At 57.4% G+C, this 230,686-nt stretch carries 201 protein-coding genes, 2 tRNA genes and 1 riboswitch (2 of these 204 cut by a window edge); of the genes, 99 read left to right on the top strand and 104 right to left on the bottom strand.

Annotation, left to right across the window (positions count from 1 at the left end):
- The 5 genes from AAY24_RS03015 to AAY24_RS02995 form a co-directional block, all read right to left on the bottom strand.
- Positions 1-1,284, bottom strand: the 5' portion of a protein-coding gene (locus AAY24_RS03015) for an amidase (protein WP_046858427.1). It extends 78 nt beyond the left edge of the window; 1,284 of the gene's 1,362 nt are visible here — the first part of the coding sequence; it begins with the start codon at positions 1,282-1,284; its stop codon lies off the left edge, out of view.
- Positions 1,274-2,695 carry a TRAP transporter large permease gene (locus AAY24_RS03010; protein WP_046858426.1) on the bottom strand — a complete coding sequence of 474 codons (1,422 nt, stop codon included), beginning with the start codon at positions 2,693-2,695 and terminating at the stop codon, positions 1,274-1,276. Before AAY24_RS03010 ends, AAY24_RS03015 begins: the two co-directional genes overlap by 11 nt.
- A 3-nt stretch (positions 2,696-2,698) precedes the next feature.
- Positions 2,699-3,358: a TRAP transporter small permease subunit gene (locus AAY24_RS03005; protein WP_082117004.1), complete on the bottom strand. Its 660-nt coding sequence runs from the start codon at positions 3,356-3,358 to the stop codon at positions 2,699-2,701.
- A gap of 102 nt (positions 3,359-3,460) precedes the next feature.
- On the bottom strand, positions 3,461-4,627 hold the full coding sequence (locus AAY24_RS03000) for a TRAP transporter substrate-binding protein (RefSeq protein WP_046858425.1): 1,167 nt from the start codon (positions 4,625-4,627) through the stop codon (positions 3,461-3,463).
- A gap of 162 nt (positions 4,628-4,789) precedes the next feature.
- Positions 4,790-5,755 carry a 2-hydroxyacid dehydrogenase gene (locus AAY24_RS02995; RefSeq protein ID WP_046858424.1) on the bottom strand — a complete coding sequence of 322 codons (966 nt, stop codon included), beginning with the start codon at positions 5,753-5,755 and terminating at the stop codon, positions 4,790-4,792.
- A 300-nt stretch (positions 5,756-6,055) separates the two neighbouring features.
- Here AAY24_RS02995 and AAY24_RS02990 point away from each other — a divergent pair, with 300 nt between their 5' ends.
- On the top strand, positions 6,056-6,937 hold the full coding sequence (locus AAY24_RS02990) for an NAD(P)-dependent oxidoreductase (protein ID WP_046858423.1): 882 nt from the start codon (positions 6,056-6,058) through the stop codon (positions 6,935-6,937).
- 26 nt (positions 6,938-6,963) lie between these two features.
- On the opposite strand, the gene ppsR is transcribed toward AAY24_RS02990, so the two are convergent.
- Complete coding sequence (gene ppsR, locus AAY24_RS02985) at positions 6,964-7,779, bottom strand: posphoenolpyruvate synthetase regulatory kinase/phosphorylase PpsR (RefSeq protein WP_046858422.1); 816 nt, start codon at positions 7,777-7,779, stop codon at positions 6,964-6,966.
- A gap of 15 nt (positions 7,780-7,794) precedes the next feature.
- Positions 7,795-8,835 (bottom strand): type I glyceraldehyde-3-phosphate dehydrogenase, encoded by a 1,041-nt coding sequence (locus AAY24_RS02980; RefSeq protein WP_046858421.1) that lies wholly within the window; start codon positions 8,833-8,835, stop codon positions 7,795-7,797.
- A gap of 133 nt (positions 8,836-8,968) precedes the next feature.
- On the opposite strand from AAY24_RS02980, the gene AAY24_RS02975 reads away from it, so the two are divergent.
- Entirely contained in the window at positions 8,969-9,724 is a 756-nt protein-coding gene (locus tag AAY24_RS02975) for a class I SAM-dependent methyltransferase (RefSeq protein WP_046858420.1), read from the top strand.
- Positions 9,725-9,766: 42 nt separating this feature from the next.
- Here AAY24_RS02975 and rhlE read toward each other — a convergent pair whose 3' ends face one another.
- From rhlE to AAY24_RS02920, 11 genes are all read right to left on the bottom strand, one after another.
- Positions 9,767-11,218, bottom strand: a complete 1,452-nt coding sequence (gene rhlE, locus AAY24_RS02970; protein WP_046858419.1) for an ATP-dependent RNA helicase RhlE — start codon at positions 11,216-11,218, stop codon at positions 9,767-9,769.
- 207 nt (positions 11,219-11,425) lie between these two features.
- Positions 11,426-12,280 (bottom strand): ferredoxin reductase domain-containing protein, encoded by an 855-nt coding sequence (locus tag AAY24_RS02965; protein ID WP_046858418.1) that lies wholly within the window; start codon positions 12,278-12,280, stop codon positions 11,426-11,428.
- A 42-nt stretch (positions 12,281-12,322) separates the two neighbouring features.
- Complete coding sequence (locus AAY24_RS02960) at positions 12,323-12,502, bottom strand: hypothetical protein (protein WP_046858417.1); 180 nt, start codon at positions 12,500-12,502, stop codon at positions 12,323-12,325.
- On the bottom strand, positions 12,495-13,085 hold the full coding sequence (locus AAY24_RS02955) for an electron transport complex protein RnfA (protein ID WP_046858416.1): 591 nt from the start codon (positions 13,083-13,085) through the stop codon (positions 12,495-12,497). Before AAY24_RS02955 ends, AAY24_RS02960 begins: the two co-directional genes overlap by 8 nt.
- Positions 13,075-13,734 carry an electron transport complex subunit RsxE gene (gene rsxE / locus AAY24_RS02950; RefSeq protein ID WP_046858415.1) on the bottom strand — a complete coding sequence of 220 codons (660 nt, stop codon included), beginning with the start codon at positions 13,732-13,734 and terminating at the stop codon, positions 13,075-13,077. The genes AAY24_RS02955 and rsxE overlap by 11 nt, the downstream gene beginning before the upstream one ends.
- 10 nt (positions 13,735-13,744) lie before the next feature.
- The gene (locus tag AAY24_RS02945) at positions 13,745-14,434 is read right to left on the bottom strand and encodes an RnfABCDGE type electron transport complex subunit G (RefSeq protein WP_046858414.1); all 690 of its coding nucleotides are present in this window, start codon (positions 14,432-14,434) and stop codon (positions 13,745-13,747) included.
- Positions 14,431-15,489 (bottom strand): RnfABCDGE type electron transport complex subunit D, encoded by a 1,059-nt coding sequence (locus tag AAY24_RS02940; RefSeq protein ID WP_046858413.1) that lies wholly within the window; start codon positions 15,487-15,489, stop codon positions 14,431-14,433. Before AAY24_RS02940 ends, AAY24_RS02945 begins: the two co-directional genes overlap by 4 nt.
- 68 nt (positions 15,490-15,557) lie before the next feature.
- Positions 15,558-16,913 carry an electron transport complex subunit RsxC gene (gene rsxC, locus AAY24_RS02935; RefSeq protein ID WP_046858412.1) on the bottom strand — a complete coding sequence of 452 codons (1,356 nt, stop codon included), beginning with the start codon at positions 16,911-16,913 and terminating at the stop codon, positions 15,558-15,560.
- 88 nt (positions 16,914-17,001) lie between these two features.
- Positions 17,002-17,502, bottom strand: a complete 501-nt coding sequence (gene tpx, locus AAY24_RS02930) for a thiol peroxidase (protein WP_046858411.1) — start codon at positions 17,500-17,502, stop codon at positions 17,002-17,004.
- Positions 17,503-17,528: 26 nt separating this feature from the next.
- The gene (locus tag AAY24_RS02925; protein WP_046858410.1) at positions 17,529-22,457 is read right to left on the bottom strand and encodes a 2-oxoacid:acceptor oxidoreductase family protein; all 4,929 of its coding nucleotides are present in this window, start codon (positions 22,455-22,457) and stop codon (positions 17,529-17,531) included.
- A gap of 67 nt (positions 22,458-22,524) precedes the next feature.
- Positions 22,525-23,361 (bottom strand): RnfABCDGE type electron transport complex subunit B, encoded by an 837-nt coding sequence (locus tag AAY24_RS02920; RefSeq protein WP_082117230.1) that lies wholly within the window; start codon positions 23,359-23,361, stop codon positions 22,525-22,527.
- Positions 23,362-23,629: 268 nt separating this feature from the next.
- Between AAY24_RS02920 and AAY24_RS02915 the strand changes: the two genes are divergently transcribed.
- Both AAY24_RS02915 and AAY24_RS02910 read left to right on the top strand, forming a co-directional pair.
- Positions 23,630-24,580, top strand: coding sequence for a LysR family transcriptional regulator (locus AAY24_RS02915; RefSeq protein WP_046858408.1), 951 nt, complete (start codon positions 23,630-23,632; stop codon positions 24,578-24,580).
- Positions 24,581-24,974: 394 nt separating this feature from the next.
- Positions 24,975-25,184: a cold-shock protein gene (locus tag AAY24_RS02910; protein WP_046860967.1), complete on the top strand. Its 210-nt coding sequence runs from the start codon at positions 24,975-24,977 to the stop codon at positions 25,182-25,184.
- 114 nt (positions 25,185-25,298) lie between these two features.
- On the opposite strand, the gene AAY24_RS02905 is transcribed toward AAY24_RS02910, so the two are convergent.
- Positions 25,299-26,399 carry a ChaN family lipoprotein gene (locus AAY24_RS02905; protein ID WP_052761024.1) on the bottom strand — a complete coding sequence of 367 codons (1,101 nt, stop codon included), beginning with the start codon at positions 26,397-26,399 and terminating at the stop codon, positions 25,299-25,301.
- 313 nt (positions 26,400-26,712) lie between these two features.
- Here AAY24_RS02905 and AAY24_RS02900 point away from each other — a divergent pair, with 313 nt between their 5' ends.
- The gene (locus AAY24_RS02900; RefSeq protein ID WP_199930476.1) at positions 26,713-28,707 is read left to right on the top strand and encodes a M1 family metallopeptidase; all 1,995 of its coding nucleotides are present in this window, start codon (positions 26,713-26,715) and stop codon (positions 28,705-28,707) included.
- Positions 28,708-28,717: 10 nt separating this feature from the next.
- Here the strand turns inward: AAY24_RS02900 and dinB are convergent, their stop codons facing one another.
- Positions 28,718-29,908, bottom strand: a complete 1,191-nt coding sequence (dinB, locus tag AAY24_RS02895; RefSeq protein WP_046858406.1) for a DNA polymerase IV — start codon at positions 29,906-29,908, stop codon at positions 28,718-28,720.
- A gap of 278 nt (positions 29,909-30,186) precedes the next feature.
- Here dinB and AAY24_RS02890 point away from each other — a divergent pair, with 278 nt between their 5' ends.
- The 8 genes from AAY24_RS02890 to AAY24_RS02855 all read left to right on the top strand — a co-directional run bounded on the left by AAY24_RS02890 (position 30,187) and on the right by AAY24_RS02855 (position 38,614).
- Positions 30,187-30,669, top strand: a complete 483-nt coding sequence (locus tag AAY24_RS02890; protein WP_234422231.1) for a MarR family winged helix-turn-helix transcriptional regulator — start codon at positions 30,187-30,189, stop codon at positions 30,667-30,669.
- A 503-nt stretch (positions 30,670-31,172) separates the two neighbouring features.
- Positions 31,173-32,129 carry an MBL fold metallo-hydrolase gene (locus AAY24_RS02885; protein WP_046858404.1) on the top strand — a complete coding sequence of 319 codons (957 nt, stop codon included), beginning with the start codon at positions 31,173-31,175 and terminating at the stop codon, positions 32,127-32,129.
- Positions 32,130-32,204: 75 nt separating this feature from the next.
- Positions 32,205-33,875 carry an FAD-dependent oxidoreductase gene (locus AAY24_RS02880; RefSeq protein ID WP_046858403.1) on the top strand — a complete coding sequence of 557 codons (1,671 nt, stop codon included), beginning with the start codon at positions 32,205-32,207 and terminating at the stop codon, positions 33,873-33,875.
- Positions 33,876-33,891: 16 nt separating this feature from the next.
- Complete coding sequence (locus tag AAY24_RS02875; RefSeq protein ID WP_046858402.1) at positions 33,892-34,098, top strand: DUF2783 domain-containing protein; 207 nt, start codon at positions 33,892-33,894, stop codon at positions 34,096-34,098.
- Between the two features lie 43 nt (positions 34,099-34,141).
- On the top strand, positions 34,142-34,678 hold the full coding sequence (locus tag AAY24_RS02870) for a VOC family protein (protein WP_046858401.1): 537 nt from the start codon (positions 34,142-34,144) through the stop codon (positions 34,676-34,678).
- Between the two features lie 52 nt (positions 34,679-34,730).
- The gene (locus tag AAY24_RS02865; protein WP_046858400.1) at positions 34,731-35,747 is read left to right on the top strand and encodes a fumarylacetoacetate hydrolase family protein; all 1,017 of its coding nucleotides are present in this window, start codon (positions 34,731-34,733) and stop codon (positions 35,745-35,747) included.
- A gap of 26 nt (positions 35,748-35,773) precedes the next feature.
- Complete coding sequence (gene maiA, locus AAY24_RS02860) at positions 35,774-36,415, top strand: maleylacetoacetate isomerase (protein ID WP_046858399.1); 642 nt, start codon at positions 35,774-35,776, stop codon at positions 36,413-36,415.
- Between the two features lie 246 nt (positions 36,416-36,661).
- On the top strand, positions 36,662-38,614 hold the full coding sequence (locus tag AAY24_RS02855; protein ID WP_046858398.1) for an acetoacetate--CoA ligase: 1,953 nt from the start codon (positions 36,662-36,664) through the stop codon (positions 38,612-38,614).
- Positions 38,615-38,721: 107 nt separating this feature from the next.
- On the opposite strand, the gene AAY24_RS02850 is transcribed toward AAY24_RS02855, so the two are convergent.
- On the bottom strand, positions 38,722-39,225 hold the full coding sequence (locus AAY24_RS02850; RefSeq protein ID WP_046858397.1) for a Spy/CpxP family protein refolding chaperone: 504 nt from the start codon (positions 39,223-39,225) through the stop codon (positions 38,722-38,724).
- 183 nt (positions 39,226-39,408) lie between these two features.
- Here AAY24_RS02850 and AAY24_RS02845 point away from each other — a divergent pair, with 183 nt between their 5' ends.
- Together AAY24_RS02845 and AAY24_RS02840 are read left to right on the top strand one after the other, a co-directional pair.
- A complete protein-coding gene (locus AAY24_RS02845) occupies positions 39,409-40,140 on the top strand; it encodes a response regulator (protein WP_046858396.1) in 732 nt (243 codons plus the stop codon).
- Complete coding sequence (locus AAY24_RS02840; protein WP_052761022.1) at positions 40,137-41,531, top strand: ATP-binding protein; 1,395 nt, start codon at positions 40,137-40,139, stop codon at positions 41,529-41,531. The genes AAY24_RS02845 and AAY24_RS02840 overlap by 4 nt, the downstream gene beginning before the upstream one ends.
- A gap of 10 nt (positions 41,532-41,541) precedes the next feature.
- Here the strand turns inward: AAY24_RS02840 and AAY24_RS02835 are convergent, their stop codons facing one another.
- The 3 genes from AAY24_RS02835 to AAY24_RS02825 all read right to left on the bottom strand — a co-directional run bounded on the left by AAY24_RS02835 (position 41,542) and on the right by AAY24_RS02825 (position 44,538).
- Entirely contained in the window at positions 41,542-43,239 is a 1,698-nt protein-coding gene (locus AAY24_RS02835) for a mechanosensitive ion channel family protein (protein WP_063370476.1), read from the bottom strand.
- Positions 43,240-43,345: 106 nt separating this feature from the next.
- Complete coding sequence (locus AAY24_RS02830; protein WP_046858395.1) at positions 43,346-43,768, bottom strand: DUF6524 family protein; 423 nt, start codon at positions 43,766-43,768, stop codon at positions 43,346-43,348.
- Positions 43,769-43,884: 116 nt separating this feature from the next.
- Positions 43,885-44,538 (bottom strand): GNAT family N-acetyltransferase, encoded by a 654-nt coding sequence (locus tag AAY24_RS02825; RefSeq protein WP_046858394.1) that lies wholly within the window; start codon positions 44,536-44,538, stop codon positions 43,885-43,887.
- Between the two features lie 190 nt (positions 44,539-44,728).
- Here AAY24_RS02825 and AAY24_RS02820 point away from each other — a divergent pair, with 190 nt between their 5' ends.
- Positions 44,729-45,166, top strand: coding sequence for a hypothetical protein (locus tag AAY24_RS02820; RefSeq protein WP_052761020.1), 438 nt, complete (start codon positions 44,729-44,731; stop codon positions 45,164-45,166).
- A gap of 12 nt (positions 45,167-45,178) precedes the next feature.
- Here the strand turns inward: AAY24_RS02820 and hypF are convergent, their stop codons facing one another.
- Both hypF and AAY24_RS02810 read right to left on the bottom strand, forming a co-directional pair.
- Positions 45,179-47,527 carry a carbamoyltransferase HypF gene (gene hypF, locus AAY24_RS02815; RefSeq protein WP_046858393.1) on the bottom strand — a complete coding sequence of 783 codons (2,349 nt, stop codon included), beginning with the start codon at positions 47,525-47,527 and terminating at the stop codon, positions 45,179-45,181.
- A 99-nt stretch (positions 47,528-47,626) separates the two neighbouring features.
- Positions 47,627-48,532 (bottom strand): chemotaxis protein, encoded by a 906-nt coding sequence (locus AAY24_RS02810; RefSeq protein WP_046858392.1) that lies wholly within the window; start codon positions 48,530-48,532, stop codon positions 47,627-47,629.
- A gap of 434 nt (positions 48,533-48,966) precedes the next feature.
- Between AAY24_RS02810 and AAY24_RS02805 the strand changes: the two genes are divergently transcribed.
- On the top strand, positions 48,967-49,557 hold the full coding sequence (locus AAY24_RS02805; RefSeq protein WP_046858391.1) for a hypothetical protein: 591 nt from the start codon (positions 48,967-48,969) through the stop codon (positions 49,555-49,557).
- Between the two features lie 379 nt (positions 49,558-49,936).
- On the opposite strand, the gene AAY24_RS19670 is transcribed toward AAY24_RS02805, so the two are convergent.
- Positions 49,937-50,026 (bottom strand): hypothetical protein, encoded by a 90-nt coding sequence (locus tag AAY24_RS19670; RefSeq protein ID WP_418064577.1) that lies wholly within the window; start codon positions 50,024-50,026, stop codon positions 49,937-49,939.
- Between the two features lie 127 nt (positions 50,027-50,153).
- On the opposite strand from AAY24_RS19670, the gene AAY24_RS19090 reads away from it, so the two are divergent.
- Both AAY24_RS19090 and AAY24_RS02795 read left to right on the top strand, forming a co-directional pair.
- Entirely contained in the window at positions 50,154-50,363 is a 210-nt protein-coding gene (locus tag AAY24_RS19090) for a hypothetical protein (RefSeq protein ID WP_052761018.1), read from the top strand.
- A 364-nt stretch (positions 50,364-50,727) separates the two neighbouring features.
- A complete protein-coding gene (locus tag AAY24_RS02795) occupies positions 50,728-51,393 on the top strand; it encodes a nitroreductase (protein WP_046858390.1) in 666 nt (221 codons plus the stop codon).
- 86 nt (positions 51,394-51,479) lie between these two features.
- Here AAY24_RS02795 and AAY24_RS02790 read toward each other — a convergent pair whose 3' ends face one another.
- Positions 51,480-52,406 carry an electron transfer flavoprotein subunit alpha/FixB family protein gene (locus AAY24_RS02790; RefSeq protein WP_046858389.1) on the bottom strand — a complete coding sequence of 309 codons (927 nt, stop codon included), beginning with the start codon at positions 52,404-52,406 and terminating at the stop codon, positions 51,480-51,482.
- Positions 52,403-53,155 (bottom strand): electron transfer flavoprotein subunit beta/FixA family protein, encoded by a 753-nt coding sequence (locus AAY24_RS02785; RefSeq protein ID WP_046858277.1) that lies wholly within the window; start codon positions 53,153-53,155, stop codon positions 52,403-52,405. Before AAY24_RS02785 ends, AAY24_RS02790 begins: the two co-directional genes overlap by 4 nt.
- A gap of 432 nt (positions 53,156-53,587) precedes the next feature.
- Between AAY24_RS02785 and AAY24_RS02780 the strand changes: the two genes are divergently transcribed.
- The 11 genes from AAY24_RS02780 to AAY24_RS02730 all read left to right on the top strand — a co-directional run bounded on the left by AAY24_RS02780 (position 53,588) and on the right by AAY24_RS02730 (position 67,518).
- Complete coding sequence (locus AAY24_RS02780) at positions 53,588-55,216, top strand: electron transfer flavoprotein-ubiquinone oxidoreductase (protein WP_046858388.1); 1,629 nt, start codon at positions 53,588-53,590, stop codon at positions 55,214-55,216.
- A 96-nt stretch (positions 55,217-55,312) separates the two neighbouring features.
- Complete coding sequence (locus tag AAY24_RS02775; protein WP_046858387.1) at positions 55,313-57,100, top strand: acyl-CoA dehydrogenase C-terminal domain-containing protein; 1,788 nt, start codon at positions 55,313-55,315, stop codon at positions 57,098-57,100.
- 98 nt (positions 57,101-57,198) lie between these two features.
- The gene (locus AAY24_RS02770; RefSeq protein WP_046858386.1) at positions 57,199-57,624 is read left to right on the top strand and encodes a PaaI family thioesterase; all 426 of its coding nucleotides are present in this window, start codon (positions 57,199-57,201) and stop codon (positions 57,622-57,624) included.
- A gap of 385 nt (positions 57,625-58,009) precedes the next feature.
- On the top strand, positions 58,010-58,729 hold the full coding sequence (locus AAY24_RS02765) for a hypothetical protein (RefSeq protein WP_052761017.1): 720 nt from the start codon (positions 58,010-58,012) through the stop codon (positions 58,727-58,729).
- A 195-nt stretch (positions 58,730-58,924) separates the two neighbouring features.
- Positions 58,925-61,141: a polyphosphate kinase 1 gene (gene ppk1 / locus AAY24_RS02760; protein WP_082117001.1), complete on the top strand. Its 2,217-nt coding sequence runs from the start codon at positions 58,925-58,927 to the stop codon at positions 61,139-61,141.
- Between the two features lie 323 nt (positions 61,142-61,464).
- A complete protein-coding gene (locus AAY24_RS02755; protein WP_046858385.1) occupies positions 61,465-62,592 on the top strand; it encodes a branched-chain amino acid ABC transporter substrate-binding protein in 1,128 nt (375 codons plus the stop codon).
- Positions 62,593-62,657: 65 nt separating this feature from the next.
- Positions 62,658-63,560: a branched-chain amino acid ABC transporter permease gene (locus AAY24_RS02750; RefSeq protein WP_046858384.1), complete on the top strand. Its 903-nt coding sequence runs from the start codon at positions 62,658-62,660 to the stop codon at positions 63,558-63,560.
- Between the two features lie 8 nt (positions 63,561-63,568).
- Positions 63,569-64,801, top strand: a complete 1,233-nt coding sequence (locus AAY24_RS02745) for an ABC transporter permease subunit (RefSeq protein ID WP_046858383.1) — start codon at positions 63,569-63,571, stop codon at positions 64,799-64,801.
- Positions 64,798-65,586 (top strand): ABC transporter ATP-binding protein, encoded by a 789-nt coding sequence (locus AAY24_RS02740; RefSeq protein WP_046858382.1) that lies wholly within the window; start codon positions 64,798-64,800, stop codon positions 65,584-65,586. The genes AAY24_RS02745 and AAY24_RS02740 overlap by 4 nt, the downstream gene beginning before the upstream one ends.
- On the top strand, positions 65,579-66,286 hold the full coding sequence (locus tag AAY24_RS02735; protein ID WP_046858381.1) for an ABC transporter ATP-binding protein: 708 nt from the start codon (positions 65,579-65,581) through the stop codon (positions 66,284-66,286). Before AAY24_RS02740 ends, AAY24_RS02735 begins: the two co-directional genes overlap by 8 nt.
- Before the next feature lie 251 nt (positions 66,287-66,537).
- Positions 66,538-67,518 carry a DMT family transporter gene (locus tag AAY24_RS02730; RefSeq protein WP_199930473.1) on the top strand — a complete coding sequence of 327 codons (981 nt, stop codon included), beginning with the start codon at positions 66,538-66,540 and terminating at the stop codon, positions 67,516-67,518.
- Positions 67,519-67,592: 74 nt separating this feature from the next.
- Here AAY24_RS02730 and AAY24_RS02725 read toward each other — a convergent pair whose 3' ends face one another.
- The 7 genes from AAY24_RS02725 to putA all read right to left on the bottom strand — a co-directional run bounded on the left by AAY24_RS02725 (position 67,593) and on the right by putA (position 76,474).
- Positions 67,593-68,699 (bottom strand): branched-chain amino acid ABC transporter substrate-binding protein, encoded by a 1,107-nt coding sequence (locus AAY24_RS02725; protein WP_046858379.1) that lies wholly within the window; start codon positions 68,697-68,699, stop codon positions 67,593-67,595.
- A gap of 177 nt (positions 68,700-68,876) precedes the next feature.
- On the bottom strand, positions 68,877-69,203 hold the full coding sequence (locus AAY24_RS02720) for a DUF6867 family protein (protein ID WP_046858378.1): 327 nt from the start codon (positions 69,201-69,203) through the stop codon (positions 68,877-68,879).
- Positions 69,200-69,910, bottom strand: a complete 711-nt coding sequence (locus tag AAY24_RS02715; protein WP_046858377.1) for an ABC transporter ATP-binding protein — start codon at positions 69,908-69,910, stop codon at positions 69,200-69,202. Before AAY24_RS02715 ends, AAY24_RS02720 begins: the two co-directional genes overlap by 4 nt.
- A 1-nt stretch (position 69,911) precedes the next feature.
- The gene (locus AAY24_RS02710) at positions 69,912-70,826 is read right to left on the bottom strand and encodes an ABC transporter ATP-binding protein (protein WP_046858376.1); all 915 of its coding nucleotides are present in this window, start codon (positions 70,824-70,826) and stop codon (positions 69,912-69,914) included.
- Positions 70,823-72,172, bottom strand: a complete 1,350-nt coding sequence (gene livM / locus AAY24_RS02705) for a high-affinity branched-chain amino acid ABC transporter permease LivM (RefSeq protein WP_046858375.1) — start codon at positions 72,170-72,172, stop codon at positions 70,823-70,825. Before livM ends, AAY24_RS02710 begins: the two co-directional genes overlap by 4 nt.
- A 2-nt stretch (positions 72,173-72,174) precedes the next feature.
- Positions 72,175-73,089 (bottom strand): ABC transporter permease subunit, encoded by a 915-nt coding sequence (locus tag AAY24_RS02700; RefSeq protein WP_046858374.1) that lies wholly within the window; start codon positions 73,087-73,089, stop codon positions 72,175-72,177.
- 199 nt (positions 73,090-73,288) lie between these two features.
- Entirely contained in the window at positions 73,289-76,474 is a 3,186-nt protein-coding gene (putA, locus tag AAY24_RS02695) for a bifunctional proline dehydrogenase/L-glutamate gamma-semialdehyde dehydrogenase PutA (protein ID WP_335337205.1), read from the bottom strand.
- A 353-nt stretch (positions 76,475-76,827) separates the two neighbouring features.
- Between putA and AAY24_RS02690 the strand changes: the two genes are divergently transcribed.
- The 4 genes from AAY24_RS02690 (at position 76,828) to cmoB (ending at position 80,553) form a co-directional block, all read left to right on the top strand.
- Positions 76,828-77,622: an alpha/beta fold hydrolase gene (locus tag AAY24_RS02690; protein WP_052761015.1), complete on the top strand. Its 795-nt coding sequence runs from the start codon at positions 76,828-76,830 to the stop codon at positions 77,620-77,622.
- A gap of 140 nt (positions 77,623-77,762) precedes the next feature.
- Positions 77,763-78,758, top strand: coding sequence for a YhdH/YhfP family quinone oxidoreductase (locus AAY24_RS02685; protein ID WP_046858373.1), 996 nt, complete (start codon positions 77,763-77,765; stop codon positions 78,756-78,758).
- Positions 78,759-78,838: 80 nt separating this feature from the next.
- The gene (cmoA, locus tag AAY24_RS02680; RefSeq protein WP_046858372.1) at positions 78,839-79,576 is read left to right on the top strand and encodes a carboxy-S-adenosyl-L-methionine synthase CmoA; all 738 of its coding nucleotides are present in this window, start codon (positions 78,839-78,841) and stop codon (positions 79,574-79,576) included.
- Positions 79,573-80,553, top strand: a complete 981-nt coding sequence (gene cmoB, locus AAY24_RS02675; RefSeq protein WP_335337204.1) for a tRNA 5-methoxyuridine(34)/uridine 5-oxyacetic acid(34) synthase CmoB — start codon at positions 79,573-79,575, stop codon at positions 80,551-80,553. Before cmoA ends, cmoB begins: the two co-directional genes overlap by 4 nt.
- 126 nt (positions 80,554-80,679) lie before the next feature.
- On the opposite strand, the gene AAY24_RS02670 is transcribed toward cmoB, so the two are convergent.
- Complete coding sequence (locus AAY24_RS02670; RefSeq protein WP_046858371.1) at positions 80,680-81,564, bottom strand: hypothetical protein; 885 nt, start codon at positions 81,562-81,564, stop codon at positions 80,680-80,682.
- Between the two features lie 256 nt (positions 81,565-81,820).
- Positions 81,821-82,021: riboswitch (cobalamin riboswitch) on the top strand.
- A 180-nt stretch (positions 82,022-82,201) separates the two neighbouring features.
- On the opposite strand from AAY24_RS02670, the gene AAY24_RS02665 reads away from it, so the two are divergent.
- A complete protein-coding gene (locus tag AAY24_RS02665) occupies positions 82,202-82,426 on the top strand; it encodes a helix-turn-helix domain-containing protein (protein ID WP_046858370.1) in 225 nt (74 codons plus the stop codon).
- Positions 82,427-82,567: 141 nt separating this feature from the next.
- Complete coding sequence (gene nudC, locus AAY24_RS02660) at positions 82,568-83,488, top strand: NAD(+) diphosphatase (RefSeq protein ID WP_046858369.1); 921 nt, start codon at positions 82,568-82,570, stop codon at positions 83,486-83,488.
- Between the two features lie 33 nt (positions 83,489-83,521).
- Here the strand turns inward: nudC and AAY24_RS18375 are convergent, their stop codons facing one another.
- The 3 genes from AAY24_RS18375 to AAY24_RS02645 form a co-directional block, all read right to left on the bottom strand.
- A complete protein-coding gene (locus AAY24_RS18375) occupies positions 83,522-84,979 on the bottom strand; it encodes a metal ABC transporter solute-binding protein, Zn/Mn family (protein WP_199930472.1) in 1,458 nt (485 codons plus the stop codon).
- Between the two features lie 42 nt (positions 84,980-85,021).
- The gene (locus AAY24_RS02650) at positions 85,022-85,366 is read right to left on the bottom strand and encodes a hypothetical protein (protein ID WP_046858368.1); all 345 of its coding nucleotides are present in this window, start codon (positions 85,364-85,366) and stop codon (positions 85,022-85,024) included.
- 131 nt (positions 85,367-85,497) lie between these two features.
- Complete coding sequence (locus AAY24_RS02645; RefSeq protein ID WP_046858367.1) at positions 85,498-86,061, bottom strand: DUF2889 domain-containing protein; 564 nt, start codon at positions 86,059-86,061, stop codon at positions 85,498-85,500.
- A gap of 144 nt (positions 86,062-86,205) precedes the next feature.
- On the opposite strand from AAY24_RS02645, the gene AAY24_RS18370 reads away from it, so the two are divergent.
- Positions 86,206-87,177 (top strand): esterase-like activity of phytase family protein, encoded by a 972-nt coding sequence (locus AAY24_RS18370; RefSeq protein WP_052761012.1) that lies wholly within the window; start codon positions 86,206-86,208, stop codon positions 87,175-87,177.
- On the opposite strand, the gene AAY24_RS02630 is transcribed toward AAY24_RS18370, so the two are convergent.
- Complete coding sequence (locus tag AAY24_RS02630) at positions 87,153-87,788, bottom strand: arylesterase (RefSeq protein ID WP_046858364.1); 636 nt, start codon at positions 87,786-87,788, stop codon at positions 87,153-87,155. The two genes, AAY24_RS18370 and AAY24_RS02630, sit on opposite strands and share 25 nt — an antisense overlap.
- Here AAY24_RS02630 and AAY24_RS02625 point away from each other — a divergent pair.
- The 9 genes from AAY24_RS02625 to AAY24_RS02585 all read left to right on the top strand — a co-directional run bounded on the left by AAY24_RS02625 (position 87,787) and on the right by AAY24_RS02585 (position 101,298).
- On the top strand, positions 87,787-88,482 hold the full coding sequence (locus AAY24_RS02625) for an ABC transporter ATP-binding protein (protein ID WP_046858363.1): 696 nt from the start codon (positions 87,787-87,789) through the stop codon (positions 88,480-88,482). The genes AAY24_RS02630 and AAY24_RS02625 overlap by 2 nt on opposite strands.
- Complete coding sequence (locus tag AAY24_RS02620) at positions 88,479-90,971, top strand: ABC transporter permease (protein WP_046858362.1); 2,493 nt, start codon at positions 88,479-88,481, stop codon at positions 90,969-90,971. The genes AAY24_RS02625 and AAY24_RS02620 overlap by 4 nt, the downstream gene beginning before the upstream one ends.
- A complete protein-coding gene (locus AAY24_RS02615; protein ID WP_046858361.1) occupies positions 90,968-93,292 on the top strand; it encodes a DNA polymerase II in 2,325 nt (774 codons plus the stop codon). Before AAY24_RS02620 ends, AAY24_RS02615 begins: the two co-directional genes overlap by 4 nt.
- A 71-nt stretch (positions 93,293-93,363) precedes the next feature.
- Complete coding sequence (locus AAY24_RS02610; protein WP_046858360.1) at positions 93,364-94,044, top strand: response regulator transcription factor; 681 nt, start codon at positions 93,364-93,366, stop codon at positions 94,042-94,044.
- On the top strand, positions 94,034-95,311 hold the full coding sequence (locus AAY24_RS02605; protein ID WP_046858359.1) for a sensor histidine kinase: 1,278 nt from the start codon (positions 94,034-94,036) through the stop codon (positions 95,309-95,311). The genes AAY24_RS02610 and AAY24_RS02605 overlap by 11 nt, the downstream gene beginning before the upstream one ends.
- 310 nt (positions 95,312-95,621) lie before the next feature.
- Positions 95,622-95,954 carry a hypothetical protein gene (locus AAY24_RS02600; RefSeq protein WP_046858358.1) on the top strand — a complete coding sequence of 111 codons (333 nt, stop codon included), beginning with the start codon at positions 95,622-95,624 and terminating at the stop codon, positions 95,952-95,954.
- Entirely contained in the window at positions 95,951-97,759 is a 1,809-nt protein-coding gene (locus tag AAY24_RS02595) for a SulP family inorganic anion transporter (RefSeq protein WP_082116999.1), read from the top strand. The genes AAY24_RS02600 and AAY24_RS02595 overlap by 4 nt, the downstream gene beginning before the upstream one ends.
- 196 nt (positions 97,760-97,955) lie before the next feature.
- Positions 97,956-98,726, top strand: coding sequence for a molybdate ABC transporter substrate-binding protein (gene modA / locus AAY24_RS02590; RefSeq protein WP_046858357.1), 771 nt, complete (start codon positions 97,956-97,958; stop codon positions 98,724-98,726).
- Between the two features lie 13 nt (positions 98,727-98,739).
- Positions 98,740-101,298: an EAL domain-containing protein gene (locus tag AAY24_RS02585; protein ID WP_052761011.1), complete on the top strand. Its 2,559-nt coding sequence runs from the start codon at positions 98,740-98,742 to the stop codon at positions 101,296-101,298.
- Positions 101,299-101,317: 19 nt separating this feature from the next.
- On the opposite strand, the gene AAY24_RS02580 is transcribed toward AAY24_RS02585, so the two are convergent.
- From AAY24_RS02580 to AAY24_RS02520, 12 genes are all read right to left on the bottom strand, one after another.
- Complete coding sequence (locus AAY24_RS02580) at positions 101,318-102,193, bottom strand: HDOD domain-containing protein (RefSeq protein ID WP_199930471.1); 876 nt, start codon at positions 102,191-102,193, stop codon at positions 101,318-101,320.
- Between the two features lie 221 nt (positions 102,194-102,414).
- Positions 102,415-102,657, bottom strand: coding sequence for a Rho-binding antiterminator (locus AAY24_RS02570; RefSeq protein WP_046858354.1), 243 nt, complete (start codon positions 102,655-102,657; stop codon positions 102,415-102,417).
- 24 nt (positions 102,658-102,681) lie between these two features.
- On the bottom strand, positions 102,682-103,278 hold the full coding sequence (locus AAY24_RS02565) for a peroxidase-related enzyme (RefSeq protein ID WP_046858353.1): 597 nt from the start codon (positions 103,276-103,278) through the stop codon (positions 102,682-102,684).
- A 126-nt stretch (positions 103,279-103,404) separates the two neighbouring features.
- The gene (locus AAY24_RS02560) at positions 103,405-104,307 is read right to left on the bottom strand and encodes a hydroxymethylglutaryl-CoA lyase (RefSeq protein WP_046858352.1); all 903 of its coding nucleotides are present in this window, start codon (positions 104,305-104,307) and stop codon (positions 103,405-103,407) included.
- Positions 104,308-104,420: 113 nt separating this feature from the next.
- Positions 104,421-106,412 (bottom strand): acetyl/propionyl/methylcrotonyl-CoA carboxylase subunit alpha, encoded by a 1,992-nt coding sequence (locus AAY24_RS02555; protein WP_046858351.1) that lies wholly within the window; start codon positions 106,410-106,412, stop codon positions 104,421-104,423.
- Positions 106,412-107,215 (bottom strand): enoyl-CoA hydratase/isomerase family protein, encoded by an 804-nt coding sequence (locus tag AAY24_RS02550; RefSeq protein ID WP_046858350.1) that lies wholly within the window; start codon positions 107,213-107,215, stop codon positions 106,412-106,414. The genes AAY24_RS02555 and AAY24_RS02550 overlap by 1 nt, the downstream gene beginning before the upstream one ends.
- A gap of 15 nt (positions 107,216-107,230) precedes the next feature.
- On the bottom strand, positions 107,231-108,838 hold the full coding sequence (locus AAY24_RS02545; protein ID WP_046858349.1) for a carboxyl transferase domain-containing protein: 1,608 nt from the start codon (positions 108,836-108,838) through the stop codon (positions 107,231-107,233).
- Positions 108,838-109,443 carry a 2-hydroxychromene-2-carboxylate isomerase gene (locus AAY24_RS02540; protein WP_046858348.1) on the bottom strand — a complete coding sequence of 202 codons (606 nt, stop codon included), beginning with the start codon at positions 109,441-109,443 and terminating at the stop codon, positions 108,838-108,840. The genes AAY24_RS02545 and AAY24_RS02540 overlap by 1 nt, the downstream gene beginning before the upstream one ends.
- Before the next feature lie 3 nt (positions 109,444-109,446).
- The gene (locus AAY24_RS02535; RefSeq protein WP_046858347.1) at positions 109,447-110,583 is read right to left on the bottom strand and encodes an acyl-CoA dehydrogenase; all 1,137 of its coding nucleotides are present in this window, start codon (positions 110,581-110,583) and stop codon (positions 109,447-109,449) included.
- Positions 110,584-110,729: 146 nt separating this feature from the next.
- Positions 110,730-111,914 (bottom strand): acetyl-CoA C-acyltransferase, encoded by a 1,185-nt coding sequence (locus AAY24_RS02530; protein ID WP_046858346.1) that lies wholly within the window; start codon positions 111,912-111,914, stop codon positions 110,730-110,732.
- A 222-nt stretch (positions 111,915-112,136) separates the two neighbouring features.
- The gene (locus AAY24_RS02525; RefSeq protein WP_046858345.1) at positions 112,137-113,300 is read right to left on the bottom strand and encodes an isovaleryl-CoA dehydrogenase; all 1,164 of its coding nucleotides are present in this window, start codon (positions 113,298-113,300) and stop codon (positions 112,137-112,139) included.
- A gap of 528 nt (positions 113,301-113,828) precedes the next feature.
- Positions 113,829-114,263, bottom strand: a complete 435-nt coding sequence (locus tag AAY24_RS02520; RefSeq protein WP_046858344.1) for a MerR family transcriptional regulator — start codon at positions 114,261-114,263, stop codon at positions 113,829-113,831.
- Between the two features lie 402 nt (positions 114,264-114,665).
- Between AAY24_RS02520 and icmF the strand changes: the two genes are divergently transcribed.
- The 12 genes from icmF to AAY24_RS02460 all read left to right on the top strand — a co-directional run bounded on the left by icmF (position 114,666) and on the right by AAY24_RS02460 (position 131,741).
- A complete protein-coding gene (icmF, locus tag AAY24_RS02515) occupies positions 114,666-117,929 on the top strand; it encodes a fused isobutyryl-CoA mutase/GTPase IcmF (RefSeq protein WP_046858343.1) in 3,264 nt (1,087 codons plus the stop codon).
- 322 nt (positions 117,930-118,251) lie between these two features.
- Positions 118,252-119,100, top strand: a complete 849-nt coding sequence (locus AAY24_RS02510) for a 3-hydroxybutyryl-CoA dehydrogenase (RefSeq protein ID WP_046858342.1) — start codon at positions 118,252-118,254, stop codon at positions 119,098-119,100.
- A 120-nt stretch (positions 119,101-119,220) separates the two neighbouring features.
- A complete protein-coding gene (locus AAY24_RS02505; protein WP_046860954.1) occupies positions 119,221-120,006 on the top strand; it encodes an enoyl-CoA hydratase-related protein in 786 nt (261 codons plus the stop codon).
- A 592-nt stretch (positions 120,007-120,598) separates the two neighbouring features.
- Positions 120,599-121,432 carry a universal stress protein gene (locus tag AAY24_RS02500; protein ID WP_046858341.1) on the top strand — a complete coding sequence of 278 codons (834 nt, stop codon included), beginning with the start codon at positions 120,599-120,601 and terminating at the stop codon, positions 121,430-121,432.
- A gap of 366 nt (positions 121,433-121,798) precedes the next feature.
- Positions 121,799-122,620 carry an ABC transporter ATP-binding protein gene (locus AAY24_RS02495; protein WP_046858340.1) on the top strand — a complete coding sequence of 274 codons (822 nt, stop codon included), beginning with the start codon at positions 121,799-121,801 and terminating at the stop codon, positions 122,618-122,620.
- Complete coding sequence (locus AAY24_RS02490; RefSeq protein WP_046858339.1) at positions 122,617-124,554, top strand: long-chain fatty acid--CoA ligase; 1,938 nt, start codon at positions 122,617-122,619, stop codon at positions 124,552-124,554. The genes AAY24_RS02495 and AAY24_RS02490 overlap by 4 nt, the downstream gene beginning before the upstream one ends.
- A gap of 11 nt (positions 124,555-124,565) precedes the next feature.
- Positions 124,566-125,459 carry a branched-chain amino acid ABC transporter permease gene (locus AAY24_RS02485; RefSeq protein WP_046858338.1) on the top strand — a complete coding sequence of 298 codons (894 nt, stop codon included), beginning with the start codon at positions 124,566-124,568 and terminating at the stop codon, positions 125,457-125,459.
- Positions 125,460-125,461: 2 nt separating this feature from the next.
- Positions 125,462-126,520: a branched-chain amino acid ABC transporter permease gene (locus AAY24_RS02480; RefSeq protein WP_082116996.1), complete on the top strand. Its 1,059-nt coding sequence runs from the start codon at positions 125,462-125,464 to the stop codon at positions 126,518-126,520.
- Positions 126,521-126,785: 265 nt separating this feature from the next.
- Positions 126,786-128,030 carry an ABC transporter substrate-binding protein gene (locus AAY24_RS02475; protein ID WP_046860952.1) on the top strand — a complete coding sequence of 415 codons (1,245 nt, stop codon included), beginning with the start codon at positions 126,786-126,788 and terminating at the stop codon, positions 128,028-128,030.
- A gap of 92 nt (positions 128,031-128,122) precedes the next feature.
- The gene (locus tag AAY24_RS02470; RefSeq protein ID WP_199930470.1) at positions 128,123-128,950 is read left to right on the top strand and encodes an ABC transporter ATP-binding protein; all 828 of its coding nucleotides are present in this window, start codon (positions 128,123-128,125) and stop codon (positions 128,948-128,950) included.
- A 170-nt stretch (positions 128,951-129,120) separates the two neighbouring features.
- Complete coding sequence (locus AAY24_RS02465; protein ID WP_046858337.1) at positions 129,121-130,356, top strand: phenylacetate--CoA ligase family protein; 1,236 nt, start codon at positions 129,121-129,123, stop codon at positions 130,354-130,356.
- A gap of 275 nt (positions 130,357-130,631) precedes the next feature.
- Positions 130,632-131,741: a CaiB/BaiF CoA transferase family protein gene (locus tag AAY24_RS02460; RefSeq protein WP_046858336.1), complete on the top strand. Its 1,110-nt coding sequence runs from the start codon at positions 130,632-130,634 to the stop codon at positions 131,739-131,741.
- Positions 131,742-131,820: 79 nt separating this feature from the next.
- On the opposite strand, the gene AAY24_RS02455 is transcribed toward AAY24_RS02460, so the two are convergent.
- The 5 genes from AAY24_RS02455 to msrP all read right to left on the bottom strand — a co-directional run bounded on the left by AAY24_RS02455 (position 131,821) and on the right by msrP (position 136,329).
- On the bottom strand, positions 131,821-132,297 hold the full coding sequence (locus AAY24_RS02455; protein ID WP_046858335.1) for a MaoC/PaaZ C-terminal domain-containing protein: 477 nt from the start codon (positions 132,295-132,297) through the stop codon (positions 131,821-131,823).
- Positions 132,298-132,491: 194 nt separating this feature from the next.
- Positions 132,492-133,826: an MBL fold metallo-hydrolase gene (locus AAY24_RS02450; RefSeq protein WP_199930469.1), complete on the bottom strand. Its 1,335-nt coding sequence runs from the start codon at positions 133,824-133,826 to the stop codon at positions 132,492-132,494.
- A 122-nt stretch (positions 133,827-133,948) separates the two neighbouring features.
- A complete protein-coding gene (locus AAY24_RS02445; protein WP_052761009.1) occupies positions 133,949-134,686 on the bottom strand; it encodes a DUF1223 domain-containing protein in 738 nt (245 codons plus the stop codon).
- On the bottom strand, positions 134,683-135,348 hold the full coding sequence (locus AAY24_RS02440; protein WP_046858333.1) for a protein-methionine-sulfoxide reductase heme-binding subunit MsrQ: 666 nt from the start codon (positions 135,346-135,348) through the stop codon (positions 134,683-134,685). The genes AAY24_RS02445 and AAY24_RS02440 overlap by 4 nt, the downstream gene beginning before the upstream one ends.
- A 15-nt stretch (positions 135,349-135,363) precedes the next feature.
- A complete protein-coding gene (gene msrP, locus AAY24_RS02435) occupies positions 135,364-136,329 on the bottom strand; it encodes a protein-methionine-sulfoxide reductase catalytic subunit MsrP (RefSeq protein ID WP_046858332.1) in 966 nt (321 codons plus the stop codon).
- A gap of 231 nt (positions 136,330-136,560) precedes the next feature.
- Between msrP and tdh the strand changes: the two genes are divergently transcribed.
- Both tdh and AAY24_RS02425 read left to right on the top strand, forming a co-directional pair.
- Complete coding sequence (gene tdh / locus AAY24_RS02430) at positions 136,561-137,598, top strand: L-threonine 3-dehydrogenase (RefSeq protein ID WP_470406627.1); 1,038 nt, start codon at positions 136,561-136,563, stop codon at positions 137,596-137,598.
- Between the two features lie 58 nt (positions 137,599-137,656).
- Positions 137,657-138,847, top strand: coding sequence for a glycine C-acetyltransferase (locus AAY24_RS02425; protein ID WP_046858331.1), 1,191 nt, complete (start codon positions 137,657-137,659; stop codon positions 138,845-138,847).
- 9 nt (positions 138,848-138,856) lie between these two features.
- Here the strand turns inward: AAY24_RS02425 and AAY24_RS02420 are convergent, their stop codons facing one another.
- Positions 138,857-139,462, bottom strand: a complete 606-nt coding sequence (locus AAY24_RS02420; protein ID WP_046858330.1) for a DNA-J related domain-containing protein — start codon at positions 139,460-139,462, stop codon at positions 138,857-138,859.
- Positions 139,463-139,503: 41 nt separating this feature from the next.
- On the opposite strand from AAY24_RS02420, the gene AAY24_RS02415 reads away from it, so the two are divergent.
- The 6 genes from AAY24_RS02415 (at position 139,504) to AAY24_RS02390 (ending at position 144,791) form a co-directional block, all read left to right on the top strand.
- The gene (locus AAY24_RS02415; protein WP_046858329.1) at positions 139,504-140,265 is read left to right on the top strand and encodes an NRDE family protein; all 762 of its coding nucleotides are present in this window, start codon (positions 139,504-139,506) and stop codon (positions 140,263-140,265) included.
- 152 nt (positions 140,266-140,417) lie between these two features.
- A complete protein-coding gene (locus AAY24_RS02410; RefSeq protein WP_046858328.1) occupies positions 140,418-142,067 on the top strand; it encodes a FecR family protein in 1,650 nt (549 codons plus the stop codon).
- Positions 142,068-142,201: 134 nt separating this feature from the next.
- Positions 142,202-142,750 carry an RNA polymerase sigma factor SigZ gene (gene sigZ, locus AAY24_RS02405; protein ID WP_046858327.1) on the top strand — a complete coding sequence of 183 codons (549 nt, stop codon included), beginning with the start codon at positions 142,202-142,204 and terminating at the stop codon, positions 142,748-142,750.
- 122 nt (positions 142,751-142,872) lie between these two features.
- The gene (locus AAY24_RS02400; RefSeq protein ID WP_082116995.1) at positions 142,873-143,934 is read left to right on the top strand and encodes a permease; all 1,062 of its coding nucleotides are present in this window, start codon (positions 142,873-142,875) and stop codon (positions 143,932-143,934) included.
- Positions 143,935-143,984: 50 nt separating this feature from the next.
- Positions 143,985-144,281, top strand: coding sequence for a thioredoxin family protein (locus AAY24_RS02395; protein ID WP_046858326.1), 297 nt, complete (start codon positions 143,985-143,987; stop codon positions 144,279-144,281).
- Between the two features lie 144 nt (positions 144,282-144,425).
- Positions 144,426-144,791 carry a hypothetical protein gene (locus AAY24_RS02390; RefSeq protein ID WP_046858325.1) on the top strand — a complete coding sequence of 122 codons (366 nt, stop codon included), beginning with the start codon at positions 144,426-144,428 and terminating at the stop codon, positions 144,789-144,791.
- Positions 144,792-144,852: 61 nt separating this feature from the next.
- On the opposite strand, the gene asnS is transcribed toward AAY24_RS02390, so the two are convergent.
- The 3 genes from asnS to AAY24_RS02375 all read right to left on the bottom strand — a co-directional run bounded on the left by asnS (position 144,853) and on the right by AAY24_RS02375 (position 148,159).
- Complete coding sequence (gene asnS / locus AAY24_RS02385) at positions 144,853-146,250, bottom strand: asparagine--tRNA ligase (RefSeq protein ID WP_199930468.1); 1,398 nt, start codon at positions 146,248-146,250, stop codon at positions 144,853-144,855.
- A gap of 162 nt (positions 146,251-146,412) precedes the next feature.
- Complete coding sequence (locus tag AAY24_RS02380) at positions 146,413-147,138, bottom strand: hypothetical protein (protein WP_046858323.1); 726 nt, start codon at positions 147,136-147,138, stop codon at positions 146,413-146,415.
- Positions 147,139-147,202: 64 nt separating this feature from the next.
- A complete protein-coding gene (locus AAY24_RS02375) occupies positions 147,203-148,159 on the bottom strand; it encodes a chemotaxis protein (protein ID WP_046858322.1) in 957 nt (318 codons plus the stop codon).
- A gap of 590 nt (positions 148,160-148,749) precedes the next feature.
- Here AAY24_RS02375 and AAY24_RS02370 point away from each other — a divergent pair.
- The 4 genes from AAY24_RS02370 (at position 148,750) to AAY24_RS02355 (ending at position 154,854) form a co-directional block, all read left to right on the top strand.
- On the top strand, positions 148,750-150,546 hold the full coding sequence (locus AAY24_RS02370; RefSeq protein WP_046858321.1) for a hypothetical protein: 1,797 nt from the start codon (positions 148,750-148,752) through the stop codon (positions 150,544-150,546).
- Positions 150,547-150,603: 57 nt separating this feature from the next.
- Positions 150,604-151,536: an arginase family protein gene (locus AAY24_RS02365; RefSeq protein ID WP_046858320.1), complete on the top strand. Its 933-nt coding sequence runs from the start codon at positions 150,604-150,606 to the stop codon at positions 151,534-151,536.
- 281 nt (positions 151,537-151,817) lie between these two features.
- Positions 151,818-153,287, top strand: a complete 1,470-nt coding sequence (locus tag AAY24_RS02360; protein WP_046858319.1) for a glycogen synthase — start codon at positions 151,818-151,820, stop codon at positions 153,285-153,287.
- Between the two features lie 109 nt (positions 153,288-153,396).
- A complete protein-coding gene (locus AAY24_RS02355; protein WP_046858318.1) occupies positions 153,397-154,854 on the top strand; it encodes an NAD-dependent succinate-semialdehyde dehydrogenase in 1,458 nt (485 codons plus the stop codon).
- A gap of 34 nt (positions 154,855-154,888) precedes the next feature.
- Here AAY24_RS02355 and AAY24_RS18365 read toward each other — a convergent pair whose 3' ends face one another.
- The 7 genes from AAY24_RS18365 to pcnB all read right to left on the bottom strand — a co-directional run bounded on the left by AAY24_RS18365 (position 154,889) and on the right by pcnB (position 161,997).
- Entirely contained in the window at positions 154,889-155,929 is a 1,041-nt protein-coding gene (locus tag AAY24_RS18365; RefSeq protein ID WP_199930467.1) for an SPOR domain-containing protein, read from the bottom strand.
- Positions 155,930-155,943: 14 nt separating this feature from the next.
- Complete coding sequence (locus AAY24_RS02345; RefSeq protein ID WP_046858317.1) at positions 155,944-157,677, bottom strand: mechanosensitive ion channel family protein; 1,734 nt, start codon at positions 157,675-157,677, stop codon at positions 155,944-155,946.
- 129 nt (positions 157,678-157,806) lie between these two features.
- The gene (gene panC / locus AAY24_RS02340) at positions 157,807-158,658 is read right to left on the bottom strand and encodes a pantoate--beta-alanine ligase (RefSeq protein ID WP_046858316.1); all 852 of its coding nucleotides are present in this window, start codon (positions 158,656-158,658) and stop codon (positions 157,807-157,809) included.
- Entirely contained in the window at positions 158,655-159,452 is a 798-nt protein-coding gene (panB, locus tag AAY24_RS02335) for a 3-methyl-2-oxobutanoate hydroxymethyltransferase (RefSeq protein WP_046858315.1), read from the bottom strand. Before panB ends, panC begins: the two co-directional genes overlap by 4 nt.
- A 73-nt stretch (positions 159,453-159,525) precedes the next feature.
- Positions 159,526-160,185 (bottom strand): deoxynucleoside kinase, encoded by a 660-nt coding sequence (locus AAY24_RS02330; protein WP_046858314.1) that lies wholly within the window; start codon positions 160,183-160,185, stop codon positions 159,526-159,528.
- The gene (gene folK, locus AAY24_RS02325) at positions 160,178-160,681 is read right to left on the bottom strand and encodes a 2-amino-4-hydroxy-6-hydroxymethyldihydropteridine diphosphokinase (RefSeq protein ID WP_046858313.1); all 504 of its coding nucleotides are present in this window, start codon (positions 160,679-160,681) and stop codon (positions 160,178-160,180) included. The genes AAY24_RS02330 and folK overlap by 8 nt, the downstream gene beginning before the upstream one ends.
- A gap of 11 nt (positions 160,682-160,692) precedes the next feature.
- Positions 160,693-161,997, bottom strand: a complete 1,305-nt coding sequence (gene pcnB, locus AAY24_RS02320; protein WP_082116993.1) for a polynucleotide adenylyltransferase PcnB — start codon at positions 161,995-161,997, stop codon at positions 160,693-160,695.
- Between the two features lie 133 nt (positions 161,998-162,130).
- Here pcnB and AAY24_RS02315 point away from each other — a divergent pair.
- A tRNA-Glu gene (locus AAY24_RS02315) sits at positions 162,131-162,206 on the top strand.
- Positions 162,207-162,275: 69 nt separating this feature from the next.
- Here AAY24_RS02315 and AAY24_RS02310 read toward each other — a convergent pair.
- Entirely contained in the window at positions 162,276-164,396 is a 2,121-nt protein-coding gene (locus tag AAY24_RS02310) for an FAD-dependent oxidoreductase (RefSeq protein WP_418064574.1), read from the bottom strand.
- A gap of 291 nt (positions 164,397-164,687) precedes the next feature.
- Between AAY24_RS02310 and AAY24_RS02305 the strand changes: the two genes are divergently transcribed.
- From AAY24_RS02305 to AAY24_RS02290, 4 genes are all read left to right on the top strand, one after another.
- Positions 164,688-167,513 (top strand): valine--tRNA ligase, encoded by a 2,826-nt coding sequence (locus AAY24_RS02305; protein WP_046858310.1) that lies wholly within the window; start codon positions 164,688-164,690, stop codon positions 167,511-167,513.
- A gap of 101 nt (positions 167,514-167,614) precedes the next feature.
- Entirely contained in the window at positions 167,615-167,827 is a 213-nt protein-coding gene (locus tag AAY24_RS02300) for a YdcH family protein (RefSeq protein WP_046858309.1), read from the top strand.
- A 29-nt stretch (positions 167,828-167,856) separates the two neighbouring features.
- The gene (locus tag AAY24_RS02295; protein WP_046858308.1) at positions 167,857-168,201 is read left to right on the top strand and encodes a cupin domain-containing protein; all 345 of its coding nucleotides are present in this window, start codon (positions 167,857-167,859) and stop codon (positions 168,199-168,201) included.
- A gap of 347 nt (positions 168,202-168,548) precedes the next feature.
- Positions 168,549-168,935 (top strand): hypothetical protein, encoded by a 387-nt coding sequence (locus AAY24_RS02290; protein ID WP_046858307.1) that lies wholly within the window; start codon positions 168,549-168,551, stop codon positions 168,933-168,935.
- Positions 168,936-168,947: 12 nt separating this feature from the next.
- Here AAY24_RS02290 and tcdA read toward each other — a convergent pair whose 3' ends face one another.
- On the bottom strand, positions 168,948-169,730 hold the full coding sequence (gene tcdA, locus AAY24_RS02285) for a tRNA cyclic N6-threonylcarbamoyladenosine(37) synthase TcdA (protein WP_046858306.1): 783 nt from the start codon (positions 169,728-169,730) through the stop codon (positions 168,948-168,950).
- A gap of 164 nt (positions 169,731-169,894) precedes the next feature.
- Here tcdA and AAY24_RS02280 point away from each other — a divergent pair, with 164 nt between their 5' ends.
- The 3 genes from AAY24_RS02280 to AAY24_RS02270 all read left to right on the top strand — a co-directional run bounded on the left by AAY24_RS02280 (position 169,895) and on the right by AAY24_RS02270 (position 172,692).
- The gene (locus tag AAY24_RS02280; protein ID WP_046858305.1) at positions 169,895-170,491 is read left to right on the top strand and encodes a TetR/AcrR family transcriptional regulator; all 597 of its coding nucleotides are present in this window, start codon (positions 169,895-169,897) and stop codon (positions 170,489-170,491) included.
- A 101-nt stretch (positions 170,492-170,592) separates the two neighbouring features.
- Positions 170,593-171,777, top strand: coding sequence for a M24 family metallopeptidase (locus AAY24_RS02275; protein WP_046858304.1), 1,185 nt, complete (start codon positions 170,593-170,595; stop codon positions 171,775-171,777).
- Between the two features lie 12 nt (positions 171,778-171,789).
- Positions 171,790-172,692, top strand: coding sequence for a Rossmann-like and DUF2520 domain-containing protein (locus tag AAY24_RS02270; RefSeq protein WP_046858303.1), 903 nt, complete (start codon positions 171,790-171,792; stop codon positions 172,690-172,692).
- Between the two features lie 75 nt (positions 172,693-172,767).
- Here AAY24_RS02270 and AAY24_RS02265 read toward each other — a convergent pair whose 3' ends face one another.
- Positions 172,768-174,708: a putative bifunctional diguanylate cyclase/phosphodiesterase gene (locus tag AAY24_RS02265; protein ID WP_052761006.1), complete on the bottom strand. Its 1,941-nt coding sequence runs from the start codon at positions 174,706-174,708 to the stop codon at positions 172,768-172,770.
- Positions 174,709-175,097: 389 nt separating this feature from the next.
- Here AAY24_RS02265 and AAY24_RS02260 point away from each other — a divergent pair, with 389 nt between their 5' ends.
- From AAY24_RS02260 to AAY24_RS02240, 5 genes are all read left to right on the top strand, one after another.
- Positions 175,098-176,072: a hypothetical protein gene (locus AAY24_RS02260; protein WP_199930466.1), complete on the top strand. Its 975-nt coding sequence runs from the start codon at positions 175,098-175,100 to the stop codon at positions 176,070-176,072.
- Positions 176,073-176,446: 374 nt separating this feature from the next.
- Positions 176,447-178,117, top strand: a complete 1,671-nt coding sequence (gene ilvG / locus AAY24_RS02255; RefSeq protein ID WP_046860945.1) for an acetolactate synthase 2 catalytic subunit — start codon at positions 176,447-176,449, stop codon at positions 178,115-178,117.
- Positions 178,114-178,410 carry an ACT domain-containing protein gene (locus AAY24_RS02250; RefSeq protein ID WP_046858301.1) on the top strand — a complete coding sequence of 99 codons (297 nt, stop codon included), beginning with the start codon at positions 178,114-178,116 and terminating at the stop codon, positions 178,408-178,410. The genes ilvG and AAY24_RS02250 overlap by 4 nt, the downstream gene beginning before the upstream one ends.
- A 112-nt stretch (positions 178,411-178,522) precedes the next feature.
- The gene (gene nfo / locus AAY24_RS02245; protein WP_046860944.1) at positions 178,523-179,365 is read left to right on the top strand and encodes a deoxyribonuclease IV; all 843 of its coding nucleotides are present in this window, start codon (positions 178,523-178,525) and stop codon (positions 179,363-179,365) included.
- 107 nt (positions 179,366-179,472) lie between these two features.
- Positions 179,473-179,549 (top strand) — tRNA-Asp (locus tag AAY24_RS02240).
- A gap of 108 nt (positions 179,550-179,657) precedes the next feature.
- On the opposite strand, the gene AAY24_RS02235 is transcribed toward AAY24_RS02240, so the two are convergent.
- From AAY24_RS02235 to AAY24_RS02225, 3 genes are all read right to left on the bottom strand, one after another.
- Complete coding sequence (locus tag AAY24_RS02235; protein ID WP_046858300.1) at positions 179,658-180,779, bottom strand: methyltransferase; 1,122 nt, start codon at positions 180,777-180,779, stop codon at positions 179,658-179,660.
- Positions 180,766-181,557: a class I SAM-dependent methyltransferase gene (locus tag AAY24_RS02230; protein WP_046858299.1), complete on the bottom strand. Its 792-nt coding sequence runs from the start codon at positions 181,555-181,557 to the stop codon at positions 180,766-180,768. The genes AAY24_RS02235 and AAY24_RS02230 overlap by 14 nt, the downstream gene beginning before the upstream one ends.
- 62 nt (positions 181,558-181,619) lie before the next feature.
- A complete protein-coding gene (locus AAY24_RS02225) occupies positions 181,620-182,648 on the bottom strand; it encodes a thioredoxin family protein (protein WP_052761005.1) in 1,029 nt (342 codons plus the stop codon).
- A gap of 90 nt (positions 182,649-182,738) precedes the next feature.
- On the opposite strand from AAY24_RS02225, the gene AAY24_RS02220 reads away from it, so the two are divergent.
- The gene (locus AAY24_RS02220; protein WP_046858297.1) at positions 182,739-182,978 is read left to right on the top strand and encodes a DUF6489 family protein; all 240 of its coding nucleotides are present in this window, start codon (positions 182,739-182,741) and stop codon (positions 182,976-182,978) included.
- Between the two features lie 18 nt (positions 182,979-182,996).
- On the opposite strand, the gene AAY24_RS02215 is transcribed toward AAY24_RS02220, so the two are convergent.
- From AAY24_RS02215 to AAY24_RS02195, 5 genes are all read right to left on the bottom strand, one after another.
- Positions 182,997-183,770, bottom strand: a complete 774-nt coding sequence (locus AAY24_RS02215; RefSeq protein WP_046858296.1) for a sulfite exporter TauE/SafE family protein — start codon at positions 183,768-183,770, stop codon at positions 182,997-182,999.
- A 107-nt stretch (positions 183,771-183,877) separates the two neighbouring features.
- Positions 183,878-184,198 (bottom strand): quaternary ammonium compound efflux SMR transporter SugE, encoded by a 321-nt coding sequence (gene sugE, locus AAY24_RS02210; protein WP_046858295.1) that lies wholly within the window; start codon positions 184,196-184,198, stop codon positions 183,878-183,880.
- A gap of 171 nt (positions 184,199-184,369) precedes the next feature.
- Positions 184,370-185,038 (bottom strand): sensor histidine kinase, encoded by a 669-nt coding sequence (locus AAY24_RS02205; RefSeq protein WP_046858294.1) that lies wholly within the window; start codon positions 185,036-185,038, stop codon positions 184,370-184,372.
- Positions 185,035-186,675 (bottom strand): response regulator, encoded by a 1,641-nt coding sequence (locus AAY24_RS02200; protein WP_046858293.1) that lies wholly within the window; start codon positions 186,673-186,675, stop codon positions 185,035-185,037. The genes AAY24_RS02205 and AAY24_RS02200 overlap by 4 nt, the downstream gene beginning before the upstream one ends.
- 566 nt (positions 186,676-187,241) lie before the next feature.
- Positions 187,242-188,207: a hypothetical protein gene (locus AAY24_RS02195; RefSeq protein ID WP_046858292.1), complete on the bottom strand. Its 966-nt coding sequence runs from the start codon at positions 188,205-188,207 to the stop codon at positions 187,242-187,244.
- 160 nt (positions 188,208-188,367) lie between these two features.
- Here AAY24_RS02195 and AAY24_RS02190 point away from each other — a divergent pair, with 160 nt between their 5' ends.
- The gene (locus tag AAY24_RS02190; RefSeq protein ID WP_046858291.1) at positions 188,368-188,835 is read left to right on the top strand and encodes an Lrp/AsnC family transcriptional regulator; all 468 of its coding nucleotides are present in this window, start codon (positions 188,368-188,370) and stop codon (positions 188,833-188,835) included.
- A gap of 155 nt (positions 188,836-188,990) precedes the next feature.
- The gene (gene rarD / locus AAY24_RS02185) at positions 188,991-189,902 is read left to right on the top strand and encodes an EamA family transporter RarD (protein ID WP_046858290.1); all 912 of its coding nucleotides are present in this window, start codon (positions 188,991-188,993) and stop codon (positions 189,900-189,902) included.
- Positions 189,903-189,924: 22 nt separating this feature from the next.
- On the opposite strand, the gene AAY24_RS18360 is transcribed toward rarD, so the two are convergent.
- Entirely contained in the window at positions 189,925-191,289 is a 1,365-nt protein-coding gene (locus AAY24_RS18360) for a GGDEF domain-containing protein (protein WP_052761004.1), read from the bottom strand.
- 138 nt (positions 191,290-191,427) lie between these two features.
- Complete coding sequence (locus tag AAY24_RS02175; protein WP_052761003.1) at positions 191,428-192,390, bottom strand: AraC family transcriptional regulator; 963 nt, start codon at positions 192,388-192,390, stop codon at positions 191,428-191,430.
- Positions 192,391-192,484: 94 nt separating this feature from the next.
- Here AAY24_RS02175 and AAY24_RS02170 point away from each other — a divergent pair, with 94 nt between their 5' ends.
- The gene (locus tag AAY24_RS02170) at positions 192,485-193,678 is read left to right on the top strand and encodes an aminotransferase-like domain-containing protein (protein WP_046858289.1); all 1,194 of its coding nucleotides are present in this window, start codon (positions 192,485-192,487) and stop codon (positions 193,676-193,678) included.
- A 17-nt stretch (positions 193,679-193,695) separates the two neighbouring features.
- Here the strand turns inward: AAY24_RS02170 and AAY24_RS02165 are convergent, their stop codons facing one another.
- The 3 genes from AAY24_RS02165 to AAY24_RS02155 form a co-directional block, all read right to left on the bottom strand.
- Entirely contained in the window at positions 193,696-194,169 is a 474-nt protein-coding gene (locus AAY24_RS02165) for a hemerythrin domain-containing protein (protein ID WP_046858288.1), read from the bottom strand.
- Between the two features lie 11 nt (positions 194,170-194,180).
- A complete protein-coding gene (locus AAY24_RS02160) occupies positions 194,181-194,810 on the bottom strand; it encodes an MBL fold metallo-hydrolase (protein ID WP_046858287.1) in 630 nt (209 codons plus the stop codon).
- Between the two features lie 80 nt (positions 194,811-194,890).
- A complete protein-coding gene (locus AAY24_RS02155; RefSeq protein ID WP_046858286.1) occupies positions 194,891-195,154 on the bottom strand; it encodes a sulfurtransferase TusA family protein in 264 nt (87 codons plus the stop codon).
- Positions 195,155-195,338: 184 nt separating this feature from the next.
- Between AAY24_RS02155 and AAY24_RS02150 the strand changes: the two genes are divergently transcribed.
- The 3 genes from AAY24_RS02150 to AAY24_RS02135 all read left to right on the top strand — a co-directional run bounded on the left by AAY24_RS02150 (position 195,339) and on the right by AAY24_RS02135 (position 198,956).
- Complete coding sequence (locus AAY24_RS02150; protein WP_046860941.1) at positions 195,339-196,058, top strand: TetR/AcrR family transcriptional regulator; 720 nt, start codon at positions 195,339-195,341, stop codon at positions 196,056-196,058.
- A gap of 229 nt (positions 196,059-196,287) precedes the next feature.
- On the top strand, positions 196,288-198,096 hold the full coding sequence (locus tag AAY24_RS02140; protein WP_046858284.1) for an AMP-dependent synthetase/ligase: 1,809 nt from the start codon (positions 196,288-196,290) through the stop codon (positions 198,094-198,096).
- Between the two features lie 134 nt (positions 198,097-198,230).
- The gene (locus tag AAY24_RS02135; RefSeq protein WP_046858283.1) at positions 198,231-198,956 is read left to right on the top strand and encodes a DUF599 domain-containing protein; all 726 of its coding nucleotides are present in this window, start codon (positions 198,231-198,233) and stop codon (positions 198,954-198,956) included.
- On the opposite strand, the gene ubiM is transcribed toward AAY24_RS02135, so the two are convergent.
- Positions 198,953-200,155, bottom strand: a complete 1,203-nt coding sequence (gene ubiM / locus AAY24_RS02130; protein ID WP_046858282.1) for a 5-demethoxyubiquinol-8 5-hydroxylase UbiM — start codon at positions 200,153-200,155, stop codon at positions 198,953-198,955. The genes AAY24_RS02135 and ubiM overlap by 4 nt on opposite strands.
- A gap of 306 nt (positions 200,156-200,461) precedes the next feature.
- On the opposite strand from ubiM, the gene AAY24_RS02125 reads away from it, so the two are divergent.
- Positions 200,462-200,773: a hypothetical protein gene (locus AAY24_RS02125; RefSeq protein ID WP_199930465.1), complete on the top strand. Its 312-nt coding sequence runs from the start codon at positions 200,462-200,464 to the stop codon at positions 200,771-200,773.
- Between the two features lie 86 nt (positions 200,774-200,859).
- Here AAY24_RS02125 and AAY24_RS02120 read toward each other — a convergent pair whose 3' ends face one another.
- Positions 200,860-201,567, bottom strand: a complete 708-nt coding sequence (locus AAY24_RS02120; protein ID WP_046858280.1) for a DUF3581 family protein — start codon at positions 201,565-201,567, stop codon at positions 200,860-200,862.
- A 52-nt stretch (positions 201,568-201,619) separates the two neighbouring features.
- On the opposite strand from AAY24_RS02120, the gene AAY24_RS19550 reads away from it, so the two are divergent.
- Positions 201,620-201,751, top strand: coding sequence for a hypothetical protein (locus AAY24_RS19550; protein ID WP_257720824.1), 132 nt, complete (start codon positions 201,620-201,622; stop codon positions 201,749-201,751).
- Positions 201,752-201,835: 84 nt separating this feature from the next.
- Here the strand turns inward: AAY24_RS19550 and AAY24_RS02115 are convergent, their stop codons facing one another.
- The 9 genes from AAY24_RS02115 to AAY24_RS02075 all read right to left on the bottom strand — a co-directional run bounded on the left by AAY24_RS02115 (position 201,836) and on the right by AAY24_RS02075 (position 211,573).
- The gene (locus AAY24_RS02115; RefSeq protein ID WP_046858279.1) at positions 201,836-202,411 is read right to left on the bottom strand and encodes a chalcone isomerase family protein; all 576 of its coding nucleotides are present in this window, start codon (positions 202,409-202,411) and stop codon (positions 201,836-201,838) included.
- Between the two features lie 84 nt (positions 202,412-202,495).
- A complete protein-coding gene (locus AAY24_RS02110; RefSeq protein ID WP_046858278.1) occupies positions 202,496-203,422 on the bottom strand; it encodes an electron transfer flavoprotein subunit alpha/FixB family protein in 927 nt (308 codons plus the stop codon).
- Positions 203,419-204,171, bottom strand: coding sequence for an electron transfer flavoprotein subunit beta/FixA family protein (locus AAY24_RS02105; RefSeq protein WP_046858277.1), 753 nt, complete (start codon positions 204,169-204,171; stop codon positions 203,419-203,421). The genes AAY24_RS02110 and AAY24_RS02105 overlap by 4 nt, the downstream gene beginning before the upstream one ends.
- 72 nt (positions 204,172-204,243) lie before the next feature.
- Complete coding sequence (locus AAY24_RS02100; protein ID WP_046858276.1) at positions 204,244-205,041, bottom strand: enoyl-CoA hydratase/isomerase family protein; 798 nt, start codon at positions 205,039-205,041, stop codon at positions 204,244-204,246.
- 252 nt (positions 205,042-205,293) lie between these two features.
- The gene (locus tag AAY24_RS02095; RefSeq protein ID WP_046858275.1) at positions 205,294-205,824 is read right to left on the bottom strand and encodes a thioesterase family protein; all 531 of its coding nucleotides are present in this window, start codon (positions 205,822-205,824) and stop codon (positions 205,294-205,296) included.
- A 36-nt stretch (positions 205,825-205,860) separates the two neighbouring features.
- Complete coding sequence (locus AAY24_RS02090; protein ID WP_046858274.1) at positions 205,861-207,642, bottom strand: acyl-CoA dehydrogenase C-terminal domain-containing protein; 1,782 nt, start codon at positions 207,640-207,642, stop codon at positions 205,861-205,863.
- A 4-nt stretch (positions 207,643-207,646) separates the two neighbouring features.
- Positions 207,647-209,971, bottom strand: a complete 2,325-nt coding sequence (locus tag AAY24_RS02085) for a 3-hydroxyacyl-CoA dehydrogenase/enoyl-CoA hydratase family protein (RefSeq protein WP_046858273.1) — start codon at positions 209,969-209,971, stop codon at positions 207,647-207,649.
- Positions 209,971-211,095, bottom strand: coding sequence for a thiolase family protein (locus AAY24_RS02080; RefSeq protein ID WP_046858272.1), 1,125 nt, complete (start codon positions 211,093-211,095; stop codon positions 209,971-209,973). The genes AAY24_RS02085 and AAY24_RS02080 overlap by 1 nt, the downstream gene beginning before the upstream one ends.
- 79 nt (positions 211,096-211,174) lie before the next feature.
- Entirely contained in the window at positions 211,175-211,573 is a 399-nt protein-coding gene (locus AAY24_RS02075; RefSeq protein WP_046858271.1) for a MerR family transcriptional regulator, read from the bottom strand.
- Between the two features lie 199 nt (positions 211,574-211,772).
- Here AAY24_RS02075 and thrH point away from each other — a divergent pair, with 199 nt between their 5' ends.
- The 4 genes from thrH to AAY24_RS02055 all read left to right on the top strand — a co-directional run bounded on the left by thrH (position 211,773) and on the right by AAY24_RS02055 (position 216,781).
- Positions 211,773-212,378 (top strand): bifunctional phosphoserine phosphatase/homoserine phosphotransferase ThrH, encoded by a 606-nt coding sequence (gene thrH / locus AAY24_RS02070; protein WP_335337233.1) that lies wholly within the window; start codon positions 211,773-211,775, stop codon positions 212,376-212,378.
- 680 nt (positions 212,379-213,058) lie between these two features.
- Positions 213,059-214,117, top strand: a complete 1,059-nt coding sequence (locus AAY24_RS02065) for a response regulator (RefSeq protein WP_082116990.1) — start codon at positions 213,059-213,061, stop codon at positions 214,115-214,117.
- A gap of 45 nt (positions 214,118-214,162) precedes the next feature.
- Positions 214,163-215,704 (top strand): response regulator, encoded by a 1,542-nt coding sequence (locus AAY24_RS02060; RefSeq protein WP_046858268.1) that lies wholly within the window; start codon positions 214,163-214,165, stop codon positions 215,702-215,704.
- A gap of 18 nt (positions 215,705-215,722) precedes the next feature.
- Complete coding sequence (locus tag AAY24_RS02055; protein ID WP_052761002.1) at positions 215,723-216,781, top strand: SAM-dependent methyltransferase; 1,059 nt, start codon at positions 215,723-215,725, stop codon at positions 216,779-216,781.
- Between the two features lie 108 nt (positions 216,782-216,889).
- Here AAY24_RS02055 and AAY24_RS02050 read toward each other — a convergent pair whose 3' ends face one another.
- On the bottom strand, positions 216,890-218,095 hold the full coding sequence (locus AAY24_RS02050; protein WP_046858267.1) for a beta-ketoacyl-[acyl-carrier-protein] synthase family protein: 1,206 nt from the start codon (positions 218,093-218,095) through the stop codon (positions 216,890-216,892).
- The gene (locus AAY24_RS02045) at positions 218,092-218,292 is read right to left on the bottom strand and encodes an acyl carrier protein (RefSeq protein ID WP_234422230.1); all 201 of its coding nucleotides are present in this window, start codon (positions 218,290-218,292) and stop codon (positions 218,092-218,094) included. The genes AAY24_RS02050 and AAY24_RS02045 overlap by 4 nt, the downstream gene beginning before the upstream one ends.
- A 132-nt stretch (positions 218,293-218,424) precedes the next feature.
- On the opposite strand from AAY24_RS02045, the gene AAY24_RS02040 reads away from it, so the two are divergent.
- Positions 218,425-221,037, top strand: coding sequence for an ATP-binding protein (locus AAY24_RS02040; protein WP_082116988.1), 2,613 nt, complete (start codon positions 218,425-218,427; stop codon positions 221,035-221,037).
- 190 nt (positions 221,038-221,227) lie between these two features.
- On the opposite strand, the gene AAY24_RS02035 is transcribed toward AAY24_RS02040, so the two are convergent.
- Both AAY24_RS02035 and hrpB read right to left on the bottom strand, forming a co-directional pair.
- Positions 221,228-222,145, bottom strand: a complete 918-nt coding sequence (locus AAY24_RS02035) for a crotonase/enoyl-CoA hydratase family protein (RefSeq protein WP_046858265.1) — start codon at positions 222,143-222,145, stop codon at positions 221,228-221,230.
- A 503-nt stretch (positions 222,146-222,648) separates the two neighbouring features.
- Positions 222,649-225,162 (bottom strand): ATP-dependent helicase HrpB, encoded by a 2,514-nt coding sequence (gene hrpB, locus AAY24_RS02030; protein WP_046860938.1) that lies wholly within the window; start codon positions 225,160-225,162, stop codon positions 222,649-222,651.
- Between the two features lie 260 nt (positions 225,163-225,422).
- Between hrpB and ybaK the strand changes: the two genes are divergently transcribed.
- On the top strand, positions 225,423-225,905 hold the full coding sequence (ybaK, locus tag AAY24_RS02025; protein ID WP_046858264.1) for a Cys-tRNA(Pro) deacylase: 483 nt from the start codon (positions 225,423-225,425) through the stop codon (positions 225,903-225,905).
- A 29-nt stretch (positions 225,906-225,934) separates the two neighbouring features.
- On the opposite strand, the gene AAY24_RS02020 is transcribed toward ybaK, so the two are convergent.
- From AAY24_RS02020 to AAY24_RS02005, 4 genes are all read right to left on the bottom strand, one after another.
- The gene (locus tag AAY24_RS02020) at positions 225,935-226,126 is read right to left on the bottom strand and encodes a hypothetical protein (RefSeq protein WP_046858263.1); all 192 of its coding nucleotides are present in this window, start codon (positions 226,124-226,126) and stop codon (positions 225,935-225,937) included.
- A 2-nt stretch (positions 226,127-226,128) separates the two neighbouring features.
- On the bottom strand, positions 226,129-227,949 hold the full coding sequence (locus tag AAY24_RS02015) for an AAA family ATPase (RefSeq protein WP_046858262.1): 1,821 nt from the start codon (positions 227,947-227,949) through the stop codon (positions 226,129-226,131).
- A complete protein-coding gene (locus tag AAY24_RS02010; RefSeq protein ID WP_046858261.1) occupies positions 227,946-228,143 on the bottom strand; it encodes a hypothetical protein in 198 nt (65 codons plus the stop codon). Before AAY24_RS02010 ends, AAY24_RS02015 begins: the two co-directional genes overlap by 4 nt.
- Before the next feature lie 261 nt (positions 228,144-228,404).
- A complete protein-coding gene (locus AAY24_RS02005) occupies positions 228,405-230,225 on the bottom strand; it encodes an RNB domain-containing ribonuclease (protein WP_046858260.1) in 1,821 nt (606 codons plus the stop codon).
- A 285-nt stretch (positions 230,226-230,510) separates the two neighbouring features.
- Here AAY24_RS02005 and ygfZ point away from each other — a divergent pair, with 285 nt between their 5' ends.
- Positions 230,511-230,686, top strand: partial view of a CAF17-like 4Fe-4S cluster assembly/insertion protein YgfZ gene (gene ygfZ, locus AAY24_RS02000; RefSeq protein ID WP_046858259.1) — the start only. Its footprint extends 856 nt past the window's final position; the window shows 176 of its 1,032 coding nt (coding positions 1-176); it begins with the start codon at positions 230,511-230,513; its stop codon lies off the right edge, out of view.

Raw genomic sequence — 230,686 nt, 5'->3', positions numbered from 1 at the left:
TACACCGATGGGTAACCCGTTGGCACCATTCAGCAGTGGCAGCGTTATCGCCGGCACGCCCAGGAACGACCACAGCACATTGAAGGCGGCGCTGCCGGTACTGCCCAATCCCGCCGGCGCCTCACCCGCCGTCGCCGGCGTAATGATCGCATCATAGCGATCCAACACTTCCCCCAGCCCGGCATAGAGCGGTTCGCGCCAATCGCAGGCGGCCAGATAATCCACTGCACTGATCTGCCGTCCCTCTTCAATCGCCCGGCGGGTCTCCCCGGCAAGAGTATCCCCTGCCCGGTCATAGTAGTGCCGCAGGTTGTGGGCAATCTCCGCCAGCATGATCCGTCGATGGGCTGCCGCCCCCTCTCTGAAGATCGTGGGCAACTCCACTTCATCACAGTTGTCGCCCAACGCCTCTGCCAGTTCCGCAAAACCTTCCGCGCAATCGGCGTCGATAGCGGACCAGGCGGGAGTCTTGATAAATGCCAGCCGCGGCGTCACCGGCGGATCGGTGAGTGTGGTCTCCAGTATCCGCGGTGCCGGCCCGGGCCGGGTGTCAGGATCAGCCTGGTCATGACCGGCCAGCACATCGGCCAGCAGTGCCGCATCCTCGATGGTTCGACCAAAGGTCCCAATCGTGTCGAGATGGCGTGATGTACGCAGTACACCACTGCGCGGAATCAGTCCAAAGGTGGGTTTGAAGCCCACCACGCCACAGTAGGAAGCGGGCCGGATCACGGAACCACCGGTCTGAGTGCCGATCGCCAATGGCACCATACCGCTGGCAACTGCCGCTGCCGAGCCGGAGGAAGAGCCGCCCGGGGTATGGGCCGGATCATGGGGGTTGCATGTTTTGGCCGGAGCCAGATAGGCACACTCGGTTGTTACGGTCTTGCCGGGAATCACGGCTCCGGCAGCCCGCAAGCGGGCCACCAGCCAGGCGTCATCTTCCGGTTGCCGACCCGCATCGAGGGGGCAGCCATTCTCGGTCGGCAGATCCTGGGTATCGATAATATCCTTAATACCGACCGGCAGACCATGCAGCGGCCCGAGCGGCCGCCCGGTCTGACGATAGGCATCGAGCCGCTCCGCCTGGTTCAAGGCGTATGCCTCGTCCAGGGTCGCCCAGGCCTGCACTACCGCTTCGCCATCGGCAATACGTTGCAGGCAGGTGCGGGTCAACTCCACTGCACTCAAGGCTCCGTCATAAAGACGCTGCCGCAACTCCAGTGCGCTCAGGTCAGCCAAACCGGGGGTATTTGTCACTGTTTTCAGTTGTTCAACGGCCATAGATCAGATCCGGCAGCCAGAAAGTGATTCCGGGGAAGTTATACAGGATAACCATGGCAAACAGCACCATGGCGAGATAGGGATAGTTACCCTTGAAGATATCGTTCAACTGCACATGGGGCGGCGCAATCCCCTTCAGATAATAGGCCGACATCGCCATAGGAGGCGTCAGGAACGAGGTCTGCAGATTGAGCGCCACCAGGATGCCGAAAAACAGCGGGTCGATACCGAAATGGGGCAACAGGGGCAGGAATATGGGTACGAAGATGATAATGATCTCCGACCACTCCAGCGGCCAGCCGAGCAGGAAGATGATGATCTGCGCCATGATCAGAAAGGTCACCGGCGAGATATCCAGGCTGGTGACAAATTCACTGATGATCTGTTCCCCACCCAGATAGGAGAATACCGACGAGAAGGTCCAGGACCCCACAAACAGCCAGCACACCATGGCGGTGGTACGCAGGGTCAGGTAGACCGACTCCCGCAGGCGCTGCCAGGTGAATGCCCGGTAAAGAAAAGTGAGCGCCAATCCACCCAGGGCACCCACCGCCGCCGCTTCCGAAGGTGTGGCCAGCCCGAACAGAATGGCCCCCAGCACCGCCAGAATAAGAAATGCCAGGGGGAAGAACGAAGTCAGCAGACGCAGCACAATCTGACCAACGGTAAACTCACCGATCTCGGCCCGGGTCGGCTTGGGTGCCAGTTGGGGTTGCAGCATGGATCGACCCACCACGTAGATCACATAGAGACCGGCCAGCATCAGCCCCGGCAGCAGTGCACCGGCGTACAGTTTTACAATGGATACACCGGACGCTGCCGCGTAGACGATCAACATGATGGACGGTGGTATCAGAATACCCAGTGTACCGCCGGCACAGATCACGCCGGAGGCCAGGCTGGTGTTATAACGGGCCTTGAGCATAGCCGGAAACGCCAACAGTCCCATCAGGGTCACCACCGCTCCCACAATGCCGGTGGCCGTGGCAAACAGGGTACAGGTTATCAGTGCCGCCACCGCCATCGAACCCGGTATGTGGCGTGCAGCAATATTCAGGGTGTGAAACAGTCGGGCAACAATATTGGCCCGCTCAACGATGTAACCCATGAACAGGAATAGCGGCACCGCGGTGAGTACATCGTTGTCCATCACCGAGTAGGTCTGATTGACGAACAGGTCAAAGATCCGGTTGTTAAACAGCCCTTCGATCCAGAGTTGAATCTGGGTCAGTTGATCCGCATCCGCCCGCACCGCCCGGTCATAGGCCCGCCACATACGGCCCGGGTCGAAGTAGGCGTAGTAGCCGAACATGATGCCCATGGCCATCAGGGTGAAAGCAACCGGAAACCCCAGCAGGATGATAAACAGGAAAATGCCCAGCATGCACAGCGCGATAACAGGATCAGACATGGCTCAACGAGGCTCCTGTTCTTTAAGTTCATCTTCTTTGAGTTCTTCTTTCAGTCCACGGGCGTCTTCGCGTGCCGTATCGGAGGCAAAATGTCCCGCCTCGTTTTCCATCTCCCGGGCCAGTTGGATTTCGGTCTCTTCGATATCTTCAGCGGCAACCAGCCATTCACCGGTACGTATACAGATGATGCAGCGGAACACCTGGGCGATCCCCTGGATGAACATAAGAACGCCCGCCACCACGATCACCGATTTGAACTGAAATATCGGAATACCCGCCGGACTGTTCACACTCACTTCCAGATAACGCCAGGAGCGTTCCGCGTACTTCCAGCCGGAAATGATCAGTGCCAGCACACCGGGAAAGAAAAACAGGAAATAGAGCACCAGTTCGACACGGGCCTGGGTGCGGGGCTTCCACAGACGGTAGATGAAATCACCCCGTACATGGCCTCCCCGGGACAGCGTGTAGGCGCCGCCCATCATGAACAGGGTGCCATAGGTGATGTAGGAGAGATCAAACGCCCAACTGGTCGGTGAGTTGAAGCCGTAACGCACCAACACCTCGTAGCCGACACCGAACGCCATCACCAGGATCAACCAGGCGAATGCCTTGCCAAACCAGGCCGACAGCCGGTCCGCGAAATGGATATAACCAAGCATTCCTTCTCCCGTTTTCTAGCCTGTAGAGTACCTGCCCTATTGGACGCTCGCCCTGCAACGCAAACGCTACGTTTGCGCCACAGGGTGATCCGCTGTTGTCGGTCAGAGCTTCAGTTTGCCCGGGAAGTAGTGGCTGTAGGCCAGGTTGTAGTCCGGGGAGTTCATCAGTTCGTAGAACACCACCCGTTCAACCCAGGCCCGCTGGCTGTCCAGTACTTTCTTCATGTAGGGGTCTTTCTCAAGGTCGGGAATGATCTGATCCCAGGCCTTCAGTTCGGCATCGAGAATCTCCTTCGAGGTGCGGTGTACCGTGACGCCATGTTTTTCCTGCAGTGTCTGCAGGTCCTGGGAGTAGTTGTCCAGCGCGATGGCGGTATTGGCGGTACTGGCTGACTCCACGCCATACTCCAGGATCGCCTTCAGATCGTCGTCCAGGTCATCAAAGAAATCCTTGTTGAACAGGAACTCGAAACTCTCACTGGCCTGGTGATAGGACGACAGGTAGTAGTTCTTGGCCACATCCTGGGAGCCAAAGCGCATGTCCGACGAGGGATTATTGAATTCGAAGGCATCGATAACACCCCGCTCCATGGCCGGCACAATCTCGCCGCCTGGCAACTGGGCCACGCTCATACCCATTTTCTGCATCAGGTCGGCCGCCAGGCCCACGGTGCGGTACTTGAAGCCCTGCAGATCCGCAGCCGTGTTGACCGTGCCTTTGAACCAGCCAAATGGCTGCGCCGGCATGGGGAAACCGAGCAGGCCATAGACATTCAGCCCCATGATGTCCTGGGTCAGTTCGCGGTACAGCTCCCGGCCACCACCGGCGTTGAACCAGGCCAGCATGGTGGTGGCGCTACCACCAAATACCGGGCCGGTACCAAACAGCGATGCCGCCTTGTGCTTACCGTACCAGTAGACCGGCACCGTGTGCGCCGCATCGAGAATACCGTCGTTAACCGCGTCCATCACCTGGAACGCCTTGACCACCGCACCGGCCGGCAACAGATCGATTTTCAGACGACCGCCGGCCATGCGTTCGACGCGCTCCGTGTACTGGCGGGCGAAATCCATCCAGATATCGGATGATGGCCAGGATGTCTGCATCTTGACCACCAGGGGGGCCCCGACGGATATCATCGGGAAACCGGCTGCTGCTGTACCTACTGCGGCAGCGAGACCACCTTTCAGGAACTTGCGTCGACTGGGTGAAGTGTTGTTATCTGCCGAGCCGGTCACCACGTCATCTTTCGGTGTTGCGTGTTTCATGTAGATCTCCTCCTCGAATGGGTATTACGTTTTGGTCTTTTTTTCTTACCGTATTAAAACGTACTCACAATCCCTTGCTTTCCACATCTATCCAACTCCCTACAGCAGTATAGGCAATCGACTCCTCTCTATCCGACCATGACTAATAAACGCCCCTGCGTCCTAAACCAACCGGTCAGGTGGTTCACGACCCGAAGTGATTGCATCCAGATTATCCAGCGCCCTGAACCCCATGGCGTCCCGGGTCTCCCGGGTGGCGCTGCCCACGTGGGGAAGTAAAAAAGTGTTGTCCAGTTGCCGGTAACGGGGATCAATGTCCGGCTCGTTGTTGAACACATCCAGTCCGGCGGAAAACAGCTTGCCGGAGCGCAATGCATCAATCAGGGCATCGTCATCCACGATGGCACCCCGCGCGGTATTCACCAGTATGGCTCCATCCGGCAGCAGGCCGATCCGTTCCGCATTTATCAGCTGATCGGTTTCCGGAGTGGCCGGACAGTGCAGCGAGAGAAAATCACATTGCGGTAACAGCTGCTCCACACTGGGGTGGTAGATCGCACCGGCCTCCAGCTCAGGCGGGAGCCGGTGGCGGTTGTGGTAGTGAATCTCCATATCGAAACCCCGGGCACGTCTGGCCAGGATACGCCCTACCCGTCCCATACCCAGAATTCCCAGCCGTTTACCGGTCAGCTGAATGCCCAGTCCGCCGGTGGCACTCCACTCTGCCCAGGTTGCGGTACGGATCTGCTGTTCACCCTGGTGCGCCCGCCGGGCGGCGGCGAGCAGTAACAGCATGGCGATCTCCGCCGTTGCGTCATTGAGTACATCCGGGGTGTTGGTAACGACCATACCGCGCGCTTTGGCTGCATCCAGATCGATATGATCAAAGCCGACGGAAAAACTGCAGATCGCCCGAACGCTTTCCGGCAGGCGCTGAATCACCGCCGCGGTCAGCTTCTCCGTGTGACAGGGAATGATGGCATCCGCACCGGCAGCGCGCTCAATCAGTTCGTCGCTGCTATAGACCCGATCCTCCTGGTTGAAACGGGCATCGTAGTCACGCGCCAGACGCAGTTCCACCGCGTCCGGAAGTTTTCGTGTCACCAATACAACGGGTTTTCTGCTCATAAGCTATTGTTATTACGGTTTTAATACCGCTTGTTATCCGCATCGATGTGGGCCAGAACTGACCTGGAACTTCCCCACAGGTCTGCGTCACCCTATTTGTGGCCACTACTGCTGCCGTACCGAGCCGTTTTCATATCAGTGTAGGCGAAGATTCTGAAATTTCGAGAAACAATTTTCCAAATCACAAAAACCCCCCTATCTCCGGGGGCCGATTGTGCTCCCCGACAGTCACCGATTATCCGTTGCTAGTGGCGACATAACTGACTACTCTGAAACAGAACAGGGACCAGAGATCAAACCATGAAGAGACTCGAAAACTACACCCTCGGTTTTATCGGGCTGGGCCTGATGGGCCGTCCCATGTGCCTGAATCTGCATCAGGCCGGCGCCCGACTGATTGTGCATAATCGCAGCCCGGAAGCGGCGAAACAGCTGGAAAGAGCAGGAATTCTGTCAGTCGCAACACCCGCAGAGGTGGCACGCTCCGCCGATATCATACTGTTAATGGTTGCTGACACGCCGGCGGTTGAGCAGGTGCTGTTCGGACCATCGGGTCTGGTTGAGGGGTTACGGGAGAACGGGCTGATTATCGACATGGGCACGACAGCGGTCGGTCCTACCCGGGAGTTTGCCAAGCGGCTGAAACAGCACGGTGTGGATTATGTGGATGCCCCCGTCTCAGGTGGCGAAATCGGCGCCATCAATGGCACCCTGACCATCATGGCCGGGGGTGAGGAACAGGCCATACAACGGGCCCTGCCCCTGTTCGATGTGCTGGGTTCCAGGTTCACCCATGTGGGCGATATTGGCGCCGGTCAGATCGCCAAGGCCGCCAATCAGGTGATCGTGGGGCTGAATATCGGTGCAGTTGCAGAAGCGCTGACCCTGGCCCGGCAAGCCGGTGCCGATCCGGCCAAGGTGCGGGAGGCGTTGATGGGGGGCTTTGCCAGCTCCAGGATACTGGAGGTTCACGGCCAGCGGATGATTGATGGGGATTTTGCCCCGGGCGGAAAAATCACTACCCAGCACAAGGATCTGCGCCAGGCACTTGAACTGGCGGCCGATTACCACCTGGAATTACCTGCCACCCGGCTCAATGCGGAACTCTACCAGACACTGATCGATCAGGGCCTTGGCGATCTCGATCACAGTGCGTTGATCAAGGTGTTGAAGGGGGAATAAACCCGGCAGCGGAGCACGCTCCTCCGTCAGCGTGAACGGATCGCCTTGGCGATGCGGGATGAGACCTCTTCAATGGAATGGGTGGTAGTATCAAGCACCCAGATATCGTGTTTTCTGAACATCTGCAGCGCCTGTTTCACTTCTGAGTTACAGCGCTTGAGGGAAGCGTACTCACTGCCTGGGCGGCGCTCTTCACGAATCCGGTTCAGCCGCGGCGGATCGATGGTCAGGGCCACCAGCTTCTCTTTATGTTTCAGCAGGCTGTCGGGGATTTTGTTCTGTTCGAAGTCATCCGGGGTCAATGGATAGTTGGCGGCCTTGATACCAAAATGCATGGCCAGGTAGAGACAGGTGGGTGTCTTGCCGGAGCGGGATACGCCGATGAGAATCACATCGGCCTGGTCAAATTTATCCAGCCGGGCACCATCATCATTCACCATGGCGAAATTGATGATATCCATCCGGTTCTCGTAGCTCTCGCCATTCAGCATGCCGTGACTGAGACCGGTCTTGCCGGAGGGATTAACTCCCAGTTCCCGGCTGAGGGGCGCGATAAAAGTATCAAACAGTTCGATATAGAGGCAGTTGGATCGCTTCAGCACCACCCGGGTTTCGTACTCCACCATGGTGGCGAAAACAATGGGGCGGGCGCCATCCCGCTTCGCCACCAGATCGAACTGCTTGGCCAGTTTCTTGGCTTTCTCCACCGTATTGATAAACGGCATGTAGATGGCCTTGAACTCGATGGTCTGTTCGAACTGGGAGATCAGACTGTGTCCCAGCGTTTCTGCCGTGATTCCGGTGCTTTCCGAAACATAATATACCGTGCGTTTTCGGGTCATCTGCTTTCCGTTCTATTAATTGTTCAGCCGGGGAGACGGCACCTGCCCGGGTGCCATGGCCAGCGTGGTATCCAGCATGCGGTTGGCGAAACCCCACTCGTTATCAAACCAGGTGACCACCTTGGCGAAGTGGTGATTACAGACCTGGGTCTGGTTACTGTCCACTATGGAGGAGCGGGAATCATGATTGAAGTCGCACGACACCAGCAACTCTTCGATATATCCGAACAGGCGCCCATCCTGTTTTTCACTCAGGGTCCTGAACAGCTGATTCAGTTCATTGCGGGTAGCCGGTCGTTCCAGTTCCACGGACAGATCCATCATGGAGACGTTGATCGTGGGTACCCGGATCGCCTGGGCATGCACCCGGTTCTGGAGTTCCGGCAGAATCCGCACCACTCCCCTGGCCAGGCCGGTTTCCACCGGGATGATCGACTGCAAGGCGGAGCGGGTCTTACGCAGATCGGAGTCGTAGGCATCGATTACCGGCTGGTCATGCATGGCCGAATGGATCGTGGTAATCAACGCACACTCAATGCCGAAACTTCCCTGCAGCGCATGCAATACCGGAATAATGGCGTTGGTGGTACAGGAGGCGTTGGAGACGATGGTGTCGGTCGGCTGCAACTGCTGTTCATTGACACCGTAAACAATGGTGGCATCCACATCCGGTTCAGCGGGATGGGAAAACAGCACTTTGGTAGCGCCGGCCCGGATATGCTGCTCCGCATCCTGCCGGGACTTGAACACGCCGCTGCACTCAAGCACCAGATCCACCTCCAGGGCGCGCCAAGGCAATAGCTCGGGATCGGGTTCGGAGAGCAGGGCTATTTTATCGCCATCAATCAGCAGATGGCGTTCATCCCGCGCCACGCTGCCGGGAAAGCGTCCATGGGTGGTATCGTACTTGGTCAGGTGGGTCACCACGTCCAGGTCGGCCAGCTCATTGATGGCCACAATCTCTATCTGTCTGCGGTAATAGGGTGACTCGTACAGGGCCCGCAGGATACAACGGCCGATGCGTCCATATCCGTTGATGGCGACTTTTAGTTTCATTTACCCGGATGCTCGATATTGGGACTGGCCGTTCAGTGTGGACCACTGGCAATGGAACAAGAAGGCGGCATTTTCCCATATTCGGCGGCCATTTCCCAGCCGAATAACCCAGACCTTTTAACTGGTAACCAGCATGACAAAACAGTTCAAGGACCACTTTTCGAAAGACTCGGCCGGTTATGCCCGATTCCGGCCCGGCTACCCGTCCGGACTATTCGGTTACCTGGCATCCCTGTGCAGAGATCACCAGACCGCCTGGGATTGCGCCACGGGCAACAGCCAGGCTGCCCGTCGACTGGTTGACCACTATGGCCGGGTCATCGCGACCGACGCCAGCAGCAGCCAGATTGCCGCCGCACCGCCACAGGAGAACATAGACTACCGGGTGGCGGCTGCGGAGCAGAGCGGCATAGCGGATGCCGGCGTGGACCTGGTGACCGTGGCGCAGGCACTGCACTGGTTTGACCTGGCGGCGTTTTATACTGAAGTCAGACGGGTGCTGAAACCCGGCGGAGTGATAGCCGTCTGGAGTTACAATCTGTTGAAAATAGCGCCGGAAATCGACCCCATCATCAACAGGCTCTATCACGACACACTGGAGGCGTATTGGCCGAAAGAGCGGCAACGGGTGGAGAGAGGCTATGGCGCTATCCCCTTCCCTTTCACTCCGGTCTCCCCCATACCCGGGTTTGCCATGGCGGCCGATTGGGATCTGTCCGATCTGTCGGGTTATCTGGGAACCTGGTCTGCGGTACAACGGATGATTCAGACAACGGGGGTTGATCCGGTTGAACAGCTAGCGCAGCCATTGGGCGCAGCCTGGGGAGATCCCCAAATGCGTCGCCCCGTGACCTGGCCGCTGAGTATCAGGATCGGTTACAACCCCTGACATCCCCTCACCCTGGCCACGGGGCGACCCGTGGAGAGACAGCTAACCGCCGAGCAGTGTCGCCCGCTGGCGACGCCGTTGTGGTGCCCGCCGGTTGCCGTTTGCTTCTGACGGTGCGGACTGCTGCTGACCCTTGGCCGCCGGTCGTTGCGGACGACTGTTTTGCGATCTGGGGGCTTCATTGCCGGACTTGGCGGCTGCCGGTGCGGACCGTTTCCGCCGCGCGCCCGGCTGCTCCGGCGCAGTGGCCGTCTTCTGTCCCGTGTTCCGCCGACGCGGTGCCTGTTGCTGTGCCCGGCCCCGACCACGGTCACCACCACCATTACGTCCGTTCTTGATCGGTTCCGGTTTGATACTCGGGTCCGGCTCATAGCCCGGCAGAATCTCGCTGGGCAGTTCACGCTTCAACAGCCGTTCGATATCCCGCAGCAGCCTGTTCTCATCCACACAGACCAGGGAGATCGCCTCTCCCTCACGGCCGGCACGGCCGGTCCGTCCGATCCGATGCACATAGTCTTCCGGCACGTTGGGCAGTTCAAAATTGACCACGTGGGGCAGTTGGTCGATATCCAGTCCGCGGGCCGCAATATCGGTGGCCACCAGCACCCGGATATCCCCCTGTTTGAAACCGGCCAGGGCCCGGGTACGGGCACCCTGGCTCTTGTTGCCGTGGATCGCCGCGGCGCTCAGGCCATCCTTCTCCAACTGCTGGGCGAGCCGGTTGGCACCGTGCTTGGTACGGGTAAACACCAGCACCTGGCGCCAGTTACGTGAGCCGACCAGGAACGAGAGCAACTCCCGCTTGCGTTCCCGATCCACCCGGTAGACTCGCTGTTCGACCGTTTCCGCCGCTGTATTTCTCCGTGCCACTTCGATCAGTACGGGGGCGTTCAGCAGTTTATCCGCCAGGGTCTTGATCTCCTGGGAATAGGTGGCCGAGAACAGCAGGTTCTGGCGAGCGGAGGGCAGCAGCGCCAGCACCTTGCGGATATCGTGGATAAAGCCCATATCCAGCATGCGATCCGCCTCGTCCAGTACCAGGAACTCCACATGGGAGAGATCCACTGTCTTCTGCTGGGCGTGATCCAGCAGGCGACCCGGGGTTGCCACCAGGATATCCACGCCGTGGCGCAGTTTCTCGATCTGTGGATTGATCTTCACACCACCGAACACAACGGTGGATCGCAACGGCAGATGCTTGCCATAGGTCTCTATGCTTTCGGCCACCTGGGCGGCCAGCTCCCGGGTAGGCGTCAATACCAGGGCGCGGATGGGACGATGGCCCTTGCCCTGGGCCTGCTGACTGAGCAGTTGCAACAACGGCAGGGTAAACCCGGCGGTTTTGCCAGTGCCGGTCTGTGCGCCGGCAAGAATGTCTTTTCCTTCCAGAACGACAGGGATGGCTTGACGCTGTACAGGCGTCGGTTCCGTGTAACCCTGTTCGGAGACAGCACGGAGTATTTCGGCGGAAAGGCCGAGTGAATCAAACGACATATGAATAATTGCTCCTGAATGCCTACCCTTGGTGGGCCCAGCCTAGGCAAAACGATAATAGATGCTAAATCGAGGTGTTCCTGAAGGTTTTACCGCGACGGGTACGCAGACCGGAGTGCGTGCAGACCGCCATTCTAGTCTTTTCAGGCAGAAACACAAGCACGCGGGGAATTTAACGGACCATACTGTGGGTCGGTGGCAGCGGAATCAGCTGTACAGCAACTGGGACCAGCGTCCCTGGGAGACCAGTTGGCCCTTAAGAGCGGCCCACTCCTGATCGGAACCCATCGCTTCCGCCAATACCCTGTCCATCGCCTGCTCTACTTTGCTCAACCCGGCCACGCACACATAGGTCTGGGGCTGGCTGATCAGCGACAACGCCTCCTCCACATGGGAGTCGAGTGACTGTTGCAGTGCCTCGGTAGCGCTCATCAAAGGTCGATTGGCCAGTGCGTTGTAGGCCATGAAGGTCTCTTCCTGAAAATACTCTTTCAGATCACTGTTGTGATCATTCATGTAGAGCATATCCATACCGGTACGGGCGCCATAAAACAGCCGTACCTGGCCGCTCCAGCCACCCTGTTCTCCATAGAGATGCTGAATAAAGGCCCGAAACGGCGCGATACCGGTGCCCACGCCGATCATCACCAGATTACTTTGGTTGTTGGTCGGGATGATAAAGGGGCTTTTGTAGGGACCGGTAACCGAGATGCTCTTCCCGACCGGGGCATCGCAGAGATAGTTGGAGGCGATGCCGGGATAGCGTTCGCCATTCAGCGGGTCGATATAGAAGCAGCGCCGAACCAGGATGGAAAACTCCACTCCTGCTTCATCGGAGTGACTGCGATCATTGGCGATGGAGTAACGCCGCATGTGGTACTTGTTGCCGAAGGCGTGCGGACCCGGTACCACCACCCCGATCGACTGGCCTTCCCGGTAGCGGAACGAAGGCTCATCCACCCGCAGGACAATGTGCCGAACCTCGTCGGTCTTTTCCGGGGTGATACGCCGGTTCTCAACCACTTCCGCCACCGCCGTTGCACCCAGTTCGGTCACACCCATAATCTCCCCCGCGTCACCGGGCCTGGCAGGCCCGGCACTCTGCTACTTGTTGCGGCAACTGGAGCCGCCGCTGCAGGAGCAGTTCCCCCCGCAGCCCCGTTTCTCCTGGTAGGGACCGAACTCCGGATGCCGACGGGCAAATTCCCGGGCCAGGTTCTGCACCATGACCCAGCCTACCAGCACCCCCATGATGACGCCACTGGCCAACAACACCTTAAGCATGGGAACCTCCCAGCCCGGCGAATCCCATAAACGCCAGGGACAGCAGGCCCGCCAGCATCAGGCCCATGGCCGCCCCCTGGCTGGCGGTCGGCAACTTGGCCAGCTCCAGTTTCTCACGCAAACCGGCCATCAGCATCAGGGCGATGGTAAAGCCGACTCCGGCGCCGGTGCTGAACGCCAGGGATTGGAAGAAGTCGTAATCCCGGAAGGTCTGGAACAGGGCCAGTCCCAGAATGGCGCAGTTGGTGGTGATCAGCGGCAGAAAAATACCCAGGGCACGGAACAGTTCGGGGCTGAACTTTTTGACCGTCATCTCCACTAGCTGCACAGCCGATGCGATAACCGCGATGTAGCAGATCAGGCGCAGGAACTCGATATCGAACTTCACCAGCACCCAGTTGATGCCGTAGGCAGAGATGGAGCTGACCAGCATCACAAACATGGTGGCCAGACCCATGTTCCAGGCGGTCTCTTTCTTGGCCGATACGCCGAGAAATGGACAGAGCCCGAGAAACAGCGCCAGCACGAAGTTGTTGATCAGGGCCGCGTTGAGAAAGATAAAAGTGAGTGAATTAGGATCCATTGGCAACGGCCCCCTCGGTATTCAGCAGTTTCTGTTCCTTGCGGTGTTTCAGATAGTCAAACAACAACAGCCAGCCACCCAGCACAAAGAAGCCGCCCGGGGGCAGGATCATCACTACCCAGGGTTCAAAGTTGCTGCTGAAAATCTGTACACCCAGGATAGTGCCGGCCCCCAGCAGTTCGCGCACGGTACCGAGGCAGAGCAGTGCAATTGTAAAACCGGTCCCCATGCCCAGGGCGTTGACAATCGAGGCCCCCACTTTCTGCTTGGAGGCATAGGCCTCGGCCCGGCCCAGGATCACGCAGTTGGCAACAATCAGCTGGATAAAGGCGCCCAGCGCATTGTAGAGATCCAGGCTGATCGCCTGGATCACGTAGTCCACGATGGTGACAAAGGTTGCAATAATGACAATGTAGGTGGCGATTCGCACCTGTTTCGGAATCACCTTGCGCAACAGGGATACCAGGGTGCTGGACGCCACCAGCACGAACAGAGTTGCCAATCCCATGGCAATGGCGTTCATGGTGGAGTTGGTTACCGCCAGTACCGGGCAGAGTCCCAGCAGCATGACAAATACCGGGTTCTCTTCCCAGATACCCCGCATGAAGGTGTCCAGCGTCACCTTCTCCTGTTTATTGGGTAACGACATCGCTTCTACCTCAATTCGCCTGACCGGCTCTTAATTCGTCCAGATGCTTGATGATCAATGGGAACATGCGTTGTCCGCTGTCATTGATCATGCGTCCGATCGCCTTGGAGGAGATGGTGGCACCGGAAATGGCATCGATCTCCCACTGCTCCCGTTTGGCGCCATGCTTGACTGTCACGATGGCATTCTCCAGGGCATTTTTCTGACTGTTCAATCGGGCATCCAGCGCCTCGAAGTTTTTCAGAAACTCCGGATCAAAGGCGATCTTGTCACCCAGCCCCGGCGTCTCCGCCATCTTCAGCACCTTAATCCCGGTGACGCACTGGCAGTCCTGGTTATAACCGTAAAGGATACGTATCACATCCTGATAACCGGTGGCGGCAGCTTCCAGCGCCACACCCTGCAGTTTGCCCTCGGCGTTGTAGGCTGCATAAATCGTCTCACCCACCGCACCCGGGGTATCCGGGGCAAACAGCCCATCGGGGCCGAGGATAAAATCCTTTTTGTTCACCACCCCCGGTACCACCCGGGATACCGCCTGTTCGATGGCGATACGCTTGTTATTCTCAATAATCGGCTGGGTGAACTGATACACCAGCACCACCAGCAGACCGGACAACATGGCGATACCGCCCAGGGTCCGCAACATGGCGAAGCTGGGGGTCTGGGGCTGAACCTGGCTCTGTTCCGCGCTGCTCATGATTCAGCCCCCTTTTTGGTTGCGCCATAGATACGCGGCTGGGTCACCGAGGCGATCAAGGGCGACAGCGCATTGGCCACCAGGATGGCGTACATCACCCCTTCGGTGAGTCCGCCAAACTGCCGGATAATCACCGTCAGCACTCCGATCACAATACCGTAGAGCCAGACTCCGCGAGGGGTCATGGGCGAAATTACCATATCGGTCGCCATAAACATGGCACCCAGCATCAGACCACCGGAGAGGATCACAAACAGCGGGGAGGGATAGATCTCCGGATTCATGAGGTGTAATGGCCCGGAGATCAATGCGGCCCCCAGGAATACAGCGGCCGGTATCCGCCAATCCATCATCTTGCGGAAGGCCAGGTAGAGCCCGCAGACAAAAATCAGCAGTGCCGAAGCCTCCCCGGCGGAACCGGACACGCTGCCGGTCAGCAGATCCATGGTACTGGTGGTAACGTGTTCGAACTTCTGCAGCGCCAGGGGCGTGGCACCGGTAAAGCCATCCACGGCATGGGATTTAACCCAGTCAGCGGTATCCACCGGCGACATGAACGGCAGCGCCAGGCTGGAGGGGATGAATTCCAGGAAACGACCCTCCGTAAAACCGGGTGTCCAGGTGGTGATAGCCACCGGAAACGCGGCCTGCACAAAGGCTCGTCCGACCAGGGCCGGGTTCATGACGTTGTAGCCCAGCCCGCCAAACAGCGCCTTACCCAGGCCTATGGCCATGAAACCGGCCACCGCCGCCATCCAGAGGGGAAAGCCGGGCGGCAGCGTCAGGGCCAGCAGCATGCCGGTGATGATGACACTGAAATCACCGACGCTGTTGGGTCGGCCGGAGAGGCGGCAAAACAGAGATTCGGTCAGTACACAGGAGAGGATCGTCACCAGAATCAGCACCAGCGCACTGAGTCCAAACTGATACACCGACCAACCACAGACCGGCAGCAACGCATACACCACGTTACGCATGATCTGTTCGACAGAGATGGCCTTCTTCAGATGGGGGGAAGTTCGGATCTCGACAACTTTTTTCTGTTTTCTACTCATACTCTACTCTGCAGGGGCGTCCGATCCCGTTTACTACTCACTGGCCGGGTTGACCAACTTCCCTTGCTTCAGGCTGCCGCCGCCCGAGCCTCCCGATTCACCGACTTGGCGATACGGAAATACTGGGTAAGCGGAATATTGGATGGACAGACATAGCTGCAACAACCGCACTCAAAACAGTCGTTGAGGTGATACTCGGATTCCATCGTCTCATAGTGACGCACGCTGGCCAGCTGGCCCAGCATGGACGGATTGAGATTGATCGGACAGGCATCCAGGCAGGCACCACACTTGATACAGGGGTGTACCGGTCGCTCCCGCTGATCCTCGGCGGCCTGTTCGAACACCACCACCCCGGAGACACCCTTGGTGATGGGGACACTAAGGGAAGCAACGGTCATCCCCATCATCGGCCCGCCGACGATCACTTCGTTGGCATCCGAACTGGACTTCACCTGATCCATCAGGAAACTCAGGGGCGTGCCGATCGGCACCAGGTAATTCCCCGGTTTACCAACCCCGGGACCCGATACAGTGACCACCCGCTCAATCAAGCCCTGACTGTGGGGAATCAATTCCCCCAACTGTGCCAGTGTGCCGACGTTATAAACCGCCACACCGATATCCACCGGCAGTCCGCCGGAGGGCACTTCCCGCTTCAGCAGACTGCTGATCAGCATCTTCTCCGCGCCCTGCGGGTACTTGGTTTCCACCGCCTCGCAGCTGATCACACCATCTTCCGGCAGTTTCTCCCGGATCGCCTGCACCGCATCCAGTTTGTTGTCTTCCACCCCGATGATGGCCCGTTTCGCCCCGGTGGCCCGCATGATGGTGCGGATACCGGCGATCAGCCGATCGGTCTGCTCCAGCATCACCCGGTGGTCGCAGGTCAGGTAGGGTTCACACTCGCAGCCGTTGATAATCAGGGTATCGATCACCTTCCCTTCCGGCGGCAGCAGTTTCACATGACTGGGAAAGGCCGCTCCGCCCAGGCCCACCATACCGCTGGCCTTGACCGCCTCGATCAACGCCTCCCGGGACAGAGTGGACAGATCCTGCTCCCGGCCATACAACACTTCCTGGGTCGATGCCTCGTAGGTGTCGATCACGATCGCCGGTGTCTTGGGACCCGCCGCCGTCGGCACCAGATGGTCCACCGAGCGCACGATACCGGTCACCGGGGCGTGCATGGGCACGGAGACAAATCCGCCCGCCTCGGCGATTGGTTCACCACGTACTACCTCCTGCCCCGGTTTCACCAACGCTAGCGCTGGTGCGCCAATATGCTGGGCAAGCGGCACATAGATCGTGGGAGCAAATGGCAGGCGCCTGATCGCCAGGTGTGCCGTCTGCTCCTTGTGCTCCATGGGGTGTACCCCATGTCTGAAGGTCGGGGTACGCCTGAATAGATTGAGTAGACCCATTCTCTCTCCACTACTCTCGACAACCTGACCGGTCACCCGGCTCTACGGCCGGGCGACCGGGCCCTGTTGTCTGCTAACTACTACAAACTTATTTCAACGCGGCCAGAGCTGCCTCGTAATCCGGCTCATCACCGATCTCCGGCACCAGTTGGGTATAGGTGACCGTACCGTTTTCGTCGATCACCACCACGGCGCGACAGGTGAGACCCCGCAGTGGGCCATCGGTAATCAGCACACCGTAGTCGGTGGCAAACTGCTGGTCATGCATCATCGACAGCGTGACCACGTTTTTCAGACCCTCCGTCTCACAGAAACGGCCCTGGGCGAACGGCAGATCGGCCGAAATCACCATCGCCACCGCGTCATCGCGGCTGGCGAATGACTCGTTGAACTTCTTGGTGGAAACGGCGCAGGTTGGCGTATCCAGGCTCGGCACGATATTCAACAGCCGTTTTTTGCCGGCAAAATCCGCCAGCCCCACATCCGCCAACTCCTTGTTGGCCAGGGAAAACTCCGGGGCCTTGCTACCAACTGCCGGCAGCTCTCCGCTGGTGGAAACCGGGTTTCCTTGTAAGGTTACAGTTGCCATGTTCACTCTCTCCTCTGATGGTTGTATTACTGGTACTTTGCCGCACGTTTGACCAGTTTATCGAGATCTTTCTCGTTGGGATTCCAGGGGGTGCCAGGATGCAGACAACCCGCTGTACACTTCTCTGCCGCCTTGACGATGTCCTTGTAAGGAGCGCCCTTGGGATCGACAACAATCGCCAGCTTCTGATCGTTGTACTTGAACACGTTGGGCGCTATATCGGTGCACTCATCACAGGCGGTACACTCCGGAGTTTCGATCCAGACCGGCTCGTAATCCGCCGGTGCAGCACCATTCCCCCCGGCTGCCGCAGCAGCTGTACCATTGCCGTTACCATTTGAAGCCGGCATATCGGTCAGAGCCGAGACATCGCCATTGTTGGCCAGGGCCAGCAGACTGGCGCTGAGCTTCTGCGCCATCTCCGCCTTGGCGCGGTTGGCGATTTCAATCTCGTCCACCGCTTCACCCACACCGGCCAGGGCACGCAGCTGATGCCAGAAATCGCGCCGCTCTTCACAGGAGAGCACGATCTCCTGGGAGACCAGCACCCGTATCAGGCGCTGCTTGTTGTTCACCGCCCAGATGTAGGGGTAGCGACCATCCCGGTCATCCTCATCCATCTCCAGGAACTCGTGCAGCGGCACCATGTCATCGTTCCAGGCATCCTGGGGCACGGAGCGGAAATGCTTGCGGAAACGTCCCTCACTGAAGGCGAAGTCGGCAAACGTGATCGGCAGCTCCAGCTTGGACTCCTTGCCGTGCTCATCCTGATAGGTGAGCTGGTAAGTGGGCCAGTCCGCATCCAGCGCCGGGTTGCCTTCCACACTGGAGCATTCAGCAAAGGTCACACCGGCATCCGGGTCATAGCGGAACAGCGGATAGGCGCGGGATTCCAGTGCCAGCTTGGCCTGGGCCTCCGACGCGTCGTCCGCCACACCGTGCTCCGGCTGGCAGGTGGTATAGATGTTGAACATGGCCGGACGACGGCTGTTCAGTCCATCAATGAAACCCTCCAGCAGATGGGTGATGTTGGCCTGGGAGCTCTGCAACACAAAACTGGTGCGGTGCGCCATGCCGATCACGCCCATCTCCTTACGGATCTCGGTCTTGCCCTTCCACGACTTACCGTAGGGTGCCATATCCGCCACCTGGCCGATAAAACCGGAGGTACAGGACTGGCCACCGGTGTTGGAATAGACCTGGGTATCCAGGATCAACACCTTGATCGGCGTGCCGGAAGCCAGCGCACGGGAGAGGTTCTGGAAACCGATATCGTACATGGCGCCGTCACCACCGATGGAGACCACCGGCGGGCAGAGCAGCCACTCTTCATCACTGAAGGACTTCCAGTCGAAGTAGGTGAAGAAGTTATCGTGCACCTCGGGATCATACTTGTCTTCCAGTTCCAGCTTGGCCTGGCGGATCGCCTTGAAGCCCTCGGCCATCTTGGCCATGTGGCCCTCGAAGATACCCATAGCTACGGACGGGCTGTCCTGGAACAGGTGACTGGTCCAGGGGAACGGATAGGGGTTGAACGGGAAAGTCGATCCCCACACCGAGGTACAACCGGTGGCGTTGATAATACCCATGGTGGCGCGTCCCTGATTGGTATTGCCATCAGTATAGAGCCATTTCAGATGACGCAGTTTCTCCAGCAGCTGGGTGACCCACTTCAGCCACTTGGGATCGACCGGCTCCGACGCCTGGCCATCGGCCAGGGTGGCAGAGAGATTGGTCAGGGTCAGGTCCGTATCCCGGTTCTCCTCAACCACTTCGTTGATCGCCGCCGTATTGGTGAGATCCATGCCGGCTGCCAATTTCAGACGAACATGGGTCTCCAGGCGATTGATCAGGTCATCCAGCTCGGCCAGGTGCGCCTTTACCCGGGGTTGCATCAGGGCAGTCGCCGTACTGGTGAACAGGTGGATGGCGGTCTTCTCACCACAACCGAGGCAGGCACCGTCGCCGGAAACCATGGACTGGTAGTTGGTCTTGTCCAGCAGCAGGGTCTCCAGTGCGCCGATCTTTTCATTCAGATCGTCGATACGGATAAAGTCAGGATTGGTGGTGGGCAGATCCATCCAGAACTTCCAGTCGTTCCGCAGTTTCTCGACTGCGGCCTCGGTCTGCAGTTCAACCACCAGCGCTCCATCGTCACAGACGTCTACGCACTCCATACAGCCTTTACAGGTGTAGGGGTTGACGGTGATGGAGAACAGGCCGCCAGAGCCTTTGTTCTTCTTCTCCCGGTTGCTGTAATAGGGTTTGGTGACCGAGAATTCGAAACCACCGATGGATTCCAGGAACAGGCCGAACTCCCGCTCCAGGCCGGCCTTTTTCTGCTCATCCAGCTCGGACTCGGCCAGCACTTCGAGTACCGCCTGATCCAGCAGCTTGGAGACCACTGCTGCCTCTCCCTGAGCATCAATCAGGGCACGCAGTTTCTTCTCCACATTGCGGGTTTCACGCCGCAGGTAGAGGGTCGGCGTACCTCTCTTCTCGATACGCTCGATGGCGGTATTAAAAATCTCACCGATGGTGTTGACCAGGCCCGGTATCGCGCTATCCGGACAGGCGGTGTAACAATCACCACAGGCAGTACAGTTCTCGGTAATGAACTTCGGGTAGTCGAAGCGGATCTGGGTCATGTCGCGATACACACCGGTGGCCGCCGGGATCAGGCTGGTGGCCATGTAGGGATCGGCCAGATTCTCCGAGCCCTTGCCGTTCAGGTAGAACGAACCGGTCTGTTCCCAGAAGCGATGGACATCGGAAAGATGACCGTCGCCCTCGGGCAGCTGCTGCAGCATAACCGGAATCTTGGCCGGTTTGCGGATATCCTGCTCGGTCAGACCCACCGGTTTGTTGGTGATCTCACGGATCTCATCGAATCCACGCCGTACCACCCGCAGGTTGTCAGCTACCACGCGCTCGCCCTTGCCGCCGAATTTCTCCCGCAGCTGGGTCTCGATAGCATCGAACAGTCCCTGCTCGGTCAGGTTGGCCCGCTGCAACAGGGGTGATGCGGCAAAGAAAGCACCCTGGAAGGCGTTACCCTGCATACGGAACTGCAGTTCCGGATTGGAAGCCTCCTCCTTGGCGATCTTGAATCCATCGACAAAGTAGACATGGATGTTGTGATCCACAATGTACTTCTGGTACATCACCGGGATCTGCGCCCACACCTCTTCTTCGGTCTCCAGGTTGCTCTGGATAATGAAGTAACCGCCCTCTTTCAATCCGTACAGCGGATTGGAGTGCTGGAACACGTTGGGATCGGGTGACAGCACCACATCCACATAGTGATATTCACAGTTCAGTCGGATGGGTACCGGCGCAGCAGACAGATAGTAGGTGGTGGGCTGGCCCTTCTTTTCGGAACCGTACTTGGGATTGGCCCGGATGTCGTAGCCCAGCAGATCATACAGGGTCATGGCCAGGTTCTTGCCGGTCGTGATGGCGCCCCAGCCACCGACCGAATGCATGCGCATGGTGATCGCTTCCTTGGGCAGCAAGTCGGGGTTTTCACTGCCCCGGATCGCCATTTCACTGATATGGGGATAGGCCTCCAGCAGCTCCTGCTGGCGGATCTCCGCTTTTGGATCGGCCGCTTCCCGCACGAAATCCACACCCAGATAGAAGAAACGACGTTTTTTGCCATTCGGCAGCATATTCTCGACGGCACCGATCAGCCCTTCCGGCTGCAGGTCCCGAGATCCCAGTCCGTAGGAACCGGAGTAGAGAGCCGGTGCCTCACCCGCCTTGTAAGAGGCGTATTTCGGATAGGGTGCATCACCGCTGGTAGCCCCGTTCTCAATACACTTGGTGAGCGATGAACGGATCTCGCGGATCAGCGGCAGATCTTCCGCCAGCGGCTGGTCGGTACGCTCCAGGACCACTACGCCTTTGCGCTTTTTCAACACTTTGCCGATCAGGTCACCGGGGAACGGACGGTACATGGTGACGTTCAGCACGCCCACTTTGAGTTTGCGGGTTTCACGCAGATAGTCGGCCACCGCCTGGGCCTGGATGATCATGGAGCCCTGCCCCACGATCACGTAGTCCGCATCGTCCATCCGGTATTCACTGACCCGGTTGTAGCGCCGGCCGGTCAGTTCGTAATACTCATCCATCACCTGGTCAGTCAGGCTGGAGATGTGGTCAAAGAAGTAAGGACGCTGGGCAGCCACCGCCTGCATATAGGCATCCTGGTTCTGTACGGCACCGGACAACATAGGATTGTCCACATCCCAGATCTCCGGCACACGACGACGCTTCTCGCCATAGATCATTTTCTGTGCCGGAGTCGGACAGGGAATGATGTCATCCGGCGACCCGCAGAACTCCTCGATCAGTTCCCGCTCCGGGACCATCAGGGGTTCAATCAGGTGGGTGGTGAGGAAGCCGTCCTGGGCCACTGCCGCGGGCGTCAGACTCAGTTCGGCAATCTTGCGGCCGATCAGGTTCAGGTCCGCGGCTTCCTGGGCATTGGCACCAAAAATCTGGAAAAAGCCGGTATCGTCGATACAGTGGTAGTCATCGTGACTACAGTGCACGTTGAGTGAAGCCTTGGTAATGGCCCGGGTGCCGATATTCAACACATAGGGCAGACGCTTGCCAACTGCGGCATAGAGCGACTCGTGCATGAAGGCGACGCCCTGCGCTGAGGAGAAGTTAGTGGCACGCATACCGGTCATTGCCATACCGGCTGTCACTGCGGCGGCGGCGTGTTCGGATTCAGGCTCTACGAATACCAGCGGCTTGCCGGAAACGTTGACATGACCCTTGGCCACCTCCTCCGCCCAGTACTCGCCCATCTGGGTGGAAGGGGTAATCGGGTAGGCACCGGCAGCGTCAGATGCTTCCCGCTCGCACATGATGACGGCAGTATTGCCATCCATTGCCATGCGGATTCCGGGATACTTAAACTGCTTTTGCTCTTTTTTTCCGAACATGGATACTTCCTCTTCTACATTCCTGGATTCACCAGCATTGTTGGCAACCCAACCGATAAAACTCTAACTACCCAATGGGCAGCATCTCTTTGCGGATAATCTTTTTGGCATCCTTACCCACTTGGTAACCGCCCTTCTTGTCGAACCAGACAATAGCGCCCGTGGGACAGCGCTCAATCGCTACCCGGGATGCCAGATCGTTTTTGCTGTAATCAATGACGGCCAGGTTGTTTTTAATCTCAATCAACCCTTCCGGAGAATCCACCGCACACCGCTCACAGGCGGTACAGATGACTTCGCACTCATTCTCTGCCTCTTCACCCTTCTCCAGATTCCGGCAGGCGACAAAAAGCTGTTCATTGACGGAGTGGAGTTCAAACAGATCCTTGGGACAGATATCGACACAATCGCCGCAGGCGGTACAGAGTGATTCGTTCACCATCGGCAGGCCATATTTGTTCATGCTGATTGCGTCAAAGTCACAGACATCGGCGCAGTCCCCCATACCGAGACAGCCCCAGGCACAGCCCTTGCCACCACCGGCCACAAGGGCTGCAGCACGGCAGGAGCTCATACCATCGTAACTGGCCCGAATATAGGCCACATGGGTGCCGCCGGCACAGGCGAGTCGGGCGACCCGTTTAACTTGCGTACCCAGATCAACACCCAGATAATTGGCGATCTGTTCATTAATCTCTTTGGAATTGACGGTGCACTGGGCCGGCTCGTAGGTGCCTTCAATCAAGCCTTCCGCAAAAGGTCGACAACCCGGGCTGCCACAGGCGCCGCAATTGGCCCGGGGCAACAGGTCCTCCACGTCATCAATACGGGGGTCTTCATAGACAAACAGACGTTTGTTAGCCAGCACCAGAATAGAAGCAAGCAGTGAACCGAGTAGAGCCATAAAACCAACGGATAAGGCTAGGCTGGTAATATCGATCATTGTTCGGCCCTCAAACAAACTACAGCTTATCGCCGCATAAATAATTGCAATAGTTTCAATCTATACTATTATTTTCCGTTTAGTATCAGTTAGTTAAATCCATTTACCTAAGATACAATGCGTATTTTTTCGCAAGCGCAGCAAAGTGTAGTGGAATTTGTGGTATTTGACAGGTCAATTATTTCAATGCTTACTATTAACTTCAGCAATAAAGTAACAAGAGAGCACCATGGCATCACCGGCGCCAATTTACTATAAACAGAACAGACTCAAGCAATTACGCGCTTTTTGCCATGCTGCCAGAACCGGCAGCATCAGTGAGGCGGCCGACAAGGTTTTTCTCAGTCAGCCGACCGTTTCATTGCAGATTCAGGCCCTGGAGCGTGAGTTGGAAACCGTTCTTTTCGAACGCCGGGGCCCAAAAATACGCCTGACCCCGGAAGGTAAGATCCTGTTCAAACTGGCCCAGCCCCTGGTTGAGGGAATGGACAAACTTCAGGAGACCTTTATTGCCCAGCAGGGCTTGCTGGAGTCGGGTGATCTGAACATCGCCGCCGGTGAATCAACCATCCTTTACGTGCTACCCGAACCGCTTAAGCAGTTCATGGAGCAGCACCCCAAGATCCGGGTCAAACTCCACAACGTGACGGGCGGACGGGACGGACTCTCCAGACTGCGGGCCGACGAGGCCGATTTCGCGGTCGGTTCCATGCTGGAAGTACCGGATGACATTATCTATAAACCGCTGGTCACCTACTCTCCCGAATTGATTGTTCCGATCGGTCACCCCCTGGCCGAGATCGAAACCATTACCCTGAAAGATATCGCCCCTTACGGGCTGATACTCCCTCCCCCCAGCCTGACCACCTGGCGGATGGTTGATCTGGTGTTCCGTCAGCATGAACTGAAATTCAAAACCGGTCTGGAAGCCGGCGGTTGGGAAGTGATAAAAAAATATGTGGAACTTGGCATGGGTATCTCGATCGTCACCGATGTCTGCCTGACCGGTGAAGAGCGACTGATCAAGATCCCCCTGAATGAGTATTTTCCCAAACGCACTTACGGAATAGTGCTGCGCCGCGGCAAGTACCTGTCACCTCAGGCCAAACGATTTATCGACATGATGGAGGCCTGTTACGCAGACGATACAGAAGGTTCTGAAAGCGATCCGCTAATTTAATAAAGAATTTAAATAAGCAACATATCAGTCTGTTTGTAAAAGCGTTTCTTAGGAAAATATGACAATTATTTTATAGTTGTCGTTCCTGGAATATCCGTCTATATTTATTCCTTGACTAGCGAACAAACCGCAGGGAGAATGAGATGACTCTGCGCAAATTTTCGGGTAAGGAAAGAGCACACCAGCCAACGTTAAAATTTTAAATCAAACTCGTACATGAACTCTGGTTATCGGGTAGATGGAAAAGAATCTGGCTTGCTAGGATTTTCTCCATCTATCTGAAAAGATAGGTGGTCGCAAGATCACACACCGGCAGTATACCAATAGAAGTTTAGGGCCAGTGTTTTTTGTAATGCCAATAGAAATTGGCACTGTTCATAAGTACGAGGGTTATATGTCTGATTTAGTTACCGGTGTCGTTAAATGGTTTAACGATGACAAGGGATTTGGTTTCATTGAGCGCGAAGGCGGCTCTGATGTTTTCGTCCACTTCCGTGCAATTAATGGCACTGGTCGGCGCACACTGACCGAAGGGCAGAAAGTCACTTTTGAAGTTACGCAGGGCCAGAAAGGCCCACAGGCTGAAAACGTAACCATCGTCTAAGTTACCGATCGCCGTTCACCGGAAGCGTATCAAGCGCTTCCGGTGAATCATTTGGCTTTGCAGCTGTTTTATGGCCCCGGTTATCGGGTGGTCAGGTGGTCTTAGGCCCTATTGCTATTGCCCCAGAATCAATTTCACATCCAGCTGTTTCTCGCCCAGTAGTACTCTCCGACGCAACAGTGTCAGCTCTGCTTCGTCCCCCGGTTTTTTCCTGAGCAGTTGTATACGCAGGTCGTTTGGCGATGTCACCTGCTCCCCGTCAAATGCCAGAATAATGTCATCAGGCTCCACACCACCCAGATCGGCGGCACTCTGCTTTACCACCTTGCTCACCAACACCCCGCTCTCCGCCTGCTCCATATAGATGCCCAGTACCGCAGCCGGCGGTAACTCGGCCTGTTCGGGGAACAGCATAAAATCAGCAACACCGGGAACAACCCGCAGGTTACCACCCGGCAGCACCACCGCCGAGGAGACCGGATGACGCCGCTGTACCCGGTTGGGAATACCAGACCTGTGCATCAGGTGACCACTGCCGGCCAGCACCACCATCTGTTTATCCGGGTGGGCCTGGAGGTAATCGGCGGCCCTGGCGGCCATGCCCTCGTCCCAGACCAACTGCACCTGTAAAAAGCGCTCGAAATCTGAACTGATCTCTTTACCGTGCTGATTGAAAATCTTTTTTAACCGCTCCCTATACGCCTGATCAGAGTTATCGATCTCCACAGGAACCTGGCTGCGCTCTTCTTCATTCAATCCATCCAGCCCGACCTCCGATACCCGCCGGGTAACCTCACGCGGCACATTCAACGCGATCACCGGAATACTCTTGCTTTTCGCATACTCCAGAATGGGTTGGTACAAGCGGTAGTCATAGACCCAGCGGTCGTACCATTCGGTCTTTTTCAGCATCTCCGCTTCGGTTATTCTTCCGGCAACATAGTCATCCAGATATTGCTGGAATGGCTGCTGAAACATCTCCATACCGATGGCCAGATCCGCTCCCGATTCATGCAGCGCATCAATAACCGCCAACTGGGCCTGGTGGTGGGCGTAGTTATCGTGGGATTCCCCCACATAGACCACTGGCCGGTTGACGAGAATGGGGATCAGCTGTTCCAGCCCCATGGCCTGCCGCAGATCCAGCACAGTCGCCTTGGTCGGGATTCCATCGCTCTGCTGGTCCGGCTGTTTATCGGGATGGGGCTCATGCATAACAACGCCGCGCTGCTGTATGGCCGCATTTCCACAAGAGGCGAGAAACAACAAAACTAAAATCAACGGAAGATAGCGGGAATATCGTGTTATAAACATAAGTCAGATCTCTTAAACAGCAAGACACGCGTGTCAGACATGAAACTTTCAGATTGATTCAACCAGGGTAGAGAAATTGCGTTACAAGTTTCCCACACATCCCCTCTTTGCACCTCGCCAGGATCATCTTATCAGACAGCTCGTACTCCTTCTGCTGCTGTTTTGCACTGCGCCGGCCTTTCCGGATAGTGGGCAAGGCCCGATCCACCACCAGTTGCAGGTTGAGATCCAACCCGACCAGGGGCTGCTTAACGTAACCGATTTGCTAACCCTGCCGGTTGCCGAACAGGAGATTGGCTTCCTGCTCCATGCAGCCCTGAGACCGACCCTGCTTGACGAAGATGCCAAACTGATCACGCTTGAGCTGCAACAGGGACCGGTACCGGTGCGTCGTTATCTGGTCCGCTCTTCCCAACCCAGGAAAACTTTTTCCATTAACTACGTTGGTACCATCAACCATCCGGTTACTCCAAACGGCGAATCTGGCAATAGTCACCATTTCACCCCCGGACAGATCTCCTCCAACGGCGTTTTTCTGTCAGGCAGCAGTTATTGGTACCCGTGGACCGGCAATTCACCCATTGAATTTGTACTGCAGGTGAAACTGCCAACAGGCTGGAAATCGGTCAGCCAGGGCAGCCACATCCCCCGATCTGAGGGCTGGCGAATGCCCCATCCCCAGGAGGAGATCTATCTGATCGCCTACCCCTACCACTATTATCAGCAGCCCGCATCAGGCCACCTGGCCGAGGTCTACCTGCGTCAACCTAATCCTGACCTGGCCCGCCGCTATCTGGATGCCACCGGGGAGTATCTAGCTCTGTATGAAAAGTTGCTCGGCCCTTACCCCTACACCAAGTTCGCCCTGGTAGAGAACTTCTGGGAGAGTGGCTACGGCATGCCCTCCTTTACACTGCTGGGACCCCGGGTGATCCGGTTACCGTTCATTGTCCACAGCTCCTACCCCCATGAGATTCTGCACAACTGGTGGGGTAACGGCGTCTATGTGGACGCATCATCCGGCAACTGGAGTGAGGGGTTGACCACCTACCTGGCGGACCATCTGTTGAAAGAACAGCAGGGAAATGGCGCCGGATACCGCAGGAGCACCCTGCAGAAATATGCCGACTATGTAGCAACCCAGGATGACTTTCCCCTGACCCAATTCCGTGGCAATCATGGTCAGATCAGCCAATCGGTCGGCTACGGCAAGGCCCTGATGCTATTCCATATGTTGCGCATGGAACTGGGTGATCAGCAGTTTATCCAGGGCTTGCGGGAGTTCTATCGCACCTATCAGTTCAAGCTGGCCGGATTCCCCCAGTTGCAGGCGACCTTCGAATCGATCTCCGGAAAAGACCTGACCCGTTTCTTCCGACAATGGCTGACCCGGACCGGTGCACCGACCTTAAAACTTGCCGCCGCCGAGACAACCCGGACAGAGAAGGGATACCGTCTGGAAGTGCGGGTCGAACAGACCCAGGCAGAGGCGCCATTCTGGCTGAGAATCCCGCTGTTTATCCATTTTGCCGATCAGAAAGCGGCGGTACCCTACACCCTGGAGATGGACAAACGGAGCGCCACATTGGTGATTGAGGCCGACCAACGCCCGTTACGTATCAGCGCCGATCCTCTGTTTGATCTGTTCAGACGACTGGATCCCAGCGAAACTCCCAGCAGTCTGGGACAACTGTTCGGGGCGAAACGGCTGTTCGCCGTACTCCCTGCAGGCGCAGATGATGATACCCGGCAGGCCTACCGGCGACTGATAGCAGCGTGGCAGCAGCGACAACCCGGTCTGACCCTGCTTGAGGACAGCGCGATCGACCAGCTACCGGAGGACGGCGCCCTGTGGATTCTCGGCAGGGAAAATCGCTTCGCTCATCTGTTTAACCCCCTGTTGGCACAACAGAAAATGACAGCGCAATCAGGCACCCTGGCACTCACCCTGTCCCGTAACCCGGAAAATCCCCAGACCCTGGGCTATATCACCACTGACAACCCGGCCGCCCTCATCGGCCTGGCCCGTAAACTCCCCCACTACAGCCGCTACAGCTACGCCCTGTTCAGTGGGGTGGAACCGACAGTGCAACAGCGAGGTGAATGGCAGATTACAGCAAGCGCCCTCTCCCGCCAGCTGGCTACCGACTCCGGAGATGGGCTGCTGCCGGTCGCCGATCATCCGCCACTGAGCAAATCGTCTCAATAAACCGCAGATACTATTTCCTGTTTTTCCCCAGCGGGGCACCGAGTGACAACTTGCCGTTGCCAAAGCGCTCGGTTGCCTTGTCCAACATGGAGTAGAGACGCTCCTGACGCTCATCGTCTTCAACCGCGTCGAACAGATCCAGATTGGTATGGGCTCCATCACTCCAGTCCGACACCCCCAGGCCGATCAAGCGGACCGGTCGACGGACAAAAGCTGAGGACTGGAACAGCTCCCAAGCCACCCGGAACAGCGTGGCGTCGGCGTTGCCCGGCGATGACAAGCGACGCTGCCGGGTATGGGTTTCAAATCCACTCAGGCGCAGCTTAAGCGTCACCACGTTACCCTTCAGGCCCGCCTGGCGCAGGCTACGCCCCACTTCAGCGGCCAGTCCCCGCAGCGTGGCCCTGAGCTGCTCCTGGTCAGTGATGTCCTCGTTGAACGTGGTCTCTTTGGAGAGTGACTGACGCCCCGACTGTTCACCTACCCGGTCAGATGAAACACCTCGAGCCTGACGATAGAGACTCTCCCCCATGCTGTCACCGAAATAACTGTTAAGCTGATCCAGTGGCAGGGCCCGCAACTGTTGCACGGTTTTTATTCCCAGGCGCGCCATCGTCTTCAGATTACGGGGGCCAACCCCGCGCAGATTGGAAACCGGCATGGGGTCCAGAAACCGCTCTACTTCGTTCACGTCCACAATCGTCAACCCATCCGGTTTGTCATAATCGGAAGCCAGCTTGGCGATCAATCGATTGGGGCCGATACCTACCGAGCAGTTCAGACCGGTCCGTTCCCGGACCCGCTCCTTGACCCGTTCTCCGATGGAACGGGGAGGCCCGTACAGACGCTCAAGACCGGTAATATCCAGATAGGCCTCATCCACTGAAACCTGCTCAATAACCGGTGAGATATCCGCCAACACCTCCAGCACCTGGCGTGATACCTCCACGTAACGGGGCATGTCCGGACGCAGGTAAACCGCATCCGGGCAGCGTCGATAGGCATCGGAAATGGGCATCGCAGAACGGATCCCGAACACCCGGGCCTCGTAGGAGCAGGTAGAGACCACGCCACGCCGGCCCGGTTGGGCGCCCACCACCACGGGCAGACCACGATACTCCGGGTGGTCACGCTGCTCTACCGAGGCATAAAAGGCATCCATGTCCACGTGCATGATCCATCGGATGCGTTTATCTGTCATGATCCTCAACCGGGTTGGGTAAAACTGCAGGCTCCGGATCGACATTCTGTATAACGATCCCGTAAACAATTGTAACGCGCGGTTCCAGCGGGGTAAAAAATGTCGATTTCCGTGAAACCCAACCTACCGGCAATCTGGCCAGCTTACGCAGAGTTGGCTTACAATGCGGCCACACTCTGGCTCTCTGCGACCGATGCACTGGCGACCGACGGTGGTGGAGGCCGAAACAGATGCCAAACGGCGCTTTCTCGTTCCCTTTTGTACCCTGGAGCAACACCTTGGCTGATAACGAAATGACAACAAACAGTGAAGAACCGCGGGTAGAGTTGGAGAGCTTCATACCTTATCGTCTGTCGGTGCTCAGCAACTTTGTCTCCAGCAGCATTGCCACCATCTACTCGGAACGCTTTAACATCAGCATCATGGAGTGGCGGGTCATCGCGGTACTGGGAAATTATCAGCCGCTATCCGCCAATGAGATCTGTGAACGTACCAACATGGACAAAGTGCAGGTAAGCCGGGCCGTCTCCAGCCTGACCAAGTCCGGTCGCGTGCTGCGCAAGACCGACAAGAAAGATCGACGCAAATCCCAACTGCGCCTGGCCGCCAAGGGCATGAAGGTCTATCAACAGATAGTGCCGCTGGCCCTGGAACGTGAAAAGAAGTTGCTTGCACCGTTCAACGAGAATGAGATAGCGGAATTTGACCGGTTATTGAGCAAACTGGAAACCCGTGCGCGGGAACTCTGCGCTACTGACTAGACATGGTCACTAAACACCATCTTTTCTGTACGGTTTTGTACAACCTCTTAACAAACCGCTGCCCAAATACTCGAGTTATATAAGGGATGGGCGCAACAGGCGCCCTTCACCATCCCGGCAAAGCTATTCAGCGCGCCCTTTGCAGCATTGCACCAGATTGATCAGTCGAATCTGGCATTTCCACTGGTACAACCAGACAGCATACGGGCTGCCCTGCTATTGGCGGGAAGTACCCCAGAGCCGTCAGATTCGTTCATGGTGACATAAAGGATTATCTGCCCTTTCGTCACACTCCCCATCCGACAACGCCAATAACCCATCTGTAAATAGTGGATATTATCTGTACTTTTCCTAAACAGGTGACTCTCCCGCTGATTTTCCTGGTTTTGTAAAATTTGCTATTAGTTACTTTTGCAACTATATTTACCTCAACTGATATTTGTCAGGATTTAACGTTGACGATAACTCAGGGTCGTTAACCCACACCGACACAAGGAACCTCAATGAGCAAGAAATTCGCATCACAGGCTGATCTCGAAGAGAAAACAGTTTCATTCGATAAGCTGGCAGAAGGTGTCTACGCCTATACTGCGGAGGGCGATCCCAATACCGGTATCATCATTGGTGATGACGGAGTCATGGTGATCGACACCCAGGCCACACCGAAGATGGCGCAGGATGTTATCAGGCGCATTCGTGAGGTCACCGACAAACCGATTAAATACGTGGTGTTATCACACTATCATGCGGTGCGTGTGATGGGTGCATCGGCCTATGGTGCCGATCACATCATCTCCAGCGAAGCCACCTATGACCTGATCGTGGAACGGGGTCAGTTTGATTTTGATTCCGAAGTTGGCCGTTTCCCGCGCCTGTTCCAGGGTGTTGAATCGGTGCCCGGCCTGACCTGGCCGACCATCACGTTCAAAACCGGCATGACGCTCTGGATGGGTAAACGCCGGGTCGAGCTGCTGCACCTGGGCCGGGGCCACACCAAAGGCGATATCGTAGCCTGGCTGCCGGATGAAAAAATTCTGTTCAGCGGTGACCTGGTGGAGTACGGCGCCACACCCTATACCGGCGACGCCTATCTGACCGACTGGCCTCAGACCCTGGCCAATGTGCGCGCCCTGGGGGCTGAGAAGTTGGTGCCGGGGCGTGGCGATGCACTCACCACGCCAGAGACCGTTGAAGCCGCCATCAGTGGCACACAGGACTTCCTGACCCAGATGTTTGAGAGTGTCAAAAAGGGCCGGGCCGAAGGGAAGCAGCTGAACGAAATATACACCGAGACTTACAAAGTACTGCAGCCCCAGTTTGGCGACTGGGTCATCTTCGACCACTGCCTGCCGTTCGATATCACCCGCGCCTACGATGAAGCCGGCGAGTTCCGGGACCCCCGTATCTGGACCGCCGAGCGGGATACTGAGATGTGGCACGCCCTGCAGGACGCCCTCTGACCCGAAACAAAAAGGCAACAGCCAGCAAAATATAAAAAAGGCGCAAAGCCACGATGAGAGGAGGATTGTTCAATCATGTTGCAGACCCATCAGAACCCGGTTTACCCGTTCGTACACTCAACCGATCAGGATGCCGCCACTCCGGTCCATCACCCGATAATCGTGGTGGGGGCCGGCCCGGTTGGTATGGCAGCAGGTCTGGACGCTGCGGCACAGGGCATCCAGACCGTGATCCTGGATGACAACAATACCGTCAGCATCGGCTCCCGGGCAGTCTGTTATGCCAAGCGGGCCCTGGAGATTCTCGACCGGCTCGGTTGTGGCCAGCCCATGGTGGACAAGGGGATCACCTGGAACCTGGGCAAGGTGTTTTTTCGTGACGACCAGGTCTACTCGTTCAACCTGTTACCGGAGTCGGATCACCACCGGCCGGCATTTATTAATCTGCAGCAGTACTACCTTGAAGAGTTCATGGTGGATCGCATCGAGCAACTGGAGCAGGTCGACCTGCGCTGGAAGAGCCGGGTCATTGCGGTAAAGCAGTCCGATGACCGGGTGGAAATCCGTATCGAGACCCCCGAGGGCGAATACACGCTGACCTGTGATTACCTGATAGTGGCCGATGGCGCCAACAGCGGTATTCGTAAAATGATGGGTCTGGAGAGCAGCGGCAAGGTTTTCCAGGATCGCTTTCTGATTGCCGACGTAGTGATGGAGACCGACTTTCCCCCTGAGCGCTGGTTCTGGTTTGATCCCCCTTTTCACAAGGGTGGCTCCACACTGCTGCATCGACAGGCGGACAACGTCTGGCGCATCGACTTCCAGCTTGGCTGGGACGCCGACCCGGAAGAGGAGAAAAAACCGGAAAAAGTCATTCCCCGTCTCAAGGCGATGCTCGGTGAGGAGGCCCGCTTCGAACTGGAGTGGACTTCGGTCTACACCTTCCAGTGCCGCCGTATGGAGAAATTCCGCCATGGCCGGGTATTCTTTGCCGGCGATGCGGCCCACCAGGTCTCTCCTTTCGGTGCCCGGGGTGCCAACAGCGGTTTTCAGGACACCGACAACCTGTTGTGGAAAATGAAACTGGTACTGGATGGCAAAGCGCCCGCGAGACTGCTCGACACATACGATGAAGAGCGCATTCCAGCAGCGGACGAGAATCTGCGTAACTCGACCCGCAGCACCGATTTCATCACCCCCAAGAGCGAAGTGAGCCGAATTTTCCGTGACGCCACCCTGTTGCTGGCGGAGCAGTATCCATTTGCCCGCACCATGGTCAACAGCGGTCGGCTCTCCATACCTGCGGTGTATCGTGACTCCACGCTCAACACCCCGGATGAAGCGAATTTTGACAGCAACATGGCGCCGGGCACTCCCAGTACCGACGCCCCGGTCAATACCGGTGACTGGTTTCTTCAATTGATCGCCAACAACCGCTTTAACGGACTCTACTTCAGCCAGATGGAAGGCAGCCTGAATGCTGAGGAGCAGGCGATCCTCAGTGCCCTGACGGAAAACAGCGACATCCCCTGTTCCATACTGGTGGCCGGACTCGATCCCGATGGCAGCCGCCCGACAGCGGTGATGCCGGTGAAGGATACAAAAGGGATCCTGAAACAACGCTTTGATGGCCGGCCCGGTACCTTCTATCTGTTCCGTCCTGATCAGCATGTCGCCGGACGTTGGCGCAACCTGGATAAAGATAAGATCGACGCGGCCCTGAACAGAGCCATCAGTCGCACCTGAAGGAGGAGATAGACAGATGATCGCCCCACAAAAACTGAATGTACAACCGGCACTCACCCACCCGGATGATTTTTACAACGCCCTGGTGGCTATGCACCGGGATCTGAATGAAGAGCAGAGTCAACTGGCCAACGCCAAGCTGATCCTGCTGCTGGCCAACCAGATCGGTGACCAGGAAGCACTCGAAGAAGCGCTGAGAATCGCCGCCGACGGGTTGAACTGACCTTCAGAATCTCGCCCTACCGTCCACTCGACAGGAGCTACCCGTGGAAATCAAACAGATCCATCATGTTGCGTACCGCTGTAAGGATGCCAAAGAGACCGTGGAGTTCTACACCAAGAATCTCAACATGGATTTTCTGCTGGCCATCTCGGAAGACAAGGTCCCCTCAACCAAGGAGCCAGATCCCTACATGCACCTGTTCCTGGATGCCGGGATGGGCAATATCCTGGCCTTTTTCGAGGTGCCGAACTCGCCCCCCATGGGTAAGGACCCCAACACCCCGGACTGGGTGCAGCACATCGCCTTCCAGGTTGAGGATGAAGCTGCCCTGTTGGAGGCCAAGGCGCAGTTGGAGGCGAACGGGGTCGCGGTGGTGGGACCCACCAACCATGAGATCATCAAGTCGATCTACTTCTTCGATCCCAACGGTCACCGTCTGGAACTGACCACCGTGACTGCCACCCCGGCCATGTTGCAGGAGTTGCACGATATCGCACCCGCTATGCTGGAAGAGTGGAGCAAAACCAAAAAGGTCGTTACTCACGCCTCCTGGTTGCACGAAAAAGAGTTCAAAGAGTAATTCCGATCCGCACAACAGCCTCCATACAGGCAAAACAGAAAGGAAAACAGTGATGAAACTGGCTTCAATGAAACAGGGGCGCGATGGCCTGCTGCTGGTGGTCTCCAAGGACCTCGGTCAGGCGGTGCCGGCCAACGATATCGCCCCGACCCTACAGGCGGCCCTGGATGACTGGGCAGACTGCGAAGCGGCGCTGCAACAGCGCTATCGGGAGCTGAATAGCGGCGATCGCCCTGATGCCTTCCGACTGGAGATGGAACAGCTCGCCTCTCCCCTGCCCCGGGCCTATCAATGGGCCGACGGCAGCGCCTATGTGAACCACGTGGAGTTGGTACGCAAGGCCCGCGGGGCGGAGATCCCGGAGAGCTTCTGGCACGATCCGTTGATGTACCAGGGCGGCTCGGACAGTTTCCTGGGACCAAGGGAGCCGATCCGCATCGCCGATACCACCTGGGGAATTGACTTCGAAGGCGAGGTGGCCGTGGTCACCGGGGATGTGCCCATGGGCTGCAGCATCGAACAGGCGGCCGGACAGATCCGCCTGCTGATGCTGGTCAACGATGTCTCCCTGCGCGGACTGATTCCGGCGGAACTGGCCAAGGGGTTCGGCTTCTTCCAGTCCAAGCCCTCCAGCGCTTTCTCACCGGTGGCCGTCACACCGGACGAACTGGGCGACCATTGGCAGGATGGGCGGGTCAGCCTGCCGTTGCTGGTGGACTATAACGGCCAGCCGTTCGGCAAGGCCAACGCAGGGGTGGACATGACCTTTAACTTTCCTCAGCTGATTGCCCATGCCGCCAAGACCCGCCCCCTGGGTGCCGGTACCATTATCGGATCCGGCACGGTCTCCAACAAACAGAACACAGAATGGGGCTCGGCCATCGCCGACGGTGGAGTCGGCTACTCCTGCATCGCTGAAGTGCGCATGATCGAGACGATCAACAACGGCAAACCGACCACCCCCTTCATGGGCTTCGGCGACACCATTCGCATCCGTATGGAGGATCCGGCGGGTAACAATATCTTCGGTGACATCGACCAGCAGGTGGAGCAGTACCAGGCGTCGTAAGGGGCAACCAGAAGCGGGATTCCGACATGATGAAACTCTATGATTACTACCGCTCCACAGCCGCCTATCGGGTACGTATCGCGCTCAACCTGAAGGGACTCGATTACCAGCAGATACCGGTCAATCTGTTGACCGGTGAAGATGGTGGTGCGGAGTACCGGACGGTCAATCCCCAGGGGCTGGTCCCGGCATTGGCCCTGGATGACGGGGTGCTGCAGCAGTCACTGGCGATCTGTGAATACCTGGATGAAACAGTGCCTGAACCTCCCCTGTTACCGGGCGATGCCCGGCAACGGTCCAGGGTACGGGCTCTGGCCCAGATGGTAGTCTCTGATATCCATCCGGTTAATAACCTGAGAATACTCCAGTATCTTACCCGGGAGCTGGGAGTCAGCGAGGAGCAGAAGCAGACCTGGTATCACCACTGGATCCACGAAGGTTTCCGCCCCATGGAGCAGCTGCTGGCTGCTCAGGCTGCCAAAGGAAAATTCTGTTTCGGTGACCAGGTCACCCTAGCCGATATCTGCCTGGTACCCCAGGTGTACAACGCACGCCGTTTCGCACTGGACCTGACCCCCTATCCCCGTATAGTGCAGATTGAGCAGGCCTGTCTGCAACTGGAAGCATTTAACCGGGCCAGGCCGGAGCACCAGCCGGAAATGGTTTAACTGTTAGCGGCCCCGTGGTGCAGATCCGATACCGGACACAACCAAGGGATCGGATGAAAAATTCTCCGGCTGCTCGAGCCACGATCAGGCCGGATCGCCCATCCGGCAGCCTAGCGAGAAGAATCCTTAACCGTCCCACTCCCTTACCCTGAATCCGGTTGGGACGATTTTAATTTTTTACCCGATCAGTGCTATTCTTCGTGACTGCTTAAAACTATAAGATCATATCCACCGGTGGAGAATTTAATGGCAAAAAAGCTCTGGCAACCCCGCCCCGAACAGATTGAACAGGCGAACGTCACCCGATTCCGCCACTTTATCAACCAGAAGTACGGTACTGAGCTGACCGACTACACCCAACTCTACCAGTGGTCGATTGATCAGCCCGAAGCGTTCTGGAGTGCCATCTGGGAAGAGAGCGGTGTTATCGCCGAAACCCGAGGGGATGTGGTGCTGGAGAACGGCGACAAAATGCCCGGTGCCCGCTGGTTCCCCCAGGCGAAACTCAACTATGCCCAGAATCTGCTGCGGCGCCGGGATGACAGCGATGCGCTGGTGTTCCGTGGGGAAGACAAGGTGCAGCGTCGCGTCAGCCACCAGGAGCTCTATGACCAGGTGTCCCGCCTGGTTCAGGCACTGGAGGCCGCCGGTATTGGTGAAGGTGACCGGGTGGCCGCCTATCTGCCCAATATGCCGGAGACCATTATTGCCATGCTGGCCGTCAGCAGCCTTGGGGCCACCTGGTCCTCCTGCTCACCCGATTTCGGGGTCAATGGCGTAGTGGATCGTTTTGGCCAGATTGAACCCAAACTGCTGTTCACCACTGACGGTTACTACTACAACGGCAAAACCCATGACAGCCTGGAAAAGGTCGCCGAGATCCGCCAGCGCATCCCCAGTATTGAGCATGTGGTGGTGATCCCCTATACCCGGGAAACATTCCCGCTGGAGTCCATCCCGGGCGCCATTTCACTGGCCCAATTCACGGACGGCTACAGCGCACAGGAGATCAATTTCCGCCAGCTGCCGTTCGATCATCCGCTCTATATCATGTTCTCCTCCGGTACTACCGGCGTGCCCAAGTGTATTGTGCACGGCGCCGGCGGTACCCTGCTGCAGCATCTCAAGGAGCATCGGCTGCACACCGATGTAAAACCGGGGGACCGGACCTTCTATTTCACTACCTGTGGCTGGATGATGTGGAACTGGCTGGTCTCGGGACTGGCCGCAGAGGCCACCCTGCTGCTGTATGATGGCTCACCCTTCTATCCGGATGGCAATGTACTGTTCGATTATGCCGACGCGGAGAAGATGACCCAGTTCGGCACTTCGGCCAAGTTCATCGACGCGATCAACAAGGCCGGGCTGAAACCGCGCGAAACCCATGATCTCTCCACTGTGCGCACCCTCTGCTCCACCGGCTCACCGCTGGTGCCGGAGGCGTTTGACTTTGTCTATGAACAGATCAAACAGGATATCTGTCTCTCCTCCATCTCCGGTGGCACCGATATCATCTCCTGTTTCGCCCTGGGCAATCCGGTGTTGCCGGTCTACCGGGGCGAATTGCAGTGCCGGGGGCTGGGCATGCGGGTGGAAGTATGGAACGACGACGGACAGCCGGTCCGTGAAGAGAAGGGGGAACTGGTCTGTACCGCTCCCTTCACCTCCATGCCGATCGGTTTCTGGAACGATCCCACCGGTGAGAAATACCACAGCGCCTACTTCGACCGTTTCCCCAACGTCTGGTGCCATGGGGACTATGTGGAACTGACCGCCCAGGACGGCATCATCATCTACGGCCGCTCGGATGCGGTCCTCAATCCCGGTGGCGTGCGGATTGGCACAGCCGAGATATACCGTCAGGTGGAGAAACTTGATGAAGTTATCGAGAGCCTGGTAATTGGCCAGGAGTGGGAAGGCGACGTGCGGGTGGTATTATTCGTCCATCTGCGCGATGGATTGACCCTGGATGAAGCACTGATTGACAAGATCAAGAAGCAGATCCGTGCTAACACAACGCCCCGCCATGTGCCGGCCCGGGTTGTTCAGGTTGACCAGATTCCACGTACCAAGAGCGGCAAAATTGTCGAACTGGCGGTGCGGGAAGTGGTGCATAACCGGCCGGTTAAAAACAAGGAGGCACTGGCCAATCCGGAGGCACTGGAGCTGTTCGCCAATCGCCCGGAACTGCAGTCCTGAACCGGGCTCCGGTCCGGACCTGAACAACTCTGATCCGGATATCTGAAACAAAACACCCACCGGTCCGGTGGGTGTTTTGTTTCTCCAGGCAGGAGTTGTGTTGCCAGTTAACGCATGCGGGGCTTGCCACCCATCGGACGCATCTGATCGGCAATCTTCTGCTGCTCCGGGGTCAGGCTGGCGTAGAGCTTCTCGATCACATCCGCCATCTCGTTCATCTGTTCAGCACCCGTGCGCATCTGCTTAACCCGCTCGGAGACAGTTGGACGACCGTTATCACGCATCGCTTCCCGCCGTTCCAGGCGATTTTCCATCTTCTGCTTCACCTGCTGTGCAAACGCCTGCCAGACCGGCTCCTGCTCTTCGGTGATACGCAGTTTATACTTCATCATGTCCAGACGTTGCTCCATCCGAGCAGCCGGATCACCCTTCATACCACGGTTGAACTTGTGGTGTCCGCGCTCCCCGTCAAAACCCCGCTGCATGCTCATGGAGTCACCCCCATAGCCACAGCGATCATAGCGTCCTTGGGCAGAAACCAAGGAGATGGATGCGACACTGATACCAACGATAGCAACTGCAGTCAGAATAATCTTGTTTGAACGTTTCATCGGTTTTTCCTCTCTGTTACCGGGACCACATGCCCCGTTCGTGGGTACTATGAGACCAGTTCCATGTAACTCGCTGATTTCAGGAAAACGGTTTTTTGTAATCCTGAGTATCAACAGCCGGGCTGTTACACTCTGTTACAAAACAGCCCCATCAAAAAACCACATTTCAGGTATAAAGAACACATGAAAAAGAGACGTCATATTCTGGTGGTCGATGATGACCGGGAGATCCGGGAACTGCTACAGACCTACCTGGAGCAGAACGGCTACCGGGTAACCACCGTCGGTGAAGGCAAAGCCATGAACCGGGCATTGGAGGAGCAGCGCATTGATCTGGTGGTGCTGGATCTGATGCTGCCCGGGACCGACGGACTGGAGCTGTGCCGCAACCTGCGGGTGAAATCGAAGATTCCCATTATCATGCTGACCGCCCGGGGTGACGAGATGGACCGTATCCTGGGCCTGGAGATGGGGGCGGATGACTACCTGCCCAAGCCGTTCAATCCCCGGGAACTGCTGGCCCGTATAAAAGTGGTTTTGCGCCGCACTACCTCCCTACCCTACGACCAGCCCGACTCGGCACCCGAAGTGATCAGTTTCGGCGGCTGGACACTGGACCCGATTGCCCGTCATCTGGAATCGTCGGGTGGTAGCGTAGTACCCCTGAGCGGTGCAGAATACCGGCTACTGAAAGTGTTCCTGGATCATCCCAACCGGATATTGAACCGGGACCAGTTGCTCGACCTCACCCAGGGCAGGGAAGCCGACCCGTTCGACCGGAGTATCGATGTACTGGTCAGCCGTCTCCGGAGACGCCTGGAAGACGATCCGAAAGAGCCTCGGATAATCAAGACGATACGGGGTGAAGGATATATCTTCGCAGTCCAGGTCGAGAACAGCGGGAGCACCGCATGAGGCTGCTGCCACGCTCACTGTTCGGACGCCTGACCCTGATCCTGATCATCGGTCTGCTGTTTACCCAGCTGTTCAGCACCGGGCTGCTGCTGAAAGACCGGGTCAACGTGATACGGGAGAACACCGGAGTACAGCTGATCCAGCGGGTGGCCTCCCTGGTCTATCTGCTGGAGGAGACCCAATCTGCCGAACGGGCACATATTGTCCGGGCCTTCAGTACTCCCCAATTCCGCGCCAGCCTGTCCGATGCCCCGCTTGAACTGGATAAGGGGGCCCTGCCAGCCAACCATCTGGAAATGCTCCTGAAACAGGCGCTGCCCGAGGGTACCGCCATACAGGTGGCGATCAATCCGATCGAGCGCAACCGTGAACTGGAAAAATCCTACTGGCGGGAGCACCGCAAGGATAGCCGGGAACGGCGCTATATCGAATCCAGACCCTCTCGATTCCGCCCGCCCCGGAGCGGTTTTCAGGCCAGCATCCAACTCTCCGATGGCGGTTGGCTGAATATCCTGCGGCCAATCCCTGCGGGTGTGGAAGAGTGGCCCTACAGGCTGCTCACCTATCTCGGGGTGCTGTTGATCTCCATTATCCTGCTCTCACTGCTGGCGGTGCGCTGGGTCACCCGTCCCCTGGGCACACTGGCGGAAGCGGCGCAGAACATCGGTAAGGACATCACCTATCCCCCCCTCAGCGAGAGTGGCCCCCGGGAGGTCAGGCGGGCGGTAAAGGCATTCAATACCATGCAGGAACGGTTGCGACGCTATATTGAAGATCGCAGCCGGGTGCTGGCTGCCGTCTCCCACGATCTGAAGACCCCGATCACCCGCCTACGCCTGCGCCTCGCGTTGCTGAAGGACGAAGAGCTTCAGACCCGATTCGAGAAAGACCTGGACGATATGGAGCAGATGGTACACGCCACACTGGACTACCTGCGGGGCACCGAGAGCAAGGAGAAACCGGTACAGATCAATATCATCGGACTGCTTGAGTCACTGCAGGACGACGCCGGCGAGCTGGGTTGGGAAGTAAACCTGTCGAAGGCGAATATTGCGCCCTACACCGGCCGACCCCTGGCATTGAAGCGCTGCCTGATGAACCTGATTGAGAACGCCGTTCGCTACGGTAAGGCTGCAGAGATACGCCTGGAGGAGAGCCAGGAGCGCCTCACCATTATTATCGCAGACCGTGGGGAAGGAGTACCGGAAGCGGAGCTGGAGGGACTCTTCGACCCCTTCTATCGCCGCGAAGAGTCACGGGCCCGGGAGACCGGCGGTACCGGGCTTGGGCTCGGTATCGCCCGCAACATTGCCCGGGCCCACGGCGGCGATGTGATCCTGCGCAAGGGCAGATCGACGGGACTGGAAGCGGTGGTGACCCTGCCCCGTTGAACCGATCCGGTTATTCCGCTCGGGACAGGGCACCGTGCAGGGTCAACTGGGGGAACGGAATCTCCCAACCGTTCTCGCTGCAGGCATCCACGCACCAGCGCTGGATGGCGCGGCGGAACCGGTTATACAGGTCGCCCACCTCCCCCTTGAAGTCGGCAATGACCACGAGATCCAGTGACGAGTTGTTCGCCGCATTAAACTCAACCCGCATATTCAGCAGCTGATCCGCATAGCCTTCCTGTTGTAATCGCTGCAGCAGATAATTCTGAAGTGTTTCCGGGATAGTGCCGGTAATCTCCTTTTGCAGATCGTAACTGAGCCCGATAATCTCCTTGATGCGGAAGTTTGTCGCCAGGTTGCGTGGCGAAGCAGCCAGGAAATCGGCCATCTGGTAAGTGACCCTGGCACCACCCCGTTGTACCAGCTGAACAAACTCATGGGAGATACCGTTGACTTTCCCCCGCACGCCACTGTCCAGAATCACCCAATCCCCTTTGCTGCAGGGAAACCAGGGTTCATCTGCATCAGAGGGGCGTGATTTAAGATCCACCAGTTCATCGATGGGTACCCGCTGGCTGATTCCCGCGACCGGGTTTACCAGGGTACTGAACACATTGATCTGCTCAACCCGCCATGGCAGTCCCTCCATCAACAGCCGCTCGCCCTCCCGCACCGAGCCGACATTGAGAAACAGCTGAACCTGGCTCCAGTAACGGGGTAATGTCTGTCGTAACGCCCAGGCAATGCCGAACAGTAACAGGATACCCAGGCTGAACAGCACCCAGTCCTCGACAATGTAAAACACCGCCATGGGGCCGAGGATTGAGAGCAGCACGGTGAGGACCCGGTGCAGCAGTTCAATCAACCGAATCCTGAAACTGCGATGCTTGGCCCGAAATCCCGGTATAAAACGCTGCATCGCGCTGGCACTCAGTCGGGACAGCAAGGCGATACCGATGACCACTGCCAGGGCGATGGTGAGATAGAGTCCCCGTTTCTGGAAGAATGATTTCAGATAACTCTGGGATGCCTCGGTGAACGAGGTCTCATCGGCGCTCAGCTTGTCCAGCTGTAACTGTGCCGCCTGCAGTTCACTCTGGATAAAAGCCTGCTGTTTAGCCCACTGCTCCGCCGTCTGCTTGAGACTCTGCAACAGGGTCTTGTTATCAGCGGACTGTTCCAATTTCTGCACATTGGCCAGCGCCTCGGTGATAATCGGCAGTTGGCCCTGGTAATAGGCGATCTTCTTTTTCAGCTCCGATTTCTGCCGCACCCGGGCAGTGATCTCCTTCATTTCATCGATTGCCGGCCGCAGCAGGGAAAACACCTCCTGCTGCAGATTGAACTCCTCCTGAACCTCTCCCCTCAAGGTCGTCATATCGACGCCTGCCGCTATATTTTCAAAATTCCGGTTGGTGGTCTTGAGATCACTCTCCAGTTTCTCCAGTTGCTGCTTCAGATTTGCCTTCTCTGCGTCTGTCTGGGCGGACTGAAGCTGCCGGTTCACAGCCTGCATGTCCTTCTGAAGGTTTCTCTTCAGCTCCACGAAGGAGGTCAATGTCGCTATGGTGGATGGGGCCGCAGCGACCTGTTTCTGCTCCGTCTCCGGCTGCTCCTGGGCCAACAGCGGCATTGCAACCAGGCCCAGGAAACCGAATAGCAGCAGGATGAGAAAGTTAACCCTGAATACCTTTTTTTGATTATTCATCAGGTGGAAATTCCCTATCTGTCGTTGTATCACTGAAGCGCCTGCGATCGCCGCTCCGGCACCATGGGGAGCTGTCCCCATGAGCGGCAGCAGCACCTTGGGCAAACTAATCGTCGTCCCGGTCATCCACATCCAGCTGGCCACTGATGCGACGACGGATATGGGACCAGGAGAGGCCGGTGGCCATCACGGCGGAGAGTATGACCAATACAATATAGGAGAGAAGCGTGGTATTGCTCAGGGAGATGATCTGATAGTAGATCAGGGCCCAGACCAGCGTGCCAAACAGGGCCAGGGCCAGCAGCGTACCCAGGATGCCAAGGGAGCGGGCCGTCGCCCGAACATAGATCACCCAGCCGATAAGCAACAGCACAGCCGCCAGTATCAACAGGGGTTCGATTTTATTTTCCGCTCCCATCAGCCAGTGATACCAGGAGTAACCGGAAGGATTGTAGGTACAAAAAACCAGAAACAGGGCCAGGATCCATCGAATCATGAAGCCAGCAAAATTGAAACTGCGGTCTGCCATAGCGTATCCCTAACAAAAATTAAAACCGTTGCAACCACCTATTCCCAATAGCGGTATCGGTCGGTTGAATCAGCAGTAATTTATAACACAGAACCGGGCAGACAATCTGTCCCCAATCAAACACCCATCTTGGCGGGTTGAGCACGGACAGATTTAACTGGTCGATCCTTTCTCCACGCCATCCGTTTTTTGATGTTATCGCAGAGATTGGCCTGTTTGACCATGAACTCGCCGCCGATGTGGACAAAACCAAGACGCTCGTAAAACCGCTTGACCCGTTCCACATCGGCAGGTGGGACCGGTTTGCCATATTCGGGAGAGAGGGGAAACGCCTTTAGTGCGATGATACTATCTTCCACATCCACCATCTGGCCGATCTTCCCCATCAGGGCGGTCCCGATACCCTGGCCTCGATAATCGGGGTCGATGGTGATCTCGTTGATATAGACCAGTCCGCTGCACTCCTGCTTCTTGGTGACGCCTTCGTCCGTCTGCTGCATGAAGTGACAACCATCGTCACCAAAGGCGGTCTGGGCAAATTCGGAAAGTTCGGGGCAGACTGAATCGAGCAACAGGGACTGTTCAACACCATCCACAATGGCCGCTGCCAGATCTATCCTGTGGCCGAGTATCTCTCCAGCAATACGATCGGTAGCCGCTTCATCATCCCAGGCCACACTGGTACCAAGAAACCTGACCACGTAGGGAGCCAACTCTGGATCCGGGTCCGGCTTGAGGGAGAATTCAAATTCTAGATCCAGCTCTTGCATAACATGCTCCATCGAACATTATATTAGCAATTACTTATGCTACAGCATTGATAACATGATTTCACAGAGTTTTTGGCCTTAATGTGATAATTGTTGGAAAAATCGTGTTTTTATTTCCTTGCCACTGATCAAATTTTCGCACTAATCGCCGATACTGCTACCATCAGATGAGGAACTCGAGGAGAAATCCATGTCAGGCACCGTCCAAATCCGCAGAAAACTCGCCCCACTTCTGCTCTTACTGGTCACTGCATCGACCGCCATGGCCGATAACTTGAACAGTTCAGCGGAACAGGATAAGGATTCCAGCCCGTTTCCTTTCCAGCTCTACCGCACCCCCGCTGTTCCAGAACCAAGCAGAAATGAACAGATCCTCACCTGTGAAGCACTGGAACGGGAGATTGCACAACTGACACCGGACACCTACAGCTACCAACCGGGCTTTTATGAAGATCCCTACCATGGCGCCTCAATCTGGATTGGCACCACTATCCTGATGCCGGCCTACGCCCTGTCGGGCTATGTGGAGTATCTCCGCTATCAGGAGCGCGGCCGCATGATCTCAGCAGAGGATCGGATTGAAATGCTGCGTCGCCTGAAGGCGCAGAAACACTGTTTCGAGAGTTAAGTCGGCCGGACCTCAGCAGGGGCGATTCTGCCAGCGCGCCGCCGCCACAACCGCCTGACCAAGTGACAGACCACCATCATTGGCGGGTACAAGCCGGGGACTCAGCAGATTCAGCCCCTGCTGCCGCAGCCGATCACTGACCCCCTCCAGTAGAATTCTGTTCTGAAATACTCCACCGGAGAGTACCACCGTATCCAGTTGCTGCTCCTGACAAAGCAAAAGAGCAGTCCGGGTTACCGCATCGATGATCCCCTGATGAAACCGGGCCGCCATGATCGCCACCGGCACAGATCGCTTCAGATCATCCAGCAAATCACTCCATAGGGGCTGCCAACCCAGCACATACCGCCCCTCAATCAACTCCAGTCGATGACCGTATCCAGGTTGCCCCATTGGCGGTGCAGCCAGCGCTTCCATCTCAATGGCCGCCTGTCCTTCATGACTCGCCTGTTCCCGACAGATATTGAGGGCCGCTGCAACTGCATCAAACAGTCTGCCGCAGGACGATGCCAGCGGTGAATTGATCCCACGCGCCCACATCTGCTGCAGATTGATGATCGGTTTCGCGTTGAGAAACCGGATCAATTCCAGATCCCCATACTCCTGCAGCAGCGTCTCCCATTCGAATTCGCTCAACAGGTAAGCCAATGTGTTTCGCCAGGGTTCATACATCGCCTTGGCACCCCCTAACATGGCCGTCGGTTTGAAATGGGCCAGACGTTGGAATTGACAGTAATTTACCCTCAGAAACTCACCACCCCACAGGGAACCACTCTCCCCCATTCCCAGACCATCCAGGGCGACACCCAGGACAGCGGGATGATCAGGACCCAGCCCATGTTCAGCCATACAACTGGCGATATGGGCATGGTGGTGCTGCACGGCTTCCAGTTGCAGGTCCTGCTCACTGGCCATCTGCTGACCCCACTGGGTAGAGAGATAATTGGGATGGTAATCGACCACCACCAGAGCCGGATCGAGCTGATATAGCTGCCGGTAGAGTTCCAGGGAACGATGATACTCCCGCATTGTGGCACTGTTCTCCAGATCCCCCATGTGCTGGGAGACGATGGCCTGGCCATCCCGCAGCAGACAAAACGTGTTCTTCAGTTCACCTCCCAAAGCCAGAATTGCGGGTGTCTTTTCGAACCCATCGGGCAACACAATAGGAGCCGGCGCATAACCGCGCGCACGCCGCAACATCCGGGCGTCACCATCCATCACCCGCACCACCGAGTCATCCAGGCGATTAACGATCTCGCGATCATGCAGCAGCCAGTAATCGGCAATTCCGGCCAGACGTTCCTGGGAGGCTTTGTTGGAGATCACCTGTGGTTCATCCGACAGATTACCCGAGGTCAGCACGATCGGGCGCGCCAGGTGTCCCATCAGCAGATGATGCAGGGGGGTATAGGGCAGCATAAAACCCAGTGACTGCTGTCCAGGGGCCACCTCTCGGGCCAGCATTTCTTCACCCCCCTGTTGCAGAATGACAATGGGGGCCGCGCTACTCTTGAGCAGGGCCACTTCCTGTTCATTGAGGTGGGCATAACGACGAATCATGTCCGCGTCAGTGGCCATCAGAGCAAAGGGTTTGTGGTAGCGTCGCTTTCTTGATCGCAGAGCAGCAACCACCAATTCATTACCCGCATCACAGGCAAGATGGACTCCGCCCAACCCCTTGATCGCCAGAATTGCACCGGACGCTATCAATCTGGCAGCCCGCTCAATCGGATCTTCATCATGTTCAGCAGGCAACCGTTCACCAGCACCATTCTCCAACCAGACCTGCGGACCACAAGCGGGACAGGCGTTCGGTTGGGCATGAAAACGTCGATCGGACGGATCACCATATTCCGCCAGGCAGGCGTCACACTGTTGAAAATCACCCATACTGGTGGTCGCCCGGTCATAGGGGATGGCCCGCACAATGGAGAGCCGGGGACCACAATGGGTACAGTTGGTGAATGGGTAGCGGTAACGTCGATTGGTCGGATCATCTATATCCTGCAGACAGGCACTGCAGGTTGCCGCATCCGGTACAATACCGGTATGAATATCGCCGCCCCGGCTTTCGATAATCTCGAACCGGGTATAGTCCGGCTGCTCGCCGGGTGGCAATGGTTGCCGCTCTATGCCATCGATTCTGGCCAGCGGTGGTGGATGCCGGGCGATTAAATCGGTCAGTTGGTCGATGGCGGACTTGCTGCCCACCGCATCAATCAATACACCCTGCGCATCATTCCAGACTGCGCCAAGCAGTTCGCAGCGATTGGCAAAATTCCAGACCGTCGGTCTGAAGCCGACCCCCTGTACCAAGCCACGTACCCGGATTCGCTCTGCGTAGGGTTTAACACTCATCTTGTTTATTGATATTTGAAGCGGTTTAAGATTAAGACCAGTGTAACCCTACCCCGGAGCCAGGGCGAAGAGAAAAAATGGCGGAGATTGAGAAACGCTTCAGTGGTTCTGATGCTGACCCAGTCCTTCCAGAACCGCAGCGGCCAGCTCTTCAGTAACAAACTTCGTCAGTGCAGCGTCTGCGCCACTGGCCGCCGCATACTCCTGACTGACAACACCGGCCAGTGAGGTATGCAGCAATATATAGACAGATGAAAAATCCTCATCCTTGCGCAACTCCCTGGTCAGGGTATAACCATCCATTTCGGGCATTTCAATATCTGAAATAATCAGGTCAACGGTGCGACCTTCTTCATGCAGTGCATGAAGTAACTCCAGCGCCTCCTTGCCATCATTAGCCATTACCGGCTCTATATCCATCATAGCCAGGGTCTGGGATATCTGTTTTCTGGCCAGGCCGGAATCATCCACCACCAGGATCAACTTTCGACGCAACTGTTCCAGTTGCTCTGCTGACAGGCTGAGCCCCTTCCCGGTACTGTCAGGTGGCGGAGCCACTTCATTCAGTACCCGTTCTACGTCGATCACTTCGACAATAGTGTCCTCCACATTGATCACACCGGTAATGTAGCTGAATCGTCCTGATAATGACGGCGGTGGTTGAATGGCATCCCAATCCAGAGGAATAATCTTGTCCACTTTCTTTACCAGGAAGCCCTGCAGGGAACGATTAAACTCCGAGATAATAATCGAACAATCGGCAAGCTCCGACGCATCCTTGCTACCCGTAAATCCCAGGGTGGCAGAGATATCGATGACCGGAAACGGTTTGCCCCGTAACCGGGCAATACCGATAATTGCCGGATGGGCTCTGGGAAGCGTGTTCATGGCGCGATAGGGAACGATCTCCTTGATCTTCAGAACATTGATACCAAACACCTGACGACCAAACAGACTGAACAGCAGCACGCGCTGTTGCGAGCCCTTTTGATTATTTCTTTGCATTGTATTTTGAGTAGTCACAACTATGGCTGCACATTAGATTATTTAGGAGTGATGGGCGGAAACGATCCGGGTTGTCTTGCTCACCCTGCTTGGAGCTATATAGCGACCGAGATAAATCTAACTTGAACCGCACCGGTTAATCTTTTCTACACAAGCTCTGCTAATGGTTATGAACAGAACCGATGTTGGTGCCAACCCTGACTGAATGAATCAGATCGGTACTCACACAAGGATCGATGGAGATAATTTAAGAATAAAAAATAAAATTATCGCGCCCAGTTTAAGAGGAGTATCGTATTTATTCGTAAAACCTTTGAATTTTTTTCAATTTTTGACAATAAAGTATTGGCAACAGTATCCAACTTTGGCAATATTCGACCGGTGGAAGACTCTACTACCCGTCGCAATTCATACACTCTTATGGGGAACCTCTGATGGTCACGAAAAAAGCAAGAACCACGAAGAAACGCGTCGCCAAGAAAACGGCTGTTCGCGCAACCAGAACTACCGCTGCCAAAAAAGCAGCTCCCAGCATCTCTCCGGTTACTGAACTTGAACAGTCAATTGCAAAATCCCAGGTTCAATTGGCCAAGCTTTACGAAAAAGAGGTAACTAAGGCACAGAAGGGTGTAGAGAAGATCAAGGGGCAGCTGGATAAGGCTGTAGCACGACAGGCAACACTACGGGACAAAAAGAACGCCGTGGCAGAAAAAGTTGCCGCCAACCGCACAGCCGCTACACAGAAACAGCTTGAGCGGGCTCGTGAAACCCTGCGTACAGCAAGCCAGAAGGTTTCCGAACTTCGTGAGCAGATGAAGAGCGCCAAACAGGCTCTCAAAGATGCCATCGCAGCACAGAAGAAGTCTGTTGCACAACAGAAAGCCATGGCCAAGTTTGAAAGTGACTGGGCTAAGGCCACGGCACCGAAGAAAAAACGCAAAACCACGGCCAAGCGTCGTCCGCGCAAAACAACTGCCCGGAAAGCGTCAACTCCTGCAACTAATGAAAGCGCAGCCAGCGAATAAACGCCGGTAGCGGGATCTCTTTTTTTTACAAAGAGATCCCGACAGTGAAAAGCCCGCCCCGATTATAGGAAGCGGGCTTTTATTTTGTCCGGAGCTCTGCAGGAACAGAACCTCGCTACATTTCCGGCCCATCAAATGGTTATCCCCCGGCCTCCAGATTGAGCCACCCAGCCGGTTCGGCATTTGAACTGCGCAGATTAAATCTGCCGCTGCGCCACTCAATACTGATGCCATCCGTATACGCCACCAGTCACCTGCCCCTATAGTTGTCCAACACCGGTTTGATTGCAGCCGCCGGGTTGGCAAGCTGACTGTTGATATCCCCCGGTGAGGGGTACAGCGCAATTCGGTCATTCACTAAAGCAGATAAGGGTTGCCACTATATTGAAACCAGTTCCGCCATTAACAAACAGAAAATCATACCGCTATTGCAGTAGAAAAAATCCTGAAAACAGTGGTGCACACTCATCTTACCGTCGTGTTCAGCACCCTCCCGCTCCATCCGTTCATTGATAAATAGATGACGGATTTGCTCTGCTCACCTCCCCGCCATGCTAAGCAATCATCTCCAGGGTGCTCCACACCTATCAGGAATCATGAATAATTCTGCTGCCCGGATACTTGAACAGAAACGCTTCGATAGGCAAACCGACAGCGAGCGCACTCTTGAGCATATCGCCAGAGAGATGCATGTCGCCACCACACACCACCTGTTCGGGGTTGATCTATCGGGCGCTGGCACGACCGAGACGATAAACAACATCCTCATTCAGGAAAGAGCCCGACTGCCCGCCTATATCGTATGACTTAACGCAGTCTAGGTACGGCATCAGATAGTCCAGGTCTTTTGTATCGATCGGTGCGGAGGATCAGGGAGTGGTATCAGCCATCCGTGACAAACAAAAACTGGTCTGGGCAGACTGCCTGAAACACCCTGAATGCTTCCCAGAGAAGGGAAACAGTTTTCCATAACGGACAGTACCCGACAGTTCTGTTGGCATTAATCAGCAACGGCAACTGACTTGGTGGCAATATTCAGAATGGAACAACCGCTTATTACCCCACTTACCGCATCCTAGGGTGATGCTGTATAGCTGGCATAATTTTCGTAGACATCTGGAACGAATTCTCTATTATGACGTTTACGTTAAGGTTAACTGGAGCCCATTCATGCAAGTTGAAGAAGCACTCAAACAGAGAAAATCCACCCGGGCCTTTCTGCAACAAGAGGTGGAGAAAGAGAAGATCATCAAAATTCTGGACGCTGCGCGCCATGCGCCCTCAGGTACCAATACCCAACCCTGGCAGGTGGCCGTCGTGACCGGAGAAAAACGCCGCCGCCTGGGGGACCTGATGGAGACCGCTTTCCGAAATGGCCAGAAAGGTGCCATGGAGTTCCAATACTACCCGGAGATCTGGGATGGGGTTTACAAGGAGCGTCGTCGGGCCTGTGGACTGCAGATGTACTCCACCCTCAACATCAGCCGGGAGGACAAGCAACGTCAACAGGATCAGTGGGCGGCCAACTATCGCGCCTTTGATGCACCGGTCATGCTGTTCTTCTTTATAGATAGTGTTCTTGAAACCGGCTCCTATCTCGATTACGGCATGTTTCTTCAATCCATCATGCTGATGGCCGAGGAACAGGGTCTGGCCACCTGCCCCCAGGCAGCCCTGGGTGAGTATCCGGAGATTGTGAAACGGGAACTGGGATATTCCGAGGATAAAAAACTGGTGGTCGGTATGGCCATGGGTTACGAAAACAAGGACCATATTGTCAACAGCTACCGCACACCCCGTGAAGAAGTGGAACAGTTCACGCGCTTTTTCGAGTAACGGAAAACCATACCAGGCGTATAAAAAAACGCCCTGCATCACCGAATGCAGGGCGTTTTTCCAACCGCTTTAAAGAGAGGGACTGACTATAAAGCCTGCTCCAACTCCGGTAGCGCCTGGAACAGATCCGCCACCAGCCCATAGTCGGCCACCTGGAAGATCGGCGCCTCCTCGTCCTTGTTGATCGCCACGATCACCTTGCTCTCCTTCATCCCCGCCAGGTGCTGGATCGCACCCGAGATGCCCACCGCGATATACAGCTCCGGCGCCACGATCTTGCCGGTCTGCCCCACCTGGTAGTCATTCGGTACATAGCCCGCATCCACCGCCGCTCGCGAGGCACCAATCGCCGCATTCAGCTTGTCCGCCACCGCTTCGATCAGCTTGAAGTTCTCTCCACTGCCCATGCCCCGGCCACCCGAGACCACAATCTTCGCACTGGTCAGCTCCGGCCGCTCCGAGACCGTCAGTTCGGCACCCACGTAGCTGGAACGGTCGTAACCCTCCCCCGCTTCGATCCCTTCAATGGCCGCACTGCCACCCTCCCCCGCCGCATCAAACGCCGTGCCCCGTACCGTGATCAGCTTGATCCGGTCACTGCTCTGCACCGTCGCCAGGGCATTGCCCGCGTAAATCGGCCGCACAAAGGTGTCTCCACTCTCGATCGCCGTGATGTCCGACAGTTGTGCCACGTCCAGCAGCGCCGCCACCCGCGGCAGGAAGTTTTTGCCAAACGTGGTGGCCGGCGCCAGCACGTGACTGTAGCCTTCCGCCAGCCGGGTCACCAGCAGGGAGAGCCCTTCCGCCAGCGGGTGTTCATAAACCGAGTCATCCGCCACCAGTACCTTGGCTACACCGGCTATCTTCGCCGCCGCTTCCGCCACACCACCGCAGTTCGAGCCCGCCACCAGCAGGTGAATATCACCTTCCAGTTGGCCCGCCGCCGTTACCGTGTGCAGGGTCGCGCTCTTCAGCTCCCGATTGTCGTGTTCCGCTATGACCAGAATACTCATGAAATCACCTTCGCTTCGTTGCGCAGCTTCTCCACCAGCTCGGCGACGCTGCCTACCTTCACTCCCGCCTGGCGCTGGCCCGGCTCGCTCACTTTCAACACTTTCAGCCGCGGCGCCGTGTCCACACCCAGCTCAGCAACCGGAATCACCTCCAGCGGCTTCTTCTTCGCCTTCATGATGTTGGGTAACTTGGCATAACGCGGTTCGTTCAACCGCAGGTCGGTGCTGACCACCGCCGGCAGTTGCAGGTTGACCGTCTCCAGCCCCCCGTCAATCTCCCGGGTCACCGCCACCGCGCCGTCCGCCAGCTCCACCTTGGAGGCAAAGGTGCCCTGCGGCCAGCCCAGCAGCGCCGCCAGCATCTGACCCACCTGGTTGCTGTCATCATCAATCGCCTGCTTGCCCAGGATCACCAGCTCCGGCTGCTCCTTCTCCACCACGGCCTTCAGCAGCTTCGCCACCGCCAGCGGCTGCAGCTCCTCGTCACTCTCCACCAGCACGCCACGGTCAGCACCCAGTGCCAGGGCGTTACGTATCGTCTCCTGACTCTGCTTCACGCCCAGTGAGACCACCACGATCTCCGACGCCTTGCCCGCCTCCTTGATCCGCACCGCCTCTTCCACCGCGATCTCGTCAAACGGGTTCATCGACATCTTGACGTTGGCTAACTCCACCCCCGTCTCATCCGCCTTCACCCGAACCTTTACGTTGTAGTCCACAACGCGCTTTACTGCGACCAGTACTTTCATACATCACCCTTGATTGGTTTGGCTGCCGCCCTGATACGAATTTCTTGACTCTATGCAGAAAACACTCAATTAAATATTATCCCTGTCCGGACCCTAGCCAGACAAATAAATTTGCTTACCTTCCCGTGGAATCCAATATCCCCGGCAGCAGACCCCAGATGCCGGACAGCCATGACAAGGTTGGCTGAACCATCTATATAAGGTGTCTACGTATCTTATGAATTAGGTAGTAAACTACGCCCTCAGTCAGTCTGCCGGGTCCAGTAATAGCCGGGGTACTCAACCTCTGCGATCATTGGAACAGTGTCGGATGTTGAAGGAAATTGACCCATCAGCCTGACTCAGTATAATGACGTTTACGTAAACGTCAACCTAGCCATTTACAGACCGCCGGGAACAGTTGCCGGAATTAACACCAAAGGGGGAGTCGCCGTGGAACGCGAAGCGATGGAATTTGATGTTGTCATAGTTGGCGCAGGGCCTTCCGGGCTTTCTGCGGCCATTCGCCTGGCCCAACTGGCCAATGAGAATGGGCAGGAGTTGACCATCTGTGTCGTGGAGAAAGGCTCTGAAGTGGGAGCGCATATTCTTTCAGGTGCCGTGCTGGAACCCAGGGCTCTCAACGAACTGATTCCCGACTGGAAAGAGCGTGGCGCGCCGCTGGATACCCCCGCCAGCAATGATCGCTTTGTTTACCTGACGGAAAAGAAGTCCATCCCCATGCCCAACCCGCCCCAGATGCACAACGCGGGCAACTATATTATCAGTCTCGGCAACTTCTGCCGCTGGCTGGCGGAGCAGGCTGAACAGCTCGGTGTGGAGATATTTCCCGGATTCGCTGCCGCCGAGGTTCTGTTTGACGAGGATGGTGCCGTGCGGGGTATCGCCACCGGCGATATGGGCATCGGGCGCTCCGGAGAAAAGACCGACAATTACGAACCCGGCATCGAACTGCACGCCAAGCAGACCATCTTTTCCGAAGGCTGCCGGGGCTCGCTGACCAAAGAGCTGATGGAGCGGTTTAACCTGCGCAGCGAAGTGGATCCCCAGACCTACGGTATCGGTATCAAGGAGCTGTGGGAGATCGACCCGGCCAAGGTCAAACCGGGCACCACTATGCACAGCATTGGCTGGCCACTGGACAGCCAGACCTATGGCGGCTCATTCCTCTACCACCTGTTGGAAAACCAGGTGGTGGTGGGCTTCGTGGTGGGCCTGGATTACAAAAATCCGCACTTAAGTCCGTTTGAAGAGTTCCAGCGTTTCAAGACCCACCCCGACATCCGCCCCCTGTTTGAGGGTGGTCGTCGCATCAGTTATGGGGCCCGAGCCCTCTCCGAAGGGGGCTTCCAATCGATTCCGAAACTCACATTCCCGGGCGGTGTGCTGGTTGGTGACACCGCCGGTTTCCTCAATGTACCCAAAATCAAGGGCACCCACACCGCCATGAAGAGCGCCATGGTGGCGGCCGAAGCGATCTTCGAGCAGCTCGCTGAGGCGGGCCATAAAGAGGTCACCAGCTATCCAGAAAGGCTGCAACAGAGCTGGCTGTGGGAAGAGTTGAACCAGGTGAGGAATATCCGCCCCGGTTTCACCAAGGGACTCTGGTTCGGCCTGTTCAATGCCGCCCTGGAGACCTACCTGTTCCGCGGCAAGGCGCCCTGGACACTGCGTCATCACGCTGACCATGAGCAGCTCGGCAAGGCGGCTGACTACCCGAAAATCGACTATCCGAAACCGGACGGCAAAATCACCTTTGATCGCCTCTCATCGGTCTTCATCTCCAATACCAATCATGAGGAGAATCAGCCGATCCACCTGAAGCTGAAAGACCCGGAAGTGCCGATCAAGGTCAACCTGGCGCTGTACGACGCCCCGGAGCAGCGCTACTGCCCCGCCGGGGTCTATGAAATCATTCAAGGTGAAGATCAACAGCCGGAATTGCAGATCAATGCCCAGAACTGCGTGCACTGCAAAACCTGTGATATCAAGGATCCGACCCAGAATATTAACTGGACTGTCCCGGAAGGCGGCGGCGGTCCCAACTACCCAAATATGTAATCGACGCATACCGTTCCATGGCGGCACCGGTCGAAGGTGCCGCCTGGGATGGCAGACCGTCCCATCTACCAGGCTCCATTCAAGAGGAATCGATTCATGCCAAGCTACAAAGCCCCTATCCGTGATCTGCAGTTTGTATTCCACGAGCTGCTTGAGGCCGACGAGACGCTGCACAATCTCCCCGGCTTCGACGAAGTGAGCCCGGACCTGGTGGACGCGATTCTGGAAGAAGGCGGCAAGATCTGTGAGGAGCTGCTCCATCCCCTGAACCAGAGTGGTGACCAGGAGGGGTGCCAGTTCAATGATGGCCAGGTCACCACCCCCAAGGGGTTCAAGGAGGCCTACAGCACCTATATTGAGGGGGGCTGGCCATCCCTGGCGGCCGATCCTGAACTGGGTGGCCAGGGTCTGCCCGAGACCGTCGCTTTCATGATGGAGGAGATGCTCTGTTCCGCCAACGTCTCCTTCAGTCTCTATCCCGGTCTCACCCGGGGGGCCATCAGCGCCCTCAACCACCATGCCAGCGATGAGCTGAAGCAGCAGTATCTGCCCAAGATGGTGGAGGGTCGCTGGAGCGGCACCATGTGTCTGACCGAACCGCACTGCGGAACCGACCTGGGGTTGGTACGCACCCGTGCGGTACCCAACGAAGATGGCAGTTACGCCATCAGCGGCACCAAGATATTCATTACCGGTGGCGAACACGACCTGACCGAGAACATTATCCATCTGGTACTGGCACGCCTGCCGGATGCCCCGGAAGGGGTACGTGGCATCAGCCTGTTCCTGGTGCCGAAACGGCTACCCGACGCCAACAACGAGCCGGGGGAACAGAACGGCGTCAGCTGCGGTTCCATCGAGCACAAGATGGGCATCAAGGGTTCCGCCACCTGTGTCATGAACTTCGACAGCGCAACCGGTTATCTGGTGGGCCCGGAGAACAAGGGTCTGGCCTGCATGTTCACCATGATGAACTCAGAACGACTGGCCATTGGTATGCAGGGCCTGGGACTGGGTGAAGTGGCCTACCAGAACGCGGTTGAGTATGCCCGGGAGCGCCTCCAGAGTCGCTCGGCCACCGGCGTCAAGGCCCCGGACAAGCCGGCTGATCCCCTGCTGGTGCACCCGGATATCCGCCGCATGCTGCTCACCACCCGAGCCTACAACGAAGGGGCCCGTGCGCTGGCCACCTGGACCGCAATGAATATCGACCTGGCACACCGGCACCCGGACGAGCAGGTACGTCAGGAAGCGGACGACTATGTCGCCCTGATAACTCCCATTATCAAGGCCTTCTTCTCCGATTACGGCTATGAAACCACCACCCTGTGCCAGCAGGTCTACGGGGGCCACGGTTACATCCAGGAGTGGGGCATGGAACAGTTCGTCCGGGACGCCCGTATCGCCCAGATCTACGAGGGGACCAATGGCATTCAGGCTCTCGACCTGGTGCGCCGCAAACTGTACATCAATGATGGCAGGCTGCCGAAACGGTTCTTCAGCATGCTGGATAACTACATCGCCGAAAATGGAGACAACCCGTCCCTGGCTGAATTTATCAATCCGTTACGGGATGCCAACGCCCTGTTGCAGGATCTGACCAGCTGGCTGATCGCCGAGAGTGAACAGAACCCGGATGAGCTGGGTGCCGCCGCCACCGACTATCTGCGCATATTCGCCCTTACCACCTTTGCCTGGTTGTGGGCCCGCATGGCAGCAGTGGCACTGGAGAAGGTGGAGAGCGACAGCAGTGGTTTCTACCGCACCAAACTCAATACCGCCCGTTTCTTCATGGGGCGTCTGCTACCCCAGATCCAGGGTTTGAATAGCGGCATTCGTTCCGGCGCCGGGCTGATGATGGCGTTTGACGAAAGCGAGTTCTGATCACCCGATCCGGCACGGGCGGGCACTGCCGCCCGTGCCATCTCCACGCCATGCCCTCCATGGCACCCCACCCGATGCCTCAATTGACAGGAGATACTATGCCAAAAATAACCTGCGAGGATTTCAATAAGATACTGGAAAGTGAAATGTCCTGGGCCAGCGATCTTGGTATGCGACTGGAGCACATCGAGTCGGGCCTGGGTACCATGCGCCTGCCCTATCACCACAGCAGTACCCGGCCAGGCGGGACCATCTCCGGCCCCCACATGATGATGTTGGCCGACGCCTGCATGTATGCCGTGGTGCTGGGCCTGATCGGTCCGGTCAAACTGGCCGTTACCACTAACTTCAATATCAACTTTTTACGCAAACCGGCGGAGACCGATCTGCTGGCGGAAGGCAAGATCATCAAACTCGGTAAACGGCTGGCAATTATGGAGGTCTCCATCGCCACCGACAACGGCGGCGAACTGGTGGCCCACGCTACCGGGACCTACTCCATTCCCCCGGTAACTGTTGGGTAAGGTAACCTGAATGGAGAAATAGTAAATAATTATATAATTATTTACTTGATTGAAGATTATCAATGTGGCATAGTCCAACCGTGTGCTTCAATAGGCGCAAAGGTCAACAGGGCCTGGCCAAAGGCAGTATCGTAGTAGTGTCGGGTCCTGTTGTTCCTTCTAATTCCTCCATCCTCCTTTGGTGGTTTTATAACGGTAGATTTAGCCTGACTTCCCCCGTCAGGCTTTTTTTTGCCCCCTAATACTGCCTATTACCCAGGCCCACAGGGCACAGTTCCCGGGTAACAGGCCTGCAATCGCACCACTCCATTCTGCATCCTGGCGGTATAATCCCGGTCCGGGATTCCCCGGCTATGACATTTCAGCGCACACAGGAGAGCATCGCGTGGACCGGACTCTGTCACCCAACCTCAAACCGGCAATTGATCAGCTCAGGCATGCCGGTCTAAACCTTGTTGCCATTCTGGATATGGAGTGCCTGCCCAACGCGATGGCGGACAACCTGGCAGCGTCTTATAAAGCAGAATCCAGGCCGAAACGGGTGATCCTGATCGGAAATGGGGGGCGAGCACTCTGGGAATCCATACCCGACAGCCGGTGGCAGCAGACTGACCCTATCGACCAATACAGCTACGACGCCGCCGAGCAGTTTGCCCGGCGGGTAGCGGCGGGGTACAGCTATCAGATCATCTACCCTGGTGACAGCCCGGTACCCCTGCAACAGTTGGGGAGCATCACCGGCTGGCATACACCCTCACCACTGGGTATCGGTATCAATCCGCAGTGGGGGCTCTGGTTTGCCTATCGTGCCGCCCTGCTGACGGACGCTCCGCTACCGGAGATCGTTCAGCCAGCTCCCGCCTCGCCCTGCTCCAGCTGCAGGGAAAAACCCTGCATCTCCCTCTGTCCCGCAGGGGCACTGGCGGCCGATTCGGTTATCGACATGAATCGATGTGCCCGGCACCGCCTGACACCCCGCTCAAACTGCGCCAATCGTTGCCTGGCACGACTGGGCTGTCCTGTTGCAGCCGAACAGCGTTATACTTTAGAGCAGATCGAATATCACTATCGACTCTCCCTTGAAACATTGCGACACTACTTTTGACTGTCCGGTAACTCCACCCGGACCGGTAAAGCGGGATCACATGACAGAGCCATTAACGGTCAATGTCCGTTAAACCCGGGCTCGAATATCCTGACTACCGGGCAGCAGTGAGAATTGCCGGGGAGAGATTCGAACAACCTCGTATTTAATTGCCCGATTGTCAGCAACTGACCGTTCCCAGCCATGGAAAACACAATGTCGAATAGCGCAGATAAAATGGAAATCAAAGCAACAGACTCAACTCAACCGGCAGCTCAGGAAGAGACATCCGGGGCAGTGGATGAGAGCAGTCTGAACCTGGACGCCAGTGAGTATTACCTTAACAGGGAATTGACCTGGCTGGAGTTCAACAAGCGGGTACTGCATGAAGCAGCCGATGAACGGACACCGCTTCTGGAGCGGCTCAAGTTCATCGCCATCGTCAGCGCCAATATGGATGAGTTCTTCATGAAGCGCCTGGGCGGTCTGAAACAGCAGGTGGGCGCCGGCGTCGCCACATTGACCGTGGATGGCCGGACTCCCCAGCAACAGATCGATGAAACCAGTCAGGTGGTACGGGAAATTGAGAGCCAGATGCGGGAAAACTACCTGCAGATCACTGAGAAGCTCAGGGAACACGATATTGCCATTCTCAGCTACGATGAACTGGACCGGGCAGATAAAAACTACCTGCGCGAATACTATTACGAAAACATCTATCCACTGGTCACCCCCCAGTCGATCGACCCGGCCCATCCGTTCCCGTTCATCTCCAATCTCTCCCTGAACCTGCTGGTGCTGGTACGCTACCCCGGGGCATCCGACAAAACCTCCCTGACCCGCATAAAAGTGCCGGTGGGCGCCGGTATACCACGCTTCCTTAAACTCACGGACCGTCGGCACTATGTGCCCCTGGAATATGTCATCGCCAACAACCTGGACATGCTGCTACCGGAAATGGAGGTGCTCTCCTGTGAAGTGTTCCGGGTCACCCGCAATGCCAACACCGAGCGCAGCGAAGAGCACGCCGACGATCTGCTTTCACTGATCGAGTCTGAACTGCGGGAGCGTCGTTTCGCACCGATCGTGCGATTGCAGGTGCAGAAAGATATGAAACCGGTCCACCGGGGCATGCTGGCTGCCGAGCTGTTCCTGGATGAAGAGAGCGACGTTTACGAGGTGATCAGCATGCCCGCCATGCGGGATCTGTTTGAACTCGCCTCCCTGGATGTACCGGAACTGCGCGATCCACCCCACAAGCCGATTGATCATCCGGAGCTGGTGGATACCCGCAGTATTTTCCATATCATCCGGGAACGGGGACCCTTGCTGCTGCAACACCCCTACGAATCATTCGGCACCTCGGTGGAGCGCTTTCTGAAAGAGGCCAGCACCGACCCAAAGGTACGGGCCATCAAGATGACCCTCTATCGCACGTCCAGCGACACCAAGGTGGTTGACTACCTGATCAGCGCGGCACGGAATGGCAAGCAGGTGGCGGTGGTGGTGGAATTAAAGGCGCGCTTTGACGAAGCGGCCAACATCCGCTGGGCCAACCGCATGGAAGAGGCCGGCATCCACGTCACCTACGGCGTGGTGGGACTCAAGACCCACTCAAAGATCATCCTGGTGGTTCGTAACGACTACAGCGGCATTAAACGCTATCTGCATATCGGCACCGGTAATTATCACGCCGGCACGGCCCGGCTCTATTCCGACCTCGGGATTCTGACCAATGATGAAGACCTGGGACGGGACGCCACGGAACTGTTCAACTATCTGACCACCGGCTATACCCAGGAGCGCAGTTATCGGAAACTGCTGCCCTCCCCCAAAATGCTGAAGAACGCCCTGCTGTCCAAGATCAAGCGGGAGCGCAAGTTGCACAGCCCTGAAACACCCGGACTGATCCAGTTCAAAATGAACGCCCTGGAGGATGCGGACATCACCCGGGCCCTCTACGAGGCCGCCCGGGATGGTGTGCGGATCGACCTGATCGTACGGGACACCTGCCGTTTCCGCCCCGGCATTCCGGGCCTGAGCGAGACTGCCCGGGTTATCGGTATAGTGGGCCGCTTCCTGGAACACACCCGAATCTACTATTTCCAGAATGGTGGCGAAGAGGAGTACTTTATCGGCTCAGCCGACGCCATGAAGCGCAACCTGGAGTCCCGGGTCGAGGTGGTCACCCCGGTCAGCGATAAAAAACTGTGCGAAGAGCTTCGGTTCATCCTCAACACGCAGCTCAATGACCAGCGCAGTGCCTGGGAAATGCAGTCGGACGGCAGCTTTATACAGCGCCAACCCACCAGCGAAGCGGAAGCTGTCGGCTGTCAGGAACTGTTGATCCAGTCGGCCGAAAAACGGGCCAAACAGGCGACCAAAGCGGCCAAAGGGAAAAAAAAGCGGCGCCTGCGCCGCAACCTGCGCTAGCAACTCTGGGGAGATCCGGACGCCTTCTGTCGGCATCCGGGCCTCCCCAGGCCGACTGATTCAAGGCCAGACCGCAACCAAACATCAACCCCACCGTCACCCGGTTTCTCCGGGACTCTCGGCATCACTCAGCGGCCCTGAAGATTCTACCGATTACAGGGAGGCGCAAACCGGCCGCCTGCCCCGATAAAATCGATGGAAGCGGGCCATTTATAGCCATTAATGGTTTCATTTCTCACCATCTAACAGTAGTATTATTTATTTGTGCGTGGGTCATTTCACCGCAAAATCTACTGACAATTACTGACCAGGGATACACCGATATGAAATCGATCATTGTAAAGAAGTTACTCGCCGCCACTGTGGGGTTGGCTCTAGCCATACCGACTGTGGCGTCCGCTGCGGATGATACGATCAAACTGGGCGTTGCAGGCGCCCATAGTGGCGATCTTGCCTCTTACGGTCTGCCGACCGTGAATGCCGCCAAGCTGGTGGTTGCTGATATCAACGCCCGGGGTGGTATCAATGGCAAGAAGGTCGAGCTGCTGGTAGAAGATGATGTGTGCAAACCCGAGGTGGCAACCAACACCGCCACCAAACTGGTTTCCAGCGGTGTGGATGTGGTACTCGGCCACATCTGCTCAGGTGCCACCAAGGCGGCGTTGCCCATTTATAAGAATGCCGGCGTCGCTGTCATGTCCCCTTCCGCAACCAATCCGGAACTGACCCAGAGCGGCGATTATCCGAACTTTTTTCGTACTATCGCTTCCGATGACGCTCAGGCCAGAACCCAGGTGGATTTTGCCCTTGACATCCGCAACCTGAAGAAGATTGCTGTTGTACATGACAAGGGTGACTACGGTAAAGGCCTGGCGGAATTCGCCAAGCAGTTTATCGAGAAATCCGGCAAGGCAGAGGTTGTGCTGTTTGAAGGTGTCACCCCCGGTGCGGTGGACTACTCCGCTGTTGTACAGAAGATCAAGCGCTCCGGTGCCGACGGTGTGATCTATGGTGGTTATCATCCGGAAGCCTCGAAAATCGTCACCCAGATGCGTAAGAAACGGATCAAGATTGACTTTATTTCGGGTGATGGTGTGAAAGACGACACCTTCATCAAGGTGGCTGGCAAGAATGCCGAAGGTGTCTACGCAACCGGCGCCAAAGACAACTCCACCAACCCCCTCTACACCGCGGCCATCGAAGCGCACAAGAAGGCTTATGGTGAAGATCCCGGCGCCTTCTACGATAGCGCACACGCCGGTGCAGTCGCACTGCTGAACGCTATTGAGAAAGCCGGTTCAACCGATCTTGCCGCTGTTACCAAGGCCCTTCAGGACAATGAAGTCGCCACCGCCGTTGGCAAGATTCACTTTGATAAAAACGGTGATGCAGTCGGTGTAGGCTTTGCTGTCTACCAGGTGCAGAACGGGCAATACGTCGAAGTTAAGTAAGCCAGAGGGTATAGGGCCTGGGTTCGGGGATCTGTATCCCGGAGCCCAGGCCCTCTGTATTATTTATGGAATACTTTATTGAACTTCTTTTTAGTGGTCTGACCCGCGGCGCGATCTACGCGCTTATCGCGTTGGGCTACACCATGGTATACGGCATTATCGGGCTGATTAACTTTGCCCATGGCGAGATATACATGATCGGTGCTTTCACCGCCTTCATTGTCTCCACCGTACTATCCATTCTCGGTTTCCCCCTGCTGGCAATTATTGTGCTGGCAGGACTTGCCGCTGCGGTCTGGTCCAGTGCCTATGGGTACACGGTTGAAAAACTGGCCTATAAACCGTTGCGCCACGCACCCAGGCTCTCGCCACTGATCAGCGCCATCGGTATGTCAATTTTCCTGCAGAACTATGTGCTGCTGGCCCAGACTTCCGATTTCCAGCCCTTTCCCGAGTTGATCCCCGAATTTGATTTCATGGAGCCCTACATCCAGTACCTGGGATCCTCGGACATGGTCATCCTGGTGGTCACCACCGTGATGATGATCGGCCTGACCGTGCTGATTAAATTCACCCGGATCGGCAAGGCGATGCGGGCCACTTCGCAGGATCGTAAAATGGCCATGCTGGTGGGTATAAACGTCGACCGGGTCATCTCCGCCACCTTTATCGTCGGTTCAGCACTCGCCGCAGTCGGCGGCCTGTTAATCGCCTCCCATATCGGACAGATCAACTTTTTTATCGGCTTTATAGCGGGTATCAAGGCCTTCACCGCTGCGGTACTTGGCGGGATTGGTTCGATCCCGGGCGCGGTACTGGGTGGGGTCATTCTCGGACTAACCGAAAGTTTCGCCACCGGTTATGTCTCCAGTGACTATGAGGATGTGTTCGCCTTCTCATTGCTGGTTCTGATCTTGATCTTCAAACCTTCCGGCCTGCTGGGTAAGGCCGAGATTCAGAAAGTATAGGGGCGAAAATGATCTCATTTGAAGAACTGAAACGTTCGTTTCTGGTATCGCTCTGGTTTGTATTCCTGACCTTTCCGATCATGGTCATCAAGGCTAATCCGATCGAGAAAACTATCATCTGGCGATGGGAAAACATGTTCTACGTCGCCATTGGCAGCTTCGTGCTCTCGATTCTGATCCGGGTGGTCAATCAGCAGAAAACCAGACGCCTTGCCAGGCGTACCGCACTGGACCCGGATGCCACACCCAACGAGCCACTGATCCAGATTATTCTGCGCAACCCCAACTACCTCTATCCCCTGGCCGGTGCGCTTACCCTGTTCGCCCTGGTATTCCCCTACCTGTTCGATACCTACCAGACCAATATCATGACCACTGCACTGATGTACGTGGTGCTGGGACTGGGTCTGAATATCGTAGTGGGTATGGCCGGTCTGCTGGATCTGGGATTTGTCGCCTTCTACGCCGTGGGCGCTTACAGCTACGCCCTGTTGAATGCCCATTTCGGCATCGGGTTCTGGATGGCTCTGCCCATTGGCGCCCTGCTCGCCGCCAGTTTCGGTATCATGCTCGGTTTTCCGGTGTTACGGTTGCGGGGTGATTACCTGGCCATTGTGACCCTGGGCTTTGGTGAAATCATTCGCCTGGTACTGGAGAACTGGAACGACTTTTCGCAGGGACCCAGCGGCATCTCCAATATTCCCCGTCCGGGACTGTTTGGTATTGAACTGTCCCTTGAATCGGCCATTCTCTACATCTACTACATCATGGTGGCGCTGGTCATCATCACCATCTTCGTGGTCAACCGCCTCCAGGACTCCCGCCTGGGACGCGCCTGGATCGCCCTGCGCGAGGACGAGATAGCCTGCCAGGCCATGGGCATCGACAAGACCAAAACCAAGTTGACCGCCTTTGCCCTGGGTGCCACCTGGGCGGGCATGATGGGGGTGATCTTTGCCGCCAAAACCACCTTCATCAATCCGGCCAGCTTCACCTTCCTTGAGTCTGCCATCATCCTCTCCATCGTGGTCCTGGGTGGTATGGGCTCGATCCTGGGTGTCATTGTCGGTGCACTGGTACTGATCCTGCTTCCTGAGTATCTGCGGGCACTGTCCGATTACCGGATGCTGGCCTTTGGCGCCATTCTGGTGATTATGATGGTGTTCAGACCCCAGGGCATCATCTCCACGGTAAGACGAACCTACAAGTTTAAAAAGCAAGATGCGGGCAATACCCAATGAATGACACCATCTTGAAAGTCAGTGGTCTCTCCATGCACTTCGGAGGTATCCAGGCGCTTAAACAGCTCGACCTGGAGGTGAAGCGAGGAGAGATCGTCGCCTTGATCGGACCCAATGGCGCGGGAAAAACCACCTTTTTCAACTGCGTCACCGGCATCTACAACCCGACTGAGGGAGATGTGATTCTCCACACCCTGCAAGGCACCACCAGCCGTCTCAACGGACTGAAGCCGAACAAGGTTACCGAAAAGGGGATGGCCAGAACCTTCCAGAACATCCGTCTGTTTCAGAATATGACGGTGCTGGAAAATGTCATGATCGGACGTCACTGCCGGACCCACTCCTTTATACTTGGCGCCATCCTGCGCACCCCTTCCAACAGAAAGGAGGAGCAGGAAATCGTGGAGCGAAGCTACGAGATCCTGGAACTGGTCGGCCTGGCTGATGAAGTGGACAACTTCGCCCGCAATCTCTCCTATGGCGCCCAGCGCCGTCTGGAGATCGCCCGGGCACTGGCCACTGACCCGTCACTGCTGCTGCTGGATGAACCGGCGGCCGGTATGAACCCGCAGGAGACCCAGGAGCTGGTACAGCTGATCCTGCGGATCCGGGACCAGGGCTACTCCATCCTGCTGATTGAACATGACATGAAACTGGTAATGACGCTTTCCAACCGAATTTATGTGATGGACTATGGTAAGAAAATCGCCCAGGGAACCCCTGAAGAGATCCAGTCCAATCCGGTCGTAATCAAGGCTTACCTTGGGGAGGATCTCGATGCTTGAGCTGCGCAATGTTGATACCTATTACGGCAATATCCACGCACTCAAAGGGATAAACCTGGAGGTCAACGAAGGGGAGATCATTACCCTGATCGGTGCCAACGGCGCCGGCAAAAGTACCACCCTGATGTCCATCTCCGGCATTGTCCCCCCCCGTAGCGGTGAAGTGCTATACAAGGGTGAGGCGATCCATAACGTGGCACCGGACAAGATTGTCGCCATGGGCATCTGCCAGGTTCCGGAAGGCCGGCATATTTTTCCCCAGCTCACCGTGCAGGAGAACCTGGACATGGGCGCCTTTCTCCGCTCCGACAAACGGGGTATTCAAAAAGACCTGGATTACGTTTTTTCCCTGTTCCCGATCCTGGATGAGCGCCGCCATCAGCCGGGAGGTAACCTGAGTGGTGGAGAACAGCAGATGCTGGCCATGTCCCGGGCCCTGATGGCACGCCCCGATCTGTTGCTGCTGGATGAACCCTCCATGGGATTAGCGCCACTGATCATTCGGCAGATTTTTGAAATCATCAAAAAAATCAACGACGAACACAACACCACTATCTTCCTGGTGGAGCAGAATGCTAACCAGGCACTGCACATTGCCGACCGGGGCTACGTGATCGAGAATGGTCAGATCACTCTCAGTGACAAGGCTGACAAGCTGCTCTCAAACGAGGCGGTACGGAAAGCCTACCTGGGAGGATAAGCTGATCAGGGCTGCTCAGAGCAGCATCCCGGCTACAAAACGGCCCCTGATCTATACTGGGGAAGTGCTCTGTGCAGTGCGCGGTGAACAGTGCACTGCCGGGCATTCCCTCCCCAGGGAATCATGCCATTGTGGCAATTAACCGGGCCTGTGATTTAAGCCCCCTATAACGCTTGTTTCAAGCCGGCTTCCTTCTATAATCTCCTTTTAACCACACAGTTGATAAAACTGTCCTGCCGGGACACTCCTTGGTGCTCAGCCTCTTTCGTAACTCCGAGATCCAACCCATCGGCACCCTGGTGCTGGGCTGCCTGATGATGGGTTCCATGGGCGTATTTGCCAACCAGATCGTACAGACCCACCCGGCCAATATCGTGTTTCTACGCTTCTTCTTCTGTACCCTCAGTTTTCCGCTGATTGGATTGATCGCCTATCCGTTGTTCCCCCGAACCACCCGGAACAAGATCGGCCAAACCATCGATTTTGCCAGGAATCACACCGGGCTCTGGATACTTGTAGGCATCTCCATGGCGCTGGTGGTCGCCCTCTACACCCTGGGTGCAGTGCTGCTGTCAGTGGGCTTGAGCGTGATACTCCTCTACACCGCCGCCATCTGGTTTCCGCTCACCGAGAAACTGGTCTGTCACTACCTGTTTCATGACCTGAAGCCGACCCGGTTCAGTCGTGCCTACTACATCTCCGTGATGCTGAATCTGCTCGGCCTGCTCACCATTATTCTGGGTACCACCCAGCTGCCCGATTTCGGCTCCACCGCCTCGGTGTTAGGACTGGCCGCCGCAGTCACAGCGAGCATGGCATTCTCTTTCAGCATGGTGCTGGTGCGGGTGATCCGGGAAAAGGGTATCAAGACGGAACAGATGATCGTTTCCAGTGCATTTATTGGATCACTGATCATGTTACCTGCACTGTTCCTGTTGCCGATCGAACTGAACAGCAACAACCTGTACAACGCCTTCGGCATGGGCTTTATCGCCACCGCACTGGGCGGACTCATCTACTTCAAGGGGTTCGGCAGTGTGCGTACCACCCTGGCACCGGTACTCTCCTATCTGGAACCGATTTTCGGTTTCAGTCTGGCGGTCCTGATTCTGAACGAGCAGTTCACCCCGACTCTGCTGCTGGGAATGGCCATTATTCTCGGCACCAATCTTGGCTATACACTGCTGGATGTCTGGCGCAGCCGACACCTGCTGACGGAACTGGATCCCTGAACGGGCCGGTTGGAAGTGTGCGAAACCAAAAAGCCCGGCCTAAGCCGGGCTTCTTTTCAACAGTTTAAAAAAACTTACAAATAGTCGTAAGTACCGTTCACCCACTTGTAGAGTACATAACCGGGTGCGGTCACATCACCCTTGGCATCAAAACCGAACTTACCCAGAACGGTATCAAACTCGCCGGCATGCAGCGCATTGCTCACCTTGTAGGCGTCAGTTGAAGCTGCCCGGGTAGCCGCCTGCGCCCAGGCCTGTACCGCACCGTAGGTGTAAAGCACGTAACCTTCCGGCTCAATGCCCTTGCTGCGGAACTTCTCCACCAGGGGTGCAGCAACCGGGTTCTTGCGGGGATCAGGGCTGAAGGTCATCAGGGTGCCCTCGCCCGCCGGCCCGGTAATGGACCAGTACTCGTTGGTGACCAGCGCATCACCGGAGACCAATACGGTATCCATGCCCTGCTCACGCATCTGCCGCACAATCAGACCACCTTCGGTGTGGTAACCACCCAGATACATCACCCCGATATTGGCCTGTTTCATTTTCGAGACCAGCGCGGTGTAGTCCTTCTCACCGGCGGTGATCGCCTCGTACATGGCGGCCTTACCGCCCAGCTTTTCGTACTCAGCCAGGGTGGCATCCGCAAGTCCCTTACCGTAGGCGGTCTTGTCATGGATAAAGGCAATATTCTTGTCAGAATAATTTTCTTTCAGGAACTTGCCTGCCACGGCGCCCTGCTGGTCATCCCGACCACACACCCGGAATACCGTCTCGCCCCCCTCCTCGGTGAGCTTCGGGTTGGTTGAGGCTGGAGAGATCATCAAAATCCCCTCCTCTTCATACACCGAAGATGCCGGTATGGATGAGCCGGAGCAGAAGTGTCCGGCCATGAATACCACGCCCTTGTTGATCATCTGGTTGGCAACGGCCACGGCCTGCTTCGGATCGCAGGCGTCGTCCCCCACTTCCAGCACCAGCTTCTGCCCCAGCACACCACCGGCCGCATTGATATCTTCAACCGCCTGTTCAGCACCCGCCCGCATCTGGGCGCCAAAACTTGCGTATTGGCCGGTCATGGGACCGGCAGTGGCAATCTTAATATCGGCCAGCGCCACTGAGCCAAAGCTCATAGTGGCAGCAGTCATCGCTGCCATCATGGACAGCCTGAATGTTTTTTTCATGTTATCGAATCTCCTTTGGTACATTCCCGGTTATCAGTCATTCAACTCCTGCTACTCCAGTCCAGCATGAAAACAACCCGCCAAACCGAACTGCCACTTAAAGCATGGGACACAACCGCCCCCATCACCTCAAGGTCGCGCATTATCGACAAAACCCATCAGAGCGGTTTTGCCGTATCACTCCTTAATACCTTTCCAGCTCAACAAGCCGGATCGTTGATAGAGCCAGGGATATTGACTGATCATGCGGTTTACCCGGGTGATTCTGAAACCCAGTAAACCGATCACGGTGATAACCGCTGTATCAATCAGGTAACCTGTCGGTGACAACAACTCACCGTCAAACAGTGCGTAAATCAGAAAACGGTCACTCGCCCCGAGCAGCAGCGAATAGGGAATCATCTGGTACCAGGGACGCCAGGTGAGGGCGATCGCCTGTCCCGTCATGTAGCCCGCACTACCAAACAGCAGCAGGGTAATACCGATAAAAACAGGTATGCTCAATGTCCACCCTCCAGATAGGCGGCCCGCACCTCGGGGCGTTCCAGCAGTTCCCTGCTCTCCCCCGACAGGGTGATCTCGCCGTTCACCATGACATAACCACGGTGCGCCAGTTTCAGTGCATGGTAGGCGTTCTGTTCCACCAGCAGTACCGTCACATCATCTTCCCTGTTGATCTCCTCGATCACTTCAAATATCTGCCTTACCACCAGTGGAGCGAGTCCCAGTGAGGGTTCATCCAGCAGCAGCAGTTTAGGCCGACTCATCATGGCCCGGGCAATGGCGAGCATCTGCTGTTCGCCACCGGAGAGCGTACCGCCGCGCTGGTGGGTGCGTTTTTTCAAGATCGGGAACAGGGTCGTGACACGCTCCAGGTCCTCTTCCAGATAGGCCTCGTCAGAGACAATCGCCCCCATTAACAGGTTCTCCAACACCGTCATCCGGGGGAAGATACGCCGGCCCTCCGGTACCTGGGCCAGCCCCAGGTGCATGATCTCGTGGGTACTCAAGCGGGTGATATCCCGATCCAGATAGCGGATGCTGCCCCGGGCCGCGCGTGGTATACCGCAGGTGGTCATCAACAGGGTGCTTTTACCCGCCCCATTCGCTCCGATCAGGGTGACAATCTCCCCCGCATTGACCGTGAGATCGACTCCTCTTAACGCTTCGATACTGCCGTAGAAGGTGTGTACGCCGGTAATGTTCAACATATCAGGCACCCTCCCTGTTTTGCGGATCAAGATCCTTTCTGAGGTCCGCTTCTACCTCAGGAGGCAATGCCTCTGTCTCATCCTCACCCAGATAGGCCCGAATGACATTGGGATCGGAGCGCACATAGAGCGGGGTACCATCGGATATCTTGCTGCCGTAATCGAGCACGATCACGTGATCCGAAATCTCCATCACCACGCTCATATCGTGTTCAATCAACAGCAGCCCGATCCGGTGTTCATCCTTGATGTAGTTCAGCAAGGCGTTGAGTTCCCCTGACTCCTTCGGATTCAGCCCCGCGGCCGGCTCATCCAGACAGAGCAGGGTCGGCTTGATGCACATGGCCCGGGCAATCTCCAGTCGTCGCTGGGCGCCATAGGGGAGATTGCCCGCATTGATATCGGCCAGCCGGGTCAGTCCCACCCGGTCCAGCCAGTAGCGCGCCAGATCGGCCGCCTCCTGCTCCTTTTTCCGATAGCCGCGAAAACCGAACAGGCCGGTTACTGTATAACCGGATGCCTTCATCAATTCGTTATGTTGGGCAACGACCAGATTCTCCAGCACCGACATCTCCGAGAAGAGACGAATATTCTGGAAGGTCCGGGCAACGTGGGCCTTCTGGGCGATGCGAAACCCATCCATCCGTTCCAGCAGAAAGGTTTCCCCCCGGGCCCGCAGGGTCAACCGGCCGACAGTGGGTGTATAGAAGCCGGTGATACAGTTGAACAGAGTGGTTTTACCGGCCCCATTCGGTCCGATAATCGCGGTAATCTCCCCCTCGCCCGCGGCGAAGGAGACATCATCAATGGCGGTCAGGCCACCAAACCGCATGGTCAGGTGCTCAATGGTCAACAGCGGTGCAACGCCACTGGGTATGACCAGTTCAGGTGACAGGGAGGATACGCTACTGCTCATGCCCGCTCCCCCGCAGCTGCTGGCGGACTCTCTTCAGGCGGCGGCTCACCATCCGGATGGAGTTTGATGGTGGGTTCACGATGAGCCAGCAGTCCGCGTGGTTTCCACACCATGATGGCAACCATCAGACCACCGAAGGCGAGCATGCGATACTCCTCCAACTCCCGGAACAACTCGGTGCCGCCGATCAGCAAAACTGCCGCGATCGCCACGCCCACCTGGGAACCCATTCCACCCAGCACCACGATGGCAAGGATCACTGCCGATTCGATAAAAGTAAAACTCTCGGGACTGATAAAGGCCTGCCGGGTGGCGAAGAAGGAGCCGGCAAAGCCGGCAAACATGGCACCCAGGGCAAACGCCGTCAGCTTGGTATTGGTGGGATTGATACCCAGCGATCGGCACGCTATCTCATCTTCCCGCAGCGCCTCCCAGGCACGACCCACCGGCATTTTGCGGATACACAGGGTGAAGAAATTGGTCATCAGCGCCAGAACCAGGATCAGATAATAGAGGAAGATCAGCCGGTGCATGGAGGAGTAATCGAGGTCGAAGAACTGGTGAAAAGTCTCAGCCCCCTCGCTGGCCCTGCGCTTGAACTCCAGGCCGAAGAAACTGGGCCGTGGAATACCGGAGATGCCATCAGGCCCGTTGGTGAAGGTGTACCAGTTGAGCAGGATCACCCGGATAATTTCACCGAACCCCAGGGTAACAATGGCCAGGTAATCGCCACGCAGCCGCAGAACCGGAAACCCCAGCAGCACACCAAAACCGGCCGCACAGAGCCCGGCCAGGGGCAGGCAGACCCAGAATGAGAGATCAAAATAGAGGGCAAACAGGGCATAGGAGTAGGCGCCAACGGCATAGAACGCCACGTAACCCAGATCCAGCAGGCCGGCCAGTCCGACCACAATATTGAGTCCCCAACCCAACATCACATAGATCAACACATAGGTGGCTATATCCACCACGTAGCGGTCGGCAAACGGCAGCATGGGTAACACCAGGGCGAAGGCGATGAACAGCGGACCGCCAATGGTGGAAAAGCGTTTCACAATGGTTGCCGCGCGCCTCTCCTCCCGCTTGAGATCCCGTTTTGCCGGTTGCCGGGCGGCCTTCCATTCACGGCGGAAGGCAAACAGCAAACGGCCGAAAAATACCGACATGACGGCCACCGCCACCAGGGGCCAGCGGGTCGTGATACCCAGCCCGGAGCTGGTATCCACCGTGCGGAAACCGAGCATGACCACAGTCAGGCCCAGGGCCACCAGCGCGGCGACAGCCGACTCCTTCAACAGCGCGGGAAAATCGATGGCGCGGGGTTCGTTACTGGATTCGATCGTCATACCTACACCTTCTCGATTTCCGGTTTCCCCAACAGCCCGGTGGGCCGGAAGATCAGCACCAGCACCAGAATGGCGAAGGCGGCCACATCCTTGTACTCGATACTGAAGTAGGCAGACCAGTAGGTCTCAATCAGGCCAATCAGCAGACCACCCAGCATGGCGCCCGGCAACGATCCGATACCACCCAGCACCGCCGCGGTAAACGCTTTGATGCCGGCCAGAAAACCGATATAGAAATCGATCACTCCGTAATAAAGCACGAACAGCATACCGGCCACCGCCGCCAGCGCGGCCCCCATGACGAAGGTCAGCGAGATGGTCCGGTCCACATTAATGCCGAGCAGGGCCGACATGGTTCGGTCCTGTTCACAGCCCCGCTGCGCCCTCCCCAGTGAAGTGCGGGCGATCAACAGCGCAAACCCTGTCATCAGTGCAATGGTCAACAACACGATCACGATCTGCAGATAGCTGACCGTAATAGGGAAACTGCCACCCTCCAGAAAAGTGAATCCGCCGGAGATAACCGGAGGTACGGGACGGACCCGGGCCCCCTGCAGCAGCTGGACATAGTTCTGCAGGAAGATCGACATCCCGATGGCGGAGATCAGGGGAGCGAGCCGGAATGACCCCCGCAGCGGCCGGTAAGCCAGTCGTTCCACCGTCCAGCCGTATATTGCGGCGATCAGCATGGAGACCAGCAGTACGATCAGCAGCGCCAGGGGAATCCAGGTGATACCGATAATTCCGAGCACCAGAAAAGTGATCAGGGAAAGAAACGCACCGATCATGAAAATATCGCCATGCGCAAAATTGATCATGCCGATAATGCCATACACCATGGTGTAGCCGATGGCGATCAGTCCGTAAATCGACCCAAGCGTAACGCCGTTGATTAACTGCTGGATAAAGTATTCCATGCACTCCTCACAGGTCTCTTCTTGTTATATTGCAGCCGCGCATCGACCCGTATATAGCGGTCTCTGCCGACTGTCTGATCAGCTTGTTACCGGCGCTGAAATGTTTTCTTTTTATATCGCTCTACATTCTTATAGTTAGTAATCCGCACAATAACAACTTTCACAGCCCAATCAGATTGAGATGCAGCAGCGCCCCGGATCATCGGATCACGCTGTTTTGCAGGGACAGCAGCGTTGCATTACCACCAATCGCTGCGCTGTTGATGGTGCGGGTTCTCTCCGTGGCGAAGCGCAGCAGATAGTGTGGACCGCCCGCTTTGGGTCCGGTGCCAGACAGGCCCAGACCACCAAACGGCTGCACACCAACTACCGCACCAATCTGGTTTCTGTTGATATAGACATTGCCCACCCGCACTCGCGATTCAATATAACGACTGGTGGTTTCATTGCGGGAATGGATGCCCAGGGTAAGACCATAGCCGGCCTGGTTGATCTGGCTGATCACCTCGTCCAACCCGGCAGCCTTGAAGCGGATCACATGCAGGACAGGACCAAAGTGCTCGCGGTCGAGCTGATCCATACGCTTGATCTCAAACGCCACCGGTGCCACGAAACAGCCGGCTTCCCCATCCGGGGGCAAGGGCGTCTCGGCAATCAGCCTGGCCTGCTGGCGCATCTCGCTGATATGTTGCTGCAGCGTACGGCGGGCCGCTTCATCAATAACCGGCCCCACATCGCTCTCCAGATGACAGGGATCGCCCACCGTCAGCTCCGCCATGGCTCCCCTGAGCAGATCCAGTATGCGGTCGGCCACATCCTCCTGGACAAACAGTACCCGCAGCGCGGAGCAGCGCTGTCCGGCACTGGTAAAGGCGGAAGCGACCACATCCTGAATCACCTGCTCCGGCAGTGCGGTACTATCCACGATCATGGCATTCTGCCCACCGGTCTCCGCCACCAGTGTGGCGATGGGTGCGTTGCGCGCCGCCAGGGAACGGTTGATCTGCCAGGCCGTTTCAGTGGAGCCGGTAAAGGCCACGCCGGTAATCCCTGCATGGGCAGTGAGCAGAGGCCCGATCCGCCGCCCCTCCCCCGGCACCAGTTGCAGCACCTCGCCCGGAATTCCGGCCTGGTGGAACAGAGTGACAGCACGGGCGGCGATCAGGCTGGTCTGCTCCGCAGGTTTTGCAAGCACGCAGTTGCCGGCCACCAGGGCCGCCATCACCTGGCCGGTGAAGATGGCCAGGGGAAAATTCCAGGGACTGATACAGACAAACACTCCCCGTCCCTGCAGATAGAGTTCATTGGTCTCACCGGTGGGACCGTCCAGAGTGACTGGCGTACCAAACAGTTGTCGAGCCTGTACCGCGTAATAGCGACAGAAATCCACCGCCTCGCGCACTTCGTCGATGGCATCCTGCAGAGTTTTGCCGGCCTCCAGCTGGCAGAGAGCAATCAACTCCGCCCGGTGAGTTTCCAACAGATCGGCGGCCCGCTCCAGGGCGGCTGAACGCTCCTTCACCGGCGTCCCGTTCCAGCGGGGGAATGCCTGCTGTGCTCCCTGGATCGCCTGCGCGACCGTTTCACTGTCCGCCTCAAACAGGCTGCCCACCTGGATGGCCCGATCCTGGGGAGCCCGTACCGGCAGCGCCGTGCCGGTCTCCATGGCGCTGCCGTTGACGATAGGACAGGCCTGCCAGCGCTGTTTGTAAAAACCGGCGACCTGTTGTTGCAATGGCAACCGTTGATCCGCCACGTTGATATTCAGTCCCTGGGAATTGCCCCGTGTCGGCCCATAGATTGCCGTTGGTAACGGGATACGCTCATTGGCCAGGGTCTGGTTACGGCACAACTGGATGACCGAATGTTCGATCAGGGAATCCACCGGCGTCGCCCGATCAATCAAGCGATGCACAAAAGAGGAGTTGGCGCCGTTTTCCAGTAACCGCCGCACCAGGTAGGGCAGCAGATCCTTGTGGCTCCCCACCGGGGCGTAGATACGTACCCGGTTACTGTAACGCTCCCTGACAGTTGCATAGAGCGCATCCCCCATACCGTGCAGGCGCTGGAACTCAAACTCATCATGGGAGGCCATGCTGGCGACGCTGGCCACGGTATGGGCATTGTGGGTGGCGAACTGGGGATAGAGCAGCCCCCGCACCGGTTCACTCAGCAGGAAACGGGCACAGGCCAGATAGGAGACATCGGTCGCCTCTTTGCGGGTGAATACCGGATAGCCCGGCAGACCCAGTTGCTGTGCATGCTTGATCTCGCTGTCCCAGTAAGCCCCCTTGACCAGGCGCAGCGGTATCCGATCCCCCTGGCTGTTGGCCAGCGCCGCCAGCCAGCAGAGCACCGGCAACGCCCGCTTCTGATAGGCCTGCACCACCAGGCCGATGTTGCCCCAGCCCCGGCTGACCCGGTCCCGGTAGAGCTGCTCGAACAGATCCAGGGACAGCTCCAGCCGATCCGCCTCTTCCGCATCGATAGTGATACCCACATCCAGCTCCCGGGCCAGTTGGATCAGACGCCGCATCCGTTCACCCAACTCCCCCATCACCCGCTGTTTCTGGGCCTGTTCATAGCGGGGATGCAGGGCCGACAACTTGATGGAGATACTGGAACGACCGGCCGGATCTGACCGGGGTTTCTCACTGCCAATGACGCGGATCGCCTGGCTGTATGCGTCGAAATAGTGGTCGGCATCCTGGCCCGTAATGGCGGCCTCCCCCAGCATATCGAAGGAGTAGCTGTAACCCGCCTCCCGCAACCGGCGACTGTTGACCAGTGCCTCGGCAATGGTGCGGCCCAGCACAAACTGCCGTCCCATGATTTTCATCGCCTGGTGCATCGCCTGCCGCACCACCGGCTCGCTCAGACGGTTCACCAGCCGGTTGATAATGGTGGCCGGTTCATCATCCATACCGGCATCCAGGGTAATCACCTTACCGGTCAGCAGCAGCCCCCAGGTGGAGGCATTGACCAGCAGGGATTGGCTGCGCTGCAGATGCTGTTTCCAGTCGGCTACGGTCAGCTTGTCCCTGATCAGGGCATCCGCGGTGGCACTGTCGGGGATACGCATCAGCGCTTCTGCCAGGCACATCAGCAGCACCCCTTCCCGGGTATCCAGGCTGTACTCCAGCAGCAGGGCGTCGATCATGTGGATGGCATCATCCCGCTCCCGCACAGCCTGGATCAGACCAGCACTCTCCCGGGTGATCTTCTCCAGCAGATCATCGACTGGGCGGGCCAGCGGAATGAGCGTCTCAAGCAGACGCGCTTCGTCTACGCAATAGAGGGGGCTGATGCGCTCCTTGAGCAGATCGGGGGCCTGCTGAATGGTGTTGCTATCCAAGGCAGTGCTGGCATCGAATGGGATTATCACAACAGCTGACTCCTCTGGCTGGACCCGCAGACTCGGTTGAGAATAGCGACAGGTTACCTGTGTCAAACTGTAGCACGCAGAAAAACAGCTACCGGCCATGCCCCAACCCTCTATTCAGCATGGCCTATCCTTTAACCGGCCACCCGCCCCCTGGGCCGGATTACTTTTGCCGGTAACAGTAACCAAGCCCCTCACTCCACCACTGTGGAGTGCTCTGCACTGCTCCCCAGTAACGGCGTGAAATAGTCTGATCCGCGCAGCGGCGAGTTTTCTCACGGACCGCTCGCTGACACAGGTTGCATCCACCTGCCTGCTAACCAATAATCGTGCGGCGACAAACCACGGGAGAGTCCATGTATCTTGAACAGGTAATTGATGACCGGGGAGCCGGTACACCTCTGGTCCTGCTGCACAGCTCCCTGAGCAACCGCACCCAGTGGCGCAAACTGAGCGAACGGTTGCAGTCCGAATACCGGGTTCTGGCTATCGATCTATACGGCTATGGCGCCGGCGAATACCCCGACGAACCCGCACAATTCAACCTGGCACAGGAAGCCGGGCGCATAGCCCATATAACCGGGCAGCGGCTCGGGGAAGCGCCGTTTCACCTGATCGGACACTCCTATGGAGGCGCCACGGCCCTGCGCCTGGCCCATGCCCAACCCGATCGTATCCTCTCCCTCGGCCTGTACGAGCCGGTCGCCTTTCATCTGCTGGAGAGGGATGAGCAGGCCTACCAGATTGTTCAGCAGGTCTACTCCCGCCTGAGTGAACTGCTGGCGGCCGATGCAATTGCCGAAGCCACTGCCCTGTTTATCGATTTCTGGAGTGCTCCCGGCACCTACGACAGACTCCCAGCGGAACGACAGCGCCTGTTAAATCACCATTTCCCCAAGGTTCAGCTCGATTTCAATGCCATACTGGGAGAGCACCTCCGGGCAGCCCAGTATCGCAACCTCACTATGCCGGTTTGCCTGTTACGCAGCCCGGAGAGTCCCCTACCCAGCCGCCGGGTCGCGGAGGTCCTTGAACAGCATCTGCCACAGGTGGAGACACACTGGCTCCAGGGTGGTCACATGGCCCCGATAAGCCATGCGGACACGGTCAATCCTTACTGGATCGAATTCCTAAAACGGCTGCAGGAGTGATCCGATGATTCAACTGGATCGATCTGACGACCTTGCCCCTGTCAACCTGGATTGCTAGGTTGTAGGGAGATCCCACGCTTGCAGCAGGATTTCTCGCGCTGCCGATCTTTTACCCCACTATCCCCATCAGGAGATAAACAATGAGCGAAACACAATTTCGCGCCCTGGTTGTAGAAGAGGCTGAACCGAACAGATATGTCACCCACATCAGGACCCGCCGGATCGACGAACTGCCCGCCGGCGAAGTGCTGGTGAAAGTGCACTACTCTGCCCTGAACTATAAGGATGCCCTCTCCTCCATTGGTAACAAGGGGGTGACCCGCAACTATCCCCACACCCCGGGCATCGATGCGGCCGGTGTGGTTGTCGCCAGTGAACAGGCCGATTTTGCCGTGGGTGACCAGATCATCGTCACCAGCTACGACCTGGGCATGAATACCGACGGTGCCCTGGCTGAATATATTCGTGTGCCGGCGGCCTGGGTGATCAAGCGGCCCCAGGGCCTGAGCCTGAAAGCGGCGATGATGTTCGGCACCGCCGGCCTGACCGCTGCCCTGATGATGGATGCCCTGGTGCGTAACGGCGTCACCCCCGAGGCCGGGCCGGTGCTGGTCACCGGTGCCACCGGTGGCGTGGGCAGCCTGGCGGTGGCCATGCTGGCCAAGGCGGGATTTTCCGTCACAGCGGTTACCGGCAAGGTGGATGCGGCAGACTTTTTACAATCGCTTGGTGCCAACGAAGTGGTTGGCCGGGAAGCGATTATTGACACCCAGCGCCCGATGCTGAAGGAGCAGTGGGCCGGGGTTATCGATGTGGTGGGCGGCGACATGCTGGCCAGCGCCATTAAGGCGACCCGTTATGGCGGCGTTGTCACCTGTGCCGGCCTGGTGGGCTCCCCGGAACTTCACACCACGGTGTTTCCGTTCATCCTGCGCGGGGTATCCCTGATCGGCGTCGACTCGGCTGAAGCCGACATGGCCGAACGGGTCACCGCCTGGAATCGCATGGCCAGCGAATGGAAACCGGACTGCCTGGATACCCTCACCACCGAAATCACCCTCGATGAGGTACCGGAAAAGCTCAAACAGATCCTCCAGGGACAGGCCCATGGCCACTACCTGGTCAAGATAGCCTGACGCCTGCCAATCAGGGATAATGGCCGCCCGCGGTAGTGTCGCGGGTGGCCATTTCTCTTTCCGGACCATCGACCATCCAGATGAAACGCAATACAGAGCAGGACCGGGTCTACTCCGACCCGAGGGAACAGATTGACAAGTTTGTCTTCGACCAGCAGGTAGCACGGGTATTTCCCGACATGATCGGGCGCTCGGTGCCAGGCTACGACAGCGTGATCAATCTCAGTGGGGTACTGGCGGCCCAGTATGTGCAGCCCGACACACTCTGTTATGACCTGGGCTGTTCCCTGGGGGCCACCTCCCTGGCTATTCGGAATGGTATCCGGGTGCCGGGTTGCCGCATTATCGCGGTGGACAACTCGCCGGCCATGCTGGAACAGGCGGCGAAACGGCTGCCGGCGGCGGACGGTGCCACACCGATCGACTTTGTCTGCGCCGACATCACCCGGATGACGTTTCAAAACACCTCCATGGTGACGCTCAACTTCACCCTGCAGTTCATTCCGCTGGAGGAGCGCAGCGCTCTGCTGCAACGGATCCAGGCCGGATTGCGCCCCGGCGGCATCCTGATCCTGTCAGAAAAGATCCGCTTCGAAGATCCGGAAGAGGAGCAGTTGCAGATCGAGATGCACCACGCCTTCAAACGGGCCAACGGCTATAACGACCTGGAGATCAGCCAGAAACGCAGCGCCCTGGAGAATGTACTGATCCCCGAGAGTCTGGCACGCCACCAGAGCCGTCTGAAACAGGCCGGCTTCCGGCGGGCGGATCTCTGGTTCCAGTGTTTTAACTTCGTCTCACTGGTGGCGCGCAAGTGATCATCGACACAGCAGCGCTTGGCCAGCTGATGCACTCCCATGGACTGGAGAGCTGGGCCGAACAGCTTCCGACTCAGCTGGAACAGATTTTCAACCAGCGGCCCCATGGCGATCTGGATCGCTGGCTGGCGGCAATTGCCCGCCTGCCGACCCTGAAACCGGCCCAGGTGACCCTGGACGACGCCCGGGTATCCGTGACAGGCACTCGCCCCCTGACGGAGTCAGAGCGGTCCGAAATCCACGATCTGCTTCAGCAGCTGCACCCCTGGCGCAAAGGTCCGTTCCAGCTGCACGGCATCCCTATCGATACCGAGTGGCGTTCAGACTGGAAGTGGGACCGGCTGCGGCCACACATCAGCCCGCTAGGGGGACGCAGCGTGCTGGATATCGGCTGTGGCAACGGCTATCACTGCTGGCGTATGGCCGGTGAAGGGGCGGAACTGGTCATCGGCATCGACCCGACCCAGCTGTTTCTGGCCCAGTTCCTCGCTGTCCGCCACTTTCTGGGGCCGGACTGGCCGGTCCATCTGCTGCCCATGGGCATCGAGGATCTGCCGGCCAACCTGCGCGCCTTCGACAGTGTATTCTCCATGGGCGTGCTCTATCACCGACGTTCACCGATAGATCATCTCTATGAGCTGAAGGCGGCACTACGACCCGGTGGTGAGCTGGTTTTGGAAACCCTCGTCATTGAGGGGGACGCAGGCAAGGTGCTGGTACCGGAAGGCCGCTATGCCAAGATGCGTAACGTCTGGTTCATCCCCACCGCGGAGACCCTGGCCGGCTGGCTGAAACGCTGCGGTTTTCGGGACGTGCGGGTGGTGGATGTCACCCCCACCACCACCCAGGAGCAGCGTGCCACCGACTGGATGCGTTTTGAATCCCTGGCCGATTACCTCGACCCACAGAATCAAAGTCGCACGATCGAGGGTTATCCGGCGCCGTTGCGGGCCATCCTGCTGGCCACCGCACCCTAGCCAGGGCGGTTGATCGGGCCCGGAGCCACCCGCAGAAGCGGCTCCCGCCCCGATCTGATGGGAACACCACTCGCGGATGAAACCGCTCCGGCGCCGAAGCCTGGACCAAGGCCGGATTACTACTCCCTACTTACCACCCACGGCCATCTTCAATGACGCTTCGATCCCATCCGGCGCATCGGAGATTTTCATAAAGGTGGACATGGTCAGATCGGGAAAGCTCTGGGCGATGCGGAACTTGCCGTGCAGCATATAGACCCGCTTACCGGACACCAGCAGCTCATAGGGAAGATGGGCGGTATGGCGTAACTCGCCCTGGTCGATAATCTTCATCACCGCCCCATCCGCTCCCGCTCCCTCGGTGACAGAGACACTGAACAGGGACTCATCCTTGCCCAACACATCCACCCGGGCGATCTTGCCAACCCCACCTCTTCCAGCGGCCAGTCCCGCTTCGACCGCGTCCAGAGCGGCCTGGTAAGAGTCAAAACTGGCCAACTCCACCTGATCGTCGAAATAGGGCATGAACATCATGTAGTGATACTCACGCAGATTCTCCCTCGTGCGACCACCCTCCGTGCCGAAGGTTTTGTCCCGTCCCAAAGCGCTCTTCAGACGTTGCGACAGCGTCATGAAATCCCCCGCCATTCGGTAAACATTCCCCATCCATTGCGGGTCGGTATAACTGACCTGTACCAACCCGTCCCGCTCGGTCAGGGCGACCCGCAGCGCCGCCCCAAAACCGCCCATGGGGGATGCCGCGGCCTGCTTGCGCAACAGCTCATCGGTAATGATCAGAATCCGTGCGCCCGCATAGGGGGCATATTCACCCGCAATGGAAAAGCCGGCGCCGGTCAGTGCCTCCCTGACTGTTGCCACCTTGGCATCCAGTGGGGTCTGGACGATCTCCGCCAGCACAAAAGGACGGAGTCGCTCCTCTGCCTGGGCAACCAGTGACAGTGAAGATAAACAGAGTATTAGCAGCACCGCTGCAAGACGGACAGTTCGCATGATTTCCTCCCAAGATGTTGATGGGCCCTGGTCGTGGCCTCTTATTCTGCTCATGATTTTTATAGGTGAGCAGTGTGAATCTAGCAGATCAATCCAGAGAAGAACATTCGATTAATCTTATTCTGGTAATAAGTCACTGTCCCGATCAACCACATCAAATACGGGTTATCAACTCACCGGCAGATGGTGGTGACGCCATTCCCACAGAACCCGGTCACAGCTCGGAAAAAGCGCCTTGCACTGATCAGCGGGCTGTCGATAGAATGGCCCCGATGGTTCCGAAACGGCATCAGCCGACGGGATTAAAAGGGAACACGGAACGGGAAAACCAAGCCGTGGCTGCCCCCGCAACTGTAAGCGGAGAGTTCATGTCAATTTGCCACTGGAGCAATCCGGGAAGGCGACATTCGAACATCGACCCGCGAGCCAGGAGACCTGCCATCGACAAATCATTAATTTCACTGGGACGGGGCGTCCCTAAGGAACAAAACCATGAAATCATCACATAGACCGACCACCGTGACCGGTCAGCTCAAGATTACCTGCCTGCGTTTTTCCACTGCTGAGCCAATCCGTTGCTGTTGCTGAAAGCCAACAGCCGTTGCTCCGACTATCAACCGATTACGCAGGAAACCGTATGCATCACAGTGACCCCTACTCTTTTGCCAAACGACTCAACAGCTGTCTTCATCAAGCGCGTATTTCACAACTGGAACTGGCCAACCGGACCGGACTGAAACCGACCCAGATCAATCACTTCTGCTGCGGCAGACGACTGCCCAATCTGAGAAATTTCAGCAAGATCTGCCAGTCCCTGCCGGGCGCCGATCCACGCTATCTGATGGGCATCACTGATACCTGACACCTGACCGGAAGAGTTGGCCGCCCCCTCCGGATGGAGGCCGGCCGGGATTGCCCGTTTGATCCTGCCCCGGTCTGGAAGCCGTGCGGGAGGTCGTTCCGGTTTTGCTTTTGGAGTAGATTTTGACCATGCTAGGGAGCAATGAAACAGCCCAACTTCTACAGTAATCCGGGATTCGATCGACTGGACCGCTACCGGGATGATACCGATTGGCTGCAATCCATCCTGGCAACCAAGCAGACCCGGCTGCTGCCGGTGTGGCGCAATCAGCATCTGGTGACCGACCATAATCGGCCGGTCTCCTTTCCGGGTGACCAGGACCGGGGGCTGTTGGCGCTCGCCCAAGAGCGGATCCTGCTGGGCCGCGATGGGGAGGGCACTATCTGGCTGGCCCTGGATATTTCCCAGCTCGAGCAACCCCTGGACTGGCTGCCCTGCCCGGCCGAGCAGACTTTCCGTGACCTGCGGGTGGTCGGCCCGCTGGTCGACCGGCACAGTGGGGCGTTGCTGGCCCATGCCCGGGCCATGGTCTACTGGCATCAGCACCACCGTTTCTGCCCTAACTGCGGCAGCCAGACCCACTCAACCCGCGCCGGACACATGCGGGTCTGTAGTGACTCGGCCTGCGGACGGGCACACCACCCGCGCACCGATCCGGCAGTGATCATGCTGGTCCACGACGGCGATTACTGTCTGCTCGGCAGGCAACCTAGCTGGCCACCCGGCATGCACTCCACCCTGGCCGGTTTTGTCGAGCCGGGGGAGAGTCTGGAGGATGCAGTGGCGCGGGAAGTGTGCGAGGAGGCCGGTATCCGGGTGACCGGTATCCGTTACCACTCCTCCCAGCCCTGGCCATTTCCAGCCTCGATTATGCTGGGTTTCTATGCCCGGGCGACCAGTAGCGAAATTCAGGTGGATGGATTGGAGCTGGAGAGCGCCAACTGGTTTCACCGGGACCAGCTGCTGGAATCACCGGAGGATGAGCATTTCCATCTGCCGCGTCGGGACTCCATCTCCTGGCGCCTGATCGAGACCTGGATGAAACGACAGCACCCGGACTGAAGCCCAGCCCGGGTGCGATGGGAAGATATCGGATTATTTCGGCAGGTATTCGTTCAGAGCATCCACCATCTGCTTGGCAGAGATGCCATGGGCAAACTTGGTGATGAACTCTCCATTCGGCGCCATCAGGTAGACGCTGGCGGTGTGATCCATGATATAGAGATCGGGGTCGCCGCCCTCCTCTTCCACCTTCTCATACCTGGCCCTGTATCCTTTAACCACCCGGTCTATCATGCTTCTGCTACCGGTCAGACCCACCAGATTTTCGTTGAAGTATTTCACATAGTTTTTCATCACATCCACATTGTCACGTTCCGGATCGACGGTAATGAAATAGGGTCTGATCAGATTGGCCCGCTCACCGAGCAGGTTCAGCGCCTGTGATATGACCTGCAACGAGGTGGGGCAGATATCGGGACAGAAGGTGTAACCAAAATAGACCAGCTGGAATTTCCCCAGCATATCCTTGTCAGTGAAGATCTGGCCATTGTGATCCACCAGCATGAACTTGGCACCCACCTTGGCGGTTTCCGGCTCATAGAGCTCCTCCTTGGCGGCAACCTGCCCGGCGTCTCCATCAAACTGGAGGCAGGCCTTGATGGTATCGGTATTCTTTTGCATCAGCTCAAAGTAGAGATCCGGTCCGGCCTCCATCGTGGCGCCAAAACTGTCCAGGGTGCCGATATTGATATCCACATCTTCAGTCAGCAGGGGGAGTTCCGGCATCGGCATACCGTATTCGGTCAACAGACAAGCGTAATAGCCCTCTTTCAGTTTGGCGTGATTCTGTAACAGGGAGAGGGCATCAACCGGCTGATAAGGCGCTTGGGCCAGTACGCCCCGGATCTTCAGCGCATAGGCCTGTTCAAAATATTGCAGCGTGTCGTAGTAAGCCATACCCACACCGCTTTTCAGTCCGCGATAGCCGTACTCCAGTTTGCGATCCAGTTCAGCCACCCGCCCCAGCAGCTGGGCACGATTTCTTCGATAGAGATGGGCCCGGCCGGTATCCGCATCCATCAGTGCCCGGGAGAGCTCATCCACCAGAATCAGCACATTGCGGCTGTCCAGCCAGAAATAGGGGTCACGCAGCTCGGCATCTTCCCGCTTGTCCCAGCGGGACGGCAGGATCTTCAGCTCCAGGTTATCCAGCAGGGTAACGACCCGGGCGCCACGCTGTTGTGCCTGGGCAACCGGTTTAACCAGAAATTGCTCCAGTTCCGGCCCCACCCAGACAATCAGATCCGCCTGTTCCAGGCTGGTCTGCTGCTCGGCATCCATCTGGTAATTGAACGGCAGCTTTTCACCATCCAGCAGCAGCTGCGGTCCCTCGGTACCAACCATCAGCCCCGACAGGATGGAGTGGATTGGCTTGATACTGGTGACCACCCGAAAAGCCGAATCGGCCAGGAGTGGCTGGCTGACCAGCAGCAACAATGCCAGAAGAATGGAGTGTAAAGAGTTGAAAAAAACTGCGGTTAGCCTGTTCACGAATTTCTACCCACCTACATGTACTTGGATCGAATGGATCTCTTAATTGGCGAAAGCAGCTTCCAGTTCCAGAATCGCTGCGTCCACCTGCTCGCTGAAGACTCCCTCCTCCGGACAACCGGTCCTGTTCTCGAGGATTTTGAGAAACGCGGTATTGGTGGTGCTATCAAACAACTCCCCGTACTGACGCCGTTTCGGAAGTGTCAGTACCAGAGTTTTTTTCATACGGCGGGTTTCAATCAGATAGTGGCAGTTAAGCGCCATGCCGTTGAGTTCGCCCAGTTTTTGCACCGCGGCCAGCTGTACGTCATCCATGCCGTCCGCCCTTGCCACACTACTGAGCAGTAGTACCAACAGGGTCGCTACAGTCAATCTGAAACCCATCATCGCGCTTATCACCTGAAATTGATCGAATAGTCGTATGAGTGGAGGATTATAGGTACCCGGAACAGCCGGGTAATTGCCTAAAATCAATCTTTAACCTTTCCGTACCCGGTTGCCCAACCCGGGCTGTCGGGTCAATCGGCTGCATCCCGGGGTCCGGTATAGAACTCGGGCCAGCGCTCCCTGACCACCGGCCCATCGCTGGCCAGGCCGATGCAGGCATCCAGAATACGTGGCCGTTGACGCACCGGCTGCTGTCTGGCCCGCTCCTCCAGCGCCCCATGCATGGTCTGATAAGCGGTAGTGGCCAGTGGCCCGAGCAGCTCCATCAGGTGGGTACAGCTCGATTTCCGCTCAATCCGGTCTCTCACTGCACGCATCCAGCCGGGGCCGATTTTCAGACCAATCAACTCCCGCATGATCTCTGCCGTCTGCTTGCAGGCCAGATAGGGGGTATCGTCAGAGACGGCAATCACATCATGGATGACAAAATCCAGATCCAAAGTGATCCTCAGATGCAGGTCATGTACCGGCGCACCCGGCTCCAGATAACCCCGATGGCGGGTATCGAAACCGAAAGTCTTGGTATCGGTCAGATGGGCTTCCAGATCCCAAAGACCATCGCTGCGCAGATAGCCCTGGCAGGTGATCCGGCGGGTATGGAGATGTTCGCGTTCGACGGGGTCGGGTAACGGCACGGCGGTTCAATCTCATGACGACAGGAGTGGGAAACCATAATGGCAACAGCGGCGAATATCAAACCAGGCCGGGATCCGGCACCGGGAAACAAGCACTGCCGGGACCCTTGACGCCTCCCCGGTCGCCGCCTATTGTCTCCCGCCATGACTCTGATTCAACGCCTTTTTTTATGCCTGATTCTGTTACCCGGTTGGGCCCGGGGCGATGCCGACAATCTGATCGGTCGTACGATCGTTGTTTCCGACCAGGTCGGCAACGGTGAACCGTTCATGGGTATCGAACTGCTCGGCAGCCTGGCACTGCGGGGAGATTCGGCACTTGCGGAGCTCTCCGGGCTGGCCTGGGACGAAGATGAACAGCTGTTGTTTGCCATCTCTGACCAGGGCCGGATCGTGAAACTGGCGCCGCACTTCAGCGACGGACACCTCAGCCAGGTAGCGCTGCTTGCGGTCCATCCCCTGCTGGACCGGCGCGGCAAACCACTGCGCGGTGGCTGGAGCGACGCCGAGGGGCTGACATTGGAAAACAGCACCAACGGCATCCGGGGTGACAGCCGCCTGATCATTTCTTTTGAGCGGCACCACCGTATCGAACGCTACTATCCGGATGGTCGCTGGCACTCCACCCTGCCGTTTCCGAGCCTGCTGGGCCAGAGCGACTACCGGCCGAAAAACAACCGGGGACTGGAAGCGGTCACCCTGCACCCGGAGTACGGCATCCTCACCGGCCCCGAGACACCGCGCAGACACCATGCACCCTACCTGATCAACACCAGCGGTCGGACCTGGCAATACCGGTTTCAGGAGGCCGCCGGAGCGCTGGTGGGCCTGGAGGCACTGCCGAATGGTGACCTGATCCTGCTGGAGCGCGCCTACACCTCTATCTTCGCACCCTGGGTGATCACTCTGAACCGGGTGCGGGCCGCTGACCTGGCCACAGCAACAACGGTGCCCATCGAGCTGATCGCCCGCTTTGACAGTGGACAGGGTTGGCTGACACAGAATATCGAGGGATTGACCCGGCACCAGGGCAGTCACTTCTTCATGGTCAGTGATGACGGCAACATGCCCTGGGCCCAGACCCAGTTGATCTATTTCAGGCTCTTGTCGGAGTGAACGGAGGTCTCTTCAAGCATCGGCTGCAACTGCTCCCAGACATGTTCCAGCATTAACGGCTGCCCCTCCGCCGTGGGATGGATGCCATCGCTCTGCATCCACTCCGGCCGATCCGCCACGCCAGCCAGGAAGAACGGCACCAGCGGCACGTTGCGCTGTTCGGCCAGATCCCGATAGATTTGCAGGAACTTCTCGGTAAATGCCTTGCCGAAGTTCGGTGGCAGCATCATGCCCAGCAGCAGTGGCCGGCTATGACTGGCCCGGGCAAGTGTTATCATCTGATCCAGATGGTCACGGGTCTGGCGATTACCGAGTCCACGCAAGCCGTCGTTGCCACCCAGTTCAATAATCAGGATATCCGGTTGGAACTGCTCCAGCGCCCGGGGCAGGCGTGCCAGTCCGCCGGCGGTGGTATCACCCGATATACTGGCATTCACCACCCGATGGGGATAACCCGCCTGTTGCAGGCGGCTTTGTAACAGGGAGACCCAGCCCCGGCTGCGCTCAATACCGTAGGCCGCGCTCAGACTGTCACCCAATACAAGAATCACCGGCTCGGCGGCCGGTACGTTAGACATCGCAAAAATCAGCAGCAGGAAAAGTTTTTTCATGGATACAGATCATAACCCAGATGACATATTGGTAAAGGCTACCGGCGTAGGAAAACAGGTCAATGCGCCGGGCGGCACCCTGACCATTCTGCAGGACATCTCCCTGCAACTGGCCAGCGGCGAGGTAGCCGCCATTCTGGGGGCATCCGGTTCGGGTAAATCCACCCTGCTCGGGCTGCTGGCCGGTCTGGATGAGACCAGCAGCGGCGACATCGAACTGTTTGGCAAGTCCCTCAATGCGCTGAGTGAAGACCAGCGCGCCGCACTGCGGGCCGGCAGAGTCGGATTTGTATTCCAGTCTTTTCAACTGCTACCCGGTATGACTGCCCTGGAAAATGTCATGCTGCCACTGGAGCTGGCCGGTACCGCACAACCGGCGGCAGGTGCCACCGAGGCGCTGCGCCAGGTGGGTCTGGCGGATCGCCTGCACCACTACCCCGGACAGCTCTCCGGCGGCGAACAGCAACGGGTGGCCATCGCCCGTGCCTTCGCCCCCGGCCCCCGGCTGCTGTTTGCCGATGAGCCAACCGGCAGTCTTGACCAGGCCACCGGCAGCCACATTATCGACCTGCTGTTCCAGATGCGGGAGAAGACCGGTGCGGCACTGCTGCTGGTCACCCACGATGAACAGCTGGCAGCCCGCTGTGACCATCGCCTGCGGATCGAGAGCGGCCGCCTGGTGGGTGGCCGATGAATACGCTGTTGCTGGCCCTGCGATTTCTGCGCCGGGATTGGCGCAGCGGTGAACTGCGTCTGTTGGTGCTGGCGTTGATCATTGCCGTATCGGCGGTGACGGCAGTGGGTTTCTTCACGGATCGGGTGGAGCAGGCCATGGTCCTGCAAGCCAATCAGGTGATGGCCGCCGACCTGGTACTCTCCAGCAGCCGCCCGTTACCGGAACAGTTCGAACAGCAGGCCCGATCCGCTGGTCTGCGTACCGCCCACACCCTCAGTTTTCCCAGCGTGATCATGCATCGGGATGAAACCCAGCTGGTGGAGGTCAAGGCGGTCAGCCGCGAATACCCGTTGCGCGGTGAGTTGCGAACCCGCAACCAACCGGGTGCCGAGGAGCAGCGCATCAACCGACCGCCGGCTCCGGGTAATCTGTGGGGCGAAGCGCGGCTGATGGCCGCCCTGGGCATACAACCGGGCGAACAGGTCTCACTGGGGGAAGCGGAGTTCACCCTGGAACAGATTCTGAGTCGGGACTCGGCCCTCGGCAACAGCTTTTTTCGGCTCGGACCGGAAGTGCTGATCGCGCTGGAAGACATTCCGAAAACCGGACTGGTCACTCCGGCCAGCCGGGTACGTTATCGCCTGCTGGTGGCCGGCGACCAGGCCCAGGTGGAGGCATTCCAGAGCTGGAGCCAGTCACAGCTGCCCCGCGGGGTACGGCTGGAGCACCTGAGCAGTGCCCGTCCTGAACTTCGGAAAACCCTGGAACGGGGCAGTCGTTTTCTCAGTCTGGCTGCCCTGGTGGCGGTGCTGGTGGCGGGTGCCACCGTGGCCCTGGCCACCCGGCGGTTTGTTGAACGCCAGTCGGACACCAGCGCCATCATGCGCTGCCTGGGTGCCAGCCAGGCAATGATACTGCAGGTGTTGTCGCTACGTCTGCTACTGCTCGGGCTGCTGGCAAGTCTGCTGGGTATCGGGGTCGGCTGGATGGCCCAATACCTGCTGGCCGGTCTGTTGAGCGACTGGTTTGGTGGCACCCTGCCACCCCCCAGCCCCTGGCCGCTACTGGTGGGTCTGGGTACCGGCATGATCACCCTGATCGGTTTTACCCTGCCGCCGGCTTTGCGATTGGGTGCCGTCCCCCCGTTGCGGGTGCTGCGACGTGACCTGGGCGCACCACCGGCCAGTACCTGGCTGCTGACCCTCTGTGCCATCGGCGCCATGGCACTGCTGATGCGCTGGCAGGCCGGCGATGCCACCCTGGCCGGCTGGGTGCTGCTTGGCACACTCGGAACGGTTCTCCTGCTGTTGCTGGCGGCCTGGCTGCTGATCCGTATGCTCAGACCGTTGCGCCAGCACGGTGGCACCCTGTGGCGTCAGGGGCTGGCCGGACTGTTGCGGGATCCGGCCATGACCGCCCTGCAACTGACCGGCTTCGGCCTGGGTATTCTTGCCATGCTGCTGCTGGGCATTATCCGCATGGATCTGCTGGATGCCTGGCAACGGACCATTCCGGATCAGGCACCCAACCACTTCCTGATTAACATCCAGCCGGAAGATGTAGAGGCCCTGGGCGACTTCTTCCAGCAGCAGGAGATCGCGCAGGCCGGCATCTACCCCATGCTGCGGGCCCGTCTCACCCGGATCAACGGCAGCCCGGTATCACCCGAACAGTATCAGGACGATCGCGCCCAACGACTGGTGGAGCGGGAATTCAACCTCTCCTGGGCAACTGAGCCCCAGGCAGACAACCGGATTGTAGCCGGCCAGTGGTGGGACGCCACGGATCCGGATGCCCGGTTCTTCTCGGTGGAGACGGGTATTGCCGAAAACCTGGGTATCCGGCTGGGCGACAAGCTCAGTTTCGATCTGGCCGGGGTGCCGATCGAAGCGACAGTGGCCAATCTGCGCCAGGTGCAGTGGGATTCGTTCCAACCCAACTTTTTTGTAATCGGCACCCCCGCCCTGCTGCGGGATCACCCCACCAACTACATCACCAGCTTCTACCTGCCACCGGGCCAGGAAGGGATACTGGCGCAACTGGTTAAACAGTTCCCCTCCGTCACTATTATCGATGTGAGTGCCATCATGCAGCAGATCCGTGAAATCATGCAGCGTGGCTCCCTGGCGGTGGAGTACGTATTCCTGTTCACCCTGGCCGCCGGCCTGCTGATGCTCTATACCGGCATTCAGGCGAGCCGGGAACATCGCCAGCAGGAGTCGGTGGTGCTGCGCACCTTGGGCATGCAGCGCCGGGGACTGCTCCAGGCGGCCGGAATTGAGTTCGTCACCCTGGGTCTGCTGGCCGGCGCCCTGGCCAGTGTCTGTGCCACCGCCACCGGCTGGTTCGTCGCCACCGAAGTGTTTGGGTTCACCTTCCGTCCCAGCGCCTCGATCGCCATCGTGGGTATCCTGGGCAGCGGACTCGCTATCGGTATGGCCGGCGTATTGGCCACCTGGCCCCTGACTGTTCATCCCCCCTTGCGGGTGCTGCAAAACCGCACATGAATCCGGCGCAATACAAGGCGTTCCTGCTCACCCGTCACTGGCGTGACGGAGCGAACGGGATAGAACTGCAATTCTGGGCCCATTCAGCGTCCGGACCATTGCGGCTGATCTATCCCGATCAGAAGGCGGTCTGTTTTATTGCACGGGACACTGCCCTGCCCCTGGATGGGGTGCGGGTGGAACGCAAACCGCTGCAGTTGACCGACATGCAGGGTCAACCGGTGGATGGACTCTATTTCCAACAGCAGCGCCAGTTGCAGCAGTTACGTGAGCGAACCGCCGGTAGCAGTACCCTGTTGCTGGAGTCGGATATCAAGGTGGTGGACCGTTTTCTGATGGAGCGTTTTGTCACCGCCCCCATGCAGGTAACCGGCAACCCGCGACAGCGTAACGGTTATCTGGAGCTGATCAACCCCCGTATACAACCCATTGAATACCAGCCGGAACTCAGTTACCTGAGCCTTGATATCGAAACCGACGGCAGTGCCAACCAGGTACTTTCCATCGCCTTCTGTGGCCCCGGCGTGAGACGGATTCTGATGCAGGGGGAAGCCTCTGACTGGCCCAGCGACCTGCCGATCCATTGGGTCAGGGACGAGGCGCAACTGCTGCGGGAGTTTCTGCAACAGATGCAACAGTTGGACCCGGACCTGATCCTGGGCTGGAACCTGATCAACTTCGACCTGGACTATCTGGAGCGACGCTGCCGCGCCCACCATATCCCCTTCACCCTGGGTCGGGGCGGCGAACAGGCTACCATTCTCCAGCCACAACAGAGCGGGCAGGCCAGGATTGCCAGCATTCCCGGCCGGGTGGCCCTGGACGGCATCGACAATCTGCGCGCCGCCTTCTGGTCTTTCGACAGTTTCGCCCTTGACCATGTGGCGGAAAAACTGCTGGGGCGTAAGAAGCTGATCAGTGGCAGCCAGGATAAACTGGCCGAGATTCAGCGCCAGTTCCGGGAGGATCGCCCCGCTCTGGCCGCCTACAACCTGGAGGACTGCCGCCTGGTGGAGGATATCTTCCAGCAGACCGACCTGATCAACTTTGTCCGCCAGCGCGCCACCATGACCGGCCTCTCCCTGGGACGCCAGGGGGGGTCGGTAGCGGCATTCGATAATCTCTACCTGCCGCTGCTGCACCGTGAGGGGGTAGTGGCCCATGACATCGGCGCCTTTCACCACTCCCAGACCAGTCCCGGCGGCTACGTGATGGACTCCCAGCCCGGTCTCTACCAGAATGTACTGGTGCTGGATTTCAAAAGCCTGTATCCCAGCATCATCCGCACTTTTCGCATAGATCCCCTGGGTATGGCGTTTCCCGGTGACGATCCGATCCCCGGCTTCCTGGAGGCCCGCTTCGCCCGGGAACGCCATCTACTGCCGGGCATCATCTCCCGGCTCTGGGCCAGCCGGGACGAGGCCAAGCGGCGCCAGGACAAGGCACTCTCCCAGGCAATCAAGATTATCATGAACTCTTTCTACGGCGTGCTCGGATCCAGCGGCTGCCGTTTCTACGATCCCCGACTCGCCAGCAGCATCACCCGGCGTGGCCACGAAATCATCACCCGCAGCCGCGACTGGCTGGAGGCGGCCGGTTATCCGGTCATCTACGGTGATACCGACTCGGTGTTTGTGCTGCTCGGCGAGGGCTACGATGAGGCCCGGGCCGATGCAACCGGGCGCCAGCTGGCCCGGGAGCTGAATAGCTGGTGGAACGACACCATCGCCCGGGAGTTTCGCGTTCAGTCGGCCCTGGAGATCGAGTATGAAACTCACTTCATCCAGTTCATCATGCCCACCATCCGCGGCACCGAAACCGGTAGCAAGAAACGCTATGCGGGTGTCATCCGCAATGTCCAGGGCGAGTATGAGCTGGTGTTCAAGGGGCTGGAGAGTGTACGCAGCGACTGGACCCCCCTGGCCCAGCGCTTTCAGCGCGAACTCTACCGGCGGATCTTTTTCCAGGAACCCTACGAAGCCTATATCAGCGACCTAGTAGAGCAGCTGAAACGGGGTGAGCTGGATCGGGAGCTGGTCTACCGGAAACGGTTGCGGCGCAAACTGGACGACTACCAGCGGAATGTACCGCCCCATGTGCAGGCGGCCAGAAAGCTGGATAAACCGGGACGCACGGTCAGTTACCTGATCACTCTGAACGGCCCGGAACCGGCGGAGCACTATTTCAGTGGCCGAAGCGGCAGCCCGATCGACTACCAGCACTATATCGACCGCCAGATAGAACCGGTGGCCGACGGCATCCTGCACTTTCTGGACGACAGCTTCAGACGGATCACTGCTGACCAGCTGACGCTGTTCTGAACCTGCATCGGGAGCGTCTGCCGAATGGTTAAAGCCATGCCAAGAGAAAACAGGAGTGGTAAAGTTAACCCATGTATCTGCTGCTGATTGAAGACAATCCCGACCTGATAGAGAACCTGTGTGAGTTTCTCGAATCCCAGGGGCACATCGTGGATATCGCCTATAACGGGTTGAGTGGTCTCGGGTTCGCACTGGATAACAGTTATGACGTCATCATCCTCGACCTGACCCTGCCGGGCATGGACGGACTGGAGGTCTGCAGCCGGTTGCGTCGGGAGGGGCATGACACCCCGGTGCTGATGCTTACCGCCCGGGACACCCTGCAAGACAAGCTGGAGGGATTCGCCAGCGGCACCGATGATTATCTGGTCAAACCCTTTGCACTACCGGAACTCGCCGCCCGCCTCGGGGCACTCTCCCGACGCAGCCGCAGCGAAATGGCCCAACGCCGCCTGGAGGTTGAAGACCTGCGGTTCGATCCCGACACTTTGCGCGTGGAGCGCAATGGTCAGCGTATAGAGCTGGCCCCTATTCCGCTGAAAATACTCGCCCTGCTGATGCGCCGTTCACCAGGTGTGGTGCGCCGGATGGAGATCGAACGGGAGATATGGGGAGACGATCCACCGGACAGTGATACCCTGCGCGCCCATATGCACGCCCTGCGCGCGGCTATCGACCGCCATTTTGAACCGCCCCTGCTACACACCATTCGTGGCATGGGTTATCAGCTCTGTGGGCCCGATGGCCGGTAGCTGGACACTGCGCAACCGGGTGGCCATCACCCTGGCCCTGTTCGGCGCGGTGGTCAGCCTGGCACTGGCCACCACGATCTATTTCGCCTCCCACGATCTGGAAGCACACCTGATTGATGAGACCCTGACGGCGGAGCTGGATGACTACGTAGCCCGTCGTCAACGCAACCCCTTCTCCCTGCCGGAACACACCGCCACCATCCGGGCCTACGTGGTGGCGGCGGAAGGGGGCACCCGCCCGATTCCCGACGAGATCAGGACTCTGGCACCGGGATTCCACAATGTAAAAATAGACAGCACCGATTATCGCGCCGCTGTCAGAGAGGTAGAGGAACAGCGCTTTGTCGTACTCTACGACACCAGTGCACTACACCAGCGGGAGACCAGTTTCCTGATCCTGCTATCCGCCAGTGTGCTGGTGGTGACACTCATATCGGCACTGGCCGGACGTTGGCTGGCGGCGCTCATCATCGCGCCGGTAACCGAACTGGCGCGTCGGGTGGCACAACTGCACCCGGAAGATGAACCCACCACTCTGGCCCGGGAGTTCCCCTGGGTGGAGATTCACCAGCTGGCGGGCGACTTCGACACCTACCTGAAACGACTGCACGATTTCATTGAACGGGAACGGCTGTTTACCGGGGATGTCAGCCACGAACTGCGCACCCCGATTGCGGTGATCAATGGCGCCACCGAGCTGATGATGCTGGATACCACACTGGATGAGAAAAACAGGAATCGTGTGACCCGCATTTCCCGTGCAGCCACCGAGATGGGAGAGATATCCGCTGCTCTGCTGGCGCTCTCCCGGGAGCAGGGTGACTCCCATCGCCCATCTGTCGACGAGGATCTGCAGAGCGTGATCGAAGAGGTGATCGAGCGCTATCGCACCCTGTTCCGTCACAAACCGGTGGAGGTCATACTGGAGGTGGTGCACCCATCAGAGAGGCGGGTGGACCATGCCATCCTCTCCATGGTGGTGGGTAATCTGTTACGCAACGCCCTGAGCTTTACCGAACAGGGCGAGATACGGATCACCCTGGATAATGAGACGCTCTGCATCACCGATTCCGGTCCGGGACTGGAGCAGGCCAACCCGTCTGAACTGTTTAAACCCTACGTACGGAGTGATAAAAGCAGTGGAGCAGGGCTGGGGTTGTCGCTGGTATGGCGATTGTGTCAGCATGAAGGCTGGCATATCTCCCTGGAAAACCACCCGGATGGTGGTACCCGGGCACAGCTTAACCTGGCCCCCGCTGCCGGGTAATTAGACTGACAACCCACTCCTATACACTCCTTTAACATTTTCTATCCAATCCCTATACCAGCAAACCGATAAGGTTTGTCACGAGCAAATGCCGGGTAGTAATCCCCCTGCCCCTCCCACTTCGTGAGGGGCCTCTTGTTCCCACTTCACTCAATCGGCGCCCATAAGGAATCGGGCTGACTATCTGCCAGACCGATATCTTCCGGATCGCCGGAGAGGTGCTGTAGCGGATCAGGAACAGCGGTAGTGGAAGACGGGGGCAGAGCCTCCCGCCATCCCGTCAGACAGCAATTATGCAGCAGGATCAATCATGCAGTATCTTCATGCCCATCCCGATACACGCCTGCCCCACGGCTTGCGTTCCATCCCGGTCCGTTACGGGTTACTGGCTCTACTGATCATCCTGGCGGCGCTTGAACTGAGCACCGGTCAGTTCGTCCTGCTGCTACTGGCAGTGACGTTAGGCTTCTCTGTTCTCGACCGGGTAAACAGACTGAACCCTGCTACGCCAGCCATCCTGAAACCCGACCAGTCATTTGATGGTGGCTCATTCATTCTGGAAAAGAGATCCCCACCACCAACCAGAGGCATCAAGATCGTCTGCGATGGCGGCAGTTTTGAACGGGCGCACATGAAACAATGAAAACAGTATTCGGAAACTCCAACACCTTCGCTGGAACAGCAGGGCTGCCATCACTTCCGCAACGGCTGTTACTGCTGCTACCTTTCCTGCAGTGGTTACCCGGTGTTTCCCGCCGGACCCTGCAGCAGGATCTGATGGCGGGATTAACCGGTGCAGTGGTGGTGCTGCCGCAGGGTGTGGCCTTCGCCACCATCGCCGGGATGCCGCCCCAGTACGGTCTCTACACCGCCATGATCACGCCGATCATCGCGGCCCTGTTCGGCTCTTCAAGGCACCTGGTTTCCGGACCGACCACCGCTATTTCAATCGTGGTCTTCTCTTCCATCAGTCAACACGCCACTCCGGGCACACCCGAGTTTATTCAACTGGTACTCACCATGACTTTTCTGGCCGGCATATACCAGTTCGCGTTCGGTGTCGCGCGTCTGGGGGCGCTGGTCAACTTTGTCTCCCACACCGTGGTGGTGGCATTTACGGCGGCAGCCGCCATCCTGATCGCCACCAGCCAGATGAAACATGTACTGGGAGTGGAACTGGCCGGCGGCCACTCCTTTGCAGACACCTGGCTGCATCTGTTCCAGAACATAACCCAGACCAACGGCTATGTTCTGGCGATTGCCCTTGCCACCCTGACCGTGGCCCTGTTCAGCCGTCGTCTGTCCAGCAAAATGCCCCATCTGCTGCTGGGCCTGATTGTCGGTTCCCTGATCGCCCTGTTCCTGGGGGCCGAGTCCCACCAGGTTGCCCTGGTAGGTAAAATCCCGGCCCAGTTACCCCCTCTATCCACTCCCCAGTTCAGCATGGATACCATTCGCATGCTGGCCCCTCAGGCGTTCGCCGTGGCCCTGCTGGGCCTGATAGAGGCGGTATCCATCGCCCGCTCGGTGGCCACCCGCTCCAACCAGCGCATTGATGGCAACCAGGAGTTCATGGGCCAGGGCCTGTCCAACATTGTCGGCAGCTTTTTCTCCAGCTACGCCGGTTCCGGATCGTTCACCCGTTCCGGCATCAACTACGATTCAGGGGCCCAGACCCCCATGTCGGCCATTTTTGCAGCCATCATCCTGATGGCCATCGTGTTGCTCATTGCCCCCTTGACTGCCTACCTGCCGGTGGCTGCAATGGGGGGTGTCATCCTGTTGGTGGCCTATAACCTGGTGGATTTCCATCATATCCAGGCAATCTTCAAGACCAGCCGCTCGGAATCCGCCATTTTTCTGGTGACCTTCTTTTCCACCCTGTTCCTGGAGCTGGAGTTCGCCATCTATATCGGCGTGCTGCTGTCACTGGTTATTTTTCTGGCCAAGACCTCCAAGCCCAAAGTCACCTTGCTGGCACCGGATCAGACCCAGAAGAGCCGCACATTTACCGATATCGAGACCAAGCCGTTGCCGGAGTGCCGCCAACTGAAGGTGGTACGGGTGGATCGCTCCATCTATTTCGGATCAGTGAGCTATCTACAGCTTAAACTGCAGATGATCTCTGCCAGCTACGGAGTCAATCACATCCTGCTGATCGCCACCCGAATCAACTATATCGACATGGCGGGAGCGGAACTGCTGACTCAGGAGGCCAGACGACTCAAAGCAGCCGGTGGGGGACTGTATGTCTACGGTCTGAAAGATGAACTCTGGCAGTTTCTTGCTGAAGGGGGTTATCTGAAACAGATAGGCGCCCAATACTTTTTCGATAATAAGACCGACGCCATCAGCGCTATCTACCGCAAACTGAACCACCAGACCTGTCAGCAGTGCAGCCAGCCGGTGTTCCTGGAGTGCCAACGGAAACAGGAAACAGCTGCCTGAACTCCCGCCCCCGTCATCGAGCAGAATGACTCTGGATTTCTGCCGGTGCCGGTTTTCTGCACCAAATCGATCGATCTGCCTTAAAGTACTACTGCTGGCTGGTTCACCGATTTAATAGCTTTAACTCCCACGATTCATGTAGACTCTGGGCATCACTTGTCCGATTCTAATAACATAAACCAGACAGGTTTCTCTTATGCCAAATCCTATACGCAGGATCGGGGGGGCTCTATGGGCAATCTGCGCATCTCTCTCCATCAATGCCGTCCAGGCGCAGGATCTTACCATTGCGGCGGCAAATTCAACCTGTAATGCCATCAAAGCGGTCGGCCAACAGTATTCGCAAAACCACGCTGTAAATATCCGCTACATCTGTAAGTCATCAGGACTGTTGGCCAAGGGGATCCGGGGACGGGCTATTCGGGCTGACATCTATATCTCGGCCAACAGAGCGTGGATGGATTACATGATTAAAGCTGGTCTGGTGACTGCCGATAAGGTGGCCAGTCCCTGGGGCAATCGTCTGGTGGTCAGTGCGCCTGCCAACAGCCCTTTAAAATTTGACACCTGGAAGGATTTGATGTCAGACCCTGTCAAAACCATCTTTATCGGTGATCCGGGTACCGCCCCGTTCGGTCGCTATGCGAAACAGGCCATGCAGAAGAGCGGTATCTGGGAGCAGGTCAAACAGAAGATCACGACACAGAAACATATCACGCTGCTGGCCGACACATTGGCTGAATCAGGGGGGCACAGTGTAGGCATACTGTTCGCCACCAACCTGACCCCCCAACTGCGTATCCTGCACCCGGTCGATCCATCGCTGCACCCGGCAATCCGTTACTACATGGCACCGCTGGAAAATGAAACAGATATGTCTGGCGCCATGGCACTGGCTGACTACATAAACAGCGATGCTGCTAAAGCGGTATTCGAAACAGCGGGATTCGTTGTGGAGTCCCTATGAGCATGATTTAAGTATGATTGAGAGGCTGAGAAACTTTTCACTCTACCAGCAACTGATCATCCCGATGTTCAGTATCGGTCTCATCTCACTGCTCGGCACTGTCTATTTTTCCCACAACCTAAACGACTCCGTGACCGCCATCGATACGGTCTATATCGAAGATAATGACCGACTTCGGAACCTGGAGAACATAGAGAAACAGATCACCCGCTATCGCGCGCTCTGCCTGCGCCACCTGACGGCGGAAAGTTACCTCAGCATGCAACAGATCGGCCAGGAACTGGAGGATACCAGGCGGGTTCTTATCGACTTACTGCCCAATACCCTTGCCACCAGCCATTTGTCGGCTGCCGACGACGGGGCAGCCCGTTCATCGGCCCAGCAGCTGTCAACCATTCTTCGAAACTATTTTGAAGAGACCCGGAACGTTCTCAAGCTGAGTGCCGATTTTGAAAAAGAGGCGGCCTTTATCCAGCTCAGCAGTACGGAATCCGGCTACATCCCCTTTATCAAGGAGATCACCTCCCAGTTGATTCGCCAGGAGTTCGACGCGATAGCAGACTCCCGCCGCGCCCTGGTCTCGGGTGCAACCCACAACCTTTTCATTACCATAACCATCGGTATCCTGGGTGGGAGCCTGCTGCTGTTCATCGCCTTTGTGGTTATACGGGACGTAACTCAACGACTTTCTGAACTGCTGGTCTGGTCAAGAAAAATAGCCCTGGGTGACTACTCGGCCCCATTGACCCTGAATGCCGACGATGAGGTCGGCCAACTGACCCGCGCCATGCTGGAGATGGCGAAAAACGTCGCCGATGCCCATAACAAGCTTGAGATGTCGAAACGCAGCGCCGAATCGATCGCCGAAGCGCTGCAGATCTATGCCAATGCTTTCGAAAACAGCGGTGAAGCCATACTGATCACGGATAAGGACAACCGCATTATCAACGCCAATAGCGCCTTTACCCAACAAACCGGTTACGAGCTGTCGGAAGTTATGGGCAAGAACCCGAAGATGCTGGCGGGCGGCAGAACCAGTGAAGAGACCTATCTTGAAATGTGGAACGCCCTGCAACGGGACAGTTTCTGGCAGGGCGAGCTGTGGGACAGAAAAAAATCGGGGGAGATCTATCCCAAGTGGACCGCAATATCCGCTATCCACAACGACGACGGCGAGGTCATTTTCCACATAGCCAGCTTCTCTGACATTACCGACCGTAAGGCCGCAGAAGCCCGGATCGAACACCTGGCTCACTACGACATGCTGACCGGGCTGCTCAACCGCTTCAGCCTGGAGAGCCGGATGGAGCAGGCCATACTGGCAGCCAAACGGGATGAACAGCAGTTGGCGGTGCTGTTTATCGATCTGGACCGGTTTAAGTATATCAATGACTCCCTGGGACACCATGTGGGTGACCAGCTGTTGATCGAGGTTGCCGATCGACTGAAAGGCTGCATCCGGGAGAGTGACATCGTCGCCCGGATCGGTGGCGATGAGTTTGTCATCGTACTCACCGGGTTGAAGGAGATGATCTATGTACCGGCTCTGGCCAGGTATATCATTGAGCAGCTCTCTGAACCCTATACGGTCGATGACAATACTTTTAACAGCAGCCCGAGTATCGGCATCAGCATCTATCCCGATGATGGAAGCACTATTCAAGAGCTGTTGAAAAACAGTGATATCGCCATGTATCACGCAAAAGACCAGGGCCGAAAGAATTTCCAGTTTTTCACAAAGAGCCTGCTGATCGCTTCCGAGGAGCGGCTCCATTTCGAAAACCAGCTGCGCACAGCCCTGGAGCAGGAGCAATTTGAGCTCTATTACCAGGCCCAGGTGGATACGGAACAGAACCGTATCTGGGGTATGGAGGCGTTGATTCGCTGGAATCATCCGGATCGGGGTTTTATCGGACCTGACCGCTTTATCCCGATCGCCGAGGAGACCGATATTATCCATCCCCTGGGTGCATGGGTGATCCGAAAGGCGTGCCAACAACTGGCCCGATGGAAACAGGCCACCGACACACCACCCCAGGTCTCCGTCAACCTCTCAGCCAAACAGCTGCACTCCGCCGATCTGATCGATACGGTTCACGAAGCGATGGAAACCTATCAGATCATGGACGGGGAACTGGAACTGGAGATCACCGAGACAGCGGCCATGTCAGATCCTGAAGTGGCGATAAATCAGCTGAGCAGACTGAGCGAACTGGGGGTGAGTCTCGCCATTGATGATTTTGGCACCGGCTACTCATCCCTTGCCTACCTGAAGAAGCTCCCGATCAACACCCTGAAACTGGATAGAACCTTTGTCCGCGATATTGAGAATGATCGGAATGATGCCGAGATCTGCATGGCGACAATCGCCCTGGCACACAATCTGGGCCTGAAAGTGATCGCGGAAGGGGTGGAAACCCAACTTCAGCGCGATTTTCTGGCGGAACACAGTTGCGACTACCTGCAGGGTTACCTGTTCAGCCGGCCACTGCCACCGAACGAGGCGGAGTTGTTGTTGAGTCCCGACGGGGTGATCCCGGCCCGTGAATCCCACGCGGACACCCCGGCCTGAGTGGCTGCGGGGCGCAGCGCTATACGCCCTGCAACATCTGCGTCAGACCGGCAATCTCTTCACGGGCTTCATCCAGCATTCTGATACTGTTATCCGGTGTCAGTTCACCCACCGGCAGTTTACCGAAGGCCGGTAACTCCTGAAATGCCGGCGCCTCCTTGAACTGGGGCGTGCCGATCATGGAGTGGAGTCTGGCGATCAACACGATATCGCTCAGATCCGCTTTTTTGCCCCCCTCCCGCCACCAGTCTTTACGGCTTCGGGCCACCTCGATCAGCTCTTCGTCAAACTTCCACTGTTTAAGAATCAGCACACCCACCAGAGGCGCCAACTTGTCCACCGCATCCCGCCGTCTGTCGATATCGTCGAAGATATCCTTGCGCTCCCGAAGCCGGATCAGGATCGGTGGTAATCCAATATCCTGCAGCAGACCGGCGAGCATGGCTTTACTGGCATCAATACCCCTCACTCTGCCCGCCAGCACGTGACTGATCACAGCGACCGTGGTGGATTCACGATAGGCCTGCAGCAACACCTTGTTAATGACAGGGTCCGGGGAACGGAAAGATGAGCGGACAAAAAAAGTGGTCGCCAGACGGGATGCAGCGCTCAGACCGATTCTTCGCAATGCACTCTCCAGATCCTTGGGCGGTACCCGTGACAGGTAACCGGCACTGTTGGCTACCCGGAGAATAAAGGCTGACAGACCGGGGTCAGACTGCAACAGCTTGGCCGCAGCCGGGATATCGCAGTTGGACTGACCAAGCAGGGTCCGCAACCGAATCGTGGTCTCTGGAAGAGAGGGAAACAGCGACTGGTTAGATGCCAGACTGGCGTATATCTCCGAGTAAATTCCACCCGCTCCCACGGCAATCCTCCCTGCGACTTTATTCAAAGCGTGATCCTTCGCGGCTTCCGGCCATGGTAGTTGTGGATACAACCGCAAACACACCCGGTGAATTCTACTGCCTGGGCCGCCGGATCAACAACCCTTTATTGGCCGGAGGACTGGAGAAGTTTCTTCCACCATTGATCAGCCCCGGTCCCAACAGCAGCCCTCGTGCGGCGGACCTCAACCAGGCGCCAGAGCAGGTGGAGAGTTAAATCAGATGGGATTCAGAAATCCACCGTAGCGAAATGCGGATTCTCCTCAGCGGCCTCCATCTGCCGCACCTGATCCAGTACCACCAGCGCCTCCGCAGATCCGGTACTCAGCTTGAGACACTCCTCCCCGGCCTGGTTTCTTGCCGTATCCACAGCGATCCCCCTGAGTACTTCCCCCGAACGCAGGGTCAGGATAACTCCCATCCTGTAGAGGCAAGCGATCTCCACATAGTCGTGTTGGGCACAACTGATCATGGGGCCATATCCCCCGGCTCTTTTTCAAGTCGCCGGCTTATCCTGTTTCGGCACCCGTCCCAGTAGATAGAACTCATCGTTGGTTCGCGCGTTGGTGAGATTGACCATGCGGTTGGATAGCCCGAAGAAGGCGGAGATGGCACCGATATCCCAGATATCTTCATCGCTGAAACCGTGGCTGCGCAGCAGCTCGTAGTCCGCATCACTCACTGCATGGCCACACTGGGACACCTTGACGGCAAAATCGAGCATCGCCTTCTGACGGGGTGAGATATCCGCCTTGCGATAGTTCGCCGCGATCTGATCCGCGATCAGTGGATTCTTCTCCCGAATGCGCAGAATGGCGCCATGAGCCACCACACAGTAGATGCACTGGTTGGCGCTGGACGTGGCCACCACGATCATCTCCCGCTCACCTTTAGTGAGCCCGCTCTCCTTCTCCATCAGGGCATCATGGTACGCAAAGAAGGCACGAAACTCGTCCGGACGATGGGCCAGGACGAGAAAAATATTCGGAATAAAGCCCGATTTCTCCTGCACGCCCAGTATGGTGGCTTTGATATCCTCGGGCAGTGCGTTGATATCGGGTATGGGAAAACGGCTGATCGGCTTATCGGACATCTCTATCTCCTCTCTGAATTTTTGTAATCATGTCCCGTTATTGTTTTGTCCTGTGCGGGCGGGACTGCCCTGCAACGGATATCCTCTGTCAGAGGCTTGGCCCGGTCACTGGACTGGGCCGGAAAGTCAATCGGCGGCTATCAGGGCCCGGGCCACTTTCGAGGCCGGCTGCCGTTGCAGAAAGTCGCTGATAAAGCGGCCCGCCTCTACCAGCTTCGACATATCGACGCCGGTCTCTATACCCATTCCGTTGAGCATATAGAGCACATCTTCGGTGGCCACATTTCCCGAGGCACCCTTGGCGTAGGGGCACCCCCCCAGCCCGGAGACCGAGCTGTCAATGACGCTCACACCCCGCTGCAACACGGCAAACAGATTGGCCAGCGCCTGGCCATAGGTGTCATGGAAATGGGCCGCCAGTCTCTCCATCGGCACCCGTTCCGCCACTGCGTCGATCATCTGCTGCGCCTGGACCGGAGTGCCGACACCCACGGTATCGCCCAGGGAGATCTCATAGCAGCCCATCTCATACAGCCGCTGGGCCACTTCGGCGACCCGTTCGACGGCTATCGCCCCCTCGTAGGGGCATCCCAGCACGCAGGAGACATAACCCCGCACCCTGAGATTGTGTTGCCGGGCCTGCTCCATCACGTCGCCGTAACGGGTAATGCTCTCATCGATCGAACAGTTGATATTCTTCCGGGTAAAGCTCTCGGAAGCGGCTGCGAAGATGGCAATCTCCTCTACGCCAACCGCCAGCGCGCTCTCCAGGCCACGTAGATTGGGCACCAGCATGGGATAGCTGACACCCGGTTTCTGTTCAATGGACTGGTAGACTTCCGCGCTGGAGGCCATCTGGGGCACCCACTTGGGGGAGACAAAACTACCCGCCTCGATCACCGACAAACCGGCCTGTTCAAGTTTTTGAATCAACTCCAGTTTGATCTCCGCCGGCACCGAGGCGGACTCATTCTGCAGTCCGTCCCGGGGCCCCACTTCGACGATCTTTACCTGTTGGGGTAGTTGCATAGTTGCTCCTCTGCCGTGCCCTGTATGGGCCTGCTCAGCGACCCGGGGTTATCTGTCCGGTGATGACCTTTCGACTAACTGATTCTGCGGTCTTTACCTTTGAACACCATCCACTACTCGATCACCAGCAGTGGTTCGCCATCCTGCACCTGATCGCCAACGGCAAAACGCACCTCTTTCACCGTGCCGTCGGCCGGGGCGGTAATGGTGTGCTCCATCTTCATCGCCTCGACGATCATCACCGCATCACCCTGCTTCACCGCATCGCCCTCCTGCACGTGGATGGCGATAACATTACCGGTCATGGGTGCCACCAGGCTGCCGCCAGCCCCTTCACCTTCCAGCGCCTCCAGACGTGGGTCGGAGAGCAGCAGCTGCCAGGAGCGCCCCTGGTGCAGGATGGTCAGTTCCTGATCGTGCTTGATTACCGCCACCTTGAAACGACGTCCCGCCAGATCCGCCAGCAGATCACCATTCTCCAGCAATTCCCCGGACACCAGGCAGTCGCCGCCGGGCAGTTCCAGCAGGAAGCTGCCATCCCGGTAGTGCGCCACCACACTCCCCTGCTGTTCACCGCTCGCCCAGTGCAACTGGTGGAAACTGTCCTGGTTCATACGCCAGCCGGTGGCGCTGCCCCAGGGCGAGAAAGGATCATTGGATCGGGCCTGGCGTTGTAAAATATCGCGTTGCTCCACCAGCAGCTCATACAGGGCGGCGATGGCCAGGATATCGTCCGATACCGGCTCAGTAACCGGGAACAACTCCGCTTCGTGTTTATCAATGAACCCGGTATCCAGCTCGGCGTTGCCAAACGCAGGCAGGGCGCACAGGGTGGAGAGAAACTCCAGGTTGGTGGTTACACCCACGATTCGGTAATCTGCCAGGGCCGCACGCAGTTTGTGCAGGGCGCTGGCCCGGTCCTCGCCCCAGACAATCAGCTTGGCGATCATCGGGTCGTAATGGACACTCACTTCGTCACCCTGCTCCACACCGGTATCGACCCGCACGCAGGGACCGGTCTCGGGGGTCTGCAGATAACGCAGTGTGCCGGTGGCGGGGAGGAACTCCCGCGCCGGATTCTCGGCATAGACCCGGGCCTCGAAGGCGTGGCCGTTAATACGCAATTCGGACTGGGCCAAGGGCAAGGCCTCACCCGCCGCCACCTTGAGCTGCCACTCCACCAGATCCTGTCCGGAGATCATTTCGGTCACCGGGTGTTCCACCTGCAAGCGGGTATTCATCTCCATGAAGTAGAACTTGCCATCGCTGTCCAGCAGGAACTCCACGGTGCCGGCACCCACGTAGCCGATCGCCTTGGCGGCGTTGATGGCGGCCTCACCCATGGCGTCACGCAGTTCAGGGGTCATACCGGGCGCCGGCGCCTCCTCCAGCACCTTCTGGTGCCGTCGCTGTACCGAACAGTCCCGCTCAAACAGATGTACCGCGTTGCCCTGGGTATCGGCGAACACCTGCAGCTCCACGTGGCGGGGTGCCAGCAGGTAGCGCTCCAGCAGCACCTTGTCATCGCCGAACGAGGCGATCGCCTCCCGTTTGGCGGCATTCAGGCCGGTGAGAAAATCTCCCGCCTTCTCCACCACCCGCATACCCTTGCCACCACCGCCGGCGGTCGCCTTGATCAGCAACGGATAGCCCATGGCATCCGCCTCCTGTCTGAGGCGTTCGTCGCTCTGATCATCGCCGTGATAACCGGGCACCAGCGGCACACCGGCCTCACTCATGATGCGCTTCGCTTCGCTCTTGGAACCCATGGCGATGATGGCCGCTGCGGGTGGGCCGATAAACACGATACCCGCCGCCTGGCACGCCTCGGCAAACTCGGCATTTTCCGACAGGAAGCCGTAACCGGGATGTACCGCCTGAGCACCGGACGCCTTCGCCACCGCCAGAATCTTGTCCGCCCGCAGGTAGCTCTCCTTAGCGGCCGCCGGTCCGATCAGATAGGCCTCGTCACACAGGGTCACATGCATGGCATCCGCATCGGCCTCGGAGTAGACCGCCACGGTGGTGATGCCAAGACGGCGGGCGGTACGGGCAACCCGGCAGGCGATCTCGCCCCGGTTGGCGATCAATATCTTGTCAAACATCACTGCAGGTCCTCTGCTATCCAGGCCGGTTTACGTTTATTCAGAAAGGCACTCAGTCCCTCCTTGCCCTCGTCCGAAGCCCGGGTGGTGGTAATGCGTTTGGCGGTATCCTCGATCACCGCTGCGCTGGTGGGCTGACGGGCGACGGCAAAGATCAGGGACTTTGCTGCAGCCTGGGCGGCCGGACCACCTTTCAGTAACTCATCGACCAGGCTGTCAACCCGGGACTGCAGCTGTTCCTCCGGCACCACCGCATGCAGCAACCCCAGGCGCAACGCCTCGGCAGCGTCAAACCGCTCAGCGGTGAGGAAGTAACGCCGTGCGGCCCGCTCCCCCATGGCGGCGATCACATAGGGTGAGATAACTGCCGGAATCAGGCCCAGGCGCACTTCCGACAGGGAGAACTTCGCCCCGCTTGCCGCCACGGCCATATCACAGCAGGCCACCAGCCCGACGCCACCGCCAAACGTCGCCCCCTGCACCCGGGCAATCGTGGGCTTGCTGAGGCCATTCAACCGCTCCATCAACCTGGCCAGCATGCGGGCATCGGCCAGGTTTTCCGCCTCGCCGTAATCCGCCATGCGGCGCATCCAGTTCAGATCGGCACCGGCCGAGAAGCTTTTGCCCTCGGAGCCCAGCACCACCACCCGCACCCGGGAGTCGTTTTCAATCGACTCCAGGGCTTGCAGCATCCGCTCGATCAGCTGATCGTCGAATGCGTTATGAATCTCAGGACGATTGATGGTCAGTGTCGCCACACCGCGCCCATCCACCGCCACGATTACCGAGTTATCTGCCGTCATAGCATGGGCTCCCTGTTACATCCTGAAGATGCCGAACCGGGTCTTCTCCACCGGCGCATTGAGCGCAGCGGAAAGTCCCAGCCCCAGCACGGTACGGGTATCCGCCGGGTCGATGATGCCATCATCCCAGAGTCGGGCACTGGCATAGTAAGGATGACCCTGGCGTTCATACTGATCACGGATCGGCGCCTTGAACGCCTCCTCCTCTTCTGCCGACCAGTTCTCACCCCGGCCTTCCAACGCATCCCGCTTGATCTGCCCCAGCACATTGGCGGCCTGCTCTCCCCCCATCACCGAGACCCGGGCATTGGGCCACATCCAGAGGAAGCGGGAGCCGTAGGCACGACCACACATAGCGTAGTTACCGGCACCGAAACTGCCGCCCACAATCACCGTGAACTTAGGCACCTTGGCGCAGGCTACCGCTGTCACCATCTTGGCCCCGTCCTTGGCAATGCCACCGGCCTCGTACTTCTTGCCCACCATGAAACCGGTGATGTTCTGCAGGAACACCAGCGGAATACCGCGCTGGGCACAGAGCTCCACAAAGTGGGCACCCTTCTGGGCCGCCTCTGAGAAGAGAATGCCGTTGTTGGCGATGATCCCCACCGGGTACCCGTGAATGTGGGCAAAGCCGCAGATCAGGGTGGTACCGTAAAGTTTCTTGAACTCGTCCAGCTCGCTGCCATCCACCACCCGGGCGATCACCTCGCGGATGTCGTAGGGCTTGCGCAGATCGGTCGGCACGATGCCGTAGATATCCTCTTTCGGATAGAGCGGCTCCACCGGCTGGCGCAGGGCCACGCCCGGCTGTTTGTCCCGGTTCAGGGTACCGACCACCCGTCGCGCCAGCCCCAGGGCATGGGAGTCGTTCAAGGCATAGTGATCGGTGACACCGGAGACCCGGGAATGCACATCCGCACCACCCAGCTCTTCCGCCGTCACCACTTCACCGGTGGCGGCCTTTACCAGCGGTGGTCCACCCAGAAAGATGGTGCCCTGCTCCTTGACGATAATGCTCTCATCCGACATGGCCGGCACGTAGGCGCCACCCGCTGTGCAGGAGCCCATCACCACCGCGATCTGCGGGATGCCCTGGGCCGACATATTGGCCTGGTTATAGAAGATGCGCCCGAAGTGCTCCCGGTCCGGGAATACCTCGTCCTGACTCGGCAGGTTGGCACCGCCGGAATCCACCAGGTAGATACAGGGCAGATGGTTCTCCCGGGCAATCTCCTGGGCGCGGATATGCTTCTTCACCGTCATGGGGAAGTAGCTGCCGCCCTTCACCGTGGCATCGTTGGCCACGATCATGCACTCCTGGCCACAGACCCGACCGATACCGGTGATCACACCGGCAGCGGGAACCTCGTTGTTGTACATGCCGTAGGCGGCAAACTGAGACAGCTCCAGGAATGGTGAGCCGGTATCCAGCAGCACCCGGATACGCTCACGGGGCAGCAGTTTGCCCCGTTTCAGATGTTTCTCCCGGGCCCGATCGCCACCACCCCGGGCAATCTCATCCACCCGATCCCGCAGATCAGCCAGCAGCGCCTGCATGGCCGCCTGATTTTCCCGGTACTGTTCGCTCTTGCGATTGACACTGCTCTTGATGACCGACATTACCAGCCTCCTGTTGCTAACCAGCGGTCCACCTGTTCCAGTCGGTCGTTACCCCAGAACGGTTCGTCATCCACAAATATAAAGGGCGAGCCGAATACGCCACGGGCCACTGCCGCCTCGGTCTCCTGTTTCAGGCGCTCCTTAACTTCCGGGCGCTGTATTCCTTCCAGCAACTGCTGCCGATCGACCCCCAACGGCTCGGCCAGATCCGCCACCAGGTCTGCCGCCGTGCCATCGCGCCCCTCGGCAAAGGTCGCGTGGTAAACCGCCCGGGCCAGTTGCCGGGCGGTCTCGGGCTGGCTATCCACCAGCCAGTAAAAGGCCCGTGACGGCGCCAATGCCGCCTTGGGAAAGTTCTCCGGCAGTTGGAAGGCCACACCCTGTTCCCGGGCGCAACGCTCCATGTCATGTAACGAGTAGTCACCCAACAGGGGAATATCCACCAGCGGGCGGGCGCCGGTCAGGGCGAAAGTTGCCCCGACCAGGAACGGACGCCAGATCACCTCCCGACCATGCCGACTGGCTATTTCGTCAATCCGGGCACTGGCCAGGTAACCATAGGGCGAGTAGAAGTCGAAATAGAACTCCAGTGGCGCAGCAGCCATAGCCTACTCCTCGGCGATAGCGCGGGAGATCACGATGCGCTGTATATCGCTGGTGCCTTCATAGATCTGTGAAATACGTACATCCCGATAGATCCGCTCAACCGGGAAATCATTCAGATAGCCGTAACCACCGTGTACCTGGATGGCCGCGGAACAGACCTTTTCCGCCGTCTCGGAAGCAAACAGCTTGGCCATGCAGGCCTGCTTCAGGCAGGGTTCACCGGCGTCCCGCAGGACCGCCGCATTCATCACCATCAGGTGGGCCGCTTCCAGTTGTGTGGCCATGTCGGCCAACCGGAAACCCACCGCCTGGTGATTCATGATCGCGGTGCCGAAACTCTCCCGCTCCCGGGCATAATCGAGGGCTGCCTCGTAAGCGGCCCGGGCCATACCCACACTCTGGGCCGCGATACCGATGCGCCCGCTTTCAAGATTGCTCAGGGCAATCTTGTACCCTTCGCCCTCTTTGCCAATCAGGTGGTCCGCCGGAATCCGGCAGTCGTCGAAAAAGATCTGGGCCGTGTCTGACGCGTGCTGACCCATCTTGTGCTCGATATTGGCCACCTTGTAGCCCGGGTTGTCGGTGGGCACGGCAAAGGCACTGATGCCCCGCTTACCGGCGGCCGGATCGGTCACCGCAAAGACAATCGCAACCTGGGCATACTTGCCGGAGGTGATGAACTGCTTAGTGCCATTCAGCACATACTCATCGCCATCCCGCACCGCGCGCATCTTCAGGGCCGCCGCATCGGAGCCGGCCTGGGGCTCGGTGAGGCAGAAGCAACCCAGCATCTCACCGGAAGCGAGCGGCTTCAGGTAGGTCTCCTTGAGATAGTCACTGCCAAATTTCAGCAACGGTCCACAGACCACCGAGTTGTTCACGCTCAGAATGGTCGAGCAGGCGCCATCGCCGGCAGCAATCTCTTCGATCGCCAGGGCGAATGAAACATAGTCGGTACCGGCACCACCCCACTCTTCCGGGATAGTCATGCCAAACAGACCCAACGCCCCCAACTCCTTCAGCTCTTCGGCGGGGAAGATACTCTCCCGGTCCCACTCGGCGGCATTGGGCGCGAGGCGCTCCCGGGCAAAATCACGCGCCATATCGCGGATCATGCGCTGTTCTTCAGTGAGGATCATGCAGAAACTCCTGTGAGTTATTTTTTACTTTTCCAGCCATCGATTGATGGCGACGGCCGCTGAAACTGTTCCAGGGCGCCGGGTGGGCACAAAAACGTGCCCACCCTACGGCTCATCACCGTAGGACGGCGCCCCGTCGGCAGCGGTTAAACCCGCTCGATCGCCACCGCCGTCGCCTCACCGCCGCCGATGCAGAGCGAAGCGACACCCCGTTTCAGCCCCTTCTCTTCCAGTGCGGCCAACAGGGTGACGATGATACGCGCACCCGAGGCACCAATCGGATGACCCAGCGCGCAGGCGCCACCGTTCACGTTGACCTTCTCATGATCCAGCTCCATTTCGCGCATGGCTGCCATGGTCACTACGGCAAAGGCCTCGTTGATCTCCCACAGATCCACGTCATCGGTTTTCCACTCCAGGCGCTGCAACAGATTCTGCATGGCGTAGACCGGGGCGGTGGTGAACCAACGGGGTTCGCCGGCATAGCCGGCATGTCCGCGAATCACCGCCTTGGGCGAGAGACCGCGACGCTCCGCTTCTGAAGCGCGCATCAGCACCAGGGCTGCCGCACCATCGGAGATAGAACTGGAGTTGGCCGGGGTCACCGTGCCATCTTTGCGGAAAGCAGGACGCAGGCTAGGGATCTTCTCCGGACGGGCATTACCGGGTTGTTCGTCAGTCGCCACCTCGGTATCACCTTTACGGCTGGAAACGGTCACCGGCACAATCTCCCGCTCGAAGCGGCCTGCTTCGATTGCCGCATTGGCGCGACTGAGGGAGGCGATGGCAAATTCATCCTGCTGTTCACGGGTAAAATTAAAATGATCGGCACACTGCTCGGCAAAAGTCCCCATCAATGCGCCCCGATCAAAGTAGGCGTCTTCCAGCCCATCCAGGAACATGTGATCCATGGTCTTGCCGTGACCCAGACGGTAACCGCCACGGGCCTTCTCCAGCAGGTAGGGGGCGTTGGTCATGGACTCCATACCACCTGCCACCATGACCTCGTTGGTGCCGGCCTTGATCAGGTCGTGGGCCAGCATCACCGCCTTCATGCCGGAGCCACACACCTTACTGATGCCGGCGCAGGGTACGTTCAGTGGAATGCCGGCGCCGATCGCCGCCTGGCGGGTGGGCGCCTGGCCGATTCCGGCGGTCAGCACATTACCCATCAGTACCTCCTGTACATCCTCACTGCTGATACCGGCCCGTGACACGGCGGCGGCAATGGCCGCGGCGCCGAGCTGGGGCGCGGTCAGTGAAGAGAGGACGCCCTGAAAACCCCCCATCGGGGTGCGGGCAATATCGACAATGACAATTGGATCACTCATGGGATAACTCCGGTTTATACAAATAGACAACTGAATCTGTCACTAACCGGCCATTCGGGATGGCCGGGAAAAACTGATACACATGGGACGCTGCAAAGCGATCGACACGGTTCGCACCAATGAACCCGTTGTGGCGGGTTTGATACTGCCGGGGAGCAGGGCCGGTTCCCGCGCTTCGGGGTTAACCGACCTGACCTGACGCCCCACTCCTGCCCCGACCGGTTAACGGGTCTCGTTGAACAACTCGCGACCGATCAGCATACGACGGATCTCCGATGTACCGGCACCGATCTCATAGAGCTTTGCGTCCCGCAGCAGACGTCCGGTGGGATATTCGTTGATATAACCATTGCCGCCCAGGGTCTGAATCGCTTCCAGTGCCATCCAGGTCGCCTTCTCGGCACAATAGAGTATGGCGCCGGCGGCGTCTTTACGGGTGGTCTCGCCACGATCACACGCCTTACCCACAGCATAGACGTAGGCCCGGCAGGCATTCATGGTGGTATACATATCAGCCATTTTGCCCTGCATCAGTTCAAATTCACCGATGGGGCGGCCAAACTGCTGCCGTTCGTGGATATAGGGCACCACCACGTCCATGCAGGCCCGCATGATACCGAGGGGACCACCGGAGAGTACGGCGCGTTCGTAGTCAAGTCCGCTCATCAGTACCCTGACACCCTGGTTCAGTTCCCCGAGGATATTCTCTTCCGGCACCTCCACATCCTCGAACACCAGCTCACCGGTGTTGGAGCCGCGCATGCCGAGTTTGTCCAGTTTCTGGGCGCTCTTGACGCCAAACTCCCGTTCGATAATGAAAGCGGTAATACCCTTCGGGCCGGCGGCGGGATCGGTCTTGGCATAGACCACCATGACGTGGGCATCGGGACCGTTGGTGATCCACATCTTGTTACCGTTGAGAATGTAACGATCACCCTTCTTCTCGGCCTTGAGTCGCATACCCACCACGTCGGATCCCGCATTCGGTTCAGACATGGCCAGGGCACCGATATGGTCGCCCGAAATCAGTTTTGGCAGGTATTTCTCTTTCTGCGCCTGGGTGCCGTTGCGCTTGATCTGGTTAACGCAGAGATTGGAGTGGGCGCCATAGCTCAGTCCAATGGAAGCGGAAGCGCGGCTGATCTCCTCCATTGCCACAATATGGGCCAGGTAGCCCATTTCACTGCCGCCGAACTCTTCGGCAACGGTGATACCCAACAGCCCCATATCGCCCAGCTTTTTCCATAGATGGTTCGGGAATTCATTCTTCTCGTCGGTTTCTGCCGCGATGGGTGCGATTTCGGCAGCAGAAAACTCCCGTACCGAGTCACGCAGCATTTCCACGGTCTCACCCAGATCAAAATTCAGTGAAGGCAGGTGGATCATTCAGATTTCTCCTTATCAGGTGCTGTTGCCAGCAGGCAGCCTTTTAAAAAATAGGCAGAGCAGGTGTGGTCGGCAAGCCTGAAACAGTACACAGGTACCCACCAGGGCAGATCAATCTGGTAATTATTATCCGTAACCGGGATCTGCCGGAAATCAACAACCGACACAGAACATATATTACGTTTACGTTAACGTCAACCTTGATCTGCAACCGCAACTACCATCCATATTTGCGCTAGTAATAAAGGGGGGCGGGAAATACTTTCCGACATCCGGATCCCGCGGACCCATCACAGCAGTCGGCATCCTCTACACAACTGACCGACAGAGTCCCCGCTGCAAACACCCCCACCCGGTTTGTCCTGTCCGGAGTCCAGACCGGCAGAGCTGACAGGAGTATCGCAATCCTGCTCCATCACCCAAGCATAATCGATCACCCATATTGCCACCGGGTATTTACGGAGATATTTAATTAGGGAGTGGGGACCGATTATGTGGAAACAGTGACGGGGTCTGCGTCGATGCGTCTCAGGGAGCCTCGCCCTGCAATTCACTCAGCACATTCAGCGCACGCTTTTCGACGCTCGCCATCTCGTGAAGCACCGCCTCGATATCCTGCCGCTGCTGCTCAAGCATGGCGCGACGGGCTTTAATTTTGTCCAGTAAAAAATTTAACTGCCCCACTTCCCCTGGAGAGGTGTCATAGAGGTCAAACAACTCTTTTACCTCGGAAAGGGCAAATCCGAGTCGCTTACCACGCAATACCAGTTTCAGACGTACCCTGTCCCGTTCCCGATAAACACGGCGACGCCCTTTCCGGCTTGGGGCTATCAGACCCTGATCCTCATAAAAACGGATCGCCCTTGGGGTGACATCGAACTCTTTAGCCAGTTCGGAGATGCTATAACTGATGCCGCTCATGGTCTCTAAATCGTCTGCCGGTTCGTCGTGTAGATTATCCATTTATTCTGTTCCACCCCTCTCGAATAGTAGTTTTTATTATTCAGTACGTCCCACCGGACGCCATTTATAATGGTTAAAGTTGCCACACAAAAATCGACTACATTTTGCTTCACCGGATGCCATACTCAACGGTGACGACGCTGAACGGTAAAACCTGTCACTTACTTGTTATAACCTACGTTAACGTTAACGTCACTATTCTTTGCATTTTCAACATGCTCCGCTGTCCGATGCCAACCCCGCCGGCAAGCGCACAGGATATTATTGACGTTTACGTTAACGTAAGGTAGTTTTAGTCTCAATACGCTACTGATAGAGCGTTTCAAAAAGCGCTAACTTTACCATCAGTGAGTTGATATTTCTATTATTTACAGTAAGTTAAAGAATCACACTGGAGACATCATGTCTAACGCCCCACAGACAAGCAATGTGGTCAACATTGCCCCGCAACAGAACAAGATTCGCTTCGTAACAGCCGCCAGTCTGTTCGATGGCCATGACGCCTCTATCAACATCATGCGGCGCATCCTCCAGGCACAGGGCGCGGAGGTGATCCATCTGGGGCACAACCGCTCAGTAGCTGAAATCGTCAATGCCGCCCTGCAGGAGGATGTCCAGGGTATCGCCATCAGCTCCTACCAGGGCGGCCACGTGGAGTATCTGAAGTACATGGTGGACATGCTGAAAGAGCATGGCGGCGAGGAGATCAGGGTCTTTGCCGGCGGCGGTGGCGTGATCGTACCGGAAGAGATCAAGGAGCTGCACGATTACGGCGTGACCCGCATCTTCTCCCCCGAAGATGGCCAGCATATGGGGCTGCAGGGCATGATTCAGTTCGCCATGGAGCAGAGTGACTTTGACCCTGGACAGTTTGCACCGGACAGTCTCGATCCGGTGCTCAAGGGCGACCTGAGGGCACTGGCCCAGATCATCACACGCCTGGAAAACAGTACCGAAACCAGCAAGTTGCCGGACCAGATAGATGACGCCCTGCAGGGGATCAAGAAACAGATCCCGGTACTGGGTATCACCGGCACCGGCGGTTCCGGCAAGTCATCCCTGACCGACGAGTTGATCCGCCGCTTCCGGCTGGGCCAGCAGGATCAGCTGAAGATCGCCATCATCGCGGTGGATCCGACCCGGCGGAAAACCGGTGGCGCCCTGCTTGGCGACCGCATCCGCATGAATGCCATTGAACATCCGAATATCTTCTTCCGTTCGGTTGCCACCCGGGATGCCAGCGGAGAAGTGCCCAACTATGTGGCGGATATCGTCAAGGCCTGCAAACTGGCCGGATTTGATTTCATCATTGTGGAGACCCCGGGTATCGGCCAGGGTAATGCCGGTATCGTCCCCCTGGTGGACGCCTCGCTCTACGTGATGACCCCGGAGTTCGGTGCCCAGAGCCAGCTGGAAAAGATCGACATGCTGGACTTCGCCGACTTCATTGCCATTAACAAGTTTGACCGCAAGGGAGCCGAGGACGCCTTCCGGGATGTGCGTAAGCAGGTACAGCGCAATCGCGAGTCATTCTCCACGCCGGTGGAGGAGATGCCGGTATACGGCACCATTGCAGCCCGTTTCAACGATGAAGGGGTCACAGCCCTCTATCACGGTCTGCGGGACAAGCTGGCGGAATTGGGTATGGGCGTCAGTGAAGACGCCCTCCCCCGCAGCAGCGAAAAATGCTCCACCGGCAAGCAGGTCATCGTTCCGCCTCAGCGGGCGCGCTACCTGGCGGAGATCGCCGAGACGGTACGGGATTACAAAAAGACCGTGGCAACCCAGTCCCGCATTGCCCGGGAGCGTCAGCAGCTGACCGAAACCAAACGCATGCTGAGTGAAGCCGGCACCGAAGTGGCGGATCTGGACGGGCTGATCGCCAAGCGTGACCAGGCGCTGGATCAGAGGGCTAAAAAACTGCTGGAGATCTGGCCACAGGTTAAGGAGAGTTACGCCGGTGATGAATATGTGGTGAAGATCCGTGACAAGGAGATCCGCACCCAGATCACCCGCACGACCCTCTCCGGCACCAAGATCCCCAAGGTGGTGCTGCCCAAGTTTGAGGACCATGGCGAGCTGCTCAAGTGGCTGCTGCTGGAGAACGTCCCGGGTACATTCCCCTACACCGCTGGCGTGTTCGCCTTCAAGCGCGAGGGCGAGGATCCAACCCGGATGTTCGCCGGTGAAGGGGACGCCTTCCGGACTAACCGACGCTTTAAGAAGTTGTCGGAACACTCTGATGCAAAAAGACTTTCAACCGCCTTTGACTCGGTCACTCTGTACGGCTGTGACCCGGATGAACGGCCAGACATCTACGGCAAGATCGGTAACTCCGGCGTATCCATCGCCACCCTGGATGACATGAAGGCGCTCTATGACGGTTTCGATCTCTGCAACCCGAGCACCTCGGTTTCCATGACCGTCAACGGCCCTGCACCGATGATCCTGGCCATGTTCCTGAACACCGCTATCGACCAGCAGATTGAAAAGTTCGAGAGCGACAACGGCCGCCAGCCCACTGACGAAGAGATCGAGAAGATTCGCGCCTGGGCCCTCTCCAATGTGCGGGGCACGGTACAGGCGGATATCCTGAAAGAGGACCAGGGCCAGAACACCTGCATCTTCTCCACCGAGTTCGCCCTCAAGCTGATGGGCGACATCCAGGAGTATTTCGTCCACAACCAGGTGCGCAACTTCTACTCGGTCTCCATCTCCGGCTATCACATCGCCGAAGCAGGGGCCAACCCGATCTCCCAGCTCGCCTTCACCCTGGCCAACGGCTTCACCTACGTGGAAACCTACCTGGCCCGGGGAATGGACATCGACGAATTTGCCCCGAACCTGTCGTTCTTCTTCAGTAACGGCATGGACCCGGAGTACACCGTGATGGGCCGGGTGGCCCGGCGCATCTGGGCGACCGCCATGCGCTTCAAGTATGGCGCCAATGAACGCAGCCAGAAACTGAAGTATCATATTCAGACCTCCGGTCGCTCCCTGCATGCCCAGGAGATGGATTTCAACGATATCCGTACCACCCTGCAGGCGCTGATCGCCATCTATGACAACTGCAACAGCCTGCACACCAACGCCTATGACGAGGCGATCACCACGCCAACTGAAGAGTCGGTACGCCGTGCACTGGCCATCCAGCTGATCATCAATAACGAGTGGGGCCTGACCAAAAACGAGAACCCGAACCAGGGCGCCTTTATCATCGAGGAGCTGACCGAACTGGTTGAAGAGGCGGTTCTCAGTGAGTTCGAGCGCATCTCCGAGCGTGGCGGTGTACTGGGCGCTATGGAGACCGGTTACCAGCGCGGCAAGATTCAGGACGAATCGCTCTACTACGAGCACAAAAAGCACGACGGCTCCCTGCCCATCATCGGGGTCAACACCTTCCTGAACCCGAAGGGCAATCAGGAGACGACCATCGAACTGGCCCGCTCAACCGAGGCGGAAAAGCAGAGTCAGATCACCCGACTGAAAGAGTTCCATCAACGCCACGCTGATACTGCCGATGAAGCACTGGAGCGGATTCGTACAGCCGCCATCAACAACCAGAACATCTTTGTCGAGCTGATGAACGCCGTGCGCAGTTGCTCACTGGGGCAGATCTCCAACGCCCTCTACGAAGTGGGCGGTCAGTACCGCCGTAACATGTAAACCAGATCAGGGGCGGCTACCGCCCCTTTTTTTGATAACAAGCATTAATAAGTTTTGTTATCTTATTGTTTTTTTAAATTATATTAATCAGGTGATTATTGTAATGAACTGGCCGAACCAGGACATCTGACAGGGCCGCAAAAGATCGCCTGATGGATAACCACCGAACCTGGCCCGGCGTTCCCGGAGCGCTAAACCAGGTGCCCGGCGGGCTGATAACCCATCCCGGAAAAGCGTAATACGGCGACTCAGTAACAGCTTTTGCTGTAAATACCGGAGTCCCGGTAAATGGTTTTAACTTTCACTTTAGTCAGAGGTAGATATGCAAATTAGTTCAGTTGGTGTCATCGGGGCCGGTACCATGGGGAACGGCATTGCCCAGGTCTTCGCAGCGTCCGGATTCAAGGTCATTCTGCATGACATTGCCGACGCCCCACTGCAGCGCGGCCTGGATACGATCAACAAAAGTCTCGATCGCATGCTGAAGAAAGAGAAGATCAGCGAAGCGGACAAATCAGCCACCCTGGACAACATCACCGGTGTCACCGACCTGGCCAAACTGGCCGATGTGGACCTGGTGGTGGAAGCGGCCAGCGAAAATCTGGAGATCAAATGCAAAATCTTCCAGGAGCTGGATCGTATCTGTAAACCGGAGGCGGTACTGGCCACCAACACCTCATCCATATCCCTGACCCGCATTGCCCGGGAGACAGCTCGCCCGGAAAAGGTGATCGGCATGCACTTCATGAATCCGGTTCCGGTCATGAAACTGGTGGAAGTGATCCGCGCCCTGCAGACCAGCGACGAGGTTTACCAGTTGATTGATCAGCTCTCCAAAAAGATCGGCAAGGTGCCGGTGGAGGTCAATGACAGCCCGGGATTTGTCTCCAACCGCATCCTGCTGCCGATGATCAACGAGGCGATTTACACCCTGTACGAAGGCGTGGCTACTGTTGAAGCGATTGATGAGGTGATGAAACTGGGCATGAACCACCCTATGGGGCCGCTGGCCCTGGCCGACCTGATCGGTCTGGATACCTGCCTCTCCATTATGGAGGTGCTGCATGAGGGATTGGGGGATACCAAATACCGCCCCTGCCCCCTGCTCCGCCGGATGGTGGATGCAGGTTATCTGGGACGTAAAAGTGGCAAAGGTTTCTACGACTACTGATCACCTGATGGCGGTCGGGTGGCTCGCCATCCCGACCGCTTGCCCAGCCAGGGCTCCCCGCCAGAAACCGGCAACCATGGCAAGCAGAACCTCCTGACTGACAACCCAAACGAGGCCATTATGGAATTTGAAAACATCCTCCTGGAACAGGTGGAAACCGGCATCTACCAGCTGACGGTAAACCGCCCGCGCAGCTTCAATGCACTCAACAGCGCCACCCTGGACGAGATTTACGCCGCCGGGGAACAGATCGCCAACACCCCGGACGCCCGTGTGCTGCTGGTCACCGGTGCGGGAGAGAAAGCCTTCGTGGCGGGTGCCGATATCTCGGAGATGCAGAACAAGAGCGCCATCGAGGGGCAGGTATTCTCCCAGAAAGGGATGCGCGCCTTCCGACGCCTGGAGACTCTGGATATTCCGGTTATCGCCGTGGTCAACGGTTACTGTCTGGGGGGCGGCTGCGAACTGGCCATGAGCTGCGACTGGATCATCGCCTCGGAACGCGCCCAGTTCGGCCAACCGGAAGTGAGCCTGGGGGTGACCCCCGGTTTTGGTGGCAGCCAGCGCCTGACCCGGTTGATCGGCCGCGCCAAGGCGATGGAAATGCTGGTTACCGGACAGCAGATCAAGGCCGATCAGGCATTGACCTGGGGCCTGGTCAATCACGTCCATGCAGCAGAAGAACTGATGGAGAAGGCGCTGGAGACCGCCCGGCAGATAATCCAGAAAGGGCCGATTGCAGTGCGGCTAGTGAAACAGGCGGTACAACGCGGCCAGGATATGGATCTGGATAACGCCTGCGTGCTGGAGAGCGAAGTATTTGGTCTCTGCTTCTCTACAGACGATCAGAAAGAGGGCATGGGAGCCTTCCTGGAGAAGCGCAAAGCGGATTTCCAGGCTCGATGAAAAGACAATTTTGCGCCCGCCTGGCCCAATGACTGACCGCTCCCCTTTCCGGGAGCGGTTTTTTTGTGTCGCACCGGATAGGTTCTGACAGCGGCTATGGCCAACCCAGCCAGGGAACCGCGCCATGCTTAACGGCGAAAACGGAACAGTAACATGACTTGTACGGCGCCGACTGATATAAACAATGCATCGGAATCGCCGGGAGCCAGGCAGCAGCACCCGATCCACCTATCAAAAAACGATAAGGCAGAGGCATTCCGGCGCAATTTCTGATCTATTCCACCGACCCGGGAGCAGCGGTCGACAGCAGACTATTTAATACAGGGATTGATTTCTCTGATCAGGGTCTGCATATCAGATTGAATCCGACTCGGACGGAGACTTTTCAGCAACCATATATAACTGTTAATTCAATTAGTTATACAGATAAAAAAAGTCTTTCAAGAAACTATTGACCCGGTCATGGTTTTTATTTAGTGTTAGCTGCAATTACGTTTACGTTAACGTAATTTAATAAACAATAATATAAATGTATCAGGACGATACTCTATTAGAATGATTCGGGTAGCACCCCTGATTCAGGAGACACGCAATGCCGCTTAAAGATATTCTGGTACACGCAGACTCTTCAGCAAAAAGCGAAAAACGCTTCAAGCTGGGTTTGAAACTCGCCAAGCGTCATGGCGCCACCCTCTTCTGTCTCTACACCCAGGTAATGCCACTCTCCCTGGGGTTGAGTAACAACAAAGACAAGCGTCGCAAACTGCATGACAAAGCGGCCCAGGAGATCTTTGCCAAGTACCAGAAACTGGCGGACAAGGCAGAAGTGGAACTGGTCACGGAAGTCTCCAAGCTGCCCAATTCAGAGGATGATGTCACCAAACAGCTGATCCATGCAGCTCAGCACATGGATCTTACAATCATCAGCCAGTATCACCACAAGACCGCGGCCGGCATTCTCCCCCCTGACCTGGCGGAGCAACTGGTACTCCAGAGCGGGCGCCCGGCCCTGATCGTGCCCTATGCGGGCGACTTCAAGGATGTGGGAAAGCGCGTCCTGGTGGCCTGGAACACCGGCAGAGAGTCGGTTCGGGCGGTCAATGACGCCATCCCGCTCATCCAGAATGCCAACAAGGTCAACGTGATCGCGATCAATCCGAATCAGGGCAAAAAACGCCATGGCGAGAACCCGGCGGAAGATATTACGCAACATCTGGTACGCCATGGCATTAAGGCAACATCCGAACACCTGACCACGAAAGACGTGGACCCGGCCAATATGCTGCTCTCTTGTGCAGCGGATGAAAGTGCGGATCTGCTGGTGATGGGCGCCTATGGTCACCACAGGTTGCAGGAGTTGATCCTGGGTGGGGTGACCCGCGCCATGCTGAAGAACATGGCAATACCTGTACTGATGGCGCACTAACAACCCGGTTCAGGCAAATATGATCCGGTAACCATTAATAATAAATATTACTTTAATAAGAGGCAGGCTGAGAAAACACAGGATTAAGGAACACGGTCGACCCGATCAGCCAAACCGAGTTGACCATCGAAACTGTTTACTATAGCGTTGCCAGATAATATTGACGTTTACGTCAACGTAATTAATAGACTCATAATAAGAATTTAGTAATTGCTTCAGGGCAATTAGTCGTTTTTTGCACCCAGACCATTCTGGATAACCGTACGCTTTTAGCGACAAAACGAGGAGTGAGGATATGACTGTAGGCATAGCCATGCCAGGCAGGTACCCCTTGGATTGTCTTCTTTACACCATGAAGGCAGGCCAATGAACGATAAGAACCCATTACTTGAAGTCCGCGACGTCACTTTGACTTTCGGTGGTGTGCGCGCTTTGAGCAACGTCAAGTTCAGTGTCAACAAGGGCGAACTGTTCTCCATCATCGGCCCCAACGGCGCGGGAAAGACCTCGATGCTCAACTGCGTTTCGGGACGTTACAACCCGAATCAGGGTCAGATCATTTTCAAAGGTCAGGACATCACCAAGCTGCGGCCGAACGATCGCTGTACCCTTGGTATGGGCCGAACCTTCCAGAACCTGGCGCTGTTCAGTCACATGACCGTCCTCGACAACATCATGGTCGGGCGTCATCACCTGCTGAAAAACAACTTCATCACCGGTCCGCTCTACTGGTTCTCCGGTGCCCAGAAGGAGGAGCTGACGCACCGTCGTGAAGTGGAGGATATCATCGACTTCCTGGAGATCAGCCACATCCGCAAATCGGTTGCCGGCACCCTCTCCTATGGTCTGCGCAAACGGGTCGAGCTGGCCCGGGCGATTGCATTGCGCCCGGACCTGATCCTGCTCGATGAACCCATGGCCGGCATGAACCTGGAAGAGAAAGAGGACATGGCCCGCTACATCAACGACCTGAATGAAGAGTGGGGCATGACCGTGATCATGATTGAACATGACATGGGCGTGGTGATGGATATCTCGCACCGTGTCATGGTGTTGGATTTCGGTAAAAAAATTGCCGAGGGGCTGCCGGAAGAAGTGATGGCGGATCCCTATGTCAAGAAAGCCTACCTCGGCGAAGAGGTGGACGAAGAGACCTCGGTGAATGACGGCAAAGAGAAAAGCGCATGAGTAAAGCACTGATCGCCAATTATCCCGATATAAAAAAGTACGACACTTTTCCCAAGCTGCTTGCCTACAATGCCCAGCAATGGCCCGACGAAGTGGCCATGCGTGAAAAAGAGTTCGGAATCTGGAACGAATTCACCTGGCGTGATTACCACACCACGGTGAAGCAGATGGCCTTGGGCATGTACGCCATGGGCATCAGGCGGGGGGATGTTGTCGGTGTGATCGGCGACAACCGGCCGGAATGGCTGCACGCCGAGATCGCCGCCCACGCCATCGGTGCCATGAGCCTGGGTATCTACCAGGACTCCATGAACCAGGAAGTCGCCTACCTGATCAACTACGCCGAAGCCAAACTGATCATGGCTGAGGATGAGGAGCAGGTCGACAAGCTGCTGGAGATCACCGAAGAGTGCCCCTGCGTCAAGCACATCGCCTACCATGACCCCCGGGGCATGCGTAAATATGAAGATGACCGCCTGATGAGCCAGGAGACCCTGCTCGAGATGGGCGTGAAGCTCGACCAGGAACAACCCGATCTCTATGACAAGCTGGTTGCCGAGGGCAAGGGTGAGGATGTGGGCGTACTCTGTACCACATCCGGTACCACTTCCCATCCCAAGATGGCCATGTTGCAGACCGGTCCCTTCCTGGATCACTGCTCCGCCTACCTGCGGGCTGACCCAAAGTATCCATCGGACGACTATGTCTCCATGTTGCCCCTGCCCTGGATTATGGAGCAGGTGTACGCGGTAGCCCAGTCACTGATCAGTCGCATCACGGTCAACTTCGTGGAAGGGACCGAGACCATGATGAGTGATATGCGTGAAATCGGCCCGACTTTTGTCCTGCTGGCACCCAGAATCTGGGAGAGCATCTCCGCGGACGTTAAATCGCGCATGATGGATGCCACCCCCCTGAAACAGAAACTCTACAACTACGGCATGAAGATCGGCATGGAGGCGCTGGAGCGTGGTGAACGATCACCGCTGGCCCACTTCCTGCTTTTCCGTGCCCTCAAGGACCGCCTGGGATTCACCAACCTGCGCTCAGCCGCTACCGGTGGTGCCGCGCTGGGACCGGACACGTTCAAGTTTTTCCTGGCCATGGGGGTTCCCCTGCGTCAGCTGTATGGCCAGACCGAATTGGGCGGTGCCTATACCATCCATGCTGAAAATGATGTGGATTTCGACAGTGTCGGCCTGCCCTTCGATAATACCGAGATCAGGATTCACGAACCGGACGACCAGGGTGTGGGGGAAATTGTCGCACGCAACTCCGGTATGTTCCTCGGCTACTACAAGGATGAGGAGGCGTCCAAAAAGGATGTGCGGGATGGCTGGATGTACACCGGTGACGCCGGTTACATCAAGAAGGATAATGGCCACCTGGTGGTGATCGACCGTATCAAGGATATCGCCACCACCACCAACAACATTCACTTCTCTCCCCAGTTCATTGAGAACAAACTGAAGTTCTCTCCGTTCGTGGCGGAGGCGGTCATTCTGGGCGACAAGAAGCCCTACCTCACCGCAATCATCTGCATACGCTATGGCATTGTCGCCAAGTGGGCTGAACAGAAAGGCATCGCATTCACCAACTACACCAGCCTCTCTACTCAGGAGGCGGTCTATGATCTGCTTCAAAAAGAGGTTGAAGGGGTCAACGCGACCCTGCCCGAGGCGCACAAAATTCAGCGTTTCGTACTGCTCTACAAGGAGCTGGACGCGGATGATGGCGAACTGACCCGGACCCGGAAAGTACGCCGCTCGGTGATCTCCGAGAAATATAAAGAGATTATCGATGCTATCTACAGCGACACCGATTCGGTTCACGTCGATACCATGATTACTTTCCAGGATGGTACCAAGTCCCGGATTGTCACGGATCTGAAACTGATCAGTCTGACAGATCCATCTTCATCGGCTGCGGCCTGAGGAGAAAGACCATGAATTACGAGTTGTTAGGCCAACTACTGGTTAATGGAGCCATTATCGGCACCCTCTACGGGGTTGTCGCGATGTGTTTCGTACTCATCTACAAATCCACCCAGGTGGTCAACTTCGCCCAGGGCGAATTCCTCCTGATTGGCGCCTGGGTCTGCTGGGCCCTGCTGGTGAAATTCAACCTGCCGTTCTGGATCGGTTTCCCGGTCACACTGCTGTTCATGATGGTGTTCGGCATCGTGCTGCAGGTGGTGGTGCTGCGTCCCATGATTGGCGAACCGGTGATCTCCGTGATCATGCTGACCATCGGCCTGTCGATCTTCTTCCAGGCTGCCATGGGCTGGATGTTCGGGGTATTCGCGGAACCCTATCCGCAAATTTTTGAAAACGAAGCGATGAACATTCTGGGGCTGCAGGTCCAGACCGCGTATATCATGAGTCTGATCATCTCGGTCATTATCATGGTCGGCTTCTACTACTTCTTTAAGTATTCCCGTATGGGCCTGGCCATGCGCGCAACCGCGTTCGATCAGCAGGTGGCGCAGAGCCTGGGAATCTCGGTCAAGCAGGTGTTTGCCATGGCCTGGGCCATCTCGGCCATGGTTTCCGCCCTCGCCGGCGTGGTTGTGGGTATGGTCAACGGCGTCTCTTCCGCCCTCTCCTTCTTCGGCATCAAGGTGTTCCCGGCGGTCATTCTGGGCGGCCTGGACTCGATCGTTGGTGCCATTGTCGGCGGGCTGATCATCGGCATCCTGGAGAACCTGGCGGAGTTTGTCGACAGTCAGTGGCTCAACCTGGGCAACCTCTACACGGTCGCGCCGTTCTACATTCTGGTGATCATCCTGATGATCAAACCGTACGGCCTGTTTGGCACTAAAGATATTGAGAGGATATAAGTATGGCTGGCGGCGGACATTCCCAAATGCGTTGTGGTGAGTTCAGAACCACCTACAAAGCAGATACCACCATTTTTCCCACACCCATGTCACGTAATGTGGCCATTGCAACTGTGGTGCTGTTACTGGGTGCGCCCTTTGTACTGGATGCCTACCTGCTGAACCTGATGATTCAGATTGGTTACTACGGCATCGCGGCCCTGGGTCTGAATATCCTGGTCGGATTCACCGGACAGATCTCCCTGGGCCACGCGGCGTTCTTCGGCTTTGGCGCCTTTGCTTCGGCCTGGCTGAATAACACCACCGGCATCCCGGTGTTTCTGACGATCCCTCTGGCGGGCCTGATGACCACTGCGGTCGGCCTGATCTTCGGTATACCGGCCGGACGTATCAAGGGTCTCTACCTGGCCATCGCCACCCTGGCATCCCAGTTTATTCTGGAGGATTTTTTCGCCCGGGCAGACTGGTTTACCGGTGGTTCTGCCGGCTCCATGGCCAACCCGTTCAGCCTGTTCGGCTACGAGTTCTTCACCGATGAGACCTTCTTCTATGTAGTGCTCTTCTGGGTGGTCATCATGTTCCTGCTGGGCGCCAACCTGATGCGCACCCGGGACGGACGGGCCTTTATCGCGGTACGGGACCACTACCTGTCCGCCGAGATCATGGGTATCAATCTGACCAAGTACCGGATACTCTCGTTTGGTATCTCCTCATTTTATGCCGGCATCGGTGGCGCCCTGTTCGGCCACTATCTGGGGTTCGTCTCGGTGGAAGGATTCACCATTCTGCTCTCCATCCAGTTCCTGGGCATGGTCATCATCGGCGGTCTCGGCTCGGTGATGGGTACCCTGCTCGGTACGGCCTTTATGGTGTTGCTGCCGGAAGTGATGGAGACCGTGGTTAACGTCATGCCGTCTGGCGGTGGCGATGCACTGGCCTATATTAAAGAGATGTCCATCGGTCTGGCGATTATCCTGTTCCTGATATTTGAGCCGGACGGACTGGCCCATCGCTGGAAGATGATCAAATCATACTGGAAACTCTATCCGTTCAGTTACTGACGGATGGAAACCACTGGTTTGAGTCTGAAATACAGGCGGGGAACCAGTAAAAAATCATCTCGCCGTCCTTGTGAGGGATTCGGCGGGGGAAGAATTACCGGATTGACCCACGGGTCTTTTTGGTAGCCCGGGCCATATGCACAGCCCGGTATGGCGATCAGCCAGAGGATAACCCAGCAGCGCGAGTAATCGCCTGTGACGGTGTCAATAACACGGGGGAGGATCACCCCACAACATGCCCATCGGGTATTTGAGGATGAAGAATATGCATAAAAATATAATTTCTATCGCGGTTAGCTCCGCTCTTCTGGCTTTTGGCGCAGGTAATGTTGTGGCCGAGGAGTCCATTCAGGTTGGTCATCTGGCCGCTTACACCGGCCCGACCTCTGATGTCGGCAAACCCTATGGCCAGGGTATCGCCGATGCCATGAGTTACATCAACGCACATGGCGGCATCAACGGCAAGATGCTCGATTTTGACACGGTCGACTACTCCTACAACGCACCACGCGCCGTATCCACCTACAAAAAATGGATGTCGGGAAACAAGCCTGTCGCCATTCAGGGCTGGGGCACAGCGGATACCGAGGCACTGGTTAAATTCGTAACGCGGGACAAGATCTTCTTCATGTCCGCTTCCTACTCCAGTCACCTGACCGACCCCACGGGTAAGTCCAAGTACGTCAAGTCTCCGGCTCCCTATAACTTCTTCTACGGCCCTTCCTATTCTGACGGCTGTCGTGCCGTGGTGCAGTGGGCTGCTGAAGACTGGAAGAACAAAGGTGGTCAGGGCACGCCCAAGTACGTCCACATGGGTGACAACCACCCCTACCCCAACTCTCCCAAAGTGGCTTGCGAAGCCTATGCCAAAGAGCTGGGATTCGAGGTCCTGAACCCGATTGTCTACTCCCTGAAACCGGGTGATTTCAAGGCACAGTGCCTGTCCCTGAAAGATTCCGGCGCCAACTATGCCTACCTGGCCAACACCTCCGGTTCCAACATTTCGCTGTTGAAATCCTGTAAAACCGTCGGTGTGGATACCCAGTTCCTCTCCAACATCTGGGGTTGGGATGAGAACGCCATGAAAGCCACCGGCAGCGATGGCAATGGTCTGGCCTGGGTTGTAGCCGCATCCACTTGGTATGACGATGTCCCCGGTATGAAGACCGTTAAAGAGATCTCCAAGATCTCCGACCCCAGTGGCGAGGAAGCACGTCCGCTGCACTACATGCGTGGTGTCTGTACCGCCATGTTCATGCGTGATGCCATGCTGGCTGCTGACAAGGCCGGCAAGATCACCGGCCCCACTCTGAAGGCCGCCATGGAGAAGATGACGGATCATGTACCCGCCGGTATGGAAGGTGTTTGCGCACCACACACCTGGACCGATCAGGATCACCGTGGAAACCTGAATGTGATGGTCTATCGCAGCATTGATGGTGATACGCTGAAGATGGAAAAGATTTACACTGCTGATCTGCCACGTCGCGACGACTGGCTCGGCATGTAATTGACGGTCATGGTGGACCCTGCGGGGTCCACCATCCAGCCGCTGTTAATAACACGTTTCAACGGGCATTGTGAAAATAGAGGCCGAGTGCGATGGGTGAACCCATAAAGAAAATTGAAACCGAAGAGCCGATTCTTACCGTCAATAATATTGAAGTTGTGTATGACGATGTGATCCTGGTACTACGTGGCGTCAGCCTGGAAGTGCCGGAGGGTAAGATCGTGACCCTGCTCGGCCCCAACGGTGCAGGAAAATCAACCACACTCAAGGCGATATCCGGCCTGCTGAAGACCGAAGATGGTGAAGTTACCCGGGGTGAAATCACCTTTATGGGGGAACAGATCAATAACCAGGCGCCTGAGGATATTGTCCGTAAAGGTATCTTCCAGATCATGGAGGGTCGCCGGATTATCGAGGACATGACCGTTATTGAAAATCTCCGCCTGGGGGCCTACACCCGAAAGGCCAGCAGCCGGGAGATCAATGACGATATCGAAATGGTATTCAACTACTTCCCACGCCTGAAGGAGCGTACCGGCCTGGCCGGCTATCTCTCTGGTGGTGAACAACAGATGCTCGCTATCGGACGCGCCCTGATGGCTAAGCCCAAACTGATTCTGTTTGATGAGCCATCCATGGGCCTCTCTCCCCTGCTGGTGAAAGAGGTGTTTAATATCATCAAGACCATCAACCGGGACCAGGGCATCACCATGGTTCTGGTGGAACAGAACGCCAACATGGCTTTGCGTCACGCCTCCTATGGGTACATTATGGAGTCTGGTAAAATCGTCCTCGATGGTACCCAGGAAGGACTGCTCAACAACGAAGATGTGAAAGAGTTCTATCTTGGTGGTGGCGAAGGAGATCGTAAATCATTCAAGAACCTCAAGTCATACAAGCGGCGCAAGCGCTGGTTGTAATCACTGAGCAATCGGCAGTGCCCTATGCGGGACTGCCGCCCGATCCGCCATGACCGGACTGACCCGAAGACATTGCATCCCGGTCAATCCGGTGACAGGTTACATGAAGTTTTTAACCCGTAGTGTAGTGATCCTATTTATTATCCAATCCAGCTAAAGGCCCATATCCGATGACCGAGTTTTACGATCACCTGGAAACCCGTGATCAGAAGCAGCGCCAGGAGGCGCTGATCGAGGCGGTGGCTGCCCAAGTCGCCCACGCCAAGGCCGAGGCACCCGCCTATAGCCGTATTCTCGCGGACGTTGATCCGGCCGACATCACCAGCGCGGAAGCGATCACCCGGCTGCCACTGACCCGAAAGTCGGCTCTGATCGAGATGCAGCAGAACGCCCGCCCGTTTGGCGGTTTGGCGGCGGCCAAAGCGCCCCGGCTTGCCTACGTGTTCGCCTCGCCTGGGCCCATCTACGAGCCGGGTTCAAAACGCTCGGACTTCTGGCGTTTTGCCCGGGCACTGTTTGCGGCCGGCTTCAGAACCGGTGAACTGGTGCATAACTGCTTCTCCTACCATTTTGTACCCGCCGGCGCCATGGTCGATAGTGGAGCCCATGCCCTGGGCTGCTCGGTAATTCCGGCAGGTGTCGGGCAGACCGAACTGCAGGTGCAAACCATCGCCGATCTCCGACCGGATGGTTACGTCGGAACCCCCTCCTTCCTCAAGATCATCCTGGAAAAAGCGGACGATATGGGGGCGGATGTGAGCAGCCTGAAGAAGGCGTTGGTATCCGGTGAAGCACTGCCACCGCCATTGCGCGAAGGATTCAGCAAACGGGGCATCAAAGTGTTGCAGTGTTACGCCACCGCCGACCTGGGTGTAATCGCCTATGAGACCGACGCAATGGAGGGCCTGGTTATCGATGAAGGGGTCTATGTGGAGATTGTCCGCCCGGGCACCGGAGAGCCGGTTGCCGATGGCGAAGTCGGCGAAGTCGTGGTCACCAGCCTCAACCCGGACTATCCGCTGATCCGTTTTGCAACCGGCGATCTCTCCGCCATCATGCCGGGGATCAGTCCCTGTGGACGTACCAACCGTCGCATCAAGGGCTGGATGGGACGTGCTGACCAGACTGCCAAGGTGCGGGGTATGTTTATCCACCCGGAACAGGTGGACCGGGTTGTCAAACGTCATCCGGAGATCCGTAAAGCACGCCTGGTGGTTGACTGGGTAAACGAAAGTGATCAGTTGACCCTGCAGTTTGAAGCCGACAGCAGCTCCGCTGAGTTGGAGCAGGCGATTGCCGATAGTATCCGGGATGTCTGCAAAGTGCGCGGCGAAGCCAAACCGGTAGCACCCGGGACGCTGCCGAACGATGGCAAGGTGATAGACGATACCCGCCAATACGACTGAACCGATTCTCCAGTTACCCACTACCCGGAAACTGGAACATTGACACCCCCCGCTGCGATCCCGCAGCGAAGGTGGGTTCGGAACGCCAGCCCCTCGGTTGTTTGCGGCACCAACAGCACCCGCGGTTTAAAACCCATTAAGTGACAAATCGTGCTAATCTGCGGATCCGGTGGTGGACCTTGTCGGCAGCGGGTCTACGCTCGACACGGCAGACCTGAACACCGTAGCATTTCAACCAGAGAACAGGCTAATCTTCATCAGGGCTGAATAGAACCATGAAAAACCAAAGTTTTCTCGCCGGCTACCGGGTACTGGACCTGTCCCAGTATATTCCGGGGCCGTTTGCCACCCGGATGCTCTCCGACCTCGGCGCAGATGTAATCAAAATCGAACCGCCACGCGGCGACCCGATGCGTAACTTCATGCTATCGGATAACGCCACACCTTCGGCGCTCTATCGGCATCTGAATCGTGGCAAGCGGGTGGTCAAACTGGATCTGAAGTCCGACCAGGGTAAAGCGGAGCTGAGCCGCCTGCTGAAAAACGCCGATGTGCTGCTGGAAGCGTTCCGGCCCGGCGTTATGGATCGACTCGGTTTCGACCGGGCCCGATTGGAACAACTCAATCCGCAACTGGTCCATTGCGCCCTTTCCGGTTACGGGCAGAATGGCCCCTACCGTGACCACGCCGGCCACGACCTGAACTACTGCGCCGCCAGTGGGGCCCTCAGCGCCACCGGCACCCTGGCACAGCCCATGATCATCTTCCCGCCGTTGGCCGATCATGCCGGTGCCATGCAGGCGGTGGCCGCTATTCAATCGGCCCTGCTTGGCCGGGCCAAGAGTGGTAAGGGGGCGTTTATCGACATCAGTCTGTTCGATTCGGCCATGGCACTACAGTACCTGGGACTGAGTGAGGCGAAGGAGAGCGCGGGTGTACAACGGGAACAACTGCTGCTGAATGGTGGCGCCGCCTGTTACAACATCTATCAGACCGCCGACAACCAGTTCCTGGCCCTGGCGCCACTGGAGGCCAAATTCTGGCGCGCATTCTGTGAAGCGGTGGATCGCCCCGCCTGGATACCCCGCCAACTGGAGAACATGCCCCAGACCGTCCTGATCGAAGAGTTACGGGAGCTGTTCCTCTCCCAACCCCTGGAACACTGGCAGCGTCTGCTGGGTGAAGTGGATTGCTGCTTTGAGACCATACCCAGTCTGGATCAGACCAAGCACCACCCACAGGTGGAAGCCCGGGGTTTGCTGAACGATTGGGAGCCAGCTTATCCGGCCTGGATCAACGGCGCCCCCTGTCGCCTACCCAACCCGCTGGTGGAGGTCGGCGATGGAGAGAGTGTCAACTGGTTTACCGAGGATCACCCAGAGTAACCGGTTCTGCCGACTGTCGGAGCATTGAGACCGCTCCGGCAATCGGCAGTAGATGTTGTTGATCTACCCTGTTTCTCCCCTAGCCAATCTTGATCGACGGCAGTACCGGCTTGTCCAGTTTTATCTTCTTATCCGGGGCGATCACCCGGGCGTCTCCCTTGGCCACCAGTACGCCATCCTGGTTGTGTACCTGGCAATCCAGTGCCACATGGCGTTTGGTATCATCCAGCTTTCCGGTCACGGTCAACTTTACGGTGACCTCATCACCGGGCCGCACCGGCCGGCGAAATTGCAGATTCTGCTCCAGATAGATGGTGCCGGGACCAGGTAATACGGTCGCTACCGCAGCCGAGACCACCGAACCGGTCCACATGCCGTGGGCAATGCGCCCCTTGAACGGGGTTTCCTGAGCAAACTCATCGTCCAGGTGTACCGGATTCACGTCACCGGAGATCTGGGCAAACAGTATCAGATCATCATGCTGTAAAGATTTACTGAAACTGGCGGTCGTACCGACCTCCAATTCGCTATAGGGTATGTTTTCCATTGTAGCCATAGGCACTCCCTCTTGTTCCAAACACAGTCAACCCAGTAAAAAAATAACTTCAGAAACTACCCTTTTTCATTCCCTGTTTTTCATGCCAGGGCCAGCCCCGGAAGAAACGCGGATCTGCTCAGTTAGCGGCAGTGCTGTGGCTGACCACTCCCCATTCCCTGTTGCCGCCGAACCGGTGTATCAAGCAGAACACCCTATACCGCGTGGCCCAGCTTGCGCAGATGCTGTCTGACATTCTGCTCAGCCAATGGTAGCAATTTCTGATCGACGCCACGGTAGAGACGCTTCACTATCTGATCCAGATCATCCCCGGCGTTCAGCATGGCGACAATCTGCGCCTCCCGCTCCTGCCGATGTTGCAGGGTTTTCTCCAGCACATGGGTGCCACCCATCGGGATACCGTGAGATGAGACAACCACTCCGGGTTGCAGATCGATAATCCGTTGCAGGGTGTCAAAATAGTCCTGCATATCTCCTTCCGGCTCCGGGATCACCACGGTAGCCATGGGCTGCACCAGATCCGCCACAAAGAACCAGGACATATCCTCCGGCGCCAGGCCGATCATGCCGTCATCGTGTCCCGGCAGCTCATAACAGTGCACATCCCGGCCCAGCCACTGGGTCAGTTGATCTCCCTCCTGCACATGCCTGACCTCGATACCGTCCAGGTAGTCGGCACCATTACGCTCCAGCAGGCGTTGCCGGGTGTTTTTTGAACAGAGCATGGGCAGGCCAAGCTGGCGGGCGATGTCAGGGGCCCGCTCATGGTGGTCCGGGTGGTGATGGGTGATCAGGATGCCGTCCACCGGGTGATCCTTCAGGGTATTGAACATCCGCTCCAGCACCTGATCGGAGGCCGGTGCCGGATCCACCAGGTAGCGCGGCGCATCACCATCACCAATCATCAGGGCGTAGGTATATTCCGCTGGTGGCAGTGTGTTGGACGGGGTGGGTATATATCCAAGTCCACGAATCAGCTCAAGATAGGCCAGTTCACGCTCTTCATCATACTCCAGGTTGAAGGGCTCAATCGGACTGCTGGCCATATCCCGGGCCAGGGCACGGGCAGTGTGCATGATCGGCACTACCATCATCCCTTCACCCGATTCGTAGCGGGCCAGGAACTCATCTTTATGCAGCCAGCCGGACCAGGCAATCTCATTCACGTCGGGACGGAACAGCGCCTTGGATTTCAGTACGACCTTGTAATAGTGGGCGTGGAAACGGACCCGTTCGAACGCCGGCGTGACGGCAACCCCGATCAGATCGATCTCCTCCACCTGGTTCTGTTCGATCGCCTGTTCCAGATCGAAGCCCAGCTCCTCATCCAGCTCCCGGACCAGCGCCCGGATTCGCTCCGGTCTGAATTCGGCCAATTGCGGATGCTGGTAAACAAAGCCGGCGTCCTCTTCATCCACCTTCCCGCCGGGAAAGGCGTAATAGCCCGGGAAGGCACGCAGATAGTTCTGGCGTTTGATGACAAAGACTTCATCACCATGGACGAGTACGGCGGTTACGGCTTCACGCATGATATCTTCCCGATTCAGTTTTGTTTCGGATGATACCATAGCGACCCCGCAGCCGGCATAAACGCCTATCTATTCAATGGTATTATCCTCCCGCGACTGAAGCCGGGTTACCGGGATCAGGGCTAGTCCGGCAGCCAGCCGGCGGCGGCTTGCAAGGGCCGTTGACTGCCCGGGCGACTGACCCAGGCGACCAGGGCGTGGCGTGCCGCATCCCGCGAACGGGCCTCAGGCAGTGTCATTTGCCAGCGTAAATCGGTGGAATCACGGCTATTCAGCTCCAAAACGACGAACTCATGGGCCAGTTGACGCCCCCGGTTCTCCCCCGCCGCCACCGTACTGGTCAGACCGAACGCTACGACGGCCAGATGCAGACGCGCCCCGTTAACCGTTTTATCCGTCGGCATAAAACGGGCCGACAGCTGGTCTCCCGCAATCTCCAGCGTCAATTCACCGACTCTCTCATCCGCCACCACGGGACGTTGTCGAAAACCGCCCCGCCACTCTTTGCCATTCACCAGTATCCCCGGTGTATAGACCGCTCCTATCGCCCCCTCTTTCCGATAGCGATACTGCCGTTGGGAGAATTGCGGCTGGGCAAACCGGTCCTGCCAGCCGATGTAGTCCCAGTAGTCCACATGAAAGGCGAGCGGTATCACATCGCGCCACAGGGTGGCCATTTCCAGATAACCGTTCAGCCAGGCCTCCGCCGGGGGGCAGCTGCTGCACCCCTCCGAGGTGTACAGCTCCACCAGGTTGACCCGTTGTTCACCGCTACTGATGCGCACGGTTTCAGCCGCCAGATCAGCGGCCAGCAACAGCCCCATCAGTACGCATAAACGACCCAGGGTTACCCTGTTCATGACGGCTCCTCCTCATGGAAGTGGTGATGACGCTGAAAAGGGGATATTTTCCGTAGCCGGTACATCAGACCGGACCGGATAGCGGCCGGTATCCGGAACAGCATCAAGCCCAGAAACAGCCCCAGGTAGAGCAACGGCGGCAGAACGTCCGCCCTGACCAGCCAGAGATAGTGAAGCGCCCCGCCCAATCCGGCGATGTAGACCAGCCGGTGCAGCCGTTTCCAGCGCCGCCCACCCAGCCATCGAATGATCCTGTTATGGGAAGTGGCCGCCAGGGGAATCAACAGCAGAAAGGTAGCAAACCCGAGCGTTATATAGGGACGTTTCAGTACATCGGTCAGAATCTCCCCTAAATCCAACCCCTGGTCCAGCACCGCATAGGTGCTGAAATGGAGCAGTGCATAGAGAAAGCTGAGCAGACCGATCAGGCGGCGAAAACGAACCCAGTCGCTGATCCCGGTGACCTGGCAGAGAGGTGTAATGGCCAGGGTAAGCAACAGCAGACGCAGCGCCCAGAGACCGGTCTGGTGGATAATGGTCTCCACCGGATTGGCACCCAGGGCATCCCGGGTAGCGTCCAGCACCAGCAGGCCCAGGGGCACCAGCAACAGCATAGCCAGCAACGGTTTCAGCAGCCAGTTAATAACCCCTGTTCGCGTCATCTTATGCGGCCCCGGTCAGAAATATTTTTTCAGATCCATCCCGCGGTAGAGTGACGCCACCTGATCCCCGTATCCGTTGAACATCAGGGTCTCCTGCTTCAACCAGTCACCGATACGTCGCTCCTTCTTCTGGCTCCAGCGGGGGTGATCCACCTGGGGATTCACATTGGAATAGAAACCGTACTCGGCGGGCTGCAACTGGTTCCAGGTGCTGGCCGGCTGTTCCTCGGTAAAGCTGATCCGGACAATGGATTTGATACTCTTGAAACCGTATTTCCAGGGCACCACCAGACGCAGCGGCGCGCCGTTCTGATTTGGCAACTCGGCACCATACATACCAACCGCCAGGATGGTCAGGGGATGCATCGCCTCATCCATACGTAACCCCTCCCGGTAGGGCCACTCCAGTACCCGGCGCTGCTGCCCGGGCATACGCTCCGGATCGTACAGGGTTTCGAAGGCGACATACTTCGCCTTTGAAGTTGGCTGGAAGCGCTTCAATGCAGCGCCCAGGGGAAAACCGACCCAGGGGATCACCATCGACCAGGCCTCCACACAGCGCAATCGATAGATACGCTCCTCCAGGGCATGGGGACGCAGGAAATCCTCCAGGTCGTAACTGCCCGGTTTTTCACAGGCCCCATCCACCACCACCGACCAGGGACGGGGCGCAAACTCCCGGGCATGTTTTTCCGGATCACGCTTGTCTGTACCGAACTCGTAAAAGTTGTTGTAGCCGGTGGCGTCCTGGTAATCGGTCAGTTTCTCATCACTGCTGAACGGACTCGACACCAGTTCGCCAAACCGGGCCCCGGCAGGCGCCTCTGCCCAGGAGCGCTTCATCCATGGCAAACCCACCATTGACCCAACCAGCCCAACCCCCAGCAATCCGCTGTCACGGATAAACTGTCGCCGTTTCAGGTAGACCGACTGGTCGGTGATTTCAGATGATTTTATGACCTCGGGCTTTTTGATCAGCATTTGGTTTTCCCCATACAAGTAAGGTTGTCAATTCCTGGCACATGGGAGAGTGTGGCGAAAACGGGTAGCACCAAGATCACCAAATCATCACAATTTGATAACAAATGGCAGCGCAGACCGCCCCGCCTAACTGCTAGCCTCTCCGCTCCACCATCCGGTAACACGGCTGTCCCCCTGCCCCCCCGATTGGCGTACACTATTCCCCAAACAGAATCAACTGGCGGTTTTAACATGACAATGATGAAGGCACTGGTAAAAAAGCAGGCTGGAACCGGTATCTGGCTGGAGCAGGTTCCGCGACCGACCATCGGCATCAATGATGTGCTGATCAGGATAAAGCGGACCGCCATCTGTGGTACCGACATGCACATCTACAACTGGGACAGCTGGGCCCAGCAGACTATCCCGGTGCCCATGGTGGTGGGCCATGAGTTTGTCGGTGAGATCGTGGAGGTGGGCAGTAACGTGATCGACTTCCACCCCGGTGAGATCGTCTCCGGTGAAGGCCATGTGGTGTGCGGTCGCTGTCGCAACTGCATGGCGGGCCGGCGTCACCTGTGCGCCCACACCAGCGGTATCGGCGTCAACCGCACCGGTGCCTTTGCCGAGTACCTGGCCCTGCCCATGTCCAACGTCTGGGAACACCGGCCCGGTATCGATCTGGATGTGGCGTCCATCTTCGATCCGTTCGGAAACGCCGTGCACACCGCGTTGCAGTTCGACCTGCTGGGGGAGGATGTACTGATTACCGGCGCCGGTCCTATCGGCGCTATGGCGGCGGCGGTCTGCAAGCACGCGGGAGCCCGCCATGTGGTGATCACCGACGTCAATCCCTGGCGCCTGGAACTGGCCAAACGACTGGGGGCGGATCGTACAGTGGATGTCCGTACAGAGAGCCTGGAGGCGGTCAAACAGGAGCTGAATATGAGCGAGGGCTTCGATGTGGGACTGGAGATGTCCGGCAGTGCGGAGGCATTCAACCAGATGATTGCCCACATGTGCCACGGCGGCAAGATCGCCCTGCTGGGTATTATCAGCGAAGATACCCGGATCGACTGGAACAAGGTGATATTCAACATGCTCACCATCAAGGGTGTCTATGGCCGGGAGATGTACGAGACCTGGTACAAGATGTCGGTGTTCATCGAGGCGGGCCTGGATATCTCGCCCATCATCACTCACCACTTCCACTACAGCGAGTTTCAGGCCGGTTTTGACGCCATGCTGTCGGGGCAGGCCGGCAAAGTGATACTCAACTGGGAAGAGTAGCGCAAACAGCGTCCGGCCAGTCCGGGCATCCCAAAAAATCAACAGGCCGGGAAACACCATGTACGGCGATTTTCAGCAACATCTGCAACAGCAACTCAATCAGATCCGTGACGCCGGACTCTACAAGGATGAGCGGGTCATCTCCTCGCCCCAGGGGGCCCACGTGTCGGTCAACCAGGATCGGGAGATTCTCAATCTCTGCGCCAACAACTATCTTGGCCTGGCCCAGCACCCGGCGATCCGGCAGGCGGCGGCGGAAGGTCTGGAGAGCTGGGGCTACGGACTCGCCTCGGTGCGCTTTATCTGCGGCACCCAGACCATCCATAAGACCCTGGAGGCCCGCCTGAGCCGGTTTCTCGGCATGCAGGACACCATCCTCTACCCCTCCTGTTTCGACGCCAACGGCGGCCTGTTCGAAACCCTGCTGGGGGAAGAGGATGCGGTTATTTCCGACGAACTTAACCACGCCTCCATTATCGACGGTGTACGGCTCTGTCGCGCCCGCCGCTACCGTTACAAAAACAACGACATGGCCGATCTGGAGCAGCAGCTGCAACAGGCCGACGCAGCCGGCGCCCGTTTCAAGCTGATCACCACCGACGGGGTCTTCTCCATGGATGGCTACTATGCCCAACTGGACAGGATCTGCGACCTGGCCGAGCAGTACCACGCCCTGGTCCACGTGGACGACAGCCACGCGGTGGGTTTTGTCGGCAAAAGCGGACGGGGCACCCATGAGTATTGCCACTGCATGGAACGGGTGGATATCACCACCGGTACCCTGGGCAAGGCCCTGGGCGGCGCCAGCGGTGGTTACACCAGCGGCCGCCGGGAAATCATCGAACTGCTGCGCCAGCGCTCCCGCCCCTATCTGTTCTCCAACACCGTAGCGCCACCGGTGGTGGCGGGGGCCATCGCCGCCCTGGATCTGCTGGAATCCTCCGCTGAACTGCGGGAGCGGCTGGAGCAGAACACCCGACTGTTCCGCAGCGGCCTGGAGCAGGTCGGCTTTGATCTGCTGCCGGGCTCACACCCCATCGTGCCGATCATGCTCTATGACGCACCGAAGGCGGTGGAGTTTGCCCGGCGCATGCTGGATCAGGGTGTCTACGTGGTGGCCTTCTCGTTTCCGGTGGTACCCCAGGGACGGGCGCGCATCCGCACCCAGATCTCCGCCGCCCATACCCCCGATGACCTGGCATTCGCCATTGAGGCCTTCACCAGGGTCAAAACGGATATGGGGATCTGACCGGCCATCTCAGGCCCGGGCATAGAGCCGCTGCAACAGCTCATAGGCTTCACGGATACGGATAAAGCGAGCCGGCTCACCCCCCTTGTCCGGGTGATGCTGCGCAATCAGTTGCCGGTAGTTGCGCTGTATGGTGGACCATGACGGCACCTCGTCGGGTGCCAGCCCCAGCTGTTGGAGCGCTTCGGCACGCTGATCAAAGGCGTGAAAGCGACTCCAGAAGCCCTGCAGCAGAGCCGCCACATCGGCCTCGGATGTGCGTGCCAGGTTGTCCCACTCCAGGTAGTAACGGCGCAGCGGTTCATCCTGGCTGGGGGTGGAGCTATCGCCCCTATCCTCCTCCCCACAGGACGTCAGCCGAATGGAGAGCGGATCAATGTGCAGTACGACCCCCTCCTCCTGGAGCAGCCTGTCCCGTAGCTGATAGAGCGCATTCATGACCAGGAAATGCTTCTGAAACAGTCCAAGGTTGCCAGCCGGCTCCTTCTCGGCAAGCAACCCGGTCTGCTGTAACTGTTTTATCAGCCCGTGCTCGCTCACCCCGTCAGGAGTGGCCCGCAGCAGAGACAGGATGGATGGGATCAGCGGGTTGTCATACATAGCGTCATTATCCATACTTTCAGACCAGATCCCTACCTGCAGCGGAACCTGAATCCATGTGTACCCTGGTGATTCTGTTTCAACCCGACACCCGCTGGCCCCTGATTATGGCGGGCAACCGGGACGAGATGCGTGACCGCCCGGCCATGCCACCCGCACAGCACTGGCCGGCCCAGCCGGCGGTGACAGCCGGGCTGGATCAACTGGGCGGCGGCACCTGGCTGGGAATGAACCAATACGGCGTGGTGGCCAGTATCATGAACCGGGAAGGGACCCTGGGTCCGCTGGCGGGAAAAAAGAGTCGTGGTGATCTGGTGTTGCAGGCACTGCAACACACCAGTGCGGAGGCGGCACAACGGGCCATGGGCGCCCTGGCAGCCGATGCGTACCGGGCATTTAACCTGTTTATCGGGGACCGGACACAGGGCTTCTGGCTGCGTAGCCAGGATCACGGGGAGAATTCCCGGCTGGAGTGCTTTGAGATTGAACCGGGGTTGCATATGCTCACCTCCCGGGAGCTGGATGATGTCAGCCACCCGCGCATTCGCCACTGGCTGCCCCGGTTCCGCTCGGCCACACCACCCCGTCCGGAACAGCAGTCCTGGCAGGCGTGGAGAGCGCTGTTGTCCGCCCGATCGGCGGGTGATCCGGCCACTCCCCATGCCGCCATGAATATGGACCTGCCGGGCGGTTTCGCCACCGTCTCCAGTTCCCTGATTGCCCTGCCCCGCTCACCAGGACAGGATGATCCCGTCTGGCTCTATGCGGACGGCGCACCCGATCAGGCGGAGTTTGTACCGATCAACGTGGCCAGTTGATGCCGGCAGGCAGGTGGATTGAGCCAGCACAATGGTCCGGCAACTGGCCCAATTAACCCGCTGCTGGTGGGAACTTCACTAAACTAAAGGTAAAATCAGCTTTTGATGGCAGCTGAAAAGCTGTTGATGAATCGGCTAAGAAGGGGAGATGTATGCAGTTTACAGGAATACGTCGTCGTTGGTGGACCGGCCTCATTGGCATTGGCCTGATGATTGCCGGGGTAAACGCCCACGCTGAGGATTGGGTTTACACCGTGGTACCCGGCGACAACCTGTGGAACTTCTGTCAGAAGTACCTGCACAAAGTGGGTTACTGGAAACAGCTTCAGCAGATCAACCGTATTGAAAACCCCCGACGGATGCGGCCGGGCTCCCGGGTCAAGGTCCCGATGAAGTGGATCAGGGTCAACGCCGCCCACGCCGAGATTGTCACCCTTCGCGGCACTGCCGCACTGCTCAGACCCGATGGTACCCGTGACACTGAGCTCGCTCCCGGCAGCCGTATCTCCCTGGGGGACCAGTTGGAGACCGGGCCGGAGAGTAACGTCACTGTGCGCTTTGCCGATCAGTCCCTGATCACCCTGCACGCCCAGAGCAGCATCCGTTTCGACCACCTGTCGGCCTATGGAGAGACCGGCATGGTGGATACCCGTCTGCACCTGATCAAGGGGCGTAGTGATACCCGTATCACTCCGGCCAGTGGCCCCGGCAGCCGCTTCGAGATCCACACTCCCTCCGCCATCAGCGCGGTGCGTGGCACCGAGTACCGGCTCTCCAATCGCCCCCAGCTTCAGGCCTCCACCTTCGAGGTGCTGAAGGGCCAGGTGGCGGTCTCGGGCGATCAGCAGACCCGCCTGCTGCCGGCCAGCTACGGAACCCGGGTAGAAGCGGGCAAGCCGCCCCTGCCACCGCGTAAACTGCTGCCACCACCCAGCATCGAGCCGCTGCCGGAGAAGATTGAACAGCTGAACTGGCCGGTCACCTGGCAGCCATTGGAGAATGCCCAGGGTTACCGGGCGGAGATCTCCCGGACAGCCGACTTCCTGTCACCGCTCTGGCAGCAACAGGTGAGCAGCACACGGGTGCCCCTGCCGGACCTGCCCGACGGCGATTACTATTTCCGGGTGCGGGGTATTGATGACCTGGAACTGGAGGGACTTCACCAGGTCCAGCCGTTCACCCTGGATGCCCGGCCCCAACCGCCCATCCCCCTATCCCCCAATGATGCGCAACTGTTTCGTGGTCAGCAGCCTGAGCTGAAGTGGAGCGCCTCTTCCGATGCGGTCGGCTATCGGCTGCAGATTGCCACGGACGCGGCATTCGAGAATCTGCTGGTCGACCAGTCGAATCTCACCACCACCCAGTTTGGAACCGGGGAATTGACAGCGCCGGGGGATTACTACTGGCGGCTCTACTCATTCGACGCTTCTGGTGAGCAGGGGCCGGTCAGTGACAGCAGACATTGGCAGATCAAACCGATCCCGGCCAAACCGGAAGCCAGTATGACGGTGACCGAATCGGGCATTACCACCAGTTGGCGGCCCGGTATCGGGGGGCAGCGTTACCAGGTACAGCTGGCGGCCGACCCGGAATTTACCGAACTGCTGCTGGAAGCGTCGCCTGATGAACCCCGGCTGACCCTGCAACCGGTATCTGGCCAGGTACGTTATTTCAGGGTCCGTTACGTGGAGCCGGATGGTTTCGAAGGCCCCTGGGGAGCGACCCAGCGCATCGACCCGACCCCGGACAACAGCTGGATATATCCGGTGTTGACCGGACTGCTGGGCATCCTGCTGCTCTGAATGTAATCCGTCCAGCAGTATCACCCCGACAGCTCGAGCGCCGGCACAGGCTGTAACCTGCTGATCTATCAGAAGCGCCCGGGAAACCGGGCGCCCGATTTTCGTCGATTGATACCGGAGAGACACCCAATCCCATGAACTGTGTTCTGACCGCCTGGGCCAACCACGAAGCTGAACTGCGACGCTATCTGAACAACCGGCTGCAGGATACAACCGTGGCGGAGGATCTGTTGCAGGACACCTTCCTCAAGGCATTGGCGGCCGGCAGTCACTTCTGCACTCTGGAGAACAGCCGCGCCTGGCTGTTCCGGGTGGCAAGAAATCGTCTCATCGACTATCACCGCAGTCACAAGACCCATGAGGCAATCGACGATGAGCATCCCCATGCAGCGGCCCATGAGACACCCATAGTGGATGACCTGAGCCAGTGTCTGCCCCGTGCCCTCCGGGAGTTATCACCGTCGGACAGCGAGGTGATCACCCTGTGTGATATCGAGGGCATCAGCCAGGTGGAGTACGCCCGCATGAAGGGCCTCACCACAGCCGGTGCCAAATCCCGCATCCAGCGGGCCCGACAACGCCTCAAGTCCCACCTGAAGAAAGCCTGTCAGGTGCGTTATGACGAGAATGGCAGCGTCTGCTGCTTCACTCCCCGGCCGCCGGATCCCACCTCCAACCCCTAGACCCCGACAGCCTCACCACCGGTCGACCGGAACGGAATGAAAAAAAACTGCATCCTTCTGCCTTGTGGTTCGTCTACTGATTAGATAATTCTTAGCTATAACGACTATTTGGAGACACCATCGTGAACGACACTACCCGGGAATCGATCCAGGCGCGTCCCGCATCGAAAACCCTCTCCTGGCTGATCGGCCTGGCCGTTGCCGTGCCGGTCTGGTTTCTGATCTATTTTCATCTGACCGATTTCGCCGATCTGATCCTCTCCCTGGTTGGCCTGGATCGTACCACTCACCTGGGCGAGGCCGTCCATTTCTTCTTCTATGACACGCCCAAGGTGCTGCTGCTGCTGATCGGTATCGTCTTCCTGATGGGTATTGTCCAGACCTATTTCGCCCCGGAACGCACCCGCGCCCTGCTGGCGGGCAGACGTCTCGGATTGGGCAACACCCTGGCGGCACTGCTCGGGATCGTCACCCCGTTCTGCTCCTGCTCGGCGGTCCCACTGTTTATCGGCTTCCTCTCCGCCGGTGTACCACTGGGAATCACCTTCTCATTTCTGATCGCCGCACCCATGGTCAATGAGATCGCCCTGGCACTGCTGCTCGGCCTGTTTGGCTGGCAGGTAGCGGCGCTCTATCTTGGCCTGGGACTGACAGTGGCGATTTTTGCCGGTTTAGTGATCGGCCGGCTCGGCATGGAGAAACACCTGCAGGATTGGGTACGGGATATACAGGCTGGCAACAATATGCCGGTCAACAGCGCCGGTTTAAGCTGGGAAGCCCGCTTCCAGGCCGGTTGGCAGCATGTGAAAGAGATTGTGGGTAAAGTCTGGCCCTACATCCTGATCGGTATCGGGGTCGGCGCCGCCATCCATGGTTATGTACCCGAGGACTTCATGGCCTCGTTCATGGGTAAGGAGGCCTGGTGGTCGGTGCCTGCTGCCGTGGTTATGGGCGTACCCATGTACACGAATGCGGCCGGTATCATCCCGGTGGTGGAAGCGCTGATCGGCAAGGGCGCCGCCCTCGGCACCACCCTGGCCTTTATGATGGCGGTGATCGCCCTGTCACTGCCGGAGGTGCTGATTCTGCGCAAAGTGCTCAAGCTGCCACTGATCGCCACCTTTGTCGGTGTCGTCGCCAGCGGCATCCTGGTGGTCGGCTACCTGTTCAACATATTGATCTGATACGGATCACTACTTCGCTTTCGTTTAATCTTTCCGTTAGGAGAACCGCAATGAAGAATATCAAGGTACTCGGCACCGGCTGTGCCAACTGCAAAACCACCCTCCGGCTGATCGAAGAGGCAGCCCAGAGTGCCGGGGTGGAAGTCGCCCTGGAGAAGGTGGAGGAGCTGAGCGAGATCATGCAGTATGGCGTGATGAGCACACCCGGTGTGGTGTTGGATGGGCAGGTGGTCCACGCCGGCGGCATCCCGTCAAAAGAGGCCATTGCGAGCTGGTTGACAGGTGCCGCCCCAGAAGCCGGTTGTTGCAGTGGAGATAGCAGCACAAGCGGCAAGTGCTGTGGCTGAATAGGGCTCGAAAGGGCTCTTCGGCCGGCGACACCCTGTCGGCCGAAGAGCTGTCCCCTGCTCAATTGATCCAGCCACTTCTGCCCGGGATCAATCGCGACTATAGTTAAGTCTGATTAAACCCTCATCAACCGGGGTCTGATTGTGCAGCAGAACGGAGTCTCATTGATAAAGCTGATCGCCAGGTACTATTCACCCCTCGCGTTACCCCGTCAGGTAGCCGGTCCACAGGCAACCCGGCACGAAAAAGCGCGCATACGTCGCAATAACCTGCTGCAGATCCAGCCCTTCATGCGACGTTATATATTTCGCTCCGGTCAGCTGGTGGTGGGCTGCTTTATCGCCTCTTTGCTGTTCGCCGGTCTGCTGCCCTTACCCCTGCTGGCAGTGGCCGCCAGTATCGGCCTGATTCTGGCGGTGCTGCACACGGTGGTGCTGATCTTCATGCAGCAGTGGATCAACGAGTTTGCTGAGCAGAACAGGTCGGAGGATCGTAAAACCCGCCCGTAACCCTCTCTGGTCAAAGCGGTTTTTATACTACGGCGCCGTTCCGACCGGCCAACAGGCTCCACTAAAACGGGGCATGCTTGGGGGTCCGGGGGAACGGGATGGCATCACGGATATTCTCCATACCGGTTACATAGTTCACCACCCGCTCGAAGCCCATACCGAATCCTGAATGGGGTACGGTGCCGTAGCGCCGCAGATCCCGGTACCAGCCCATATCGCCCTGGATACCCAACTCAGCAATGCGTCGGTCCAGCACATCCAGGCGCTCCTCGCGCTGGCTGCCACCGATGATCTCGCCAATACCCGGCGCCAGTACATCCATGGCGGCAACGGTTTCCCCATCATCATTCATACGCATGTAGAACGCCTTGATAGAGGCGGGATAGTTCATCAGGATTACCGGTCGCCCCACATGTTTCTCCGCCAGGTACTGTTCATGTTCCGACTGCAGATCCAGCCCCCACTCAACCGGGAACACAAATGATTCACCACTGTTGCGCAGAATGTCGATCGCATCCGCGTAATCCATATATTCAAAATCGCTCTGCACCACCGACTCCAGTCGCTCAATGGCCCCCTTGTCGACCCGTTGGGCAAAGAAGGCCATATCATCCGGCCGCTCTTCCAGTACAGCCCTGAAGATGTATTTAAGGAAATCCTCCGCCAGCGCCGCGTTATCATTCAGATCGGCGAAGGCCACCTCCGGCTCAACCATCCAGAACTCCGCCAGATGGCGGCTGGTATTGGAGTTCTCAGCACGGAAGGTGGGACCAAAGGTGTACACCTTGCTCAGTGCCAGGGCATAGGCCTCCGCGTTCAGCTGACCGGAGACGGTCAGGAACGCCTCGCGGCCGAAAAAATCCTCCTCGAAATCGACCGACCCGTCCGTGGCTCGTGGCAAGTTAGCCAGATCCAGGGTACTGACCCGGAACATCTCCCCTGCCCCTTCACAATCACTGGCGGTGATGATCGGCGTGTTGACCCAATGATAGCCCCGCTCATGGAAATAGCGATGGATAGCACTGGAGAGCGTGGTACGAACCCGGGAGATGGCGCCAAATGCGTTGGTGCGGGGTCGCAGATGGGCCACCTGACGCAGGTACTCGAAGGTATGACGTTTCTTGGCAATGGGGTAGGTATCGGGATCATCCACCCAGCCCATAACGGTAACCGCGCTGGCCTGGATCTCACAGGACTGCCCCTTACCGGCCGACTCGCTCAACACGCCGCTAATCTCAACCGCACAGCCGGTAGTGATTTTAAGTACATCCTGCTGGTAATTGGACAGCGTGTCGGGGACCACCGCCTGGATCGGGTCAAAGCAGGAGCCGTCGTAGAGATGAATGAAAGAGATACCGGCCTTGGAGTCCCGCCGGGAACGCACCCAGCCACGAACGGTCACTTGGTTACCAATGGCACTGTCACTGGAAAGCAGGGATTTAATATCACGATTTTCCATGTTTGTTATCCGCATCTACTGGGCATTGATTTATCCCGACAGTGGTGGGGATCGGGCCACCAGGCTTCCGGGAGAGTGCGGAGATTATACATGGTCGGCTTACCGCCGGCAGCGAAGAAACCGGGTTTGAGCGTGGAAGATCAACCTGACAGGAGATTGGGATCAGGCATCCTGCTGATTGTCACTGGCAGTCTGTCCCCCCGGCATACGCAGTTCACTCACCGCCTGTAACAGCTCCCTGGATTCGTTTCTCAAACGAACCGCCGTGGGGCTGCTTCTGGGTCGGGTCATCATGAACGAGTCCAGTGCACGGGCCGCCCGGATTGCGTTCGGCCAGTCATTTGACTGGGCATAGGCTGTTACCTCCCGGGTGTAGTAGCTGCTGGCTGCCATGAGCTGAAACTCCACCAGTTTCAATTGCATGGCGTTTCGATCGGCGGCGACTAAGCGGGTTCCTAACCGGCGGCCTTCCAGTAGCCCGTAGATTTCATTCAGCCCTTTAATGTAACGATTGAGGGATTCAGCGGAGGTGAAGGCGTTCGAGTTTACTGAGGTGGCACCCTCCGGCTCCAGCCGGGCCCGTTCCTCAGCCTGTACGATCATCTGATGGATGTTTGGCTGCTGGGGATAGACCTGGCGAACCGTGATGTACCGGGCCAACAGTTCATTGCGCAACAACTTGCCCACGCCGGCTGGCAGCCCCCCGGTGCGACTCTTCTCCAACGCATCCTCGATGCGTTGAATCCCCAGCATCAGGCGTTGCACTGCCAGGCGCTTGGCAGCCGTGTACTCCTCATACTTCTGTACCAGACTGCCTACCAGCAGCAGGAGCAGCAGGAGTCCACCGACCACGATGAACAGACGCAGATGATCAGGAACCCAATCCATCGTCCCGCCTGTCACATTTTGCAGCCATCTTTATCTGTCGATTTACCGGGGCCCGCGCTGGCCGTCATTCGGATTGGCTGAGCAAGATTTCCTTCAGCTTGGCGGCCAGTTCAGAGGGTTGGAATTTAGCTACATAGGCATCCGCCCCCACGCCCCTGCCCAACTCCTGATTGGCATCCGCAGAGAGCGAAGAGTGCATGATGACCGGAATATCCGCCAAGCGCGGATCCTCCTTGATATGCTTGGTCAGCACATAACCATCCATCTCCGGCATCTCCACATCGGTGAGGATCGCCTGGATATAGTCACTGGTCTTGTGTCCGGTAGCCTCTGCCCGATCAGCCAGTTCACTGAGCTTGTGCCACGCCTCGGCGCCGTTGGTGGCCTCGACATATTTGGCACCGACCCGTTTCAGGGTTCGGATAATCTGATCCCGGGCCACCGCCGAGTCATCGGCAAAGAGTACCGTTATATCATCGCGATGGAGCTCTTCGATGCCTTCAAACAGCGCTTCCGCCTCATCAAAGCGCGATGTTTTGGCCAGCACCATCTCCACATCCAGGATCATCAGGATGCGTTTATCGGGCAGCTCTGTGACAGCAGTCACCAGTCCACCCAGCTGCTGGGTCAGCATCTCAGGAGGCGCTTTCACATCCTCCCAGGCAAGCCGTACGATATTGTCCACCGAATGCACCAGGAACCCCTGCACATGTTTGTTATATTCGGTGACGATCAGGATGTTCGGCTCCTCATCAGACTTGATACCACAGAATTTCGGCAGATTGATGATGGGGATCATGTTGCCGCGCAGACTGACCATGCCCTCAATCGAGTCCGGCATATCGGGCGCACGGGTGATCTCCGGGATGCGCATGACCTCCCGAACCTTGAATACATTGACACCAAAGGTTTCATCCCGGCCGGTCAATGAGTCGCGGCCGAGGTTGAATAACAGGACTTCCAGGCGGTTGGTACCCGCCAGTTGAGTGCGACTGTCTACCGAATCAATGAAATTTGCCATTAATACCGCCAGATAAATAAAGAGATTAACCGTAAGGGCTTGTTATTGCCGGAGATCCCGTTTCAACTCCAGGCAATTAGGCTATCGGCCGCTTGGCTGATTGCTTTAGCAACAGCCATTTCACAACACGCCGATTATCTAACCCCCTGTTTCTATGATGCTTATACCCGCGACGCGAACAGCCCGAGCTGCCACTGCCCACCAGCCCGGGTAGGAGAAAACATACCCCATCCGCCAGGCTCCCAGTCCACTGAGTGCTGACGGAACGGGCTGACGGAACGGGCTGATTGCAACGGGCCAAGGAAACGGGCCATACTCTCCCCTGCTGCAGTCCCTCCCCTACGGACGGCAGAACCGCTCAATCGGTCGCCAGCCTGTCGTTCCGAGCAGCGATTATTTGAGAACCAGCGCAGCAATTCCAACGCCAAAATTGCCGTTCGCTGACTATCTTCTGTATACAGTAAGGAGGTACCCGCGCACCAATAGCCTGAACAGGCGCTTGAGCGGCATGATCGGTACTCACTGCAAGCGCAGCATGGGCCGTGCATACACCCGGCCATATTATTAAAGTTAACTGGGATTCCTGAGCGATGGAATTATCGGCGCAGCAAACGGCCCTACTGGAGAAGTATGATCAACGGGACATACTGGGCCTGATTCGTCTGGTGGATCAGATCAGGAATGCACCTGACCACATGACCACCTATCGGCGATTGCGGGCCAGTGGGCGACTGGCCACATCACAGGTCAAACAGGAGCAGCTTACGGCGGCGCTGATCGATGAGCTGGAGGAGCAGCTCAACAGCAGCAGCGAGCGGGTCATCCAGGCCAACTATTTTGAGATCGCCAAACAGCTCAGAAAGAAATTCGGATCAGAGGTGGCCGATGTCTACCTGGCCTCCAAAATGCCCGATGATTTCCTTACCGCCATTCGACAAAATCCACAGCACAGCGACAGCAAAAAACTGACCGACGATCTGGTTGCAGAGTATAAAAATGCCCTGGTCCGGATCGAAAAAGGTCGTCGGATAATCTCCGCTCTGCTGCAACCCTACAGCAATTTTCCGCTAAAAAATGCGGACCTGTTGAACAGTCAATTCAACCAGCTACATGAACGGCTGCGAAACAACTACAAATACCTCTCGGTGAAACCGTTCCTGATGAAGGTCATTCAGCTCATGCTGGGACCGGAATATGGCCAGCCCGATCAACCCGAGAGCGGACCGGAACCGATCGAGTCTGACCTGTTCCGAACGTACCGTACGACCGGCATTGAACCGGACCTGGCCACACAGGTGTCGCTCCACCTGGCATTGCTGAATCTGCTCAAATATATCAAGAAGCATTCACTGCTACCGGAAGATACCTATCGCAGCACGGCCGGCCGGATCTCATCCGTTCTGCAGTACAGATCGCCCCAGACCCTCTCCCCCAAGGCGCGCAAGATACTCAATGACCTGCTGGTACAGATCAACAGCGACGAGCCGGCCATTCTGCACAGACTGTCCGCCACTTTCATTGACGAGTATCTCTGTGCAGAAGAGCAGATGCGTCTGCGACACCGGATGATCGAAAGTGAACTGGCTTTCACCAACGAGTTTCTGAAGCAGATTGCTCCCAACGCCAATCAGTTGTCCGAGGAACACGAAACCAAGATCAGGATCGCCCTGGAAAAACTGGTCTGTCTGAAAGGGGTGTTCGAACTCTCCCGCAAACAGAAGCAGAATGCGGCTGAAAAGCCGTTTGCCGAACTGGAGCGATCCGCCCTCAGCATCTCCACCGCGCTGAGTCCGACCCAACTGGCCAATTGGATCAAGATCTATTCAATCCTCTTTTCCAATGAAACCCTGCTGGCCCACAGCCGGGAGCGGCTCGCCGACAAACAGAAGCTGGAGCTGGAGCGGATGCGTGGCCTGATCTCCAAACTCACCACCTACCATCTGATCCAGAATATTGCCCAGCTCAAGGTAGTGGTGGACCGCACCATGCTTGTCCCGGATGATGAAAAAACCAGCCATTTCAAACAGTTCAGCGAAATACTGAAGATTAAACTGCAGGGTCTGATGGATCATGAAAAACAGAAGGAGAAGTCGTTACGGGAGATGATTGACGAGCTGGTGTTCCTCAACAATGAATCAGCCCAGTTCGTCATTGCCGAAACCTTTGCCGGTTTTCAGGACATTGTGGATGCCTTCAACGCCAGCGCCAGTGACTACTTTGTTCGTGACAGGGAAGCGTTACTGAAAGAGTCACGCACACTGTATAATGAAATCTGCAATCAGTGCCTGAAGAACATGATCAAGCGGCCGGCATTACTCCAGAACCATTCAGGCAAGTCAAACCCCCGGACGAAAAAAGCCTCCTGGATCCGCCGCCTGCTCTCCTGATAAAGCTAAAATTATCTGATCACCACAAGCTGGCACTGGCAGCCGTAAGGAGCGACCATGTTCATCTATGCCGGTAAGAGTCTTGCGCGCTATGGCTTTGGCAACGACCATCCGCTGGGTTCCGACCGATTTGACACTTTCTGGCACGCCTTTCAGCAATCGACGCTGCCGGAACAGTGCACTATCCGTACGCCGGTTCAGGGCAGCGCGGATGATGCCCGGTTATTCCACACCACCGAATATGTGGAACGGGTCAGACAGCTGTCCAGCCAGGGGGCAGGCATGTTGGATGCGGATACACCGGTATTCCCGGGTATATTTGAAGCCGCACTGGTCGTGGTGGGCAGTGTGCTGGACGGAGCCGCTGAAATCGTAGCGGGTAACACCACCCAGGCGTTTGTACCCATTGCCGGTCTGCACCACGCCAGCCGTGGCTCTTCAGCAGGATTCTGTGTATTCAACGACTGTGCAATCGCCATCGAGGCGCTGCGCCAGCGGCACGGGATAAAGCGGATCCTCTATGTCGATATCGATGCCCACCACGGGGATGGCGTCTACTACGCCTTTGAAGAGGATCCCGATCTGTTCTTCATTGACCTGCATGAGGATGGTCGCCACCTGTTCCCCGGCACCGGCGACAGCAACGAACGGGGCACCGGGCCAGCCCGGGGGACAAAACTGAACATACCCCTGCCCCCCGGCGCGCAGGACCGGGAGTTTTTCCAGCACTGGCCGGCGATTTCCCGTTTTCTGGATCGGATCCAACCTGAATTCATTATCCTGCAGTGTGGTGCGGACTGCCTCGCTGGTGATCCCATCACCCACCTGAAACTGTCTGACCAGGTTCACTATCAAACAGCCAGACGGTTGGCAGAATACGCCCGGATCTGCTGTGACGGACGCCTGTTGGCATTGGGTGGTGGTGGCTATAACCGGGCCAATATAGCCCGCGGCTGGTTACAGACCATTCGCGGCCTGCTGGATGCTTAGGGTAAAACTCGCTTGGTTCCTGAATTATGTATATACTGGCCCCACAGTGCCAGGAAGGCAGTGATCAATTCGGGAATGTCACCAACCTTCGGTCCGGTCAGCTGTTTTCATGGCCGTCTCCGTCGAACAGGGATAAAAACAGTACGGTGCCTTTTGGATTGCGTGCTCCGCTAACGCCCGGTAGAAGTGCGGCCAGGGATCTCACATAATCGAAAGGCGCAATCACCATAACAAGTGATCGCTATTCAGCGACCGGGAAGCAAAACGCTATACCAGTTTCCATGAACAGAGATCTGTCACTCCCACCCCAAAGAGTCCTATTCGCATCCGGCGTAATCCCGGAACTGCACGGCTGTAGCGAGACTGCGGAATTCATTGCCACACTGCCCCGGGCACTGAGTGAATCAGGGCATGATGTACGTCTGATTGTACCGGCCTACACGCCGATGCTGGCCCGTACCAACGACCATATCCAAGTCTCCCGCGTCCGTCTGCCGGGCACGCACCGGGAAGCCCGCATTCTGCGCGGTCAGACCGAGCAGAACGGGATACTCTATCTGGTGGATATTCCCGGTAATCCGGGCCAATCGGGCGACCAGGTACTCTCCGACGCGGTCCACTGCGGGCTCTTCAGTCGAATCGTGGCCCTGGTGGCGATCAATCAGGCGGGCATCAACTGGCAACCGGACCTATTGCACTGTGCCGGCTGGCAGAGTGCGTTGGCCATCTCCCTGCTTGCCGGGGAATGGAGCCGCCCGGCGACCATCTACTCCATGCATGAGGCGAACCACCACTATTGCCAGAATGAACATATCAAGGCGCTCTCGCTACCGGTGGAGTTGCTGAAATCGGGTGCCCTGGAGATGGGCGGACAGTTCTCTTTTGAAAAAGGGGCAATCCTGACGGCGGATGAACTGCTGCTACCCAGCGACGGCTATCGTCACGAACTACTGCTGAATCCGGATGCCCATCCACTGGCCCCCCTGCTGAAAGAACGTGCCGACCGACTGGCCAGCATTCCATCCAGCATCGACTACCAACGCTGGAGTCCCACCACCGATCCGCACCTGGAACAGCACTACGACAGTTCGTCGTTCGAGTTAAAAAAGCTCAACAGGCAGCGTCTGCTGGGGGAACTGGGGTTGCAACTGGAGGATCGTGATCTGCTGATCAGTTTCCTTGCAACAGACCACAACGGTGCGGACTCCGAACAGATCCTGGGATTGCTGGAGAGCCTCGCCCCTGATACTCCGGTCCACATACTGGCGGCGGGCCGGGGAGCAGACCCGCTCCTCCAGCCACTGCTGGATAATGTGGAACGTTTCCCCCGACTCAGTGTACATACCCTGGACGACTCAGGGGGCTGGCACCGAATGCTCGCCGGCAGCGATTGTCTGTTACTGCCCGCACCCTACTACCCGTCGGCACAGCAGGCACAATGTGCCCTCGGCTACGGGACGGTTCCCATTGCCCACGCCACCGCATCAATCGACGAAGCGGTAACAGATGCCACTCCCGCCAACCTGCTGCACGGAACCGCCAACGGTTTTCTCTATGCGGATGCCACGGTCGGAGAACTGACCGACGCGGTCATGCGGGCCAGTAAACTGTACGCAAAACCACCGATCTGGTGGGAAAAGCTGGCGGTGCAGGGGATGGAACAGAACTTCCAGGTTCGCGACTCCCTGACCGCCTACCTGCAGTGCTATCAATCCGCAATAGATAATCCGGCGACCACCCCCGTACACTGACAGGGAGGCTTTTCCCACAATCCGCTTGTTGATCGCCATCTGGAATGGCGTCATCATGAAATACTCTCGGATAAGCTAAGCATGAGCAGACGCAGGGCGGCAACACCAGATGAACAGTAACGCACTTCTGAAAAACCGGGCCTATATCAACGGCGAGTGGATATCCGCCGATAACGGCCGAACCTTTGCAGTGACCAACCCGGCTGACAACAGCGAGATCACCCAGGTTCCCTCATTGGGCGCCGCCGAGACACGGCGGGCTATCGAACAGGCGGAAATCGCCTTTCGCAGTTGGCGCAAATACACCGCCCAGGAGCGCAGTAACCTGTTGCGCCGCTGGTATGAGCTGATCATGGCCAATCAGGAAGAGCTGGCCCAGCTGCTCAGCCTGGAACAGGGCAAGCCGTTGGCGGAGAGTCGTGGCGAAATCGTTTACGGCGCCAGCTTCATCGAGTGGTTCGCTGAGGAGGCGAAGCGGGTGTACGGTGACGTGATACCCGCACCGGCACCCGACAGACGCTTCGTCGTGATCAAGCAACCCATCGGCGTGGTGGCCGCCATCACTCCCTGGAATTTTCCCAATGCCATGATCACCCGCAAGTGCGCCCCCGCCATGGCGGCCGGTTGTACCGTGGTGATCAAACCGGCACCCGATACACCTCTCTCTGCCCTGGCCTTGGCGGCCCTGGCCGACGAAGCCGGCATCCCCCCCGGTGTATTCAACGTGCTGCCGACTGATGACGCAGTCACGGTGGGTGGGGAGCTGACCGGCAATCCCCTGGTGCGCAAGCTCTCGTTCACCGGCTCCACCGCTGTCGGCAAGCTGCTCATGGGCCAGTGCGCCAGTACGGTGAAGAAAATCTCCCTTGAACTGGGCGGCAATGCCCCCTTCCTGGTGTTTGATGACGCGGATATCGACGCTGCGGTGGCCGGTGCGCTGGCCTCCAAATACCGCAACAGTGGCCAGACCTGCGTCTGTACTAACCGTTTCCTGGTGCAGGAGAAGGTCTATGACGAGTTCGCGGAGAAGCTCGCCAAAGCGGTGGCCGCCCTGCAGGTCGGCCCTGCCCTTACCAGTGATTCCCAGCAGGGCCCGCTGATCAACCAGGCCGCCGTGGACAAAGTGCAGCAGCACGTGGACGATGCGGTGGCCAAGGGCGCCCGACTGATGACCGGCGGACAGCTGCATGAACTGGGCGGCACCTTCTATCAACCAACCATCCTGGCCGATGTGACAGCGGATATGCGGATTGCCTGCGAGGAGACCTTCGGCCCGGTTGCCCCCCTGTTCCGATTCAAAACGGAACAGGAAGCGATCGACCTGGCCAATGACACCCCATTCGGTCTGGCCGCCTATTTCTATGCCCGGGACATCGGCCGGGTGTGGCGGGTGGCAGAGGCACTGGAGACCGGCATGGTCGGCATTAATGAAGGCATTATCTCCACCGCGGTGGCACCGTTCGGCGGCGTGAAGGAGTCCGGTATCGGGCGTGAAGGGTCCCGTTACGGCCTGGATGAGTTCATTGAAATGAAATATCTCTGCATGGGCGGGCTGGACCAGGCCTAAACCAGAGCGTCAGAGACGTCTGCCCGTGTCAAGATCACTCCTCGGGCAGAAGGTGGCGGAAGCGTCTGACCCAGGGGGTTTCGATGGGGTTATCGGCCAGTAGCTGCTGTTTGGCCTGTTTCGCCTGCTCCAGGGTGTCGAAACTGCCGGCCAGCACGCCGAACCAGCGGTAGCCGAACCGGTCAAATGGCAGGATAGTGACACGCCAGGGACTCTTCAACGTCCGCGCCAAGCGCTCAGCGCTGTCCCGCTTGTCGCTGCTGAAAAGTTGCAGGGTAAAATTCTCTTCGGGTTGGGCGACGATCCAGTTCAGATCATTCTGATCGTCGACAACAGCCGTATCGGCAATGGAGGCCCCCAGCGTTGCTGCCGCTCCCGCCAGTGCGGCATCGGCCGCGGTGACAGACTCCCCCTGCAGTCGCAGACTTTGGCCCGATGCTACCGCGGCTACCCGGCTCGATCCGGCATCAGCAGCGCGCTTCGCCGGCTCTGGCAACAGGGCAATCGCCCGACTCTCCCCAACCTGAACCAGATCCACCGATTTATCAAAACGGGGGGATTTCATGGTCGCCAGCCGATCCAGCATCAGCGCGGCACGTTGAGATCCGCTCCCGGCAGCACGTCCATACCACTCCCGGGCCTGCTGCAGATCCCGCTCCACCATCCAGCCAAGATAGTAAAGGGCTGCCAGCCGTAACTGGGCCGACTCATCACCCTGCTCCGCTGCCTGGCGCCACCAGTAGAGCGCCCGCTCCCGGTCACCTTCGATCAGCTCACCGGTGTGGTACAGATTACCCAACCGGTAGGCTGCCGCCCCGTGTCCGCCTTCGGCAGCCATGATCAGCAGCGTCAGTGCCGTTACCGGACTGGGCTCCACCCCCAGACCATCCTGAAACAGCCGGCTGAGATAAAACTGCGCCGCGGCGTTGCCCCGGTCCGCCTCCGGCGCCCAGTATTCATAGGCATCACGCCACTGTTCCTGCTGGTAGGCACGATAACCGGCCTGTACCGGATCGATGGCCGCCATGCCCGTCTCTCCCCAGAGCAGACAGGCTGCCAACAGAAGCTTGTACAACGCGGTTGAATTCATCAGGCGGGTGGGAATGTTACCGGCGGGGGTTTCACGCCGAGCCCGGTGGACTCCTTCACCACCGCCAGGGCCTCCTGGCGACCCAGATCTTGGGCCTGCTGCTGCTCCAGTGTCTCGGCGGAATGTTCAGGCATATCTTCCGAACGCATGTACAGGGTCTGGGTCGGGAAGGCGAACTCCACCCCCAGTCGCTTGGCCAGGCGCAGAATATCCAGCAGGAAGCGGTGCCGCTCCCGCAGCTCGGTATTCCATTCCGGTGTCTCCCAGAATACATACAGCAACACGTCCAGCGACGAGGCAGCGAACTCATTGAGGTAGACCTGGTAGTAGTCTTTGCGCATATAGGGGTGCTGTCGGACCAGCTCCCGCACCCCTTCGCAGAAGGCCTCGATCCGATCTGGCGGCGTGTCATAGGTGAGGGAAAGCTTGCAGGAGAGCCGACGGTAGCGCCGTTCGCCCATGTTATCCACATTAGCCGTAATGAACTTGGAGTTTGGCACGGTAACCAGCGAGTTATAGAAAGTACGGATACGGGTACTGCGGAAGCCGATCCGTTCCACCGAACCCTCTACCTTATCGACAATAATCCAGTCGCCCACCGTGAATGTTCGGTCCATCAGTACGGTTACGGATCCGAACAGGTTCTGCACCATATCCTTCGCCGCCAAGGCGAAGGCCAGACCGCCCAGTCCAAGACCGGCCAGCAGACTGGAAATGTCCACGTTGACGTTATCGGCGATAAAGACAAAACCGATAACCGTCACGAATATTTTCAGGGTGCGTGGAATGAGCGGCACCAGGGCGTCATCCAGCTTGCTTTCTGTGGAGAGGGCTCGCCGCAGCAGGTAGACCGAAACGATATCCACCAGCCGATAGGCGGCCCAGACACCAGACATGCTGGCAAGAAACTTGACCGCCACCAGCAGCACCAGCAGGGATGCCTCGTCCAGTCCCAGCAGGTTAATTCCGATCCACCAGATAACCGCCATCACCATCATGCCGAACGGTCTTAGAATCTCGTCGGACAGGTCCTGGAACTCGTTGCTGCCGATCCGGCTTTTCCAGCGACGCACCAGCAGGCGCAGCACCAGGGAGACCAGTTTATCGGCCACCACCCCCACCAGGATGATGATGAAGATTCCGACCCACTGCCAGTTCTCCAGCAGGAAGTATTTCTGCTTGAAGCGCTCCGGTATCTGTTGTCTCAGGCGCAGATGCCAGGGCAGGTATTCCGTACCCTCATCCCCTTTAATGCGCTTGGTCGTTGAGAGTTCATCCAGTATCGACGGCAACCGACCGATAGTCTCACGATCGAACAGCCAGCGCCCATCTTCCATGCGGCTAATCTGGACGTTGCCGTTCTTATAACTGGAAAACAGGTAGGGTTTGCCGGTTGTTCTGGCCGGGATGCGCTGGGTATCAATCAACCGGGTGCGGTCCATCACCTCCAGCAGCATCCAGGCCAGATCGCGTCCCCGTTCCCGGCGTACCAGCGGGCTGACATCGGTCAGGTCCAGTGCGGTTACCGCATCATCGATGCGCTCCGGATCGCCCCGTTTGATGTCATTCATGGCATGGAGAAAGGTCTCCATGGTGGCGCGGGGGGATATGAGCGTCTCCGGTGGTTCCGCCTTGGCGGGGGGCGTCTCCCCCCCTGTGACCGCCTCCTGGCTATGGATCGGCAGGGAGAGTCCGGATAACAGCAATAAGATCGGTAACAACAGACGCCACATGATTTACTGGCTCCTTCTATTCCGGGTAGCGATAATTGCGGGCAAGTCTACCTGCCCGGGCTGACAGTGTCTAAAGCGACAGGCGCCCGGCTACTGTGGTGGGGATCTATCCTGACCTGTACCGAGCCGTTACTCCAGATTCAGCTGAATATTATCGATCAGTCGTGCCTTGCCCAGGTAGGCTGCCGCCAGAATCACCAGCTCCCGGTCCTCGGGTTCCGGCTGCGCCAGATCGGCGGCACGACAGATGGCGTAGTAATCTGGTGTGAAGCCTTCCGACTCAAGCTGGCTCATCGCTGCACTTTCAAGTGCCGCATAGTCACGCTGACCCTGCTTTATCGCTTCCGCTGTCTGTTGCAGCTGCCGGTAGAGGGATGGAGCGATGGAGCGCTCAGCTTCGCTCAGATAACCGTTTCTGGAACTGCGGGCCAAACCGTCCACCTCGCGTACGGTGGGGAGTCCATGGATCTCCACCGGCAGAGAGAGATCCTCCACCATGCGTCGAATCACCAGCAGTTGCTGATAATCCTTTTCACCGAACAGGGCCAGATCCGGCTGGACCATATTGAACAGTTTGCAGACGACTGTTGCCACCCCCACAAAGTGACCGGGGCGGGAAGTGCCACAGTAGAGATCGGACAGCCCCGGCACTTCGACCCGGGTCTGCTCCTGCTGGGACCGGGGATACATCTCCTCCACCTGGGGAGTGAACAGCAGGTCTGTCTCCACCGCGCTCAGTTTGTCGGAATCGTCAAACAGCGTGCGCGGGTAAGAGGCAAAATCCTCGCCCGCACCAAACTGGAGCGGATTGACAAAAATTGAGACCACTACCCGGTCCCCCAGGGCGCGCGCTTCCCGCACCAGGTCCAGATGACCTTCATGCAGATTACCCATGGTAGGAACCAGCACCACCCGCTCGCCCGCCCTATGCCACTTGGCGACGGTATGGCGCAGGTCAGCGACAGTTTCAACAGTAATCATTTAAAACTGTGCTCCGCATCCGGGAAGCTGCCCTCTTTGACCGCCTTCACATAGTGCTCAAGGGCCTCGGCGATGGAGTTGGCACCCGGCATAAAATTCTTTACAAAACGGGGCGGCTGACGCGGAGTGATTCCCAGCATGTCATACAGAACCAGCACCTGCCCGTCACAATCCGGTCCGGCGCCGATACCAATTACCGGGATCTCCAGTGATTCACTGATCTCCCGGGCCAGGCCGCTGGGCACACACTCCAGCACCAGCATCTGGGCGCCCGCCGCCTCCAGGGACAGGGCATCCTCTTTCATAATGCGGGCCGATTCGTCATCCCGGCCCTGCACCCGATAGCCCCCCAGCTTATGTACCGACTGGGGCAGTAAGCCCAGGTGGGCGCAGACCGGAATTCCGTTGGCGGTGAGCTGACCCACGGTCTCCAGCTGGGTGGCGCCCCCCTCCAGCTTGACCATATGAGCGCCGCCATCTTTCATCAGTCGACCGGCGGTCCCCAGCGCCTGTTCGGCGGAGCTGTAACTCATGAACGGCATATCGGCAATCAACAGGGCGTTGCGACGGCCGCGCGCCACGCACTGGGTGTGGTAGACGATGTCATCCACATCCACCGGCAGCGTGCTCTCCTGTCCCTGGACCACCATCCCGAGTGAATCGCCCACCAGGATCACCTCCACCCCGGCATCCTCCACCAGGCTGGTGAAGCTGGCGTCATAACTGGTTAAAACAGCAATCTTTTCATGCTGTTGCTTCATCTGTATCAGTGTCGCGGTTGTCACATGGGACATGGTTTTTTCCCCGTTCTTTCACTTTCCACTAAATTTAGCCGGAATCGAATAGGCCGCATTGTGCGGCGCAATATTACATCAGGAGTGGTGTCGGATTGAAATAATGTTTTCCATTCTCTACTTCACAGATCCGTTCCAGCAACAGTTGATAGTCACTCTCCCGGTCGATGGGATTGATCTCGCTGGCGTTGACGATCAGCAGGGGCGATTTCTCGTAATGGTAGAAGAAATCGGTGTAGGCACTGCTCAATCGTTGCAGATAATCGGCTTCAATAGTGCGTTCCTGATAGCGTCCCCGTTTCTGAATGCGCCCCAGCAGTACGTCAACCGGCGCCTGCAGATAGACCACCAGGTCCGGCACCGGCGCCTCCATGGAGAGCCGCTGGTAGACCTGCTCGTACAGATCCAGTTCATGCTCATCCAGGTTGATTTTGGCAAACAGCCGATCCTTTTCCAACATATAATCCGCCACCAGGGTACGCTGAAACAGATCCTTCTGGCGCAACTCCGCCAGTTGCCGACTGCGCTGAAAAAGGAAAAACAGCTGGGTGGGAAAGGCGGCCTGCCGACCGTCCCGGTAAAAACGCTCCAGAAACGGATTCTGTTCCGCCTCCTCCAGCAGACTGTGGGCGGAAAAGCTTTGCGCCAGCCGCTTCACCAGGCTGGTTTTACCCACGCCTACTGGACCCTCCACGACGATATAACCGGGCGGGGTCGGATCAAATTCACTCATAGCGCTGCAGGCCATTCTCCGGGCACCTGGTCACCAGATCAGCCAGTGGTCCCTGCCCCGGTATCACCAGCGTGGGAGCGATCTCCTGCAGCGGGTAAAGGACGAATGCCCGCTCCGGCAGACCGACGTGGGGTACGGTGAGTTGTTGATCATCAATCTGTCGGTCACCGTAGAGCAACAGATCCAGATCCAGTGTACGGGCGCCCCAGCGTCTTTCCCGGACACGCCCCTGGGCCTGCTCAATCGCCTGGAGTTCAGCCAGCAGGTCGTGGGGGGACAGGGTGGTCTCAAGGGCTGCCACCGCGTTGATATAGTCCGGCTGATCAGGCGGACCCATGGGCGGGCTGCTGTAGAGACTGGAACAGGCCAGCAGGCGGCTCTCCGGCAACTGTCCGAGCGCCTCGCAAGCCCGCCGGACCTGCATCGCCGGTTCGGCCAGATTGCTGCCCAGACCGATGTAGACGGTGATCACCGTTTCGTCCCCGGCTGTCTGCATCGCAAGTCCGACTAGCCCTGATCAGCTGGTTTGGCGGGACGTTTACGACGCCGCCGGCGTTTACGGGGTTTGTCACTACTGCTGTTGGCCTGGCGGACCATCTGGTTACGCTGTTCTTCATCACGCTCCTGAAACTCGGTCCACCAGTCAGCCAGTTCCTGATCCACCTCGCCGGCTTCCGCCCGCAACAACAGGAAATCATAGGCAGCGCGGAAACGGGGATGGGTCATCAGCCGATAGGGACGTTTTCCGGCCCGCTGTTCGAAACGGTGCTGTAGATTCCAGATCTCGCGCATCGGAATGCTGAACCGCTTGGGGATGGAGACCCGCTGCAGTTGATCCATCAGCACATCACTGCCCGCCTGTTGCATGGCAGACAGGGGCGATTCGCCAGCCGCCCGGAGACGTTCAAACAGCTGCCGAACCGGTTCCCACAGCAGTACTGCAAACAGGAAGGCCGGTGTGACCGGTTTGCCCTCACGAATCCTGGCATCGGTATTCTGCATCCCCCGGGTCACAAAGGTAATGGGGAATTCATGGTCTTCATGGCTCAGGCAGCGCTCGGTTTCCGGGAACAGTTCAGCAAACAGACCGTAGTGACGCAGCTTCTCGAAACTGTGCAGCGCCACACCCGCCATGAAGAGCTTGAGCACCTCTTCGAACAGGCGCGCGGCCGGTACGCTCTGTAACAGACCACCCATTTCAAACAGGGGCTTTTCGCAGGCCGGATTGATCATAAATCCCAGTTTGGCGGCGAAACGGACCGCCCTGAGCATGCGTACCGGATCTTCCCGATAACGGGTGACGGGATCCCCCAACAGGCGCAGGACACCGGACCGCAGGTCCTCGATACCACCGGCGTAATCCACCACGGAAAAGTCCTCGATATTGTAATAGAGGGCGTTGATGGTGAAATCGCGGCGCAGGGCATCCTCTTCGATGGTGCCGTAGATATTGTCCCGCACCAGCATGCCGTTCTCAGTCTCCCGGTCGCCCGGTTCGGAGGCATCCTGCATACTTCTGAAGGTGGCGACTTCGATGATCTCCCGTCCGAAGTGGACATGGGCGAGCCGGAACCGGCGACCGATCAGCCGGCAGTTACGGAACACCTCTTTGACCTGCTCCGGGGTGGCGTCCGTGGCCACATCAAAATCCTTCGGTTCCCGACCCAGCAACAGGTCGCGCACACCGCCACCCACCAGATAGGATTGGTAGCCTGCCGCCTTGAGGCGGTACAGCACCTTGGTGGCATGTTCACTGATATTGGCCCTGGAGATGTTGTGTTCAGGGCGGGGAATGATATGGGGCGTAGCTATTTTAAAGTTCCTTAATCAACTTCTAAAAGAATGCGGCGCCCAGAGTGTACAGAATCGGACAACTAAAAAAAATGGCCATTACGACTTGAGTACAAACAAACTGTGGGTATAATACGCCTCGCCTGAGCGCACTGCTCCGTTCGTCTAGTGGCCTAGGACTCCGCCCTCTCACGGCGGCAACAGGGGTTCGAGTCCCCTACGGAGTACCAAATTCGTGAGAAAACAAAGGGTTGGCAGGAAACTGCCAGCCCTTTTGTTTTTTCTCATCGCCCATCCTCTCAGCCACCACGACGCCAGGCATGGTAACGCTCCACCCACTGCAGCAGTTTCTCCGGCGCATGGGCCCGTTTCCAGTTTCCGGCGGCAAACTTGTTGGCTTCACTCCAGGTGGGATAGATATGGATAGTACCAAGAATCTTGTTCAGGCCGAGTCCGTGGCGCATGGCGGTGACAAATTCAGCAATCAGATCACCTGCATGCTCACCGACGATGGTTGCCCCCAGAATCTTGTCCTTGCCGGGGACAGTCAGCACTTTGACAAAGCCGTAGGCCTCCCCATCCGCAATAGCCCGGTCCAGATCATCCAGGCCGTAGCTGGTCACCTCGTAAGCCACCCCCCGCGCTTTCGCCTCCATCTCGTTCAGCCCGACCCGCCCTACTTCCGGGTCGGTGAAGGTGGCGAAGGGGATCACCGAGTAGTCCACCTTGAATCTGCGGAAACTGCCGAACAGGGCATTGACCGCGGCGTACCACGCCTGGTGGGCGGCAGTGTGGGTGAACTGGTACGGGCCGGTCACATCACCGCAGACATAGATATTGGGAAAATTGGTCTGTAAAAACTCGTTCGCCTCCACGGTACGCCTCTCGCTGATGCGCACCCCCAGCTCCTCCAGGCCGAACCCGCTGGTGTTGGCAGCCCGGCCAACCGCCACCAGCACCTGATCGAAGGGGATGGAGACCGTGCTGCCCTGGTACTCCGCCTTGAGGTGCTTCTCCCCGTCCACCACTTCAAATGATTTGGCGGTATGACCGGCCAGGATTTCGATCCCCTCATCCCTGAAGCGGGTCGTCACCAGTTCCGCCACATCCTCATCCTCCCGGATCATCAGGCGGGGGGCCATCTCTACGATGGTCACTTGGGAACCGAAACGGGCAAAGCACTGGGCCAGTTCGCAACCGATCGGACCACCCCCCAACACCAGCAGCCGCTTGGGCAGATCACGCAATGTCCACAGATCGTCAGAAGTCAGGTAGGGTATCTGGTCCAGGCCGGGGATCGGCGGCACAAAGGGACGTGCCCCGGTGGCCACGATAATGTTCCGGGTGGTGAGGGTCTGGCCATTCACCTCCACTTCATAAGGGGATTTGATCATCGCCTCCCCCTGGATCACATCCACCCCCAGTCCGGTGTAGCGCTCCACCGAATCGTGGGGCTCAACCTCTTTCACCACCCGCTGCACCCGTTCCATCACCTGGGCAAAATCAAACGCCGCCTCGGCCGACTGGAAGCCATAATCCTTGGCCCGCCGGGTCTGCTCCAGAAAGCGCGCCGAACGGATCAGCGCTTTGGAAGGCACACAGCCGGTGTTCAGGCAGTCACCCCCCATCCTGTGTTTCTCGATCAGGGTGACCCGAGCCTTAACCGCGGCCGCGATATAGGCCGAAACCAGGCCGCCGGAACCGGCACCGATCACCACCAGGTTGCGGTCGAACCGGTCCGGCTTGCGGTAGGGTTTCAGTACCTGGCGCGCCTGAATACCGTCCAGGATCTTGCGCGCAATAAGCGGGAAGACCCCCAGCAGCACGAAAGAGAGGATCAGTCCCGGGGACAGAATACCCGACAGGGAGTCAATCTTGCCGAGTTGGGTGCCGGCATTCACGTAGACAATCGTTCCCAGTAGCATACCGACCTGGCTGACCCAGGCGAAGGTGATGGTCTTGAGACTGGTCAGTCCCATCGCCAGGTTGATGACAAAGAACGGGAACAGGGGTACCAGGCGCAACCCGAACAGGTAAAAGGCACCATCTTTCTCGATACCCTTATTGATGGCCGCCAGTTTGTCCCCGAAGCGGGTCTGTACCATATCCCGTAACAGAAACCGGGAGATAAGAAAAGCCAGTGTCGCCCCCAGGGTAGAGGCGAAGGAGACCAGCACGGTGCCCCAGAACAGGCCGAAAATGGCCCCCACCGCCAGGGTCATCACCGCCGCTCCAGGTAGGGAGAGCGCTGTCACCAGCACGTAGACCAGGAACATCAGGGCAGCAGTCTGGAGGGGATGGGCCTGACGATAGGTTTCCAGGGCCGATTGCTGGGACTTGAGGTAGTCCAGGCTGAAGTACTGGCCCAGATCAAACAGGAAAAAACTGGCGATCAGCAGCACCAGCACAATTAGCATCATCAACCGGTTGCGGTTCATTTGACTCCCCTAGGTTATTAACATTTCTTATGGCAGTTGACCGCCTCAAGACTCTTTTTCTTTCGTCTAACCCGGACCGAAATATCCATGCAGCCACGCTGTATCAGTAAACTTTAGCCACGAACCGGATGACATCCCCGCTCCTGTCCGGAAACTCTATCTAAAATTCTCCCCGAATAAAGGATTAATTATTCAATTCAAGCCCTTCGGTTGCGTTATAATGGGGCGTTTTAGCCCTGACGATTAACCTGACACAAGACAGCCTGACGATCCATGGAAAAGACTTACGACCCCCACAATCTGGAAAAGCGTTGGTATCAGACCTGGGAAGAGCGCGGATACTTCGCCCCCGCCGCCGATGCCGACAGCCAGAACCCCTACTGCATCATGATCCCGCCGCCCAATGTCACCGGCAGCCTGCACATGGGGCACGCCTTCCAGGACACCATCATGGATGCTTTGATCCGCTACCATCGCATGAAGGGGGACAAGACCCTTTGGCAAGCCGGTTCCGACCACGCCGGCATCGCCACCCAGATGGTGGTGGAGCGGCTGATCAATGCCGAGGGCAAAACCCGCCACGACTACGGCCGGGAGAAGTTCCTGGAGAAGGTGTGGGAGTGGAAGGCCCAGTCCGGTGGCACCATCACCAGCCAGTTGCGCCGCATGGGGGCCTCGCTGGATTGGGAGCATGAGCGTTTCACCATGGACGAAGGACTCTCCGACGCGGTGAAAGAGGTATTCGTTCGGCTGTTTGAAGAGGGCTTGATCTATCGGGGCAAACGGCTGGTCAACTGGGATCCGAAACTGCATACCGCGGTCTCCGACCTGGAAGTGTTGTCGGAAGAGGAGAACGGTTTTCTGTGGCACATGCGCTACCCCTTGACCAACGGCCAGGGCCACCTGGTGGTCGCCACCACCCGCCCCGAAACCATGCTGGGCGACTGTGCGGTAGCGGTACACCCCGGCGACGAGCGTTACACGCACCTGCTGGGTGAGTTCGTGGAACTGCCGTTGACCGGCCGGCGCATCCCGATTATCGCCGACGACTATGTGGATCCCGAGTTTGGTACCGGCTGCGTCAAGATCACCCCGGCCCACGACTTCAACGACTACCAGGTGTGGCTGAGACACCGGGACGAGAAGGCGATCGCCGAGCAGCCCCATGGCGGCCTGATCAACGTCTTCACCATCGACGCGGCGATCCGTGACCACGAAGCCGATGAGAAGCACATTATTCCGGCCGACTTTATCGGCCTGGATCGGTTTGATGCCCGTAAAAAGGTGGTGGCCGATCTGCAATCCCAGGACCTGCTGGAGAAAATCGACGATCACAAGCTGATGGTGCCCCGGGGCGACCGTTCCGGTTCGGTGATCGAACCCTTCCTGACCGACCAGTGGTACGTCAAGGTGGAACCCCTGGCTAAGCCGGCCATCGAGGCGGTGGAGAGCGGCAAAATCCGCTTCGTACCGGACAACTGGAAAAACACCTATTACGAGTGGATGCGCAACATTGAGGACTGGTGCATCAGCCGCCAGATCTGGTGGGGCCACCGCATTCCCGCCTGGTACGACAGTGACGGCAATATCTACGTCGGTCGTTCCGAAGCCGAAGTGCGGGAAAAACACCAGCTGGCCGAGGATTACCCCCTGCGTCAGGACGAGGATGTGCTGGACACCTGGTTCAGCTCCGCCCTGTGGCCCTTCTCCACCCTGGGTTGGCCGGAACAGACCGAGCGGGTGAAGACCTTCTACCCCACCAGTGTGCTGGTAACCGGGTTTGACATCATCTTCTTCTGGGTCGCCCGCATGATCATGATGGGCCTCAAGTTCATGGATGATGTACCGTTCAAGGAGGTCTATGTACATGGACTGGTACGTGACAGCCACGGCGACAAGATGTCCAAGTCCAAGGGCAACGTGCTGGATCCGATCGACCTGATCGACGGCATCGACCTGGAAGCGCTGGTGAGCAAGCGCACCAGCGGCATGATGCAGCCACAGCTGGCCAAGAAGATCGAGAAGGCAACCCGCAAGGAGTTCCCCGATGGCATCCCCAGCTTCGGCACCGACGCCCTGCGCTTCACCTTCGCCTCCCAGGCCACCACCGGTCGCGACATCAAGTTCGACATGGGGCGCATCGAGGGCTATCGCAATTTCTGCAACAAGCTGTGGAACGCCGCCCGCTATGTGCTGATGAATACCGAGCAGCACGACTGCGGTCAGAGCGGGGGCGAACTGGAGTTGAGCATGGCGGATCGCTGGATCCTCTCCCGTCTGCAATCCACCATCGCCACTGTGACAGAGGCTACCGAGGGTTACCGTTTCGATCACGCGGCCAAGGCGATCTACGAGTTCACCTGGAACGAATACTGTGACTGGTACCTGGAGCTCTCCAAGCCGGTTCTGACCAGTGACAGCGCCAGCGAGGCCGCCAAGCGCGGTACCCGGCACACCCTGGTCACCGTACTGGAGACCTTGCTGCGACTGGCTCATCCCATCATGCCCTATATCACCGAAGAGATCTGGCAACGGGTCGCTCCACTGGCCGGTGCCCGGGGCGAAACCATCATGACCCAGCCGTTCCCGGTCCGGGATGACAGCCTGACCGACTCCGCTGCGGTCGCTGAGATGGAGTGGGTGATGCAGTTCATCCTCGGTATCCGCAAGATCAAGGGCGAGATGAACATCGCCCCCAGCAAGCCCCTGCCGGTGCTGCTGCAGAATGCCGATACGGAAGATCAGGCACGCCTGACCCGCAATCGCCACTACCTGGATTTCCTGGCACGGCTGGAATCCGCCTCCCTGCTGGCCAGTGATGAGGAACCACCGGAATCGGCCATGGCCCTGGTGGGGGGCATGAAACTGCTGATCCCCATGGCCGGCCTGATCGACAAAGAGGCGGAACTGGCCCGGTTGGAAAAGGAGCTCGGCAAACTGAAGGGAAATATCACCCGGCTCGAAGGCAAACTGAACAATCCAAAGTTTGTCGACAAGGCGCCGGAAGCGGTGGTGCAGAAAGAGCGCGACAAGCTGGCGAGCGAAATCGCTGCACTGGAGAAGCTGGAACAGCAGTTCAAGAAGATCCAGGCCCTTTAACAGACCCACACACCCCAGCCGCGGGTGGTGTTGCAACGGGTATTGCACATCGCTCCGCGGCCACTACACTTAAACCACTACAAGCGATCGAAAAACGGCCTATGATCTCCATCGACGCACAACACGAAGAGCTGAGAAACCGACTGTTTCAGGTCCGGCAGGAACACCGGGATCTGGATGTGGCCATCGCCGCGCTCACCGAGACGGCCTATCGAAACGAGCTGCAACTGAAACGGCTGAAACGGCGCAAGTTGATGTTAAAAGACGCCATCACCAAACTGGAAGATGAGCTGATCCCAGACCTGGACGCCTGACCGAAAACCGCACCCGCAGGAATCGACCCATGAAAATCACCCGATTGAATGAATGCGAACCCACCCCGGTCAACATGGCGGGCATCAAGGGTGTGGTGAAGCAGGTACCGATAGGCAAAGCCGACGGTGCACCCAACTTCTCCATCCGGGTTTTCACCCTGGAACCCGGCGGCCACACACCTCACCACTCCCACGAGAGTGAGCACCTGAACTACATCCTGGAGGGCAGCGGCGTAGCGTTGGAAGGCGACACGGAGCATGCGATACGACAGGGTGACTACCTGCTGGTCAAACCCCATGAAGTCCATCAGTACCGCAACACCGGGGATAAACCCCTGGTCTTCATGTGCATGGTACCTAGCGCCTACGAGTAATTCCCACCATAGCTTTCTGCCAATCCGCCCCCTGGTAGCAAAATCGCCCTGCTGCACACCTGATAGGGACCACCCTGTTCTTCCCTGGGCAGGACGGCATTGGGCTTTTTTATGGCGCTATTCGGTCAGAAACTGACAAGCTGCGGCACTTTAGCTGGTCCAGCTAATTATTTTAATTCTTTTTTTGGCGGGATATTTATAGCACAGACTGTTAAACAAACTTTACAGTTCGTTCAACGATTCCCCTGTCCGTGCAGCTGCAGCGTTAATATCACACTGATTTAGTTGGTTTTTGTATAATTGGCATGCTCCATGCTGCTGTTTACAGGCAGAGAGGAGTGTAAATAATGAAACGGATCACCGAACAGCTGGCCGAACTGCAGCCCCCGGATGAACAGGATAATGAGCAGAAGATTAAGCGTCGCGGGGTACTGAGCAAAACGGCACTTGCCCAGGAAAACCGTCAGTACCGGGGAACCACGGCGATCAGTGAGGGATGTCGGGAGAGTGGATTTGTACCGGCCTTCTACGACACCCTGTCTGACCGCAGCGTCATCTCCCGCTATGCCGATGGTAGTCAGGCCCCTATCCATCTGCTGGACGGGGTTCCGGTGGAATGGGTGTCTGAATATGACGCCGAGGGCCACGTGTCCAGCCTGCGCCCCGGAGTGATAGCGGGCTTTCTGCGGGATGGACGATTCTACACCCGGGAAGAGGTGGCAGAAGCGAAGTGACAGTTTGCAGATTCAGCTCTCCCGCCCGATAGCCAGTCTCTTAAGCACCTGGGCGGTGGCCACCATGGCAAAGGTGGCGGTAACTGCCATCGAGGAGCCGAAACCACCGCAATTGAGGCTGGAATCCGCCTCCCCCGCGGCCGGTTTGGTCTGGCACACCTCGCCGCTGCCATCCGGATAGACCTGCTGCTCATCCGAATAGACACAGGGCACATCGAAGCGACGTTTAGGATTTTTCGGAAAACCGTACGCCTTGCGCAACAGCTTGCGGGTCTTGGCCAACAGCGGGTCATGCTGGGTTTTATAGAGATCGGTCAGACGGATCTTCAGCGGATCGGTCTGCCCCCCGGCACCCCCCACGGTGACCAGCCGGATCCGGTTTCGACGACAGTGGGCGATCAGCGCCGCCTTCACCTTGAAGGCATCGATACAGTCCACCAGGCAGTCGTAGTCCGGAGTCACCAGTTGTTCCAGGTTATCCAGTTCGACAAACTCCTCCCGTGTGATCACTCGGCAGGACGGATTGATGGCCCGCACCCGCTCCGCCATGGCATCGACCTTGGGTCGACCAAACTGCCCATCCAGGGCATGGATCTGCCGGTTCACGTTGGATTCCGCCACATTATCCAGATCCACCAGGGTCAGGGCGCCAACCCCGCTGCGGGCCAGCGCCTCCACTACCCAGGAGCCCACCCCGCCGATCCCCACCACGCAGACATGGGCCGCAGCAAACCGATCGAGTGCCGCCGTCCCGTATAGCCGGGCAATACCGCCAAATCGTCTTGTGTAATCCATCCGCTATCCGAGTAATTGATTAACCACAACCCTGTCCGGTCTCTCCCGGATCGATCAAGCGGCCCATTCTAAGTGACCCCGACACAATAGCCCAACTACTGTTTGACCCGCTTTTACGCCATGGGCTATGGTAAATAGACCGATCGGTATATTTTAGGGTCGTTATGGAAACAAAAGGCGAACGCACGCGGCAGCATATTATTGACAAGTCACTGCAGCTTTTCTCCGTAAAGGGTTATTACAGCACGTCTATCAACAACATCCTGGAAGCCACTGACCTGACCAAAGGTGGCCTGTATGGCCACTTCGGGAGCAAGGAGGCGATCTGGTATGCCATCTATGACGAAGCGGTGAAACTGTGGCGCCGGGTGGTGTTCGAGGGCGTAAGCGGTATTGCGGATCCGCTGCAGCGCATCGAACAGGTGATTGAGAATGATCTGATGAACTACTTGGGTGGGCACACCTTCAAGGGAGGCTGTTTCTTTCTCAATTCCCTGGTGGAACTGTCCGGCCAGTCACCGGAGATGAGTCGAAAACTGCTGCGCGGATTCATCCGCTTCTCCAAGCTGCTGCAACGCTGGCTGGCCGAGGCGGAGTCACAGGGACAGATCCGTCCCGGCCTGAATCATCGGGAGATCGCCAACTTTATCTTCATCTCCCTGAATGGTGCGGCGGCGCTCTACGCAGCCACCCGGGATGAGAGCGTGCTGGTACAGACTACATCCCAGCTCCATCAGTATGTGAAACAGCTGAAAGCCTGATTGAGCACTGAAATGATCTGAACACTGTTCATCAATAACAACCCGAAGCCCGCACTGAACGGGCATCGAATCAGAAAAACATTAGCAGACAGGACTTTGCCATGAGTGAACATCTGGAACGTATCAAGGATTTTCAGCGCGAGCTAGTCAACCAGGGACTGGGGGCTGCCCTGCTCTTCTACTCCCGGGATATTTTCTATTACACCGGCATCGCCCAGCCGGCCTATCTGGCCGTTTTCCCCGACGACTACCGCCTGTTTGTGCGCAGTGGCTACCCCTATGCCCTGCAGACCGCCGCCATAGAACCCTCCCATATCACGGAAGAGCGTCGTCTCGACTTTATCTACCAGGAGTACTTCTCCTATCTCTGGAACAAGCGCCTCGGTATGGAACTGGACCTGCTGCCGGCCAACAGCTACCTGGCTTACCAGAAGCTGTTCGAGGATTTTGAACTACTGGATGTCTCACCGCTGATCATGCAGCAGCGGGCGGTAAAGAGTACCAACGAAATCGGCCAGATCCGGCGTGCCTGCCGGGTAGTGGAGGCTGGACAACAGGCGATCATACAAGGCCTGCGCCCCGGCATTACTGAACTGGAGCTCTCCGCCATGATTGAGAACAGCCACCGCCTGGCCGGCCATGAGGGGGGCATTTTCCTGCGCCATCCAGACCTCCCGCTTGGCATGGGGCCGATCAGTTCCGGCCCCAATCTGGCCGATTTCACCGGCCTGGTCTACTCAGTCTCCGGCGTGGGGTTGAGCCCGGCCCTGCCGATCGGCCCTTCCAACCGCATGATCAGCGATGGCGATCCGGTGGTGGTGGATATCCCCAGCATGGTCAACGGTTACCATGCCGACCAGTCACGCACCTATGTGGCGGGCAAGGCAACCCCCAGGCTGAAAGGACTGTATGCCGATCTGCTGGAGATCGCTGACTTTGTCATCGACAGTATCAAACCGGGCATGGGCTGCGATCAGGTCTATGATCTGGCGGTGGGAAAGGCGGCCGAACTGGGCGTGCAGGAGCAGTTCCTTAAATTCACCGGCGACAGCCACTGCCGGCTGATCGGCCACGGCGTCGGTATCGAAGTGAATGAACCGCCGGTGCTGATCGCCAACAACCGGGCTACCATTCCCGACAACTGTGTACTGGCGATCGAGATGCACATGCTGGACAAGCACGCCGGGGTGGTCAAAATAGAGGACACCGTGCTGATCAGCAGTACGGGCAACGAGATTCTGACCAAGGCATCACGGGACCTGATCGAGTGTACAACCACCGGTTAGGCAGGAGCAGAGATGACAAAAGAGCGGATCGCACTGGTGGGGGCCGGCGCAGCTGGCGGCGCTTTACTGCTGGCACTGCATCGGGCTGGTTACCCCATTGCCGGTATAGCCAGCCGGACACTGGCATCGGCACAACGCTGCGCCAGCCTGACGGGTAACCCGCCGGCCAGCGAAGATCCGGCCCCGGCGGTGGTGAGTGCCGACATTATCATCGTCGCCACCCCGGACGGCCAGATCGAACCGGTCTGCCGATCTATCGCCGATCAGGGCGTCATCCGCCCCGGCCAGCTGTTTCTTCACCTGAGCGGCGCACGCACGGCCGACACGCTGAAACCGGCCGCCCACAAGGGCGCTGAGGTACTCGCCCTGCACCCGATACAGTCACTGGCGGATCCGGAAAAAGGGGCCCAGCTGCTGTTGGGCAGCTGGTTCTGCCTGGAGGGCAGCGCCGCCGCCATCGGCCGGGGCACAGCTCTGGTGGAAGCCCTGCAGGGCCAGACCCTGGTGGTGCCGGCGGACAAGAAGGCACTCTATCACGCGGCTCTCTGTGTCGCTTCCAACTACCTGATCACACTGGAGTCCCTGGCGGTCACCCTGCTGGAACAGCTTGGCATCAACCGGCAGGACGGGCTGAAGGCGCTCCTGCCCCTGATAGCCGGCAGTGTGGATAACCTGGCCCACTCCGGTCTGCCCGATGCGTTGACCGGCCCCATCAGCCGGGGCGATACCACCACCATCGCAGCTCATATCGACGCCCTGCGGCAGATTCCCCCCGACTATCAGGCGATCTACCGCATGCTGGCTAAAGAGACCGTCAAGCTGGCCCTGGAGAAAGGCGGCCTGGACCAGGAGGAGGCAGAGCAGATCCAGCTGCTGCTCACCCCGCAGCCACCGGATGAGTGTCTGATCAGCTGAAGACCCGGCTTGGCGATGGAATCTGACCGGGAGGCCCATACCGCCAGACCGATACAGGGGAAAAGGGCGCAGCGCTCAGAACCCCTCAAAGACGCTCTGGGCGCCCTTTTTACGAACATTGCTGACATTGCCATCCATGATGAACTCCAGGAACTCCGTCTCATCCAGCGGATGACACAGCATGTAGCCCTGGAAGCAGTTGCAGCCACGCTTACGCAGAAAATCGAATTCCCGACTATGCTCCACCCCTTCGGCCACCACGCTTAAACCGAGCTTGGAGGCCATGGTGATAATCGCCTCCACAATACTCACCGTCTCGGGATCACTGATGATGTCATTGACGAATGACCGGTCGATCTTGATCTCATCCAGCGGTAACCGCTTCAGGTAGGCCATGGAGGAGTAACCGGTACCAAAGTCATCGATGGAAAACCGCACCCCGAGACGTTTCAGCTCGACCATTTTCGCCATCACCCCTTCCAGATTGGTGACCAGCATGTTCTCGGTCAGTTCCAGGGTCAGGCGGGTTGGATTGGCACCGCTGGTCTCCAGGTAATGGGCCACCTGACTGGTGAAGTCGGCCTGCTGAAACTGCTGCGGACTGATATTGACCGACAGATGGATCGGCCCTGCCTCGGCATACTCATCGGCCATTTTACGCAGCAGGTTACAGGTCACTTCCAGCACCTTGTTTCCCAGGGAGGTAATGATACCGATCTCCTCGGCTACCGAGATAAACTCACCCGGCATGATGAGCCCCCGCCCCGGGTGCTCCCAGCGCAGCAAGGCCTCAGCACCCAGGGTGTTGCCGGAGAAGTCGTGTTTCGGCTGCCAGAGTATTTTCAATTCATCCCGGTCCAGCGCCTGGCGCAGATCATTCTGCATTTTCAGCTGATCTTCGGAATGTTTGTGCATGGTGGGCAGGAAGAAACGGACCGTATTGCGCCCCGCCTCCTTGGCCCGATACATGGCGGTATCCGCCTGCATCAGAACATCGTCGGCGCTCTCACTGTTCTGCGGAAACAGGGAAACGCCGATGCTGGTGCTGGCATAGAGCCGGTGCCCCTGTACTTCATAGGCTTCCGACAACGCCGCCAAGACCTTGGCCGCCGCCGTTTCCACGTGTCGGGTATAGTCCTCCAGCCCGGTGCTCTCCTCCGCCAGCAACAGGACAAACTCATCCCCGCCCAGTCTGGCCGCGGTATCCTCCCGCCGCGAGCACTCGGTAAGCCGCCGGGCCACCTGCTGCAACAGGGCATCCCCGATGGGATGGCCCAGCGTGTCATTGATGGTTTTGAAGTTATCCAGATCCAGAAACAGCAGTGCACCGATGCGGGCATGGCGGCGACAGCGGGCCAGCATCTGGTTGAGCCGATCCAGCAACAGCCTTCGATTGGGCAGATCGGTCAGGGGATCATAGGTGGCCTGATACTCAACCAGTTCCTGGGCCTGATGCTGTTTGGTCACATCACGGAAACTCCAGACACGGCCTACAATCTCCCCCTCGATCAGTTGGGGATGGGAAAAGCTTTCAAAGATCCGCCCGTCCGTGAAGCGCAGGATATCCCGGGTCGCTGCCCCCGTGTCTGATAACTGTTCACGAATCCGCTGGATGAATCGCTCCCGGTTCTCCATCAGGGGTGCGGTAAAGGCGCGTAACCAGCCTTTCTTGTCTTTCCTATCCAGGGTTGGGGGAATATTCCACAGGGTGACAAAGCGGCTGTTGTAGATCACCACCCGCATGGTGTTGTCCAGCACCAGAATGGCGTCGGTGGTGGAGTTGAGGGTCGCTTTCAGCAGGGAAACCGTCTCCTGCAACTGCTGAATATCCGCCTGGGATTCGGCACTGTGGGGCCACAATCCCTGGCAATCCTGGGGGCATGGGTCGACAGTTGTCCCGGCTCCTGGCTCACCGACCACTGAACGGGTAATCAGGCTATCCAGTTCAGCCATTCTGCGATCCAGTGTCTCCAGTTCATGCCGGAGGTCCGGCTCGACACTGCTATCATCTGTCATATCCAAATCAGACACGTGCTTCCCTCGTCTGACAGGGCCGGTCGGATTCGTTGATCACCGGGGAGATTCACTTCATGGAGACTCGGCAGACGTTTGGTCCCGTCACCGGAAACAGCCAACCTGCCGCTACGCCACTGTAAAATCCGGGCCACCTGAATCGTTATGCCGTCCCTCTCGCTATCTGTGCGGTTGTTGTTTGACCTTCACTGAAGATCAATCTTGTTATGATGCCTGTTTTACGGGAGTAATAAACCACATACACTTTATGACCAATCCGGGGTGGATCCTGTCAGGAACCACCAAATCGTTTAACAGACCGCCACAGCTGGTTTGCCATGAGCCTGCCCGACCCTCTCCAACACCTGATCGGCGATAAGCTGGATCGGGAAATGAACTGGAAAAGCCGCTGTCATCGGCTGAATGGATACCTGCCAGCCACCTGCTCCAGCCCGGTCTTTATCAAACGAGAGGATGAACTGAACGCCAATGCAGTGGGCACCAAGCATCGCAAATACCTCAGCCTTTTGCCAACGCTAGAGCATAACGGCAACGACCGGATAATCTTGATAGGTAGCGCACATTCCAACAACGTGATGGGGCTTGCCCAGCTGCTGAGAAGTCGGGGCATGGATGTCTCCGTGCTGATAAAAGCGCCTGGAAACAGCCGCTTAATGGGCAATCACCTGCTGCTTACCATGCTCCTGCCACCCGACCGGATAGAGTATATCAGTCACCGGGAGTGGCCACAGGTAATGGAGATCGCTGACCAGCGGGTTGCTGAACTGAACAAGCGGGGCGTCTCAGCCACGGTGATCGCCGAGGGTGGTTACAACGAAGCGGTACTGCCCGGCATCCTCACTCTGGCCGCCGATCTGCACCGTAACATCGGAGAGCTTGGAATCGATTTCACCGACATCTGGAGCGATAGCGGCACCGGGGTCAGTGCTATCGGCCTGCTGCTCGGCATGCGATTACTCGGCCTTAGCGAACCCCGCGTCCATATCACCCTGATCGCCGGCAGTCCGGACGAGTTCCAGCACCGCTACCAACAGTTTGCACAGTGGCTGACCAAGCTGATGCAACAACCGCTACCGCCCCGATGCCCCGAAGTTCGGTTTATGCAACCGGCCAGCGCCGCCTCTTACGGCAGTATCAATAAAACCATCCTGAGTGAAAGCTGGGCCATTGCCCGGCAAACCGGGCTGCTGATGGACCCGGTCTACTCGGTGAAACATTTTTACACGGTCAAATGCGCCATGGAACGCCAGGCGCCGACCGGGCCACAGTTGATCCTGTACAATGGCGGCACCCTGGCCATGTGTGGATTTCAATCCGCGCTTGCATCCCAGCAACCGATAGTGTAGAAAGAATGGCACTTGAAACTATTTCAACGCCCTTCCCTGTTCACAAAGTCGGGACGGGCTGGATTCAGAACAACAGACCGGTAACGGAAAAAGTAACAGACAACCCATGAAAATTCGTGCGCTGATGGTAGTGGTATCTCTGGTAGTAGTCGTAACCCGACTGCGCGGAGAGACTATCGGCTAGCATTTTTCACCCAAACACCGAAAAGACCTCCGCATCGAAAGATCCGGGGGTTTTTTTTTGCCCAGGGACGGGCTTATGCCGCGCAGGCCATGGATGGCCGGGAGCGACTTTGCCCAGGGACGGGCTTATGCCGCACAGGCCATGGATGGCCGGGAGCGGCCCAGACATTGAACCGGGAGCCAACAGAGAGATGAATGGAGCGCAATACATTGTTAGAAAACTGATGTCCGAAGGGGTCGATACGCTGTTCGGTTACCCCGGTGGCTGTGTCATGCCGATCTATGACGCCCTGCTGGAGAGTCCGGTCCGGCACATCCTCTGCCGCCACGAACAGGGCACCGCCTTTGCCGCCAACGGTTATGCCCGCTCCAGCGGCCGCATCGGCGTCTGTCTGGCCACATCCGGCCCCGGCGCCACCAACCTGATGACCGGACTGGCGGACGCCTACATGGACTCTGTCCCCATGGTGGCCATCACCGGACAGGTACCCACCCCGCTGATCGGCACCGACGCTTTCCAGGAGATCGATGTGCTGGGCATGAGTCTGCCGATCACCAAGCAGAGTTTCCTGGTGCAATCGATCCAGGAGCTGCCGGAGATACTGGACCAGGCCTTCCGTATTGCCCGGGAGGGACGCCCCGGCCCGGTACTGGTGGATCTGCCCAAGGATGTCCAGCTGGCCTCGCTGCCCGGGCATACCTTGCCCCAACCGGCAGCTGAACCTGACCAGCAACCACTCCCGGACGAGCAACTGCAGGGGGCGATCGAGCTGCTCAGGAGCAGCCGTAAACCGATCATCTATGGTGGTGGAGGTATCCTGCTGGGCGATGCCATCAATCTGTTCCGCAAATTTGTCGAGACCAGCGGCATACCGGCCGTTTTCAGCCTGAAGGGACTGGGCGCCCTGCCCGGCAACCATCCCTTGAACCTGGGTATGCTCGGTATGCACGGCTCAGTGGCGGCCAATCAGTTGGTTCAGGAGGCCGACTTATTGGTCGCGGTGGGGGTACGCTTTGACGACCGGGTCACCGGCAAGCTCAACCGCTTTGCCCCCAATGCCCGGGTCATTCACCTGGACATCGATCCGGCGGAGATCGGCAAACTGCGTCCGGCCAGTTGCGCATTGGCCGGGGACATCCGGCAGAGTCTGAAGGCAATGACCCTCCAGCTGAACCTGGAAGAGTGGCAGACAGAGTGCCGGGAACGGCGGGACCGGGATGGCTTTTCCCTGCCGAAGCCGGAGGGCATCACCGGCCCCCACTTCATGCGCCAGCTGTCCCGGATGACCCGCGGTCACGCCATCATCAGCTGCGATGTGGGCCAGCACCAGATGTGGGTGGCGCAACACTATGCGTTTAACCATCCGCGCCAGCACCTCACCAGTGGCGGACTGGGCGCCATGGGATTTGGTCTGCCGGCCGCCATCGGCGCCCAACTGGCCAATCCGGAAACCCCGGTGATCAACATTGCCGGCGACGGCTCCTTCCAGATGAACACCCAGGAGCTGGCCACCATCGGCCGTTACCAGCTGCCGATCAAGATCATTATTCTGGATAACCAGGCACTGGGGATGGTGCGACAGCAGCAGGCGGTCTGCTACCAGGAACGCTACAGCGAGATCGATCTGTCCGACAACCCGGACTTCTGCACCCTGGCGCGGGCGTTCAATATCGCCGCCCACTCCATATCTGAACCCGAAGATATGGCCTACGCCATCGGCAAACTGCTGGATGCGCCGGGCCCGGCCCTGCTGCATGTAGCCATTGCAACCGAACACAACGTCTGGCCTATGGTGAAGCCGGGCGACGCCAACGACCAGATTCTGACCGATCATCAAACAACTACAGGAGCGCACCCATGATATTCAGCCTGCATATTAAGGCCCAATCCACCCCGGCCATGCTGGAGAAGATTCTTCAGACCACCCGGGTGCGGGGGTTTGCCGTCCGCTCCATGGACGTCAAAAACAACGATGCGGAACGGCTGCTCAAAGTCCATCTGACTGTTGAAAGCGACCGCCCGCAGGAGCGTCTGGTGACCCAGTTGAACAAGCTTGGCGGCATCCGGGAATTAAGCTCCCTGCATGCCGTGGCCGACCCTGCACCACAGATGGGGGGCGATTACGGCAAGGTATCGCTCATGTATCCCCTCTAGCCGGGGTATCCCACACCGCCGAACCCAAAACCCCGATAAACAGGAGGGTTGAGGCGGCTGTGAGTCGGGACAGGTTTCCGCTAACATGACTGGTTTTCCAACGGAGACCTGTATGAAACGTATCGGTGCCCATGTCAGCGCCAGCGGTGGGGTGGAGAACGCCCCGCTCAATGCCCAGGCTATTGGGGCTAAGGCCTTCGCCCTGTTCACCAAGAACCAGCGGCAATGGAAGGCCAAGCCATTGACCGACGCCAGTATCAGCCGCTTCAGGGAAAACCTGGAACATGCGGCTATCGAACCCCGGTTCGTGCTGCCCCACGACAGTTATCTGATCAATCTTGGACATCCGGAACAGGAGGCGTTGCAGAAATCCCGGGACGCCTTCCTGGACGAGATGCGCCGCTGCGAACAGCTGGGGCTGAGCCTGCTCAACTTCCATCCCGGCAGCCATCTAAAAAAGATCTCCGAAGAGGAGAGCCTTGCCCGGGTGGCGGACTCCATCAACTGGACTCTGGAACAGACCAGTGGGGTGACAGCCGTGATTGAGAATACCGCCGGCCAGGGTACCAACCTGGGTTACCGATTTGAGCACCTGGCCAGCATCATCGACCAGGTGGAAGATAAATCCCGGGTCGGCGTCTGCCTGGATACCTGCCACACCTTCACCGCCGGTTACGACCTGCGCAGCGCAGAAGCCTGCGATCAGACCTTCGCCGAGTTTGAACGGATTGTAGGCTTCAGCTACCTGCGCGGCGTCCATCTCAACGACAGCAAGCCCGATCTCGGCAGCCGGGTTGACCGGCATGAGAGTCTGGGCAAGGGGAAACTGGGCTGGCCGGTGTTCGAATACATCATGAATGATCCCCGGTTCGAGGAGATCCCCATGGTTTTGGAGACCGTGGATGACACAATCTGGGCCGATGAAATACGTCAGCTCTACGCTTTTCAGCGTTAACCGGGCAGTGAAGAAACAAAAGCGGTTGACCTTTGGTCAGGAATCATTAAACTACCGCGCTCCAACGTTGGTTGTCGGCTCCATTGACAACTGATTTGAACCGCTGCGGAGCGGTAGTTCAGTTGGTTAGAATACCGGCCTGTCACGCCGGGGGTCGCGGGTTCGAGTCCCGTCCGCTCCGCCATCTTTATAAAAACGGATACTTCGGTATCCGTTTTTTTTTCGCTCGCAGATCGCTTTATGCTAGCCATCCCGGATTGCCATAGTGGATCCTCCGGGGCAGGCATACTCCTCAACCATTCTTGAAACTTTTTAGCACCACGAATTTTCGATTCGCCGCCATCTGCTGCACATTGCCGAACAGCCGCTTCAGCTTGACGTGATAATTGAGATGACGATTACCGATGATACGTAACTCCCCACCCTTGCGCAGCGTCCGGCGCGCCTGGTTGAACATGCGCCAGGCGATTTCGTCCCCCACCACGTTGCCCTGATGAAACGGCGGATTGCAGAGAATCAGATCGGCGCTGGCCGGAGGGAATTGACTCAAAGCATCCCCCTGCACGAATCGTGCGGGGTTCGGCAGGCCCGCCCCGGCATAGGTGGCCTGGGCACTGGCCACCGCCATGGCAGACTCATCGACAAAATGGATTGTGGCGGCGGGATTGTGCTGCGCCGCGATCAGGCCCACCACCCCATTGCCACATCCCAGGTCAATAATATCCCGGTAGCCGTTATCAGCCGGGATATGTTCCAACAGCAGACGGGTACCGATATCCAGCTTATCCCGGGAAAAGACATTGGCATGATTGACCAACTGAAAGCCGCTCCCCTCCAGGAGATAGCGTACCGGATAGGGCGAGTCGCTCTCCTCCAGGGTCGGCTCCGGGCTGGCAAATATAAGTCGCGCCTTCTTGCGGGCCAGTGAGGTGGTGGTTGGCCCGATAATACGCTCAAACAGTTGCAGGGTTGAGGTGTGGATCTGCCGGGCCATTCCGCAGCCGATGAGCCGGGCATCGGGCGCAAGATGGGAACGGAGCTGGATCAACTCATGCTCCAGCAGCCCCTGGGTCTTGGTAACACGAACCAGCACCAGGTCATACAGACCTTGAGGTTTATCCAGGGCGGTGATGAAATCGATTCGCTCAGGGTCGTATCCGTTGGCGGCCAGATTCTCCCGGGCCGACCAGGTGGCCAGGAAGGAGTCACTCTGATGGGTTGGTGCCCATTGGGAGAGCGCAACGCTGAGAGCACCAAAGGTGTCATTGACAATCAGTACCCGCCCGTTGACCTCCTGCCCCAGATGGTCCAGCAGATACTCATCCGCCGCATCCCAGGCGCGCAACGTCTCCCGCTTGCGTAACGGATAGCGACGTAAAATAAACCTGCCGGTGGGCACCTCAAGTTGCTGCATGGTTTGCCCCGGTCAGGTAGATGTCATAGCGGGTATTGGGGCTACCTATGGAGAGCGACGGCGCCGGCCCATGCAACGGTGGCGCCTTGACCGGTCGTTTCACCACCACCCGGCTGAGGGCGGTGCCGAGCGCACTCGCCAGCAGTTCACCGCTGTCCCGATCCTCCCCCAGCAGCAGTTGCAGAAGACGCATCTCCTTCTTCACCCTGGCGGACTTATCCCGATGTGGATACATGGGATCAAGATAGACCACGTCGGGCCTCTCCTCCCCTGCCGACACCAGATAGTCACGACCATCCTGACAGAGCAGCCGGATACGTTCCGCTATCGCTCCGACCTCGCTGTCCTGTCGGGCGCGTTGCAGTCCATCACTAAGCAGAGCGTGGATCACCGGGGAGCGTTCCATCATGACCACTTCGCAACCCAGCGTAGCGAGGACAAAGCCATCCCGTCCGAGCCCCGCCGTCATGTCCAGAATTCGGGGAGTGGCACCCTTTTTCAGGCCGGCGGCCCGGGCCAGCGGCTGACCACGGCCACCACCGAATTTTCGCCGATGGGCTGCCTTTCCTCCCACAAAATCGACCCACACCGGTCCCGGTGCGCCCGGACCGGTCTGACGAAGTTCCAGGCGATCGACCTGTTGCAGCAGCACCAAACCCGACTTGTCAGGATCAAACCGGACACAGGGGAGCGAGAGCGCAGCTGCCAACTGCGCCGCCGCTGGTTGCTGCTCTGCTGAGGCGGCGGCCACGCCGACAACTGACAATTGTTCAGACACACATAACCCTGTAAAACGACTCGATCGATCCGGAGTGGTCCCTGCTAAGCAATCAGGCACCCTTACTGCCAGATATCCACATCCCGGCCCTGCTCCCGGATATGTTCGACCCTGGCCGAGAGATAACGTTGGAAACTGGGTTCCGTTTTATAAGCACCCGAAAGGAGATAGTCAAAGATCGAAGCGGTGTGAAAGCGTTTGAAAAACGCTTCGGAACGGATCACCTCCCCTGACTGCGGGTCAAACAGCACCACCGAAGGGGCGTAGTTGATCGCCAGTTTTTGCGCCCACTGCCGCGCTGTTGTGCGTTCACCCGCCGGAGTAATGATCGGTGTATCGGCCCACATATCCAGTTGGACAGCATGGGTACGACCCACCAGCTGGCGAATTTCCGGATCGCTCAACAGCTCGTCATGGAGGCGATTGCAGGCCGGGCAGTCACTCTGTTCGAAGAACACCGCCAGCGGTTCCTGTACCAGGGATAGATCATGGGGAGGCGCCATGAAAAAGGGCTGTACCCGCAGTCCAGGACCCTCGGCAGTTCCCGCCTGGTGGGTCGCCAGATAGTCACGATAACTCATCTGCTGCTCCAGCCGACCGGCCACATAGTCGAGCGCCAGCTTGAAACGCGCCGGCGGGATATAACCGTTAAGCCGCAGGATCACCTGCCCCGCCTCATCCAGAAACAGCAGAGTCGGGGTGAACTGTACCCTCAGGGCAGCGGAAAAGCTTTTCTCGGTCTGCTCCTGGCCATTCAGATCCACCACCGTCCGGTCACCCCACATGTTAATGCCGATCACATCCAGCTGGCGGCGCACCTGCTGCTCGATTTCCCGTTGGGAGAGGTTGCGCTCCACCAGCAGATTGCAGTAGGGGCAACCGTCCTGATGAAAAAACAGCATCACCCGTCGCCCCGATTCCTGCGCTTCCGCCACATCCTCCCGGATATCCAGGAAGCTGTTCTTGAACCAGTCCGGGTAAACCGTCTCCCTGGCACCGAGAAAACGTCCTTCTGACTCAGCGGCAGCGGTTGCGCCAACCAACAGCATCAGAAGTACTAACCAAGCCCGCAACAAATAAGAATCCAGCATTGTCCAAATACCTTAAACACTGATAACGTAGTGACAAGCATAGCAGGGGCTGACCACACAATCATCGTCCAAATCAGACCAGGAGAGAGCATGAAAATCTCTATTGATATAACACCGGAAGAGATGCGCACATTGATGGGCTGGCCTGATGTCCAACCACTGCAGGAAGAGATGATCGACAAGATCCGTGAGCAGATGGATGCAGGCGCTGAAGGCTACGATCCCCTCAGCCTGATGAAGCCGTTTCTGGCCCAGTCCAGCAACTCCATGGAGAGTTTTCAGAAACTGATTGCGGGAGTGATGAGTGCCTATAGCAAACAGGGGGATTAACAGGTAGCCCCTTCTGCTTCACATCCCGTAGGTATGGTAGAAGAAGTAGCCGGTGACGGCTACGCTGACGACGATAACAAACTGCCGGACCCGGGTCTGCGGCAATCGACGGGCCGCGTGGGCTGCCACATAACCACCGGTCAGGGTACCCAACAGCACCAGCGTCCCCTCGTACCAGGCGATCACGCCATCGAAAACAAACAGCGCTATGGCGATCAGTGACACCACTGTGGAAACCAGTAGCTTGATACCGTTCATGGCGTTGATATCGGCATACCCCGCCAATGCCAGATAACTGAGTGTAATAATGCCAAGTCCGGCGTTAAAAAAGCCGCCGTAAACACAGACGCCGAGCAGGAAAATCAACAGCAGCAACTGACCGACGCTGGATGCGTGACGATGCATGGAGGCCAACCCTCTCAGGACCAGGTTGATACGCCCCCCCAGAATGAACAGCAGGGTCGCAAACAGTAACAGCCAGGGAATCGCCTCCTGAAACAGTGTTTCGGGGGTCTGCAACAGTAACCAGGCGCCCCCCACACCCCCCACCAGGCTGACCAACACAAACCGCGGCAACTCAGTCCGGTGCGCCATCAGCTCCCTGCGAAACGCATAGGCACCACTGATATAGCCGGAACAGGATGAGAAGGTATTGGTGGCATTGGCACTGATGGGTGGCACCCCGACAAACAGCAGGGCCGGAAAAGTGATGAAACTGCCACCCCCGGCGATGGAGTTGAGCACACCACCAAAGAATCCTGCCAGAAAAAGAAACAGCACTTCGAATAACATGGGCAATCCTTTATGGGTCGCAGAGTGGTCGGAAGCTATCAGGATTCAGTTACGTGCGGAGAGCAGAGCACACACGGCCTGTTCGTCGGATCGCCCGGGATGACAGTTCAGGAAACACTGGATATTTTCAGTCCGACAATACCAACAATGATCAGCAAAATGCTGACCAGCCGTAGGGCATTCACCGCTTCACCCATCAATACAATACCAAGTACCACCGTGCCAATTGCACCCACACCAACCCAGATTGGGTAGGCGGTTCCCACCGGCAGAACCTTCATGGCTACACTCAGCAGCCAGATACTGACAATCATGGAGAGCAGTGTCCAGAGACTGGGCCAGAAACGGCTGAAGCCGTCCGTATACTTCAATCCCACTGCCCAGCCGACCTCAAACAGCCCCGCTATAACCAGTATCAACCATGACATAACTATTGTCTCAAAACAGTAGGGCCATCCGGCTCACAGGAGCCGGATTGATCAAATCAGTACGGGATTAAAGTCAGTTGCGATCAGGTCCGGCAACACCACCGGACTGCGCCGCCCCGAACCAGACGGTGGAAATCAGTGGCCGCTATTACATCAGATGTCGAGCGAAATTCAAGGCAACCAGATGGAAAAACAACCACCACTAAGCCGGTGGTTGTTCTCCAGCCGGATGAAACCCTGCTGTTCTCCATTGCGGTGCATCTCGGCAATCATGGCGGCAAAATAGAGCCCCAGCTTGGTCCGGCCATCCGCCAGATCGCTCTGCTCATTTTTTAACGCTTGGGATGACAACATCGGTTCCGGATAACCGGGCCCATTATCTTCAACCCGGAATACCAGGTAGCCAGCCTCTTCAACCGCGGATATGAGCAGCTGGTCATGGGTATAGCGGATGCCGTTTCCAACCAGGTTATTCAGCACATTACGAATCAGGTTTTCATCAAAATAGCCAAACAGCTCCGGATCACAGTCGCTGGTAAGTTCAATGTGATTGGCCTCCACGGAGGAGCGGTTTTCCGCCATGATCTCTGCAATAAACCCGGCCACATCCACCTCTTCAATCGACGGAGAGATGCGCTCATTCTCAATGTTATACAGGGTCAGCAGCTCGATCAGGTTGTTATTCAGCCGTTTGGCTTCGTTCTGCAGCAACGTGATACGGGCCTGATTAGTGCTGTCCGTTGCCGTGTCCAGGGTTATCCCGTCCAGGGTATGAATCACCAGACTGAGGGAGTTCTTCATGTCATGGATCAACGATGCCAGCACATCATAAAATCTCATCTATCAACCCCTTTTTCACTTTCCGCGGCATGTTTTAACAGCTCTTTCAACATCCGCTGCATCTTATACAGTGTACGGTCTTCCGGGTCCATCTGCTGCACCCGCCCGAGGTACTCACGTACCTTGGTCATCTGCTCCGCTTCAATTCCCGCCTCTTTCATGTGCAACATGAATATACGCGCCGCATTGAGATTCACCACCTTATTGGCCGGCATACCGGCAGCTGCCTCTTCAAACAACAGCATCGCTTCATCCAGCTTGCCCAGTTTGGCCAGCTCCACGCCACGATTGTTGAGCTTGACAATCTCACGCTTGATATCGGCGATCATCGCCCGGGGATCATCCGCCAGCCCCAGGTCATCCATGGTCTCCCCAACCGCCTTCAGGAACAGCTCATCGGAGTGGTTATTGCGCACCGCCTGGTGCAGCAGTTCCCCGGCGCGTTGCTTCTCCCCCATCCGGTCACAGGCGCGCGCCATATCCAGCGCCAGTTCCGGCGCCGCCCGGGTACCGAGCTTCTTGTACAGCTCGTGGGCCTCGATCATACATTGCCGTGCCCGCACCCCGTTATGCATATCCTCCTGGATTGTCGCCTCGGTCATGGAGGCGTACAGATTGGCTTCCGCATCGCCTTTGTAGGCCTTTTTCATATCCCGGAGTACCATCAGGGCAGCGTCACCGCTATTGATACTCGCTTTACAACGGGCCAGATTGGCATACAGGGAGGGATGCTTATAGATGGAGTGTTTGCCAAGTTGAATAGCCTGACTGAACGCGCGCGCCGCCACTTTCTCGTCATGGTTGCGCAACGCCAGTTCACCCAGGGCGCGCTGACGCATGATGGCCTTGGCGGAGTGGGCGGTGGCCGTCTCCAACACTTTCTGGGCCGCGATCGGATCATCCAGCGCCTGGTAGGTCTTTGACAACCAGTCATAGGCGGTCATTAAACGCTCATTACCATCAACCAGGCCCTGAAATACCTGCCTGGCATCTTCGTATTTACCACTCAGGAAATAGGATTTCCCAAGCCCCACCCGGGCCCAGACAATTTCCCGTTGGGATAACATGTCGGAATAGATCGTTTCCGCCTGATCAAAATCGCCATCCTTGAGCGCCAGATCCGCTTTAATCTTGATCAACTCGTTAATGTTCCGGGGCTTCTCCGCGATCCGTTTATCCAGCAGCTCATTGGCCAGATCAAAATCCCGCCGGTCGATCGCCTGTTCGATCTCCCGCAGATCCGCCTTCTTGTTCAGCAGCCGCTCCAACCGTTGAGCGAGCAGATCCTTGGTGAAGGGCTTGGTCAGATATGAATCGGGTTCATACTCCACAGCACCCATTACCATCAAACGGGTATTCTCGGCCGTGATCATGACAAAAATAGAGCCGACCCCGATCAGCCTTCGGGCGCGAATCTCTTCCAGTACCTGCTGACCATCCCGGCCATCCCCCAGGTTGTAATCACACAGAATGACGTCATAACGCTTCGCTTCGATCCGCGAGATAGCCTCCCGCCCGTTGGCGACCGAATCGATATCCGAGACACCATACGACTGCAACATGTTGCGCAGCACTCCACGCATATCGGCGTAGTCATCCACCACCAGGAAACTTAACTGCTCTATTTTCGATCCCATTCCACTCTTCTCAATCTACTCGCGGCGCGAATCAGCGCACGCGTTCTTGGCGTGGCTGCACACGCAGTCAGCGTTCGGATGGGGAGACTAACGCAGTCAAGTATAGCGCCCGACCGATTCCTGCTGAGGTAACGGTCTGGCCATCAATCCACTCCAGGCGATTATCCAGCATCGGGCCATCCCATTCCCGGCAGGAGAGTCGAATAAATATTCGACTATCCCCCTTTATTGTTATCGCTAAAAGCCTATCGGCAGTATGGGGAGCGAGTTTAATAAAAAATGGCGTCAATGGCGCCATTTTTATTGCAGAACAGGAAACTACCCCCGTTCTCATCTCCCCGGAGGGAGCGATACCTTCGCTTTCTGATAACACCACCCTTCCCTGGAAGCATAGTGCAAGTACAAGCCAGATAAAGCGAAAGCCAATTCATTGGAATGACTGAGTGGTTCATCGGATCGGTAGAAAAGTGATACCGGGCGTCAGAGAATACCGATCCTGCTCAGGGAGCTCCGGGAAGATAGTCCGCGGGAAACAGCAAGGGCAGCCACTTCACTGACCACTTCCCTCACGGCTTTGCCGCCTCCAGTGAGTGAACCAGGTAACGGCGGTGGAACCGTTCACTACTGACGGCCAATAGACGACTGATCAGTGCCACCGCCGCAAAGCCGTAGATCATGCGCATCCAGAAAATACCACTCATATCGGCGCCCAGTAACAGTATCAGCAAGGTGTCTTCAATCATGCTGTGACAGAGTGCCAGCAAGGTCATGGCGCTGAAAACATCCCGGTAGGGAACATGCCCCGCCCGTGCCTCCTTGATCAGCAAACCGCCACCGAAAGCGATCCCCAGGGTAAAACCTACGATGGTGATGGTGGTCGCGGCACGGCCGATACCCATCATTCTCAACAGCGGCTGCAACAACCACTGCAGCAGGCGCTCCACTCCCAGCAGACGCAACAGCTTCAGGCTGGTCAACAGTAGAGAGATGATTACCAGGATCACACCGAGGCTCTCCAGTTGGCTCACTGCCCAGGCGATCAGGCCGGTGTCCGTCTCAGCCGGCTGCCAGACCATCCGGGCCGGCTCCTGCAACCAGTCGCCCCAGGCGTAGAGATGGTGCAGTATGTAGCCAAGCAGCACCGCACTGAAGAGTCGGATAAACAAGGTAACAGCCAGCCTGACCCCCGCCTTCTGGGCGATCCGCGCCTCGATCGGCAGGGTATGGGCAAGTAACATCATGGTACCCAGCACCGTCACCTGGGCAACCGTCAGCTGTTCCAGCGGCGCCTGGTTAAAGAAGATCACCATCCCGGTGTAGATATTGGTCATCAGGGTGGTTGCCCAGACCAGGGACATGGACTCCGGCAACCCCACTAAGGTCATCACCGGACCCAGCAGCCAGGCAATCACCTCAACGCCGCCAAGCTCCTCCAGCAGTTTCACCAGCAGCAGTGTCGGTATCATGATTTTGAACAGTGTGCTGGTTACCTGATAGATCTCCAGCAACAACTCCCGGAACCACTGTTTCATATAGCTGTTCTCAAGCAGACGTAGTCAAGGCACACATTGTAGCCAGCAGAAGTGAAGCACGATATTTTAATAACCCCCACTGATTTAATTAAATTTTGATTTTCAGATTAATTTATAATTAAATTTCATTTTTTATATAAATTATTTAATTTAATTAATCATGAATAGATTCACTCCAGACCGGATCGATCGCCGCATCCTCAACCAACTGCAAAAAAACAATAGAATCAGCAACCTGAAGTTGGCAGAACAGGTCGGGCTCTCTCCACCCGCCTGTCTGCGCCGGGTGAACCGCCTGCGTAGCGAGGGTGTCATCACATCGGACGTCTCCATCATTGATCCCCGGGTGGCCGGACATCAGATAAATATCATTGTGGAAGTGGAGATGGAGCGTGATCATCTGGAGCTGGCATCACAGTTCCGCAAGGTGATACTGGGGTCGCCCGAGGTGACCCAATGTTACGCCGTCACCGGTGAGGTGGATTTTATCCTGGTGGTCTCGGTGCCAGACATGCAGGCCTATGAGGCATTTACCCAAAAGGTGCTGTATAAGCAATCCAATCTGAGGAAATTTCGCAGCCTGATCTCACTGGATCGTGTAAAATTCGAGACCGCGATCAAACTCTAGTCATCTGTCGGACATAATGTTTGCCGCGTGGCAGCAGGGCTCTCCGCACACAGGCCCGAACCCGCATCCTTACCGGGAATCCAGGTCCAGCCGTCCCGGTTCCGATCATGCTATCCGCCACAGAAAATCAACCCCACCCGGGAACCCGTGACTTGATGAAGCAGACAGCAACATCCGACCATGAGACAAAAATCGGCGTTCTGAATGCGCTTGGCGCCTTCGTTATCTGGGGCCTTTCCCCCCTCTACTATCGGGCCATTGGTGAGGCACCAGCACTGGAGATCCTGGCCCACCGGGCCATCTGGTCACTCCTGCTTACTCTGCTGCTGGTGGGTGTCACCGGACAACTCCGAACCTTTATCACTCTGTTCCGCAATTTCAGGATTCAGCTGACCCTGCTGCTCAGCTCACTACTGGTCTCGGTCAACTGGCTTGGCTTTATCTGGGCCGTTAACAACGGCAAAGCACTGGAAGCCAGCATGGGTTATTACATCATGCCTATTATCATGGTGGTGCTGGGCCGCCTGTTTCTCGATGAACGGCTGAACCGGAATCAGATGATTTCGCTGCTGCTGGTCAGCCTCGGCGTACTGAACCTCCTGGTTGCATTTCAGCAACTGCCCTGGATTGCCCTGTTACTCTCCCTATCGTTCGGATTTTACAGCCTGGTGCGGAAGAAAGTGGCGGTCTCGGCCCTGGTGGGACTCACCATGGAGTGCCTGTTTCTGGCACCATTAGCGGCGATCTACCTGTTCTATCTGAAGCACCAGGGTGTACTGGTTTTTGGCAGTGGAGAGATCACTTTCGATCTGTTGCTGATCAGTTCCGGGCTGGTAACTGCCCTGCCCTTGATTCTGTTCACCTCCGCCTCCAAGCGTCTGCGCCTGGGCACACTGGGTCTGGTGCAGTATCTCAATCCTACCTGCCAATTTCTGTTGGCGGTATTTCTGTTCAACGAGCCCTTTTCAAACCACCACCTGCATACCTTTATCCTGATCTGGCTGGGACTGACCATCTTCACTCTGGATTCCAGAAAACGTTTCAAGCAGGAAGCTGAAATCAGATAACCAGCCGCTACACCCTGATAACCTATGAGCTCAAGCTGGCGCTGGAGACAGCACTGCGCAGGCAGTTGCGACCATCATGCTTGGCCTGGTACATGGCCATATCTGCAGCATCCAACAGTTTATGCCGATCACTGTCAATCTCTGGATAACTGGCTACGCCAATACTGACGGTCACGCTTACCGACGTACCGGCCAGATCGATCCGCTGGCTAGCCACCTGGTGTCGCAGGCGTTCACCCAGTTCAACCGCCATTGCCAGCGGCGTCTCCGGAAGAACTATCAGGAACTCCTCGCCGCCATAACGGGCCACATAGTCGGTCTTACGCAGGGAGCGCTCCAACTCATCAGCAACCCGGCACAAAACCCGATCGCCATTGACATGGCCATAACGGTCATTGATATCTTTAAAGTGATCGATATCCACCATGAAAATAGAGATGGGATGGTTGTAGCGGGAGGCACGTGCCAGATCGTCGGCAATGCGCCGTTCCAGCTCGTTGCGATTGTAGAGCCCTGTCAACGGATCGTGGGTAGCCTGGTGCTTTAACCGCTTCTCGATCCTTTTGCGTGCCCTGAGTTCTCTGTTCAATTGGCTGGTACGTCTCAGGACCTGCTCTTCGAGCTTGGTATTGAGTGCCAGCAGCTGCCGCTCTTCCGAACGGGAGAACAGAAAGAGATAGAACAGGACCATGAGATAGGCGGTAAACCGCAACAGGTGCCAATGCCACCAGAGCACATCCCAAAGAAACGAGAACTGAAACATCAGACCGGACATCGCCAGCAGCAGATAATGGGTGGCAAAAATCGTCCGGCCCTTTACAGAATCAGCATATCTGGCACACAGAAAATTGACCGCAGCAACCAGGAACAGCAGACCTGCCAAGCTATTGATCAGGTTTGCCTGCGGGGTAAAACTCTGGTCACTGGAGATCATGGGTAAGGAAGATACGAGCATCGGTATGCTCACACCAAGCAGCAGAGCCAGCACCATGGTCAGCAGTTGCAACCGATAAACTGACACCTGACGCGCTATTCGATCCGGTATCCATACCAGGGTGGCCATCACCCCGCCCAGCAGCATCGCCAGGGAGTGGAACAACATAAAATAGTGGGGGTCCGCTGACAGGGCGTGAAAACCATCCAGCGTCCCCATACCCACCAGTGCGCTGACCACCCAGATATACCGCACCGGGAGCCGTCCATACACTTTCAGCATGATGATCAGCAGGGCGATCAGCAGGGCGGTAAAGGCCCCCATCGTCTCCACAAAAACGTGCAGGGGAAGATGAATCAACCGGCCATCAGGTACAAGAACGAAATAAGCCACACCACCGCAAAGTAGGAAGAGAAACACACTGGCCGATAGCGCGTTCAGTGCCCTGTTCATAACTCCAACATAGGGGGAGGGATTAGGGATTTCCAGTGCCCGGAGCCAATTTTCAGGCAGTTTGTGACTTGTATCAGGCGGGGCTATAAAAAACCACTCGCCAAGATAACCTACTGTTTCAATAGGTATTTATCAGTTTCAAAAGCGATGGACACTGACTGCGTCCCGGGCCACCGGGATGCGAAACTCCAGTTTGAACAGGCCGCTCTGATTAATGAAGTGATTTTCACTGTAAACTGCATGGGGCGGGATACTCCGGGCCCGATAATCACTGGCCGGTAGCCAGTACATGTAGAGATCGCGCATGAGATAGAGCAGGTCTCCGAAACCGCCCTCCGCACGGCAACAGGCGTGCAGTCCGCCAGGTATTTCCATCACCCCGACCCCGTCGCCCGGGTAGACCCGTTCCGGCAGACTCAGGCAGGCGACGTAACGGCACTGCTCAATCGGAATCAGGTCCGGGTTGCTGTGGTGCAGGGCAATCATCTGCTGGGTATGGACATCAATCCCGTGGGCGCTCCCCCAATCCAGCAATCTCTCCCACACTTCACTGATACTCTGGTCGTACCCCACATGCCGGATACAGGCCACCGGTTGAGCAGGCAGACGCTTGATCTCCACCTGGCGCTGGATTGTCTGGACGTGGCTGTCCAGGGTATCCCGATAGTAGCGACGATGGGGATTCTGTGCCGAGGCAGACCAGACTGCCTTTAATGTCCGGCTGCGATTTTCGTATCCCTCCCGGCGCCACTGGGTTGGAGAGCAGTTGAACCAGGATTTGAAGGCGTGATTGAACGCCGCATTGGAGTGGAAACCGCACTCCGCCCCAATCTCTACAATGGTCATTTTGGGATTGTATATCAGCAGATTGGCGGCCCATTCCAGGCGGCAACGCCGGATATAGTCATGCACACTTTCACCGGTTATCTGTTTGAAAATACGTTGAAAGTGGTAAGGGGAATAGCAGGCACTGCGAGCCAGTTCAGCCACCGTCAGGGATTCAGACAGATTGGCATGAATCCGATATAGCGCCTCGTTGATACGGGACTGATGTTCATAGGCAATGTTCTGACGCGGACTCATGGCATCAAAATAGCACATTTGAACAAATGATTTGCCCCATACTATCAATATCCCTCGGCGCGGATTGGCCTATTCTCCAGGCAGAGAAAAACAACAGACAACCTATATCAAGATGTTTGCACAACGCACAATCAACCTGAACAGCTCTTTCATCCGGGACATACTCGCGGTTACCCAGCAACCCGACATCATCTCTTTCGCCGGTGGCCTGCCCGATCCTGATCTGTTTCCAGTAAGCGAACTGGAACTGGCTTCGGAACATATGCAGCAGCAACTGGGGAACAGGCTCTATCAATACGGTGAAACAGCCGGCCTGTTGCCTCTGCGCCGCCATATCGCTGAACAGTTGAGTGCTTCCGGAACCCACGCTGACCAGGTGGTTGTCACCACCGGTTCCCAGCAGGCCCTGGATCTGGTGGTCCGCTGCCTGGTCGATCCAGGTGACAAGGTGCTGGTGGAGGCGCCCACTTACCTGGGCGCGTTACAGGTGTTGCGGGCCAACCAGGCCACGCTGCTCTCCATCCCCTCTGACGAAGAGGGTCCGGACCTGGATGCCCTGGAGGCCGTTGTCAGCCGGGAACCGATCCGCTGCTTCTATACTGTGACCGATTTCCAGAATCCCACCGGTGCCAGTTACTCACTGGAACGCAGGAAAGGCCTGGTCGATCTGGCGGAGCGGTATAATTTCTGGATACTTGAGGATGCCCCCTACTCTGCCCTGCGCTACTCCGGCGAACCGTTGCCCACGCTGCAGGCCCTGGGTCCGGAGCGGGTGATCCATTTCGGCTCCTTTTCCAAGACCATTGCCCCTGCCCTGCGCCTGGGATGGATCAGCGCCCCCCGGGAAGTCATCAAGGTGGTGGAGAAGCTGAAACAGGCGGCTGATCTGCACTCCAGTGGTTATGACCAGCAGTTGGTGCTCAGTTTTCTGCAGAGCGGAGCCCTGGAACCCCATCTGAACAGGATCCGCCGCGCCTACAGCGAACGGCTGGACGCCATGTCGGCCGCACTGACCCGCCACCTGGCGGACAATATCCGGTTCACCAAACCACAGGGCGGCATGTTTATTTGGGCCACCCTGTCCAGTAACGAAAGCACCCTGGAACTGTTTCGGGCTGCCATTGCTGAAGGGGTCGCCTTTGTCCCCGGCGAGGCGTTCTATATCAACGGAGAATCAGATAACAGCATGCGCCTGAACTTCTCCAACAGCAGCATCGAGATGATTGAAGAGGGGGTCGGCCGCCTGACCAGATTGATAACTGAGGGTGGCCGATGGGATACCGGCAGTACCGCACTGGCTTACTGACCACTGCTGTGTACCAATCAGTTCCAGAACGGGTCATCCCAGGCGACTTGCCCCGGTAGATGGCCCCGATCCAGCTCACCGCTGACCAGGTTTAGCTGCTCTTCCGAGAGTACCCGCTCACAAAAGGGGAAGAACCGCTGCTCTTCCCATTTCACATGTCGTTTAAGCAGATCAACAAACGACTCGAGCAGCCGCCCAAGATCACCTTCCCCTTTGCGGATCGCGGCCACCAGGCGGTAGAACTCCTGATGATCATCAAGCACCTGGCTCACCACAATATCCTGCGCCTCACTGGCATCCAGTCGCTTGACCAGGGACTCCTCTTCCAGTTCGAAGTGGGGGCGTAACAGGGTATCCACAATGAAGATTGCATAGTTGGCAATCCGCTCCGGCGCAGTGCCGTTACTCATGCCTTTTTTGATATTGCGTGCAAACTTCAGGGCGTCGTGATGCTCCCAGGAGAGCGTTTTAAGATGATCACTGCGTTTCACCGGCCCACGCCTCAGTTCAGGAACGGGTTGGTTGCCCGCTCATGGCCAATGGTGGAGACCGGTCCATGTCCCGGAATAAATTCCACATCATCTCCCATGCTCCAAAGCTGTTCGCGGATAGAGCGTAACAGGGTGTCATGATCACCCTTTGGAAAGTCTGTTCGGCCGATCGACCCCTTAAACAGGACATCGCCCACCAGGGCGATCTTCTCAACCGGACTATAAAACACAACGTGTCCGGGCGTGTGCCCCGGGCAGTGCCGTACTTCAAGTTGCTGGTTGCCAACCTGCACCAGGTCGCCTTGATCAAGCCAACGAGTCGGCTCAAATAACTCAGCGGGTGGGAAGCCGAACATACTGGCCTGATCAGCCAATCCGTCAATCCAGAACTTATCTTCCCGGTGCGGCCCTTCGATAGGAATTCCAAGCCGCCTGGACAACTCACCCGCCGCACCGGCGTGATCGATATGGGCATGGGTAATCAGAATCTTCTCCAGGGTTACCCCCTGTGCTTCCACCTCATGCAGGATCGTTTCGATATCGCCGCCAGGATCAACAACGGCAGCACGGCCCGTCTCTTCACAGATGAGCAGCGTACAGTTCTGGGCAAACGGGGTGACTGGGATTACAGTAAATTTCATACTTGACCGTTCTGAGAATAAAAAACAGGATGGTGAGTATACCGGAAGTTCACCCCCATTTGCCCATCCGGCGCGCCGGCTCAAACCGTCTTTCCGGCAGTTTTTTTGATCCAGTAAAGATAGCTTCCCCCCTCTTCCCGATGCGCCAGCAACTCGAACTCCGGCAAATGACAAAGGACCGTAAACTCCTGGCGTGAATCCGGATGGGTAACGATCACCTTCAATACCTCGCCGACCGCCATATGGGAGAGCGCCGCCTTGGTTTTCAATACCGGAAGGGGACAGATCAGACCGCTGACATCAAGCAGCCGGTCGTAGTTCAGTGTTTCAATAACTTCTGACAATGCAGCCTCCGGGAACCCGCTGGTTCAGATAGCACATGCAGCAATTAGCACGATCCTTACCTACTACACCAGCTTAGCGTAAAATAGGGGCTTGACAAAAAATCAAACGATCGTTTAACTGCACGAATAAGTCAATAGAAATTAAAAGGTATCCGATCCAGTGACCCTCTCCAGTACCAACCCGATGGTTGCAAATGATATCGGTGGCTGCCATTTAAAAGCGCCAGCGGAAACAAAGGAGCGGATTCTGGACGTTGCCGAGCAGATTTTTGCCGAGAAGGGTTACGCCGCCACATCCATGCGGACCATCACTTCCCAAGCCAAGGTCAATCTGGCCGCAATCAATTACCACTTCGGCTCAAAGGTCCAGCTCTACCGAGCGGTTTTCCGGCGTCGTGTTGAACCGATGAATCGTTCCCGCATAGAGATGCTCCATTCATTGGAGCGAAAGGCAGGCGACACTCCACTGGCACTGGAAGATATTCTCCAGGCCTTTTTGGAGCCGGCACTCAGGGCCAGCTTGGATCCGAAACAGGGCGGCACCAATTTCATCAAGTTGCTGGGAAGACCCCATGCCGAACCTGGACCGGATATCCACGATTTTCTGCCACCCATGTACGACGAGGTTAAAAAGCGTTATCGGGCCGCCCTGGCCAAAGCGCTTCCGGACCTCTCCCAGGAAGAGCTCTCCTGGCGGGTACATTTTGTAATCGGCGCGATGGCATTCACCCTGGCGGGAACCGATGCCCTGGAGATGATCGAATCCTGTCGTTATTGCGACCCGACCGATATACAGGGCATTGTCCAGTACCTGCTGCCATTTCTGAAAGGTGGTCTGAGCGCGCCACCGGCTGTACTCAAAAGCGCAGACAGAAACACCCGAATCCCAGATAAATCCAGTTAATCCAGGAGGCACACTGTTTAACAAATCGGATAATTAGACAACAAGCCGGTGGCTATGCCGGCAACATGCTATAAGAATAATAATCAGATTGTTAATTCGCCCGGCGATGCAGGTGATAAAGCCCCCCGCCACGACAACCGGGAAAACGACCACCCAGGTTGCAATGAAACCGAGTGCATCCTTCCGCCTGACAAGAAGATGCCAAGCAGTTTCAAGAGAGGAGAGCATTATGAAAGCCAACCAGGAAATTATCTCCCTGGATGACGCCGTCACACTGGCAGGACTGTTTAAGGAACGTACCCACCGTACCCCTGATCACATCGCTTATCGCTACTACGACCCAGAACAGCAGGTCTGGAAAAACAGTACCTGGTCTGAAATGCGCACCGAGACCGCTCGGTGGCAGGCCGCCTTCCTGCAGGAAGGGCTTAAACCGGGAGATCGGGTGGGCATAATGATGCCCAACCGCCGTGAGTGGGTCATGTTTGATCAGGCGGCTCTGGGCCTGGGCCTGGTCAGCGTACCACTGTTTTATAATGATCGCGGCGGCAATGTGGCCTATATCGCTGAAGCGGCTGCCATCAAGTTGCTGGTGATCCAGGGGCCGGAACAGTGGCAAAATCTCGCCCCGGTCAGGGATGAACTACCCACCGTTGATCGCATCATCTCCCTGGATTCCCTGGACGGCATGGAGCACGATGACCGGATCTGCCATCTTGAGCAGTGGTTGCCGGATACGGCAGGAGAGTACCAGGTGGTGGATAACCTCGATCCACACGGTCTCTGTTCCATCGTCTATACATCAGGCACTACCGGGCATCCCAAGGGGGTCATGCTGAGTCATCACAATATTCTCAGCAACACCTATGAAGCACTGCAGACCACCACTATAGAGGACGATGACATCCTGCTCTCCTTCCTGCCACTATCCCATATGCTGGAGCGTACCGGCGGGTACTATCTTCCCCTGATGGCCGGGATTACGGTGGCCTACGCACGTTCCATTCAGGAGTTGGCCGAGGATTTACAGATCATCCGCCCCACCTTCCTGATCAGCGTTCCACGTATTTATGAACGGATCTATGCCAAAATTCAGGAAGGACTGGAGGGAAAATCCCCCCTTGTGCGTCACCTGTTCAATCTGGCGGTCAATGTGGGCTGGACACGCTTTGAGTGGCAGCAAGGCAGGGGCAACTGGTCCCCTTCGTTACTGCTCTGGCCACTACTGAATAAACTGGTAGCCAGCAAAGTGACGGAAAAACTGGGTGGTCGTCTGCGCACAGCCATCAGTGGGGGGGCGCCATTACCCCCGGAGGTTGCACGCACTTTCCTGGCATTAGGCGTACCGGTGCTGCAGGGATATGGATTGACCGAAACCAGCCCGGTGCTGGCGGTGAACCGCGTCGAAGACAATGTACCGGAAAGCGTAGGTCGTCCCCTGCCCGGGACTGAGTTATCCATCGCCGAGAACGGGGAACTCCTGGCAAGAGGCAACGCGGTAATGCTCGGTTTCTGGAATAACCCACAGGAGACCGAACGGGTAATCGACAAGGATGGCTGGCTCCATACCGGGGATGTAGCAAAGATTGATGCCAGCGGGCATGTCTATATTACCGGGCGAATCAAGGACATCATTGTACTGGCCAATGGCGAAAAGGTGTCACCCGCTGACATGGAGATTGCCATCGCCATGGATGCACTGATCGAACAGGTGATGATTATCGGCGAGGGACGCCCGTTCCTCTCTGCCCTGATTGTACTGGAGAGCGAACAGTGGAAAAGCCTCGCAGAGGGGCTGGACCTGGACCCGGACAATGCCGACTCCCTGCAGGATCATCGGGTAATGGACCATGTCCATCGCCGGATTAATGACCAGTTACGCGAGTTCCCTGGCTACGCCCAGGTCCGTAAGATCAGGCTGCTGGAGGAGGCGTGGAGTGTGGAGAATGGCTATCTGACTCCCACATTGAAAACCAAGCGCAAGTTGATTATCGAACACTGCGAACCGCTTATCAGCGACCTCTATAGCGGGCACTAGGGATTGGACAAGCATGGCGTCCTGATGCCACAGTGCGCCATGCACCCCTCTGCCCATAATTCGTGCCCTGAAGCGCCCCGACTTGCTATAGTTGGGGCTGGTTTAATCCCGCAACCCCAAGCCCGTAATAGCCCATGACCGAAATCACCCTGTTTATCGAAGCACATTGGGAGAGCATCGTGGCCGTTATCTGGTTCACGCTCTGTTTCTACGGCTATATGTTCTACTCGCAACGCATGGCCCGTACAACCAATTGCCTCTCCAGTGTCATGCACAAGTACCGCCAGGCATGGATGGAACAGATGCTGACACGGGATGTGCGGGTATCTGATACCACCGCTCTGGCCAACCTGGAACGCAGTGTGGCGTTTTTTGCCTCATCCACAATGCTGATTGTAGCGGGACTGGTTACCGTGCTGGGCTCAACGGACAAGGTTATCGACATGGTGGCTGATGTGCCTTTTGCCACAGATGCCAGTCGTAGCGAGTGGGAGATCAAGCTACTCCTGCTGATCGGCCTGTTTACCTACGCCTTCTTCAAGTTCACCTGGAGTCTCAGACAATACGGATTCTGCTCGGTGATGATGGGTGGCGCGCCCAACGCCGACGCCCAGGTCTCGGAACGGGAACGGAAAGCGATCTCCCTCAGAATCGCCCATGTTGCCTCACTGGCGGCAAATAACTTCAACCTGGGATTACGGACCTACTATTTCAGCCTGGCGGTACTCGGCTGGTTCATCAACCCCTGGTTGTTTGTCGCCTTGAGCGGGACTATTGTCTGGATACTCTATCGGCGTGAATTCAAGTCCAGAACGCTAAACGAGTTGATCATGAGTCGGGCAGAACAGTCCATCGATTAGAAAAACGGCAATCCCGCTTCCCCATGTCCGCCAACTTCCGTCAGCTTTTTACTGATCATCTGCTTAACCGGTGGAAAATTATTACTCAAACGCAACACCAGTCCACGCAGGATTTTTGCCGGCACTGAATCATTGGTATAGAGACTGACAATCTCATTGGTGCCGGTATAGAGCGGCCAGGTGACGTGCATATGTGTGCTCTGATACTTTTCCAGTACCTTGAGGTCACCGATATCCTGCCCCTGCAAGAGCGCCTGCCTGATCGTCCTGTACAGGGTGTCCTGTCCCCGCAGGCCCAGGTTAAAGCCATGGGCAGTCACCGGATGCATACCGACCGCCGCATCACCAATCAGGGCAAAACGCGGTTTAACGAACTTGTTGGCATGCACCGCCACCAGCGGATAGGCGTAACGCTTCCCCACCAGTTCCATATTACCGAGCCGATTATTAAACCGCGCCTGCACATCAGCAGCAAAAGTCGTTTCATCCATAGCCTGTATTTGACTGGCAATATCCGATGAGACGGTAACCACAGCGGAGGAGAGATTACCGTTCAACGGCAGCATCGCCAATGTCCGACCATAGTGAAAACATTCATAGGCGATACGGTGGTGTGGCTTTTCGTGGGCCAGTCGACTGACGATGGCGACCCGCCCAAAGTCCTGGATGGATGCCGAGATACCCACCCGGCGCCGGGTGTCGGAAAAACGGCTGTCGGCCGCCACCACCAGTGAGGCATCAACAGCATCGCCATTGGAGAGGGTAACCGTTGCCACTGCTGGTGTAATCTGCACATCGAGAACTGAGGTATCGGCAAGAATCTCGATATTTTCCCTGTCAGTCACCTCTTCATAGAGTGCCTTTCGGATCAGATAATTGGGCACCACGTAACCCAACGCATCCACCCCCTCTTTCCGGCTATCGAATTTGAGAGAGTAAGAGGAATCCCCGTTTATCACCCGAGCCTGCTTCATCGGGGCGATGGAATCCTGCGGAATACGGGCAAACGCCCCCATCTCCGTGAGGATCTTTTTTGACAAATGGGTCAGCGCTATCTCCCGCCCATCCATGGCCGGGGCCTGAAGGTCAGCCATTCCCGATCGCTCCACGACCAGTACACGCAGATCAGTCTCCGCCAGAGAACGGGCAAAACTGAGCCCGGCCGGTCCAGCACCAATAATTACGATGTCATACTTCATATAATCCTCAACAGACCAGCAGTGCCCTACTGGCGCATCTTGTGCCCACACATCCCGTTGGTGCCGCCTCAGCGGTGCAGTTGCAGCATGGATCCTTCATCATAACGTTTACCACTGGCAATCAACAGAGGAGTGGGGAATTTCTGATTACCGCCATATTGTCAGCATAGCAACCGCACAACCTTGAAAAACGTCAGGTTTAACTGCCGTCCCCTGATTGAGGGGGGAACCAATACATGCTATACATTCGTGAACATCTATCCCCTGATCAAGGGATACGCTTCTGGAACAGTGGATGAAAATCGCATGATTAAGTCGCTCATTACGTTACTTGCTGTGTCGATCGCCGCTCTGGCTGTACCGGAAGAGTCGTTTGCGAACAAGTTTACCACCATCGGCGGTGGTGTCAGTGGGATGGATCATGAAAAATTCGACATCCTAAAACAGATCGGTGCCTATACCGGAACTTTTTTTATCCTGTTGGGAATTCTCAGTATCGTCACCCGGAACCGGTTTGAGAGTTTTGTCGGTATGCGTATGAAAGGGGAAGGGATCGCACCCGCCTCCTATGTGCTGCTGGTGCTTGGTGCGCTACTTTCGCTACTCTTTTTTTTCTGATATTCAAAAGCAGTATCGCCGGGAGGCTTGATCACCCAACTCGCCGTCAAATCAAATGATCCCGGAATATTTTTTCGTCTGGTTGTTCAGGCCGAATGGGCCTGCCGGTAGCCCTCGTAGGAGTCCACCATGCGATCCATTCCAGCCTGGTCATAGGCTCTCAGGCCGCGCAGTGCCATCCGTTTCTCCCCGGTTCCCACCACCCGGTTGCCGGATTTCAGGCAGAACAGCATCCGCACGTCCCCTTTCTTTCCATCCACCTCGATCACCGTATCCTGCAGTTCCAAGGAGGGATTCTCAATATCCAGGCACTGCAGATCTATAGACATCTGCTGATAGATCACTAAAGGTCTATCCGGATTGATCATTACCCCCTCTCGTGACATCAGAGGCACCAGTACGTTGAGGAAGTTTTTACCGGAGAACTCTACATAGCGGCGGGTAAAATCAATGATCAACCCGGCATCGTGGGAAACCGGGCCGTGGCGTTCAACCCCCAGGCAGGTTTTCTGCTGCTCATCCACCAGGATCAACTCATGATCGCCCTGCTCCTGAAATTGCAGGTTTATTCCGTCGCTCACCATGCCGGAGAAAGTAAAGCACATCCGCTGGCTCAAACCATACTTTGCCAGGGTGACCGCAAACAACAGATCGCCGGGGACACAAAACAACTTTGCATCCTGATGGTGTAAAGGATTGAAATCGTCCGCTATCTCCTTGGCAAATCGACTGGCCTGTTGCCGGGTGAACCGGAGGCCATCACCATCTTCCGTAAAATAGTCCGTTAAAACCATGTGTCTATCCGGTATTCAATAGAATTCGTGCCGCATCATATCAGGTGTTTGAATGAATACCGAAATTTCATCAGATCCGGCACCCATGGCAACCGTGAACCTGATAGAAAAATGGAAGACAGATCATAAAAAACACAGAAAACGGCCGGGATCAGGAGAGTGGACTTTCGGGCGTAGTGAATGAATCTACCCCGGCTACCGTCCCACGAAAACGGGGGAGCTGCTGCCGGGGCACCGATGTGGTATCAGCTGATAAGGTATAGCCAGCCTACTCCTGACCCAGCATAGCCCGCTTTAGTCCACTGGTGACCGGCTCGCCCCCGATCCAGATCCGCAGCAGGGCCTGGTAAAAATCAGCACCGGGTATGGTCTCCTTCAACTCCCCATTGAAATAGATTCGGGTTCCCTCTCCCGGAATCTGGTCAAGCCAGATGACATCCCCCTCGACCACGTCGGAAAACAGGCCTGCGAAGCGGTTGATCCGCCCCTCCAGCTTGGCCAGGACCTCATCGTCATGATTGGCGGAAAACCCCTCCAGCCAGGCCTTGTCCAGATCCTTTTTTGCAACTCTGTCATAGAGAAAATGCATCAGGATCCGTTTCGGGCCGGTCGAGCTGAGGACCTCCTCTGCCTGTGTGGTTTTCTCCGGCAGGTAGAGCGCACCAATATAGATTTTGAAAACAAACTTGTAGCGGATACCCGCTCCATTCAAAACCAGCCTGGTATCGCTTCCTGCCTGGTTGATCTGGTCCGGAATGGTTACCTTGGCCAGTTCAACCGCGCTGGCGGGTAGTATCGAGAGCAGACAGATCAATCCCAGCACGCCTGTTAGTATCTTTTTCATTGCTATCCCCTGATCTCCAATTGCGTTACCTCTGCGCCCGCTATCCGGCTTGCCCAACCTGCTGGCGGCTTCAGCAGCAGACCGTTACAGCGTCTCCGCCAGTTCCGGCAACACCTGGAACAGATCCGCCACCAGCCCGTAGTCGGCCACCTGGAAGATCGGCGCCTCCTCGTCCTTGTTGATCGCCACGATCACCTTGCTCTCCTTCATCCCCGCCAGGTGCTGGATCGCACCCGAGATGCCCACCGCGATATACAGCTCCGGCGCCACGATCTTGCCGGTCTGCCCCACCTGGTAGTCATTCGGTACATAGCCCGCATCCACCGCCGCTCGCGAGGCACCAATCGCCGCATTCAGCTTGTCCGCCACCGCTTCGATCAGCTTGAAGTTCTCTCCACTGCCCATGCCCCGGCCACCCGAGACCACAATCTTCGCACTGGTCAGCTCCGGCCGCTCCGAGACCGTCAGTTCGGCACCCACGTAGCTGGAACGGTCGTAACCCTCCCCCGCTTCGATCCCTTCAATGGCCGCACTGCCACCCTCCCCCGCCGCATCAAACGCCGTGCCCCGTACCGTGATCAGCTTGATCCGGTCACTGCTCTGCACCGTCGCCAGGGCATTGCCCGCATAAATCGGCCGCACAAAGGTGTCTCCACTCTCGATCGCCGTGATGTCCGACAGTTGTGCCACGTCCAGCAGCGCCGCCACCCGCGGCAGGAAGTTTTTGCCAAACGTGGTGGCCGGCGCCAGCACGTGACTGTAGCCTTCCGCCAGCCGGGTCACCAGCAGGGAGAGCCCTTCCGCCAGCGGGTGTTCATAAACCGAGTCATCCGCCACCAGTACCTTGGCTACACCGGCTATCTTCGCCGCCGCTTCCGCCACACCACCGCAGTTCGAGCCCGCCACCAGCAGGTGAATATCACCTTCCAGTTGGCCCGCCGCCGTTACCGTGTGCAGGGTCGCGCTCTTCAGCTCCCGATTGTCGTGTTCCGCTATGACCAGAATACTCATGAAATCACCTTCGCTTCGTTGCGCAGCTTCTCCACCAGCTCGGCGACGCTGCCTACCTTCACTCCCGCCTGGCGCTGGCCCGGCTCGCTCACTTTCAACACTTTCAGCCGCGGCGCCGTGTCCACACCCAGCTCAGCAACCGGAATCACCTCCAGCGGCTTCTTCTTCGCCTTCATGATGTTGGGTAACTTGGCATAACGCGGTTCGTTCAACCGCAGGTCGGTGCTGACCACCGCCGGCAGTTGCAGGTTGACCGTCTCCAGCCCCCCGTCAATCTCCCGGGTCACCGCCACCGCGCCGTCCGCCAGCTCCACCTTGGAGGCAAAGGTGCCCTGCGGCCAGCCCAGCAGCGCCGCCAGCATCTGACCCACCTGGTTGCTGTCATCATCAATCGCCTGCTTGCCCAGGATCACCAGCTCCGGCTGCTCCTTCTCCACCACGGCCTTCAGCAGCTTCGCCACCGCCAGCGGCTGCAGCTCCTCGTCACTCTCCACCAGCACGCCACGGTCAGCACCCAGTGCCAGGGCGTTACGTATCGTCTCCTGGCTCTGCTTCACGCCCAGTGAGACCACCACGATCTCCGACGCCTTGCCCGCCTCCTTGATCCGCACCGCCTCTTCCACCGCGATCTCGTCAAACGGGTTCATCGACATCTTGACGTTGGCTAACTCCACCCCCGTCTCATCCGCCTTCACCCGAACCTTTACGTTGTAGTCCACAACGCGCTTTACTGCGACCAGTACTTTCATACATCACCCTTGATTGGTTTGGCTGCCGCCTGTCGATCTGAATTATCACTGTATGCCGGTATGGATCTGCACTCATTCACCGGTAAAATCCGCCTTACGTTTCTCCATAAAGGCGGTCACCCCTTCGGCAAAATCCTGGCTGACGGAGCAGAGTGCAAAGCGCTCCTGCTCCGCATCCAACTGCTGTTGCAGGCTGTTACTCATGGTGCTGTTAATGAGCTCTTTAACCCGGGCGTAGGCCTGGGTTGGGCCTTTTGCGAGACGTCCTGCCAACTTCAAGGTTGTGGATGCCAGTTCCCCATCCGGCACCACCTGGTTGACCAATCCCATAGCCAGCGCCTGCTCTGCCGAGACAGGATCGTTCAACAGGGTCATTGCCATGGCCCGCTTGCTACCGATCGCCCTCGGCAGAAAAAAGGTGTTACCTCCATCGGGACTGGCACCTATCTGGCAGTACGCCTGGGTAAACAGGGCATTATCTGCGGCAACAGCAAGGTCGGCAGCAGCAACCAGACTCATACCAAACCCAGCAACATTGCCCCGCACACTGGCAATGATGGGCTGAGGCATGGTACGCATGATAGTGACGAACTCATGCACAACACCAACCAGTTCGGTCACTTTCTGTTGCCGCGCATCGGCCGGAAGATCCAGGCTCTTCTTGAAAAAGCTGATATCACCGCCGGCCATGAAGTGGCCGCCGGCTCCTTGCAATACAATGGCACGGATATGCGCAGAACCGGCCAGTTCTTTAAAGCCATCCCGCAATTCATAGGACATCTGACCGTTAAGTGCATTGAGTGATGCAGGACGATTCAGGGTGACGGTAGCTACCGCCCCCTGCTGTTCAATATCGACTGTCTTAGCCATAGCTGATCCTCATAAGAACTGGTTTGACGACGCCGTGTTTCCGGCCGGTCGCCAATACCATATGCACACAGGAACTTATTGGTTTTATAAAATTACAGCTGCCGTTAAGGGCCGCAATCCTGCGTTTTCATAACCTTCCAAACAATTGGAGGATGATAAATTAAAAAGTGGAAGCGGCAGCTTTATATACTACGATACGGTTGCCCCCTGCTCGCAGTGGCCAATCCGCTTCCACGTAAACTGTTATGACCGTTAAGTGCTGTTATCCAATGCTTTCAGCTGTTGTTCAAATACATCCAACCCGTTGAGAATCTCACTCTTTACCATTGCCCCATCATAGCCTGTCAATGCGACCAGTTGTTGACTTGGCACATTACCCTTTGGACCGCGGAACAGGCCCTTGACGATGCCAACGGCAGCTACACCCCGGCCAGTTTCAAAACGCTGTTCCATATAGAACCACTTCTCGTCCCACCCCAGTAACCGGGTATGCAACGTAAAACGTTCAAACGGGCCTATCTCGCGCCGGAATCTCAGTGTGGCAATGGATACCACCGGCAACCAGCGCCGTTTTAAAACCTTGCCCATTACGCCGATGCGGAGCAACAACTCAATCCGCCCCAGATCCATCAATGCCAGATAGCGGGAGTTGGTCAGATGCAGGTTGATATCCAGATCGGTCGGCCACACCCGCATTCGCAGCACCGCCGGATCAAGCACCCCTTGCCTTGGGCGGAAACGGGATGTAATCAGTTGGCGAATCAGACGGAAAATCAGATTCATCGATTACTTCCCGATTCCACTACCCGATCAACCGTCTTAAAAAGCGTCATCATTGAACTTCATCATGCATTTCGAGCCGGCCATGATACTGGCAAACAGGGCACTGCTCTGGGGCAGAATCCGCTCAAAGTAGAAACGCGCGGTATCCACCTTGGCCTGGTAAAACAGGGGATCCTCATCCCTTTTCTGCAGACCGATTTCCGCCATTCGCATCCAGAGATAACCCAGTGCCACCAATCCAAACAAGCGCAGATACTCTGCCGCAGCAGCACCTGCCTCCTCCGGGTTTGCCATGCCTCTCTGGGCCAGGAAGGCGGTTGCTTTCTGCAGTCGACCAAACGCTTTGGCTAACGGCAGCAGAAAGGCGTGCATGGTGAAGTCATGCTCTTTTGCTTCAAGATAATCCCGGACCGGATGGAAAAAACGCCGCAGATAGCGTCCCATATGGGCGGGCATCTTACGGCCCACCAGATCCATCGCCTGAATGCCGTTGGTCCCTTCATAAATCTGGGCAATACGGGCGTCCCGGATATACTGCTCCATTCCGTGTTCCCGAATATAGCCATGCCCACCAAACACCTGCACACCCAGGTTCGCCATTTCAGAACCGGTATCGGTCATAAAAGCCTTCACAACAGGTGTCATCAGGGCGACAAAATCTTCCGCCTCCTGACGACGACGTGGATCCGGATTGCGATGGGCATGGTCCATTTCAGTTGCCACCCAGCCAGCCAGGGCGCGATTACCCTCGGTGTAGGCACGCTGGATCAGCAGCATACGGCGTACATCCGGGTGCACCAGCAATGAATCGGCCGGTTTATCCGGCGACTTGGGGCCTTTCAGCGCACGCCCCTGTAACCGCTCCCGGGCATAGGCCACCGCTCCCTGATAGGCGGCTTCACCAATCGCAAGGCCCTGGATGCCAACCGCCAGGCGTTCCGTGTTCATCATGATGAACATCGCCTCCATGCCCTTGTTCAGTTTACCCACCAGAAATCCCTGTGCATCGTCAAAATTCATGACACAGGTGGCGGATGCATTGATGCCCATCTTGTGTTCAATCGAACCACAACTGACACCGTTTGGCTGACCCAATTCGCCATCCCCGTTGACCTGAATCTTGGGCACCAGAAACAGACTGATCCCCTTAATACCCTTCGGCGCATCCGGGGTTCTTGCCAGTACCAGGTGAATGATATTTTCTGTCAGGTCATGTTCACCAGCAGTGATGAACATCTTGGTGCCGGTCACACGGTAACTGCCATCGTCCTGCGGCTCGGCCTTGGTACGTATCAAACCCAGGTCAGTACCACACTGGGGCTCGGTCAGACACATGGAACCGCTCCATTTGCCAGCAACCATATTGGGCAGATAGGCCTGTTTCAGCTCTTCACTGGCTCGCGCCACCAGGGCGTTATAGGCGCCATGGGTCAGACCAGGATAGAGACTAAAGGCAAAATTGGTGCTACACATGATCTCTTCGACCATCATGCTGAGGGACTCAGGCAATCCCTGCCCTCCGTATTCGGGATCAGCCGCCAGTGCGCCCCAACCCATCTCGTAGAAGTCCCGGTAGGCCTCCTTTAGTCCGGCCGGGGTGGTCACCTTGCCATTCTCAAAATGACAGCCCTCTTCGTCACCCGACCGATTCAGCGGGAACAGGCGCTCCTCGCAGAATTTACCCGCTTCCTCCAGAATGGCATCCACCAGATCGGGGGTCACCTCCTCACAGCCCGGCAGTGCCTGGATCGCCTTGGGATCAAACAGTTCGTTATACACAAAGCGCATATCGCGCAGGGGTGTTTTATAGCTAGCCATTTGTTCAGTTCCTCAGCGGTTTGCCGGTTTCCAGCATATGTTCCATACGATCCAGGGTATCGGGATGACGGATCAGTGACATGAACGCCTCCCGCTCCAACGCCAACAGATCGTCTTCAGTCAGGGGCTCGGTGATATCGGTGTCACCACCACTAAGCATTTCGGCAAGCGCCATGGAGACCACCACATCATGGGCAGTGGCACGACCCGACAGGCGAACACCCTTGACCGCCATTTCCATCGCCGCCTTTGCGGTAGGTCCGGGGAGTCTGATTTCTATTGGTTCAGGCGGTTGATAGTCCTGCGCCAATTCCAGGGCGCGGGACTTGGCATCCGCCAACAGGCGGTCCCGGTTCATGGTGATGCCGTCACCCGGACGGAAAAACAGGAAGTCTTTGGCTTCCGCGGCAGACTTTGCCACCGTGGCGGTACTGATAGTTTCAAAACATTTGATGACCGCCGGCATGGGCCCACCGGGACGGCGTTTGTTGGTGATCCAGCGCTGCAGCATCTCCTTGCAACCGCCCCAGCCGGGGATCAATCCGACACCCACCTCCACCAAACCGATATAGGTCTCAGCATGGGCCTGCACCGCATCGCAGTGCAGCAGCGTTTCACAACCACCCCCCAGAGCCATGCCGGAGGGCGCTCCCACCACCGGGAAAGGCGCATACTTCAGTGCCTTGTAAGTTTGCTGTCCACCCTCCACCATCTCTTCTATCTGGTCCCAGGTACCGATATTGGCGGCAAACAACAGCAGACCCAGATTGGCTCCGACCGAGTAGTTGTCTCCTTCGTTATGCAGAACCAGTGCCTTGTAGCCATTGGTGACAATATCGACCGATTCACGCATCAGGGCGAGAATATCGGGATCCATGGCGTTCATCTTGCTGGTATATTCCAGACAGACCACGCCATCACCGATATCCCAGAGTGCCGCTGAGCCATTTTTCGCTAACGGTTCACTGCGCCGTTTTATATCGGACAATAGCAGCACGCCATCGGGACGAACCACATCCTGGTAATTACCGGCGGTATCCAGATACTGTAACTGCCCCTTCTGGACGCGATAGAAACTGCCGTCACCAACCCGTTGCAGCAGCGGGGGAACCTGCAGGTTTTCGCTCTCCATCAGCTTGACGAAATCAGTCGTACCGATCCGGTCAATCAGTTCGAAGGGGCCATACTTCCAGGCATAACCCAGCTTCATGGCCTCATCGACTGCGAGAATATTGTCCGCAATCTCGGGTACCAGGCGAGCGGCGTAACCCAACACCTGGGCCATCACCCGGCGCACATACTGTCCACCCCGGTCCGGATGGGCCACCAGCGCCTTGAGCCCCCCGTGGCGGGCCGCTGTAAGGGACTCCATCTGCGCCTTTACGCTGGGCCGGTATTCACCGGTTTTAAGATCGATGCTCTCCTTGACCTTCTTGCCCCCATCACGATTCAGGCGATAAAAGCCGCCCTTGCCTTTTCGTCCGGTGTAACCATCCGCGATCATGTTGCTGATCAGATCAGGAATGGTGCTTTTCTCCAGGAACGGGTCATCTTTCGGCAATGTGCGCTGCATGCTCTCCATCAGATGGGGCATCAGGTCGATACCGACCAGATCGGAGAGGCCAAAGACACCGGTCTTGGGGATACCCAGCGGTCGCCCCATAACCGCATCCGCCTCTTCAACAGTCAAACCAAGCGCCATCGCTTCCAGAATGGCAACCTGAATCCAGTAGATACCGATGCGGTTGGCGATAAATCCCGGCGTATCCTTACAGGTAACCACTCCCTTTCCCAGCGATCGATCACAAAAATCCCGTATCGACTCCACCACTTCTGCCCGGGTCTGATCACCTGCCGTAATCTCAAGCAAACGCATATAGCGTGGCGGATTGAAAAAGTGGGTGATCATAAAGTCGGCTGCAAAGGCATCAGACTGCCCGTCGACCAGATCCCGCAGTGGAATGGTTGAGGTGTTAGACGAAACAACAGAACCGGGGCGACGCACCGCATCGATCTTGCGGTAGAGATTCTGTTTGATATCGAGACGTTCAATCACCGCCTCAATGATCCAGTCACAATCGGCCAGCAGGTCCAGATTATCCTCGATGTTACCGGTGGTAATCAGTCGGGCATTTTTCTTGTGCATAAAAGGTGCGGGTTGGGTCTTGAGCATTTTCGCAACCGCGCCCTCCGCTACCACATTTCGGTTATCCGCGCCCTCCGGCACGATATCCAGCAATATGACCGGTATACCGGCATTGCTGATGTGGGCCGCAATGCCCGCACCCATCACGCCTGCGCCGATGACGGCGACTTTCCTGATCTCCATCACACCGCCTCCAGAACCGTTGCTATGCCCTGTCCCCCACCAATGCACTGGGTGGCTAAGGCAAACTGTTTACCTTCCCGTTTGAGCAGTGCGGCCGCCTTGCCGGTAATGCGTGCACCGGTCGCGCCCAGGGGATGGCCCAGCGCAATGGCACCGCCATCCAGGTTGGTCTTGTCCAGATCCACTTCCAGGTCACGTACACAGGCTAGGGACTGGGAGGCAAACGCCTCGTTCAATTCGATGATATCCATATCCGCCATGCTCAGACCGGCCCGTTCCAGTGCCTTGCGACTGGCAATAACCGGCCCGATTCCCATGATCTCGGGCGCACAGCCGGAGATCGCAAAGCTGCGAATCCGGGCCAGGATATCCAGCCCGTGACTGCGGGCATACTCTTCGCTGCAGACCAGCACAGCCGAGGCCCCGTCAGTCAGTGGCGAAGAGGTGCCAGCGGTCACACTGCCGTTCTCATCAAAGGCCAGTTTCAGGCCGGCCAGACTCTCCATTGTGGTTTCGGGCCGAATACAGCCATCCTGTTCCACCCCGTTGACCGAGACGATTTCATCGCTCAATTTGCCTGCGGCCTGGGCGGCGGCAGCCTTCTGGTGGCTGGCAACGGCAAACGCCTCCTGATCGGTACGGGAAATCTCGTACTGCCGGGCGAGGTTTTCGGCCGTCTCACCCATGCTCACGTAGGCACCGGGCATGCTGGCGGCCAGTTGCGGATTGGGCATGGGATTGAACCCGGCCATGGGCACCCGGGTCATGGACTCCACACCGGCACAGATATAGACCTCGCCGGCCCCCAGGGCGATAGCCCCGGCAGCCTGATGAATGGCCTGCATTGAAGAACCACAGAAACGGTTCACCGTGGCACCGCCTATTGCGATCGGCAGACCACTGAGGAATACCACAAGACGGGCCATATTGAAGCCCTGCTCCCCCTCCGGGAAGGCACAACCGAGAATCAGATCCTCGATATCATCCACCACAACCCCAGTCCGCTCTACCAGCCCCCGCACAGCCGCTGCCGCCAGATCATCAGGACGGGTTTTAACCAACGCGCCTTTATTGGATAGGGTAAAGGGAGTGCGGGCATAGCCTGCGATCACGATATTCTTCATTACTTTCTCCGTCATTTCTCAGGTGCCACTGATCACATGGACAATAAAGTGTTTGATGCACTGGTACTGCACCGTCACGCTATGCACTTTCGTCCATAGCGGCGGATTTTTTCTTGATATTGGACATGGCCTGCTGCTCGATATCCCGCAACTCATCCAGTGTCGCGGCCAGATCCTCCTGTTGCTGCTCAAGTTCCTCGATACGGCGGGTAACTTTGGCCAGTAACAGTCGCTGCTGCTCGATCTGCTCCGGGTCGACGTTATAGAGATCCAGGTACTCCCGAATATCCATCAGCGAGAATCCCAGACGCTTGGCGCGCAGAATCAGCTTCAATCGAGCACGATCACGATAAGTGTAGACCCTGGTTGATCCAACACGCTGCGGACTGATCAGCCCCTTTGTTTCATAAAACCGGATCGTACGGGGCGTTACGCTGAACGCCTCCGCCAACTCGGTAACTGTCAGTAACTTATCCATTTTCTACTCCTTGGAGCTGAAATATAGACATGCATAACGTATACGTCAACCTATTTACGTTAATGTCATACTGATCCCTAATACGTAACGCCACTACATCAATGCTGCCCATCCTTTCGGGCTTGGTGTATCCTAGCGACATTTTTTCAGGGGATATGACACCCCGACACTTTGTTCGCAGGAGTGCTGAAACGTGGAAATGGCCTGTCTCGACCTCGAAGGGGTGCTGATCCCCGAAATCTGGATCAACTTTGCGGAGCGCACCGGCATCGACGAACTTAAGGCGACCACCCGCGACATTCCCGATTACGATGTTTTAATGCAACAGCGTCTGCGGATTCTCAAACAGCACAATCTGGGACTGACGGATATTCAGGCGGTGATTGATGGCATGTCGCCACTGGAAGGGGCTCGGGAGTTCCTCGACTGGCTCAGAGAGCGATTTCAGGTAGTGATCCTGTCCGACACCTTCTATGAGTTCGCCGCCCCCATGATGCGTCAACTCGGCCACCCCACCCTGCTATGCCACAAGCTCTCCATTGATGAAAACGGCATGGTGGAGAACTACCACATCCGCCAGAAAGATCCCAAACGCCAGGCCGTCAAGGCGTTCCACAACCTGAACTTCAGAGTTATCGCTGCGGGTGATTCCTACAACGACACCAGCATGTTGTCAGAGGCGGACAAAGGAATTCTGTTCCGCCCCCCACAGAATGTTATTGACGAGTTTCCCCAGTATCCTGTCGTGACCGATTACACCGCCTTCCGGGATGCCTTTAAACAGGCCAGCAACCGGTCGCTCTGAGCCTGGTATTACAATTCCCGGGAAGTAATATTCAGTCGGTAATAGTTAATCGACTGATAGGATAATTGGCAATCTGGGATAAAGAGTACGCCCTGTCAGCCGCTACCTATACATGAATACAAACCGGGCTGGAAAAATCGCTGTCCCTTGCAGGGCAGCAGTACTGAATTGGATCGCATCCTCCACCCTCCCGGGTTGAGGATCCTTTCAGCATGAGGTATCCATCCCATTACCCCACACCCAAGCGTCCGGAGCGCTCAACCAGCCGGATCTGGCACCAGCAGTGACCGGCCTGATCCATCCTGCTCCGCCACCGGCAAACACCGATCCGGAAAAACATTATGAAGCGAGTTTCAGTGAACAGAAGTGAGAGCGGAAAAACAGTTATCATGCCCGCTACTGACTGGCGAAACCGATGTCCCGGCAGTCGGATTAATGGAGCGGATGCGCGACGATTTTCCACACTCAGGCTGGAGCCGGTTAAAAGCGCATACCGACACAGGCCCATCTCCCTGAAAAACAAGTGGAAAAACCGAGTGGATAGACAGCTATCTTTTTGTTTTTGAATAACCTAGTATGCTTTTATTTTATACAAAGGTAAGTGAGAACCATCCGCTTTTGAGCCGGAGTGCGCGCAGCACATGCCTCGCCTCACCGCCCGAACACCAGAGGATTGGGTTATGCCAACCGTGCTGATTCTAGATGACCAGACAATCAGTCTGATGATCCTTGAAGAGTTGATCCACTCTATCGACGAGAGCATCCACGTTGAGTGTTTTTCTGACCCGGTCAAGGCACTTGAATGGGCCAAACACAACAATCACGACCTGGTCATCACAGATTACAAGATGCCCAACATGGATGGCGTGGAGTTTACTCACTGGTTTCGCAAAATACCTTCCTGCACCGACATACCGCTGGTCATCGTCACCTGCATCGATGATAAAGCGATCCGTTACCAGGCGCTGGAAGCCGGCGCTACCGATTTTCTCTCCAAACCGATCGACCATTATGAGTGCCGGGCACGCTGCCGGAACCTGCTGCAATTGAGAAAACAGCAAGTCATTATCAAAGATCGGGCCCGTTGGCTGGAACAGGAGATCTCACGCAAAACCGAAGAGTTGCAACTGCGTGAAAAAGAGACCCTGCTACGGCTGGCGAGAGCCGGGGAATATCGTGATGAGGAGACCGGCGATCATGTGATCCGGATGGCCGACTTCGCCTGTCTGATCGCCGAATCTCTCAATCTGGATAAGGAGCTGTGTGAGGTGATTCGACTGGCTGCACCGATGCATGACATTGGCAAGATCGGCATTCCCGATCATATCCTGCTCAAGCCCGGCAAACTGAATGCCCGGGAGTGGAGCATCATGCAGACGCACACCCGCATTGGCTATGAGATCCTGCGCGACAGTACCTCCTGTTACGTGCAAGCCGGGGCGATAATCGCTTACGGCCATCATGAACGTTACGATGGCAAAGGTTATCCGCAGGGACTAACAGGTCAGGAGATCCCCATCGAGGCACGGATAGTGGCGGTTGCAGATGTATATGATGCGCTCCGATCGGAACGACCTTATAAAAGCGCTTGGTCACTGGATCAGACACTCGGTTATCTGGAAGCGCAGAGAGGTAAACATTTCGACCCGGATTGCGTGGACGCCTTTTTGGAAAACCTCGACAAAATTCTCACCATGCAAAGCCGTTCCGCGCATGGTCACGATAGCTTAAGCAATTAAATCGGTACTATGGATAGTCAGAACAACACTCACCGGCAAACTACCATGAAGAGACAGGACATTCTGGGTTACGGCACTGTAGTGGGAGTGTTGTGTATTGACCTGCTCATGCTAGTGGGAAACCTCCGGGTTGAGCTGTTGCTGCCTGCCTTACTGATCAGCATGATCGTCATTTACCGCACAATGACGCAGAAAGCCAAACAGTCCGGACTGACCCGGCCATCAGCACCAAAGAGCGTTGACGACAGCACTCACTGCACTGAAGAGAGCGAATCAGCCTCCGAACCGAATGCTGTTGCCCCACAACCGCGGGATAGTAAAACCGCCTCACTCAGCAGCATCCATCTGCTGATCCTGTCCGGAAACAAACGAACTCAGCAAGAGGTAGCCAAGTATGTGCAGGGGTGGGGGGCCAGGTTCACACAGGTAGAAAGCAGTATCCGTGCATTTGCCACCCTTATTGAGGCCAGCGATGCAGGCACCCCCTTCCAGGCCGTACTTGTCGATCAGAGCAGCCTGGACATGGAAGAGAGCCAGTTCGCCATCGCTCTTCGGGCAGAACCCTCATTGCAGGCACTCTACCTGATCCATTACGGCAACAGCACCCTTCCATCCCGCATCGAACAGCTGTACATGGCGGGATACTCCGGCATGCTTTCCACCCCGCTGGACAAGACCCTGCTGTTCAAAACGCTCCACAACGCCTGTGAAACCTCTGCGCACCATCATGACGTGGTGCAGTTGCTGGATCACTATGAATCGGAGAAACTGCTCCAGCCGCTGGATATCCTGATCGCCTGCACCAGTGCCAATGAATCGAGGAAAATCCACCGGATTCTGACCAACTCCGGGCACCAGGCATTTGTGGTGGACGATGCACCCCAATTACTGGATGCGCTGGATAATCACCACTTTGACCTGGCCATTCTGGATGCAGAACTACCCGATATTTCCGGCATAGAGGCGGTAAAACTGTACCGGTTTGCCCATCTCAGCCAGCCCTGGATACCTTTCATTCTTTTGCTGGATTCACCCAGTTCCCAGACGATCCAGTCCTGCGAAGCGGCGGAGATCAAACACCTGCTGGCCAAACCGATCTCACCCCCGCGCCTGATGGAAGCGGTCGCCCGGGCCATGGATCTGGGGGATGAAAACCACAACAACGGGGTCTTCGACTATCCTACCGCCCAGGGTTCGACCGAGTATCATGGCGACAGCCTGATACTCGACACCCATCAGTTGAACGGACTGACACGACTCGGAAAGAGAAAGGGGTTCCTGCTGGAGCTGATTAAGCAGTTCGAAAAGGAGAGCAGGGAACTGCTCCACAGCCTCCAGTTTGCCGCCGCCGGACAGGATATTCCCGCCATTCAGGAGTGTGGTCATAAACTGAAGGACACCGCCGGTAACCTGGGCGCCATGACCCTATATCGGATGGCGGTGCGGCTGAGCCGAATCGAAAGCCTTGACCTGAAGGCCGAAGTGGATGAATTGGTCTGTGACATTGACAATTGTCGCACTGCTACTATTCAGGCCTTGCATGAACACCTCGCTATGGGTAATAGTTCAGCCTACGAACAGGAATAAACATCCGCAGAGGGAAAATTGAACCCACTCCATCAAAAGCTTCGTAAAGCTGGCATACACCCATACGGCTCGGAAGAGCTACAACTGTATGAGGAGCGCCTGACGCGCTATTTCAATCGGGAATACCAGCGCGAAGCCGCCAAGAACCACTCCCTCGCTGCATTTGGAATCACCACTGACCAGGGCCCCACATGGGAAGAGACCCAGGACCTCATGTCGGTCCATTACGACCAGCCCCTCGGTTTTTTCCAGTCTTTTCTCGACAAGGATTACATGGCCTACTCCATGGCCTATTATGGTGAAACTCCGGAACAGATTCTGCGGTGCGACTACACCCTGGAGCAGGCCCAGGAGGAGAAATTCCGCCTCATTTGTGAGCGGGCCGAAATCCGCGGTGATGAAAAAATACTTAATATCGGTTGTGGCTTCGGCTCTTTTGAGGTCTACCTGTTCAAGCACTTCCCGGATGTGGAAGTCGTTACTATCACCGCCAGCAAAACCCAGGCGGACTATATCCGCAGCAAACAGCAAGACCCCGACCATCTGTTCAACAAGGCCAATCTGACACTGATTGAAAGCGACATCAGCGACATTCCGCCGGAACAGCTGGGTATTGAACGCTACGATCTGGTCATCTCGATCGCGGTGTTTGAACAGGTGAACAATCTGGATGCCATTTTCCAACTCATGGCATCACTATTAAAACCAGCCGGTCGGGTTTTCCTCCATCTGATCGTGTCGCAACCCGTATTCCCCCAATATTTCAATGCCCGGGAAACGCCGGTCGGGGCCTACTTTCCGGGCGGACGCGTCTGGCCGCACGGGGAGATGCTGAACCAGCAGCGCCATCTGACCCCGGAACTGGGCATCTACATCAACGGTATGAACTACTGGCGTACGATTGACGAGTGGCATCGCCGATTCTGGGCACAGATCGAACAGCTGCACGACACGTTGCTGTCGGTTGAGGATATCCGCTACTGGAACAACTACTTCAGTGTCTGCAAAGTGGTCCTGTTCGCTCCCCAGTCGGGCCAGTTCTTCGGCAACGGCCACTACCGATATCGCAAGCAGTAACCGCGAAGATAGAGCAGAGACCGCCATCGTGCATGGCAAGTGTGCGCCGTCTGTAACCACCCCGCTTTATGGCTGGTAACAACATGCCTGTTCAGCAGACAGTGACCATTACACCGCCTGCAGCACCTGGACCGCGTTCAATCCGCCAAAGGCGAACGAGTTTGAGATCGCCGCCTGAATTCTCTTCTCCCGGGCAGTATTGGGCACATAGTCCAGGTCACACCCCTCCCCTGGCCGGGTGAAATTGATAGTGGGCGGTATCACCCCATCCCGCAGTGCCAGAACAGTGGCAACAAACTCCAGGCCACCGGATGCCCCCAGGGCATGGCCATGCATCGACTTGGTAGACGAGACCATCAACCTGGCGGCGTGCGAACCAAACACCCGGTGTATCGCTTCAGTTTCCGTGCGGTCATTGGCCAGGGTGCCGGTACCGTGTGCATTCACATAATCTACAGCCTGAGGATCCATGGCGGCGTCCTTGAGCGCGGCCTGGATAGCCCGTGCCGCTCCGGCTGCAGAGGGATCGGTAATATGGCCCGCGTCCGATGACATACCGGAACCGGCAAGCCGGGCAAGCATTGTGGCACCACGACTCCTGGCGTGCTGCTCCGACTCCAGCACCACCATCCCGGCCCCTTCCCCCAGAACCAGACCACTGCGATCGGCCGAAAAGGGTCGGCAGTTATCCTTGGAAAGCACCCGCAACGCTTCCCAGGCCTTCAACAGGCCATAGGTGAAGGGTGCGTCCGTACCGCCCGCTACGGCAACCTGCACAACACCCGCCCGAATCAGCAAAGCAGCCTGTGCAATCGCATGATTGGCTGATGAACAGGCGCTGGAGACGGTAAAGACCGGCCCGGTGATCGCCAGTTGCATGCTCACCTGGCTGGCGGCCGCACTGGGCATGCCTTTCGGAATGGTGAATGGATGGGCGCGGGACTTTCCCTGTCGATAGAGCTGATCATAGGTGGCTTCGTCGGTCTCCTTGCCACCACAGCCGGTACCGATCACCGCCGCAGCGCCATCCAGTGCAGTTTCATCCAAGCCCGCTTGTGCCAGCGCCTCCTGACAGGCCATCAGTGCAAACTGGCTGTACCGGTCCAGGATCGGGAGATCCCGGGCGAAAAAACAGCTGCTGGGGTCGAACCCGTTGGCCTGGGCGCCCAGAGCAACTTTCAATCCCGAATCGTCAAACCCCTGCAGGGAGGAGATCCCACTCCGTCCCTCCTTTAGCGCAGACCAGAACTGGTCGGTATTGAGACCCAGCGCCGATACCGATCCGAGACCGGTCACTACCACCCGGTCATTCATGCATCGCCTTTCTCGCTCACTAACGACCGAACGCCGTCAACAATGTCCTGCACCGTCCGGAGACTCTCCAACTCATCATTGGGGACTTCGATATCACACACTTCCTCAACTTCGTAGACGATGGTGATGGCATCCAGGGAGGTCACCCCAAGATCCTGTAGTGATGTCTCCAGCGCTATGGAATCCACATCAATCATCTTCTGATTTGCGATCGCCGTTTTAACTATAGTTTCAATGTCTAAGGCCATGAGATATGCTTCCGAATAAGGACTGAAATAGGCTGGATTTGCTGTCGGTGACACGCCGAGCCACTGTATCATCACCCAATTATGAATAGCAATCCCACATCCATCTATGGCTCGCTAGAGAAAGGGCTCCGTAATCTCAGCCATCGATTAAACAGTCGACCGGACAGCGAGCACGAACAGGCCGCTGTTCGAGTGATTATCCAGGTCGTTCTGCTGGTCTATGTCATCGCTGCCGGTCCCTCGTCACCGGCGTCAGAGACAGATTGGTATTTCACACTCGCATTCATCACTTTTTTCATCATCCTCTCTTCATCCCTGTTTGTCTCTATCCTGGTCTGGCCGGACAGGTCGCCGATCCGCAGAACAATCGGCATTATCATGGATGTATCCACCTTCAGTATCGGCCTTGCCCTGACCGGTGAACAGGGTGCGCCCTGGTATGCGGTATATCTCTGGGTCACATTTGGTAACGGCTTTCGCTACGGTGAAAAGTATCTCTACCTCTCCGGGGTGCTGTCCGTGCTCGGTTTCAGTCTGGTCATCGCCTTCACACCCTACTGGAGAGAGAACCTGCCTCTCGGCATCGGTCTGCTTGCGTCGCTGATTGTTCTACCCGGCTACGCGGCAAAACTGACGAAACGTATTCACCAGGAGCGTCGTCGGGCGGAGGCGGCCAGTCACGCCAAGAGTGAATTTCTGGCCCGTATGAGCCATGAGATCCGCACACCGTTGAACGGTATTATCGGTACCGGTGAACTGCTCAGAAGCTGCGATCTCAAACCCCTGGAACAGGAGTACGTGGATACCATCTATACATCCGGGCACACCCTGTTGCGACTGATCGAGGACATCCTGGACATCTCCAAGATAGAGGCCGGCAAACTGGAGATCGAACGAACTCCGTTTGACCTCTACGCCCTGATCAACAGCACGGTAAAAATGCTTGCCCCACAAGTCAATACCCGGCGCGTCAAGCTATTCGCCCATATTGATCCCGCTATCCCGTTCCGGATGATCGGGGATCCCCTGCATCTCCGCCAGGTACTGATCAATCTGATCGGTAACGCGATCAAGTTTACCGATACGGGACGGGTGGAGTTGCGGTGTCTGCAGATAGGTGAAGAGCAGACAAAAAGGACCCTCCGCTTCGAAGTAATCGACACCGGTATCGGCATCCCCCAGGAGTTGCAGGACAAGATTTTTGAGAAGTTCACCCAGGCGGATGGCAGCACCACCCGGCGCTTTGGCGGCACCAGACTGGGAACCACTATAGCCAAACAACTGGTTGAGCTGATGGGTGGTGTGATCGGCCTGAAGAGTGATCCCGGCAACGGCAGCCTGTTCTGGTTCGAACTGGAACTTCAGGCGCAGGAGAAGATTGTCGGTGATGAGGAACTGGCACTGGTTCGCCACTGCCGGGTATTGCGCGTCTATCCACGGGAAGAGAGCAGCGAAACGGCCGTTACCCATTGCCTGCAGGGCTGGGGCGTGCAGATAGAGCACAGCCCGGATATTGCTGACGCCGCTGAAAAACTGAAAGACGCCGCAATCAGATCCCGCCCCTACCATCTGCTGCTGCTTGAACAGGTGTCGATTGATCAGAACGTAGTGGATCATATCGAGCGGATATTAAACAGCCAGGATCACCAGCAAACCTCCCTGCTGTTGCTCAATCAGCCAAATCAGTCACTGGAGTTACTGCCGACAGCGATCAGAGAGCGGCTGCAGATCCTGCATGAACCCTTAAACAAGGTCCACCTGTTCAACGCCCTGCACGCTTCCCAGGTCTCGGAATATGATGGCAACAGCATCAATCCGGATAAATCCCTGCTACCGGCCAATACGCCGTCCCATGGCAGCTTGGAAATACTGGTGGCTGAGGACAATGCAATTAACCGGCTGGTGCTGGGACGCATGTTGAAACAGGCTGGTCACCATTTCCAGGAGGTGAAAGATGGGCAGGAGTTGCTGGACGCACTGGAAACCCGACGCTATGACCTGGTGATTGTGGATATGCAGATGCCCCACCTGGGTGGGCTGGATGCATTCAAGATGTTCCGCTTTGCCCATCCGGACAACACCACACCCTTCATCGTACTGACGGCCAACGCCACCATAGAGAGTCGCAGGCAGTGTGAAGAAGCGGGCGTTAAATGGTTCCTGACCAAACCGATCTCCGCACACCGGCTGCATCAGATGATCCAGGTGGCGATAGCGGACAGCGGCCGGGAACAACTGCTGGAAGTGGTTGATGAACCGGCCGCAGTCCCGGATGAAGAATCCGTTCTGGATCTGAAGACCATCGAGGAGCTGTACCAGCTTGCCCCCAATCCGGGGTTTCTGAAACGGTTGCTGGAAAAGTTGCAACAGGACGGGAATCAGGTGATCAACAACATGTCTGAAGCGGTAGTTGCCAACGACCCGGCCCGTTTCAGCAGCGAGGCCCACGCGCTGAAAGGTTCGGCTGCCAATCTCGGCCTTATTCGTTTACAGGCACAGGCCCGACGTGCGGAGTTGATACAACAGGACCAACTGTCCGAACTGGGGCGAGAGCAAGTGGCCCATCTGCGAACCGCCTTCCAGCAAGGGGTCAGCGAATTCACCAGGCTGCTGGAAAATCCTCCCACCTCCCTGGGTCCGCGCCTGGAACCCGCTGGACTCGACACCAAACGGTCGAGCCAGTCAGGTCCCTAGCAGGTATTCTGTTAAGCGTGCCAGGCCTGATATCGTGGCCTGTTATTGTGAGGACAACTATCTCCGTTTAGTCTGCGGTTCATACGCTCCCTGCAGTCTAACCTTCCAACTGAATCAAATTTTCCCAATACAAAACCAACACAACAACGGATAGTGTCGACAGCTAATTCACTGCGCCATCTTCGCGCTGTTATCCTACGCGACTTTCCCTAATTTGTTCCAACGTGCTGTTTGCCCGGGGCATGGAACTCCAGCGTTTGTTCTGTGCATTAACCAGGTACTCCATCAGGCGAAGATTTTTATCCGACAACTGCATAGCCGTCTCCACCCAGATGTTAACCACATCCATCAACTCTTGGTAAGAGAGGGGGTTAAACTGCTCCACCACCCGTTCCAGGCCCTCAAAGCCGCTGCTGCGCACCCGTTGGTGACGGATAAATTCATGTACCGCCTCCACTCCCTGGCCATCTTTGACCACCTTGTCCACCACGCCCAGCTCAAAAAGCTCATCTGCTGTGTAGACCTTACCACTGGTAATGATGCGCTTGGCGATAGCGGGAGCAATACGGCGGGCCAGAAAACTGAACGCCCCCATGCCCGGGAACATACCGAACACGGTTTCCGGAAATCCGAATTTGGCGCTCTTTTCAGCGATCAACACATTGGCCGCCAACGCCGCCTCGAAACCGCCACCGAGCGTCTCACCCTGCACCAGGGCAATGGTGGTAAAGGGTAATCCATAGCCGCTGATCGAAGCGTAGAGGATGTCGATACAATCCTTGGCATAGGTCGCCAGCCGTTCCCGGTCACCCTGTCGGATCAGCTGGATAAACAGTTCCAGATCCCCGCCGAGACAGAACACTCCCGGCAAATCAGAACTGAGTATCTGATAGCGCAGTCGGTTCGGATCATTGGCGTCGTTACCCTTCCTGGCCATACTGGAAACCTGGTTCTGAACCTGCTGCAGATCCCGGATAAGATCGGTACTGATACAGGGTCGATCCGGAAAACTGAGCTTGGCCCATACGGCATGATATTCCGGATCAAACTCCACTTTCACATGGGTTAATTCACGGGGATCCGCCAACTTGACAATTTGCTGCTTCATTTCTCCCACTCCTAAATATTCTATAAAGTTAAACAGGGAATTCTCACAGCCCGACTTCTAACATCTCCCTCATTACGTTGACCCAACGATTAACTACTCCATAATGTCGGTCTTATGAGCAGAATCCCTGCGCAAACTTGCAATTACTATGCCTTGACATAGCCTTGACAAATTCACCTTGCTCGGTGAGTAAGATCATTTAAACACCAATGGGGAGATTACTCCCCTATCAATGGCGTAACCTGTGGACTCCCACTCGCTGCCGCACCAAATGATCCCCAAACGGCTGATTTCTGTGACCTATTCCGCCATAAATCAGACACTCCTTCCCTGGATGATCCGGCTCTACCGTCAAACAGCTGTCATCAGGCGCTCCCGGAGCCGATAATAAACACATACAAAACAAGGTATTAGCCTGGGCTCTGTGACGCCGGAGAGGAATAAATGACGAGATCAAACCGGCTGAAAAAGATACAGCGTGGCCGCTGTCTGATAATGGAGATCTATTTTTTGCCGGGCCTGACCCGGGCAGTAGGAACAGCCGTATGGGGGTCATCCGGCCAGTAGTGTTTGGGATAGCGTCCCTTCAGCTCTTTTCTCACTTCGGCATAGGTTCGCTCCCAGAAACCGGCCAGGTCCCGGGTCACCTGGATCGGACGCTGGGCCGGTGACAACAGATGCAGCATGACATTGACTGAACCACGGCAGACCGTGGGCGTCTCTTGCAGTCCGAACAGCTCCTGCAGCTTTACCGCCAGCACCGGTGGTTCCCCTTCCTGATAGCGCAATCTGCGCCGGCTGCCGCTGGGCATGGTCAGGCTGGCGGGTGCCAGCGTCTCAAGCTGCTGTTGCTGTTCCCAGGAGAGTTGACTGGTGAGAATGGCATTCAGCTCCAGTTGCTTCAGCTGTTCTCTGCGGCTGATACCGGTCAACCAGGGGCCCAGCCACTCTTCCAGGGAATCCAGTAGAGCCGTATCGGAAACATCCGGCCAACGGGTATCCTCCAGCCAGACACGTAGCGACATGACTCGTTGTCGCCACTGCTGGAGCGACTCACTCCAGGGCAGCACCGACAATCCCAGTTCCCTGATACCGGCCACCATGGCCCTCTGGGCGGCTTCAGGATCGATACGTTTGATCGGGCGCGTGGCCAGCAGAATGCGCCCCAGTCGCTCCTCTTCCTGTGCCACCACCGCCTGACTGCTACTGTCCCACTCGACCCGGCTGGCGATTTCGATGTGAGCTCCCTGCAGCTGACGGATCTGGTCAATCTGTATGGGGGCAGCCAGATAGGCCCGTCCTTCCCGCTTTCCGGCATCCAGGGACGCTACCACCAGATAGTCATGTTGGGACAGGGGGTCGTCAGCCGGCACCTGCAGGGCTCGCCCGGATGCCAGCAGATAACGGCCGTTCGATCCGGGACGCCGTTGGGCAATCCGGTCTGGAAAGGCGAGCGACAACAGCCCACCCACACTCAGGCGTTGCCCCTCGCCTTTTATCGAACCCAACGACCGACGCCACTGCTTTACCGCCCGATCGACGCGACGACAGATGGAACGATCCAGGTATGGGGTGCTTCTCGCATCAGTTCCGCCCTGGCGCCAGGCGGCCAGCTGTTGCAGACGCTCCTCGATATCAATGGAGTGGCTCACTCCCGACCCACGCTTGAGAATGTCCCGTTCTCCCAGCAGGCCGGCCAGATCCAACGCCAGATCCCGTTGATCCCCCGCATTCAGTATCAGATGGGCGAGCCGGGGGTGCAGTGCCAACCCCGCCATGCGGCGACCGACCGGGGTAATGCGCCCCCGGTCGTCCAGGGCATCCAGCCGTCGCAACAGCGCCTGCGCCTGGGCATAGGCACCGGCCGGCGGCCGGTCCAACCAGTGCAGCTCACCCGGATCAGCCACACCCCATAGGGCCAGTTCCAGCACCAGCGGGGCCAGGTCCGCCTCCAGCAGTTCCGGGGGTTGGTGTGGCACCAGTCGCTCCTGCTCGGCAGCGGTCCAGAGCCGGTAACAGACCCCGGGGCCCAACCGCCCGGCCCGTCCGGCACGCTGTTCTGCCGAGGCGGCCGAGACGCGCACCGTCTGCAGCCGGGACAGACCACTGTTGGGATCAAAACGTGGACGGCGGGACCAACCGGCATCCACCACCGTGCCGATACCCTCGATGGTGAGGCTGGTCTCGGCAATCGAGGTCGCCAGCACCACCCGGCGGCGGTTCGGCTGTGCAGTCAGGGCAGCGTCCTGATCGGCCCGGCTGAGATCCCCGTAGAGCGGAAACAGCTCCACCCCCGGGGGCAGACGCTGCTCCAGACTCCCATTGACACGGCGGATCTCTCCCGTACCGGGCAGAAAAACCAGGATATCCCCGGCTGTCTCGGCAACCGCCCGCAACACTCCCCGGACCACCGCATCATGGGAGTCCGTTGCCGGACGATCCAGGTAGCGAAGCTCCACCGGGAAACTGCGCCCTTCACCCACGACTACCGGCGCGCCACCCAGCAGGGTTGCCACTGCCCGGGTATCCAGGGTAGCGGACATCACCAACAGGCGCAGATCCTCGCGCAGGTTTTCCATCACATCCAGGCAGAGCGCCAGGGCCAGATCGGCATGCAGACTGCGTTCGTGAAACTCGTCAAATATGACCAACCCCACTCCGGCCAGCTCCGGATCCTGCTGCAACCGACGGGTCAGAATCCCCTCGGTAACCACCTCAATACGGGTACTGGGGGAGATCTCCCGCTCAAACCGGACCTGGTATCCGACCCGGTCACCTACCGTTTCACCACATAGCTGGGCCATGCGACGGGCCGCTGCCCGGGTAGCCAGGCGGCGGGGCTCCAGCATGATGATCTTCTTGCCGGCCAGCCAGGGCTGGTCAAGCAACGCCAGGGGGATCAGGGTGGTCTTGCCCGAGCCGGGCGGTGCGGCCACCACCGCAGCACGTTCCTCTGCCAGGGTCTGGCAGAGTTCGGGAAGCAGTCGGGTGACCGGGAGTTTAGCGTTAGAGTACATGCTCTGGTTCTGTTCGGGACGACAACCGCTTTTCAGCACAACAGGTGATCCTCTATCATAGCTCCCGTTTTCCCAGGGGTCGGACCATCCGGACCGGGGCGTGCGGCGAAAGCGCGGATTTTGCAGCTATTTTACAACGCTTCGCACCGGACTGGTCCATCCTCCGTCTTGTTCCAGGCAACAGGCCAAACCGAAACGGGTTGCCAACACCACAACCACTCCAGCCAAACAGGGCTTGGGCAAATAACAACCGACAGATCATGACAAAGTACAAAAGACCCTCCACCGCAGCCATCCGCCTGTTGCGTCAGCACCGGGTAAACTTTACAGACCACCCCTATCGCTACGAAGAGGGGGGCGGCACCCGGGTCTCTGCCCGGGAACTGGGCGTCGATGAACACCAGGTGATCAAGACCCTGATCATGGAGGACGACAAGGGCAATCCGCTGATCATGCTGATGCATGGGGATCGGGAGGTCTCTACCAAAACTCTGGCCCGGTTGATCGGGGTAAAGTCCATCACCCCCTGCCAGCCTGCGGTGGCGGATCGGCACTCCGGGTACCAGGTGGGGGGCACTTCCCCGTTCGGTACACGTAAGTCCATGCCGGTGTATTGTGAGGCGAGTATCCTGACGCTGGAGCGGATCTACATCAACGGTGGCAAAAAGGGCTATCTGGTCGCCATGTCACCGGACGATCTGCAGCGGGTACTCAATCCCACCCCGGTGTCCGCTTCACAGTAACCGGCTCGACCGATCGACCCGATCCGGAACTACGGATTATCCGGTTTACGGCTGGTCAGCACCACCAGCCCCAGGGCACCAAAGAAGGCTGCGATAATGGCGTTGGTCTGGCTCAGACCCAATCCCAATGCCGAGTAACCGGCGACCCCGGCACCGATGGCGCTGAAGGCGAGACTGCGCATGAAGCGACAGACCGGACAGGATGCGTTCCGACCCGCCATGGTCAGACCACCAGTTCCGCACGTTGCGGCTCACAGGTGACCGAGATATCAAACGCCTCTCCGACCGGGAAGTCCTGCGCCACAATCCAGATCTGGCTGAGCGACTCGTCCAGTTTCGGCAATGCCCGCAGGGTGTCGCGGGTACGCTCCTGGTCAAAGAACGCGAACGGCTCATCCAGAAAGATGAACTGCCGGCCGCCTTCGGTTCGCTGATTCAGCGCCTGTGCAAGCGCCAGTCTGAGGGCCAGCATGATCTGGCGTTGGGTGCCGCTGGAGATCTCCTCCAGATCCATAAAATCCCGTTTCTGACTGGAGAATACCCGTACCGTCAGATCGTCCTCGATCTGCAGGTGCTGATAGTTGTTATTGGTGAAGATCGGCAGGGTCCGGCTGACCGATCCACCCAGATCCCGGTTGAACTGCTGGGAGAGGTTTCGGCTCGCGCCGGACAGCAGGGTCAGGGCGTGCTCCCGCAGCTCGATACGACGCTCATGGTCGGCTCGCTGTTGCAGCAGGTCCTGGCGCACCGATTCAAGTTGTTGCGCATCGCTCCGGCGTTGCCGCTCCTTCTGCAGCGACATGCCGATACGTATACCCTGTTGGCGCATCTCTTCCGAGCGGGCCTGGATCGCCTCGATAATCTCCTCCACCGCCGGCTCCAGCTCACTGATGGAGATACGCTCCTCCCGTATGCGGGCCGGCATAGGCTGCAGTTCATCCCGAGTCATCCCATCTTCAGCCTCGTGGGATGACTCACCGCTCAACGGATTTTTCAGGGCCTGCTCCAGGGCAACTGCCAGCGCCTCGACATCGGCACCCTGGCGCCGCAATCTCACCCCCAGAGCTGCTTGCCGTATCCACAGCAGCAGAAACAGCAGCACAAAGCCCCCTGCCCCATAGAGCAGCCATGGCAGGTGCTGGGCGGCATCCCACTGGGGCAGGTAACGGCTCAGGGTTGAGGCAATCTTCTCGCTGTAGGGGTGGTCCGGTAATTTGCTCAGCATGCCCCAGGCCACTCCGCACAGCAAGGCGCCAAGCAGGGCCAGGAAACGGAAAACAGCCGCTCGCCCCCGTGCCCGGCGGGCCGCGAAACGTCTTGGCAACATCTCCCGATAACGACCGAAGGCACTCTCCAGCCCCTGGCCCTCCTCCTGCAGCTGCTCCTGCCGGGTCTGCAGGGCATGCTGCTCTGACTCCAGCTCCTGCAGCCCGGCGGGATCCAGATCCAGGGCTTTCAGGGCCTCATCCTGCTGGATAATCCGGTCCTGGAGCTGATCGATCGAGTCACGCTCCTGCTCAATCTCCTGCTCCAGTTCGTAGGCCACATACTCCAGGGTGGAAAGCCCCGCCATGCTCTTCACCGCCTGGCTATGGGGTTGGGGCGCGATGATCTCCCGCTGGGCAAGATAGTAGGACTCGATGAACTCATCGTAGCCATACCCCAGCAGGTCATAGATGGCCTCTTCCACCTCCACCCGCCCCCGGGCCAGCAACTGCTCATCCCCGTCCAACATAAACAGCCGCACACCGTGATTCCCATCCCGATCCAGGGTGCGGGTTATCCGGTAGCGGATCTGATCAGCAAGCAGGAACTCCACCGTCACACTGCAGGTGGGCTCACCCCAGCGGATCACTTTCTCCAGGTCATCCTCCGCCAGGGAGAAGGTGCGCCCGAACAACGCAAAGCAGATCGCCTCGCCAATGGAGCTCTTGCCGGACTCGTTGACGCCGGCGATGGCGATCACACCGCTGATCGGCAGCTCATGGAGTGCCAGCCGGGCATACTTGAGGAAGTTCTCCGCGACGATCTCAGACAGAATCATGCGTAACCCTCCTCTTCCAACTGACGGATCTTGCGCAGGGCCAGCTCCATCGCCTCGCTGTAGGTGGCTTCGTCAAAGGGTTCGCCGCTGTTGCGCCGGCGTTCGAATTCCGCTTCACAATAGGCGCTGAAGGCTTCAGAGGGGCGTCTGACCCGAATGGGTTCGACGTTACTGTGCTGTTCTTCTCCGGACATGCTGGTACTCCGACTCAGGCTTGCTGTTGTTATGGTCCGTTTTGCCTGCAACCAGGTTCTATCCACCCTTATGTATATGAGCAGGCCAGGTAACTCAGTATAGGGAGTCGCATATAAAATTGCGAGACAACAGACCGGCTTGGCATAGGATGCCCTCTGTCCGGCTCACTGCTGACGCGCCGCCGCCGGAAACGCACCACGCGGGATGGCCGATCGAGTCCGATACGGTTCCCCACCACCACGATCTCGACCTGTGGCGGTTTAACCGAGTGGCCGGAACCAGACCACCTGATCCTCCACATCCACTTCCCGCAGTGCCACAGAGAGACGACTATCAAGTTTCAGATCCTGGCGCACCCGCAGCTTGGTTTCCATGGCCAGTTCCGGAATCAGCAGGGTTGCCCGGTTATTCTCCATCTCCACCACCACCGCCTCACCCTGCCAGGTCGGATTGCGTTTCAGATGGATCAGCTTCCAGTGGGTATTGGAGAGTCTTTCGGCCCGCCGGATGGCCCCATTCAGCGGCTCCACCGCGGCAATCCGCTCGCCCACCTGCTTGAACGACAACAGCTCCCGGCCATCCAGGTGGGCACGCAGTTGCTGGTGAACCACCAGATCGAGATAGCGGCGCAGCGGGCTGGTGGTCCGGGTGTAACAGGTCAGTCCGAGCCCCGCATGCACCCCCTCCTGGGTGCTTGATCGGGAGGGTTTCATCTTGCGGCGATAGGCGTACATGGCGGCCAGCCCCTCCGGGGTCTCCACCTTATCGGGCGCGGGCTGGATGGCGAAGGGCACCGGGATGTTCTGGCTCAGGGCGTAATTTGCGATCGCTTCACCGGCCATCACCATCGCCTCGGTGACCATGTCGCGGCTGGCCATACGGGCCAGCGGGCGGATGCAGACCTGCCCGTCACGCACCCGGACGCTGGCTTCGGGCAAATCGATACTGGTAGCGCCATCCGCGAGGCGACGTGCCCGAAAACGATCCGTGAGGGCCTTGATGGCGGCAAATGGCGCGCTGTCCATGCGCTGGTTGATTTCGCCATAGGAGTGGCGGGTTACCCGGACCAGACTCTTGCAGACCTTCACATCGCTGATGCGCGCCGCTTCGTCCAGCCGCATACCGATGGATAACGCCGGTGACACCGGTTGCAGACCCAGCGCCAGTACCTGGGTCGCCTGCGGTGGCAACATGTGCACAATGCGTTCCGGCAGATAGAGATTAGCCCCACGACTGCGTGCCTCCTGATCAATATCCGAGTCGGGAGGTATCAGGGCCGCCACATCCGCAACATGCACCCAGAGGCGGTCTCCCTCCAGTGAGATGGCATCGTCCGGATCTTCACTCCCCTCGTCGTCGATGGCAAACGCCGGCAATCCGGTCAGGTCCTCCCGGGACTCCTCCGGCAGCGGTGGCAGGCCCAGCCGGGGATCTTCACAGGTGACCTGCTGACGGTGCGGATACGGGTTGTGCTCCTCCGGCCAGTAGCCCACCCCAACCAACATGCGGTGGGCATTGACCGGGGTCTCCTGGTGACCCAGCAACTGCAGGATACGGCTGTTTTCGCTCAGCCCCAGGGCCAGCTTCTCCACTTCCACCAGCCGTTCCCGGTCCTCGCTCTCAATCGCTCCCCGCTCCAGCCGCGCAATGAACTGGTTCCAGGCCTGCTCCGCCGCAGCCTTGGCCTCCCGCTCCTGCTGATCGGCTGCCACCTGTTCCGGGCTGCGGGCGCGGATCTGCTCCGGACTTCCTTCGAAATAGAGCCCTTCCGCCACCCGTGTCCAGGTCGCCCAGGCGCTGGCCGGTGTAAATTCGCCATAAATGAGCGATGCCAGCTCCTCCAGGTTGGTCTCCTCGCCATTCAGCAGCTCCCAGGCCTCGGTCAGCTCACCCGCCGGTTCCACCAGATCCTCGAGCCGCTCCAGCGGGCCCGGATGCAGAATCACGATATCCTTGGGGCGTACCCGCTTGCTCTTGCCACCTCCCAGGTCAATATCGATCTTGTCGCTGACCTGGACCACCCGGGCGGGACGAATCTTGTAGAGTGCCAAACTACCTGCTGCTGCTCTGAAAACTGACATGTGCTTCCTATCTCTGTTACTCGGCAGCAGAGTATAAACCGAGAATGGATGATTGACTGTTGTGTGGTGACACGAATGTTAAATCCATAGATCGAGAGTGGCGACCCCGAGCAGTCGGTATGTTACCCTTTGACGCACCAGATTCTGCTCAGCTGGATCTGAAAAAATTCAGTTGACCCAACCCCGGATCGGTTTACAGCGCTGATTCGAGGGGAATATATTCATCTTCAGCAATACAGCAGCCCGATGGGACAACCCATCCCAGGCACCCGAGGACCCAGCAACATGAATAGCCAGTGGAAAAGCTTTCTTGAATCCCAGTCAGCACAGATCTCTGCGGACGGTGAAGTCAGCTTCGTCTGCGATGATCCTTTCCCCCCCTGCGCCCTGTTCGATCTGTCCCACCTGGGACTGATCCGGGTATCCGGGGAGGACGCCCGGGACTTTCTGCAGGGTCAGTT

Origin of the sequence: Sedimenticola thiotaurini (assembly GCF_001007875.1) — a bacterium.
Taxonomy (GTDB): Bacteria; Pseudomonadota; Gammaproteobacteria; order Chromatiales; family Chromatiaceae; genus Sedimenticola; species Sedimenticola thiotaurini.
The sequence above is the reverse complement of the archived record's forward strand: the minus strand, read 5'-3'. Positions and strand labels throughout refer to the sequence as shown.

Bases quoted from the DNA above. Each gene is read 5' to 3' on its own strand.
- AAY24_RS02135 (WP_046858283.1), top strand. From the start codon at position 198,231: ATGACCGAAATCACCCTGTTTATCGAAGCACATTGGGAGAGCATCGTG.
- AAY24_RS02035 (WP_046858265.1), bottom strand. From the start codon at position 222,145: ATGAAGCAGCAAATTGTCAAGTTGGCGGATCCCCGTGAATTAACCCAT.
- AAY24_RS02005 (WP_046858260.1), bottom strand. From the start codon at position 230,225: ATGTCAGTTTTCAGAGCAGCAGCAGGTAGTTTGGCACTCTACAAGATT.
- maiA (WP_046858399.1), top strand. From the start codon at position 35,774: ATGATGAAACTCTATGATTACTACCGCTCCACAGCCGCCTATCGGGTA.
- tpx (WP_046858411.1), bottom strand. From the start codon at position 17,502: ATGGCAACTGTAACCTTACAAGGAAACCCGGTTTCCACCAGCGGAGAG.
- AAY24_RS02625 (WP_046858363.1), top strand. From the start codon at position 87,787: ATGGATACAGATCATAACCCAGATGACATATTGGTAAAGGCTACCGGC.
- AAY24_RS02260 (WP_199930466.1), top strand. From the start codon at position 175,098: ATGAACTGGAAAAGCCGCTGTCATCGGCTGAATGGATACCTGCCAGCC.
- AAY24_RS02825 (WP_046858394.1), bottom strand. From the start codon at position 44,538: ATGCAAGAGCTGGATCTAGAATTTGAATTCTCCCTCAAGCCGGACCCG.
- AAY24_RS02610 (WP_046858360.1), top strand. From the start codon at position 93,364: ATGTATCTGCTGCTGATTGAAGACAATCCCGACCTGATAGAGAACCTG.
- AAY24_RS18360 (WP_052761004.1), bottom strand. From the start codon at position 191,289: ATGAACAGGGCACTGAACGCGCTATCGGCCAGTGTGTTTCTCTTCCTA.
- icmF (WP_046858343.1), top strand. From the start codon at position 114,666: ATGTCTAACGCCCCACAGACAAGCAATGTGGTCAACATTGCCCCGCAA.
- AAY24_RS02375 (WP_046858322.1), bottom strand. From the start codon at position 148,159: ATGGCAAATTTCATTGATTCGGTAGACAGTCGCACTCAACTGGCGGGT.
- AAY24_RS02595 (WP_082116999.1), top strand. From the start codon at position 95,951: ATGAAAACAGTATTCGGAAACTCCAACACCTTCGCTGGAACAGCAGGG.
- AAY24_RS02735 (WP_046858381.1), top strand. From the start codon at position 65,579: ATGCTTGAGCTGCGCAATGTTGATACCTATTACGGCAATATCCACGCA.
- AAY24_RS02785 (WP_046858277.1), bottom strand. From the start codon at position 53,155: ATGAAAGTACTGGTCGCAGTAAAGCGCGTTGTGGACTACAACGTAAAG.
- AAY24_RS02940 (WP_046858413.1), bottom strand. From the start codon at position 15,489: ATGAGTAGAAAACAGAAAAAAGTTGTCGAGATCCGAACTTCCCCCCAT.
- panC (WP_046858316.1), bottom strand. From the start codon at position 158,658: ATGATTACTGTTGAAACTGTCGCTGACCTGCGCCATACCGTCGCCAAG.
- AAY24_RS02995 (WP_046858424.1), bottom strand. From the start codon at position 5,755: ATGAGCAGAAAACCCGTTGTATTGGTGACACGAAAACTTCCGGACGCG.
- AAY24_RS02020 (WP_046858263.1), bottom strand. From the start codon at position 226,126: ATGGCGGGTCGGAACGCATCCTGTCCGGTCTGTCGCTTCATGCGCAGT.
- AAY24_RS02045 (WP_234422230.1), bottom strand. From the start codon at position 218,292: ATGATTGATGTGGATTCCATAGCGCTGGAGACATCACTACAGGATCTT.
- AAY24_RS02925 (WP_046858410.1), bottom strand. From the start codon at position 22,457: ATGTTCGGAAAAAAAGAGCAAAAGCAGTTTAAGTATCCCGGAATCCGC.
- AAY24_RS02725 (WP_046858379.1), bottom strand. From the start codon at position 68,699: ATGAAAAAAACATTCAGGCTGTCCATGATGGCAGCGATGACTGCTGCC.
- AAY24_RS02885 (WP_046858404.1), top strand. From the start codon at position 31,173: ATGAGCAAGAAATTCGCATCACAGGCTGATCTCGAAGAGAAAACAGTT.
- AAY24_RS02510 (WP_046858342.1), top strand. From the start codon at position 118,252: ATGCAAATTAGTTCAGTTGGTGTCATCGGGGCCGGTACCATGGGGAAC.
- AAY24_RS02570 (WP_046858354.1), bottom strand. From the start codon at position 102,657: ATGATCAGTTGTGCCCAACACGACTATGTGGAGATCGCTTGCCTCTAC.
- AAY24_RS02905 (WP_052761024.1), bottom strand. From the start codon at position 26,399: ATGCATGAGCCCCATCCCGATAAACAGCCGGACCAGCAGAGCGATGGA.
- AAY24_RS02880 (WP_046858403.1), top strand. From the start codon at position 32,205: ATGTTGCAGACCCATCAGAACCCGGTTTACCCGTTCGTACACTCAACC.
- AAY24_RS02360 (WP_046858319.1), top strand. From the start codon at position 151,818: ATGAACAGAGATCTGTCACTCCCACCCCAAAGAGTCCTATTCGCATCC.
- AAY24_RS02560 (WP_046858352.1), bottom strand. From the start codon at position 104,307: ATGCAACTACCCCAACAGGTAAAGATCGTCGAAGTGGGGCCCCGGGAC.
- sugE (WP_046858295.1), bottom strand. From the start codon at position 184,198: ATGTCATGGTTGATACTGGTTATAGCGGGGCTGTTTGAGGTCGGCTGG.
- AAY24_RS02630 (WP_046858364.1), bottom strand. From the start codon at position 87,788: ATGAAAAAACTTTTCCTGCTGCTGATTTTTGCGATGTCTAACGTACCG.
- AAY24_RS02500 (WP_046858341.1), top strand. From the start codon at position 120,599: ATGCCGCTTAAAGATATTCTGGTACACGCAGACTCTTCAGCAAAAAGC.
- AAY24_RS02080 (WP_046858272.1), bottom strand. From the start codon at position 211,095: ATGAAGAATATCGTGATCGCAGGCTATGCCCGCACTCCCTTTACCCTA.
- AAY24_RS02700 (WP_046858374.1), bottom strand. From the start codon at position 73,089: ATGGAATACTTTATCCAGCAGTTAATCAACGGCGTTACGCTTGGGTCG.
- AAY24_RS02250 (WP_046858301.1), top strand. From the start codon at position 178,114: ATGATATTCAGCCTGCATATTAAGGCCCAATCCACCCCGGCCATGCTG.
- AAY24_RS02805 (WP_046858391.1), top strand. From the start codon at position 48,967: ATGGTCACGAAAAAAGCAAGAACCACGAAGAAACGCGTCGCCAAGAAA.
- ubiM (WP_046858282.1), bottom strand. From the start codon at position 200,155: ATGAAGTATGACATCGTAATTATTGGTGCTGGACCGGCCGGGCTCAGT.
- AAY24_RS02740 (WP_046858382.1), top strand. From the start codon at position 64,798: ATGAATGACACCATCTTGAAAGTCAGTGGTCTCTCCATGCACTTCGGA.
- AAY24_RS02525 (WP_046858345.1), bottom strand. From the start codon at position 113,300: ATGATCCACCTGCCTTCACTGAATTTTGATCTGGGTGAGACCGTGGAA.
- AAY24_RS02795 (WP_046858390.1), top strand. From the start codon at position 50,728: ATGCAAGTTGAAGAAGCACTCAAACAGAGAAAATCCACCCGGGCCTTT.
- rhlE (WP_046858419.1), bottom strand. From the start codon at position 11,218: ATGTCGTTTGATTCACTCGGCCTTTCCGCCGAAATACTCCGTGCTGTC.
- AAY24_RS02555 (WP_046858351.1), bottom strand. From the start codon at position 106,412: ATGTTTGACAAGATATTGATCGCCAACCGGGGCGAGATCGCCTGCCGG.
- AAY24_RS02110 (WP_046858278.1), bottom strand. From the start codon at position 203,422: ATGAGTATTCTGGTCATAGCGGAACACGACAATCGGGAGCTGAAGAGC.
- AAY24_RS02830 (WP_046858395.1), bottom strand. From the start codon at position 43,768: ATGGCAGACCGCAGTTTCAATTTTGCTGGCTTCATGATTCGATGGATC.
- AAY24_RS02465 (WP_046858337.1), top strand. From the start codon at position 129,121: ATGACCGAGTTTTACGATCACCTGGAAACCCGTGATCAGAAGCAGCGC.
- AAY24_RS02295 (WP_046858308.1), top strand. From the start codon at position 167,857: ATGAAAATCACCCGATTGAATGAATGCGAACCCACCCCGGTCAACATG.
- AAY24_RS02615 (WP_046858361.1), top strand. From the start codon at position 90,968: ATGAATCCGGCGCAATACAAGGCGTTCCTGCTCACCCGTCACTGGCGT.
- rarD (WP_046858290.1), top strand. From the start codon at position 188,991: ATGAAGCAGACAGCAACATCCGACCATGAGACAAAAATCGGCGTTCTG.
- AAY24_RS02490 (WP_046858339.1), top strand. From the start codon at position 122,617: ATGAGTAAAGCACTGATCGCCAATTATCCCGATATAAAAAAGTACGAC.
- AAY24_RS02690 (WP_052761015.1), top strand. From the start codon at position 76,828: ATGTATCTTGAACAGGTAATTGATGACCGGGGAGCCGGTACACCTCTG.
- AAY24_RS02425 (WP_046858331.1), top strand. From the start codon at position 137,657: ATGTACGGCGATTTTCAGCAACATCTGCAACAGCAACTCAATCAGATC.
- AAY24_RS02105 (WP_046858277.1), bottom strand. From the start codon at position 204,171: ATGAAAGTACTGGTCGCAGTAAAGCGCGTTGTGGACTACAACGTAAAG.
- AAY24_RS03005 (WP_082117004.1), bottom strand. From the start codon at position 3,358: ATGCTTGGTTATATCCATTTCGCGGACCGGCTGTCGGCCTGGTTTGGC.
- nfo (WP_046860944.1), top strand. From the start codon at position 178,523: ATGAAACGTATCGGTGCCCATGTCAGCGCCAGCGGTGGGGTGGAGAAC.
- AAY24_RS02190 (WP_046858291.1), top strand. From the start codon at position 188,368: ATGAATAGATTCACTCCAGACCGGATCGATCGCCGCATCCTCAACCAA.
- AAY24_RS02550 (WP_046858350.1), bottom strand. From the start codon at position 107,215: ATGACGGCAGATAACTCGGTAATCGTGGCGGTGGATGGGCGCGGTGTG.
- AAY24_RS02960 (WP_046858417.1), bottom strand. From the start codon at position 12,502: ATGCTTAAGGTGTTGTTGGCCAGTGGCGTCATCATGGGGGTGCTGGTA.
- AAY24_RS02365 (WP_046858320.1), top strand. From the start codon at position 150,604: ATGTTCATCTATGCCGGTAAGAGTCTTGCGCGCTATGGCTTTGGCAAC.
- AAY24_RS02415 (WP_046858329.1), top strand. From the start codon at position 139,504: ATGTGTACCCTGGTGATTCTGTTTCAACCCGACACCCGCTGGCCCCTG.
- ppsR (WP_046858422.1), bottom strand. From the start codon at position 7,779: ATGACCCGAAAACGCACGGTATATTATGTTTCGGAAAGCACCGGAATC.
- AAY24_RS02215 (WP_046858296.1), bottom strand. From the start codon at position 183,770: ATGTTATTCGAAGTGCTGTTTCTTTTTCTGGCAGGATTCTTTGGTGGT.
- AAY24_RS02670 (WP_046858371.1), bottom strand. From the start codon at position 81,564: ATGCGAACTGTCCGTCTTGCAGCGGTGCTGCTAATACTCTGTTTATCT.
- AAY24_RS02585 (WP_052761011.1), top strand. From the start codon at position 98,740: ATGATTGAGAGGCTGAGAAACTTTTCACTCTACCAGCAACTGATCATC.
- AAY24_RS02480 (WP_082116996.1), top strand. From the start codon at position 125,462: ATGGCTGGCGGCGGACATTCCCAAATGCGTTGTGGTGAGTTCAGAACC.
- ppk1 (WP_082117001.1), top strand. From the start codon at position 58,925: ATGTCGAATAGCGCAGATAAAATGGAAATCAAAGCAACAGACTCAACT.
- AAY24_RS02810 (WP_046858392.1), bottom strand. From the start codon at position 48,532: ATGCAAAGAAATAATCAAAAGGGCTCGCAACAGCGCGTGCTGCTGTTC.
- AAY24_RS02195 (WP_046858292.1), bottom strand. From the start codon at position 188,207: ATGAAACAGTGGTTCCGGGAGTTGTTGCTGGAGATCTATCAGGTAACC.
- AAY24_RS02750 (WP_046858384.1), top strand. From the start codon at position 62,658: ATGGAATACTTTATTGAACTTCTTTTTAGTGGTCTGACCCGCGGCGCG.
- AAY24_RS02280 (WP_046858305.1), top strand. From the start codon at position 169,895: ATGGAAACAAAAGGCGAACGCACGCGGCAGCATATTATTGACAAGTCA.
- thrH (WP_335337233.1), top strand. From the start codon at position 211,773: ATGGCCTGTCTCGACCTCGAAGGGGTGCTGATCCCCGAAATCTGGATC.
- panB (WP_046858315.1), bottom strand. From the start codon at position 159,452: ATGTCCCATGTGACAACCGCGACACTGATACAGATGAAGCAACAGCAT.
- hypF (WP_046858393.1), bottom strand. From the start codon at position 47,527: ATGAGTGTTAAACCCTACGCAGAGCGAATCCGGGTACGTGGCTTGGTA.
- AAY24_RS02980 (WP_046858421.1), bottom strand. From the start codon at position 8,835: ATGAAACTAAAAGTCGCCATCAACGGATATGGACGCATCGGCCGTTGT.
- AAY24_RS02820 (WP_052761020.1), top strand. From the start codon at position 44,729: ATGTCAGGCACCGTCCAAATCCGCAGAAAACTCGCCCCACTTCTGCTC.
- AAY24_RS02990 (WP_046858423.1), top strand. From the start codon at position 6,056: ATGAAGAGACTCGAAAACTACACCCTCGGTTTTATCGGGCTGGGCCTG.
- AAY24_RS02485 (WP_046858338.1), top strand. From the start codon at position 124,566: ATGAATTACGAGTTGTTAGGCCAACTACTGGTTAATGGAGCCATTATC.
- nudC (WP_046858369.1), top strand. From the start codon at position 82,568: ATGAAACAGCCCAACTTCTACAGTAATCCGGGATTCGATCGACTGGAC.
- AAY24_RS02790 (WP_046858389.1), bottom strand. From the start codon at position 52,406: ATGAGTATTCTGGTCATAGCGGAACACGACAATCGGGAGCTGAAGAGC.
- AAY24_RS02620 (WP_046858362.1), top strand. From the start codon at position 88,479: ATGAATACGCTGTTGCTGGCCCTGCGATTTCTGCGCCGGGATTGGCGC.
- cmoA (WP_046858372.1), top strand. From the start codon at position 78,839: ATGAAACGCAATACAGAGCAGGACCGGGTCTACTCCGACCCGAGGGAA.
- AAY24_RS02650 (WP_046858368.1), bottom strand. From the start codon at position 85,366: ATGATGGGTTTCAGATTGACTGTAGCGACCCTGTTGGTACTACTGCTC.
- AAY24_RS02770 (WP_046858386.1), top strand. From the start codon at position 57,199: ATGCCAAAAATAACCTGCGAGGATTTCAATAAGATACTGGAAAGTGAA.
- AAY24_RS02605 (WP_046858359.1), top strand. From the start codon at position 94,034: ATGGCCGGTAGCTGGACACTGCGCAACCGGGTGGCCATCACCCTGGCC.
- AAY24_RS02120 (WP_046858280.1), bottom strand. From the start codon at position 201,567: ATGGTTTTAACGGACTATTTTACGGAAGATGGTGATGGCCTCCGGTTC.
- AAY24_RS02150 (WP_046860941.1), top strand. From the start codon at position 195,339: ATGGTTGCAAATGATATCGGTGGCTGCCATTTAAAAGCGCCAGCGGAA.
- AAY24_RS02505 (WP_046860954.1), top strand. From the start codon at position 119,221: ATGGAATTTGAAAACATCCTCCTGGAACAGGTGGAAACCGGCATCTAC.
- AAY24_RS02535 (WP_046858347.1), bottom strand. From the start codon at position 110,583: ATGATCCTCACTGAAGAACAGCGCATGATCCGCGATATGGCGCGTGAT.
- AAY24_RS02175 (WP_052761003.1), bottom strand. From the start codon at position 192,390: ATGTGCTATTTTGATGCCATGAGTCCGCGTCAGAACATTGCCTATGAA.
- AAY24_RS02470 (WP_199930470.1), top strand. From the start codon at position 128,123: ATGGGTGAACCCATAAAGAAAATTGAAACCGAAGAGCCGATTCTTACC.
- AAY24_RS02520 (WP_046858344.1), bottom strand. From the start codon at position 114,263: ATGGATAATCTACACGACGAACCGGCAGACGATTTAGAGACCATGAGC.
- AAY24_RS02300 (WP_046858309.1), top strand. From the start codon at position 167,615: ATGATCTCCATCGACGCACAACACGAAGAGCTGAGAAACCGACTGTTT.
- AAY24_RS02065 (WP_082116990.1), top strand. From the start codon at position 213,059: ATGCCAACCGTGCTGATTCTAGATGACCAGACAATCAGTCTGATGATC.
- AAY24_RS02015 (WP_046858262.1), bottom strand. From the start codon at position 227,949: ATGATTCTGTCTGAGATCGTCGCGGAGAACTTCCTCAAGTATGCCCGG.
- AAY24_RS02835 (WP_063370476.1), bottom strand. From the start codon at position 43,239: ATGAATAATCAAAAAAAGGTATTCAGGGTTAACTTTCTCATCCTGCTG.
- AAY24_RS02775 (WP_046858387.1), top strand. From the start codon at position 55,313: ATGCCAAGCTACAAAGCCCCTATCCGTGATCTGCAGTTTGTATTCCAC.
- AAY24_RS02305 (WP_046858310.1), top strand. From the start codon at position 164,688: ATGGAAAAGACTTACGACCCCCACAATCTGGAAAAGCGTTGGTATCAG.
- AAY24_RS02710 (WP_046858376.1), bottom strand. From the start codon at position 70,826: ATGAGCAGTAGCGTATCCTCCCTGTCACCTGAACTGGTCATACCCAGT.
- AAY24_RS02290 (WP_046858307.1), top strand. From the start codon at position 168,549: ATGAAACGGATCACCGAACAGCTGGCCGAACTGCAGCCCCCGGATGAA.
- sigZ (WP_046858327.1), top strand. From the start codon at position 142,202: ATGAACTGTGTTCTGACCGCCTGGGCCAACCACGAAGCTGAACTGCGA.
- AAY24_RS03010 (WP_046858426.1), bottom strand. From the start codon at position 2,695: ATGTCTGATCCTGTTATCGCGCTGTGCATGCTGGGCATTTTCCTGTTT.
- AAY24_RS02310 (WP_418064574.1), bottom strand. From the start codon at position 164,396: ATGATGCTAATTGTGCTGGTGCTGCTGATCGCCAGTTTTTTCCTGTTT.
- AAY24_RS02085 (WP_046858273.1), bottom strand. From the start codon at position 209,971: ATGGAGATCAGGAAAGTCGCCGTCATCGGCGCAGGCGTGATGGGTGCG.
- AAY24_RS02270 (WP_046858303.1), top strand. From the start codon at position 171,790: ATGACAAAAGAGCGGATCGCACTGGTGGGGGCCGGCGCAGCTGGCGGC.
- AAY24_RS02450 (WP_199930469.1), bottom strand. From the start codon at position 133,826: ATGCGTGAAGCCGTAACCGCCGTACTCGTCCATGGTGATGAAGTCTTT.
- tdh (WP_470406627.1), top strand. From the start codon at position 136,561: ATGACAATGATGAAGGCACTGGTAAAAAAGCAGGCTGGAACCGGTATC.
- AAY24_RS02755 (WP_046858385.1), top strand. From the start codon at position 61,465: ATGAAATCGATCATTGTAAAGAAGTTACTCGCCGCCACTGTGGGGTTG.
- hrpB (WP_046860938.1), bottom strand. From the start codon at position 225,162: ATGTACTCTAACGCTAAACTCCCGGTCACCCGACTGCTTCCCGAACTC.
- AAY24_RS02235 (WP_046858300.1), bottom strand. From the start codon at position 180,779: ATGCAGCAACTTGAGGTGCCCACCGGCAGGTTTATTTTACGTCGCTAT.
- AAY24_RS02040 (WP_082116988.1), top strand. From the start codon at position 218,425: ATGAATAGCAATCCCACATCCATCTATGGCTCGCTAGAGAAAGGGCTC.
- AAY24_RS02875 (WP_046858402.1), top strand. From the start codon at position 33,892: ATGATCGCCCCACAAAAACTGAATGTACAACCGGCACTCACCCACCCG.
- rsxE (WP_046858415.1), bottom strand. From the start codon at position 13,734: ATGTCGTTACCCAATAAACAGGAGAAGGTGACGCTGGACACCTTCATG.
- AAY24_RS02010 (WP_046858261.1), bottom strand. From the start codon at position 228,143: ATGTCCGGAGAAGAACAGCACAGTAACGTCGAACCCATTCGGGTCAGA.
- AAY24_RS02225 (WP_052761005.1), bottom strand. From the start codon at position 182,648: ATGCTGGATTCTTATTTGTTGCGGGCTTGGTTAGTACTTCTGATGCTG.
- AAY24_RS02975 (WP_046858420.1), top strand. From the start codon at position 8,969: ATGACAAAACAGTTCAAGGACCACTTTTCGAAAGACTCGGCCGGTTAT.
- AAY24_RS02140 (WP_046858284.1), top strand. From the start codon at position 196,288: ATGAAAGCCAACCAGGAAATTATCTCCCTGGATGACGCCGTCACACTG.
- AAY24_RS02050 (WP_046858267.1), bottom strand. From the start codon at position 218,095: ATGAATGACCGGGTGGTAGTGACCGGTCTCGGATCGGTATCGGCGCTG.
- AAY24_RS02115 (WP_046858279.1), bottom strand. From the start codon at position 202,411: ATGAAAAAGATACTAACAGGCGTGCTGGGATTGATCTGTCTGCTCTCG.
- ybaK (WP_046858264.1), top strand. From the start codon at position 225,423: ATGACAAAGTACAAAAGACCCTCCACCGCAGCCATCCGCCTGTTGCGT.
- AAY24_RS02125 (WP_199930465.1), top strand. From the start codon at position 200,462: ATGATTAAGTCGCTCATTACGTTACTTGCTGTGTCGATCGCCGCTCTG.
- AAY24_RS02410 (WP_046858328.1), top strand. From the start codon at position 140,418: ATGCAGTTTACAGGAATACGTCGTCGTTGGTGGACCGGCCTCATTGGC.
- AAY24_RS02160 (WP_046858287.1), bottom strand. From the start codon at position 194,810: ATGAAATTTACTGTAATCCCAGTCACCCCGTTTGCCCAGAACTGTACG.
- AAY24_RS02920 (WP_082117230.1), bottom strand. From the start codon at position 23,361: ATGGCTCTACTCGGTTCACTGCTTGCTTCTATTCTGGTGCTGGCTAAC.
- AAY24_RS02965 (WP_046858418.1), bottom strand. From the start codon at position 12,280: ATGGGTGTGACCGAACTGGGTGCAACGGCGGTGGCGGAAGTGGTTGAG.
- AAY24_RS02540 (WP_046858348.1), bottom strand. From the start codon at position 109,443: ATGGCTGCTGCGCCACTGGAGTTCTATTTCGACTTCTACTCGCCCTAT.
- AAY24_RS18370 (WP_052761012.1), top strand. From the start codon at position 86,206: ATGACTCTGATTCAACGCCTTTTTTTATGCCTGATTCTGTTACCCGGT.
- AAY24_RS02600 (WP_046858358.1), top strand. From the start codon at position 95,622: ATGCAGTATCTTCATGCCCATCCCGATACACGCCTGCCCCACGGCTTG.
- AAY24_RS02845 (WP_046858396.1), top strand. From the start codon at position 39,409: ATGAAAAAGAGACGTCATATTCTGGTGGTCGATGATGACCGGGAGATC.
- ilvG (WP_046860945.1), top strand. From the start codon at position 176,447: ATGAATGGAGCGCAATACATTGTTAGAAAACTGATGTCCGAAGGGGTC.
- AAY24_RS02205 (WP_046858294.1), bottom strand. From the start codon at position 185,038: ATGAGATTTTATGATGTGCTGGCATCGTTGATCCATGACATGAAGAAC.
- AAY24_RS02855 (WP_046858398.1), top strand. From the start codon at position 36,662: ATGGCAAAAAAGCTCTGGCAACCCCGCCCCGAACAGATTGAACAGGCG.
- dinB (WP_046858406.1), bottom strand. From the start codon at position 29,908: ATGACAGATAAACGCATCCGATGGATCATGCACGTGGACATGGATGCC.
- AAY24_RS02090 (WP_046858274.1), bottom strand. From the start codon at position 207,642: ATGGCTAGCTATAAAACACCCCTGCGCGATATGCGCTTTGTGTATAAC.
- msrP (WP_046858332.1), bottom strand. From the start codon at position 136,329: ATGCTGATCAAAAAGCCCGAGGTCATAAAATCATCTGAAATCACCGAC.
- AAY24_RS02495 (WP_046858340.1), top strand. From the start codon at position 121,799: ATGAACGATAAGAACCCATTACTTGAAGTCCGCGACGTCACTTTGACT.
- AAY24_RS02665 (WP_046858370.1), top strand. From the start codon at position 82,202: ATGCATCACAGTGACCCCTACTCTTTTGCCAAACGACTCAACAGCTGT.
- livM (WP_046858375.1), bottom strand. From the start codon at position 72,172: ATGACGATCGAATCCAGTAACGAACCCCGCGCCATCGATTTTCCCGCG.
- AAY24_RS02955 (WP_046858416.1), bottom strand. From the start codon at position 13,085: ATGGATCCTAATTCACTCACTTTTATCTTTCTCAACGCGGCCCTGATC.
- AAY24_RS02565 (WP_046858353.1), bottom strand. From the start codon at position 103,278: ATGTCCGATAAGCCGATCAGCCGTTTTCCCATACCCGATATCAACGCA.
- folK (WP_046858313.1), bottom strand. From the start codon at position 160,681: ATGCAGACAGCCGGGGACGAAACGGTGATCACCGTCTACATCGGTCTG.
- AAY24_RS02455 (WP_046858335.1), bottom strand. From the start codon at position 132,297: ATGGCTACAATGGAAAACATACCCTATAGCGAATTGGAGGTCGGTACG.
- AAY24_RS02745 (WP_046858383.1), top strand. From the start codon at position 63,569: ATGATCTCATTTGAAGAACTGAAACGTTCGTTTCTGGTATCGCTCTGG.
- AAY24_RS02265 (WP_052761006.1), bottom strand. From the start codon at position 174,708: ATGACAGATGATAGCAGTGTCGAGCCGGACCTCCGGCATGAACTGGAG.
- tcdA (WP_046858306.1), bottom strand. From the start codon at position 169,730: ATGGATTACACAAGACGATTTGGCGGTATTGCCCGGCTATACGGGACG.
- AAY24_RS19090 (WP_052761018.1), top strand. From the start codon at position 50,154: ATGAATAATTCTGCTGCCCGGATACTTGAACAGAAACGCTTCGATAGG.
- AAY24_RS02715 (WP_046858377.1), bottom strand. From the start codon at position 69,910: ATGTTGAACATTACCGGCGTACACACCTTCTACGGCAGTATCGAAGCG.
- AAY24_RS03000 (WP_046858425.1), bottom strand. From the start codon at position 4,627: ATGAAACACGCAACACCGAAAGATGACGTGGTGACCGGCTCGGCAGAT.
- AAY24_RS02060 (WP_046858268.1), top strand. From the start codon at position 214,163: ATGAAGAGACAGGACATTCTGGGTTACGGCACTGTAGTGGGAGTGTTG.
- AAY24_RS02445 (WP_052761009.1), bottom strand. From the start codon at position 134,686: ATGAACAGGGTAACCCTGGGTCGTTTATGCGTACTGATGGGGCTGTTG.
- AAY24_RS02170 (WP_046858289.1), top strand. From the start codon at position 192,485: ATGTTTGCACAACGCACAATCAACCTGAACAGCTCTTTCATCCGGGAC.
- AAY24_RS02275 (WP_046858304.1), top strand. From the start codon at position 170,593: ATGAGTGAACATCTGGAACGTATCAAGGATTTTCAGCGCGAGCTAGTC.
- AAY24_RS02910 (WP_046860967.1), top strand. From the start codon at position 24,975: ATGTCTGATTTAGTTACCGGTGTCGTTAAATGGTTTAACGATGACAAG.
- AAY24_RS02095 (WP_046858275.1), bottom strand. From the start codon at position 205,824: ATGAATCTGATTTTCCGTCTGATTCGCCAACTGATTACATCCCGTTTC.
- AAY24_RS02200 (WP_046858293.1), bottom strand. From the start codon at position 186,675: ATGGGATCGAAAATAGAGCAGTTAAGTTTCCTGGTGGTGGATGACTAC.
- AAY24_RS02915 (WP_046858408.1), top strand. From the start codon at position 23,630: ATGGCATCACCGGCGCCAATTTACTATAAACAGAACAGACTCAAGCAA.
- AAY24_RS02530 (WP_046858346.1), bottom strand. From the start codon at position 111,914: ATGAGTGATCCAATTGTCATTGTCGATATTGCCCGCACCCCGATGGGG.
- AAY24_RS02345 (WP_046858317.1), bottom strand. From the start codon at position 157,677: ATGTGGCGTCTGTTGTTACCGATCTTATTGCTGTTATCCGGACTCTCC.
- AAY24_RS19550 (WP_257720824.1), top strand. From the start codon at position 201,620: ATGAATACCGAAATTTCATCAGATCCGGCACCCATGGCAACCGTGAAC.
- AAY24_RS02075 (WP_046858271.1), bottom strand. From the start codon at position 211,573: ATGGATAAGTTACTGACAGTTACCGAGTTGGCGGAGGCGTTCAGCGTA.
- AAY24_RS02220 (WP_046858297.1), top strand. From the start codon at position 182,739: ATGAAAATCTCTATTGATATAACACCGGAAGAGATGCGCACATTGATG.
- AAY24_RS02865 (WP_046858400.1), top strand. From the start codon at position 34,731: ATGAAACTGGCTTCAATGAAACAGGGGCGCGATGGCCTGCTGCTGGTG.
- AAY24_RS02100 (WP_046858276.1), bottom strand. From the start codon at position 205,041: ATGGCTAAGACAGTCGATATTGAACAGCAGGGGGCGGTAGCTACCGTC.
- AAY24_RS02370 (WP_046858321.1), top strand. From the start codon at position 148,750: ATGGAATTATCGGCGCAGCAAACGGCCCTACTGGAGAAGTATGATCAA.
- rsxC (WP_046858412.1), bottom strand. From the start codon at position 16,913: ATGGGTCTACTCAATCTATTCAGGCGTACCCCGACCTTCAGACATGGG.
- AAY24_RS02840 (WP_052761022.1), top strand. From the start codon at position 40,137: ATGAGGCTGCTGCCACGCTCACTGTTCGGACGCCTGACCCTGATCCTG.
- AAY24_RS02395 (WP_046858326.1), top strand. From the start codon at position 143,985: ATGAAGAATATCAAGGTACTCGGCACCGGCTGTGCCAACTGCAAAACC.
- AAY24_RS02945 (WP_046858414.1), bottom strand. From the start codon at position 14,434: ATGAGCAGCGCGGAACAGAGCCAGGTTCAGCCCCAGACCCCCAGCTTC.
- AAY24_RS19670 (WP_418064577.1), bottom strand. From the start codon at position 50,026: ATGAGTGTGCACCACTGTTTTCAGGATTTTTTCTACTGCAATAGCGGT.
- AAY24_RS02685 (WP_046858373.1), top strand. From the start codon at position 77,763: ATGAGCGAAACACAATTTCGCGCCCTGGTTGTAGAAGAGGCTGAACCG.
- AAY24_RS02420 (WP_046858330.1), bottom strand. From the start codon at position 139,462: ATGGATAATGACGCTATGTATGACAACCCGCTGATCCCATCCATCCTG.
- AAY24_RS02545 (WP_046858349.1), bottom strand. From the start codon at position 108,838: ATGTCGGTCATCAAGAGCAGTGTCAATCGCAAGAGCGAACAGTACCGG.
- AAY24_RS02380 (WP_046858323.1), bottom strand. From the start codon at position 147,138: ATGGATTGGGTTCCTGATCATCTGCGTCTGTTCATCGTGGTCGGTGGA.
- AAY24_RS02330 (WP_046858314.1), bottom strand. From the start codon at position 160,185: ATGAGTGAATTTGATCCGACCCCGCCCGGTTATATCGTCGTGGAGGGT.
- AAY24_RS02355 (WP_046858318.1), top strand. From the start codon at position 153,397: ATGAACAGTAACGCACTTCTGAAAAACCGGGCCTATATCAACGGCGAG.
- asnS (WP_199930468.1), bottom strand. From the start codon at position 146,250: ATGGAAAATCGTGATATTAAATCCCTGCTTTCCAGTGACAGTGCCATT.
- AAY24_RS02460 (WP_046858336.1), top strand. From the start codon at position 130,632: ATGAAAAACCAAAGTTTTCTCGCCGGCTACCGGGTACTGGACCTGTCC.
- AAY24_RS02475 (WP_046860952.1), top strand. From the start codon at position 126,786: ATGCATAAAAATATAATTTCTATCGCGGTTAGCTCCGCTCTTCTGGCT.
- AAY24_RS02440 (WP_046858333.1), bottom strand. From the start codon at position 135,348: ATGACGCGAACAGGGGTTATTAACTGGCTGCTGAAACCGTTGCTGGCT.
- AAY24_RS02850 (WP_046858397.1), bottom strand. From the start codon at position 39,225: ATGAAACGTTCAAACAAGATTATTCTGACTGCAGTTGCTATCGTTGGT.
- modA (WP_046858357.1), top strand. From the start codon at position 97,956: ATGCCAAATCCTATACGCAGGATCGGGGGGGCTCTATGGGCAATCTGC.